The organism is Micromonospora sp. Mcm103, from assembly GCF_024519755.1.
Taxonomy (GTDB): Bacteria; Actinomycetota; Actinomycetes; order Mycobacteriales; family Micromonosporaceae; genus Micromonospora; species Micromonospora aurantiaca.
In genome coordinates this window covers 340545-505953 of sequence record NZ_JALJRJ010000002.1, presented here as the reverse complement: position 1 = coordinate 505953, position 165409 = coordinate 340545, and the positions used below count along the sequence as shown (strand labels likewise).

Annotated in this window: 161 protein-coding genes (1 of these 161 running past the window's edge); 67 read left to right on the top strand and 94 right to left on the bottom strand. The window is 73.7% G+C overall.

Features of this window, described 5'->3' with window-relative positions; all coding sequences use genetic code 11:
* Positions 1–746: 746 nt before the first annotated feature.
* Both OC439_RS04930 and OC439_RS04925 read right to left on the bottom strand, forming a co-directional pair.
* The gene (locus tag OC439_RS04930; protein ID WP_262012396.1) at positions 747–2237 is read right to left on the bottom strand and encodes a replication-associated recombination protein A; all 1491 of its coding nucleotides are present in this window, start codon (positions 2235–2237) and stop codon (positions 747–749) included.
* Positions 2238–2312: 75 nt separating this feature from the next.
* Positions 2313–2525 carry a hypothetical protein gene (locus OC439_RS04925; protein ID WP_018785054.1) on the bottom strand — a complete coding sequence of 71 codons (213 nt, stop codon included), beginning with the start codon at positions 2523–2525 and terminating at the stop codon, positions 2313–2315.
* Between the two features lie 132 nt (positions 2526–2657).
* Here OC439_RS04925 and OC439_RS04920 point away from each other — a divergent pair, with 132 nt between their 5' ends.
* Positions 2658–3398, top strand: coding sequence for a GNAT family N-acetyltransferase (locus OC439_RS04920; RefSeq protein ID WP_262012395.1), 741 nt, complete (start codon positions 2658–2660; stop codon positions 3396–3398).
* An 87-nt stretch (positions 3399–3485) separates the two neighbouring features.
* Here the strand turns inward: OC439_RS04920 and OC439_RS04915 are convergent, their stop codons facing one another.
* From OC439_RS04915 to aspS, 4 genes are all read right to left on the bottom strand, one after another.
* Entirely contained in the window at positions 3486–4835 is a 1350-nt protein-coding gene (locus tag OC439_RS04915) for an MFS transporter (protein WP_262012394.1), read from the bottom strand.
* Positions 4832–5443 carry an ArsR/SmtB family transcription factor gene (locus OC439_RS04910; RefSeq protein ID WP_262012393.1) on the bottom strand — a complete coding sequence of 204 codons (612 nt, stop codon included), beginning with the start codon at positions 5441–5443 and terminating at the stop codon, positions 4832–4834. Before OC439_RS04910 ends, OC439_RS04915 begins: the two co-directional genes overlap by 4 nt.
* A gap of 61 nt (positions 5444–5504) precedes the next feature.
* Positions 5505–6314 (bottom strand): SDR family oxidoreductase, encoded by an 810-nt coding sequence (locus OC439_RS04905; protein ID WP_262012392.1) that lies wholly within the window; start codon positions 6312–6314, stop codon positions 5505–5507.
* Between the two features lie 64 nt (positions 6315–6378).
* Positions 6379–8184, bottom strand: coding sequence for an aspartate--tRNA ligase (aspS, locus tag OC439_RS04900; protein WP_262012421.1), 1806 nt, complete (start codon positions 8182–8184; stop codon positions 6379–6381).
* A gap of 150 nt (positions 8185–8334) precedes the next feature.
* Between aspS and OC439_RS04895 the strand changes: the two genes are divergently transcribed.
* Positions 8335–9033: a DUF998 domain-containing protein gene (locus OC439_RS04895; protein WP_262012391.1), complete on the top strand. Its 699-nt coding sequence runs from the start codon at positions 8335–8337 to the stop codon at positions 9031–9033.
* A 58-nt stretch (positions 9034–9091) separates the two neighbouring features.
* Here OC439_RS04895 and OC439_RS04890 read toward each other — a convergent pair whose 3' ends face one another.
* Together OC439_RS04890 and OC439_RS04885 are read right to left on the bottom strand one after the other, a co-directional pair.
* Entirely contained in the window at positions 9092–10141 is a 1050-nt protein-coding gene (locus OC439_RS04890) for a S1 family peptidase (protein ID WP_262012390.1), read from the bottom strand.
* A 201-nt stretch (positions 10142–10342) separates the two neighbouring features.
* A complete protein-coding gene (locus OC439_RS04885; RefSeq protein WP_262012389.1) occupies positions 10343–10819 on the bottom strand; it encodes a winged helix-turn-helix transcriptional regulator in 477 nt (158 codons plus the stop codon).
* A gap of 55 nt (positions 10820–10874) precedes the next feature.
* Here OC439_RS04885 and OC439_RS04880 point away from each other — a divergent pair, with 55 nt between their 5' ends.
* Positions 10875–11375, top strand: a complete 501-nt coding sequence (locus tag OC439_RS04880) for a PaaI family thioesterase (protein ID WP_262012388.1) — start codon at positions 10875–10877, stop codon at positions 11373–11375.
* Between the two features lie 111 nt (positions 11376–11486).
* On the opposite strand, the gene OC439_RS04875 is transcribed toward OC439_RS04880, so the two are convergent.
* Genes OC439_RS04875 through OC439_RS04865 form a run of 3 tightly spaced genes read right to left on the bottom strand, consistent with a single transcriptional unit; the run spans position 11487 to position 14588 of the window.
* Complete coding sequence (locus tag OC439_RS04875; RefSeq protein ID WP_194802894.1) at positions 11487–12422, bottom strand: acyl-ACP desaturase; 936 nt, start codon at positions 12420–12422, stop codon at positions 11487–11489.
* A gap of 51 nt (positions 12423–12473) precedes the next feature.
* The gene (gene hisS, locus OC439_RS04870) at positions 12474–13814 is read right to left on the bottom strand and encodes a histidine--tRNA ligase (RefSeq protein WP_262012387.1); all 1341 of its coding nucleotides are present in this window, start codon (positions 13812–13814) and stop codon (positions 12474–12476) included.
* A gap of 54 nt (positions 13815–13868) precedes the next feature.
* Entirely contained in the window at positions 13869–14588 is a 720-nt protein-coding gene (locus OC439_RS04865; protein WP_262012386.1) for an MBL fold metallo-hydrolase, read from the bottom strand.
* Positions 14589–14823: 235 nt separating this feature from the next.
* Here OC439_RS04865 and OC439_RS04860 point away from each other — a divergent pair, with 235 nt between their 5' ends.
* Together OC439_RS04860 and OC439_RS04855 are read left to right on the top strand one after the other, a co-directional pair.
* Positions 14824–15693, top strand: coding sequence for a peptidylprolyl isomerase (locus OC439_RS04860; protein WP_262012385.1), 870 nt, complete (start codon positions 14824–14826; stop codon positions 15691–15693).
* A gap of 83 nt (positions 15694–15776) precedes the next feature.
* On the top strand, positions 15777–16616 hold the full coding sequence (locus tag OC439_RS04855; protein ID WP_262012384.1) for a peptidylprolyl isomerase: 840 nt from the start codon (positions 15777–15779) through the stop codon (positions 16614–16616).
* 72 nt (positions 16617–16688) lie between these two features.
* On the opposite strand, the gene OC439_RS04850 is transcribed toward OC439_RS04855, so the two are convergent.
* The 8 genes from OC439_RS04850 to ruvC form a co-directional block, all read right to left on the bottom strand.
* Positions 16689–19160, bottom strand: coding sequence for a RelA/SpoT family protein (locus tag OC439_RS04850; RefSeq protein WP_402808389.1), 2472 nt, complete (start codon positions 19158–19160; stop codon positions 16689–16691).
* Positions 19161–19387: 227 nt separating this feature from the next.
* Positions 19388–19954, bottom strand: coding sequence for an adenine phosphoribosyltransferase (locus OC439_RS04845; RefSeq protein ID WP_135239397.1), 567 nt, complete (start codon positions 19952–19954; stop codon positions 19388–19390).
* A gap of 97 nt (positions 19955–20051) precedes the next feature.
* Positions 20052–21239, bottom strand: a complete 1188-nt coding sequence (gene secF, locus OC439_RS04840) for a protein translocase subunit SecF (RefSeq protein WP_262012383.1) — start codon at positions 21237–21239, stop codon at positions 20052–20054.
* A gap of 1 nt (position 21240) precedes the next feature.
* Entirely contained in the window at positions 21241–23154 is a 1914-nt protein-coding gene (secD, locus tag OC439_RS04835; protein WP_262012382.1) for a protein translocase subunit SecD, read from the bottom strand.
* 224 nt (positions 23155–23378) lie between these two features.
* Positions 23379–23723: a preprotein translocase subunit YajC gene (gene yajC / locus OC439_RS04830; RefSeq protein ID WP_262012381.1), complete on the bottom strand. Its 345-nt coding sequence runs from the start codon at positions 23721–23723 to the stop codon at positions 23379–23381.
* A 140-nt stretch (positions 23724–23863) separates the two neighbouring features.
* A complete protein-coding gene (gene ruvB / locus OC439_RS04825; RefSeq protein ID WP_262012380.1) occupies positions 23864–24928 on the bottom strand; it encodes a Holliday junction branch migration DNA helicase RuvB in 1065 nt (354 codons plus the stop codon).
* On the bottom strand, positions 24925–25527 hold the full coding sequence (ruvA, locus tag OC439_RS04820; RefSeq protein WP_262012379.1) for a Holliday junction branch migration protein RuvA: 603 nt from the start codon (positions 25525–25527) through the stop codon (positions 24925–24927). The genes ruvB and ruvA overlap by 4 nt, the downstream gene beginning before the upstream one ends.
* On the bottom strand, positions 25524–26051 hold the full coding sequence (gene ruvC, locus OC439_RS04815) for a crossover junction endodeoxyribonuclease RuvC (RefSeq protein ID WP_047892837.1): 528 nt from the start codon (positions 26049–26051) through the stop codon (positions 25524–25526). Before ruvC ends, ruvA begins: the two co-directional genes overlap by 4 nt.
* Before the next feature lie 184 nt (positions 26052–26235).
* On the opposite strand from ruvC, the gene OC439_RS04810 reads away from it, so the two are divergent.
* A complete protein-coding gene (locus OC439_RS04810; protein ID WP_194802905.1) occupies positions 26236–27018 on the top strand; it encodes a 3-hydroxybutyrate dehydrogenase in 783 nt (260 codons plus the stop codon).
* A 14-nt stretch (positions 27019–27032) separates the two neighbouring features.
* On the top strand, positions 27033–28952 hold the full coding sequence (locus OC439_RS04805; RefSeq protein WP_262012378.1) for a helix-turn-helix domain-containing protein: 1920 nt from the start codon (positions 27033–27035) through the stop codon (positions 28950–28952).
* A gap of 24 nt (positions 28953–28976) precedes the next feature.
* Here OC439_RS04805 and OC439_RS04800 read toward each other — a convergent pair whose 3' ends face one another.
* The 3 genes from OC439_RS04800 to OC439_RS04790 form a co-directional block, all read right to left on the bottom strand.
* The gene (locus OC439_RS04800; RefSeq protein ID WP_262012377.1) at positions 28977–29585 is read right to left on the bottom strand and encodes a TetR/AcrR family transcriptional regulator; all 609 of its coding nucleotides are present in this window, start codon (positions 29583–29585) and stop codon (positions 28977–28979) included.
* 11 nt (positions 29586–29596) lie between these two features.
* The gene (locus tag OC439_RS04795) at positions 29597–31162 is read right to left on the bottom strand and encodes an MFS transporter (RefSeq protein ID WP_262012376.1); all 1566 of its coding nucleotides are present in this window, start codon (positions 31160–31162) and stop codon (positions 29597–29599) included.
* 119 nt (positions 31163–31281) lie between these two features.
* Positions 31282–32343: an FAD-dependent monooxygenase gene (locus OC439_RS04790; protein ID WP_262012375.1), complete on the bottom strand. Its 1062-nt coding sequence runs from the start codon at positions 32341–32343 to the stop codon at positions 31282–31284.
* 54 nt (positions 32344–32397) lie between these two features.
* On the opposite strand from OC439_RS04790, the gene OC439_RS04785 reads away from it, so the two are divergent.
* Positions 32398–32964: a TetR/AcrR family transcriptional regulator gene (locus tag OC439_RS04785; RefSeq protein ID WP_262012374.1), complete on the top strand. Its 567-nt coding sequence runs from the start codon at positions 32398–32400 to the stop codon at positions 32962–32964.
* Here the strand turns inward: OC439_RS04785 and OC439_RS04780 are convergent.
* The 5 genes from OC439_RS04780 to OC439_RS04760 all read right to left on the bottom strand — a co-directional run bounded on the left by OC439_RS04780 (position 32961) and on the right by OC439_RS04760 (position 38343).
* A complete protein-coding gene (locus tag OC439_RS04780; protein ID WP_262012373.1) occupies positions 32961–33599 on the bottom strand; it encodes a transcriptional regulator in 639 nt (212 codons plus the stop codon). The two genes, OC439_RS04785 and OC439_RS04780, sit on opposite strands and share 4 nt — an antisense overlap.
* 122 nt (positions 33600–33721) lie before the next feature.
* A complete protein-coding gene (locus tag OC439_RS04775) occupies positions 33722–35044 on the bottom strand; it encodes a glycosyltransferase 87 family protein (protein WP_262012372.1) in 1323 nt (440 codons plus the stop codon).
* A gap of 84 nt (positions 35045–35128) precedes the next feature.
* Complete coding sequence (locus tag OC439_RS04770; protein ID WP_262012371.1) at positions 35129–36205, bottom strand: alcohol dehydrogenase catalytic domain-containing protein; 1077 nt, start codon at positions 36203–36205, stop codon at positions 35129–35131.
* Entirely contained in the window at positions 36202–37644 is a 1443-nt protein-coding gene (locus tag OC439_RS04765; RefSeq protein WP_262012370.1) for an aldehyde dehydrogenase family protein, read from the bottom strand. Before OC439_RS04765 ends, OC439_RS04770 begins: the two co-directional genes overlap by 4 nt.
* A gap of 45 nt (positions 37645–37689) precedes the next feature.
* Positions 37690–38343 carry a TetR/AcrR family transcriptional regulator gene (locus tag OC439_RS04760; protein WP_262012369.1) on the bottom strand — a complete coding sequence of 218 codons (654 nt, stop codon included), beginning with the start codon at positions 38341–38343 and terminating at the stop codon, positions 37690–37692.
* A gap of 87 nt (positions 38344–38430) precedes the next feature.
* On the opposite strand from OC439_RS04760, the gene OC439_RS04755 reads away from it, so the two are divergent.
* Positions 38431–39603 (top strand): acyl-CoA dehydrogenase family protein, encoded by a 1173-nt coding sequence (locus OC439_RS04755; protein WP_262012368.1) that lies wholly within the window; start codon positions 38431–38433, stop codon positions 39601–39603.
* A 9-nt stretch (positions 39604–39612) separates the two neighbouring features.
* Here the strand turns inward: OC439_RS04755 and OC439_RS04750 are convergent, their stop codons facing one another.
* Complete coding sequence (locus OC439_RS04750; RefSeq protein WP_262012367.1) at positions 39613–40650, bottom strand: aminotransferase class V-fold PLP-dependent enzyme; 1038 nt, start codon at positions 40648–40650, stop codon at positions 39613–39615.
* A 413-nt stretch (positions 40651–41063) separates the two neighbouring features.
* Positions 41064–41942, bottom strand: a complete 879-nt coding sequence (locus tag OC439_RS04745) for a hypothetical protein (RefSeq protein WP_262012366.1) — start codon at positions 41940–41942, stop codon at positions 41064–41066.
* Positions 41943–42734: 792 nt separating this feature from the next.
* Here OC439_RS04745 and OC439_RS30330 point away from each other — a divergent pair.
* A complete protein-coding gene (locus OC439_RS30330; protein WP_402808570.1) occupies positions 42735–43685 on the top strand; it encodes an N-acetylmuramoyl-L-alanine amidase in 951 nt (316 codons plus the stop codon).
* Positions 43686–43715: 30 nt separating this feature from the next.
* On the opposite strand, the gene dnaE is transcribed toward OC439_RS30330, so the two are convergent.
* Together dnaE and OC439_RS04730 are read right to left on the bottom strand one after the other, a co-directional pair.
* The gene (dnaE, locus tag OC439_RS04735; RefSeq protein WP_262012364.1) at positions 43716–47249 is read right to left on the bottom strand and encodes a DNA polymerase III subunit alpha; all 3534 of its coding nucleotides are present in this window, start codon (positions 47247–47249) and stop codon (positions 43716–43718) included.
* A gap of 170 nt (positions 47250–47419) precedes the next feature.
* Entirely contained in the window at positions 47420–47764 is a 345-nt protein-coding gene (locus tag OC439_RS04730; RefSeq protein ID WP_184684533.1) for a hypothetical protein, read from the bottom strand.
* A 567-nt stretch (positions 47765–48331) separates the two neighbouring features.
* Between OC439_RS04730 and OC439_RS04725 the strand changes: the two genes are divergently transcribed.
* The gene (locus OC439_RS04725; protein ID WP_262012363.1) at positions 48332–48673 is read left to right on the top strand and encodes a PadR family transcriptional regulator; all 342 of its coding nucleotides are present in this window, start codon (positions 48332–48334) and stop codon (positions 48671–48673) included.
* Positions 48670–49611 carry a permease prefix domain 1-containing protein gene (locus tag OC439_RS04720; protein ID WP_262012362.1) on the top strand — a complete coding sequence of 314 codons (942 nt, stop codon included), beginning with the start codon at positions 48670–48672 and terminating at the stop codon, positions 49609–49611. Before OC439_RS04725 ends, OC439_RS04720 begins: the two co-directional genes overlap by 4 nt.
* Positions 49612–49673: 62 nt before the next feature.
* Here OC439_RS04720 and OC439_RS04715 read toward each other — a convergent pair whose 3' ends face one another.
* Positions 49674–50234, bottom strand: coding sequence for a GNAT family N-acetyltransferase (locus OC439_RS04715; protein WP_262012361.1), 561 nt, complete (start codon positions 50232–50234; stop codon positions 49674–49676).
* 87 nt (positions 50235–50321) lie between these two features.
* Here OC439_RS04715 and OC439_RS04710 point away from each other — a divergent pair, with 87 nt between their 5' ends.
* The 4 genes from OC439_RS04710 to OC439_RS04695 all read left to right on the top strand — a co-directional run bounded on the left by OC439_RS04710 (position 50322) and on the right by OC439_RS04695 (position 54318).
* Complete coding sequence (locus OC439_RS04710; protein ID WP_262012360.1) at positions 50322–51611, top strand: sensor histidine kinase; 1290 nt, start codon at positions 50322–50324, stop codon at positions 51609–51611.
* The gene (locus OC439_RS04705) at positions 51608–52285 is read left to right on the top strand and encodes a response regulator (RefSeq protein WP_194802923.1); all 678 of its coding nucleotides are present in this window, start codon (positions 51608–51610) and stop codon (positions 52283–52285) included. The genes OC439_RS04710 and OC439_RS04705 overlap by 4 nt, the downstream gene beginning before the upstream one ends.
* A gap of 81 nt (positions 52286–52366) precedes the next feature.
* Complete coding sequence (locus OC439_RS04700) at positions 52367–53260, top strand: ABC transporter ATP-binding protein (RefSeq protein WP_135239376.1); 894 nt, start codon at positions 52367–52369, stop codon at positions 53258–53260.
* Complete coding sequence (locus OC439_RS04695) at positions 53257–54318, top strand: ABC transporter permease (protein ID WP_262012359.1); 1062 nt, start codon at positions 53257–53259, stop codon at positions 54316–54318. Before OC439_RS04700 ends, OC439_RS04695 begins: the two co-directional genes overlap by 4 nt.
* Before the next feature lie 66 nt (positions 54319–54384).
* Here the strand turns inward: OC439_RS04695 and OC439_RS04690 are convergent, their stop codons facing one another.
* The 7 genes from OC439_RS04690 to pgsA all read right to left on the bottom strand — a co-directional run bounded on the left by OC439_RS04690 (position 54385) and on the right by pgsA (position 60321).
* Positions 54385–55134, bottom strand: coding sequence for a YebC/PmpR family DNA-binding transcriptional regulator (locus OC439_RS04690; RefSeq protein ID WP_262012358.1), 750 nt, complete (start codon positions 55132–55134; stop codon positions 54385–54387).
* 230 nt (positions 55135–55364) lie between these two features.
* Complete coding sequence (gene pdxT, locus OC439_RS04685) at positions 55365–55970, bottom strand: pyridoxal 5'-phosphate synthase glutaminase subunit PdxT (protein WP_262012357.1); 606 nt, start codon at positions 55968–55970, stop codon at positions 55365–55367.
* 7 nt (positions 55971–55977) lie between these two features.
* Positions 55978–56889 carry a pyridoxal 5'-phosphate synthase lyase subunit PdxS gene (gene pdxS / locus OC439_RS04680; protein ID WP_262012356.1) on the bottom strand — a complete coding sequence of 304 codons (912 nt, stop codon included), beginning with the start codon at positions 56887–56889 and terminating at the stop codon, positions 55978–55980.
* Positions 56890–57015: 126 nt separating this feature from the next.
* Positions 57016–57519: a hypothetical protein gene (locus OC439_RS04675; protein WP_135239369.1), complete on the bottom strand. Its 504-nt coding sequence runs from the start codon at positions 57517–57519 to the stop codon at positions 57016–57018.
* A gap of 82 nt (positions 57520–57601) precedes the next feature.
* A complete protein-coding gene (locus OC439_RS04670) occupies positions 57602–58762 on the bottom strand; it encodes a glycosyltransferase family 4 protein (RefSeq protein ID WP_262012355.1) in 1161 nt (386 codons plus the stop codon).
* Between the two features lie 9 nt (positions 58763–58771).
* Entirely contained in the window at positions 58772–59704 is a 933-nt protein-coding gene (locus tag OC439_RS04665; RefSeq protein ID WP_262012354.1) for a phosphatidylinositol mannoside acyltransferase, read from the bottom strand.
* A complete protein-coding gene (pgsA, locus tag OC439_RS04660) occupies positions 59701–60321 on the bottom strand; it encodes a phosphatidylinositol phosphate synthase (RefSeq protein ID WP_262012353.1) in 621 nt (206 codons plus the stop codon). The genes OC439_RS04665 and pgsA overlap by 4 nt, the downstream gene beginning before the upstream one ends.
* Before the next feature lie 252 nt (positions 60322–60573).
* On the opposite strand from pgsA, the gene OC439_RS04655 reads away from it, so the two are divergent.
* The gene (locus tag OC439_RS04655) at positions 60574–62730 is read left to right on the top strand and encodes an elongation factor G-like protein EF-G2 (RefSeq protein ID WP_262012352.1); all 2157 of its coding nucleotides are present in this window, start codon (positions 60574–60576) and stop codon (positions 62728–62730) included.
* Positions 62731–62812: 82 nt separating this feature from the next.
* Here the strand turns inward: OC439_RS04655 and OC439_RS04650 are convergent, their stop codons facing one another.
* The 4 genes from OC439_RS04650 to thrS all read right to left on the bottom strand — a co-directional run bounded on the left by OC439_RS04650 (position 62813) and on the right by thrS (position 67353).
* Entirely contained in the window at positions 62813–63871 is a 1059-nt protein-coding gene (locus tag OC439_RS04650; protein WP_262012351.1) for an aldo/keto reductase, read from the bottom strand.
* A gap of 203 nt (positions 63872–64074) precedes the next feature.
* The gene (locus tag OC439_RS04645) at positions 64075–64728 is read right to left on the bottom strand and encodes a CG0192-related protein (protein ID WP_262012350.1); all 654 of its coding nucleotides are present in this window, start codon (positions 64726–64728) and stop codon (positions 64075–64077) included.
* Positions 64729–64760: 32 nt separating this feature from the next.
* Positions 64761–65321: an HIT family protein gene (locus OC439_RS04640; protein WP_410054887.1), complete on the bottom strand. Its 561-nt coding sequence runs from the start codon at positions 65319–65321 to the stop codon at positions 64761–64763.
* Between the two features lie 10 nt (positions 65322–65331).
* Positions 65332–67353, bottom strand: coding sequence for a threonine--tRNA ligase (gene thrS / locus OC439_RS04635; protein WP_262012349.1), 2022 nt, complete (start codon positions 67351–67353; stop codon positions 65332–65334).
* A 203-nt stretch (positions 67354–67556) separates the two neighbouring features.
* On the opposite strand from thrS, the gene OC439_RS04630 reads away from it, so the two are divergent.
* A complete protein-coding gene (locus OC439_RS04630) occupies positions 67557–68573 on the top strand; it encodes a YcnI family protein (protein WP_262012348.1) in 1017 nt (338 codons plus the stop codon).
* A 194-nt stretch (positions 68574–68767) separates the two neighbouring features.
* On the opposite strand, the gene OC439_RS04625 is transcribed toward OC439_RS04630, so the two are convergent.
* Positions 68768–69697: an ADP-ribosylglycohydrolase family protein gene (locus OC439_RS04625; protein WP_262012347.1), complete on the bottom strand. Its 930-nt coding sequence runs from the start codon at positions 69695–69697 to the stop codon at positions 68768–68770.
* Positions 69698–69770: 73 nt separating this feature from the next.
* On the opposite strand from OC439_RS04625, the gene OC439_RS04620 reads away from it, so the two are divergent.
* The 3 genes from OC439_RS04620 to OC439_RS04610 all read left to right on the top strand — a co-directional run bounded on the left by OC439_RS04620 (position 69771) and on the right by OC439_RS04610 (position 72385).
* Positions 69771–70460: a response regulator transcription factor gene (locus tag OC439_RS04620; RefSeq protein WP_013285422.1), complete on the top strand. Its 690-nt coding sequence runs from the start codon at positions 69771–69773 to the stop codon at positions 70458–70460.
* Positions 70461–70489: 29 nt separating this feature from the next.
* Positions 70490–71881: a sensor histidine kinase gene (locus tag OC439_RS04615; RefSeq protein ID WP_262012418.1), complete on the top strand. Its 1392-nt coding sequence runs from the start codon at positions 70490–70492 to the stop codon at positions 71879–71881.
* A 228-nt stretch (positions 71882–72109) separates the two neighbouring features.
* Positions 72110–72385 carry a hypothetical protein gene (locus OC439_RS04610; RefSeq protein WP_262012346.1) on the top strand — a complete coding sequence of 92 codons (276 nt, stop codon included), beginning with the start codon at positions 72110–72112 and terminating at the stop codon, positions 72383–72385.
* Here OC439_RS04610 and OC439_RS04605 read toward each other — a convergent pair.
* Together OC439_RS04605 and OC439_RS04600 are read right to left on the bottom strand one after the other, a co-directional pair.
* A complete protein-coding gene (locus tag OC439_RS04605) occupies positions 72342–73367 on the bottom strand; it encodes an adenosine deaminase (protein ID WP_194801027.1) in 1026 nt (341 codons plus the stop codon). The genes OC439_RS04610 and OC439_RS04605 overlap by 44 nt on opposite strands.
* The gene (locus OC439_RS04600; RefSeq protein ID WP_262012345.1) at positions 73364–74155 is read right to left on the bottom strand and encodes a trans-aconitate 2-methyltransferase; all 792 of its coding nucleotides are present in this window, start codon (positions 74153–74155) and stop codon (positions 73364–73366) included. Before OC439_RS04600 ends, OC439_RS04605 begins: the two co-directional genes overlap by 4 nt.
* Before the next feature lie 84 nt (positions 74156–74239).
* On the opposite strand from OC439_RS04600, the gene OC439_RS04595 reads away from it, so the two are divergent.
* Together OC439_RS04595 and OC439_RS04590 are read left to right on the top strand one after the other, a co-directional pair.
* Positions 74240–75223 carry an aldo/keto reductase gene (locus tag OC439_RS04595; RefSeq protein ID WP_262012344.1) on the top strand — a complete coding sequence of 328 codons (984 nt, stop codon included), beginning with the start codon at positions 74240–74242 and terminating at the stop codon, positions 75221–75223.
* Between the two features lie 76 nt (positions 75224–75299).
* Positions 75300–75491: a hypothetical protein gene (locus tag OC439_RS04590; RefSeq protein ID WP_262012343.1), complete on the top strand. Its 192-nt coding sequence runs from the start codon at positions 75300–75302 to the stop codon at positions 75489–75491.
* Positions 75492–75570: 79 nt separating this feature from the next.
* Here the strand turns inward: OC439_RS04590 and OC439_RS04585 are convergent, their stop codons facing one another.
* The 7 genes from OC439_RS04585 to OC439_RS04555 form a co-directional block, all read right to left on the bottom strand.
* Positions 75571–75774, bottom strand: coding sequence for a cold-shock protein (locus tag OC439_RS04585; protein WP_007075740.1), 204 nt, complete (start codon positions 75772–75774; stop codon positions 75571–75573).
* A 288-nt stretch (positions 75775–76062) separates the two neighbouring features.
* A complete protein-coding gene (locus OC439_RS04580; RefSeq protein WP_013285416.1) occupies positions 76063–76335 on the bottom strand; it encodes a DUF4235 domain-containing protein in 273 nt (90 codons plus the stop codon).
* Positions 76332–76640: a DUF3618 domain-containing protein gene (locus tag OC439_RS04575; RefSeq protein ID WP_262012342.1), complete on the bottom strand. Its 309-nt coding sequence runs from the start codon at positions 76638–76640 to the stop codon at positions 76332–76334. The genes OC439_RS04580 and OC439_RS04575 overlap by 4 nt, the downstream gene beginning before the upstream one ends.
* Complete coding sequence (locus OC439_RS04570) at positions 76637–77071, bottom strand: phage holin family protein (protein ID WP_013474843.1); 435 nt, start codon at positions 77069–77071, stop codon at positions 76637–76639. The genes OC439_RS04575 and OC439_RS04570 overlap by 4 nt, the downstream gene beginning before the upstream one ends.
* 238 nt (positions 77072–77309) lie before the next feature.
* A complete protein-coding gene (locus OC439_RS04565; protein ID WP_262012341.1) occupies positions 77310–78506 on the bottom strand; it encodes a mechanosensitive ion channel family protein in 1197 nt (398 codons plus the stop codon).
* A gap of 77 nt (positions 78507–78583) precedes the next feature.
* Positions 78584–79405 (bottom strand): DUF1206 domain-containing protein, encoded by an 822-nt coding sequence (locus OC439_RS04560; RefSeq protein ID WP_262012340.1) that lies wholly within the window; start codon positions 79403–79405, stop codon positions 78584–78586.
* A 65-nt stretch (positions 79406–79470) separates the two neighbouring features.
* Complete coding sequence (locus OC439_RS04555; protein ID WP_262012339.1) at positions 79471–79830, bottom strand: hypothetical protein; 360 nt, start codon at positions 79828–79830, stop codon at positions 79471–79473.
* Between the two features lie 98 nt (positions 79831–79928).
* Between OC439_RS04555 and OC439_RS04550 the strand changes: the two genes are divergently transcribed.
* Both OC439_RS04550 and OC439_RS04545 read left to right on the top strand, forming a co-directional pair.
* Positions 79929–81155, top strand: a complete 1227-nt coding sequence (locus OC439_RS04550; RefSeq protein WP_262012338.1) for a cysteine desulfurase-like protein — start codon at positions 79929–79931, stop codon at positions 81153–81155.
* Positions 81152–81439 (top strand): GNAT family N-acetyltransferase, encoded by a 288-nt coding sequence (locus tag OC439_RS04545; protein WP_262012337.1) that lies wholly within the window; start codon positions 81152–81154, stop codon positions 81437–81439. The genes OC439_RS04550 and OC439_RS04545 overlap by 4 nt, the downstream gene beginning before the upstream one ends.
* Positions 81440–81484: 45 nt before the next feature.
* On the opposite strand, the gene OC439_RS04540 is transcribed toward OC439_RS04545, so the two are convergent.
* Positions 81485–82984 carry a glycoside hydrolase family 3 protein gene (locus tag OC439_RS04540; protein WP_262012336.1) on the bottom strand — a complete coding sequence of 500 codons (1500 nt, stop codon included), beginning with the start codon at positions 82982–82984 and terminating at the stop codon, positions 81485–81487.
* A 139-nt stretch (positions 82985–83123) separates the two neighbouring features.
* On the opposite strand from OC439_RS04540, the gene OC439_RS04535 reads away from it, so the two are divergent.
* The 4 genes from OC439_RS04535 (at position 83124) to OC439_RS04520 (ending at position 86679) form a co-directional block, all read left to right on the top strand.
* Positions 83124–83246 carry a hypothetical protein gene (locus OC439_RS04535; protein ID WP_013285408.1) on the top strand — a complete coding sequence of 41 codons (123 nt, stop codon included), beginning with the start codon at positions 83124–83126 and terminating at the stop codon, positions 83244–83246.
* Positions 83247–83313: 67 nt separating this feature from the next.
* Positions 83314–84945 carry a RecQ family ATP-dependent DNA helicase gene (locus OC439_RS04530; RefSeq protein WP_262012335.1) on the top strand — a complete coding sequence of 544 codons (1632 nt, stop codon included), beginning with the start codon at positions 83314–83316 and terminating at the stop codon, positions 84943–84945.
* A gap of 63 nt (positions 84946–85008) precedes the next feature.
* Positions 85009–85512, top strand: a complete 504-nt coding sequence (locus OC439_RS04525; RefSeq protein ID WP_135239346.1) for a hypothetical protein — start codon at positions 85009–85011, stop codon at positions 85510–85512.
* A 123-nt stretch (positions 85513–85635) separates the two neighbouring features.
* On the top strand, positions 85636–86679 hold the full coding sequence (locus tag OC439_RS04520; RefSeq protein WP_262012334.1) for a helix-turn-helix domain-containing protein: 1044 nt from the start codon (positions 85636–85638) through the stop codon (positions 86677–86679).
* A gap of 174 nt (positions 86680–86853) precedes the next feature.
* Here OC439_RS04520 and OC439_RS04515 read toward each other — a convergent pair whose 3' ends face one another.
* From OC439_RS04515 to OC439_RS04480, 8 genes are read right to left on the bottom strand one after another with little or no spacing between them, the layout of a single operon-like run.
* Positions 86854–87843, bottom strand: a complete 990-nt coding sequence (locus OC439_RS04515; protein WP_262012333.1) for a DNA topoisomerase IB — start codon at positions 87841–87843, stop codon at positions 86854–86856.
* Entirely contained in the window at positions 87827–88786 is a 960-nt protein-coding gene (locus tag OC439_RS04510) for a glycosyltransferase family 9 protein (protein ID WP_262012332.1), read from the bottom strand. Before OC439_RS04510 ends, OC439_RS04515 begins: the two co-directional genes overlap by 17 nt.
* Positions 88783–89484 carry an SDR family oxidoreductase gene (locus OC439_RS04505; protein WP_262012331.1) on the bottom strand — a complete coding sequence of 234 codons (702 nt, stop codon included), beginning with the start codon at positions 89482–89484 and terminating at the stop codon, positions 88783–88785. The genes OC439_RS04510 and OC439_RS04505 overlap by 4 nt, the downstream gene beginning before the upstream one ends.
* A 55-nt stretch (positions 89485–89539) precedes the next feature.
* Positions 89540–91030: a PfkB family carbohydrate kinase gene (locus tag OC439_RS04500; RefSeq protein ID WP_262012330.1), complete on the bottom strand. Its 1491-nt coding sequence runs from the start codon at positions 91028–91030 to the stop codon at positions 89540–89542.
* Entirely contained in the window at positions 91027–91719 is a 693-nt protein-coding gene (locus OC439_RS04495) for an SIS domain-containing protein (RefSeq protein ID WP_262012329.1), read from the bottom strand. The genes OC439_RS04500 and OC439_RS04495 overlap by 4 nt, the downstream gene beginning before the upstream one ends.
* Positions 91719–92936 (bottom strand): glycosyltransferase, encoded by a 1218-nt coding sequence (locus OC439_RS04490; RefSeq protein WP_262012328.1) that lies wholly within the window; start codon positions 92934–92936, stop codon positions 91719–91721. The genes OC439_RS04495 and OC439_RS04490 overlap by 1 nt, the downstream gene beginning before the upstream one ends.
* Positions 92921–93895 carry a glycosyltransferase gene (locus OC439_RS04485; protein ID WP_262012327.1) on the bottom strand — a complete coding sequence of 325 codons (975 nt, stop codon included), beginning with the start codon at positions 93893–93895 and terminating at the stop codon, positions 92921–92923. The genes OC439_RS04490 and OC439_RS04485 overlap by 16 nt, the downstream gene beginning before the upstream one ends.
* A complete protein-coding gene (locus OC439_RS04480) occupies positions 93892–95556 on the bottom strand; it encodes an HAD-IIIA family hydrolase (RefSeq protein ID WP_410054886.1) in 1665 nt (554 codons plus the stop codon). The genes OC439_RS04485 and OC439_RS04480 overlap by 4 nt, the downstream gene beginning before the upstream one ends.
* Positions 95557–95738: 182 nt before the next feature.
* On the opposite strand from OC439_RS04480, the gene OC439_RS04475 reads away from it, so the two are divergent.
* Entirely contained in the window at positions 95739–96185 is a 447-nt protein-coding gene (locus OC439_RS04475) for an SRPBCC family protein (RefSeq protein ID WP_262012326.1), read from the top strand.
* A gap of 90 nt (positions 96186–96275) precedes the next feature.
* Complete coding sequence (locus OC439_RS04470; RefSeq protein ID WP_194801004.1) at positions 96276–97043, top strand: polyprenol monophosphomannose synthase; 768 nt, start codon at positions 96276–96278, stop codon at positions 97041–97043.
* Between the two features lie 392 nt (positions 97044–97435).
* Here OC439_RS04470 and OC439_RS04465 read toward each other — a convergent pair whose 3' ends face one another.
* A complete protein-coding gene (locus OC439_RS04465) occupies positions 97436–99028 on the bottom strand; it encodes a phytoene desaturase family protein (RefSeq protein WP_262012325.1) in 1593 nt (530 codons plus the stop codon).
* A gap of 72 nt (positions 99029–99100) precedes the next feature.
* Here OC439_RS04465 and OC439_RS04460 point away from each other — a divergent pair, with 72 nt between their 5' ends.
* On the top strand, positions 99101–100534 hold the full coding sequence (locus OC439_RS04460; RefSeq protein WP_262012324.1) for an aldehyde dehydrogenase family protein: 1434 nt from the start codon (positions 99101–99103) through the stop codon (positions 100532–100534).
* A gap of 60 nt (positions 100535–100594) precedes the next feature.
* Here the strand turns inward: OC439_RS04460 and OC439_RS04455 are convergent, their stop codons facing one another.
* Positions 100595–100999 (bottom strand): ChaB family protein, encoded by a 405-nt coding sequence (locus OC439_RS04455; RefSeq protein ID WP_262012323.1) that lies wholly within the window; start codon positions 100997–100999, stop codon positions 100595–100597.
* A gap of 138 nt (positions 101000–101137) precedes the next feature.
* On the opposite strand from OC439_RS04455, the gene OC439_RS04450 reads away from it, so the two are divergent.
* From OC439_RS04450 to OC439_RS04430, 5 genes are all read left to right on the top strand, one after another.
* Positions 101138–102160 (top strand): YihY/virulence factor BrkB family protein, encoded by a 1023-nt coding sequence (locus OC439_RS04450; protein ID WP_262012322.1) that lies wholly within the window; start codon positions 101138–101140, stop codon positions 102158–102160.
* Positions 102161–102217: 57 nt separating this feature from the next.
* Positions 102218–102634 carry a DUF2795 domain-containing protein gene (locus OC439_RS04445; RefSeq protein ID WP_194800999.1) on the top strand — a complete coding sequence of 139 codons (417 nt, stop codon included), beginning with the start codon at positions 102218–102220 and terminating at the stop codon, positions 102632–102634.
* Positions 102635–102692: 58 nt separating this feature from the next.
* Positions 102693–103154, top strand: coding sequence for an SRPBCC family protein (locus OC439_RS04440; protein ID WP_262012321.1), 462 nt, complete (start codon positions 102693–102695; stop codon positions 103152–103154).
* A gap of 101 nt (positions 103155–103255) precedes the next feature.
* Positions 103256–103519 carry a hypothetical protein gene (locus tag OC439_RS04435; RefSeq protein WP_262012320.1) on the top strand — a complete coding sequence of 88 codons (264 nt, stop codon included), beginning with the start codon at positions 103256–103258 and terminating at the stop codon, positions 103517–103519.
* A 165-nt stretch (positions 103520–103684) separates the two neighbouring features.
* A complete protein-coding gene (locus OC439_RS04430; protein ID WP_018784964.1) occupies positions 103685–103897 on the top strand; it encodes a hypothetical protein in 213 nt (70 codons plus the stop codon).
* A 1-nt stretch (position 103898) separates the two neighbouring features.
* On the opposite strand, the gene OC439_RS04425 is transcribed toward OC439_RS04430, so the two are convergent.
* Entirely contained in the window at positions 103899–104345 is a 447-nt protein-coding gene (locus OC439_RS04425) for a hypothetical protein (RefSeq protein ID WP_013285386.1), read from the bottom strand.
* A gap of 163 nt (positions 104346–104508) precedes the next feature.
* On the opposite strand from OC439_RS04425, the gene OC439_RS04420 reads away from it, so the two are divergent.
* Positions 104509–104871, top strand: a complete 363-nt coding sequence (locus tag OC439_RS04420) for a DUF6401 family natural product biosynthesis protein (protein ID WP_262012319.1) — start codon at positions 104509–104511, stop codon at positions 104869–104871.
* Positions 104872–104931: 60 nt separating this feature from the next.
* On the opposite strand, the gene OC439_RS04415 is transcribed toward OC439_RS04420, so the two are convergent.
* Entirely contained in the window at positions 104932–105792 is an 861-nt protein-coding gene (locus OC439_RS04415) for a mechanosensitive ion channel family protein (RefSeq protein WP_262012318.1), read from the bottom strand.
* Between the two features lie 200 nt (positions 105793–105992).
* On the opposite strand from OC439_RS04415, the gene OC439_RS04410 reads away from it, so the two are divergent.
* The 3 genes from OC439_RS04410 (at position 105993) to OC439_RS04400 (ending at position 110225) form a co-directional block, all read left to right on the top strand.
* Positions 105993–108146 carry a SpoIIE family protein phosphatase gene (locus OC439_RS04410; protein WP_262012317.1) on the top strand — a complete coding sequence of 718 codons (2154 nt, stop codon included), beginning with the start codon at positions 105993–105995 and terminating at the stop codon, positions 108144–108146.
* Between the two features lie 9 nt (positions 108147–108155).
* The gene (locus OC439_RS04405) at positions 108156–108833 is read left to right on the top strand and encodes an HAD family hydrolase (protein ID WP_262012316.1); all 678 of its coding nucleotides are present in this window, start codon (positions 108156–108158) and stop codon (positions 108831–108833) included.
* A 102-nt stretch (positions 108834–108935) separates the two neighbouring features.
* Positions 108936–110225 (top strand): cation:proton antiporter, encoded by a 1290-nt coding sequence (locus OC439_RS04400; protein ID WP_262012315.1) that lies wholly within the window; start codon positions 108936–108938, stop codon positions 110223–110225.
* A gap of 18 nt (positions 110226–110243) precedes the next feature.
* Here the strand turns inward: OC439_RS04400 and OC439_RS04395 are convergent, their stop codons facing one another.
* Positions 110244–111182, bottom strand: coding sequence for an NAD(P)/FAD-dependent oxidoreductase (locus tag OC439_RS04395; RefSeq protein WP_262012416.1), 939 nt, complete (start codon positions 111180–111182; stop codon positions 110244–110246).
* Positions 111183–111283: 101 nt separating this feature from the next.
* On the opposite strand from OC439_RS04395, the gene OC439_RS04390 reads away from it, so the two are divergent.
* A complete protein-coding gene (locus tag OC439_RS04390; protein ID WP_135239321.1) occupies positions 111284–111508 on the top strand; it encodes a DUF3072 domain-containing protein in 225 nt (74 codons plus the stop codon).
* Positions 111509–111510: 2 nt separating this feature from the next.
* On the opposite strand, the gene OC439_RS04385 is transcribed toward OC439_RS04390, so the two are convergent.
* Both OC439_RS04385 and OC439_RS04380 read right to left on the bottom strand, forming a co-directional pair.
* Positions 111511–112011, bottom strand: a complete 501-nt coding sequence (locus OC439_RS04385; protein WP_262012314.1) for a metallophosphoesterase family protein — start codon at positions 112009–112011, stop codon at positions 111511–111513.
* Positions 112012–112093: 82 nt separating this feature from the next.
* Positions 112094–113884, bottom strand: a complete 1791-nt coding sequence (locus OC439_RS04380; RefSeq protein WP_262012313.1) for a glycoside hydrolase family 15 protein — start codon at positions 113882–113884, stop codon at positions 112094–112096.
* Between the two features lie 112 nt (positions 113885–113996).
* Here OC439_RS04380 and OC439_RS04375 point away from each other — a divergent pair, with 112 nt between their 5' ends.
* Positions 113997–114584, top strand: coding sequence for a general stress protein (locus OC439_RS04375; RefSeq protein ID WP_262012312.1), 588 nt, complete (start codon positions 113997–113999; stop codon positions 114582–114584).
* Positions 114585–114637: 53 nt separating this feature from the next.
* Here OC439_RS04375 and OC439_RS04370 read toward each other — a convergent pair whose 3' ends face one another.
* Positions 114638–115222 (bottom strand): DUF1684 domain-containing protein, encoded by a 585-nt coding sequence (locus OC439_RS04370; protein WP_135239317.1) that lies wholly within the window; start codon positions 115220–115222, stop codon positions 114638–114640.
* Positions 115223–115335: 113 nt separating this feature from the next.
* Here OC439_RS04370 and OC439_RS04365 point away from each other — a divergent pair, with 113 nt between their 5' ends.
* A complete protein-coding gene (locus OC439_RS04365) occupies positions 115336–115818 on the top strand; it encodes a MarR family winged helix-turn-helix transcriptional regulator (RefSeq protein ID WP_262012311.1) in 483 nt (160 codons plus the stop codon).
* 11 nt (positions 115819–115829) lie between these two features.
* The gene (locus OC439_RS04360) at positions 115830–116816 is read left to right on the top strand and encodes a pirin family protein (protein WP_262012310.1); all 987 of its coding nucleotides are present in this window, start codon (positions 115830–115832) and stop codon (positions 116814–116816) included.
* 44 nt (positions 116817–116860) lie between these two features.
* On the opposite strand, the gene OC439_RS04355 is transcribed toward OC439_RS04360, so the two are convergent.
* On the bottom strand, positions 116861–116986 hold the full coding sequence (locus OC439_RS04355; protein ID WP_013285371.1) for a hypothetical protein: 126 nt from the start codon (positions 116984–116986) through the stop codon (positions 116861–116863).
* Positions 116987–117126: 140 nt separating this feature from the next.
* Between OC439_RS04355 and OC439_RS04350 the strand changes: the two genes are divergently transcribed.
* Positions 117127–118716 carry a phospholipase D family protein gene (locus OC439_RS04350; protein WP_262012309.1) on the top strand — a complete coding sequence of 530 codons (1590 nt, stop codon included), beginning with the start codon at positions 117127–117129 and terminating at the stop codon, positions 118714–118716.
* Here OC439_RS04350 and OC439_RS04345 read toward each other — a convergent pair.
* Positions 118665–119402: a hypothetical protein gene (locus OC439_RS04345; protein WP_262012308.1), complete on the bottom strand. Its 738-nt coding sequence runs from the start codon at positions 119400–119402 to the stop codon at positions 118665–118667. The genes OC439_RS04350 and OC439_RS04345 overlap by 52 nt on opposite strands.
* A gap of 288 nt (positions 119403–119690) precedes the next feature.
* Between OC439_RS04345 and OC439_RS04340 the strand changes: the two genes are divergently transcribed.
* Both OC439_RS04340 and hrpB read left to right on the top strand, forming a co-directional pair.
* Entirely contained in the window at positions 119691–120512 is an 822-nt protein-coding gene (locus OC439_RS04340) for a SigB/SigF/SigG family RNA polymerase sigma factor (protein ID WP_262012307.1), read from the top strand.
* A 132-nt stretch (positions 120513–120644) separates the two neighbouring features.
* Positions 120645–123152, top strand: coding sequence for an ATP-dependent helicase HrpB (gene hrpB, locus OC439_RS04335; protein ID WP_262012306.1), 2508 nt, complete (start codon positions 120645–120647; stop codon positions 123150–123152).
* Between the two features lie 3 nt (positions 123153–123155).
* Here the strand turns inward: hrpB and OC439_RS04330 are convergent, their stop codons facing one another.
* Positions 123156–123881 carry a PP2C family protein-serine/threonine phosphatase gene (locus OC439_RS04330; protein ID WP_262012305.1) on the bottom strand — a complete coding sequence of 242 codons (726 nt, stop codon included), beginning with the start codon at positions 123879–123881 and terminating at the stop codon, positions 123156–123158.
* Positions 123882–124095: 214 nt separating this feature from the next.
* Here OC439_RS04330 and OC439_RS04325 point away from each other — a divergent pair, with 214 nt between their 5' ends.
* Both OC439_RS04325 and OC439_RS04320 read left to right on the top strand, forming a co-directional pair.
* On the top strand, positions 124096–126702 hold the full coding sequence (locus OC439_RS04325) for a glycoside hydrolase family 9 protein (protein WP_262012304.1): 2607 nt from the start codon (positions 124096–124098) through the stop codon (positions 126700–126702).
* Positions 126703–126746: 44 nt separating this feature from the next.
* On the top strand, positions 126747–127067 hold the full coding sequence (locus OC439_RS04320; RefSeq protein ID WP_262012303.1) for a DMT family transporter: 321 nt from the start codon (positions 126747–126749) through the stop codon (positions 127065–127067).
* Here OC439_RS04320 and OC439_RS04315 read toward each other — a convergent pair.
* Positions 127045–127587, bottom strand: coding sequence for a DinB family protein (locus tag OC439_RS04315; RefSeq protein WP_262012302.1), 543 nt, complete (start codon positions 127585–127587; stop codon positions 127045–127047). The genes OC439_RS04320 and OC439_RS04315 overlap by 23 nt on opposite strands.
* Positions 127588–127964: 377 nt before the next feature.
* Positions 127965–128489 carry a GNAT family N-acetyltransferase gene (locus OC439_RS04310; RefSeq protein WP_262012301.1) on the bottom strand — a complete coding sequence of 175 codons (525 nt, stop codon included), beginning with the start codon at positions 128487–128489 and terminating at the stop codon, positions 127965–127967.
* Between the two features lie 187 nt (positions 128490–128676).
* Between OC439_RS04310 and OC439_RS04305 the strand changes: the two genes are divergently transcribed.
* Both OC439_RS04305 and OC439_RS04300 read left to right on the top strand, forming a co-directional pair.
* Positions 128677–129924: an MFS transporter gene (locus OC439_RS04305; RefSeq protein ID WP_262012300.1), complete on the top strand. Its 1248-nt coding sequence runs from the start codon at positions 128677–128679 to the stop codon at positions 129922–129924.
* 23 nt (positions 129925–129947) lie between these two features.
* Positions 129948–130481: a GNAT family N-acetyltransferase gene (locus OC439_RS04300; protein WP_262012299.1), complete on the top strand. Its 534-nt coding sequence runs from the start codon at positions 129948–129950 to the stop codon at positions 130479–130481.
* Position 130482: 1 nt separating this feature from the next.
* Here OC439_RS04300 and OC439_RS04295 read toward each other — a convergent pair whose 3' ends face one another.
* Genes OC439_RS04295 through OC439_RS04275 form a run of 5 tightly spaced genes read right to left on the bottom strand, consistent with a single transcriptional unit; the run spans position 130483 to position 135050 of the window.
* Positions 130483–130740, bottom strand: a complete 258-nt coding sequence (locus tag OC439_RS04295) for a UBP-type zinc finger domain-containing protein (RefSeq protein ID WP_262012298.1) — start codon at positions 130738–130740, stop codon at positions 130483–130485.
* Positions 130737–132317 (bottom strand): Na+/H+ antiporter, encoded by a 1581-nt coding sequence (locus tag OC439_RS04290; protein ID WP_262012297.1) that lies wholly within the window; start codon positions 132315–132317, stop codon positions 130737–130739. The genes OC439_RS04295 and OC439_RS04290 overlap by 4 nt, the downstream gene beginning before the upstream one ends.
* A gap of 37 nt (positions 132318–132354) precedes the next feature.
* A complete protein-coding gene (locus OC439_RS04285; RefSeq protein WP_262012296.1) occupies positions 132355–133320 on the bottom strand; it encodes a TIGR03885 family FMN-dependent LLM class oxidoreductase in 966 nt (321 codons plus the stop codon).
* Between the two features lie 41 nt (positions 133321–133361).
* On the bottom strand, positions 133362–134774 hold the full coding sequence (locus tag OC439_RS04280) for an NADP-dependent succinic semialdehyde dehydrogenase (RefSeq protein WP_262012295.1): 1413 nt from the start codon (positions 134772–134774) through the stop codon (positions 133362–133364).
* Positions 134775–134786: 12 nt separating this feature from the next.
* Complete coding sequence (locus tag OC439_RS04275) at positions 134787–135050, bottom strand: DUF6343 family protein (RefSeq protein WP_262012294.1); 264 nt, start codon at positions 135048–135050, stop codon at positions 134787–134789.
* A gap of 162 nt (positions 135051–135212) precedes the next feature.
* Here OC439_RS04275 and OC439_RS04270 point away from each other — a divergent pair, with 162 nt between their 5' ends.
* Both OC439_RS04270 and OC439_RS04265 read left to right on the top strand, forming a co-directional pair.
* Positions 135213–135806: an antibiotic biosynthesis monooxygenase gene (locus OC439_RS04270; RefSeq protein ID WP_262012293.1), complete on the top strand. Its 594-nt coding sequence runs from the start codon at positions 135213–135215 to the stop codon at positions 135804–135806.
* 99 nt (positions 135807–135905) lie between these two features.
* On the top strand, positions 135906–136760 hold the full coding sequence (locus OC439_RS04265) for a GDSL-type esterase/lipase family protein (RefSeq protein ID WP_262012292.1): 855 nt from the start codon (positions 135906–135908) through the stop codon (positions 136758–136760).
* Here the strand turns inward: OC439_RS04265 and OC439_RS04260 are convergent.
* The 3 genes from OC439_RS04260 to OC439_RS04250 all read right to left on the bottom strand — a co-directional run bounded on the left by OC439_RS04260 (position 136737) and on the right by OC439_RS04250 (position 138605).
* Positions 136737–137480, bottom strand: coding sequence for an EcsC family protein (locus OC439_RS04260; RefSeq protein WP_262012291.1), 744 nt, complete (start codon positions 137478–137480; stop codon positions 136737–136739). The genes OC439_RS04265 and OC439_RS04260 overlap by 24 nt on opposite strands.
* Positions 137481–137520: 40 nt before the next feature.
* Positions 137521–137667 carry a hypothetical protein gene (locus OC439_RS04255; RefSeq protein ID WP_166456378.1) on the bottom strand — a complete coding sequence of 49 codons (147 nt, stop codon included), beginning with the start codon at positions 137665–137667 and terminating at the stop codon, positions 137521–137523.
* 92 nt (positions 137668–137759) lie between these two features.
* Positions 137760–138605 (bottom strand): peptidase M23, encoded by an 846-nt coding sequence (locus OC439_RS04250; RefSeq protein WP_262012290.1) that lies wholly within the window; start codon positions 138603–138605, stop codon positions 137760–137762.
* Between the two features lie 393 nt (positions 138606–138998).
* Between OC439_RS04250 and OC439_RS04245 the strand changes: the two genes are divergently transcribed.
* From OC439_RS04245 to OC439_RS04235, 3 genes are read left to right on the top strand one after another with little or no spacing between them, the layout of a single operon-like run.
* Complete coding sequence (locus tag OC439_RS04245; RefSeq protein WP_135239297.1) at positions 138999–139919, top strand: proteasome assembly chaperone family protein; 921 nt, start codon at positions 138999–139001, stop codon at positions 139917–139919.
* A gap of 37 nt (positions 139920–139956) precedes the next feature.
* Positions 139957–140754: an exodeoxyribonuclease III gene (locus OC439_RS04240; protein WP_262012289.1), complete on the top strand. Its 798-nt coding sequence runs from the start codon at positions 139957–139959 to the stop codon at positions 140752–140754.
* Positions 140755–140779: 25 nt separating this feature from the next.
* A complete protein-coding gene (locus OC439_RS04235; protein ID WP_018784922.1) occupies positions 140780–141094 on the top strand; it encodes an antibiotic biosynthesis monooxygenase family protein in 315 nt (104 codons plus the stop codon).
* A 106-nt stretch (positions 141095–141200) separates the two neighbouring features.
* Here OC439_RS04235 and OC439_RS04230 read toward each other — a convergent pair whose 3' ends face one another.
* Positions 141201–141905, bottom strand: coding sequence for a class F sortase (locus tag OC439_RS04230; protein WP_262012415.1), 705 nt, complete (start codon positions 141903–141905; stop codon positions 141201–141203).
* A gap of 368 nt (positions 141906–142273) precedes the next feature.
* Entirely contained in the window at positions 142274–142855 is a 582-nt protein-coding gene (locus OC439_RS04225; RefSeq protein ID WP_262012288.1) for a hypothetical protein, read from the bottom strand.
* A 139-nt stretch (positions 142856–142994) separates the two neighbouring features.
* Here OC439_RS04225 and trmB point away from each other — a divergent pair, with 139 nt between their 5' ends.
* Together trmB and OC439_RS04215 are read left to right on the top strand one after the other, a co-directional pair.
* Complete coding sequence (gene trmB / locus OC439_RS04220) at positions 142995–143621, top strand: tRNA (guanosine(46)-N7)-methyltransferase TrmB (protein ID WP_262012414.1); 627 nt, start codon at positions 142995–142997, stop codon at positions 143619–143621.
* Positions 143622–143682: 61 nt separating this feature from the next.
* The gene (locus tag OC439_RS04215; protein ID WP_262012287.1) at positions 143683–146187 is read left to right on the top strand and encodes a DEAD/DEAH box helicase; all 2505 of its coding nucleotides are present in this window, start codon (positions 143683–143685) and stop codon (positions 146185–146187) included.
* Positions 146188–146333: 146 nt separating this feature from the next.
* Here the strand turns inward: OC439_RS04215 and OC439_RS04210 are convergent, their stop codons facing one another.
* Positions 146334–146486, bottom strand: coding sequence for a hypothetical protein (locus OC439_RS04210; protein ID WP_262012286.1), 153 nt, complete (start codon positions 146484–146486; stop codon positions 146334–146336).
* Positions 146483–146794: a transposase gene (locus tag OC439_RS04205; RefSeq protein WP_262012285.1), complete on the bottom strand. Its 312-nt coding sequence runs from the start codon at positions 146792–146794 to the stop codon at positions 146483–146485. The genes OC439_RS04210 and OC439_RS04205 overlap by 4 nt, the downstream gene beginning before the upstream one ends.
* A 214-nt stretch (positions 146795–147008) precedes the next feature.
* On the opposite strand from OC439_RS04205, the gene OC439_RS04200 reads away from it, so the two are divergent.
* Together OC439_RS04200 and OC439_RS04195 are read left to right on the top strand one after the other, a co-directional pair.
* The gene (locus tag OC439_RS04200) at positions 147009–147398 is read left to right on the top strand and encodes a hypothetical protein (protein WP_262012284.1); all 390 of its coding nucleotides are present in this window, start codon (positions 147009–147011) and stop codon (positions 147396–147398) included.
* Positions 147395–150850: a tetratricopeptide repeat protein gene (locus OC439_RS04195; RefSeq protein ID WP_262012283.1), complete on the top strand. Its 3456-nt coding sequence runs from the start codon at positions 147395–147397 to the stop codon at positions 150848–150850. Before OC439_RS04200 ends, OC439_RS04195 begins: the two co-directional genes overlap by 4 nt.
* Before the next feature lie 214 nt (positions 150851–151064).
* Here OC439_RS04195 and OC439_RS04190 read toward each other — a convergent pair whose 3' ends face one another.
* Positions 151065–151355, bottom strand: coding sequence for a hypothetical protein (locus tag OC439_RS04190; protein ID WP_262012282.1), 291 nt, complete (start codon positions 151353–151355; stop codon positions 151065–151067).
* 313 nt (positions 151356–151668) lie between these two features.
* Between OC439_RS04190 and OC439_RS04185 the strand changes: the two genes are divergently transcribed.
* Both OC439_RS04185 and OC439_RS04180 read left to right on the top strand, forming a co-directional pair.
* Positions 151669–152316, top strand: a complete 648-nt coding sequence (locus OC439_RS04185; protein WP_262012281.1) for a hypothetical protein — start codon at positions 151669–151671, stop codon at positions 152314–152316.
* Between the two features lie 400 nt (positions 152317–152716).
* On the top strand, positions 152717–153976 hold the full coding sequence (locus OC439_RS04180; protein WP_262012280.1) for an Nramp family divalent metal transporter: 1260 nt from the start codon (positions 152717–152719) through the stop codon (positions 153974–153976).
* A 54-nt stretch (positions 153977–154030) separates the two neighbouring features.
* Here the strand turns inward: OC439_RS04180 and OC439_RS04175 are convergent, their stop codons facing one another.
* The 4 genes from OC439_RS04175 to OC439_RS04160 form a co-directional block, all read right to left on the bottom strand.
* A complete protein-coding gene (locus tag OC439_RS04175) occupies positions 154031–154975 on the bottom strand; it encodes an ABC transporter substrate-binding protein (protein WP_262012279.1) in 945 nt (314 codons plus the stop codon).
* A 32-nt stretch (positions 154976–155007) separates the two neighbouring features.
* On the bottom strand, positions 155008–155880 hold the full coding sequence (locus OC439_RS04170) for an ABC transporter ATP-binding protein (protein ID WP_262012278.1): 873 nt from the start codon (positions 155878–155880) through the stop codon (positions 155008–155010).
* On the bottom strand, positions 155877–156911 hold the full coding sequence (locus tag OC439_RS04165) for a FecCD family ABC transporter permease (protein WP_262012277.1): 1035 nt from the start codon (positions 156909–156911) through the stop codon (positions 155877–155879). Before OC439_RS04165 ends, OC439_RS04170 begins: the two co-directional genes overlap by 4 nt.
* Before the next feature lie 107 nt (positions 156912–157018).
* Entirely contained in the window at positions 157019–158065 is a 1047-nt protein-coding gene (locus OC439_RS04160; RefSeq protein WP_262012276.1) for a FecCD family ABC transporter permease, read from the bottom strand.
* 106 nt (positions 158066–158171) lie between these two features.
* On the opposite strand from OC439_RS04160, the gene OC439_RS04155 reads away from it, so the two are divergent.
* A complete protein-coding gene (locus OC439_RS04155) occupies positions 158172–159104 on the top strand; it encodes a MerR family transcriptional regulator (protein ID WP_262012275.1) in 933 nt (310 codons plus the stop codon).
* A 4-nt stretch (positions 159105–159108) separates the two neighbouring features.
* The gene (locus OC439_RS04150; RefSeq protein ID WP_262012274.1) at positions 159109–159468 is read left to right on the top strand and encodes a YciI family protein; all 360 of its coding nucleotides are present in this window, start codon (positions 159109–159111) and stop codon (positions 159466–159468) included.
* 35 nt (positions 159469–159503) lie between these two features.
* On the opposite strand, the gene OC439_RS04145 is transcribed toward OC439_RS04150, so the two are convergent.
* Entirely contained in the window at positions 159504–159971 is a 468-nt protein-coding gene (locus OC439_RS04145) for a cytidine deaminase family protein (RefSeq protein ID WP_262012273.1), read from the bottom strand.
* Positions 159972–160117: 146 nt separating this feature from the next.
* Between OC439_RS04145 and hrpA the strand changes: the two genes are divergently transcribed.
* Complete coding sequence (gene hrpA / locus OC439_RS04140) at positions 160118–164113, top strand: ATP-dependent RNA helicase HrpA (RefSeq protein WP_262012272.1); 3996 nt, start codon at positions 160118–160120, stop codon at positions 164111–164113.
* Between the two features lie 122 nt (positions 164114–164235).
* Here hrpA and OC439_RS04135 read toward each other — a convergent pair whose 3' ends face one another.
* A complete protein-coding gene (locus OC439_RS04135; RefSeq protein ID WP_262012271.1) occupies positions 164236–165165 on the bottom strand; it encodes a LysR family transcriptional regulator in 930 nt (309 codons plus the stop codon).
* An 83-nt stretch (positions 165166–165248) separates the two neighbouring features.
* Here OC439_RS04135 and OC439_RS04130 point away from each other — a divergent pair, with 83 nt between their 5' ends.
* Positions 165249–165409, top strand: partial view of a succinate dehydrogenase cytochrome b subunit gene (locus tag OC439_RS04130; RefSeq protein WP_262012413.1) — the 5' portion only. 523 nt of this gene lie beyond the right edge of the window; only the first 161 of its 684 coding nucleotides appear in the window; the start codon lies at positions 165249–165251; its stop codon lies off the right edge, out of view.

Below are 165409 nucleotides of genomic sequence, written 5' to 3'. Positions count from 1 at the left end.
GCCGGCCGGTGCGGCGATGTCCGCACCGGACCGTCGCGGCGGAGGAGGGGTGTCCACGCCCGGACGGCCGGGGGCCGGAGGGAGGTCGTTACCGGGTCCGCCGGTACGGCCCGCGGCCGGGGGCGCGGCCGGTCCGGAACGGCCGGTCACGGGCGGCATCGTCGGGTCGGTGCGGCCGCCCGGAGCGGGCCCGCTCGGATGAGGCCGGCCGGGAGCCTGGGGCGCGGCGGCCGGTGGCGGCACGGGACGGCCTGGGGCCTGCGGTGCGCCGGCCGATGGCGGAACGGGACGGCCGGGAGCCTGGGGCGCGCCTGCCGGTGGCGGCACGGGACGGCCGGGCGCCTGCGGGCCTGCCGGCGGCGGACCGGACCGGCCTGCGGGCGGCGGCGCAACCGGTTGACCGGCCGAGGGCGGCTGCGGGCCCGGTGCCGAGGGCGGCGAAGCCGGTCGGCCGGCGGGCGGCATGCCGAGGGCGGGACCCGGAGCGGCGGCCGGATGGCGCGGCTCGGCGGCCGGCCAGGACGGGTCGGGGCCGGGGTGCGGCGCCGGGACGTCACCGTCCGGCCCGAGTTCACCGCCCTGGTGCTTGGCGGTGCGCAGGTCGTCGATCCAGCCGAGTTCCTCGCCGACGACAGTCGGGTCCAGCTCGGGCTCGGCCCGGCCGCGTCCCCACCGGCGGCCCTTGCCCCGCGGGTCGCGCCGCTCGTCGGGGCCGTCCGCCGGCCGCTCCGGACCACGCGCCATCACTACTGACCCCCCTCGGCGGCGTCGCTGCCGCCCTCACTCGCCCCGCTGGCCTGCTCGCCGCCCCCCACCCGGGCCCCGTTCGCGGCGGCCGGGGCGCCGGCCTCCGCCCGGGTCGCCGGAGCCGGCAGCCCGCGTACGATCCGGCGCAGCAGCGGCAGCCGGGTGGCCACCGCCCGCTCCGCGCCGTGCCCGCTGGGCTGGTAGTAGTCGGTGCCGACGAGGTCGTCCGGAGCGTACTGCTGGGTGACCACCCCCCGGTGGTCGTCGTGCGGGTAGCGGTAGCCGCGGCCGTGACCGAGGCCCCGCGCGCCGGAGTAGTGGGCGTCGCGCAGCCCGCGCGGCACCGGACCGCCCCGACCCGCGCGTACGTCGGCGACGGCGGCGCCGATCGCTGTGGTGGCCGAGTTCGACTTCGGCGCGGTGGCCAGGTGGATGACCGCCTGGGCCAGGTTGAGCTGCGCCTCGGGCAGGCCCACGTACTCGACCGCGTGGGCGGCCGCGGTGGCCACTGTCAGCGCGGTGGGATCGGCCATGCCGACGTCCTCACTGGCGAAGATCACCAACCGGCGGGCGATGAACCGGGCGTCCTCACCGGCCACCAGCATCCGGGCCAGCCAGTGCAGTGACGCGTCCACGTCCGAGCCGCGCATGCTCTTGATGAACGCGCTCGTCACGTCGTAGTGGGCGTCGCCGTCGCGGTCGTATCGCACCGCCGCCACGTCGACCGCCTGTTCGGCCACTGCGAGGTCGATCCGGCCGGTGCCGAGCGCGGTCGCGGTGGCCGCGGCCGCCTCCAGCGCGGTGAGCGCCTTGCGCACGTCGCCTCCGGCGAGCCGGACCAGGTGGTCCTCCGCCTCCTCGGCCAGGACCAGCGCGCCGCCGAGTCCGCGCTCGTCGGCGACCGCGCGGCGCAGCAGGCCGCGGACGTCGTCGTCGTCGAGGGCCTGGAGGGTGAGCAGCACGCAGCGCGACAGCAAGGGCGAGATGACCGAGAAGTACGGGTTCTCCGTGGTCGCCGCCAGCAGCGTGACCGTACGGTCCTCGACCGCGGCGAGAAGCGAGTCCTGCTGGGTCTTGCTGAACCGGTGCACCTCGTCGATGAACAGCACCGTCGGCGGGCCGCCGGACCGGCGTTGCCGGCGGGCGGTGTCGATCACGGCGCGGACGTCCTTCACGCCCGCGGTCAGCGCGGACATCGCCACGAACCGACGGTCGGTGGCCCGGGCCACGAGGTGGGCGATGGTGGTCTTGCCGCTGCCCGGCGGACCCCAGAGGATCACCGACATCGGCGCCGCGCCCTCGACGAGCTGACGCAGCGGCGCTCCCGGCGCGAGCAGGTGTTCCTGCCCGACCAGCTCGTCGATGCCGGCCGGCCGCATCCGCACCGGCAGGGGCGAGTCCGCCCGGGCGTCGGTGAAGCCGTCGGCGCCGCCCGCGCCCGCGGGTGCGCCGGCCGGCTCGCCGAGGCTGAAGAGGGCGTCCGATTCCATCACGAAGACAGTACCGGGCCGGGCCGACGACGCCGGAATCGCGCCGCCGCCCCGGCCCGGGGTGGTCTTTTCCGGTCAGCCGCGACCCGGCCGCCGGCCCCGGTACCACCGGCCGCCACCGCCGCCGCGGGGGCCGGAGCCGACCCCGGCCAGGTAGAGCGAGAGCAGCAGGAAGCCGATGAGCATGAGGGTCGAGGTGCTGAACAGATCGGGGGCGCCGAGGTCGGTGTTCATGAAGTCGAGCAGCAGCGCGAAACCGAACACGATGGCCGCGAGAATGGCGAGCATGTCGTTCCTCCGGTGGGGGTTCCCAGCAGGTCGGCGACGGATGTACCCAATCGGTCTGTTCGTCAATCTCCACCGTGGAACAGGTGGTGCCTCGGCCCTCGGTACCAGCGGGGATGCTCGTACGCTGGCGGAATGATCACTGTCGACGAGGCGCTGACCGGGCGGGACGCGCTGCTCGACGCGACCGGCGGCCACCCGTACGCCCGGCACGCGCTGCGGCGCGACCAGGCCGCGCGCGGATGGCGGCACGGCGGCGCGGTCGGATGGCTGCTCCCGCCGGGCGAGTGGTCGGCCGGCGGCGCGGTCGGCGAACCCGGCCCGGCGCTCGACGTCTTCGCCGCCCACCGGGCGGACGGGACGCTGCGAGCCGGTCACTCGATCAACGTGTCGCACGCCGATCCGGACGAGGTGGCCGCGCGGCTGCCGGTGGCCCGGCTGATCGAGTGGGACTTCCTCTGGACCACCGCGCCGCCGCCGCACCAGCCGGAGCAGGAGCGGGTGGTACGCCTCACCGCCGCCGACCACCCCGCGCTGGCCGCGCTGATCGAGGAGGCGTTCCCGGCCACCACCTCGCGGCCGGGCGAGCCGGGCATCGTCGACTGGTACGGCATCCGCGACGGTGACCGCCTGCTCGCCTGCGGAGCCGATCGCAGCCGCGGCGACATCGGCTTCCTGGCCGGGTTGACAGTCGCACCGGGGCATCGCGGGCGTGGGCTGGGCGCGGCGCTGACCGCCGGGATGACGTGCGCCCTGTTCGGCAGGTACGACGCCGTGGCGCTGGGTGTCTACCCGGACAACGTGGGCGCGATCCGGCTGTACCGCCGGCTCGGCTTCACCGCCGCCGAACGCCGCACCTCCGTCAAGCTCGCCTGACACGCGGCGCCCCGACCGCGTGGGTGGAACGCCATGGGTGTCAAACGACGTCCGAGACACCCATGACGTTCCACCCGGCCGGTCGGCTCAGTCGCGGCCGGCGGGAGCGGGCGCGGCCACCGCGGGGGCGGGGTCGAGGGGCGGGCCGGCGTGGCCGGGGCCGCCTACCGCTCCCTCCGGTTCCACGGTGACGTCCTGCGGGGCGCGGCGGGCGGCGCGCCAGGCCGGCAGGTAGAGCGGCGCGGCCACGGCGAGCACCACCCCGCCGACGATCATGGCGAGGCTGACGCTCGTGGCGTCGGCCAGCGCGGTGAGCGCGACCGCGCCGAGCGCGCCGGCCGGCTGGGCGGCCATCGAGTTCAGCGAGAGCACGCTGGTCCGGTACGGGCCGTCGACCTGCCGGTGCAGCAGTCCCATGTGCAGCGGGTTCGACGCGCCGTGCACGGCGTAGCAGGCGAGGTACGCGATGAGGATGCCGACCGGGCCGGCCAGCAGGCCCATGCCGACCACAGTCACGCCCTGGAGGATCCGCATCAGCGCGGCGGCCGGGGCGGCACCGAGGCGGCGCAGCAGGAACGGGGTGAGCGCGGCGCCGGCGGCGTTCGCGAGCCAGGCCGCCGTACCGGCGGGGCCGAGCAGCGCCGCGGCGCGGGCCGGGTCGTCGAGCACCTCGGCGAGGCGTACCGGGAGCAGCGACTCGAAGGTGACCATGCCGAAGCCCCAGAACAGCTCGACGGCGACCAGGGCCGCCAGCACCCGGTTGCGGCGCAGCAGCCCGACGGCCTGCCCGACCATGCGGGGCGCGTCGACCACCGAGGCGCGCAGCGCGGCCGGGCCGGATGCCGGCCGCCGCTCCGCCATCAGCGCGAGCAGCGCCACGATGGAGACGGCCTGGAGCACGGCGGCGACGATCACCGGCAGGGCCAGTGCGCTGACCGGGCCGACCGGGCCGAGCGCGACCAGGCCGCCGCTGATCAGCGCGCCCGCACCGATCGCGACACCGATCACGGTGCCGGCCCAGCCGAGGCCGCGCTCGTACTCGGCCTTCGGGTCGACGGCGAGCGTGGCGTCGACGTACCAGGATTCCATCGGGCCGCTGTCGAGCGCCCGGTAGACGCCCTGCAGCGCCCAGACCAGGAAGAACATCCAGAACGAGTCGGCCACCGCCATCAGTGCCAGCGAGCCCAGGCCGAGCACCCAGGCGACGACCAGCACCGGTTTGCGGCCGAGCGCGTCGGCGAAGCCGCCGGTGGGCAGTTCCAGCGCCAGCACGACGAGGCCCTGCGCGGTGGCGACCAGGCCGATCTGGGACAGCGTGAGCCCGCGTTCCTGCATCAGCAGGATCATCACCGGCATGAGCAGGCCGCTGGGTAGCCAGCGCAGGCCGTACAGCGTGAGGTAGCGGATCCGGATCTGGCGTACGGACAGCGCGGTCACGGCTTCTCCTCGGTGGGGTCGGGAGCCAGCGGCACGACCGGTGCCAGCGGGAAGGCGGCGAGGTAGAGCTGCACCATCTCGGCGTCGGGATCGTCGGGGTCGGTCTCGTCGCGGTGCCGCTCGAAGACCGCGAAGACCTCCTCCTTGATCGCCTCCAGGCGGTCGACCGGGATGCGCATGAAGAAGTCACCCATGCCGAACGCGTCGCGCCAGGCGGGCGCCCACTGGTGCCGCTGGGCGAACCAGCGGTCGGCGTGGTGGGCGAAGAAGCGGACGTAGTCCGCCTCGATCCACTCGATCGCGGCGCGCGCGTCCGGGTCGTCGTCGAAGTCGCTTGATTCCCAGTTGGTGACGTCGTGCGCGGCCCGCCAGTAGCGCTGCCGCCCGGTGCCGAGGTCGGGGTCCTCGACCACGAGACCGACCTCGGCGAGCTGCCGCAGGTGGTAGCTGGTCGCGCCGCTGTTGGTGCCGAGCAGCTCGGCGAGGGCGGTGGCGGTGGCCGGGCCGCCCACGCGCAGCGCCCCGATCAGCCGCATGCGCAGCGGCTGGGCCAGCGCGCGGACCTGCCGGTGGTCGATGCGTACAGTGCGCTCCTTCTTCTCCTCCATGAGATGCACAATATCTGTGCACACTTTCCATGCACAAGATGCTTGCAAAGATTCTGTGCAACTAGCCGTACAGCTCGGTGATCCCGCGCAGCCGGGTCCGCAGCAGCCCCGCGGCGCGGGTGGAGTCCAGCACCACCTCGCCCGGGCGGTGCAGCCCGGCGGCGGCGATCGTGGTCGTCCGCAGCCCGCCCGCGTCCACCCCGTCGTGCCGGGCCACCAGCAGCCCCAGCTCGGCGCGGCTCACCGCGTCCGGCCCGGCCAGGTTGAGCAGCCCGGCATAGTCGCCCGGCACCAGCTCCAGCACCGCGGCGGCGAGGTCGGCGACGTGCACCGGGCAGCGCAGCTCATCGGTGAACAGCGTGGCCCGGCCGGCCAGCGCGTCCCGGCAGAGCTGGATCTGCTTGCTGCCCTCCCCCACGATCAGCGACGTCCGCACCAGCACGGCGCCCAGGTCCACCGCCCGCACCGCCGTCTCCGCCGCCGCCTTCGCCGCCCCGTACGGGTGCAGCGGCGTGGGCACGTCCTCGTCCGCGTACGGCTTCGGACGCCCGGCGTGCAGCGCGTCGCTGGACAGGTGCACCAGCCGGGCACCCACCTCGGCGGCGGCGACCGCGATGTGGGCCGCCCCGTCCGCCGTGACCGCCCAGTCGTCGTACCGGTAGGGGGTGGCGACGACCGCGTCGGGGCGTACCCGGATCAGCAGCTCACGCACGGCGGCGCGGTCGGTCACGTCGAGCCGGTGCGGCGCGACGCCCGGCACCGCGACGGCGGTGGAGTGGTACGTGCCGGCCACCCGGTGCCCGGCGGCGACCGCCTGCCGGCACACCTCGGCGCCGAGGAAGCCGCTGGCTCCCACCACGAGCAGATGCATCAGTCCCCCTGAAGATCGAAAAGGCCCGCGTCATCATGACGCGGGCCCTTCGACGAGGCGAGGATCAGGTCGGGTCGGCCACCGGTGCGGCCGGACCGGCGGTGCCGGCGTGCGGGCCGGTCGGCGCCTTCGGCTTGGCGTCGATGCCGGCCTCGGCGCGCTGCTGCCCGGTGATCGGGGTTGGCGCGCCGGTCAGTGGGTCGAAGCCGCCCCGGGTCTTCGGGAACGCGATGACCTCGCGGATCGAGTCCGCGCCGGCCAGCAGCATGCAGACCCGGTCCCAGCCGAACGCGATGCCGCCGTGCGGCGGGGCGCCGTACTTGAAGGCCTCCAGCAGGAAGCCGAACTTGTCCTGCGCCTCGTCGGCGGTGATGCCGAGCAGGTCGAACACCCGCTGCTGCACGTCGCCGCGGTGGATACGGATCGAGCCGCCGCCGATCTCGTTGCCGTTGCAGACGATGTCGTACGCGTAGGCGAGCGCCCGGTCCGGTGCCTCCTCGAACCGGTCCACCCACTCGGCGTTCGGCGAGGTGAACGGGTGGTGCACGGCGGTCCAGCCACCTTCGTCCGTGCGCTCGAACATCGGCGCGTCGACCACCCAGCAGAACGCCCAGGCGCTCTCGTCGACCAGGTTCGACCGCTTGGCGATCTCGATCCGGGCCGCGCCGAGCAGCTCCTGCGCCTCGCGGGTGTTCGTGCTCGCGGCGAAGAAGACCGCGTCGCCGGGCTTCGCGCCGACCGCGTCGGCCAGGCCGGTCAGGTGCGCCTCGGACAGGTTCTTCGCCACCGGGCCGCGCGCCTCGCCGGTCTCGGCGTCCAGCACCACGTATGCCAGGCCGCGCGCGCCGCGCGCCTTGGCCCAGTCCTGCCAGCCGTCCAGTTCCTTGCGGGTCTGCGAGGCGCCGCCGGGCATGACCACCGCGCCCACGTAGCCGCCCGCGTCGATCGCGCCGGCGAACACCCGGAACTCGGTGCCGCGCAGGTAGTCGGTCAGCTCGGTCAGCTCCACGCCGTAGCGCAGGTCCGGCTTGTCCGAGCCGTAGCGGGACATGGCGTCGCGCCAGGTGATGCGCGGGATCGGCCGGGCGATCTCGTAGCCGGCGAGGTCCTTCCACAGCGCCGAGACGATCGCCTCGCCGAGGTCGATCACGTCGTCCTCGGTGACGAACGACATCTCGATGTCGAGCTGGGTGAACTCCGGCTGCCGGTCGGCGCGGAAGTCCTCGTCGCGGTAGCAGCGGGCGATCTGGTAGTACCGCTCCATGCCGCCGACCATCAGCAGCTGCTTGAACAGCTGCGGCGACTGCGGCAGCGCGTACCAGCTGCCCGGCTGCAGCCGCACCGGCACCAGGAAGTCGCGGGCGCCCTCCGGGGTGGAGCGGGTCAGCGTCGGCGTCTCGATCTCCAGGAAGTCCCGCTCGTGCAGCACGCCGCGGGCGATCTGGTTGGCCCGCGAGCGCAGCCGCATGGCCTTGGCCGGGCCGCCCCGGCGCAGGTCCAGGTAGCGGTACTTGAGCCGGATGTCGTCGCCGGCCTCGATCTGGTCGTCCACCGGAAGCGGCAGCGGCGCGGCCTCGGAGAGCACCTCCAGCTCGGACGCGGTCACCTCGACCTCACCGGTGGGCAGGTCCGGGTTCTCGTTGCCCTCCGGGCGGCGGGTCACCTCGCCGGTGACCTTGACGCAGAACTCGTTGCGCAGCGCGTGCGCGTCCTCCTCGCGGAAGACCACCTGCACGACGCCGGAGGCGTCGCGCAGGTCGACGAAGATGACACCGCCGTGGTCGCGCCGGCGGGCCACCCACCCGGCGAGCGTCACCGTCGAGCCGGCGTCCGCGGCGCGCAGGCTTCCGGCATTGTGGGTACGGATCACGGCTGGCGTCTCCTCAATCTGGTCCACTCACTGCTCCCCCGCATTCTGTCAGGGCGGGCGGGCCCGCTCCCGGGCACCCGTCGAGCCGGTCCGCCTCGGCCGTGGCGGAAAGCGCCGTGCGGGGCGGGTCCGGCGGTCTACCGTGGCCGGGTGCGTGCCGTACCGAGCTGGGCCGTCGCCACCGCGGCCGCCGCGCCCGCGCTGCTGGTGGTGGGTTGGACGGTGGCGGGTGCCCGCCAGGGGCCGGGGTACGACCCGGTGCGGGACACGATCAGCGAGCTGGCCGGTGAGGGTGCCACCGATCCGTGGCTGATGGGCGGCGCGCTGGTGCTGCTCGGCTGCTGCTACTGCGCCACCGCCGCCGCGCTGCACGCCGCCGGGCTGCCCAGCCGTTTCCTGCTGGCGGTCGGCGGGGTGTCCACCGTCGCGCTCATCGTGTTCCCCCGGCCGCAGGTGGGTGGCTCCCCGGCGCACGGCGTGGTGGCCACGATGGCGGTGCTCGCGCTGGCGCTCTGGCCGGCCGGGACGGCGCTGCGTTTGCCCCGCAGGGTGCCGCGCGAGGTGGCCGCCTCCCCGGCGGGCCGGCCGCCGTGGGCGTTCCGCCGGCCGGTGGCGCTGGCCGTCACGGCGGTGCTGCTGGCGTTGTTCGGCTGGTCGGTGGCCGAGGTGACCGGCGGCTCCCGGACCGGGCTGGCCGAACGGGTGGCGGCGCTCGCGGTGACGCTCTGGCCGCTGGCGGCGGTGCTGTCCGCGCGGCGGGCCCACCGGCACTGGACGGCCCGGCCGACCGAGCCGCCGCGCCCGGACGGCCCGCCGGTCGGTCCGGGCCGCCTCGGAGCGGGCGCCTGAGCCGGTACGCGGAACGGGCCGCCGGTCGCCCGGCGGCCCGTTCACTGCGGTGCGCGGATCAGAAGACGCTCACGCCGTAGCGGCTGAGGGCCTCGGTGACCGGCTGGAAGTAGGTGGTGCCACCGGTGCGGCAGTTGCCGCTGCCACCGGAGGTGAGGCCGAGCGCGACGGTGCCGGCGAACAGCGAGCCGCCGCTGTCGCCCGGCTCGGCGCAGACGTTGGTGCGGATGAGGCCGGAGACGCTGCCCTCGGCGTAGTTCACGGTCGCGTTCAGGGCGCTGACGCTGCCGCTGCGCAGGCCGGTGGTGCTGCCGGAACGGCGGACGGACTGGCCGACGTACGCGTTGCCGGCCGAGGTGATGTCCTGGAAGCTGCCGTTGTAGAGCGACACGTTGCCGGCCGCGTTGGCCGAGTTGTTGTGCCGGACGATGCCGTAGTCGTTGCCCGGGAAGCTGGTGCCGGTCCGGGTGCCGAGCAGGCTGGTCTGCGCGGAGTTGCTGTACCAGCTCGACGAGATGTTGGTGCAGTGACCCGCGGTGAGGAAGTAGTAGGTCGAGCCGCTGCGGACGTTGAACCCGAGCGAGCAACGGCCACCGCCGCCGGCGTAGATCGCCTGGCCGCCGGAGATCCGGGTGCTCAGCGTGCCGGCCTCGGCCTCGATGCGGATCGCGCCGTTGTGGCGGGCGGCGGCGGCCTTGACCCGCTCCAGCTTGGCGCCGGTGACGGTGCTGTCGACGGAGACGACGACCTGGTTCGTGGCCGGGTCGGTCCACCAGGCGGTGCCGGGGATCTTCGCGGAGCGCTCCAGCTCGCTGGTGGCGGCGTTGAGCTTGTCCGCGCCGCGCGCCACGATCTTCGGGATGGCACCGGCGTTGCGCACCTGGCGGGCGGTGGCGGTGTCGGTCACCGTGACGACCATCTTGCCGCTGGCGTCGGCGTACGTGCCGGCCGCGCGGTCGCCGAGCTTCTCGACGAGGGTGGCGGCGGCGTCCGGCGAGAGGGCCGTGGGGGCGGCCTGCGCGGGTGCGCCGAGCAGCGAGCCGGTGACCAGGGTGCCGGCGACGGCTACTGCGGCGGCGCGGCGGAGCGTGGACCTCGTGGGTCGCATGTAACAACCTCCGAATGGGGGTGAACGGGCGCTGTCATGGGGGCGCGCCCGAGGACAACCCGGGCGACCTGGGGAAACCGTCCGGGTGACCAAAGTATTCACACATTTAAGATCGTAAACAAGACATGGCTTTGCCCGGATTCGCACCGGCGCCCGATGTAACGCCGAAGCAACAACATCGACACCATCTGTCAGAGTCGGTCAGGGGTTGCGGCGGCGGGCCCCCGGACCCGGACGGGGCAGCACGTCGCGCGCCTCGGTGATCTCGTGCCCCTCGGCGCAGCGCAACGCGACCCGGACCTCGGCGCCGCAGTCGCGGTGCGCGACGCTCAGCGGCGAGCCCTCCGGGTCGGCCAGGTAGCGATCACCCCAGCCGAGCACCGCGACGAGCACGGGCCACAGGTCCAGGCCCATCTCGGTGAGCCGGTACTCGTGGCGCGGCCGGCTGCCCGGCTCCCGGTACGGCTCCCGGCGCAGCACACCACGCTCGACGAGCATGGCGAGCCGGTTCGTGAGCACCTGACGCGGGATGCCGGTGCGCACCCGCATGTCGTCGAACCGGCGTACGCCGTTGAAGACCTCACGGAGCACGACGAGGGTCCACCGCTCGCCGAGGATCTCCATGGCGCGCGCGATGGTGCAGTTCTCCACCGACCAGTCCAGTGCCGCGGGTCTCATGCCGACAGGCTAGGTCTGATTGACAGACTCAGCAATGCGCTGCGAGGCTGAGTCCATGACACAGACGCAGGAGCGCATCCGCACGTTCACCTGGTCCGACCCGGCGGCCGGCGCCGCGCACCTGGGCCGCCGCAGCGGCCTGGACCTGATGCGGGCGATGATCGCCGGCGAGCTGGACGCGCCACCGATCATGCACCTCGTCGACATGTCCCGGATGGAGGCCGAGGAGGGGCGCGTCGCTGTCGAACTGCTGCCGCAGGAGTTCCACTACAACCCGCTCGGCACCGTGCACGGCGGCGTCATCTCCACGCTGCTGGACACCGCCGCGGCGTGCGCCGTGCACACCACGCTCCCGGCCGGCGTCGGCTACACGTCGCTGGACCTCAACGTGAAGTTCCTGCGCCCGGTGACAGTCGACACCGGCACGCTGCGCTGCGAGGGCACCGTGGTGCAGCGGGGCCGCCGTACCGCCCTGGCCGAGGCCCGCCTGACGGACCCGGCCGACCGCCTGGTGGCCCACGCCACCTCGACCTGCCTCATCTTCCCCCTCCCCTGACCCACCTTGTGCTCGGCGATCTTGCAGTTACGGCCCCCACAGTGCCGGTTTCGCGGCATTCGCGGGGGCCGTAACTGCAAGATCGCGCGGGAGCGGGAGGAGGGGCGGGCGTCAGGCCTTGGCGGCGGTGCGGGCGGCTCGGGCGGCTCGGCGCTCCTCGAAGCGGGACGCCTGGGTCTCCAGGGTGTCCAGGTGGGCGGCGATCTGGTCGCGGGCGGCCTCGCCGTCGGCGTTCAGCCCGGTCACGTCGAACAGGTTCCACTGGCGCAGCACCGGCATCACCACCTCGTCACGGTGCTGGCGCAGGTCGTAGATCCCGGCCAGCGCGATCGCCACCGACTTACGGGCGAAGCCGTCGATGCCCACACCCGGCATCTGGAAGTTGGCGAGCACGTCCGCGACGGCGCGCATCGCCTGCGACGGCGCCAGCTCGAACGCCGCGCCGAGCAGGTTGCGGTAGAAGACCATGTGCAGGTTCTCGTCCGCCGCGACCCGGGCCAGCAGCGCCTCGCACGTCGGGTCGCCGGTGGCCCGGCCGGTGTTGCGGTGCGAGATGCGGGTCGCCAGCTCCTGGAACGACACGTACGCCAGCGAGTGCAGCATCTCCTGGTCGTGGACGTTCTGGTAACCGGCCGACATGTGCACCATGCGGGCCCGCTCCAGCGCCACCGGGTCCACCGCCCGGGTCACCGTGAGGTAGTCGCGGATCGCCGTGCCGTGCCGCCCCTCCTCGGCGGTCCACCGGTGCACCCAGGTACCCCACGCGCCGTCGCGCCCGAACAGGGTGGCGATCTCGTGGTGGTACGAGGGCAGGTTGTCCTCGGTGAGCAGGTTGACGATCAGCGCGGTCCGCGCCACCTCGGGCAGCGTCGAGTCCTCCGGCGACCAGGCCTCGCCGCCCAGCGGGCCGTCGAAGGTGCGGCCCTCGCTCCACGGCACGTACTCGTGCGGGAACCACTCCTTGGCCAGCGACAGGTGGCGGTCGAGGTTCTTCTCGACCACCGGCTCGAGTTCGGTGAGCAGAGCGGTCTGGCTGAGCACGGTCACGACGTTCTCCCTACGGTGGCGTAACTTACGCCACCGTAGGTCGAAACGCCGTCAGACGCCAGTGCCGGCCGGGCCGACCAGCGGCTTCAGGTCCGCCCGGGGCGGCGTCCACTCGCCCGCCGCGGCCGGCACCTGCTCGCCGGAACGGATGTCCTTGACCTCGTCGCCGTCCGCGCCGGGGAACCAGACGTACGGGATGCCGCGCCGCTCGGCGTACCGGATCTGCTTGCCGAACTTGGCCGCCGACGGGGACACCTCGGTGGGCACACCGCGCGAGCGCAGCGCCGCCGCTACCGCGTCGCTGGCCGCCCGGTCCTCCTCGGCGGTGACCGCCACCAGCACGCAGGTCGGCACCGAACGGGACACCGACAGCGCCTCGGCGCCGAACAGCAGGCCGAGCAGCCGGGTCACCCCGATCGAGATGCCCACGCCGGGGAACCGGACGTTGCCCGAGCTGGCCAGGTTGTCGTACCGGCCGCCGGAGCAGATCGAGCCGAACCGCTCGTAGCCGATCATCTGCGTCTCGTAGACCGTGCCCGTGTAGTAGTCCAGGCCCCGCGCGATGCGCAGGTCGGCCACGCAGAGGCCGGGCGCGTGCGCGGCCGCGGTCTCCACCACGGCGGTCAGCTCCGCGACGCCCTCGTCCAGCAGCGGGTCGCTCACCCCGAGGCCGCGCACCGCGTCGGCGAAGGAGGCGTCCGGCGCGGAGATCTCGGCCAGCGACAGCACGGCCTTGGCCTGCGCCTCGCTCGCCCCGGCGGTCTCGGCCAGCAGCTCCGTCACCTTGGCCGGGCCGATCTTGTCGAGCTTGTCGACGGCGCGCAGCGCCGCCTCGGCGTCGGTCAGCCCGATGCCCCGGTAGAAGCCCTCGCAGATCTTGCGGTTGTTGACCTGGATGCGCACCGGCGGGATCGGCAGCGACCGCAGCGCGTCGCCGATGACCAGCGGCATCTCCGCCTCGTAGTGGGCCGGTAGCGTGTCGCGGTCGACGATGTCGATGTCGGCCTGGAGGAACTCGCGGTAGCGGCCCTCCTGCGGGCGCTCACCGCGCCACACCTTCTGGATCTGGTAGCGGCGGAACGGGAACTGCAGCTTGCCGGCGTTCTCCAGCACGTAGCGGGCGAACGGCACAGTCAGGTCGAAGTGCAGGCCGAGCGCGTCGTCACCGGCCGGGCCGTCGGTGTCGGCCTGCAACCGGCGCAGCAGGTAGACCTCCTTTGCGGTATCCCCCTTCCGCAGGAGCTGATCCAGCGGCTCCACCGAGCGGGTCTCCAGTGGCGCGAAGCCGTACAGCTCGAACGTGGTGCGAATGCGATCGAGAACGAACTGCTCGATCATCCGCTGGGCGGTGGTCCACTCCGGGAAGCCGGAAATGGGCGTGGGCTTGCTCATGGCGTACTCCTCGATCCCGCGCGGCGCGCGGGCGAACGTCGTGGGTCGCGGCGGTCAGAGGCCGCGGGTGGGCGCGGCCGGGCGCGCGCCGCCGGTGCCCGCCACCTCGACGAGGTACGGGTTTGTCGCGCGCTCGCGGCCGATCGTCGTAACGGGGCCGTGGCCGGGCAGGACGACTGTGTCGTCGGCCAGCGGGAGCACCTTGTCCCGCAGGCTGGACAGCATCCGGGGCATGCTGCCGCCCGGCAGGTCGGTACGGCCGATCGAGCCGGCGAACAGCACGTCACCGGAGAGGCAGATCTGCTCCGCCTCCCAGGGCGAGCCGGCGCCGGGCAACCGGAATAGCACCGACCCGCCGGTATGGCCGGGGGCGTGGTCGACGGTGATCTCCAACCCGGCCAGCGACAGCGTCGCGCCGTCGGTCAGCTCGGCCACGTCGTCCGGCTCGGCGTACGGCAGCCGGCCGCCGAACAGCTGGGTCAGGTCCATCGACAGCGCCTTGCTCGGGTCGGCCAGCAGCTCCCGGTCGTCCGGGTGGACGTAGGCGGGGATGCCCCGCGCGCCGCAGACCGGGGCGACGGAGAACGTGTGGTCGAGGTGGCCGTGGGTGAGCAGCACGGCGGCCGGGTGCAGGCGGTGCTCGGCGAGCACGGCGTCGAGCCGGTCGAGCACCCCGATGCCGGGGTCGACCACCACGCACTGCTCCCCCGGAGCGGTCGCCACCACGTAGCAGTTGGTGCCGAAGGCGTCCGCGGGAAAGCCGGCCACGAGCACGTCGCTCCCCTTTCCGTCCGGTCGTCGTCCCTCTGCAGCCTAGTCGCAGGGGCCAGCGGGTTCCGTCCGCCACCGGCCCGTCCGCCCCGGCCGGTCTGAGACGGCGGGACCTCGTACACCACATTCACAGTCGCTACCCGTACACTCTGGCGGGCGTGTGGCGTGGCGCACCCCGATCGGAACGGCGGACGGCGCCCGGCGCCGGCGGCGATCAGGCAGAGGAAGGGGAGCGCGCGTGGCTTCCAGCAGGGACCGGCAGCGCAAACTGGCGCGCGCCAAGCTCGACCGGCAGCTCGCCCGGCGGGCGGCGGCCGCGAAGCGGCGCCGGCAGATCCGGGCCGGCGTGGGCGCCGCGGTGGTGCTCGTGCTGATCGTGGCCGGCTCCGCCTGGGCGCTCGGCGCGTTCGACTCCGAGCCGGAGAAGAAGGCCGCCGACGACGTCTGCCTCTGGACCGCACAGGACGGCGCCGTCAACACCAACCTCAAGGACGTCGGCGAGCCGCCCACCACCGGCCTGCCCACCTCCGGCACCCGCCCGATGACGATCACCACCAACCAGGGTGGGCCGATCACCGTCGAGCTGGACCAGACCGACGCGCCGTGCGGCGCGGCGAGCCTGAGCTACCTGGCCGGCCGGTCGTTCTTCGACAACACCACCTGCCACGAGATCACCGCCGAGGGCGCGCTGCGCTGCGGTGACCCGACCGGTACCGGCCTCGGCGGCCCGACCTACTCGTTCTACGACGAGAACGTCCCGGCCGCGGCGGAGCCCAGCCCGTCGGCCTCGCCGGCGCCCGGGCAGCCGGCGACGTACCCGAAGGGCACGGTCGCCATGATCGGCAACCCGCCCGGCAGCAACGGCAGCCAGTTCCTGATCTTCTTCAAGGACGCCAGCCCGGCCAAGCCGGCCTACTCGGTGGTCGGCAAGGTCACCGGCGGGCTCGACGTGGTGGAGAAGATCGGCACCATGCCGACGGTGGACAATGGCAACGGCGCCAAGGTCAAGCCGAAGACGCAGGTGCTGGTCCAGAGCGTCACCGTCGGCGAGCCCGGTGCGGCGCCGGCCGGCAGTCCCGCGCCGTCGCCCAGCGCCAGCGCGGGCTGAGAACACAGGCGAGCAGGCGGCGGGCCGTCGGCTGACCCGGCGGCGCGCGTGCCGAACCCATATGCAGCAGGTGAGGAGTGACCGTGACGTCCACCAGAGACCGCCAGCGCGCGGCGGCGCGGGCCAAGCTCGAGCGGGAGATGGCGGAACGGGCCGGCCGGGCCCGCAAGCGCCGGCAGACCCAGGCGATCGTCGGGGCCGCGGCGGTGCTGGTGCTCGTCGTAGCAGGCACGGTCTGGCTCGTCGCCGCGCTCGGTGACGACGACGACAAGCAGGGCACCACCGCCGCCGCCGGGGCCGTCCAGTGCGCGTACACGGAGGTGCCCAAGGACGGCCGTCCGGCGCAGATCAAGGACGTCGGCCTGCCGCCGGCCCAGCAGTCGGGCAAGGGCACCCAGACGATGACCATCGACACCAACCTGGGCCCGATCACCGCCAAGATCGACCGCGCCAAGGTGCCCTGCACCGCCGGCAGCTTCACGCACCTGGCGAGCAAGGGCTTCTTCGACAACACCAAGTGCCACCGGCTCGTCACCGAGGGCATCAAGGTGCTCCAGTGCGGCGACCCGAGCGCCACCGGCAAGGGCTGGCGGGACACCGACGGCACCGGCGGCCCGTCGTACAACCTGGCCGAGGAGAACCTCCCGACCGACAAGCGCCCGCCGTACCCGGAGGGTGTCATCGCGATGGCCAACTCCGGCCAGCCGGGCAGCACGGGCAGCCAGTTCTTCATCGTGTACGGCGACTCGCCGCTCGACCCGAACTACACGGTGCTGGGCACCATCACCGGTGGCATGGACGTGGTGAAGCAGGTCGCCGCGGCCGGTGACGACGGCGCGTTCGCCAAGCAGGCCGGCGGTGGTCACCCGAAGAAGGAGATCACCATGACCAAGGTGACGATGAGCCCGGTCGAGGGCGGCTGACCGCACCCGTACGACGACGAAGCGCCCGCCGGCTGCGATCAGCCGGCGGGCGCTTTCGCGTGCGTCTGTGGTTCAGGCTCCCGAGGTGACCCGGTACGCGTCGAACACGCCGTCGACCTTGCGGACTGCGGCCAGCAGGTGCCCGAGGTGCTTCGGGTCGGCCATCTCGAAGCTGAACCGGCTGACCGCCACCCGGTCGCGGGTGGTGGTGACGGTCGCGGAGAGGATGTTGACCCGCTCCTCGGACAGCACCCGCGTCACGTCGGCGAGCAGCTTGTGCCGGTCCAGCGCCTCGACCTGGATGGCGACCAGGAACGTGGAGGCGGACGTGAGCTTCCAGCTCACCTCGACCACCCGCTCCGGCTGGGCGCGCAGGTCCTCGGCGTTGGCGCAGTCGTCCCGGTGCACGCTGACCCCGCCGGAGCGGGTGACGAACCCGAACACCGAGTCCGGCGGTACGGGCGTGCAGCAGCGGGCCAGCTTGATCCAGACGTCGCTGACGCCGCGGACCACCACACCCGGGTCGGCGCTGCTCTGCCGGCTGCGCGGCGGCCGGGTGGCGACGGCGGTCTCGGCGATGTCCTCCGCCGCGCCCTCCTCGCCGCCGTAGGACGCCATCAGCTTCTGCACCACCGACTGCGCGGACACCTGGCTGTCGCCGACCGCCGCGTACAGCGAGGCCACGTCGGCCAGGTGCAGGTCCCGGGCGATCGCCATCAGCGCGTCCGAGGTGAGCATCCGCTGCAACGGCATGCCCTGCTTACGCATCGCCTTGACGATCGAGTCCTTGCCGGCCTCGATCGCCTCCTCGCGCCGCTCCTTGTTGAAGTACTGGCGGATCTTGGTGCGCGCCCGCGGGCTCTTGACGAAGCCGAGCCAGTCCTGCGTCGGGCCGGCCGTGTCGGACTTCGACGTGAAGATCTCGATCACGTCGCCGTTCGACAGCGTCGATTCCAGCGGCACCAGCTTGCCGTTGACCCGCGCGCCGATGCACTTGTGCCCGACCTCGGTGTGCACCGCGTACGCGAAGTCCACCGGCGTCGACCCGGTCGGCAGCGGGATGACGTCACCCTTGGGCGTGAAGACGTACACCTCCTGGCTGGACAGGTCGAACCGCAGCGCGTCCAGGAACTCGCTCGGGTCGGCCGCCTCACGCTGCCAGTCCAGCAGCTGCCGCAGCCACGTCATCTCGTCGATGTGCGCCGGCGGGCCCACCACCGGGGTGCCCTTGTGCTCCTTGTACTTCCAGTGCGCGGCGATGCCGAACTCGGCGGTGCGGTGCATCGCGTAGGTGCGGATCTGCATCTCCACCGGCTTGCCGGTGGGCCCGATGACAGTCGTGTGCAACGACTGGTACATGTTGAACTTGGGCATGGCGATGTAGTCCTTGAACCGGCCCGGCACCGGCTGCCAGTTGGCGTGGATGACCCCCAGCGCCGCGTAGCAGTCCCGCACCGTGTCGACCAGGATCCGCACACCCACCAGGTCGTAGATGTCGTTGAAGTCGCGCCCCCGCACGATCATCTTCTGGTAGATCGAGTAGAGGTGCTTCGGCCGGCCGGTCGTCTCCGCCTTGATCTTGGCGGCCTTCAGGTCGGTGGACACCTTCTGCGTCACCTGACGCAGCAGCGCCTCGCGCTGCGGCTGGTGCTCCCCGATCAGCCGGTTGATCTCCTCGAACCGCTTCGGGAACAGCGTGCCGAAGGCCAGATCCTCCAGCTCCCACTTGATCGTGTTCATACCGAGGCGGTGCGCCAGCGGGGCCAGGATCTCCAGCGTCTCCTTGGCCTTCTGCTCCTGCTTGGGGCGGGGCAGGAAGGTGAGGGTCCGCATGTTGTGCAGCCGGTCGGCCAGCTTGATCACCAGAACCCGCGGGTCCTTCGCCATCGCCACGACCATCTTGCGGATGGTCTCGGCCTTGGCCGCGTCGCCGAGCTTGACCTTGTCGAGCTTGGTGACGCCGTCGACGAGCAGCGCGACCTCACCGCCGAAGTCGGCGCGCATCGCATCGAGCGTGTATTCGGTGTCCTCGATGGTGTCGTGCAGCAGCGCCGCGACCAGCGTGGTGGTGTCCATGCCCAGGTTCGCCAGGATGGTCGCCACGGCGAGCGGGTGCGTGATGTAGGGGTCGCCGGACTTGCGGTACTGCCCCGAGTGCCACCGCGCGGCCGTGTCGAAGGCGCGCTGCAGCAGCCGCGCGTCGGCCTTGGGGTGGTTCTCCCGGTGCGTCGCGATCAGCGGCTCCAGCACCTCGCTGACCTGCGAGGTCTGCCAGGGCGCGTTGAACCGGGCCAGCCGGGCGCGTACCCGTCGGCCGGTGGGCGCGTTGGAGAGGGCGAAGCCGCTGCCGGGCGTGGATTCGGTGGAACCCTCGGTGGGGAACGGCACCACGACCGCCCCGCCGTCGGCCGTCGCGTCGGACGCGCCGCCGGTGGCGCCGGTCGCCCGGGCCGGCGGGTTGCCGCTGCGCTCGGTCACCGAGCCGTCCGCGTCGCCTGTCGGGTGCACCGTGCCCTCCACCGGAGGGACGACATCGTGGGACACCGGCCTCCTCACCGCTCGCCGGGATGCGCCGGCCGTCCGGCCGACGTCTGGTTCAACCGGCCCGGAGGCCGGTCTTGTTCCACGCGGTCACCGGGGCCGGGCCCCGGCGCCTTCGCCGCCCCGGACAGCTCGGCCGGGGCGGGCAAAGGGCAATGCTACCCGTACGCAGGGTACGCCACCGCTCCCCCGGACGGTCGGCGCCGACCGGCCCGACCGGGCCGGCCTGGTCAAACGGTCAACAGGGCATGGACCGGACGCTGGGCCAGCCGCTTACGGCCCTCGAGGAAGCCCAGTTCCAGCAGCACGGTGAAACCGGCGACCGTTCCGCCGGCGCGTTCCACCAGGTCGAGCGTGGCCTCGGCGGTGCCGCCGGTGGCGAGCACGTCGTCGAGCACCAGCACCCGGTGGCCGGCGGTGAAGGCGTCCTGGTGCACCTCCAGCGTTGCCTCGCCGTATTCGAGGGCGTAGGACGCCGAGTGCGTGGCGCGGGGCAGCTTGCCGGCCTTGCGCACCGGCACCACGCCCACGCCGGTGGCGTACGCGACTGCTGCCGCCAGCACGAACCCGCGCGCCTCGATGCCGGCGACGGTGTCGAACGAGTCCGGCCCGTGGTACGCGATGATGCCGTCGATCACCGCCCGGAACGCCTCACCGTCGGCGAACAGGGGCATCAGGTCCTTGAACACGACACCCGGCTTGGGGAAGTCCGGCACGTCCAGCAGCCGGCTGGCGACGAGCTGGGCGACCTCCGGGCCGCTGTCTCCCCGTACCCCTGTGGTGTGGGTCTCCGTCACGGTGCGTCCCATGTCCTCTCGAAACGACGACGGCGTCCGTCATGCCGTGACAACAGCATGACGGACGCCGTCGGACCGATTCCGTCCGGCCCTGCGGTCAGCGGCGCTTGCCGCCGGGCCGGTTGCCGCCGCCCCCGGCGGGACGGCCGCCGCGGGCGCCGCTGGGGCGCTTGCCCGCAGGCCGGGCGCCCACCTTGGGCGCGGCGCCGGCCAGCGCGGCCGCCTCCGGGTCGATCGGCGCGTCGGCGTCCGGCGCGGTGGCCGGCCGGCCCTTCGGCGTGATCTCGCCCTTGGCGATCGCGGCCCGGCGGGACAGCACGCGCTTGTTGTGCGCGCTGATCCGCGGGTCCATGTTCTTCAGCAGCACCAGCAGCGGCGTGGCCAGCAGGATCGAGGTCAGGAACGCCACCGCCATACCGACGAACAGCACCAGGCCGAGGTCCTTCAGCGTGCCCGCGCCGAGCAGGCCGGCGCCGATGAAGAGCAGACCGCCGACCGGCAGCAGCGCCACGACCGAGGTGTTCAGCGACCGCATGAGGCTCTGGTTGAGCGCCAGGTTGGACGCCTCGCCGTAGGTGACGTTGTTGTTCGCGGTGATGCCGCGTGTGTTCTCCTGCACCTTGTCGAAGACCACCACCACGTCGTAGAGCGCGAAGCCCAGGATCGTGAGGAAGCCGATGATCGTCGACGGGGTGACCTCGAAGCCGACGAGCGAGTAGATACCCGCGGTGAGGACCAGGTTGGTCAGCAGCGAGACGATCGCGGCGACCGCCATCCGCCACTCGAAGCGCAGCACCAGGTAGATCGACACCACCGCGATGAAGATCACCAGACCGAGGAAGGCGCGCGAGGTGACCTGGCTGCCCCAGGCCTCGGAGACCTGGCTGCCGCTGATCTGGTCGGCCTGGATGCCGAACTCCTGCGCCATCGCGGTCTTGGCCGCGTTGGCCTGCTCCGCGGAGAGCTGGCCGGTCCGCATCTCGTAGAACTCGCCGCTGGTGCCGCCGACCTTCTGCGCGCTGACCACCTCGACGCCGGGCGCCTCGTCGGCCAGCACCTCGTCGACGACCTGCTCGGCGCGGTCCAGGGTGCCGACGCTCGCAGGCACCTGGAACGAGTTGCCGCCCGCGAACTCGATGCCCAGCTTGAAGCCGCTGATCGCGAAGCTCAGCACGGCGATCAGCATGAGCACGCCGGCTACGCCGAACCACAGCTTGCGCCGCCCGACGATGTTGAGATCCGCCTCGCCCCGGTAGAGCCGGGCGGCCAGACCGCTCTTAGCCATCTCAGGCCTCCTTCACACGCGGGTTGCGGGCGGTGCCCGGCTCGGCCGACCGGGCCGGCAGCGCCCGGCCCAGACCGCTGACCCGCGGCGACAGGAACGCCCGGGTCCGGGCGAACATCGTCATGATCGGGTGGCGGAAGAGGAACACGACGACCAGGTCGAGCACTGTGGCCAGGCCCAGCGCGAAGGCGAAGCCCTTCACCGCGCCGACGGACACGATGTAGAGCACCACCGCCGACATCAGCGTGATGGCGTTCGCCGAGATGATCGTCCGGCGGGCCCGGATCCAGGCGCGCGGCACCGCGCTGCGTGGACTGCGGCCCTCCCGGATCTCGTCCTTCAATCGTTCGAAGTAGATGACGAACGAGTCCGCCGCGACGCCCAGCGAGACGATCATGCCGGCGATGCCGGCGAGCGTGAGCGTGAAGCCGATCGACCGGCCGAGCACCACCAGCGCGCCGAACACCAGCAGCGCGGAGAGCACCAGGCTCAGGAAGATGACCGAGCCGAGCAGCCGGTAGTAGAAGAACGAGTAGATGATGACCAGCAGCATGCCGATGCCTGCGGCCAGCAGACCCGCCTTGAGGTGGCTGTCGCCGAGCGTCGCGGTGACGTTCTGCTGCTCCTGCGGCTCGAACGTCACCGGCAGCGCGCCGTAGCGCAGCTGGCTGGCGAGCGCGTTCGCGGCCTTGTTGTCGAAGCTGCCGGTGATCTGCGAGTCACCGGTCAGCACGCCCTGGATCTCCGGGGACGAGACGATCTCGTTGTCCAGCACCACGGCGACCCGGCACTTGCCGTCCTGGCCGAGCGCGGTCTGGTCGCAGGCCTGGCCCTCGTTGGTGAAGGCCTCGCGGGTCAGCGCGGTCCACTTCTCCTGGCCGCTGCCGGTGAAGTTCAGGCTGACCACCCAGGAGCTGGTCTGGTCGAGCTGGGCGGAGGCGTTCTTGACGTCGGTGCCGAGCACCTTCGCCACGTCCAGCAGGTACTTCGCGCCGGACTCGCAGGCGACCGCCTTCTGCTTCTCGTCCTTGATCGAGGCGGCGGGCCGCGCGTCGAGCTGGGTGCAGGTGATGGTCGGGACGTTGAACTGCATCTCCACCGGCAGGACGGCGATCTCCTGCGGGGTGAGCGTGCCGAACGGCTTGAGCTTGTCGGCCAGCGACGGGTCGGTGGTCAGGTCCGCCGGGGCCTGCAGGCCCGAGGCGGCGGCCCAGGCGGCCGCGCCGACCTTCTGCTCGACGGCCTTGCGCTGCTGCTCGATGCTCTGCGGCACCGGCTCGGCGCTGGCGCTCGGGCTCGGCGCGGCGGCGCTCGGGCTCGCGCTCGGCGCGGCGGCGCTCGGCGTCGCCGACGGGGAGGCCGGGGCCATGCCGCCCTGGCCGCCGGCGCTCGGCGATCCGCTCACCTTAGGGCTGGCGCTCGCCTTCGGCGACGCGCTGCCCGACGGCGTCGGGCTGGCGGCACCGGACGGGGTCGCGCTCGGGACCGGCGCGGGCGCGGCGGCGGCACCGCTGCCGTCGGTGGCCTTGAGCACCTTGCGGAAGCGCAGCTCGGCGGCCTCACCGACATCGGTCAGGTCGCGGTTCTGGCCGGGCAGGGAGATCACGATGTTGCGGTTGCCCTCGGTGACCACCTCGGCCTCGGCCACGCCGTAGGCGTTGACCCGGCTCTCGATGATCTGGCGGGCCTCCTCGAGGTTGTCGGCGGTCGGGGGCTTGCCGTCCACCGTGTTGGTGGCCTCGAGCGTCAGCCGGGTGCCGCCGACGAGGTCCAGGCCGAGCCGTGGCTCCAGCCGGTCCTTCCAGCCACCGCTGGCGCCGCCCGAGAAGAACACCAATAGATAGAGGACGACGAAGATGAGCCCGAGCACGGCGAGCTGCCGTCCGGGCCGCATCTGTCCCTGAGGTGGTGCCACGGCTGTCCTGTCTCCCTGTACGGTCGCGCCGCTTCCACGGCGGCGACAACTGTCGGGCCGGGGGTGTCCGCCCGACTGCTCCGGCGGGTCGGCACCGGAGGACGGCACGCCGACTGGTGCGCGGCGCGGGGGCGCCGCACGGCCCGGCCGGATGCCGGCGCCGCGCGCCGACCCCAACTATCCACTTGTACGGATGAATCCGCTGCCCCGTCCGGGACGGGTGGTCACTCCTTGACCGACTCGGCTTCCTCGGTGATCGTCTCGGCCGCCGGCACCTCGGCGCGCTTGATCACCCGCGCGACGGCGGGGCGGGCGTACCGGGTCTGCACGCCCGGGGCGACCTCGAGCAGAACCGTCTCGTCCTCGACCGCGGTGACCGTGCCGTGCAGGCCGCCGATGGTGACCACCTCGTCGCCCGGGGAGAGGGCGGCCTGCATCTGCTCGGCCTCGCGGCGGCGCTTCTGCTGCGGACGGATCATCATGAAGTACATGACGACGAAGAGCAGAGCGATCATGAGGATCGGCGTCAGACTGCCGGCTCCCCCGCCACTCGCTGCTGCGTAAAGCACGGTGTAGACCTTCCGGTTGGCGTCCGCCCCGGCGCCGGAGGGCGCCGCAGCGGAAGCGGATTCTCACGTCCTGTACAAACCGCGGCGAAGTCTAGTCCCTGCTCCTGAGAAGACCGAATGCGGCACAGATCACGAACGGATCACGGCTGATCGGGCTGCACCGAGAACAGATCGGGCCCCGGAGGGGCATCCGCACCAAATGTACCATTCGGGGGCGTACGGCCCAGATGGCGCCAGGCGGCCTCGGTCGCCACCCGCCCGCGGGGCGTCCGGGCCAACAGCCCGGCCCGGACCAGGAACGGCTCGCAGACCTCCTCGACCGTGTCCGGCTGCTCACCCACCGCCACGGCGAGCGTGGACAGGCCCACCGGGCCGCCCCGGAACGAGTCGACGAGCGCGGTCAGCACCGCCCGGTCGAGCCGGTCCAGGCCGAGCGCGTCCACGTCGTAGACGGTCAGCGCGGCCCGTGCGGTCTCCAGCGTGACCACGCCGTCGGCGCGCACCTCCGCGTAGTCGCGGACCCGGCGCAGCAGCCGGTTCGCGATACGCGGGGTACCCCGGGACCGGCCGGCGATCTCCGCCGCCCCCTCGGCGGTGATCGGCACGCCGAGGATCCGGGCCGACCGGTGCAGCAGCGTCTCCAGGTCGGCCGGCGCGTAGAAGTCGAGGTGCGCGACGAAGCCGAACCGGTCGCGCATCGGGCCGGTCAGCAGGCCGGAGCGGGTGGTGGCGCCGACGAGCGTGAACGGCTCCACGTCGAGCGGGATGGCGGTGGCACCCGGGCCCTTGCCCACCACCACGTCGACGCGGAAGTCCTCCATGGCGCTGTAGAGCAGTTCCTCGGCAGGCTTGGCGATCCGGTGGATCTCGTCGATGAACAGCACGTCGCCCTCGGCGAGGCCGGTCAGGATCGCGGCCAGGTCGCCGGAGCGCTCGATGGCCGGGCCGCTGGTCACCCGGATCCCGGTGCCCAGCTCGGCGGCGACGATGTTGGCCAGGCTGGTCTTGCCGAGGCCGGGCGGACCGGAGAGCAGGATGTGGTCGGGCGGGGAGCCGCGCCGCATCGCGCCCTGCAACAGCAGGTCGAGCTGGTCGCGGACGCGGTCCTGGGCGATGAACTCGTCCAGCCGCTTCGGCCGGACGCTGGCCTCCGCGTCCAGCTCGGCGTCGCTGACGTACGCCGAGACCAGGTTCTCCCCGCTCATCGGCTGCGGCCCAGGAGGCGGATCGCCTGCTTGAGCAGCACCGGCACCGGCGGGGTCTCGCCGTCGACGGTCTCCGCCACCGCGGCCACCGCCTGCTCGGCCTGACCGGCCGTCCAGCCGAGCCCGACGAGGGCCTGGCGGACCTGCTCCGGCCAGGCACCCGCGGTCACCCCGGCCGCGCCGTCGGCGCCCACCGGCACCGGGCCGACCCGGTCGCGCAGTTCCAGCACCAGCCGCTCGGCGCCCTTCTTGCCGATGCCGGGCACCCGGGTCAGCGCGGCGGTGTCGGCGTTCGCGATGGCCTTGCGGACCGCGTCCGGCGTGTGCACGGCGAGTACCGCCTGGGCCAGCCGGGGACCGACCCCGCTGGCGGTCTGGAGCAGCTCGAACAACTGCTTGGCGTCGTCGTCGGCGAAGCCGTAGAGGGTGAGCGAGTCCTCCCGGACCACAAGGCTGGTGGCGAGCCGGGCGGGCTGGCCCACGCGCAGGTCGGCGATCGTGCCGGGGGCGCACTGCACGGCCAGGCCGATGCCGCCCACCTCCACCACCGCGTGATCCGGGCCGGTGGCGGTCACCGTGCCGCGTACGCTCGCGATCATCGCGTCCCTCCTCGTCGGGCCCGTTGCGCGGCCTCGGCCAGCTTGGACCGGGTGCCGCCGCGCCACACGTGACAGATGGCCAGCGCCAGCGCGTCGGCGGCGTCGGCCGGCTTCGGCGGCTCGGGCAGCCGCAGCAGCCGGGTGACCATGGTGGTCATCTGCTTCTTGTCCGCCTGCCCCGACCCGGTCACCGCGGCCTTGACCTCGCTCGGCGTGTACGTCGTCACCGGCAGCCCGGCCCGGGCCCCGGCGAGCACCGCGACGCCGCTGGCCTGCGCGGTGCCCATCACGGTGCGGACGTTGTGCTGGCTGAACACGCGCTCCACCGCGACCGCGTCCGGCCGGTGCTCGGCGACCAGGTCGGTCAGCGAGCGGTCCAGGTGCAGCAGGCGCAGCGCGAGGTCGTCCTCCGGGTCGGTGTAGACCACGTAGTAGGCCACGAGCGTGCAGGGACGGCCCGGCACGCCCTCGACCACGCCGACCCCGCACCGGGTCAGCCCCGGGTCGACGCCCAGCACGCGCACGCCGCCTCCTCCCCGAGCCGCCAGCAGTACGTGTGTTCGACACACCCTACTGGTGCCCGCCGACGCCGGGACCGCCGGACACGCCGGGTGCGGGCGGTGACGCCGCGCACCACACAGGCGGGCGGTGGAGTATGTGTCGCCGCCCCATGTGCCAGGGGGCAACCGGCTCGTACGTTCATGCGCCATGACGGCAGAACCCGTGGCGGTCCCCCACGTCGTACACGTCGACCTGACCGGTCGCACCGCGCTGGTCACAGGTGGTGGCGGCGGCATCGGACGGGCCTGTGCCCTGCGCCTGGCGGCGGCCGGCGCGACGGTCGTGGTGCTGGACCGCGACGTGACGGCGGCCGAGGCGGTGGCCGCCGAGGCCGGCGGCCGGGCAGTCGGGATCGACCTGGCCGACCCGGCGGCGGTGGACCGGCTCGGCGTCGACGCCGACATCGTGGTCAACAACGCCGGGCTGCAGCACGTCGCACCGGTGCAGGACTTCCCGGTCGAGCGCTTCGAGTACATCCAGCGGGTGATGGTGGAGGCGCCGTTCCTGCTGATCCGCCGCGCGCTGCCCCGGATGTACGCGAACGGCTGGGGCCGGATCGTGAACATCTCCTCGGTGCACGGGCTGCGCGCCTCGCCGTTCAAGGCCGCGTACGTCTCGGCCAAGCACGCGCTGGAGGGCCTGTCCAAGGTGGTCGCGCTGGAGGGCGCCGCGCACGGCGTCACGGCCAACTGCATCAACCCGGCGTACGTGCGCACCGCGCTGGTGGAGAGCCAGATCGCCGACCAGGCGGCCACCCACGGCATCGGCGAGGACGAGGTGGTCGAGAAGATCATGCTGGCCCGGGCGGCGATCAAGCGGCTGATCGAGCCGGAGGAGGTGGCCGAACTGGTGGCGTACCTGTGCTCCCCGCCCGCCGCGTTCCTCACCGGCACCTCGATCGCCCTCGACGGGGGCTGGACGGCGAACTAGTGGGCCCGCGCACAATGTCGGTCATGTCGTCGCCGGTGGAGTTCCTGGAGCTGCTGGCGCGCGAGGCCGCCGCGGTCGAGTTCGAGGGCCCGCTGGTGGCCGCGCGCGCCGCCGGCCTGCCCGCCGAACGGCTCGCCGAGCTGGAGCAGGCGAAGGTGGTGGCGCTGCGGGTACGGGCGCTGCTGGCCCGCCGCCGGCGCCGGGAGACCGAGCTGTCCGGCCTGTACGACACCGCGAGCGACCTGGCCGGGCTGCGCGACCTGGACGACGTGCTGCGCGCCATCGTGCACCGGGCGCGGATCCTGCTCGGCACCGACGTGGCGTACATGACGCTCAACGACGACGAGCGCGGCGACACGTACATGCGGGTCACCGACGGCTCGATCTCGGCCCGGTTCCAGCGGCTGCGGCTGGAGCTGGGCGACGGCCTGGGCGGGCTGGTCGCGCAGACCGGCACCCCGTACGTCACCTCGAACTATCAGGAGGACGAGCGGTTCCGGCACACCGGGGAGATCGACGGCGGTGTGGGCGAGGAGGGCCTGGTGGCCATCCTCGGCGTGCCGCTGCGGCTCGGGTCCAGCGTGATCGGCGTGCTGTACGCGGCCAACCGCTCGGCCCGGCCGTTCGCCCGCGAGGAGGTGTCGCTGCTGGTGTCGCTGGCGGCGCACGCGGCGGTGGCGATCGACACCGCGCGGCTGCTCGCCGAGACCCGGGCGGCCCTGGCGGAGCTGTCGGCGGCGAACAGCACCATCCGGGCGCACAGCAGCTCGGTGGAGCGCGCCGCCGCGGCGCACGACCGGATGACCGCGCTGGTGGTGCGCGGCGGCGGGATGGAGGACGTGGCGGCGGCGGTCACCGAGGTGCTCGGCGGCGCGCTGCTGGCGCTTGATGCCGAGGGCCGGCGGCTGGCCCGGGTCGGTGAGATCGAGGAGCCGGACCGGGCGGACATCGTGGAGGCGGTGGCCGCGTCCCGCACCGAGGGGCGCAGCGTGCGCCGGGGCCCGCTCTGGTACGCCGCGGTGGTGGCCGGCGCGGAGAACCTGGGCGCGCTGGTGCTGCGCCCGGACGACGAGCTGGTCGACGCCGACCAGCGCATCCTGGAGCGGGCCGCGCTGGTGACCGCGTTGCTGCTGCTGTTCCGCCGTACCGTGGCCGAGGCGGAGGGGCGGGTCCGCGGCGAGCTGCTGGACGACCTGATCGCCCGGCCGCTGCGCGACGCCGACGCGCTGCGGGCACGGGCCCGCCGGATCGCTGTGGACCTGGACGCGCCGCACGTGCTGGTGGCGGTCGGCGACGACGCGTTCGCCGAGACCGGCTCGGCCCGGCAGCGGGTGCTGTCCTGGGCCACCACGTACGCCTCGACCCGGGGTGGCCTGGCCGCGGCGCGTGACGGACGGGTGGTGCTGATGCTGCCCGGCCGGGACGCGGGCGGCGCGGCCCGCGCGGTGGCCCGGGACCTGTCCCGGGTGACCGGCCGCCCGGTGACCGCCGGGGCGAGCGGGCCGTCCACCGGGCCGGCGTCGCTCGCGGTCACGTTCGCCGAGGCGGAACGCTGCCTGTCCGCGCTGAGTGCGCTGGGGCGGGCCGGGCAGGGGGCGAGCACCACCGAGCTGGGTTTCGTCGGGCTGCTGCTGGGCGCGGTCGGTGACGCCGGGGACCGGGACGTGGCCCGGTTCCTCGCCACCACTGTGGGACCGGTGCTGGACTACGACGCCCGGCGGGGCACCGCGCTGGTGAAGACGCTGGAGGCGTACTTCGGGGTGGGCGGCAGCCTGGCCCGGGCCGCCGAACAGCTGCACGTGCACGTCAACACGGTCACCCAGCGGCTGGAGCGGGTCGGTCACCTGCTCGGCGCGGACTGGCAGCGGCCGGAGCGGGCGCTGGAGGTGCAGCTCGCGCTGCGCCTGCACCGGCTGCGCACGCCCGGCCGATGAGCGGCCGGGCACGGCGACCCGGGATCAGCGCACGCGCAGGCCGTCCAGGACCGTGTCCACGATCCGCTCGGGCAGCAGCCGCTCGTCGCGCTCAGGGTGCCAGCGCAGCATCCGCTGGGTGAGCATCGGCGCGGTGAGCAGCGCCATCGCCACCTCGATGTCGAGGTCCGCGCGCAGCTCGCCCCGGTCGATCGCGCGGAGCAGCACCTCGCGCATCGCCGCCCGCCGGGGCTCGATGATCGCCTCGTACGCCTGCCGGTGCGCCGAGCTGCGGTTCACCTCCGGCACCAGGCAGGGCATGATCTTGCGGGCGCGGGCATCGGCGTGCTGGCCCACCGCGCCGACGAGCACCACCAGGTCGTCGCGGACGGAGCGCCCGTCGGTGCGCGGCGCGGGCCCCTTGAGCGTGCGCAACGCGTCCAGCAGCAGCGCGTCCTTGCCCGGCCAGCGGCGGTAGATGGTGGCCTTGCCGACTCCGGCGCGGTTCGCGATCGCCTCGATCGACAGCGACTCGACGGTGCTGCCCTCGGCCAGCAGGTCGAGGGTGGCGTCGACGATCGCCTCGTCCGCGCGGGTGCTCCGCGGTCGCCCGGGCGACCGCGGAGCATCCGCCGTGGAAGTCATGTCAGACATTGTCCACGAACCTATGCGGTACCGGCCAATTCCCGGTCGGTGACCGGCGCCGCGTCGGGGGCGACGACCGGCCGGCCCGGCATCCACCGCAGCACGATCACGATGCCGAGCGCGGCCACCACCGCGGAGGCGCCCGCCGCCCAGTGCATGGCCGAGACGAACGAGTCGTTCGCCGCGTCGATCAGTCGCGGCCCGTCGGGGCCGAGCCGGCCGGCGACCGCGTACGCCCCGGACACCGATTCGCGGGCCGCGTCGCGCACCGGGGCGGGCAGGGCGGCCACCGCCGGGCCGACCTGGTCGCGGTAGACGGCGGAGAGCACCGAGCCGAGCACCGCCACGCCGAGCGCGCCGGCCACCTGCCGCACGGTGTTGCTCACCGCGGAACCGACGCCGGCCTTCTCCCGGGGCAGCGACGACATGATCGACTCGGTGGCCGGCGGCATGATGTTCGCCATTCCGGCGCCCTGGAGGAAGCCCAGCGCCGAGAAGATCCAGATCGGGGTGTCCGCGTCGATGAAGACGAACGCGGCGAGCGCCACGGTGGTGAGCAGCAGCCCGGCGGCCGCGACCGCCCGGCCGCCGTAGCGGCGGACCATCGCCGCGCTGCGCGGCGCGAAGATCAGCTGGGCCGCGGCGAACGGCAGGAACAGCAGGCCGCTCTCCAGCGGGCTGTAGCCGCGCACGAGCTGCAGATAGAACGCCCCGAAGAACATCACGCCCATGGCGGCGAAGAAGACCAGCCCGACCAGGGCCACCGGCGCGGCGAACCGGGGCACCCGGAACAGCCGTACGTCAAGCGACGGGTGGTCGCTGCGCAGTTCGTGGGCGACGAACCAGCCGAGGACCGCGAGGCCGCCGAGCACCGCGACCCACACCTGCGGGCGGCCGAAGCCGTGCTCGCCGCCGTCGATGATGCCGTAGGTGAGCGCGACCAGGCCGACCACCGAGAGCAGCACGCCGAGCAGGTCCACCCGGCCGGGCTTGGGGTCGCGGGACTCGGGCACCAGCGCCGCGACGAGCACCACGCCGAGCACCACCACCGGCACGTTGATCAGGAAGACCGAGCCCCACCAGAAGTGCTCCAGCAACGCGCCGCCGAGCACCGGGCCGATCGCCACCGCGAGGCCGACCGCGCCGGCCCAGACGCCGATCGCCTTGGCACGCTCGCGCGGGTCGAAGACGTTGGAGATGATCGAGAGCGTCACCGGCATGATGGCCGCGCCGCCGACGCCCATCAGCGCGCGGGCCGCGATCAGCTGGCCCGGGTCCTGCGCGTACGCGGACAGCAGCGAGGACAGGCCGAACAGCGCCAGCCCGAGGATCAGGAAGCGGCGGCGGCCGAGCCGGTCACCGAGCACGCCGAAGGTGAACAGCAGCCCGGCGAAGACGAGCGTGTAGGAGTTGATCGCCCATTCCAGCTCGCCCTGGGTGGCGCCGAGGCCGTGCACCGGGTCGGCCAGCGTGCGCAGCGCGACGTTGAGGATGGTGTTGTCGAGGACGACCACGAGGAGGCTGATCACCAGCACCCCGAGGATCGCCCACCTCCTCGGGTGTCCGGTGTTCTCGTGTGGTTCCACGTCCGTGCTCCCCCCGGTTTCCCCGCGTCGGAATACGATACGGGTCAGACTCGTAACGGAGCCGAGCGTAGGTGAGCGGGTTTCGATACGGAACCGGTTCGTATCGAATGTGTCTCAGGTCACGCGGGCGGCCCGGCGGCCAGGGCCAGCCGCAGCACCGCGTCCCGCACCGGCAGCAGCCGGCGCACGCCGGACAGCCGCCCCGCCCACCGCGCGCCGGCCGCGATCCGCTGCGTCGGCCGCCGGCGCCTCCCGTCGTACGTGCGCAGCGCGGCCGGCAGGTCGCCTGCTTCGCGTACGCAGGCGGCGAGCGCGACCGCGTCGATCAGTGCCTGGCAGGCGCCCTGCCCGAGGTCCGGGGTCATCGCGTGCGCGGCGTCGCCGAGCAGCGCGGTCCGGCCGGCCACGTACGACGGCAGCGGTGTGAGGTCGTGGATCTCGTGCCGCAGGATGCCGTCCGGGGTGAGCGCGTCGAGTACCCGCGGCACCGGCGGATGCCAGTCGCCGAAGAGTCGGCGCAGCTCGGCGCGGTCGTCCGGCGGCGCCGGGTGCCCCTCGGGCAGCCGCACCGCGGCGTACCAGTTGGTGCGGCCCGGCCCGGCCGGGGTCAGCCCGAACTTGCGCCCCCGGCCCCAGGTCTCGCCGCCCTCGGCCAGATCCAGGTCGACCACGCCGCGCCAGGCCACCGCGCCCGCGTACCGCAGCGGGTACCGCCGCCCGTACATCTGCGCGCGCACCACGCTGTTGATCCCGTCCGCGCCGACCACCAGGTCGTACGCGTCGCGCAGCGACCCCGGATCGGTCACCGGGGCACCGAGGCGCAGCGCCGGTCCGGGCAGCGCGCCGGCCAGGACGGCGAGCAGCACCGGCCGGGTGACCAGGTGCACCGGCTCGCCGTGCCGGCGCTCCATCCGGTCGACGTCGATGGCGGCGATCCGGCTGCCGTCGGGGCGCCGGATCGATCCGCCGGCCTGACGGCTGCCCCGGCGGCGCACCTCGTCGCCGACGCCCAGGGCGTCCAGGGCGCGCATCGCAGCGGGCCAGATGCCGAGCCCGGTACCGGTCACCGGCAGTGCGGCCGACCGCTCCAGGACGGTCACCTCCCAGCCCGCCGCCCGCAGGCCGATGCCCGCCGCGAGCCCGCCTATCCCGCCCCCGACCACCACCGCCCGTCCACCCATGCCGTCACCGTACTACAGATGTAGTCGGCCGCACTACGCCTGTAGTCTGGCCGGGTGACCGATCGCCGGCGACTCCTGCTCGACGCCGCCATCCGGGTGCTCGGCACCGGCGGGCCGCGACAGCTGACCCACCGGGCCGTGGACGCCGAGGCGGGCCTGCCCGAGGGCTCCGCCTCCAACCGGTTCCGCACCCGGGAGGCGCTGGTCACCGGCGTCTTCGACCGGCTGGTGGAGGTGGAGACGGCGGCCTGGCAACGGCTCGCCGCGGACCTGCCGCCGGGCGACGTCACCGCGTTCGCCGCCGTCGTCGGCCGGCTGGTCCGGGAGTTCACCGACCGGCAGCGGGTGGTCACGCTCGCCCGGTACGCGCTGTTCGTCGAGGCGGCCGTGCGGCCCGACCTGCGCCCGGCGATCGAGGCCGCCCGGGCACGGCTGGCCGGCTGGGGGGAGCCGCTGCTCGCCACGCTCGGCTCGACCGACCCGCCGGCCCACTTCCGGATGCTCCTGGCACTCGTCGACGGACTGCTGAGCAACCAGCTCGCCGCCCCGGACGACGACGTCGACCCGGAGGCCGCCGTCGCCACGTTGCTGCACGGCTTCCGCGCCGGCCCGTCCGCCTAACTAGCTCCGGCGGCGCGGCGCCCGGCCGCGGCGCGGCAGGTGCGCAGCGCGTCGGACAGGGTCGTCAGGTGCCCGTCCGGTGGCATGATCCAGCCCGGTCCGGCGCTGTGCACCCACACCGACGGGAACTCCCGCGCGAACCGGGCCATCCGGTACGCCCGGCCGGTCACCGGGGTCTGCGACCACACCACCACCGTGTGCGGCCGGCTGCGGCGCACGGCGCTGGCCAGCGCCGGCCAGGGCAGGGCGGCGCCCAGGAGCAGGCTGCCGAGGTCCGCCTCCCGCAGCGCGGCGGCGAGCGCGTGCAGGCCGAGACAGTGCAGTTCCTGTTCCGCCGCGGCGAGCAGGATGCCGCCGCCCGGCGACGTCCGCCCCGGCTCGCGCACCAGTGCGTCCAGGCCGGACCGGATCCCCTCGGAGAAGGCGTGCTCCACCGCCACCTCGACGGCGCTGTGCCCCGGAAGCGCGGCCAGCATCGGCGCGCAGACCCGCTCCCACACCGCCGTCACGCCCCACCGTCCCGCGGCCTCGACGACGAGCGCGGCGACCCGATTGCCGTCCAGGTCCTCCGCGGCGAGCGTGAGGTGCTTGCGGATGTCCTCGACGGCGTCGCCGGGCATCGCCTCGGTCACCACCAGAAGCACCTCCCGGGTAGACGGTCACTACCCGGGGTTCGGCCCGACGGCACGGTTTGGATGCGCCCGGACCGGACCGGTCCGGCTCGGATGCGATCCCGGCACCGGGCCGGTGGGCCGGATCACCCCGGCTCGCGCTCCGCCGGGACGGGCTCCGCCGCGGCCACAGGGCGACGACGACGGCGCAGCGACAGCCACACCGCAGCGATCAGGCCCAGGGCAAGCACCGTCAGCAGGTACGCGTCGACCGCCAGCGTCTTCGCCGTCCCCTCCAGGTGGGCCGCCTTCCAGATCAGGCCGCGCGGGACCGTCGCGCCGGTGCGGTCGCGGCCGGGCCACAGCAGGAACGGCAGCACGGCGGCCACCGCGAGGGCGGCTGCGGGCACCCGGGCCGGGCCGCGGGCACGCCGCGCCAGATCGATCAGGACCAGCGCCGCCGGGCCGATCCAGAGCCAGTAGTGCGACCAGCTCACCGGGGAGACGGCGAGCGTGGTGAACCCGACCACCACCATGGCGGCCGCCTCCTCGCCCTGCCGGTGCAGCGCGACGGCGAGCGCCAGGCCGGCCATCCCGGCGAGCGCCGCGGCCAGCATCCACGGCCGGCTGTTCAGTTCGTCGCTGCCGAGCAGGCGCGCCACGAAACCCTGGAGGGACTGGTTGGCGGCGTACCGCGGGCCGGAGGTCGCGAGCGGCCGGGACGAGTCGAACGCGCGACCGGCGATCCAGTAGTCGTACGAGCCGCCCGGCTGGATGATCGCGCCCAGCACGGTGAGCCCGGCGAACGTCGCCCCGGCCACCAGGGCGGCCCGGATCCGGCGGGTCAGCAGCAGGTAGACCACGAACAGGCCGGGAAGCAGCTTGACCGAGGTGGCGACGCCGATGCCGACACCCTTGAACCGGCTCCGGTCCGGCCGCGCCAGGTCCGCCACCACCAGCAGAAGGACGAAGACGTTGATCTGGCCGAGGTAGAAGGTGCGGTGCAGCGGCTCGGTCCACACGAGCACGGCGAGTACCGCCGCGGCGAGGCCGAGCCGGCCCGGCGCGCCCCGGTATCCGAGCATCCGGGTGGTGAACCACAGCGTCGCGAGCATCGCCAGCAGGCCCGCCACGGTCCACACGTACAGGGCGGCCCGGTCGTCGAGCAGCGTCAGCGGCGTCAGGAACGGCAGCGTGATCGGCGGATAGGTGTAGGGCAGGTTCAGCGTGGTGTAGCCGAGCCGGTAGACCGGCTCACCGTGCAGGAAGGACCGCGCACCACCGATGTACATCGACAGGTCGGTGCCGCGCAGCGGGTCGTGGTCCAGGAAGACGGCGTACGCGGCGAGGGACCCGGCCAACGCCAACAGACCGGGCAGGAGCAACCAGGACGGCAGGGTGACCGGCGGTGGCGCCGGCCGGTCGGCGGGGACCATGGTGGCGAGCGCACGCAGACGCGAGACGGCCATGAATCGGGAAGCGTAGCGTCGCTCCGCGTCACGTGGGGGGCGCTGCCGCCCGCCCGCACCACGGCCACCGCCGTGCCGGAGGGGTCATTCGGGGAACGTGACCACCCAGCGGGCACCCTCGCCGCGGGCCAGCCGTTCCAGCGCCGCGGGCGCCTCGGTCAGCGGCACCGTGCCGCTCACCAGCGGGCCCAGGTCCAGGTCGCCGGCGGCGAGCGCGGCGGCCAGTTCCGGCACCTCCCGGTCCGGGTCGGTCGAGCCGTACACCGAGGAGCGCAGCGTCCGCGCGGAGTGGAAGATGTCCAGCGCGGAAAGGCTGAGCATGTCGTCGCGGGCGCCCATGCCGACCACGGTGACCGCTCCCCCGCGCCGCGTCGCCCGCCAGGCGGCGCGGATGGTGGCGGACCGGCCGACGCACTCGAACGCGTGGTCCACGCCGCGCCCGTCGGTGCGGGCCCGGATCTCCTTGCCCAGCCGGTCGTCGGAGCGCAGGAAGTCGGTGGCCCCGGCGGCGAGTGCGAGATCCCGCTTGGCCTCCACCACGTCCACGGCGAGGATCGGCGACGCGCCGGCCCGCCGCGCGGCGGTCAGCACGGCCAGGCCCACCCCGCCGAGCCCGATCACCGCGACCGACTCGCCGGGTACGACCCGCGCGGTGTTGCGGACCGCGCCGACGCCGGTGAGCACCGCGCAGCCCAGCACCGCTGCCTGCTCCGGCGGCAGTCCGGCGGGCACCGGTACGGCGGCGCGCTGCGGCACCACCACCTCCTCGGCGAGCGCGCCGAGCCCGAGTGTGACCTCCAGCGGCTCGCCGGCGGCCGTCTCGCCCCGTGGCGTGGACGGGTTGGGGTTGGCCGCGCAGAGCCACGGCTCGCCGTGCCGGCAGTGCCAGCAGTCCCGGCAGGCGGGCGCCCAGTTCAGCACCACAGGCGTGCCGACCGCGATCGTGGTGCCGGGCCCGGCCTCGGCCACCACGCCGGTCGCCTCGTGACCGAGCACCAGCGGGTACGCGGGCGCCAGCGTGCCGTCCACCATGGCCAGGTCGGAGTGGCAGATGCCGGCGGCGCGGATGCGGACCCGCAGCTCACCCGGGCCGGGCGCGGGCAGGCGTACGTCCTCGACCGCCGGTGTCTCGCCCCGGCCGCGCACCACGAGCGCCCTCATCGCTGGATCGCCTTCAGCTCGGTGAACTCCTTCACGCCGTACGCGCCGAGTTCCCGGCCGAGGCCGGACTGCTTGTAGCCGCCGAACGGGGCGAGCGGGTTGAACGCGCCGCCGTTGACGTCCACCTGGCCGGTACGCATCCGCCGGGCCACCGCCAGCGCCGCGTCGGAGTCGGCGGACCAGACCGCGCCGGCCAGCCCGTACCGGGAGTTGTTGGCGATGGCGACCGCCTCGTCGGTGTCGGCGAACGGGATGACCGCGAGCACCGGACCGAACACCTCCTCCTGGGCCAGGGCGCTGTCCGGGTGGACGTCGGCGAAGACGGTGGGCGCCACGAAGTGGCCCCGCGGCGGCAGTGGCGCGTCCGGGCCACCGGCGACGAGCCGGGCGCCGTCGGCGAGCGCGCGGTCCACGTGGTCGCGTACCCGCTGGGCCTGCGCGGCGGAGGCCAGCGGGCCGAGCCGGGTGCCCGGGTCGAAGGGGTCGCCGAGCCGGTAGCCGGCCACCGCCGCCGCGACCAGGTCCAGCGCCTCGGCGTAGCGGTCGCGGTGCACGAGCATCCGGGTCCAGGCGGTGCAGGTCTGCCCGGAGTTGAGCAGCGCGTTGCCGACGCCGACCTTGACCGCGGTGGGCAGGTCGGCGTCGGCCAGGACGACGTTCGCCGACTTGCCGCCGAGTTCCAGCGACACCCGGGCGATCCGCTCGGCGGCCAGGTGGGCGATGCGGCGGCCAGTGGCGGTGGAGCCGGTGAACGAGACCAGGTCGACGTCGGGGTGCGCGGCGAGCGCCTCGCCGACCACCGGGCCGGTGCCGGGCACCAGGTTCACCACGCCGGGCGGCAGGCCGGCGTCGGTGATCGCGTCGAACAGCAGGTACGCCGTCAGCGGCGTCAGCTCGCTGGGCTTGAGCACCACCGTGCACCCGGCGGCGAGTGCGGGCGCGACCTTGGCGACCACCTGGTGCAGCGGGTAGTTCCACGGGGTGATCGCGCCGACCACGCCGACCGGCTCCCGGACGATGAGGGAGTTGCCGACCGTGTGCTCGGTGGCCGGGCGGGCGGCCAGGTCGACCATGCTCCGCAGCACTGTCAGCGGCAGGCCGGTCTGGAGGCGGGTGGCGAGCTTGAGCGGCGTGCCCAGTTCGGTCGCCACGGTGCGGGCGATCTCGTCGGCGCGGGCGGCGAGCGCGGTGTGCAGCCGGTCCAGGTGCGCGGCCCGCTGCTCGGGGGCGGTGGCGGCCCAGCCGGGGAACGCGGCGCGGGCGGCGGCGACCGCGCGGTCCACGTCGGCCGGTGTGCCGGCGGGCACCTCGCCGACGACGCTGCCGGTGGCGGGGTTCTCCACCGGGACGGTGTCGCCCGAGGTCGGGTCGGCCCAGTCACCGGCGACGTACAGGTGGCGGCGCGTCAGCAGGGCGGGAGGGGTGGCGGCGAGATCCATGGCGTCCTTCGGGGGCGGCGGAAACTAGCGGTGGGAGTTTTGACGCTACTCCGGACGGCCGACCCGTTCCAGCGGGGCGACGGTGGCGGCGTACTCGGCGGCGAGCCCGTGCAGCAGCGCGTCCAGGCCGAGCGCGAACGCGCCCTCGTCCACGCTGCGCTGGTGGCCGGCGAGCCGGTGCGCCTGGTTGAGGTGCGGGTGCGCGGCGTAGAGCGAGGGGTCCTCGACGAAGCCGCGGGCGAACGAGCCGAGTGCGGACCCGGCCACGAAGTAGCGCATCGCGGCGCCGATGTGGGTGGCGCGCGCGGGCGGCCAGCCGGCCCGGACCAGCGCGCCGTAGACCGCGTCGGCCATGGCGAGCGCGGCCGGACGGCGGCCCGGCCCCTGCGCCAGGTACGGCACGATGTTCGGGTGCGCGGCCAGCGCGGCGCGGTACGAGCGCGCCCAGCGGCCGAGCGCGTCGAGCCACTCGTACTCGTCGAAGACGCTGATGTCGACCGTCGCCGCGACGCCGTCGGCCACCGCGTCGAGGATCTCCTCCTTGGTGGCGAAGTGGTTGTAGAGCGACGGGCCGCGGACGCCGAGCGCGGCGGCGAGTCGCCGGGTCGAGAGCGCGTCCAGCCCGTCGGCGTCGATCAGCGCCAGCGCGGTCTCGACGATCCGGTCGCGGGTGAGCAGGGCCTGTCGGGGTCGGGGCACCTGGTCATCATCCTCCCTTCGACATCGGGTCTGGACGCGGTAAAACTTACAGCGCTAGTTTAGAGGCAGTCGACCTGAGGGGGAACCGTGGACTTCGCACTGTCCGACGAGGAACGCGCGATCCGGGACACCGTTCGCACGTTCGTCACCCGTGAGGTGATGCCGCTGGAGGCGGAGGTGCTGCGCCGCGAGCGCGCCCACCAGCCCGGCCTGGACCGCTCCGAGCTGCGCGAACTCCAGCTCAAGGCGAAGAAGTTCGGCTTCTGGGGGCTGGCCACGCCGGAGGAGTACGGCGGGATGGCCCTGCCGGCGGTCATGCAGTCGCTGATCTGGACCGAGCTGGGCCGCAGCTTCGTGCCGTTCCGCTTCGGCGGCGAGGCCGACAACATCCTGTTCCACGCCACCGAGGAGCAGAAGCGCGAGTTCCTGATCCCCACCATCGAGGGGGAACGGATCTCCTGCTTCGCCATCACCGAGCCCGGCGCGGGCTCCGACGCGGCGAACATCAAGCTGCGCGCCCGTCGCGACGGCGACGACTGGGTCCTCGACGGCGAGAAGACGTTCATCACCAACGGCAACGACGCCGACTTCGCCATCGTGGTCGCGGTGACCGACCCGGAGAAGGGCGCCCGCCGCGGCGGCGCCACCGCGTTCCTGGTGGACCGCGCGATGGGCTGGCGCTCGGAGTTCATCCAGACCATGGGCGAGGGCGGCCCCGCCTCGCTGATCTTCGACGGCGTACGGGTGCCGCACCGCAACATCCTCGGCGAGATCGGGCAGGGCTTCACGCTCGGCATGGAGTGGATCGGCAAGGGCCGCTACACCATCCCGTCGCACGCCGTCGGCATCGCCGAACGAGTCCTGCAGATGGCGATCGACCACGCCAACACGCGGGAGACGTTCGGCGCGCCGATCGCCACCAACCAGGCCATCCAGTGGATGATCGCCGACTCGGAGACCGAGCTGGAGGCGGCCCGCTGGCTCATCCTGCGCGCCGCCTGGACGGTCGACCAGGGCCTCGACCCCCGGCACGCCTCCTCGATGGGCAAGCTCTACGGCGCCGGCATGGTCAACCGGGTGGTGGACCGGGCGCTGCAGATCCACGGCGGCATGGGCTACACCCGGGAACTGCCGATCGAACGCTGGTACCGGCAGGTCCGGCTGTACCGGATCTTCGAGGGCACCGACGAGATGCAGCGGCTGATCATCTCCCGGGATCTGCTGCGCGGCTACACGAAGATCGGCGGCCACCTGGCCTGAGCGGAGCGGTCAGCCGGTCAGCGCCTCGACCGCCCGGTCCACGTCCTCCTCGGTCGTGTAGAGGTGGAACGAGGCGCGGACCCGGCCCGCCCGGACCGCCGCGCGCACCCCGGCGCGGGCCAGCCGCTCCTGCGCGTCCGGCACGTCCACGCTGACGATCGCGCTGTCGCCCGGCGGCCGGCCCAGCCCGGTCAGGAACCGGTTGGCCAGCCCCACGTCGTACGCGCGCACCGCCTCCGGGTCGAGGTCGGCGAGCAGCTCCAGCGCCGGCGCCGCCCCGACGTAGCACAGCCAGGACGGGGAGATGTCGAACCGCCGGGCGTCCTCGGCCAGGCGCAGCGGCGTCCCGTAGTAGGAGGCGTGCGGGTCCCGGCCGGCGTACCACCCGGCCGCGTCCGGGCGTATCCGCTCGCGCAGCGCCGGCGCCAGGTAGGCGAAGGACGCGCCGCGCGGCGCCATCAGCCACTTGTACGCCCCCACCACCACCGCGTCCGCGCGGTCCGCCGCGAACGGCAGCCAGCCGCACGCCTGCGTGGCGTCGACCACCACGACGGCGCCGTGCGCCCGGGCCGCCGCGACGATCTCGTCGTACGGGGTCACGGTGCCGTCGGCGGACTGCACCACGCTGAACGCCACCAGGTCGGTGTCGGCGTCGATCGCGTCGACCAGGCCGTCCAGCGGCACGGTGCGGACCCGCACGCCCCGCTCCCGCTGCACCAGCCAGGGGAACAGGATCGAGGTGAACTCGCTCTCGGGCACCACCACCGTCGCGCCCGCCGGCAGGCTCGCCGCGATCGGCGCGACCAGCTGCGACACGGCGGAGCCGACGCTCACGTCGGCGACGTCCACACCGGTCAGCCGGGCGAACGCGGCCCGGGACCGGTCCACCGACTCGTCCCACACCTCGAACGACACCCGCCCGGTCCGCCAGTCGGCGAGCACCTGCTGCACGGCGTCCCACACCGGCTCGGGCGGCAGCCCGTAGGTGGCGGTGTTCAACCAGCCCGGTTCCGGCTGCCACAACTTCTGCGCCTGCTCCAGCTCCATGCCACCGACGCTAACCACCCCCGCCCCACCCCGACACCGCCAATCCCACCCCCGTGGCCCACCCCCACCCCGACCCCGACCCCGACCCCGGCCCCGGCCCCGGCCCCGGCCCCGGCCCCGGCGATCTTGCACTTTCCGCCCCGGCAAATGGTGCAAAGCCCCGAATCGCAGGGCCGAAACTGCAAGATCGCGCAGCGGGGAGCAGGGGGCGCGGGGCGGGGCGGGGCGGGGCGGGGGGGGAAGTGCAAGATCGCGGGGGTCGGGGCGGTGAACCGGGGCGCGGGTGTCCGCGCCACCGCCCCCGCCCCGCCGATCATGAAGTTGGCGGTGCCTGCGGTCCGATATGTCCGCCGCTAACTTCATGATCGCCGGGGTGAGGCGGGGGGAGGCGAGGTGGGGCGGAGGGGCGGGGGTCAGGGTGGTGGGGGGAGGTCGGTCAGGGCGGCGGCGATCTCTGTGCGGACGCGGGGCAGGGGCCAGGTGGCCAGGTCCTGCAGGGTGTGGTGGCGGCGCAGGTGTCGTACCGCGGTCAGGCCGACCAGGTAGCCGCAACGCTTCGGCAGGCCACCGGCCAGCGGCGAGTCCCGCATCAGGAAGTACGGGGCGTGGTGCTCGGCGTCCGTGGCGTCGAGGTCGGCGCGGACCCGGCGCAGGATCTCCGGCCACCGGCGGCGGCACTCGTCGAGCCACCGCCGGTGGCCGGGGCGGCCGAACCAGAGGTACTCCTCGTCCGGCCGGCCGGGGTCCAGCTCCGCCGTGACCTGGGTGGCGAGCCCTTCGGTGAACAGGGCGTTCGCCACCCCGTACTCGGGCCAGTCGCGGATCGCGGCGCCGCGGTCGTGCACCACGTGCGCGGCCTCGTGCCGCACCAGCAGCTCGAGGTCCTCCGGCGGCCCGAGCTGTTCCACGGCGAGGAAGAGCGCGTACCTGCCGTTCAGCTCGCCGGCCCAGCCGTTGGCCTGGTTCAGCCCGACCAGCACCACGCACTCGACCGGCCCGCCGTCGCCGGACCAGCCCAGCGCGTCCGCCACCGCCGCGACGCCGCCGGGCAGCAGCGCGCGTACCGTCTCGGCTCGTGCCGCCAGGTCCGCGGCGCGGTCGCGGAGCCCGTCCAGGGTGGCGGCCACGCCCGCGGCGTCGGACCAGTCGCCGTCGCGGCGCAGCGCCCGGACCACGTCCGGATGACCGGCCAAGTACCGGGAGGACCACGGTTCCGGCGGCGCGGACCGCTCGGCGCAGGCCAGGAAGTCGGGCACCAGGTCACGGACGCGCAGCAGGTCGGTGGGCGGCATCCGCCCGATACTGCCCGGCCGTGGCCCGCCGGGCAACACCGCGACGGTACGGGGGCAGCTCCGCATCTGAAGGAAGTCTTCAGCATTGAGCCCGTCGATGCAAGCTATCGACATAGACGAACGTCACGCTATAGGGTGCGGCGAACCGGCGACGTGAGCCCCGTCGCCCCGTGTAGTGGACGAGGAGTGCCTGTGACGATTCGGAGACCCTCGCGTCGGGTGAGCCACCTGCTCGGCGGCGCCATGATCCTCATGATCGGCCTGACCGGTCAGCCGGCCCAGGCCGCGCCTGCGCACGGCGCGCAGCCGCTCGCCGCGGCCTTCGACCGGGCCGCCGCCGACTCCGACGTGCCGCGCGACGTGCTCGCCGCGCTCGGCTACGCCGAGACCCGCCTGGACGGCCACGGCGGCGAGCCCAGCGTCTCCGGCGGCTACGGCGTGATGCACCTGACCAGCAACCCGAAGGTACGGACCCTCGACGAGGCCGCGCGCCGGACCCGGCTGGACCGCGCCGACCTGCGTACCCGGGACGCGGCGAACGTGGCCGGCGCGGCGGCGGTGCTGCGCTCCTACGCCGACGAGGCCGGGCTCACCGCGGCGCAGCGCGACGACGTCAACCAGTGGTACGGCCCGATCGCCCGCTACGGCGGCTCGACGGACGCGGCCACCGCCCGGCTGTACGCCGACTCCGTGTACGACCTGCTCGCCAGGGGCTTCATCGCCACCACGGCCGGCGGCGAGGTCAGCGTGGACGGCCGTCCGGTCGCGCCGCAGCGGGGCCGGTACACCGACGTGGCGCCGCTGGGCACCGGCGACTTCGGCACCCTGAGCACCGACTACGGCCCGGCGGCCTGGGTGCCGGCCAACTCGTCCAACTACACGGTCTCCAGCCGCGAGTCGGCGTACCCGATCAACTACATCGTCATCCACACCATGCAGGGCAGCTACGCCGGCTCGATCAGCTGGTTCCAGAACGCCGCCGCCGGCACCAGCGCGCACTACCTGCTCCGCTCCTCCGACGGCGCGGTGACCCAGATGGTGCGCGACAAGGACATCGCCTGGCACGCCGGCAACTGGACCTACAACACCCAGTCGATCGGCATCGAGCACGAGGGGTACGTCGACAACGCCTCCTGGTACACCGACGCGATGTACCGGTCGTCGGCGGCGCTGACCCGGTACCTGTGCGACAAGTACGGCATCCCGAAGACCCGCACCAACATCATCGGGCACAACCAGGTGCCGGGCGCCACGCACACCGACCCGGGTCCGAACTGGAACTGGACCTACTACATGCAGCTCGTCACCGGCGGCACCACGCCCCCGCCGACCGCGTGGTCGACGATCGTGGACAACACCACCGCCGGGCGGTTCACCGCGAGCGCCAACTGGAGCACCTCGACGTACTCGGCGCAGCGCTACGGCGCCGACTACCGGTACGCCAACCCCGTCGCGGCCAGCGACACCGCCTGGTACAAGGTGAACATCCCGGCGACCGCCACCTACCGGGTGGAGGTCTGGTATCCGGCCGTGGCCGGTTACAACACCTCCACGCCGTACATCGTCGCGACCACCAGCGGCAACCAGACGGTCTCGGTGAACCAGAGCGCCAACGGCGGTGCGTGGCGGTCGCTGGGCACCTTCACCCTGGCCGCCGGTGACGCCAACAAGGTGGGTGTCAGCAGGTGGTCCGGCAGCACCGGGTACGTGATCGCCGACGCCATCCGCGTCACCCGCGTCTAGCTCTCTGCGCCGGAGGCGCGCCCGGCCCGGTCAGCTCACGTTGGCCGGGCCGAGCACGCTCTTGAGGTCGCCCATCAGCGCGGTGGTCGCGGCGACCCGGAACGGGCCGAGGCGCAGCGTGGTGACCTTGCCGCCGTTGAGCAGCTTGACGTGCACCTCGGTGTCGCCGGGGTGCAGCACGAGCGTCTCCTTGAGCCGTTCCACGAGCGGCGGCGTGCACCTGTGCACCGGGATGGTCAGCGTGACCGGCTTGTTCGCCGGGTTGCTGGTGACGTCCGGCATGGACATGTCCATCGCCATGATGCGCGGGGTGTCGTCGCGCCGGTCCACCCGGCCCTTGACCACCACGATGGCGTCCTCGGCGATGTACTGCCCGATCACCTCGTACGTGTTCGGGAAGAACAGCGTCTCCACGCCACCGGCGAGGTCTTCCAGCGTCGCCGACGCCCAGGCCCGGCCCTGCTTGGTGACCCGGCGCTGCACGCCGGAGAGGATGCCGGCCAGGGTGACCACCGCACCGTCGGGCACCGTGCCCTCCTCGGACAGCGCGGCGATAGTGGTGTCCGCAGCAGCGCCGAGCACGTGTTCCAGGCCGAACAGCGGGTGGTCGGAGACGTACAGGCCGAGCATCTCGCGCTCGAACGCGAGCTTGTCGCGCTTGTCCCACTCCCCCTCGCCGATGACCGGCATGACCGTGGTGGTGCCGCCGGTCTCCGCCTCGCCGAAGCCGGCGCCGAACAGGTCGTACTGGCCGACCGCCTCCTTGCGCTTGACGTCGGCGTACGCGTCGATGGCGTCGGCGTGCACTGCGAGCAGGCCCTTGCGCGGGTGGCCGAGCGCGTCGAACGCACCGGCCTTGATCAGCGATTCGATCGTCTTCTTGTTGCAGACCACGGCGTCGACCTTGGACAGGAAGTCGTAGAAGTCGGTGTAGTCGCCCTTCTCCTCACGGCACCGCATGATCGAGGCGACCACGTTCGCGCCGACGTTGCGTACCGCGCCGAGACCGAAGCGGATCTCCTTGCCGACCGGCGTGAACGGCCCGGCCGAGGTGTTCACGTCCGGCGGGAGCACCTGGATGCGCATCCGGCGGCACTCGGACAGGTACATGGCCATCTTGTCCTTGTCGTCACCGACGGAGGTGAGCAAGGCGGCCATGTACTCGGCCGGGTAGTGCGCCTTGAGGTATGCGGTCCAGTAGGAGACCAGGCCGTACGCGGCGGAGTGGGCCTTGTTGAACGCGTAGCCGGCGAACGGCACCAGCACGTCCCACACGGCCTGGATGGCCTCGTCGGAGTAGCCGCGCTCGCGGCAGCCGTCCCGGAACGGGATGAACTCCTTGTCGAGGATCTCCTTCTTCTTCTTACCCATCGCCCGGCGCAGCAGGTCGGCCTGGCCGAGCGTGTAGCCGGCGAGGATCTGCGCGGCGCGCTGCACCTGCTCCTGGTAGACGATCAGGCCGTACGTGGGCGCGAGGATCTCGCGTAGCGGCTCCTCCAGCTCCGGGTGGATCGGGGTGATCTCCTGGAGGCCGTTCTTGCGCAGCGCGTAGTTGGTGTGCGAGTCCACGCCCATCGGGCCGGGCCGGTAGAGCGCCAGGACGGCGGAGATGTCCTCGAAGTTGTCCGGCTTCATCAGCCGCAGCAGCGAGCGCATCGGCCCGCCGTCGAGCTGGAACACGCCGAGCGTGTCACCGCGGGCCAGCAGTTCGTACGCCGGCTTGTCATCAAGCGGCAGGCCGAGCAGGTCCAGCTCCCGGCCGTGGTTGAGCTGGATGTTCTTCACCGCGTCGTCGATGATCGTCAGGTTCCGCAGGCCGAGGAAGTCCATCTTCAGCAGCCCGAGCGACTCGCAGGTCGGGTAGTCGAACTGCGTGATGATGACGCCGTCGGAGTCGCGCCGCATCAGCGGGATGTGCTCGATGATCGGCTCGGCGGACATGATGACGCCGGCGGCGTGCACACCGGTCTGCCGGATCAGGCCCTCGATGCCCTTGGCGGTCTCGATGACCTTCTTGACGTCCGGGTCGGACTCGTAGAGGCCGCGGATCTCGCCCGCCTCGGCGTAGCGGGGGTGCTTCGGGTCGAAGATGCCGGACAGCGGGATGTCCTTGCCCATCACCGCCGGGGGCATGGCCTTGGTGATCCGGTCGCCGACCGCGTACGGGAAGCCGAGCACGCGGGCCGAGTCCTTGATCGCGGCCTTCGCCTTGATCGTGCCGAACGTGGCGATCTGCGCGACCTTGTCCTCGCCCCACTTGTCGGTCACGTACTTGATGACCTCGCCGCGCCGGCGCTCGTCGAAGTCGATGTCGACATCCGGCATGGAGACGCGCTCGGGGTTGAGGAACCGCTCGAAGATCAGGCCGTGCGGGATCGGGTCGAGGTCGGTGATGCCCAGCGCGTACGCCACGAGCGAGCCGGCCGCCGAGCCACGCCCCGGGCCGACCGCGATGCCCTGGCTCTTGGCCCACTGGATGAAGTCGGCGACCACGAGGAAGTACGACGGGAAGCCCATCTGGATGATGACGCCCAGCTCGTACTCGGCCTGGACGACGTGGCCCTCGGGGATGCCGTTGGGGAAGCGGCGCTTGAGCCCGGCGAAGGTCTCCTTGCGGAACCAGGACTCCTCGGTCTCGCCCTCGGGGATCGGGAACCGCGGCATCAGGTTGTGGAACGTGAACATGCCGGCCGGGTCGACCTTCTCGGCCACCAGCAAGGTGTTGCGGCAGCCCTCCAGCCAGACGTCGGACTGGTCGACCGCGCGCATCTCGTCGGCCGACTTGATGTAGTAGCCGCTGCCGCCGAACCGGAACCGGTTGGGGTCGGCGACGTTGCTGCCGGTCTGCACGCAGAGCAGCACGTCGTGCGCCTCGGCCTGCGCCTCGTGCGTGTAGTGCGAGTCGTTCGTGACCACCGGCGGGATGCCGAGCTTGCGGCCGATCTCCAATAGCCCGTCGCGGACCCGCTTCTCGATGTCGAGGCCGTGGTCCATGATCTCCAGGAAGTAGTTCTCCTTGCCGAAAATTTCCTGGTACTTCCCCGCCGCCTGCAGGGCCTGGGCGTCCTGGCCGAGCCGCAGTCGAGTCTGCACCTCACCGGACGGGCAGCCGGTGGTCGCCATGAGGCCGTCGGAGTACTCGGCGAGCAGCTCGGTGTCCATCCGCGGCCACTTGACGAAGAACCCGTCGGTGTACGCCTTGGAGGTGAGGGTGAACAGGTTGTGCAGGCCGGTCTTGTTGCGGGCCCAGATCGTCTTGTGGGTGTAGCCGCCGCTGCCGGAGACGTCGTCGCTCTTCTGCTCGGGCCGACCCCACCGCACCCGCTTCTTGTGGAACCGCGACTCCGGGGCGACGTATGCCTCGATGCCGAGGATGGGGGTCACCCCGGCGGCCATGGCCTGCTTGTAGAAGTCGTTCGCGCCGTGCATGTTGCCGTGGTCGGTCATCGCCACCGCCGGCATCCCCTGCCGGCTGACCTCGGCGAAGAGATCCTTCAGCCGGGCCGCCCCGTCCAGCATCGAGTACTCGGTGTGTACGTGCAGATGCGCGAACGAATCGCCCATGCGTGGCGCCCCCCGGCTCGGTCATGGGTGGTGCGGGATCGGACGGCCCACCCTATCTCCGCTGCCCGAGGCGTCTCCAGTGAGCCGCGCGGGCGGATCACCGCTTGCGCGAAAGCCGGGGCCGTCCGGGGCCGCGCGGTAACGCGCGATCCCGGACGGATGCCGCTGGGCTACTGCACCCGCACGGTCGTGCCGCACCCCTCGGTGTTCTCGCAGACGTAGAAGCTGGCGATGGCCTTGCTGAAGCTGCCGTAGCCGGTGTTCCCGCTGCACCCGTCCTCGTCGTTGATGCCGGCGCTCCCGCCACCGACGAGGTTCACGACCACGAACACGCGGTTGCCGTCACACTCCTTGTCCTGCACGGTGACCGACTTGTGGTCGGCCGAGATCCAGGCCTTGTCGAGGCCTTGGTACGCGGTCATCTCGTGGGCCTGGGCGGGCGACGCCCACATGGTGACCAGCCCGGCCGCGCCGATGGCGGCGAGATAACGGAAGGTTCGCTTGGCGGAATTCATAGTTCCTCCGATTTCGCAGGGGCGGAAGCGACGAACAGGGGCCAGCGGAATTTGTGTGCAGCAATTCCGGAAATGCGTCGGTCACACCGATCCGGGAACTCTGGACTCAATTCGCCCGACGCGCTTTCCGGTGATCACAGGCAATGATCAGAAGCGCGGTCGCTGTTGTCACGCGGTGGCGGGCTGCACTCGCGTCGGCGCCCGATCAGGCTGGACAGGGTGCAGGAATGCGGCGACGTCGATCCGGAGCGGGCTTCGTATGACAACGAACACGTTCAGGACACGCGGTCATAAGACCGATCGACGGCACGACCGCCAGCCGTGGACGTACGTACTCCAGCACTGCAGCATATTCACTTTCCCCCGTTTCGTCGTCGAGCGAGCAAAACCCTCGATCGACTTTCGAAACAGTAACGGCGACTGCGGGGTGTGTCAATGCGTCCATTCTCGAACGCCCGAACTTGTCACGAGGGCGCCGAACGGGCGCCAGACCACCCGACGGGAGCCCGAGTCACACGATGACCCGGGGCTGGACAATACTGTGTGACACACACTATCGTGTTGGGCATGGTCAGCGAAGAGGTCCTCCGGACCCATCTCCAGGAGCTACGACGCGGCACTGTCGTGGTGGCCAGCCTGGTCGCCCTGCGCCGCCCCGACTACGGATACGCCCTGCTGCAACGGCTGGCCGCGCACGGCTTCGCGGTCGACGCCAACACGCTCTACCCGCTGCTGCGCCGGCTCGAAGACCAGGGCCTGCTGACCAGCGAGTGGAACACCGAGGAGAGCCGGCCGCGCAAGTTCTACCGGACCAGCGACGACGGCGAGGACCTCCTGAACCGCCTGCTCGACGACATGACCGCGGTGCGGACGTCCGTCACCGAACTGATCGAAGGAGCGGAACGATGAGTTCCCTGACCGACCGTTACGTCGCCGCCACGATGCGGGCCGTGCCCGCGCAGCGCCGCCTCGAGATCGCCGAGGAACTGCGCGGCTCCATCGCCGACATGATCGACGACCGGACCTCGGGCGGGCAGGACCACGCCTCCGCCGAACGCGAGGTGCTCACCGAGCTCGGCCACCCGGAGAAGCTCGCGGCCCGCTACAGCGACCGCACCCTGCAACTCATCGGCCCGCGCTACTACCTGACCTGGTGGCGGCTGCTGCGGCTGCTGCTCACCTGGATCCCGGCGATCGTCGGCGCGCTCTCCGGCGTCACGAAGGCGCTCGTCGACGGCGAGCCGGGCGCGGCGATCGGCACGGCGGTCGTGGCCGCGATGCAGACCGCGGTGCAGATCGCGTTCTGGGTCACGCTGGTGTTCGCCGTGCTGGAACGCACCCGAACCCCGCTCGGCCTGCCCGAGTGGACCGTCGACCAGCTCCCCGAGGAGACCCGGGAACGGCAGATCAGCCACTCCGACAGCATCGCCTCCGTGGTGTTCCTGCTCGCCACCATCGGCCTCCTGGTCGGCCAGCACTTCCAGCGCTGGACCACCGACGACGGCACCCGGCTGCCGGCACTCGACCCGGCGCTCTGGAGCTTCTGGCTGCCGGCCCTGATCGTGGTGCTGCTGGCCACCGTCGGCCTGGAGATCGCCAAGTACCGCTCCGGCCGGTGGACCTGGCCGCTGGTGGCGGTCAACGCGGTGCTCAACGTGGCGTTCGCCGCCCCGGTGCTCTGGCTGCTCGCCAACGACCGGCTGCTCAACCCGGAGCTGGTCGAGCGGTTCGCCTGGCTGCGCGACGGCGGGACCGTCGAGTTCGCTCGGGTGGCGGGCGCGGTGGTCGTGCTGGTCGCGATCTGGGACGTGGTCGACAGCGCGGTCAAGGCCCGCCGCGCCGCCTGACGCCCCGCCCGGCCCGGCACGCCCCGTCGAGGGCGTGCCGGGCCCTTTCGGTACGCGGACAGTCAGGCCGCCGCGCGCCACTCCCGGGCCAGCAGCGCGTAGACCACCTCGTCGGTCCACTCCCCCTTGACGAACTCGTTCTCCCGCAGGTGCGCCTCCCGGCGCATGCCCAGCCGTTCCAGCACCCGGGCCGACGCGGTGTTGCGCGCGTCCAGCCGGCCCACGATCCGGTGCAGCCCGAGCCCGTCGAAGCCGATCCGCAGCAGCTCCCGGGCCGCCTCGGTGACGTACCCGCGGCCGGTGTGCGCGGGGTGCGCCACGTACCCGATCTCGCCCTGCCGGTGCTCCCCGCTGGTCCAGCTCAGCAGCACGTCGCCGAGGAAATCCCCGGTGTCCACCAGCGTCACCGCCAGGTTGAGCACGTCGCCGGGGGCGCGCAGCGCGGTCCGCCGGACCAGCCGGTCGATCGCGGCTCGAGCGGCGGCGTCGTCGTACGGCCCGTGGTAGAGGTAGCGGGTCACCTCCGGGCGGCCCCGGTAGTCCCGGACCACGGCGAGGTCCTCGGCGGTGAAGGCGCGCAGCAGCAGGCGCTCGGTACGTAACGGCAGATCGGGCACGAACACCCCGGCAGGCTACGTCCCGGCTGTCGTCCGGCCCACCCGTTTACGCCCCGGGCACCGCATCGGCGGCAGCGGTGGCATGGTCGTACGGTGAGCACCGCACCCACCACCGCCTGGCGCCGGCCGGCTCCCACAGCCTCGCAGTTGCGCGCCGACCTCTGGGTCGGGCTCGCGGTCACCGTGCTGGCCCTGTTCGAGCTGACGCTGGCGCACAGCACCGGGGCCTTCCTGCTCGGGCCACCGCCGAGCGTCGCCGAGCAGATCTGGTGGACCGTGGCGGTGACCGCTCCGCTGGCCGTACGCCGGCGGTGGCCCGCCACCGTCGCCGTGCTCGTCTCGATCGCCTTCGTCGCGGGGCAGGCGCGGGCGGTCCCGCTCGCCCAGCTCCCGTCGGGCGCGCTGTTCGCCGCCCTCTTCACGCTCGGCGCGTGGGGCACCGACCGGCGGCTGGCCGGGCGGCTGCGGGCCGGCATCATCGTGGCGATGTTCGGCTGGCTCGCGCTGTCCCTCGCGCTGCGGGCCGACCAGATCACCGCCGCCTCCTTCGCCGACGCCGCCGGCCCGGTGCCGCCGGTGCTCGCCGCCGTCGTGAACGGCGTGCTCTACAACGTGCTGTTCTTCGGGTTCGCCTACTACTCCGGGCAGACCGCCTGGGTGGCCGCGCGCCGCCGGCACGAACTGCGCGAGCAGGCCGAGCAACTGCGCCGGTCACAGGTCGAGGCGCGCGAGCGCGCGGTGATGGGCGAGCGGGTCCGCATCGCCCGCGAACTGCACGACGTGGTCGCCCACCACGTGTCGGTGATGGGCGTTCAGGCCGCCGCGTGCCGGCGCGTGTTCGACAGGGACCGGGACAAGGCGCGTACCGCCCTCGCCGCGATCGAGGAGACGGCCCGCACCTCGGTCGACGAGCTGCGCCGGATGCTCGGCGTGCTGCGCGACCCGGACGCCGCTGCCGGCGCGGCCACCGCGCCGGAGGACACCGCCGGCATCGACGAGGTCCGCGCGCTCGTCGACCGGGCCCGGGAGACCGGCCTGCGGGCCGACGTCGGGGTGTACGGGGAACCGGTGCCGCTGCCGCGCTCGGTGTCGCAGGCGGCTTACCGGATCGTGCAGGAGGCGGTGACGAACGTGGTCAAGCACGCCCACGCCACCACGCTGGACGTGCGGATCCGCTATCTGGCGAGGGACCTGGAGATCGACGTGAGCGACGACGGACACGGCGCCGTGCCGGCTGCCGGGGCCGGGCTCGGCCTGATCGGCATGCGGGAGCGGGTCGCCGCGCACGGCGGTGAGGTGGAGGCCGGGCCACGTCCCGGCGGCGGGTTCCGGGTCCGGGCCCGCATGCCGCTGCCGGTCGAGGCCACCGGGCGGGCGGCGTGACCGCCCCGGTGCGGGTGCTGCTCGTCGACGACCAGCACCTGGTCCGGACCGGTTTCCGGGTGATCCTGGAGGTCGAGGACGACATCGAGGTGGTCGGCGAGGCCGCCGACGGGCAGCGCGCCGTGTCGATGGCGGCCGCGCTGCGTCCGGACGTGGTGCTGATGGACGTGGAGATGCCGGTGCTCGACGGGCTGGAGGCCACCCGCCGGATCACCGCCGACGCGACGCCGGGCGGCCCGGCGGTGCTGATCCTCACCACGTTCGACCACGACGACTACCTGTTCGCCGCGCTGCGCGCCGGGGCGAGCGGCTTCCTGCTCAAGAACGGCACCCCGGAGGACCTGATCGAGGCGGTCCGGGTGGTGGCGCGCGGCGAGGGACTGATCGCGCCGGCGCTCACCCGGCGGGTGATCTCCACGTTCGCCCGGCCCGGCGCGGTGCCGCCGGACCCGCGGCACGACGCGGCCACCGCGGACCTGACGCCGCGCGAGCGGGAGGTGCTGGAACTGGTGGCGCGCGGGGCCAGCAACGCCGAGATCGCGGACGTGCTGCACGTCGGCGAGGCGACGGTGAAGACCCACGTCAGCCGCGTACTGGCCAAGCTCGGGCTGCGCGACCGGGTGCAGGCGGTGGTGTTCGCGTACGAGCACGGGGTGGTCCGGCCCGGCGGATGAGGCCCGTCCGCCGTGCGACGGACCCGATGATCGCTCCGTGGTGGGACGACGGGAACGACGGCCGGCCGTAGCGTCGGGATCATGACCAGCGTGCTCCGCCTCGACGGCGTCGACCGCAGCTTCGGCGGCCGTCAGGTGCTCAAAGACGTCTCCTTCGACGTGACCGCCGGGCGCATGACCGGATTCGTCGGCGGCAACGGCGCCGGCAAGACCACCACCATGCGGATCGTCCTCGGCGTGCTCGCCCCCGACGCCGGGCAGGTGACGTGGCGGGGGCGACCGCTCACCCGCGAGGCCCGCGCCCGGTTCGGCTACATGCCCGAGGAACGCGGCCTCTACCCGAAGATGACACCCCGCGAACAGGTGGTCCACCTCGGCCGCCTGTACGGGCTGGACGCCGCCGGGGCGCGCCGGCGTACCGACGCGCTGCTGGAGCGGGTCGGTCTCGGCGAGCGGGCCGACGACCTGCTGGAGACGCTGTCGCTCGGTAACCAGCAGCGGGCGCAGATCGCCGCCGCGCTGGTGCACGACCCGGAGGTGCTGATCCTGGACGAGCCGTTCTCCGGGCTCGACCCGCTCGCCGTCGACATGGTGGTCGCCGTGCTGCGGGAACGCGCCGCCGCCGGAGCGCCGGTGCTGTTCTCCAGTCACCAGCTCGACGTGGTGGAGCGGCTCTGCGACGACCTGGTGCTCATCGCGGGCGGCACGATCCGGGCCGCCGGCGCCCGCGAGGAGCTGCGCGCCGCGTACACGCTGCCCCGGTTCTCGCTCGTGGTGGACGGCGACGCCGGCTGGCTGCGCGACCAGCCCGGCGTGCGGCTGGTCGACCTCGACGGCGCGCGCGCCGTGTTCGAGGTGGACCCGCCCGCCGACGACCAGTCGGTGCTGCGCGCGGCGCTGGACCGCGGCCCGGTGCGCGCGTTCGGCCCGGTCACCCCGTCCCTCGCCGAGATCTTCCGAGAGGTCAACCAGTGAACACGTTCCAGGCCACCAGGTTGGTCGCGGCCCGCGAGATCAAGGTCAAGGTCCGCGACAAGACGTTCCTCTACAGCACGCTGATCTTCCTGCTGCTCGCCGTCGTCGCCACAGTCGTGCCGGCGTTGATGAGCAGCGGTCCGTCCACTGTGGCGGTGACCGCGGCCGGCGCCGAACCGCTGCGCGCGGCCGGGCTGGACGTGATGCTCGTCGCCGACGACGGCGCCGCCGAACAGGCGGTACGCGACGGCGACGCGGACGCCGCGGTGGTCGCCGGTCCGCTGGTGGTCGCCGACGAGCGGGCCCCGGACGACGTGGTCGCCGCGCTCAGCGCGGCCCCGCAGGTGAAGCTGCTGGACCCGGACGCGGTGGATCCGTTCGTCGCGTACCTGGTGCCGTTCGCCTTCGCGTTCGTCTTCTTCTTCATGTCCCAGACGTTCGGGTTGCAGATCGCGCAGAGCGTCACCGAGGAGAAGCAGACCCGGATCGTGGAGATCCTGGTCGCCGCCGTGCCGGCCCGGGCACTGCTGGCCGGCAAGATCCTCGCCGCGGGCGCGCTGGCGCTCGGGCAGATCACGCTGATCGCGGCAGTCGCGCTGATCGGCATGCGCCTGACCGACGGCGGTGACCTGCTGGGCCTGATCGCGCCCGCGATCGGCTGGTTCGTACCGTTCTTCCTGTGCGGCTTCCTGCTGCTGGCGGCCATGTGGGCGGCCGCCGGGGCGCTGGTGAACCGGCAGGAGGACATCGCCGGGGCGTCCACGCCGGTGCAGCTCGCGGTGATGGCGCCGTTCTTCGCCGTGGTGTTCCTCAACGACAACGCCGCCGCGATGCGGATCCTGTCGTACCTGCCGATCTCCGCGCCCACAGCGATGCCGGTACGGCTGTTCACCGGTGACGCGGCGGCGTGGGAGCCGTTCGTGTCGCTGGCGCTGCTGCTGCTCGCGGCGGCCGGCTTCCTGCTCGCCGGGGCCCGGGTCTACGAGGGCTCGCTGCTGCGCACCAACGGCCGGACCTCGGTACGGGCGGCGTGGCGGCAGCGGGAGCCGATCGGCTGACCGGGCGAGACGCCGAGCGCCGGCCACCCCGGGATCCGGGGGCCGGCGCTCGGCACGTCGGGCGGGTCAGCCGACGGCGGCCATGACCTCGTCGGAGACGTCGAAGTTGGCGTAGACGTTCTGCACGTCGTCGCAGTCCTCCAGCACGTCGATCAGCTTGAAGATCTTGCGCGCGCCCTCCTCGTCCAGCGGCACGTTCACGCTGGGGATGAGGGAGGACTCGGCCGACTCGTACTCGATGCCGGCGTCCTGCAGCGCGGTGCGGACCGCGATCAGGTCACCCGGCTCGGAGACCACCTCGTACGCCTCGCCGAGGTCGTTGACCTCCTCCGCGCCCGCGTCGAGCACGGCCATCATCACGTCGTCCTCGCTGGTGCCGGCCTTGGGGACGATCACCACGCCCTTGCGGGAGAACATGTACGACACCGAGCCGGCGTCGGCCAGCGAGCCGCCGTTGCGGGTCAGCGCGGTGCGCACCTCGGTGGCGGCACGGTTGCGGTTGTCGGTGAGGCACTCGATCAGCATCGCCACGCCGTTCGGGCCGTAACCCTCGTACATGATCGTCTGCCAGTCGGCGCCGCCGGCCTCCAGGCCGGAGCCGCGCTTGACCGCGCGGTCGATGTTGTCGTTCGGGACCGAGTTCTTCTTCGCCTTCTGGATGGCGTCGTAGAGAGTCGGGTTACCGGCCGGGTCACCGCCGCCGGTACGGGCCGCCACCTCGACGTTCTTGATCAGCTTGGCGAACATCTTGCCGCGCTTGGCGTCGATGACCGCCTTCTTGTGCTTGGTCGTCGCCCACTTTGAGTGGCCGGACATCTGTTACCTCCGTTGCTACCCGCCGTCTGCATCGACCGCACCGCACACGCCCCGCTCCCCCACCGGCGCACGTCGAGGTGCTGTGATCTTCGCTGGGAGCCGCGGCGGGCTGATGGCCCTGCCGAATCTCGGCAATCCTACCGGCGGCGGGCGGGTCACTGTCACGCGCCGCACGGCACCGGCCCGTCCCAGCCCACCCGAACCGGTACAACCAGGGACGGACCGGCCGCTCAGGAGGCGGCCCGGACCAGCTCCACGAAGTGCCGGTGCAGCCGCAGGTCGCCGGTCAGCTCGGGGTGGAACGACGTGGCCAGCAGGTTGCCCTGCCGCACCGCGACGATCCGGCCCGCGGCCGGGCCCCCGGTCACCCGGCCGAGCACGTCGACGTCCGGGCCGACCCGCTCCACCCAGGGCGCCCTGATGAACACCGCGTGGAACGGGCCGCCGTCGACGCCGGTGATCGCCACCGGCGCCTCGAACGAGTCGACCTGGCGGCCGAACGCGTTGCGCCGCACCGTCATGTCGACGCCGGCGAAGCCGCGCTGGTCGGGGCGGCCGTCCAGCACCTCGGCGGCCAGCATGATCAGGCCGGCGCAGGAGCCGTAGACCGGCATGCCGGCGGCGATCCGCTTGTCGATCGGCTCGCGCATCTCGAAGATGTCCACCAGCTTGCTGATCGTCGTGGACTCACCGCCGGGCACCACCAGGCCGTCGACCGCGTCCAGCTCACCCGGGCGCCGCACCGGCCGGGCGTCGGCGCCCGCGCCGGTCAGCGCCGCGACGTGCTCGCGTACGTCGCCCTGGAGGGCGAGCACACCGATCACCGGTACGGTCACGCCCGGCTCACCAGCCGCGCTCGGCGAGGCGGTGCGGCTGCGGGATCTCGTCGACGTTGATGCCGACCATCGCCTCGCCCAGCCCGCGGGAGACCTTGGCGAGCACGTCCGGGTCGTCGTGGAACGTGGTCGCCTTGACGATCGCGGCGGCCCGCTGGGCCGGGTTGCCGGACTTGAAGATGCCGGAACCGACGAAGACGCCCTCGGCGCCGAGCTGCATCATCATGGCCGCGTCGGCGGGGGTCGCGATGCCACCCGCGGTGAACAGCACGACCGGCAGCTTGCCCTGCTCGGCGACCTCCTTGACCAGCTCGTACGGGGCCTGCAACTCCTTGGCCGCGACGTACAGCTCGTCGGAGGGCAGCGTCTGGAGCCGGCGGATCTCCTGCCGGATCTTCCGCATGTGGGTGGTGGCGTTGGAGACGTCACCGGTGCCCGCCTCGCCCTTCGAGCGGATCATGGCGGCGCCCTCGGTGATCCGGCGCAGCGCCTCGCCCAGGTTCGTCGCCCCGCACACGAACGGGACGGTGAACGCCCACTTGTCGATGTGGTTGGCGTAGTCGGCCGGGGTGAGCACCTCGGACTCGTCGACGTAGTCGACGCCGAGCGCCTGGAGGATCCGCGCCTCGACGAAGTGGCCGATGCGGGCCTTGGCCATCACCGGGATCGACACGGCGGAGATGATGCCGTCGATCATGTCCGGGTCGCTCATCCGGGACACGCCGCCCTGCGCGCGGATGTCGGCCGGTACGCGCTCCAGGGCCATCACGGCCACCGCGCCGGCGTCCTCGGCGATCTTCGCCTGCTCGGGGGTGACCACGTCCATGATCACACCGCCCTTGAGCATCTCGGCCATGCCGCGCTTGACGCGGGCGGTGCCGACGGCGGTGGCGGGGGTCGGGGCTGCGGATTCAGACACGGGACATCGCTCCTCGGCGTGCTCGGGAGGTGACTGCGCAGGAATGCTACGACCGGCGCGACGCCGGTCCGAGCGCCAATCGAACCCCCGGTGGCCTGCCGTGTGGCCCCCGTCACGGCCGGTGCGTCAGCCGGTGGTCACGTCCGCGTGCGACGCCAGCGTCGGGTCGTCGATGTCGAAGTAACGCGGCCACTCCCGCCCGCGTCCCATCCGGAACAGCCGCACCACCGGACGCCCCCGCGCCGAACGGGCGTCCCGGACCAGGTCGGTGTGCACCTGCCGGGCCAGCGCCAGCCGCCGGCTCGCCGCGATCACCGCCGCGCAGGCCGCGTCGTCCGGGTCCAGCCGCACCGCCCGCAACTGCCGGGTCAGGTCGTTCTCGGCCGCCTCGCGCTCCTCCGGAGCGGCGTCCAGCGCGATCCGGGCGGCGGCGTACAGCTCCACGCCGTACCGCTGCTCGGCCAGGACCGCGGCGGCGGCCGCGCGGCGCAGCAGGTGCGCGTCCAGCGCGCGGGCCGCCGAGTCCGCGCGGACCTGCAGCCGCTGCACACGGCCGGAGGTCCAGATCAGGTACGCCGAGAGCAGCCCGAGCACCGCGACCGCGCCCACCACCCACCACATGCCCGGCATCGTAGTGCTGCTCCTCATCCCGGCCGGCCGGCGCTCGCACCGGCAGACGCGCTCGTCACAGCGGCCGCAGCGGCCACAGCGGTCAGCCCAGTCCCGCCCACTCCTGGTCCATGACCCGGCCGTCGGTGGCCTCGATCGCGGCTGCGTATACCTCCAGAACGCGGCGGGCAACCACGGGCCAGTCGAAATTCGCCACCACCTGGTCGCCGCAGGCGGTGAGCCCGGCGCGGCGGCCGTCGTCGTCGAGCAGCTCGGACAGCGCGGCGGCCAGCGCCGTCGCGTCGCCGGTGGGGAACAGCCGCCCGGCCCGTCCGCCGTCGAGCACCCGGCGGAACGCGTCCAGGTCGCTGGCGACCACGGTGGCGCCGGCGGCGAGCGCCTCGGTGAGGATCATCCCGAAGGACTCCCCTCCGGTGTTCGGTGCGACGTAGAGGTGCACGCTGCGCAGCATGCGTGCCTTGTCCGCCTCGGAGACCAGGCCGAGGAACGTGACCCGGTCGCGCAGCCCGGCCGGGAACCGCCCGTACAGCTCGTCGGCGTCGCCCGGGCCGGCGACCAGCAGACGCAGCCCGGGGCGGTGCGGCGCCAGCGCGACGAACGCGTCCCGCAGGATCGGGAAGCCCTTGCGCGGCTCGGTGAAGCGGCCCAGGAACCCCAGCGTGCCGCCGGTGCCCGGGGCGCACTCCCCCGGCCAGCCCGGCAGCGGCGGCACCCCGGCGAACTTCGCCACCGCCACCCCGTTCGGGATCTCCACCGCGCCGCCGTCCATGTGCTCGACCTGCACCTTGCGGGCCAGCGCGCTGACCGCGATCCGGGCGGTGATCCGCTCCAGCACGATCTGGAGCACGCCCTGCGCGGCCGACATCACCCGGGAGCGGGTCATCGCGGTGTGGAACGTGGCCACCACCGGGCCGCGGGCGCAGAGCACCGCCAGCATCGACAGGCTCGGCGTGAGCGGCTCGTGCACGTGCAGCACGTCGAAGTCGCCGCGGGTGATCCAGCGCCGCACCCGGGCGGTGGAGACCGGGCCGAACGCGATCCGGGCCACCGACCCGTTGTACGGCAGCGGCACCGCCCGCCCGGCCGACACCACGTACGGCGGCAGCGCCGATTCCTCGTCGGCGGGCGCCAGGACGCTCACCTCGTGGCCGAGCCCGAGCAGCGCCTCGGCCAGGTCCATGACGTGGTTCTGCACGCCGCCCGGCACGTCGAACGAGTACGGGCACACGATGCCGATACGCACTGCGCCCCCCTAGACCGTCCCGGTGGTGGCCGGTGGCCGCGGCGACGTGGGCGTACCGTCCCGGTCCTGGTCCAGCCACATCCGCTGCAACATGTGCCAGTCTTGCGGATGCCGGGCGATGCCCGCCGCCAGACCGTCGGCAATCCGCTGCGTCACCGCGCGCACCCGCTCGTCGAGCGGGGCGCTGTCCGGGTCCGGCAGCGGCAGCGGGCCGTCGATGGACGCGCACGCCGCGTCCGGTTCGTACCACATCGAGGCCACGTAGAGCGGGGCGCCGGTGCGGATGGCCAGCAGCGCCGGCCCGGCCGGCATCCGGGTCCGGCCGCCGAAGAAGTCCACCTCCACGCCCCGGGCGGACAGGTCCCGGTCGGCGAGCAGGGGCACCACGTAACCGGCACGCAGCCGGTCCACCAGCACGTCGAACGCCGGACGCGGGCCACCGCGGTTGGGCAGGATCTCCATCCCCAGCCCTTCCCGGAACCCGACGAACCGCTCGTAGACGCCGTCCGGGAGCCGCTCCGCCACCGTGGTCATCGGCCAGCCGGTGGCCGCCACCCAGGCGCCCGCGGCGTCCCAGTTGCCGGCGTGCGGCAGCGCCACCACGGCGCCCCGCCCGGCCGCCACGTCGGCGGCGAGCAGTTCCTGCCCGTCCAGGCGGAACCCGGCGAGGATCTCCGCCCGGCTCAGGCCGGGCAGCCGGAACGCCTCCATCCAGTACCGGGCGTACGAGCGCAGCCCGTCGCGCACCAGCACGTCCAGCTCCGCGTCGGACATCCGAGGGCCGACCACCCGGCGCAGGTTGGCGCGCAGTCGACGCGTACCCCCGCCGTCCTTGCGGTGGGCGCGGTCGGCGCCCGCCCGGAAGGCCGCGGCCGCGACGGGCCGGGGCAGCGCCCGGATCAGGCGCCAGCCCGCGACGAAGCCCGCCTCGGTGAGATTCACTCGACGCCGACCTGCTGGGCCTGGCGGTACACGTGGGCCATCCGCTGCCCCACTGTGAAGATCGAGACGGCGGCGAGCAGCCAGAGCGCGATCTCCAGCGCGGGACGCACGCCGACGCCGGTGAGCAGGCCGCCGACGCCGACGATGAGCAGCCGCTCGGTGCGTTCGGCGATGCCCACGTTGCAGGTCATCCCGAGCCCCTCGGCGCGGGCCTTGACGTAGGAGACCAGACCACCGGCGGCCAGGCAGATCAGCGCCGCCGCCACGCCCGAGTAGTCGTGCTCGGTGGCCAGCCAGTACGCGACCGCGCCGAACACCGCGCTGTCGGCGATCCGGTCCATGCTCGAGTCGAGGAACGCCCCGAACCGGGTGGACCCGCCGCTCATCCGCGCCATCGTGCCGTCGAGCAGGTCGGTGAGGGCGAAGACCGTGACGATCAGCGCACCGGCGACCAGATGGCCGCGCGCGCCGAAGCCGAGCGCGCCGACGAGCACGCCGGCGGTACCGGTCACGGTGACCGCATTGGGGGACACGCCCGCACGCAGCAGCGCGCGGGCGACCGGCTCCACGACGCGGGTCATGCCCGCGCGGGCCGTCACTTGGAAGATCTTCGCCATGGCGGTCCCACGATAACGGCCCGCAACCGCCGGGGACACAGCCGGGCGTACGACCCGCCCGGCGGCCCTTGTGCGGGCACCCGCGCGGGTGTGAGATCGAGCCAGGAGGTGAGCCAGTTCACCGGAGCACCGGTCCGCGTTCCCGTCCAGCAGGAGATCACCGGAAGATATCGCCGCGGCGCCCGTCCCGGGTCCGCTCCCCCGTCGCCCGCGGCGGTCGCCACCACCACCGGTTGAGGGAGGTGCGCCGCGATGGCGCAGAAGAACGAGAAGGGTGTCACCGGCGGCGCGCCGGTGGTGACCGAGCCCGGCAGGGTTCGCAACGTGGTGCTCGTCGGGCACTCCGGCGCCGGCAAGACGACGCTCGTCGAGGCGCTGCTGGCCGCCAGCGGCACGATCGGCCGGGCCGGCGCCGTCACCGAGGGCACCACCGTCTGCGACCACGACCCCGCCGCCGTACGCCAGCAACGCTCGGTGAGCCTGGCCTGCGCCCCGCTGACGCACCGCGACGTCAAGGTCAACCTGCTGGACACCCCGGGGTACGGCGACTTCGTCGGTGAGCTGCGCGCCGGGCTGCGCGCCGCCGACGCGGCGCTGTTCGTGGTCTCCGCCGTCGACGGCATGGACGCCGCCACCGCCGCCCTGTGGGAGGAGTGCGCCGCCGTCGACATGCCCCGGGCCGTGGCGGTCTCCCGGCTGGACCACCCGCGCGCCGACTTCGACGAGGCGGTCGCGCTGTGCCAGCGCGTCTTCGGCGACAACGTACTCCCGCTCTACCTGCCCATGCTCGGCGACGACGGCGAGTCGGTGGCCGGGCTGATGGGGCTGATCACCCGCCGGGTGTACGACTACTCCGACGGGCTGCCGGCGGCGGTGCGCGAACCGGACCCGCAGCACCTGCCGGCCATCCAGGAGTCCCGCGACGAGCTGATCGAGGGGATCATCGCGGAGAGCGAGGACGAGACCCTGATGGACCGCTACCTCGGCGGCGAGGAGATCGACCCCGAGGTGCTCATCACCGACCTGGAGACCGCCGTCGCCCGCGGCCACTTCTACCCCGTGGTGCCGGTGTGCGCGGAGACCGGCGTCGGCCTGGACGCGCTGCTCGACGGCCTGGTCGCGGCGTTCCCGTCGCCGCTGGAGCACGACCTGCCCGCGGTCACCGGCGTGGACGGCTCGCCCCGCCCGCCGCTGACCTGCGACCCGGACGGCCCGCTGGTCGCCGAGGTGGTCAAGACGACAGTCGACAGGCACGTCGGGCGGGTCTCGCTGGTGCGCGTCTTCTCCGGCACGCTCCGCCCCGACCAGGTGATCCACGTGTCGGGACACGGCATGGCCGAGCGCGGCCACCCCGACCACGACGCCGACGAGCGGGTCGGTCACGTCTACAGCCCGCTCGGCGCGACGCTGCGCGAGGTGGCCGCCTGCGTCGCCGGTGACCTGTGCGCGATCACCAAGTCGGGCAGCGCGGAGACCGGCGACACCATCTCCGCCAAGGACGACCCGCTGCTGATCGCGCCGTGGGAGATGCCCGAGCCGCTGCTGCCGGTGGCGATCACGGCGCGCAGCCGGGCCGACGAGGACGCGCTGGCCCGCAACCTGTCCCGGCTGGTCGCCGGCGACCCGACGCTGCGGCTGGAACGCAACGCGGAGACCCACCAGCTGGTGCTCTGGTGCATGGGCGAGGCGCACGCCGACGTGGTGCTCGACCGGCTGCGCGGCGGCGGCGTCGAGCTGGACACCGAGCCGGTCCGGGTGCCGCTGCGCGAGACGTTCACCGCCGCCGCGCGCGGGCACGGCCGGCACGTCAAGCAGTCCGGCGGCCACGGCCAGTACGCGGTCTGCGACATCGAGGTGGAGCCGCTGCCCCGGGGCTCCGGCTTCGAGTTCGTCGACCGGGTGGTCGGCGGCGCGGTCCCGCACAACTACATCCCGTCGGTGGAGAAGGGCGTCCGGGCGCAGATGGAGCGCGGCCTGGTCGCCGGCTACCCGGTGGTGGACCTGCGAGTGACGCTGGTCGACGGCAAGGCGCACAGCGTCGACTCCTCCGACGCGGCGTTCCAGACCGCCGGCGCGCTGGCGCTGCGCGACGCCGCCGAGAAGGGCCAGCCGGCGCTGCTGGAGCCGGTCGACGAGATCACCGTACGGGTGCCCGACTCGTCGGTCGGCGCGGTGATGGGCGACCTGTCGGGGCGGCGCGGCCGGGTGCTCGGCACCGAGCCGGACCCGGACGCCGAGGGGCGGACGCTGGTCCGCGCCGAGGTGCCCGCTACGGAGCTGCTGCGATACGCGGTAGAGCTGCGCTCGATGACGGCGGGCACCGGCACGTTCCGGCGCGAGTTCGCCCGCCACGAGCCGATGCCCGCCCACTTGGCCGACCAGGCCCGCAAGGAGTCCACCACCCACTGACCCCGCCCCAGTCCCCGCCTCGGCCCCGCGATCTTGCACTTGCGGCCTTCGCAAATGGGGCATTCCCGGCATCAGGGGGGGGTCAGGGGCGGACGGCGGGGACCGGGGGCATCGGCCAGTGGGGGCGGTCGGCGTCGCGGAGGGCGGCCGAGCGTACCGCCGCCAGTTGCCGCTCCACCTCGGCGAACTGGTCCGGCGCGAGCGGGCCCCGGGCCAGCGCGGCCGCGTTCTCCTCGACCTGGGCGACGGTACGGGCACCGGGGATCGGCACGGCCCGGTCGCTGCGCGCCCAGATCCACCCGATCGCCCCCTGCGCCAGGGTGCGCCCGTCGGCGGTCAGCGCGTCGCGCACGGCGGCGACCCGGCGCAGCCACTCCGGGGCGGGCCGGCCGCTGCGGAACCACTCCAGCCAGGTCGGCCCGAGTCCGCGTACGTCGTCGCGGGGCAGCGTGGACTCCGGCGTGTACTTGCCGGTGAGCAGACCCATCCCGAGCGGCCCCCGGGCCAGGCCGGCGAGATCGTGCTTGTCGCAGGCGTCGAGCATGGCCGGGGCGTCCCGCAGCACCGACAGCGCGTGCTGCACGGCGGCGGCACCGCGGGCGACCTGCGCGAACGCGGCGGCCCGGTCGGCCCGGTCGGTGCTCCACCCGTACGCCCGGATCAGGCCGGCGCCGACCAGGTCGTCGAGCGTGCCGATGAGCGCCTCGGCCCGGGGCAGCGGCAGGTCGCCCAGGTGCAGCTGGTAGAGGTCGATGCGGTCGGTGCCCAGCCGGCGCAGCGAGTCGGTCACCGCCCGGCGCAGGTAGTGCGGCGAGGCGTTCTCGCCGGTGGCCTGCCGGGTGCGCTCGTCGAACGTGTAGCCGAACTTCGTGGCGATCACCGCCTCGTCACGCCGGCCGGCGAGCGCCCGTCCGAGCACCCGCTCGCCGTGGCCGGCGCCGTACGTGTCGGCGGTGTCGAACAGGGTGACGCCGAGGTCGAGCGCGCGGCGGATCGCGCGTACCGACTCGTCGTCGTCGACCCGGCCCCAGCCCAGCGGGCGGGCGCCCTCGGCCCACGGGCCGCCGATCGCCCAGCACCCCATGCCGAGGGCGCTCACCTCGATGCCGCTGCGCCCCAACTGTCGCTTGTCGACTGCCACCGCCGCATCCTGTCATCTCCCCGGCGACCGCGGGCCGGTTCGCAGCCGGAGAGTCCGGCCGCAATCACTCCGCGTGACGCCAACCGGTGGACGATCGTGGCGAAGCGATATACCTCAGAGTCATGAATATGCCTCTGAGGCATATCGGTGCGAGGCCGTCCCTTCGATCCGGCCTCCGACGCAGAAGGCCGCCCGGCGAGCCGTCAGGGCGCGTAGGCCAGCAGCACCGGCTCGTCCTGGCCCGACCAGGTGCCGGTGAGCCCGCCGGAGCCCGGCACCTCGGCCGGTACGGGCCGCCGGACCACCGCCAGCTCGACGTCCCCGACCTGGACCACCGTCACGCCACCGTCACCCGAGGCGGCCGAAACCGGACCGGCCGAAACCGGACCGGCCGAAACCGGACCGCTCGGCACCGGGCGGCCGGTCCGGCTGCCGGTCAGCGTCATGCTCGCCGGGCGCACCTCGCGCTTCCCGTCGACCTCGAAGTACTCCTCGGCCTGCCCGGCGTCGGCGAGCACGGCGGCGGCCAGCAGCGGCGGGTACACCGGGTCGCCGCAGGCGTCGTACACCCAGCGGCGGCCGAGCACCGAGTGCTCGACGAGGCCCACGAAGAAGTCGTCAGCCCCGGCCAGCGGCGCGCCCCGGTACGTCAGCGGCACCTGGAGCACCGGGCCGTCACCGGCGCGCACGAGCAGCGTCTCGACGCCCACCTCGCCGGCCGGGTCGTCGAACCGGTACGCCGCGACGCGGGTGACCGGCGCGCCGGTCTCGCCGGCGAACCACTGCCGGCCGGGCAGCCAGCCGGCGAGCAGCTCCAGTTTCGAGGGGTGCAGTTCCGCGCGGTGCAGGAGAGCCATGCGCAAGATCGTACTGTCGGGGCGGGCCCCCGTCAGGCCGCCGCCCACGCCTTGGCGAGCAGTTCCCGGGTGTCGGCCAGCAGCTGCGGCAGCACCTTGGTGCGGCCGATCACCGGCATGAAGTTGGCGTCGCCGCCCCAGCGCGGCACCACGTGCTGGTGCAGGTGCGCGGCGATGCCCGCGCCGGCCACGCCGCCCTGGTTCATGCCCAGGTTGAAGCCGTGCGCGCTGGAGACGTGCCGGACCACCCGCATGGCGGCCTTGGTGAACGCGGCCAGCTCGACCGTCTCCGGCTCGTCCAGCTCGGTGTAGTCGGCCACGTGCCGGTAGGGGCAGACGAGCAGGTGCCCGGGGTTGTACGGGTAGAGGTTGAGCACCGCGAACACGTGCTCGCCCCGGGCCACCACCAGAGACTCCTCCGGCGGCAGGCCGGGCGCGAGGCAGAACGGGCAGCCGGCCGGCTTCTCGTATCCGCCCTCGGGCCGGTCCTCGCCGGAGATGTAGGTCATCCGGTGCGGCGTCCAGAGCCGGTCCAGCCCGTCCGCCAGACCGTTGTCGCCGCCGTACCCGGTGTCCCGCTCCGCCCCTGTCACACAGGCGATCCTACGATCCGGGCCGCTCGGCGGCAGGACCGGCGTTGGTGCGCGACTCCACCACCTCGCGGACGTGCGCCACCGCCTCGTCGATCGGTACGCCGTTGCGCTGCGAGCCGTCCCGGTAGCGGAACGAGACGGTACCGGCGGCCACGTCGTCGTCCCCGGCGATCACCATGAACGGGATCTTCTGCTGCTGCGCGTTGCGGATCTTCTTCTGCATGCGGTCGTCGCCCAGGTCGACCTCGGCCCGGATGCCGTGCCGGCGCAGCGTCGCCGCGAAGTCGACCAGGTAGTCACCGTGCTCGTCGCGGATCGGGATGCCGACCACCTGCACCGGCGCCAGCCAGGCCGGGAACGCGCCCGCGTAGTGCTCGGTGAGCACGCCGATGAACCGCTCGATCGACCCGAACTTGGCGCAGTGGATCATCACCGGCTGCTGGCGGGTACCGTCGGCGGCCTGGTACTCCAGCCCGAAGCCCTTGGGCTGGTTGAAGTCGTACTGGATGGTCGACATCTGCCAGGTCCGGCCGATCGCGTCCTTGGCCTGCACGGAGATCTTCGGGCCGTAGAACGCCGCGCCGCCCGGGTCCGGCACCAGTTCCAGGCCGGTCTCCAGCGCGCACTGCTCCAGCACGGCGGTGGCGGTCGCCCAGTCGGAGTCGGAGCCGACGAACTTGTCCGGCTTCGACTCGTCGCGGGTCGACAGCTCCAGGTAGAAGTCGTCGATGCCGAAGTCACGCAGCAGGCTGAGCACGAAGCCGAGCAGGTGCTTGATCTCCGACGGCGCCTGCTCGCGGGTGCAGTAGGAGTGCGAGTCGTCCTGGGTGAAACCGCGCACCCGGGTCAGGCCGTGGATGACGCCCGACTTCTCGTACCGGTAGACCGTCCCGAACTCGAACAGCCGCAGCGGCAGCTGCCGGTAGGAGCGCCCGCGCGACCGGTAGATCAGGTTGTGCATCGGGCAGTTCATGGCCTTGAGGTAGTAGTCGCTGCCCTCCATCTCCATCGGCGGGAACATCGTGTCCTTGTAGTAGGGCAGGTGTCCCGAGGTGTGGAAGAGACCTTCCTTGGAGATGTGCGGCGTGCCGACGTAGTCGAAGCCCTCCTCGACGTGCCGCGCCCGGACGTAGTCCTCCATCACCCGCTTGAGCACGCCGCCCTTGGGGTGGAAGACCGGCAGGCCGGACCCGATCTCGTCGGGGAAGCTGAACAGGTCGAGGTCCGCGCCGAGCTTGCGGTGGTCGCGGCGGGCGGCCTCCTCCAACAGCTTCAGGTACGCCTTGAGCTCGTCCCGGGTCGGCCACGCGGTGCCGTAGACGCGCTGCAGCTGCGGGTTCTTCTCCGACCCGCGCCAGTACGCGGCGGCCGAGCGCATCAGCTTGAACGCGCCGATCAGCCGGGTGTTCGGCAGGTGCGGGCCCCGGCACAGGTCCGACCAGCAGACCTTGTCCTCGTTCGCCGCGAGGTTGTCGTAGATGGTCAGCTCGCCGCCGCCCACCTCCATCACCTCGGAGGAGTCCAGCCCCTCCCCCTTGACCTCGATCAGCTCCAGCTTGTACGGCTCGGCGGCCAGTTCGGACCGCGCCTCGTCCAGGTCGGCGAACCGGCGGCGGCGGAACCGCTGGCCGGACTTGACGATCTCCTGCATGCGCTTCTCGAGCTTGGTCAGGTCGTCCGGCTGGAACGGCTTGTCCACGCCGAAGTCGTAGTAGAAGCCGTTCTCGATCGGCGGGCCGATGCCGAGCTTGGCGTCCGGGAAGACGTCCTGCACGGCCTGGGCCAGCACGTGGGCGGTCGAGTGGCGCAGCACGTTCAGCCCGTCCGGGCTGTCCAGCGTGACCGGCTCGACCGCGACCTCCTCGGCCGGGCGCCAGTCCAGGTCGCGGAGCTGGCCCTGCGGATCGCGGACCACCACGATCGCCTTCGGCCCGCTCATCGGCAGGCCGGCCGCGGCCACCGCGTCGGCCGCCGTGGTCCCGGCGGCGACGACGACGGGGTCGGCCACGACGGGGGTACGGGGTGCGGACACGGTGACTCCTGTCGTCGACGGTACGGAAGGGCCGGTGACCGGCCCCTGCGATGCTATCGGTCGCCCGGACCCGGACCGCCGCCGACGCCGGTGCCCGCCTCCGGCGAGTTCCGTGCCGGGTTGAACCTTTTCGCCCCGCCGCCCGAACTACCAGGTGGGGCCGGAGCCGGTACCGGCCCCTGTCGAGAAGGATGGGGACGACCATGAGGATGACCCGTCAGGGCCGGTGGGCGGCGGCGTCGCTGGCGGCCGTACTCGCCGGGGCGGTGGGCTGGCCCGCCGCGGCGAACGCGGCCGGGGTGACCGTCACGACCTCGCCCGCCCAGGTACGCCAGGGCGACGCGATCGAACTGTCCGTGCTGGTGCCGGCGGACAAACCCGGCACCCGGACCACCCGGATCGAGCTGACCATGCCCGCGGACGCCCCGATCGGCGAGGTGTACCCGCTGTCGGTGCCGGACTGGGCGCCCACCATCACCACCCGCACGCTCGACCAGCCGGTCCCCGGCATGCACGCGGCCGAACTGAACCAGGTGACCCACTCGGTGAGCTGGCTGCGGATGCCCGGCACCGGCACCGGGGCGGCCCGGCTGCCGCTGGGCATGGGACCGATGCCCGCCACCGACCGGCTCACGTTCACCGTGACGCAGACGTACGACGACGGCAGTGTGGTCCGGTGGGCGGACCCGGCGGGTGGCGCGCACCCCGCGCCGACGGTCGACCTGCTGCCGCCGCTGCCGGGCACCGTGACGCACGACGACGGCGCCGGTACGAGCGGCGGCGCGCACGGCGGTCACGGCGCGCCGGGCGCCCTCGGCCGGGCGCAGGATGGCGCGCAGGGCGGCACGGCACCGGCGGCCGGGGCTGCCGACGACGGGCCGAGCGCCGACCTGCTGCTCGGCGGTGGCCTGCTCGCCGGGCTGGCCGGTGGCGCGGCGATCGGCTGGCTGCTGAGTCGCCGCCGGCGCGACACCATGACCCTCCCGGAAGACAGCCCTACCCCGGACGACAGCCTTTCCCCCGACGCGCCCGCCACCACCGAGCGCCCGGACGCGGACAACCGCTCCGACTCCCCCGAGCGTGCCCCCGCTCCCGCCGCCGACACCCCGGCACCCGATTCGCTCACTGGAGACCCGGCACCGGATTCCCCGGATTCGGGGAGCGCCGCGGACCCGCTCGGCGAGCCCGTCCCCGCTGGTGGTGCACGCCGGAGCGCATGATCGACTCCACTTCGCCGAGGTGGCTGCATCCCACCCCCGCCGACCCCGCCACCTCGCCGAGCTGGCGCGCACCCTGGTCACCACCGACCGTGATCCACACCTGCTCGGGGAGGTTGCGGCATCACGCACCCTCGACCCCGCCACCTCCCCGAAGTGGCCCGCGTGCCGGTCGAAACGAACGGAAGTACGGGCGGTCAGGCGGGGGCGGTCAGCCAGCCGGGGAGTGGCTCGCGGGCGGTCAGCCAGCCCTCCGGCACGCCGCCCGGCGCGCCCACCCCGGTGTACGCGGCCACGATCCCGCCCACGATCGCGGCGGTGGTGTCCACGTCGCCGCCCGCCTCCACGCAGACGCGGATCGCGGCGGGGTAGTCGTGCAGCAGCGTGGCGGCGACCCAGAGCGTGAACGGCACGGTGTCCTGCGCGGTGACCCGGGAGCCGTTGCCGAGCGCGTCGGCCGCCGCGGCGGCGGAGTGACCGAGCAGCGCGGCGGCCCGGCGTACCCCGCGGTGCACCTCACCGGCCGGGTCGAGCGTCCCGGCGACGGCGGTGAGCAGCCGGGCCGGGTCGGGCCGGCCGCCGTCGAGGCGGGCGCGGGCGGCGAGCGAGGCGGCCACCGCGACGGCCACCGCACCGGCGACGCCCTCCGGGTGGGCGTGTGTCACCTCGGCGGAGGCGCGGGCCTGCTCGGCGGCGCGGCGGGTGGAGTCGGCGTGCCAGGCGCCGAGCGGCGCGACGCGCATCGCGGCGCCGTTGCCGCAGGAGCCCTGCCCGTCGAACGCGGACGCGGCGGCCACCGGCCAGGGCGTGCCGGTGCGGATCAGCCGCAGCACCGTCACCGTGCCCGGCCCGTACCCCCGGTACGGCTCGCAGCGCTGCGCGAACGCCAGCGCCAGCCGGTCCCGGTCGATGCGGCCGCCGGCGGCCAGCTCGGCCACCACCGAGCACGCCATCTCGGTGTCGTCGGTCCACTCCCAGGGTGGTTCGGGCAGCCGCCCGGCGGCGAGGTCGTCCGGGTGCCGGCCGGGGACGAAGAACTGGGAGCCGAGGGCGTCGCCCACCGACAGGCCGGCCAGCGCGTCGCGGGCGAGCGTGAGGCGGGTGTCGGGGAAGAGCGTGAACGTCATCGCCGTCCCAGCTTGCCCGCTTCCCCGGACCGCCGCAACGCGACCGGCTTGCCACGCCGAGTACGGTGCTGACGTGGCAACCGTCCTGCTGGTCGAAGACGACCACGTCGTGCGCGGCGCCATGCTGCGGTCGCTGACCGACCGGGGGCACGCGGTGCACGCCGTCGGCACCGCGCTGGACGCGCTGCGCCGGGTCGCCGCGGAGACACCGGACCTGGTGGTGCTCGACCTCGGTCTGCCCGACCTGGACGGCTCGGACGCGCTGCGCATGCTGCGCGGCATCACCGACGTGCCGATCATCATCGCCACCGCCCGCGACGACGAGCAGTCGGTGGTGCGGCTGCTGCGCGCCGGCGCGGACGACTACATGGTCAAGCCGTTCACCGGGGCGCACCTGGACGCCCGGATCACCACCGTGCTGCGCCGGGCCGGCCGGGCCAGCCGTACCGTCGCGCCTGCCGTGCACACGGTCGGCGGCCTGCGCGTCGACGTGGGCGAGCGCAGCGCGGTGCTGGACGGGGAGGCGCTGGCGCTGACCCGCAAGGAATTCGACCTGCTGGCGTATCTCGCCGCGCGTCCCGGCCGGGTAGTGTCCCGGCGGGAACTCTTGGAGGAGGTATGGCGGCAGCCATCGGTCGGCGAGGACCAGACCATCGACGTTCACCTGTACTGGCTCCGCCGCAAAATGGGCGAGTCCGCGGCGAAGCCGCGCTACCTGCGCACCGTGCGGGGGGTCGGCTTCCGGCTGGTGGCGCCGGACTGAGGTTCAGCCTCGCCGGGCTCACCGCGGGGCTGTGCGGCCTGATCGCGCTCGCCTTCCTCATCCCGCTCGGGCTGACCCTCGCCGACCGGACCCGGGAGGCGGAGCTGGCCGACGCCGCCCGCCGGGCCGCGCTGGTGACCGGCGCGCTGGCGGTCAGCACCGACACCGCGACGATCGAACGGGCGGTGGCCGCCGCGGCCGGTGACGATCCGGCCATGCGCCCGGTCGTGCACGGCATCGGCGCGGACGAGTCCGCCGGTCGCGCCGACCCGCGGGTGCTCGCCGAGGCGGCCGCGCAGCGGCAGTCGGTGGTGACCGAGGTGGACGGCGGGGTGCTGCGGCTGGACCCGGTGGTGCTCGGTGACCGGGTCGCCGTGGTGGAGGTGTTCGTCCCCGACGAAGTGCTCGACTCCGGGGGCGGCGGGCGGTGGCTGCTGCTGTTCGCGATCGGCCTGGCGCTTGTCGGCGCGGCGGTCGCAGTGGTCGACCGGGTGGCGGCGAGGGCCGTGGACGCCACCGGCGACCTGGTCAAGGCGGCGCTCGCGGTGGGCGACGGCGAGCTGGGGGTACGGGTCGAGCCGACCGGCCCGCGTGAGCTGGCCGAGGCCGGGCACGCGTTCAACCGGATGACGGAACGGCTGGTGGCGCTGCGTGCCGACGAGCACGAACTGGTCGCCGACCTGTCGCACCGGCTGCGTACGCCGCTGACCGCGCTGCGGCTGGACGCCGAGGCGCTGGAGTCCGACGACACGAGCATCGGCACGTTCAGCGAGGCGGAGCTGGACCGGCGACGCGGCATCCGGCGGATCCGGCAGGCGATCGTCACGCTGGAGGGCGAGGTCGACCAGCTCATCAAGACGACCCGCAAGGCGGTCGCCCAGGAGTCGGCGCCGGCGTCGTGCGACGTGAGCGAGGTGGTCCGGGACCGGATGGTCTTCTGGTCGGCGCTGGCCGGTGACCAGAACCGGCCGCACCGGGTGGTCGGGGCGCAGTTCCGCATCCCGGCGCCGGTGCCCCGCGCCGAGCTGGCCGCCGCGCTGGACGCGGTGATCGGCAACGTGTTCCGGTACACGCCGCAGGGCACCGCGTTCGAGGTGGCGGTGAGCCGCCGGGACGGCTGGGTGGCGATCCGCATCGACGACGCCGGGCCGGGCATCGCCGACCCGGACCGGGCGCTGCGCCGGGGTGAGAGCGACAAGGGCTCGACCGGGCTCGGGCTGGACATCGCCAAGCGGGTCGCGTTGCAGGCGAACGGTTCGGTGAGCATCGACCGGGCCCGGCTCGGCGGGGCGAGCGTGGTGATGCTGCTGGCCGACCCGGATGCGGCACCCCGGCAGGTGAACCGGTTCGGGCTGGTCGGGCGGATGGCCCGGGAGGCCCGCGAGCCGCGTGCCGGGCGGCGCTGGCCGCGCCCGCGCTGACCGGTGACTGTGTACGGGCGCAAGTTCTCCTTAAAGGTGGTTTAACGACGGCCGGAAAACCGGCGTGAACTGCCAGGATCGCTGACAGAACCCATCAGTTCCGTCGGCCGGGACGCCCCGTAAGACCTTCCGGCCGACGGATCATGCGCGCGGCGGGAGTCCGGTCCCCCCACACCTCGCTCCCGTCGCGCGCGCTCTCCCGTCGATCCCGGGCGCGAGGTGACCGTCATGCCACCGGCCGTCAGTCGTCTGCTCCGCTGGGCCGCCGTCATCGGCCTGGGCATCGCGCTCACGCTCGCGGTCTGGCAGGACCCGGTGCTCGCGTACGGGCCCGTCCGGCCCGCGCCCGCCGCTCCCGGTCCCACCGTCGCGCTCACCGTGCTCGCGCTGTCCGCGATGCTGCTGACCGCGCGGCGCCGGCCGCCCCGGGGATCCCGGCGGCCGGCACCGGTACGGCCGCTCAGCGCGCCGCGCTCCCCAGGTACGCGTCGATCTCGGCGGTGATCCGGGCCTGCTCGGCCGGCGTCAGGAACGCGGCGGCCACCGCGTCGCGGGCCAGCGCGGCGACCCCGTCCGGGCCGAGCCGCAGCAGCCGGGCGGCCACCGCGTACTCGTCGTTGAGCGTGGTGCCGAACATCGGCGGGTCGTCGGAGTTGATGCTGACCGGCACGCCGGCCTCGACGATCCGGGGCAGCGGGTGCGCGTCCAGGCTGGGCACGGCACGGGTGCGCACGTTGGACGTCGGGGAGATCTCCAGCGGGATCCGCCGCTCGGCGAGGTAGGTCAGCAGCGCCGGGTCCTGCGCGGCGGAGATGCCGTGGCCGATCCGCTCGGCGCCCAGCTCGCGCAGCGCGTCCCAGATCGTCTCCGGGCCGGTGGTCTCGCCGGCGTGCGGCACCGAGCGCAGCCCGGCGGCCCGCGCCTGGTCGAACCAGGGCTTGAACTGCGGCCGGGGCACCCCGATCTCGGGGCCGCCGAGGCCGAAGCTGACCAGCCCGTCGGGTCGTTCGTCGAGCGCGATCCGCAGCGTCTGCTCGGCGGCCGGCAGGCCGGCCTCGCCGGGGATGTCGAAGCACCAGCGCAACGCGATGCCGAAGTCGGCCTCGGCGCGCTTGCGGGCGTCCTCGATCGCCTCGCAGAACGCCGGCGCCGGGATGCCGCGGTTGACGTGCGAGTACGGCGTGACGGTCAGCTCGGCGTAGCGGACCTGCTGGCGGGCCAGTTCCCGGGCGACCTCGTGGGTGAGCAGCCAGACGTCGTCGGCGTCGCGGATGAGGTCCACCACGCTGAGGTAGACCTCGATGAAGTGGGCGAAGTCGCGGAACGCGAAGTAGTCGGCGAGCGCCTCCGGGTCGGCCGGGACGGGGCTGCGCCCCTCGTGCCGGGCGGCCAGCTCGGCGACGATCCGGGGCGAGGCCGAGCCGACGTGGTGCACGTGCAGCTCCACCTTGGGCAGTCCGGCGATGAAGGTGGGCAGGTCGGTCACGAGTTCTCCTCTGCGCGGGCGCCGGTGCGGGCCACCATGAAGATCCGGCGGAACGGGAAGTACACCTGACCCTGCCGCACCGGGTACGCCTGCGCGAGCCGTACCCCCAGCTCGGCGCGGAAGGCGGCCCAGCCGGCGGCGTCCAGCGCGGCGCGGACCGGGCGCAGCGCGGTGCCCTCCATCCAGGCCAGCACCGGGTGGTCGGCGCCGGAGGCGGGCAGCAGATGCACGTACGTAGTCTCCCAGGCGTCGACCGCGCAGCCCGCGTCGGTCAGCAGCGTGGCGTACCCGACCGGCTCGTCGACGGGGGCCTCGCGCAGCTTCCCGGCGAGCGCGTCGCGCCACCGGTCCTGCGCGGCGACGGAGCGCAGCAGCCGGTGTGACGGTGCGTCGAAGTTGCCGGGTACCTGGAACGCCAGCCAGGCGCCGGCCGGCAGCGCGCCCGCCCAGCGGCGGAGCAGGTCGCGGTGTTCCGGCACCCACTGGAGCACGGCGTTGCCGACCAGCACGTCCACGTCGGGCTCCGGCTGCCAGTCGCGGACGTCGGCGACCGCGTAGCCGACCGGTCCGCCCTCGGCGGTCGCCCGGGCGATCATCTCCGGGGAGGAGTCCAGGCCGGTGACTCGGCTGCCGGGCCAGCGGGCGGCGAGCGTGGCGGTGAGGGTGCCGGGGCCGCAGCCGAGGTCGACCACGGCGCGCGGGTGCTCGGCGCCGACGCGGGCCAGCAGGTCGTGGAACGGCCGGGAGCGCTCGTCGCCGTAGCGCAGGTAGGTACGCGGATCCCACATGGCAGCCTCCAAACCGTACGTACGTCTTGTTAGACGGTACGGCCCGGCGCGCGCCACGGCAAGCCGCTCACTAGGCTCGACCGGGTGGAACAGCGCAGCTTCGACCGGCTCGGCCGGCACGTCGGCATCATCGGACTCGGCGCGTGGCAGCTCGGCGCGGACTGGGGCGAGGTCAGCGAGGACGCGGCGCTCGCCGTCCTGGCCACCGCCGTCGACGCGGGCGTCACCTTCCTGGACACCGCCGACGTGTACGGCGACGGCCGCAGCGAGGCCCTGATCGGCCGGTTCCTGCGCGCCCGCCCCGGGCACGGGCTCACCGTCGCCACCAAGATGGGCCGCCGGGTGGAGCAGACGCCCGAGGCGTACACCCTGGACAACTTCCGGGCCTGGACCGACAGGTCCCGGGCCAACCTCGGCGTCGACACGCTCGACCTGGTGCAGCTGCACTGCCCGCCCACCGCCGTCTTCGCCGACGACCGGGTCTTCGACGCGCTCGACACGCTCGTCGCCGAGGGCCGCGTGGCCGGGTACGGCGTCAGCGTGGAGACCTGCGACCAGGCGCTCACCGCCATCGCCCGGCCCGGTGTGGCGAGCGTGCAGATCATCCTCAACGCGATCCGGCACAAGCCGCTGGAGCGGGTGCTGCCCGCCGCCGCTGCCGCCGGGGTCGGGATCATCGCCCGGGTGCCACTGGCCAGCGGCCTGCTCTCCGGGCGGTACGACGAGAACACCACCTTCCCGGCGAACGACCACCGCACGTTCAACCGGCACGGCGAGTCGTTCGACGTCGGCGAGACGTTCTCCGGCGTGGACTACGACAGCGGCCTGGAGGCGGTACGCCGGCTCGCGCCGCTGGTCGGCGACGACCGCACGATGGCGCAGTTCGCGCTGCGGTGGGTCCTCGACCAGCCCGGCGTGACCGTGGTGATCCCCGGCGCCCGCTCCCCCGAGCAGGCACGGCGCAACGCCGAGGCGGCCGGGCAGCCGGCACTGACCGAGGTGGAGCTGGCCGCGGTGCGGGCCACATACGACGAGCTGATCCGCCCGCAGGTGCACGACCGGTGGTGAACCGGCCGCGCGGCGCGGCGTCGCCGGGCACCGGCGGCGGGCATGCTGGAGCGGGACTGTCGTCGGAGGGGGAACGATGAGGGGTTGGTTCCGGCTCACCCTGGGGCTGCTCGCCGTGGTGATCGGTGCGTTGTGGACGGTGCTCGGCCTCGGCTACGTCGAGGGCAGCGTCATGAGCGACCAGCGGATCTGGGCGATGGTCGGCCCGGTGCTGGTCCTGTTCGGACTGGCCGGGCTCTGGTGGGGCATGCGGGCGCGACGCCGCTGAGGCGCGGCAAGGCGAAGCCCCGCCTCCCGTACGGGATGCGGGGCTTCCGGCACCGGCCGGCGCGGCCGGTGCGGTCAGCTCAGATGGGGCGGACCTGCTCGGCCTGCGGACCCTTCTGACCCTGGGCGATCTCGAACTCCACCCGCTGGTTCTCCTCCAGCGTGCGGTAGCCGCTGGTCTGGATGGCCGAGAAGTGGACGAACACGTCAGCACCCCCGCCGTCGACGGTGATGAAGCCGAAGCCCTTGTCAGCGTTGAACCACTTCACGGTTCCCTGCGCCATGTGTATCTCCTTCTAAAACTGGCGGCCGAGCACGCCGTGCGGCCGATTGGCCGTTTTCGAGCAGCGGTGCCTGAGGCGGCCCCCAATGCAGGAGACTTCTCTCAACCCACGCGTCTCTCAACAGCGTGAGAAAGCAAACCACGTACGCAAAAACTTCGCACAGCCTAGCGGACGAAATTCTCCGACATGTGACCTGAAGGTCGCGCGGACGGCGCTGCGCGGCCCCGCCGGAGCCATGCGAAAGGCCCCCTCCCCGCGCTCGGGAAAGGGGCCTTTCCGGCCTTTTCGTCAGTCCGGCCAGCGACCGGTCAGCCGGCGTACACCCACCGCCCCGCCCCGGTCGACGGCGGCCCGCACCACCGAGAAGATGGCCCCCTGCAGGGCCGCGGCGGCCAGCACCTCGCCCCAGCGGCGGTCCTCGTCGGTGGCGCTCGGCGCCTCGCCGTCGCCCGCCGTCACCTTCCAGACCTGACGGAAGATCGCCCCGGCGACGGCACCGGCGGCCAGGCCGAGCAGCACCCCCACCGGCTTGTACGCCGCCTTGCCGACCCTGCCGCTCACCTGCGCCTCCCTCGGACGATCACCAACACCACCGCGGTCACCAGCGCGCCGGCCGCGATGGCCGCCCACGGCAACGGGTTGCGCCCGACCGCCTCACCCTTCTCGTACGCCTGCGCCCGGACCAGCCGGGCCCGCTGGGCCGCCCGCCCGCGCATCCGCGCCTTCGCCGCCTCGGCGGAGTGCCGTACCAGCGCCTTCGGATCGGCCCTGGCCGCGAGCAGCTCCATCGTCTCACCGAGCTCCACCCGGGTCCGGCGGATCTCCTCCCGGAGCGCCGCCACGTCCCCGGTCCCGTTACCGGTCATGCCCGCCTCCCGTCCTTCACCGCGGCGGTGACCGTGTCGACGTCCGCCCGCACGCTGCGGACCGCCGCCTCAGGCACCGGCGGGACGGCACGGCTGACCTGCTTCTTGCCCACCAGCGCCAGGATCCCGGCGAGCAGGAACAGCGCCACCGCCACGATCAGGGCGGCCAGCCACGCCGGCATGACAAGCGCCAGCAGCAGGATCACGGTGGCGACCAGGGCGCCGGCGCCGTAGAGCGCCATCACCCCGCCGCCGCCGAACAGACCGATGCCGATCCCGGCGTGCTTGCCCTTCTGGGTCAGCTCCGCACGGGCCAGGGCCAGTTCGTCCCGCACCAGGCGGGTGACCTGCTCCGTGGCGCGCTGTACCAGTTCGGCGGTGGACGGCTCGCTCCCGGTCCGCGACGTGCTGCGACTCGCGACGTCAGCCATGCTGTCCTCCTTTCGTCATCACCGCGCTGTATGCCCGGAGTCGCCGCCCGTCAATCCTGCGCGGAGCAGCCGGTCCGCCCGGCCACGCGCCGCCGGAATCGGGTGCCGGGCACCGGATCCGGGGCGTGCGCACCACGTCCCCCGCAACCGCCCGGCCAAACCCGTCCGGCCGCAAAGCCGCCCGGACGCGGGAACCCCCGGCGCCGCGGGCGGCCGGGGGCTCCGATCGGGTACGGGGTCAGCGACGCGCCTCGGCGTGCTCCTCCCGGCCCACGAACGCCTCACTGCGGGCCTCGCCGTCGTCGCTGCCGCCGAAGACACGCGCGTCGTCGGGCGCCTCGGTGTCGACCGCGCGGCGTACCGGGCGGCGCGGCGGCACCGCCTGCCAGGGCAGCGGGCCGGCGGTGTCGCCCACCTCGGCGCGCAGCCGGGGCAGGGCGGTCGGGCGCTGGTCGCGTACCCAGGTCACCAGGTGCTCGCGGACCAGGCACCGCAGGTCCCACAGGCTGCCCGCGTCGGCGGCGCTGACCAGCGCGCGGACCTTGACCATGCCGCCCGTCGCGTCGGTCACCTGGAGCACGCAGACCCGGCCGTCCCACAGCTCGGTGCCCTCGCACAGGCGGCGCAGCTCCTCCCGCATCGCCTGCACCGGGACGGCCCAGTCCAGCTCGAACTCGGCGGTGCCGAGCACCGCCGCCTCGGTCCGGGTCCAGTTCTGGAACGGCCGGCTGGTGAAGTACGAGGTGGGCAGGATCAGCCGGCGGTCGTCCCAGATCTGCACCACCACGTAGCTGAGCGTCAGCTCCTCGATCCGGCCCCACTCCCCCTCGACCACCACCACGTCGTCCAGGCGTACCGCGTCGCTGAACGCGAGCTGGAGACCGGCGAAGACGTTGGCGAGCAGGCTCTGCGCGGCCAGCGCGGCGACCGCGGCGATCACACCGGCGGAGGTCAGCACACCGGCGCCGACCCCGCGTACGGCCGGGAACGTCATCAGCATCACGCCGACCGTGAGGATCACGATCACCGCGATGGTCAGCCGGCGCAGCAGCACCACCTGGGTCCGCACCCGGCGGGCGTGCCTGTTGTTCGGCACGTCGACCCGGAACCGGGCCAGCGCGGTGTCCTCCGCCACCACCAGCAGCGAGGCCACCAGCCAGGCGGTGGCGGCGATCGTCGCGAGCACCAGCGTGTGCAGGACGAACTGCCGCCACGGGCTGCCGACCGCGTACGCGGTGGTGAACCGGACCGCGAACTGCACCGCGGCCACGGTGAGGGCGAGCTGGAACGCGCGGTGCGCGTGCTCGGTCAGCTCGGTCATCAGCAGCGAGCGGCGGCCGAGGCGGCGGATGACGCGGTGCACCACCTGGGCCAGCACCAACGCGATCGCCGCCGCGGCGAGCGCGGCGGCGACTGTCACGACGTAACTCTGCACGAACTCTCTCTCCCTCCGACCGGGCGGGAATCGGGCAAAGGCCCAATGGTGCCCGGCGGCCCGGGTATCGACCAGGATCAGACCTTGCGGTACCGGGACTGGAAGAAGCAGTAGACACCGAACGCGGCGATGCCGAGCGCCATGAGCGCCAGCAGCCACGGCCCGTACGACTGGTCGCGCAGCGTCCGCAGGGCGGCGTCGAGGCCACGCGCCTTCTCCGGGTCGTAGTTCACCGCGGCGACGACGACAAGCACGCCGGCGACGGCGAACACGGCGCCCCGGGAGGCGTACCCGGCCATGCCGAGCCGACGGGTGAGCTGGCGGGTCTTCGGGCTCATCTCGCCGGTCTTGAGGTTGCGCTCGAACTTCTTCTTCAGGCCGTAGATCACCATGCCGACGCCGAGCGCGGCGAGCGCGAGCCCGGCCAGCCCGACCAGCCACCGGCCGCCGTCGGAGGCCATCAGCTTCTCGGAGAGCTGCTGCTGCTGGTCGGAGGCGTTGGAGCTGGCGTCCTGGAAGACCTTGATCGCGGTCCAGCCCAGCCAGACGAACACGACGACCCGGACCACCGAGGCGATCCGCTCGAACAGTCGTTCCTTGCCGGTCCTGGACACGTGGCCGGAGATCGCCTCGAAGGCCTGCCAGATCGCCATGGCGAACAGGCCGACCGCCATCGCGATCAGGAGGAACTTCCCGAGCGGCTGTTCACCGAGGGTGCGCAGCGCGCCGTTCTGGTTACCCTCCTCGCCCGAGTTCCCGAAGGCGATCTGCAGCGCCAGCCAGGCGAGGAGCAGGTGCACGATTCCATATCCGATGAAGCCGCCACGGGTCAACAGTTCGAGCCACCGGCTGTTTCGAGCCTGGGCGGCGGTGGCTCCGGCGTTCCGGGTGAGAGACATGAGCCCTCAATCTCCCGGCGGGCGATTTTCCAAACGTCGCCGCCCGCCGGGACGGCCGAAACGGATCAGGCGCTCAGGTCGCGGGCGACCCGCACCACCACCTGCTGATCGTCGACGCTGTCCAGGCTGACCTGGAAGCCGGCGACCTCGGTGGCCTGCTGACCCACGGTGAGCGAGAGCTGTTCCCCGGCGACCTCGACGGTCACCTGGTCGCCCTGGGCGCCGATCAGCTTCGCCTCGACGCCGAGGATCCGGGCGCTGGCCTCCACGCCACGGTCGAAGGTGATCGTGCAGGCGTCCAGACCGCAGTCGGTCTCGGCACCTTCGGAACTGCATCCGGCGAGCAGTGCGGCGCCGAGGGCGAGACCGGCGAGCAGACCGGCGGCGCGGCGGGCGGGGGCGGAGGTGGCGCGTCGGATCGTCACCCGTCCAAGGATAGGCGGCGAACGCCACAGCGGCCTCGCGGGCGGGCGCGGGACGGCCACGCGGGCGGGGCGTCCGGGGTGCGCGCTAGGGTGCCGGAATGGCTTTCGACGTCGCCCGGGTCCGGGCCGCCTACCCTGCCCTGAGCGAGGGATTCGCCCACTTCGACGGCGCCGGGGGCACCCAGACCGCCGCCGCTGTCGTCGAGGCGGTGGCCGGGGCGATGCGCGCCGCGACGGGCAACCGCAGCACCGCCTTCCTGCCCGGCCGCCGGGCGCTGGACCTGGTCGCCGGGGCGCGGGCGGCGGTCGCCGACCTGCTCGGCGCGCAGCCGTCGGGCGTGGTGCTCGGGCCGAGCGCCACAGCGCTGACGTACACGCTGGCCCGGACGCTCGGCGCCGGCTGGCGTCCGGGCGACGAGGTGGTCGTCTCCCGGCTGGACCACGACGCGAACGTCCGCCCGTGGGTGCAGGCCGCGCAGGCGTCCGGCGCCACGGTGCGCTGGGCCGAGTTCGACCCGGCGACCGGTGAGCTGCCCGCCGGCCAGTACGCCGACCTGGTCACCGAGCGGACTCGGCTGGTCGCGGTGACCGCCGGCAGCAACGCGATCGGCACCGTGCCGGACGTGGCGGCGATCGCCAAGACCGCGCACGCCGCCGGCGCGCTGGTGTGCGTGGACGGCGTGCACTCGGTGCCGCACGGCCCGACCGACCTGGCCTCGCTCGGCGCGGACTTCCTGGTGACCAGCGCGTACAAGTGGTCGGGGCCGCACCTGGCGGCGATGGTCGCCGACCCGGCGCGGTGGGAGGCGCTGCGCCCGGCGAAGCTCGTGCCCTCCGCCGACGCGGTGCCGGACCGGTTCGAGTACGGCACGCCGAGCTTCCCGCTGCTGGCCGGGGTGACCGCCGCGGTGGACCACCTGGCCGGCCTGGACCCGGAGGCGACCGGCGACCGGCGGGAGCGGGTACGCGCCGGGCTGGCCGCCGCGCAGGCGCACGAGGAGGCGGTCTTCGACCGGCTGCTCGCCGGGCTGGCCGACCGCCCGTTCGTGACCGTGTACGCCGCACCCGCCCGGCGCTGCCCGACGGTGTCGTTCCGGGTGGCCGGAGCGAGCCCGGCGCAGACCGCGGCGGCGCTGGGCGAGGCGGGCCTGTGCCTGTCGCACGGCGACTACTACGCCTACGAGTACTTCGAGGGCATGGGCCTGCGGGACAGCGGCGGGGCCGTGCGGGCGAGCGTCTACCACTACAACACCGTCGACGAGGTGGACCGGCTGCTGGCCGAACTGGACCGGCTGGCCGGGCCCGGAGGGAGAATGATCCGGTGAGTTTTCTGGTCGAGGAGAACACCGCCGGGCGTCGCTTCGAGATCCTGGTGGACGACGCGCTGGCCGGGTTCACCGCGTACACGCCCCGGGGCGAGACGCTCGTGTTCACGCACACCGAGGTCGACGACCGGTTCCAGGGTCAGGGCGTCGGGGCCGCGCTGGTCCGGGGCGCGCTGGACCAGGTCCGCGCGCGGGGCGGCCGGATCGTGCCGCAGTGCCCGTTCGTGGCCTCGTTCATCGAGCGCCACCCGGAGTACGCCGACCTGGTGGCCGGCAAGCAGTGAGGCCCGGCCCGGCCGGGGGACCTCCCCACCCGGCCGGACCGGGAGTCAGCGTGCCCCGGTCAGCACCTCGGCGGCGGCCCGCGCCGCCGCGGCGGTGGCGCCGTGGGTGGCCAGGTGCACCGCGCCGGTGACCAGCTCGGGCACGCCCAGCTCGACCACCACCGCGTCGGGGCGTACGGCCAGCGCCCGGCGTACCGCGTCCCGCATCCAGTCGTGCCGGTGCAGGTCGCGCACCACGAGCACCAGCGGCCGCCCGGCCGGCGTCGCGCCCGGGTCGGCCGGTACGGCGTCGGCGGCGTAGCGGGCGGTGGTGGTGCCGGGCGCCAGGTGCGCCAGCGGCACGGCGACGCCCCACGGCGTCTCCTCGCCGATGGCGATGTTGCGCGGCGGCGCGAACTCCACCACGTGCGCCGGACCGGCCAGCGGCAGCAGCGCGGCGTCACCGGTGACCCGTACCGCCCGGCGGGCGGCGGCGAGCCCGATCGGTGAGCCGTCGGCCGACGGCGGGCCGGCGATCCGGCGGGCGCGGGCGGCGACGCTCCACGCGGCGAGCTGACCGACCCGCTTGGCCGCCTCGGCGAGCCGCTCCTCGGGCAGTTCCCCGCTGATCACCGCCGCCACGATCGCGTCACGCAGCTCGCGGGCGTCGGCCTCGGTGGCCCGTTCCCCGCCCACGCAGATCGCGTCCGCGCCGGCCACGAGCGCGCGCACCGCGGCGCCGGTGAAGCCGTACCGGTCGGCCACCGCGCGCATCTCGACCGCGTCGGTGACCACCACGCCGCCGAAGCCCATCTCCTCGCGCAGCAGGCCGCCGAGCACGCGCGGGCTGAGCGTGGCGGGCAGTTCCGGGTCCAGCGCCGGCACCAGCAGGTGGCCGGTCATCACCGCCTGCACCCCGGCGGCCACGGCGGCGCGGAACGGGGCCAGCTCGACCGCGTCGAGCCGGGCCCGGTCGCCGCCGATGCGGGGCAGGTCGTGGTGCGAGTCGACCCGGGTGTCGCCGTGCCCGGGGAAGTGCTTGGCGCAGGCGGCGACGCCGCCGGCCTGGAGGCCGCGTACCCAGGCGGCGGTGTGCCGGGCGACCAGCTCCGGGTCGGCGCCGAAGGAGCGCACCCCGATGACCGGGTTGGCCGGGTTGGAGTTGACGTCGGCGTCCGGGGCGTAGTCCAGCGTGACGCCGACGGCCGCGAGTTCGGCGCCGAGGTCGCGGGCGACCTCCTCGGTCAGCGCCGGGTCGTCGACAGCGCCGAGCGCGTAGTTGCCGGGACGGGAACTGCCCCGGGCGGACTCGATCCGGGTGACGTCGCCGGCCTCCTCGTCGATCGCCACGATGACGTCCGGCCGCTCGGCGCGCAGGTTCGCGGTGAGCGTGGCGACCTGCTCGTGGTCGACGACGTTGCGGGCGAACAGGACCACCGAGCCGAGGCCCTCGCCGAGCCAGCGGCACACCCACGGCGGCGGTGTGGTGCCGACGAACCCCGGTTGCAGGACGGCGGCGGCGAGCGCCGCCAGGTCTCCTGTCGATCCCTCGGTCCGCTCGCTCATGTGCTGTCGTACCCCCGTCTCCCCCACGGACCCGCCGGGGCCGGCGGGTGCTGACATGGTCACACCGCACCGCTAAATAGTCAACAATCCTTACTGTTAGCCGCTGGCGCCCCCGGACCTCGCGTGGGAGAGTTCCCACATGTCCGCTCTGCCGCTCGCCGACGCCACCAGCGCCGCCGACATCCCCGGCGTACGCCTGCTCGGCCTGGTGGTCGGCGGCCTGTTCCTGCTGATCGCGATCCGGGCCATGTTCCGCCGCTGATCCGCACCGGGCGGTGAGCGGCGGTGCCGGTTTCGCGCGGGATCGCCAGGGGTAGCTGAGGCGCTTGATGAAACTGACCACGCACTCCTCCAGCCTGCGCCGGGCGGCGCGGAACCTGTTCGGCTGGACCACGCTGCGGCCCAACCAGCTCGCCGCCATGCGCGCCGTGATGAAGCGCCGCGACGCCCTCGTGGTGCTGCCCACCGGCGCCGGCAAGTCGGCGATCTACCAGATCCCGGCCAGCCTGATCCCCGGCCCGACGGTGGTGATCTCCCCGCTGCTGGCGTTGCAGCAGGACCAGATCGCCGCGCTCAACGAACGGCAGCGCCCGGAGCTGCGCGCGGTGCGGATCAGCTCGGACGAGAGCGCCGCCCAGCAGGCCGAGGCGATCGAGGACATCCGGGCCGGGCGCGCCGAGTTCCTGTTCATCACGCCGGAGGCGCTGAGCAACCCGGACCGGCTCGCCGAGGTCCGCGAGCTGAAGCCGGCGCTGGTGGCGATCGACGAGGCGCACTGCATCTCCGCGTGGGGCCACGACTTCCGGCCGGACTACCTTGCGCTCGGTCACCTGATCGACGGCCTGGGCCGCCCGCCGGTGGTGGCGCTCACCGCTACCGCCTCCCCGCCGGTACGCGACGACATCATCGCCCGGCTGCGGCTGCGCGAGCCGGAGGTGGTGGTCTCCGGTCTGGACCGGCCCAACCTCTTCCTGGAGGTGGCCCACTGCCCGACGGACGACTACCGGTGGCGGCGACTGATCGCGCTGCTGCGCGATGACGAGCGGCCCGGCATCATCTACGTGCCGACCCGGCGGGCGGCCGAGGAACTGGCCGAGCGGCTCACCGGCGCCGGCTTCCCGGCCGAGTTCTACCACGGCGGCATGCCCACCGCGGCCCGGCACGAGCTGCACGAGGCGTTCCTCGCCGACCGGGTGCCGATCATGGTGGCCACGTCCGCGTTCGGCATGGGCATCGACAAGCCGAACATCGCCTGGGTGGTGCACATGGCGCTGCCCGACTCGCCGGACAGCTACTTCCAGGAGATCGGCCGGGCCGGTCGCGACGGCTCGCCGGCCCGGGTGCTGCTGCTGTGGCGCTCCGAGGACGTCGGCCTCCAGCGCTACTTCAGCGGCGGCCTGCCGGACTCCAAGGAACTGACCGAACTCGCCGCGGTGCTGCGCGGAAAGGCCCGCAACCGCAAGGAGCTGCGCGAGCTGACCGGTCTCGGTCCGCGCAAGCTGGGTCAGTACCTGTCCCTGCTGGAGCAGGTCGGCGCCGCCGAGCCACGCGCCAGGCAGCGCATCGGCGCGCCCCGGTACGCCCCGGCGGCCGCCGAGTCGGGCCGGGCCGCGCTGGCCGAGGCGGAACGGCAGCAGACGGTGACCCGGTCGCGTACCGACATGATGCGCGCGTTCGCCGAGACCACCGGCTGCCGGGGCCAGGCCCTGCTGGCGTACTTCGGTGAGCAGATGACCGAGGTCTGCGGGCACTGCGACAACTGCCACGCGGGCACTAGCGTCGCCGGTGACGGCGCGGTCGGGCCGTTCCCGGTGCACAGCCAGGTCCGCCACCCGGAGTGGGGCGCCGGCCTGGTGCTCAGCTACGAGGAGGACCGGATGACGGTGCTCTTCGACGAGGTGGGCTACAAGACGCTGTCCGTGCGCGTGGTGTCCGAACAGGGCCTGCTGGAGCTGGACTAGCCTGACCCGGGCGCCGCGGGGGCGCCCGTCGACAACGACGACCACGGCGAAAGGGGCCTGATCGTGATCGAGCAGCCGGCGTACACCCGGTTCGGCGTCTCCGACGAGGAGTGGGGGCTGCTGGTGGGGCTGCCGCAGTCGGTCCTCACCGCGGCGGCCGCCGCCGAGTCCGACGGCACCCGCCGCACCATGGCGGAGAACGCCGCCGGACTGGAGACCATCGCGGCCGGCCGCGAGTCGGCCAGTCCGCTGGTCGCCGCGGTGGCCGGTGAGGTCGTCGACCGGGTGGGCGACCCGGAGACCGGCGCGGAACTGCCGGTGATCACGCCGCAGGACCCGAAGGCGATGATCGAGGACGTGCTGGCCCGGGCCGGGCAGGCGTCCGCGCTGCTCACCGCGCGGGTGGACGAGGGGCAGGCCGGGGCGTACCGGCACTGGCTGGTGGAGATCGCCGAGCAGGTGGTGGGCGCGGCCTCCACCGGCGGCATCCTGGGTCTGGGCGGCGACGCGGTGACCGATTCCGAGCGCCGTTTCCGGGACCGGCTGTCCCAGGTGCTGAACGACTGAACGGACTCCTAACAGAAGGCTCACAGATCCGTCAATGACGGACGTCACGCCCCACGGGTGTCGCTTTTCGACCCCGTGGGGCGTCCTGCTTAGAGCAGGAGTGGTGAGCCACGGGGGTCGTTGATGGACGGGAAGCTGCGACGTCAGGTGTTCGACACGGAGGCGCTGCCGCCGCCGGAGCGGTTCGGCATGTGGCTGGACATGATGGCGGGCACGCCGACGCCGCTGCGGGTGCACAGCGCGCACGCCGACGACTTCGTCGCCCGGGCCGAGTTCATCGACCTGGGCCGGATGCAGCTCATCCGCTACCGCTACCCGTCGGTGGAGTGCGTGCGCACCTCGAAGCTGATCCAGCGTTCCGACCCCGACTACTACCTGCTGGCGCTGACGCTCACCGGGACCAGCCAGGCCGACCAGGCGGGGCAGCGCGCCTGCTGCCGCCCCGGCGACCTCACCTTCTACGACTGCTCCCGCCCGCATGAGGTCAGCCACCACGCCGACACCGCCGGGCCGGCGTACGCCCGCTCGATCGTGGCGCTGATGCCGTACGACGCGCTGCCGTTGCCGCCCCGCCGGCTCGCTCCCCTGTTCGCCGGCCGGATGTCCGGCTCCGAGGGCGTCGGCGGGCTGGTCGCCGACTTCCTCATCCGGATCACCGCCCACCCCGAGCAGTACCACGCGGCCGACGCGGAGCGGCTCGGCGCCGTCGGGCTCGACCTGATCGCCACGCTGCTCGGCCGCAACCTGGTGTCCGAGGACGAGGTGCCCACCGAGGTCCGGCGCCGCGCCCTCCAGGCCCAGGTGCGCGCGTACGTGCGCCAGCACCTCGGTGACGCCTCGCTGGACCCGGGCGCGATCGCCGACGCGCACCACATCTCGGTGCGCTCGCTGCACCGGCTCTTCGAGGACGAGGAGACCACTGTGGCCGCGTACATCAGGGACGAGCGACTGGCCCGGTGCCGCCGCGACCTGGCCGACCCGGCGCTGAGCGACCGCTCGATCCAGGTCATCGCCGCCCGCTGGGGTTTCCGCGACAAGGCGCACTTCAGCCGGGTCTTCCGGGCCGCGCAGGGTGAGACACCCCAGGCGTACCGGGCTCGTCACCTGGAACCGGCACGGATCGTCAACAGCGAGGCATCCGCCGTCAACCTGTCCCGTACATACTGAAACCTGGGCTACCGCTCGCGGTGAGCCCACGGATATCGGGGGGCCGGGCGTGGCGCCCGCGGCGGTCCCGGCCGCGGGCGGCCCGCCCGGTGATGGCTCCCCGGGACCGCACCGGCGGCCGAGATTCCCGGCCCCGTCGCGCTTCCCCCCAGGACCGACGGGGCCGGTCGGCGGTCAGCCGGCCTCCTCCTCCAGCAGCGCCAGCACCGACTTCTCCACCGCCTCGCGCGGCATCTCCGGCTGCACCGGCGCCAGCACCCCGTCGTGGTAGAGGTCGACCACACGCGGGTCCACGTACGAGGTGCGGGCCACCGTCGGGGTGTTGCCGAGCAGTTCGGCCACCGAGCGCATCACCCCGGCCACGGCACGCTTGCGGGCGGTGGCGGACCGCTGCGGGCCCACGGTGGCCAGTTCGGCGGCGGCCAGCACCGTCGCGTGCCAGGTACGGAAGTCCTTCGCGGTCATCTCGCCGCCGCTGGCGTCGCGCAGGTAGTCGTTGACCTCGTCGCTGCGCACGTCACGCCAGGAGCGGCCGTCCCAGTAGCCGAACAGCCGCTCCTGGGCACGCCGGCGACGGCGCAGGTCGAACAGCACCCGGCACAGTTCGGCGTCCTCGATCCGGCGGACCTGGTCGATGCCGCCCTTGGCCGGGAACTCGAACACCACGCACCCGCCCCGGGAGCGGGCGTGCTCGGGGCGCAGCGTGGCCACCCCGAACGTCGGGTCGTCCCCGGTGGCGTACTGGTCGCTGCCGACCCGGAACGCGCCCATGTCGAGCAGCCGGGCGACGGTGGCGAGCACCCGTTCCCGGCGCAGGCCGCGCAGCGCCAGGTCGTGCGTGACCCGGTCGCGCAGCGTGGGCAGCCGGTGCGCCACCTCCAGCACGTGGTCGAACTTGGCCTCGTCGCGCTTGCGCCGCCAGCCCGGGTGGTAGAGGTACTGCTTGCGGCCCGCCGCGTCGATGCCGGTGGCCTGGATGTGGCCGTTCGGGTACGGCGAGATCCACACGTCCTGCCACGCGGGCGGGATCACCAGCTCACGCAGCCGGGTCAGCTCCCCGGCGTCGCGTACCGGCTCGCCAGCCGGGTCGAGGAACAGCCAGCCCTTGCCGCGGCGCCGGCGCGCGTACCCCGGCCGGCCCGGATCGCTACGCCGCAACCGCACCGGAGACCCGTTCCACGTCGGCCACCGCAGCCACCACCTCGTCGATCCCGATGGCATCCAATGTCGGGTGGGTTCCTACCCCGCCCGACCCGGTCGAATCCGGGTTGACGGGCGTGGGCTCGATCGCACCCAGCGCCCGGTGCCGGGGGCGGTCCGGCGGTGGACCCCAGTGTGCCGCCGGCACCGGGCCGAACAGCACCACCGAGGCGGTGCCGTAGCCGGTGGCGAGGTGCGCCACGCCGGTGTCCCCGCTGACCACCAGCCGCGCGCCCGCGACGAGCGCGGCCATCTCGGCCAGTCCGGTCCGGCCGGCCAGCACCGCCTGCGGCGGCAGCCCGGCGTCGCGGGCGACCCGCTCGGCCAGCGCCCGTTCGTCCGGCGAGCCGGTCACCGCCACCCGGTGCCCGCGCGCGGCCAGCTCCCGGGCCAGCCCGGCGAACCGGTCCGCCGGCCAGCGCTTCGCCGGGATCTTGCCGCCCGGGTGCAGCAGCGTCACCCCGGCCGGTACGCCGGCCGCCGCCGGACGCCGCAGCGCCAGGTCCCCGGGGTCGGCCGGCAGCCCGTACGCGTGCAGCAGCCGGCACCAGCGGCGGACCTCGTGCTCGTCGTCGTCCCAGGCCGGGCCGTCCGGGTGCCCGGCGCCCGGGTTGCGGTAGGCCAGCACGCGGCCGGGGCGGACGGCGGCCAGCGCCCGGTGCGACTGCGGTCCCCGGCCGTGCAGGTTGACCGCCACCTCCGGCGGCGGTCCGGTCCACCCGATCCGGTCCGGCCCGGTGGTGGGCAGCACCCGGTCGACCGCCCCGGTCAGCTCCGCCAGCGGCGCCAGCCAGGCCGGCGCGGCGAGCACCAGCTCCCGGCCCGGCAGGCCGGCGCGCAGGCCGCGCAGCGCCGGCACGGCGGTCGCCAGGTCACCGACCCCGAGCGCGCGCAGCACCAGGATCACGGGTACGAGGACTCCTGCGCGGCGCAGACCACCATCTCGCGTACCGCGCAGCCGGCCGGCTGGGACAACGCGAACATGACCGCGGCGGCGGTGTCGGCGGGCTCGTTGAGTACCGCGTCCGGGCCGGGGCGGTACTGCGCGTCCCGCTCGTCGAAGAACGCGGTCCGCATCCCGCCCGGGATCAGCAGCGTCACGCCGACCGCTCCGGCGAGTTCGGCGGCGAGCGCCCGGGTGAACCCGACCACCCCGAACTTCGCCGCGCAGTACGCCGTCGCGTCGCTGACCGCCTTCACGCCGAGCGTGGAGGCGACGGTGACGATGCTGCCCCGGGAGGCCTCCAGCCAGGGCAGCGCGGCCCGGATCACCGCGGCGGTGGCGAGCAGGTCGACGGTGACGATCCGTTCCCAGGTCTCGGCCGGGGTGTCGGCGAGCTTCCCGGGCACGTCCATGCCGGCGGCGGTGACCACGGCGTCCAGCCCGCCGGAGCGTTCCGCGAGGTCGCGGGTGGCGGCCTCGGCGGCGCGGGTGTCGGCCAGGTCGCACTCGACCCAGGGCACCCCGTCGGCGGGGCGCTGCCGGTCCAGCACCAGCGGGCGTCCGCCGGCGCGGGCCACCGCGGCGACCACCGCCGCGCCGAGCCCGCTGGAGCCGCCGGTGACCAGGACGGTCGGCCCGGCTCCGGGCGCGCCGGCGCTCACGCCGCCACCGTCGGACCGGCGGGCGTGACCGCGCCGGGTCGGATGCGTCGCTCGTTCATCGTGCTCCCTTCGCCGTGGACCGGACCTGCGCGACGGCCTCGGCCGGGTCGACCGACGCGGCCGGCCAGCCGCCGCTGCCCCGCCCGGCCCGTGCCGCCGCGATCATGTCGGTGGTCGAGCGCCCGTCGAGGTACGGCACGACCACCGTGTGGCCGCCCCAGCGGGCCAGGATCTCCGTCTCGGGCAACGTCTCCGGGCCGCCACCGCTGGCGTAGTCGCCGCCCTTGACCCAGATGTCCGGGCGCAGCCAGGACAGCGCCGCCTCCGGGGTCGGCTCGTCGAAGATCAGCACCGCGTCGACGCAGCCGAGTGCGGCGAGCAGCCGGCCCCGGTCGCCCTGCGGCACGACCGGGCGTTCCGGGCCCTTGAGCCCGGCGACGCTGGCGTCGGAGTTGAGGCAGACCACCAGGCAGTCGCCGAGTTGCCGGGCCGCCTGGAGCGTCGCCACGTGCCCGGCGTGCAGCAGGTCGAAGCAGCCGCCGGTGGCGACCACGGTGCCGCCGGCCGCGCGTACCCGGGCCACCACCTCGCCGGCCGCCCCGGCGCCGATCCGGTCCCCGCCGCCGGTGACCACCTCCGGGGCCACCGCGCGCACCGGCGCGGGCAGCGCGGCCGCGACGCCGCCGCCGGCCACGTACGCGGACGCCTCGGTGACCGCCTCCTGCACCGCCTCGGACACCAGCGCCCCACGGGCCAGGGCGAGGGTCGCGGTGGACGCGAAACGGTCGCCCGCCCCGCAGGTGTCCCCCTCGGCGGGCGGCGCCGGCACCACAAGGGGCGTGGACCCGGCGTGGCTGAGCAACGCGCCGTCCCCGCCGAGCGTCACCGCGACCGCGCGTGCCTGCCAGCGGCGGCGCAACGCGTGCGCGCTGCGGGACGCGACGGCCAGGCGGGAGCCGCCCGGCGGCGTCTTTGCCAGCTCGCGGGCCTCCGGCTCGTTCGGGGTCGCCAGGTGCACACCGGGTACGGCGGCCGGTCCGCGCGGATGCGGGTCCCAGACCACAGGTGCCCGGGTGGCGGTCAGCGCGGCGCGCAGCGCCGGATGAGCTGCCACGCCCCGGCCGTAGTCGCTGACCAGCACGGCGGACGCACCGGCGATCAGCCGCAGCACGGCGTCGCTCGGCTGCCCCGGGGTACCGGCGCTCCCGCCCCGGTCGTGGCGCAGCAGCACCCGCCCGCGCGCCCGCAGCCGGATCTTCTCCGGGGTGGCACCGGCCAGCGGAAGCGCGTACAGCCGGACCCCGGCGGCGGCGAGCAGCGTGCCCAGCCGGGCCCCGCCCGCGTCGTCGGCGACGGCGGTGACCAGCGCGACCTCGGCGCCCTGCGCGGCGGCGAAGACGGCGGCCAGCCCGGCTCCACCCGGCCGGTCGGCGGAGACGGTCTCGTCGAGCACCGGCACCGGGGAGTCCGGGCAGAGCCGGTTCACCAGACCTTCGACGTCGCGGTCCAGCAGCGTGTCACCGAGCACCACCACCGGCCCCCTCATGCCACGCCTCCCCGTCCGGCCGGCGCCGCCGGGTCCGGCTCACCGACGACGACCTCGACGCCGGCGCGTACCGGCCCGGCCGCGGGCTGGGCGGCGAGCGCGGCGGGCAGCGCCAGTTCGACGTACTCGCAGAGCACGTGCGAGGCCACCAGGTGCAGTTCCTGCACGACCTGCCCGTCCGGCGAGTCGATCGCCAGGTGTTCGTGACAGATGTCGGCGAGGGGGTTGGGTGCGGGTCCGGTGAAGGCCCAGCAGCGCATGCCGGTCTGGTGGGCGGCGCGGGCGGCGGTGAGGAGGTTGGTGCTGGTGCCGCTGGTGGACAGGAGCAGGAGGATGTCGTGGGGCCGGCCGTGGGCACGGACCTGCCGGGCGAAGGCCTCGTCGTATCCGTAGTCGTTGGCGATGGCACTGAGGGCGCTGGTTTCGGCGTGCAGGGCGATGGCGGACAGGGGCTGGCGGTCGTGGCGGAGCTTGCCGACGAGTTCGGCGGTGAGGTGCTGGGCTTCGGCGGCGCTGCCGCCGTTGCCCGCGACCAGCAGGCGGCCACCGGCAGCGAGCCGCTGCGCCAGTTCCTCACCCCAGCGGGCCAGCATCTGTTCCGCCTCCCGCAGCGGCAGCAGCGCGGCGGCCAGCAGGCTCAGGTGGTCCTCCAGCACCGTCGCGCCGGCGGCCGGCGTCCCGGCCGTCATCAGGCGACCACCCGGGTCGGGCGGCGCACCGAGGCCACCTCGCCGTACAGCTCGGTGAGGCGGTCCGCGGTGGTGGCCCAGGAGTAGCGGGTGCGGGCCCGTTCCAGCGCGGCGGTGGCGTAGGCGAAGCGGCGGATCCGGTCGCCGAGCAGGCCCCGGAGCGCCGCGCCGAGGGCGGCCGGCTCCCGGGGCGGCACCAGGTCGCCGGTGCGTCCGGCCACCACCGTGTCGATCAGCCCGCCGACCGCAGTCGCGACCACCGGTACGCCGCAGGCCATCGCCTCCAGCGGGGTGAGCCCGAACGGCTCGTACCAGGGTGCGGCCACGAGCACGTCGGCCGATCGGTACCAGCGGCCCATCTCCTCCCGGGGGACCGCGCCGACCAGCCGGACCCGGTCGGCGACGCCGAGCGAGTGGGCCAGCGCCCGCAGGCGCAGCGCGTACGGGTCGGTCTCCAGGAGTCCGGCCGGTGGCCCGCCCACGACGACGCACTCGGCGTCCGGCACCTCGGCGACGGCCCGGATGACGTCCTGGAAGCCCTTGCGCTCGACCAGGCGGCCGACGGTGAGGATGCGGGCCCGGCCGCCGTCGCGGTCGGCGACCGGGCCGAGCGGGGAGAACGTCGTGAGGTTCACCCCCGACGGCACCACTGTCATCCGGGACCGGGGCACGCCCATCCGGACCAGTTCGGCGACCTCGTCCTGGCACTGGGCGACCACCCGGTCCACCGAGCGGCCCAGCTTCCGCTCGTGCTCGACCCGGCCCGGCGGGCTGGTGTCCTGCACGCCCTGGTGGCGGCGCTTGACGGTGCCGAGCGCGTGGTACGTCTGCACCATCGGCACGCCCGCGCGGCGGGCCGCGGCGAGACCCGCCAACCCGCTCATCCAGAAGTGCGCGTGCACCACCTCGGGCTGCCAGTCGCCGGTGCGCCACCGGTCGGCCAGCCACTGCCCGAACGACGGCATGTACGGCAGCAGGTCGTCCTTGGCCACCGGTTCGGCCGGCCCGGCCGGTACGTGCACCACCTCGTACCCGTCCGGGGTGCGGACGCTCACCGGCAGGTCCACCGCGTCGAGCCGGGTGTAGACGCGCACGTCGTGACCGGCGGCCGCGAGCGCGGCGGAGAGCTCCGCGACATGCGTGTTCTGGCCACCGGCGTCCTCCCCGCCGAGGACGGCGAGCGGGCTGGCATGCTCCGAGATCATCGCGATGCGCATACTTCCTCCTCCAGCAGCCGGTCCCAGTCGGCGAGGAATCGATCCAGGCCGTAGCGGTCCCGGGCGGCGGCCCGGGCCACGGCGCCCGCCCGGCGGGCGGACTCCCTGTCGTCCAGCAGCCCACGGGCGGCGTCGACGAGCGTGTCGACGCGTGTGGACAGCGCTCCCGCGGCCGGCGGCACCGCCTCCACCGCCTCGGTGGTCGCCAGTGCCACCACGGGCATGCCCATGGTCATGGCCTCGATGAGGCTGAGGCCGAGTGAGGTCCAGCGGCACAGGTGCAGGTACGCGCGCCGTTTGGCGAGTTCGGCGTGCATGGCGTGCTGGGGTACGTCGTCGTGGCTGGTCAGCCGGTCCTCGGGCAGGCCGAGATGGGCGGCGAGACCGTCCACCTTCATCCCGTAGACGTCCAGCGGCGCCAGCGCGGCGAACCGGGCGAGCAGGTCGGTGCCGGTGACCCGCCAGCGGCGTACCGGCTCGTTGATGACCACGGCGAGGCGGTCGAGTTCCCCGGTCCACTCGACGTTCGGTGGTACGACGCCGTGGTCGACGACAGTGGTGCGGGTGGCGCCGTTGTCCCAGAACAGCTCGTTGAACGCGGTGACGTGGGTGAGCAGCAGGTCGTCGCGGTCGGCCATCGGGTGCCGGGTGTTCGGCACGTCGCCTTTCGGCGTGTTGTGCTCGACGTAGATGGCCGGCACGTCCCGCCCGGGCCGGCGGCCGAGCCACTCGGCGGCCAGGTCGAGTTCCTCGGGGCGTTGCAGGATCACCAGGTCGACGTCGGTGTCGCGCAGTTCGTCGGGGGTGACCTCGACGGCACTGTCCGGCCACGGGTAGGTGCGCGCCCGGCCCAGCCCGTACGGCCCTCGATCAGGGGTGACCGGCACCAGGTAGCGGTGCTTGCCGTGCACGAAGGAGGTCGTCCACGACCCGTGGACGTGCCACAGCAGGATGTTCATCCGGCCACCCCGCCCGACACCGGCGCCGGCACGCCGAGCAGCCGCAACGCCTCCAGCACCCGTCCCGGCTCGACAGCCGACAGGCACGGGTGACCGGGCACCGGGCAGACGGTGGCGCGGGTGTCCCGGCACGCCGCCCCCGCGTCGCCGAGCCGCACCGTCGGCACCCGGTACGGCCCCCACTGCCCGAACGGCACCGTCGGGGCGAACAGGCTCACCACCGGCACGCCGAGCGCGGCGGCCAGGTGCGCCGGACCGGTGTTGCCCACCACCAGCGCCCCGGCTCCGGCGATCACCGCCGCCAGGTCGTCCAGCCCGGTCCGCCCGCCCAGGTCCACGCCGCCCGCGGCGGCCACGCGCTCGGTCAGCTCCCGCTCGTCGGGTCCGCCGGTCACCACGACCCGGTAACCGGCCGCGCCGAGCACGCGGACCACGCGGGTGGCCAGCTCCTCCGGGCAGGCGCGGGTCTCCACCGACGAGCCGGGGTGCAGGACCACGTAGCCGGGTTCGCCGGCGTCGGCCGCGCGCGGCGGAAGCCGGTCGGTGCGGATGCGCAGCGCCGGTTCGTCGTGGCCGGGCAGCGCGAAGCCGGCGGCGGCCGCGAGGGACAGAGCACGTTCCGGTTCGGGTACGCCTGCCGGAACGCGGTGGCGGACGTCGAGCAGGCTGCCCGGGTAGTCGTCGCTGATCGCGCTGATCCGCGGTATCCCGGCCAGGCGCAGCAGCAGCGCGAGGGGCAGAGCGGACTGGTGGAAGGAGGTGAACACGACGGCCTCGTCGGCGCGTACCTCCGACAGCCGGTCGGTGAGCGCGCGCACGGCACCGGGGTCGACGGGTGGGGCGGGCGCGTCGATCCACGGCAGTGGCGCCTCGATGATCTCGTCCACGCCGGGAAGCAGGTCGGCGGCGGCCCGGCCGCGTGGCCCGCACAGCAGCACCACCCGCTGCGCTCCGGCCGCTACCGCCCGGATGCCCGGCCCGGTCACCAGCACGTCGCCCGCCGCGTCGCTGCGGACCACCAGCACCGTCCCGCGACGCGACCGGCGCGCGGGGTGCGGCGCGGCCGTCAGGCGCATCCGGGCCAGCACGATGCCCACCGCGTCCGGCAGGTCGGCGGCGACAGTGGGCGCGGCGGCGACCTCGGCGGCCCGGGTCGCCGGCGTGGGCACCATGATCGCGGCGGCGCCCGCAGCCGCGGCGGCTGCCGTGTCCGCGCCGATGTCACCGATCAGCACGCACCGGGTGGGCCTGGTGCCGAGCGCGCGGGCCGCCTCGTGGACGAGGCCGGGCGCGGGCTTGCGGCAGGCGCACCCGTCGGCTTCCGCGTGCGGGCAGATCACCCAGTGGTCGAAGGGCCCGAGCAGCTCCTCCACCCGGGCGTTGACCAGGCGCAGGTCGTGCGCGGTGAAGTACCCCCGGGCCAGGCCGGACTGGTTGGTGACCACCGCCAGCCGCAACCCGGCGGCCCGCAACCGGTCCAGCGCCTCCCGGGCGCCGGGCACCGGCCGTACCTTCTCGGGGTCGCCGTTGTACGGCACGTCCTCCACCAGCGTGCCGTCCCGGTCCAGCAGGACCGCGTCGTACAGGCCGGACGGGAACCGGTCAGCACCCGGGTCAACCCGGGCTGACCTGCACTGATCCCGCTCCTGGTCCCGTCGCACGGGCGGCGGGTTCCCGAGGCCCCGAGGAGTAAACGTCGGCGTCGGCGCCAGGCCGCCCCGCCGGTGCCGCACAGCCGGGTGCACACCTGCCACGACCGGCCCGGTCCGGCGATACCCGCCGCCCCGGAGAAGCTAACCCGGATCGCCGTTAGCGACCGCCCGCGCGGGGGTACCGCTCGGTGATGGCGGTTGTGGAGAAGGTGATCGACGCGCCCCCGGAGCAGGTCTTCGAGGTGCTCGCTGACGGGTGGACGTACAGCGACTGGGTGGTGGGCACCGCGCACGTGCGGGACGTGGACGACACGTGGCCGCGCGTCGGCAGCCAGCTGCATCACCGGGCCGGGCCGTGGCCGTTCTCGCTCCAGGACAAGTCGACGGTGCTGGAGTGCCAGGCGCCGCACCGCCTGGTCCTGCGCGCCGGGCTGTGGCCGGCCGGGGAGGCGGTCGTGGCGTTCGTGCTGGAGCCGCTCGACGACGGCAGGACCCGGGTGACGCTCGGCGAGGACTTCGCCGCCGGGCCGTTGCGGTGGATCCGGACCAAGCTCAACGACCTGGTGCTGCATCTTCGTAACCGGGAGACGCTTGCCCGGCTGTCCGACATCGCGACGCGGCAGAAGCCGGAGCGGTGATCGATCGCCGGCGGGGCGTCTGTGCGGCCGCCGTGCGAGGGACTGGCTACCCTCTCAGGTGAACCTGTCGGCTGACCGAGGATGTCCGTGATGATCGAACCCGTGCAGTTACCCTCCCCGTGGGGGGATGCGCGCCTGACCGTCGTCGTTCCGACCTACAACGAGGCGGGCAACCTCCCGGTGCTGGTCGAGCGCCTCCTCGCGCTGCCGCTGCCGGGGCTGAAGGTGCTGGTCGCCGACGACAACTCCCCGGACGGAACCGGCGAGGTCGCCGACAAGCTGGCCATCGAGCACCCGGACCGGGTGATGGTGGTGCACCGCCCGGGCAAGGAGGGCCTCGGCCGGGCGTACGTGGACGGCATCGGCCGGGCGCTCGACGACGGTGCGGACTTCGTCGCGCAGATGGACGCCGACCTGTCGCACCCGCCGGAGGCGCTGCCCGGCATGCTCGGCGCGCTGCTGTCCACCCAGGCTTCGGTGGTCATCGGCTCCCGTTACGTGCCCGGCGGTGAGCTGGACGAGAACTGGCCGCTGTACCGGCGCGCGCTCAGCGGCTGGGCGAACCTGTACGTGCACACGCTGCTGCGGGTCCGCATCCGCGACCTGACCGCCGGCTTCAAGATCTGGCGGGCGGACGCGCTGCGCGCGATCGGGCTGGACCGGGTCCAGTCGAACGGCTACAGCTTCCAGGTGGAGATGCACTATCTCGCCACCAAGCTGGGCCACACGATCCTCGAGGTGCCGATCCGCTTCGAGGAGCGCCGCGACGGCGACTCGAAGATGACCACCGCCACGAAGATCGAGAGCGCGCTGATGCCGTTCAAGCTGCGCAGCCGGCACCGCAACCTCGACTCCTGACCCGCTCTCCCGCACCTCCACCGCGCCCTCACGCTGCGTCATTGTCACCGCGCGTGAGGGCGCGGTCGTCCGGCCACATTCCCTCGTCGGCCCCTTTGCTCTGCAGCCATCGGCGCAGCACCGCCCTGAGCAGGGGCGCCTTCCGGAGCACCGTTTCGCCGGGCGCCCGGCTGCGGACACGGTGCGTGACCGATGCGTATGCGGCTGCAGAGCAAAGGCGGCGGTGCGGTCACGCCTCGTCCCGGGAAGCCCGCAGATCTTGGTGGGAAACGGCCCCCATAGGGGCACTTTCTTACCAAGATCTACCGCGACTCCCAGGATGCGGGCTGCCGATCTCGTTTTCCGGGATCGCTCGGCCCGTGGGCGGGGCAGCCGGTGGGGGCGCGGGCGGGTCAGCGGTAGATGGTGCGGTGGGCGGCGGCGATCGTGCGGGCGTACACCTCGCCGGTGACCGCCCGGTCGCGTGCGAGCGCGGCGCGTGCCGCGTTCGCCCCCGGCGCGCCGTGCACGCCACCGCCCGGGTGGGCGGAGGCGCTGGCCAGGTAGAGCCGGTCGACCGGGGTGTCGGCGCGGCCCAGGCCGGGGATCGGCCGCAGGAACAGCTGCTGGTACGCCGCGGCGGTGCCCCCGCCCAGCGCTCCCCCGACCAGGCTCGGCTCGGCGTCCTCCAGGTCGGCCGGGCCGGCCACGTGCCGCCCGACGATCGACGACCGGAACCCGGGTGCCGCCGCCTCCAGCACCTCCTCCATCCGCTCCACGTGCCCCGCCACCTCCTCGGCCCGCCAGTCGCGGCGGAACGGCAGGTGGGTGTAGGACCAGAGCGACTCGGTGCCGGGCGGTGAATGGCTCGGGTCGGCCACCGACATCTGCCCCACCAGCAGGAACGGATCCCGTGGCAGCTCGCCGCGGGCCAGCTCGGCCGCGTACGTGGTGAGCCCGTCGAGGTCGGCGCCCAGGTGCACGGTGCCGGCGCCGGCCAGGTCGCGGTTCTTCCACGGCACCGGCGCGGACAGCGCCCAGTCGACCTTGAGCGTGGAGCCGTCCCACCTGAAGTGCGCCAGGTCCTCCACCATCCGGGGCGGCAGCGCCGCCGCGCCGACCAGGTCGAGGAAGAGCGCCGGGGCGGGCACGTCGGCGAGCACCGCGCGCCGGGCCCGCCAGTCGGTGCCACCGGCGGTGCGGACGCCCATCGCCCGGCCCCGGGCGGTGAGCACCCGCTCGACCCGGGCGCCGTACGTGATCCGCCCGCCCCGCTCGACCAGCCGCGCGACGAGCGTGTCGGTGATCTTCTGGGCGCCGCCCACCGGTACCGGCCAGCCCACCTGCTGGCCGAGCATGGCGAGCAGCCAGCCGTACACCCCGGAGCCGGCGTCCTCCGGGGACAGGTCGGTGTGCAGGGCGCAGCCGGCCAGCAGCACCGTGCCGCCCTCGCCCTCGAACAGTTCCGCGCCGAGCTTGCGGACCGGCAGCACGAGGCGGCGGGCCAGGCGGAGCGCGCCGCCGACCCGGAGTTGCCGCAGCAGGCCCAGCCCGCCGCGTACCGGTGGGAACGGGGTGGTGATGGTCTGCAGCATCGGGTCGGCCACCTGGCACCAGTCGGCGTACGCGTGCCGCCAGCGCTCCCCGTCGCCGGGGGCGAACGCCTCCAGCGAGGCGGCGGTGGTGTCCAGGTCGCGGTTGACCACTGCGGCGCGGCCGTCCGGGAGCAGGTGCGCCAGCACGTCCGGCGCGTGCGTCCAGGACAGGCCGTGCCGTTCCAGGTCCAGCCCGTCGAGCACCGGGGAGGCGTAGCCGAGCGGGTAGAAGGAGCTGTAGAGGTCGCTGAGGTAACCGGGCGCGGTCACGTACGCGGAGCGCACGGCTCCGCCGGGCGCCTCGGTGGCCTCCAGGACCTCGACGTCCCAGCCGGCGTCCACCAGCAGGTTCGCGGCCACCAGCCCGTTGTGCCCGGCCCCGATGACGACGGCGTCTGCGGTGGAGGTCATCGGATCCGGCTACCCGGCCGGTCACCGGGCGAAACGCGTTTGTCCCGCCCAGGCCGGGGCAAGCACGGCCGCATGTACACGGTTGCGCAGCTCATTGGTGGGGTGTGGGGCGCCGGCGGCGAGGGCGGCGAGCTGGTCGTCCACGATCCGGCGGACGGGTCGCCGGTGACGCGGACGCCCGTCGCGACGGCCGACGAGGTGGCCAAGGCGGTGGAGGCGGCCCGGGGCGTGGCGGCGGAGTGGGCGGCGACCGCACCGGCGGAACGGGCCGCGGCGCTGCACCGGGCGGCGGACGCGGTCGAGGCGGCGGCCGGCGAGCTGGCCGAGGCGACCACGGCGGAGATGGGCAAGCCGCTCGACGACGCGCGCGGCGGGGTGGCGGCGGGCGTCGGCACCCTCCGACAGTACGCCGAACTGGCCCCCGTCCGGGGCGGCCGGACGCTGCACGGCGCGCACGACGCGCTGGACTTCATGGCCCCCGAGCCGCGCGGCGTGGTCGCCGCGATCACCCCGTGGAACGACCCGGTGGCGGTGTCCTGCGGCCTGCTCGGCGCCGCGCTGGTCACCGGCAACGTGGTGGTCTACAAGCCGAGCGAGCGGACCCCCGCCACCGGCTGGCTGCTGGCCCGCGCGCTGGACTCGGCGCTGCCGGCCGGGGTGCTGTCGCTTCTCACCGGCGGTGGCGAGGTGGGCGCCGCGCTGGCCGGGCAGGAACTGGACGTGATCGCCCACGTCGGCTCCACTGCCACCGGCCGGGCGATCGCCGCCGCGGGCGCGCGTACCGGGGCGAAGGTGCTGCTGGAGAACGGTGGCAGCGACCCGCTCGTGGTGGACGCGGACGTCGACCCGGTCTGGGCGGCCGACCAGGCGGCGCTCGGGTGCTTCGCCAACGCCGGTCAGATCTGCGTGGCGGTGGAACGGATCTACGCGCACCGCGACGTCGCCGAAGGCTTCCTGGACGCGCTCGTGGCGCGCGCCGAGGCGCTCACCGTGGGCCCCGGCCGTGACCCGGGCACGCAGCTCGCGCCGCTGGTGGACCGGCGGCACCGGGACCACGTGCACGGGCAGGTCACCGCCGCGCTCGCCGACGGCGCCCGGGTACGCGCCGGCGGCGTGCTGCCGGACGGGCCGGGCGCGTTCTACCCGGCGACGGTGATCGAGGGCTGCCGGCACGACATGGCGCTGGTTCGTGAGGAGACGTTCGGGCCGGTCGCCCCGGTGGTGGTGGTCGACTCGTTCAGCGAGGGACTGCGCTGCGCGGCCGACTCCCCGTACGGCCTGGCCGCCACCGTGCTGACCGGCTCGATGAGCCACGCCCAGCGCGCCTGGCGGGAACTGCCGGTCGGCACCGTGAAGATCAATTCGGTGTTCGGCGGGGCGCCCGGCGGCGCGGCCCAGCCGCGCCGGGGCAGCGGCCAGGGCTTCGGGTACGGCCCGGAACTGCTGGACGAGTTCAGCACCGTGAAGGCGGTGCACCTGGAGGCGCCGGGCGGCGGCCACTGGTGAGACGGCACGACACGAGCCCGGGACCGAGGCGGTCCCGGGCTCGACGCGTACCCCCAGGGGTCAGCGACCCCCGCGGGCCTTGCGGGTCGCGTTGTTGTTCGCCTTCTCGATCGCCTCGACCAGTTCCGGCTTGGTCATCCGGGACCGGCCGCGCACGTCCAGTTTCTTCGCCACCTCCATGAGGTGATCCTTGCTGGCGTTGGCGTCCACCCCACCGGCCGTCGGCGCGCGCCGCGCCGGGCCGCCGCCTTCGGCCTGCTTGTCGCTGGGCCCCTTGCGGCCCTTGGGCTCCCAGTGGTCGCCCACCTTCTCGAACTCGTGTTTGACCGCGGCGAAGGCGGTGCGGTGCGCCCGCTCCCCCTCGCCGTACGTCTCGACTGCCGAGTCGTGCGTCTTCTCCCAGGTCCGCTGCGCCTTCGCCGGCGAGCGCCGCAGCGTGCTGGGCAGTACCTCGCGCCCGGGCATCTCGTCCTCCTGGAGTCTCGATCGGCTGTCTGGTGTGGTTCCCGCCCGCCCGGCGGGCAAACCGGCACCCGGTTTGTCGATTTCCCGCCGGGGGTACCGCCCGGCCACGCCCGACGGCGGGGCCTGGAGGAGGCGGACATGACCGTGACGACACCACAGACGGTCGGCGGCCGGACGCGGTCCCGCTTCCCCCGCCGGATCCGCCAGCTCAACTGGCGCACCTGGCGCGGTGTGCTGGTGCGCAGCGGCAAGGGTTTCGTCACCGACAACTGCGCCGACTGGGCCGCGGCGCTCACCTACTACGGCGTGCTGGCCCTGTTCCCGTCCACGATCGTGGTGGTGGCGCTGGTCGGTCTGGTCTCCGACGGCCCGCGCACCGTCGACACCGTGATCGACCTGGCCCGGGAGATCGGCGCCGGCTCGGTGGTCGGCAACGACGCGTTCGTGGGTGTGGTGCGCAACGTGGTCGAGCAGCAGGGCTCGGCGAAGGTGCTGCTCAGCTTCGGTCTGCTCGGTGCGCTCTGGTCCGCGTCCGGGTTCATCGGCGCGTTCACCCGCGCCTCCAACGCGATCTACGGGGTGCGGGAGGGCCGGCCGTTCTACCGGCTGCGCCCGTTGCAGATCGGCATGGCCGCGGTGACGATCGTGCTGCTCGCGGTGGTGGCCACCGGGCTGATCGTCAGCGGCCCGGTCACCGACGCGGTGGGTGACCTGCTGCACGCCGGGGCGGTGGCCCGCACCACCTGGTCGGTGGCGAAGTGGCCGCTGCTCGCCGTGGTCGCGATGACGCTGCTGTCGCTGCTGTTCTGGATCGCGCCGAACGTCCGCCAGCCGCGGTTCCGCTGGCTCACCCCGGGCGGCGCGCTGGCACTCGTGGCCTGGGTGCTCGCGTCCTTCGGCTTCGGCCTGTACGTGGCGAACTTCGGCTCGTACGACGTCACGTACGGCAGTCTCGGCGCGGTCATCGCGTTCCTGGTGTGGCTCTACCTGTCCAACTGCGCGTTGATGCTCGGCGTTCAGGTGAACGCCGAGCTGCAACGCGGGCGGGCGATGCAGGCCGGGGTCGAGGAGCCGGACGACCCGGTGCTGCCGCCCCGTGCCCCGGCCGACGACGAGAAGACGGACGGGGAGAAGACGGCCGACCGGTTGCCGCCCGGATGACCGGCTCTCCCGGGCGGCGCCGGTTTACCGGCGGTCCCCCGGGGCATCTCCCAAGGCATGGAACGTGGCAGCAGCAAGCACTCGCCCAGGGTCGACGACCAGATGAGCAGCGAGGTCAGCGGTCTCGTCCAGAGCGCCGGCACCGGCGGTTCGCGGGCCGAGGAGTTCCGGATCCCGGAGCCGGCCGGCGAGGACCAGCCGGAGGCCACCACCGCGCCGGCCGGGGAGCTGCGCAGCGGCACGCCGCAGGGCATGAGCTCCGAGGACGTCGAGGCGCGCAGCCGTCTGGGGCGGTTCATCACGATGACCGCCCTGCCCGGTGACCGGGAGGCGCTGCTGGCGAACGCGCGGGAGAACGAGGCGCCGACGGACATCGTCGCCGCCCTGGAGACCCTGCCCGCGGGCGCCCACTACCAGACGATCTCCGAGGTGTGGGCCGCACTCGGGCACAGGAACGAGACGACGCGCTGGTGAGCGGGCCGGCCCACGGCCCGTACGAGACACACACCGGCGGAACAGGAGGAACCCCGACATGAGTGGCGTTACCGAGCACGTGGACGTGGACGTCCCGATCCGGACCGCGTACGACCAGTGGACCCAGTTCGAGGAGTTCCCGCACTTCATGGACGGCGTGCAGGAGGTGCGGCAGGTCTCCGACACGATGACCCACTGGACCGTCGAGATCGCGGGCGTGAAGCGCGAGTTCGACGCCGAGATCACCGAGCAGCTGCCGGACGAGCGGGTGGCCTGGCGCTCCACCGGGGGCACCCAGCAGGCGGGCGTGGTGACCTTCCACCGGCTCGACGAGGGGCACACCCGGGTCACGCTGCAGATGGAGTTCGAGCCGCACGGCGTGGTCGAGCAGGCCGGCGACAAGCTGGGCGTGGTCGACCGGCGCGCCAAGGGCGACCTGGAGCGGTTCAAGCAGTTCATCGAGCGGCGCGGTCAGGAGACCGGCGCCTGGCGCGGCGCCGTCGACCGCCCCACCCCCTGAGCCACCTCCCCCGTACCCGAGTCTGGATGGCCGCCGGCGGTGCCGGCGGCCATCGCCGTGTCCGGCCGTTTGCGATCATCCGGTCCGGGTACCGCAGGGGAATGACCGACAACGACCGCCACGTGTGGCGCGACGAGGACCGCACTCCCCTGCACGAGCTGGACCAGGCCATCGCCCGGTCGGCCACGGACGGCCAGGGCGACGACGTCACCGCCAACGACGCCGGCGAGGAGGCCGCGTTCGGCCACGGCCCGGAGGCGGTGGACCGGGGCGCCGGCCCGGAGGCCGAGCGGCGTGAGATGACCGATGCGGACCGGGCCTACCGGCCGTCGACGATCGGGCGGACCGGCCCGGACGGCGGGTGATCCCGGGCGGCTGCGGACGCCCCGTGCCGGTGCCCGCGGCCGCCGGATTCATGCTCGGCCGAAACGACAGAAAGTGCGGTACGGACGGCCGGGAAAACGGACAGCCCATCTAGAATCGGCCGAACGGCTGACGGCACTCCCCCTGATGCGCGCAAGACTTTCGGGATGCAACAGGGCTCCGGTTTCCTCTCCAACCGTCAGCGCAAGCTCGCGTGGCTGGGCTTCCTGCTCGCCGCGATCCAGGCTCCGGTCTCCGCCCGGTTCACCGAGGACAGCTCCTGGCTGTTCAGCCTGGTGGTGGCGCTGATGGTCGCGACCGTGATCATCGCCGACGACGGTGCCCGTCGCCGCCCGGCCGAAGCACGCTCCTCCGACTGAGTCAGCGCGTGCCGGGGCGCGCCTCGTGCCCCGGCATCCCCCGGCTGCGGCGGCGCTCCTTCATCTCCGCCTCGTAGAGGTGCCGCCGGCCCTCGACCAGCTCGTCGCGGGCCTGCCGGTCCAGCTCCCGGAAGAGCGCGTAGTAGCCGTCGTCGAAGTCCTCGACGATCTGGAACGTCCACCGCCCGGCGATGACGTTGCGGCCGAGCAGTTCCCTGTCGATCCGCTCGGCGAGCGCCGGGTGACCGGCGGCGCGGAACATCTCCACCGCGTCGTCGAGCATCAGGTCGGCGTGCCCGATGAGCTGGTGCAGCTCGTACAGGTGGCCGCGGGCCCGCTCGACACACTCCAGGGCCTCGCTGAGCTTGCCCAGCGCCTCGACCGTGGCGTCACTCACTCCTTCCGGGCGCCGGTGTGCCCGGTCCGGTCCGTCGGCCCGCTGTCCCATCGTGTCCCTCCGTGACCCCGATCGTGTGCTCTGCGTAGCGGACTTCTGCCCCCGCACGGGCGACTCAATCCCGCCGGACGACACGACGGCTCCCCCGGACGACCCGGGCATCCCCCGCTCGGCCGAGGCCGGCCCCCGGCGGGCGGCGTTAGCCTCGGACACCATGCGCGTGCCGAACAACCGGGTCGCGACCCGCCGCTCCGCGGCCGTGGCCGCGCGGACGACCCTCACCTCGCTGATCGCCGCCGTCGGCACCGCCGGCCTCGCCGCGGCCCACGCGAACCCCGGGCTGCTCGCCGAGGTCGACCAGCACGCCGCCGGGGTACGCGACACCCTCGACGGCGACCGCCGCCCGCTCACCGTGGCGGCGCTCGCCGGGTACGCCGAGGGGCTGCGCGACGCGGCGGCCGAGCACGGCTGGACGCCGCCGGCCGAGCCCGACTGGTCCGCGCCCGACTGGACGCTCACCCGCCTGCTCGCGGTGTGCCTGCTGACCCGTGGACTGGACCCGCGCCACCTCGCCTGACCCGGACACGGCTACGGGGTGCCCGCGATCACCCCGCGGACACCCCGTCACCCGTTGCCGTCAGCCGTTCGGCCGGCGGAACTGCTGCGTCTCGTCGCCCGCCTCGCCGGAGCGGTACGTGCCCGCGCCCGACATGGACGACTGCGGCGCCGCCGGCGTCGGTTGCCCGCCCCGGTCGGCCATCCGCCGCTCGTAGTCGCCGCGGCCGGCCTGCTGCGCCTGCCGCTGCTGCCGGATCGCCCGGGACTCCTCGGCGGCCCGGTGCAGCCAGCCGTCCCAGCGGTCCTGCATCGGCTTGATCAGACCACCACCGACACCGACGATCAGGATGCCGGCCACGGTGGCGAGGAACGCCACGAGCACCGGCGTGGTCACCGTGGTCGCGATGCCCACCTGGTTCAGCGCGGCGATGATGCCGAGCGCCAGGATGAAGATCGCCGTCACGTCGGCCAGCACCCGGCCGTACGAGAGCCCGCCGAGCGCACCCGAGATCAGGTCCCGGACGGCGTTGGCGATGGCGGCGGCGATCACCACGATCACGATCGCCACGAAGGCCCGCGGCAGCCAGGACACCACCCCACGGATCAGGTCGCTGATCGCGTTCGGTCCCCACACCCCGAAGGCGAACTGCAGGGTGAACAGCAGGACCGCGTAGTAGGCCAGTTTGGCCAGGATGTCGCTGGCGTCGTACTTGGTGCGTTCCAGGGCCCGTTTGACGCCGCCGCGTTCGACGGCGCGGTCGAAGCCCACCCGTTCCAGTGCCGCGTCCACGATTTTGAGGACGGCTCGGGCGATGAGCCAACCCACGACGAGGATCGCGATGAACGCGATCGCCCGCGGTACGAAGAGCAGCACCGACCTCCAGAAGTCGGTCCAGGCCGCACTGATGTCGACCTGTCCGACCGCGAGGGTTTTCGGCATGATGTCCCTCCTGTCGCGTGAACTGCGCCGCCCGCATACCCGGTGACCTGGGCAGCACGCCGGGCCGGACCGGGCCAATTTCCCGACATGACCCGCCGAACCGGCCGTGACCTGCCCGAACATCCGCGCCTGGCGGCACCCGTATCCGCCACGGACGCATGATCGGAACCGCCCGGCCACGCTCCGGTTAGGCTGCGGTCATGCCAGGCACCGTCGGTCGGGTTCCCACGCCGTCCGCTCCCGCACCGGGAGCGCCCACCGATCCCGTCGTCGGCGGGCAGGCGGCCGGGACCGCCCACCCGTGGGCCGGTACGCCGCTGGGTGCCCCGCACACCTGGGACCCCGCGGTCCGCGCCGTCGCGGACGTGGTGCTCGCCTCCCCGGTGCCGATGGCCCTGCTCCTCGGCGACGACCTGGTGGTCTTCTACAACGACGGGTACGCCGAGCTGATCGGCGACCGGCACCCGGAGGCGCTGGGGCGGCCGGCGGCCGAGGCGTTCGCCGAGGTGTGGCGCGACCCGGGTGCCGGCGAGGTGCTGGAGCGGGTCTACCGGCACGGTGAGCCGTTCCTGCAGCGGGAGGCGGTGCTGCCGGCCGACCGGCAGGGCCCGGCCGAGCCGGCCGTGTTCACCAGGGGCCACGGCCCGGTCCGTGACTCGGCCGGCCGCATCGTCGGCGTACTCACCGTCTCGGCGCAGACCACCCAGCTGACCCAGCAGTTGCAGAGCCTGAGCGACTTCGCGGCGGCGCTGGCCGGCACGCTCACGCTCGACGACGTCGCGCGGGTGGCGCTGCGCTACTGCCTGCACTCCTTCGACGCCGACCGGGTGTCGTTCGCGGTGGACGAGGGCAGCGCGTGGCGGCTGGTCCGCCGCATCCGCGGTGAGCTGCTCGACGAGGCCGACGAGCGGCTGCCCCCGCTGTGGCGGCGGATGTCCGCCGAGTCGGCGCTGCCCGCGGTGGTGACCGCGCGAAGCGGGGTCGCCTCGTTCACCGCCGACGGGCAGCCGCTGCGCGGCGTCGCGGCGGACCGGCACGACGAGAAGATCCGGGCGCTGGCGGCGCTGCCGCTGCGGACGACTGTGGTGCGGGGCTCGCTGACAGTGGGCTACCGGACGCCGCGGCCATGGTCGCCGGCGGAACGGGCGCTGCTGGCCGCGTCCGCCGAGCTTGTCGGCCAGGCCGCCGAGCGGGCCCGCCGTTTCGAGACCCAGCACGGCACCGCCCAGATGTTGCAGCGCAGCATGCTGCCGGAGCGGCTGCCTGACCTGCCCCGGCTGCGCATCGCCGCGCGTTACGACCCGGGCGTGGACGGCAACGCCGCGGGCGGCGACTTCTACGACGCGTTCCTGCTGCCCACCGGCGCGCTCGGTGTGGTGCTGGGCGACGTGGCCGGGCACGACGTGCAGGCCGCCGCCCGGATGGGCCAGGTACGCGCCGCGCTGCGCGCGCTCGCCCTGGTCGACTCCCGGCCGGACGCGGTGCTCGACGGGCTGGACCGGCTGGTCGCCAGCCTCGGCGTCGAGGGCGGCACCCAGGAGCTGTTCGTGACAGTGGTCTTCGGCGTGGTCGAGGCGGACCGGGAACTGGTCACGCTGGCCAGCGCCGGTCATCCCGCGCCGCTGATCCGGCGCGCCGGACCCGGCGCGGCGGTGGCCGAGTTCGTCGACGTGCCGCCCGCTCCTCCGCTGGGTCTGGGTGGGCGGGCGCGTACCACCACCGTGCCGTTCCGGCCCGGCGACACGCTGCTGCTCTACAGCGACGGCGTGGTGGAGCGGCGCTGGCAGGACCTGGCCGCCGGGATGGCCGGGCTGGGCGCGGCGGTGACCGGGGCGGCCGGCGGCGATCCGCGCGCGCTGTGCGCGGTGGCGACCGCGTCGGTGCCGGGCGCCACCGAGGACGACGTGGCGGTGCTCGCCGTCGAGTACGCGGTGCGCCCCAGCCGGTCGGCGAGCATGGAGGTGCCGGCCGAGCCGACCGCGCCGAGCCGGGTCCGGCACTGGATGACCGCGCAGCTCGGCGAGTGGCGGGTGCCGGAGGCGGTGATCGGCGCGGCGGTGCTGTGCACCAGCGAGCTGACCACGAACGCGCTGCTGCACGCCGGCACCGCCGCCCGGGTCGAGGTCGACCTGTCCGCGGAGCGGCTGCTGGTGTCGGTGGCCGACTCGGGCACCCGGGGTCAGGTCACCCGGGCGCAGACCGACACGCTCAGCAGCCGGGGCCGCGGGCTCGGCCTGATCGAGGAGCTGAGCGACGCGTGGGGCACCGACCCGACCGTACGCGGATCGACTGTGTGGTTCGAGATCCTCATTCCGGCGGGTGAGCCGCGCGTCGGCGACGCCCCGGCCGGGTAGGAGCCGGACATGGCCGACGACAAGCGACGCGGTGTCCTGTTCGACGTGGACGGCACCCTGGTCGACACGACGTACCTGCACACGGTGAGCTGGTGGGAGGCGCTGCGCCAGGCCGACCACCGGGTGCCGATGGCGCGGATCCACAGGTCCATCGGCATGGGCTCGGACAAGCTGCTCGACCACCTGCTCGGCGCGGAGCGGGACCGGGACGCCGACGGCCGGCTGCGCGACGCGCACGACGCGCTGTACGCGGAGTACTGGGAGCGGCTGGCGCCGCTGCCCGGGGCGCGGGAACTGCTGCGCGCCTGCGCGGAGCGCGGGCTGCGGGTGGTGCTGGCGACCTCGGCCGCCGAGCACGAGGTGACGGCGCTGCGGGCCGCGCTGGACGCGGACGACGTGATCGACTCGGTCACCTCGTCGGCCGACGCGCAGGAGAGCAAGCCGGCGCCGGACATCCTGGTCGCCGCGCTGGACCAGTCGGGGCTGGCCGCCGAGCGGGTGGTGTTCGTCGGCGACTCGGTCTGGGACGTGGCCGCCGCCGGCAAGCTGGACATCCCCTGCATCGGGCTGACCTGCGGTGGCACCGGCCGGGCGGAGCTGGCCGGCGCGGGCGCGGTGGCGGTCTACGACGACCCGGCGGCGCTGCTGGACGCCCTGCCGGACAGCGCCATCGCCACGCTCGGCTGACCGGCCCGTCCGATCGACGGGCACGCGCACGCTTAACCGGGCCCGCTTCGGGGCACTGCTGGACTCCGCCGCCCGGTCCACGGGCGACCGAAGGGTGGTGTCGTGGAACCGGTCGATGTCGCGTTCGCTCTGCTGGGCGTCGGTGCGCTGCTGGCCGGGGTGCTGCCCCGGATCCTGGAGCGACGGCCGCTGTCGATGCCGATCGCGTTCCTCGGGCTCGGCATGCTCGTGTTCGTACTGCCCACCGGTCTGCCCACACCTGACCCGCTGCGCTGGCCGGAACTGACCACCCACCTCACCGAGGTCGGGGTGATCGTCGCGCTGATGGGCGCCGGCCTGAAGATCGACCGCCCGTTGAGCTGGGCCCGCTGGTCGTCGACGTGGCGGCTGCTGGCGATCGCCATGCCGCTGTGCATCGCCGCGGTGGCGCTGCTCGGCTGGTGGTGGGCCGGTCTGGTGCCGGCCGCGGCGCTGCTGCTCGGCGCGGCGCTCGCGCCCACCGACCCGGTGCTCGCCTCCGACGTGCAGGTGGGCGAACCGACCGATGTGGAGGACTCGGAGGACGAGGTGCGCTTCGCGCTCACCTCGGAGGCGGGCCTGAACGACGGGCTCGCCTTCCCGTTCGTGTACGCGGCCATCGCGATCGCCACCACCGGGCTCGCGCCGTCCGGCTGGCTCGCCGAGTGGTTCGCCGTGGACGTGCTCTACAAGCTCGCCGCCGGGGTTGGTGGCGGGCTGCTCGTCGGCTGGCTGCTCGGCAAGCTGTTCTTCCGCGCCCCGAGCAAGCTGCGGCTGGCCAAGCACTCCGAGGGCTTCCTCGCGCTGGCCGCGACGTTCCTCGCGTACGGGCTGGTCGAGGTGATCGGCGGGTACGGCTTCCTGGCCGTGTTCGTGGCTGCCCGCGCGATCCGGGCCGCCGAGCGTACGCACGAGTTCCACTCAGTGCTGCACGACTTCGCCGAGCAGGTGGAGCGGCTGCTCACGGTGCTGTTGCTGCTGCTGTTCGGCGGGGCCGTGATCGGCGGGCTGCTCGCGCCGCTGACCTGGCCGGCGGCACTGGCCGGGCTGGCCCTGGTGCTGGTGATCCGGCCGCTGGCCGGGTGGCTGTCGCTGCGCGGTGCGCCGGGCAGACCGGCCGAGCACTGGGTGATCTCGCTGTTCGGCATCCGCGGCGTCGGCTCGTTCTACTACCTGGCGTACGCCACCAGCAAGACCGACTTCCCGCAGGCGGATCTGGTCTGGGCCACTGTCGGTCTCGTGGTGGTGGTGTCGGTGGTGGCGCACGGGATCGCCGCGACACCGGTCATGCAGTTGCTGGACCGGGAGGGCGAACGCACCGGCGAGGACACGCGGGCCGGGTCGGCGGCGCAACCGGTGGGGGCCACCGGCTGACCGGCCTTGGCCGGGTTCTCAGCCCAGCCGGGCGGCGAGCGCGCGGCCCAGGTCCCGGCCGGAGCGCCAGGCGGTCTGCACGCGCGGGCGGCCGAACGCGTCACCGGCCAGGCCGATGCCGTCGTCGTCCAGGTGGAACGTGGCGCTCCCGGCGTGCGCGGCCGGGGACGCGTACGTCCAGCGGTGCACGTGGCCCGACACCGCCGGCTCGGGGAGTCCGAGCAGGTCGCGGACCGCCTGCTCGATGGCCGGGCGGGCGGCGGTGGGCTGGAGCAGGTGCCCGGCGGCGAACCCGGCGGTGGTGTGCGCGACGAGCACCGGCGCGCCGTCGCCGCGCCGGTCGCCGTCGTCGCAGACCAGGCTGAGCACGGGGTGGTCGTTGACGAACGCGCCACGGAAGTCCGCCCAGCGGCGGGCCGGGAAGTGCAGCACCCCGGTCAGCGCCGACGACCAGCGCTGCGCGGCGACCGCCCGGGTCGCCTCGGCCAGCGCCGGGTCCAGCAGCAGCGCGGCCTGCGGGCCGGGCATGGCGAGCACGACGGCCTCGGCAGCGGTGCCGTCCACCCGGGGGCCGGGATCGACTGTCATCACCAGCCGGTCGTGCGTCACCGGCAGGTCGGCGGCGAGGTGTTCGACGAGCGAGCGCAGTCCGCGCGGGGCGGCCCAGCGCATCGGGCCGGTGACCGGCTCGCGTCCGCGCGGCCCGTACGCGACGAGCGTGTCGGTCCACTCCCGCGCCAGCCCGGCGTCCCGCCACCGGTCCACCACGGCGGCGAAGTCCGCGTCGTCCACGGTGAAGTACGCGGCGCCCAGGTCGGCCGGGCGGCCGTCGAAGCGCTTGCTGGCCATCCGACCGCCGGTGACCCGGGCCCGTTCGCGTACCCGCACCGGGATGCCGGCCCGCGCCAACTCGGTCGCGCACGCCACCCCGGCGATGCCCGCGCCGACCACCACCACGCCCGCCCGCTCCGCCGTCACCAGGTGATCGTAGGCGGCGGGCGGCATGAACCCGCCGGGCCGGGGGTAGTGGTACACCTGTTCGAGGAGAGGTGATCAGCATGGCCGAGCGCGCCAACACCAGCGGCAGGAACGTGAATCCGGACGCCGCCGTCAAGGACCCGGACGACTGGGTCACCGGCGACGAGCCGCCCACCGCCGCCCAGGAGTCGTACCTGCACACCCTGGCCCAGGAGGCGGGCGAGCCGGTGCCGGAGGGCCTGACCAAGGCCGAGGCGTCCCGGCGGATCGACGAGCTCCAGGCGGAGACCGGCCGGGGCCGCTGAGGTCAGCGCGGGGGCAGGCGGTGCAGTTCGACCCGGTCGAGCCGCCCCGCCGCCACCCGCGCGGTCAGGTAGGTGGCGTACGGCTGCGCCCGCCGGTCGGTGGGTGAGCCGGGGTTGAGCAGGCGCAGGCCACCGGGGGCGACGGTGTCCCAGGGGATGTGCGAGTGTCCGAAGACGAGCAGGTCGCAGTCGCCGTACGCGGCGGCGCAGCGCTCCTCGCGGCGGGTCTTCGGGCCGGTCTCGTGCACCACTGCGACGCGCAGGCCGTCCAGTTCGACGCGGGCCACCTCGGGCAGCCGGGCGCGCAACTCCGGCCCGTCGTTGTTGCCGTACACGCCGACCAGGCGGCGCGACCGCTCCTCCAGCGCGTCCAGCAGCGCCACGTCCACCCAGTCCCCCGCGTGCACCACGACATCCGCGGCCTCGACGGCCCCCCACAGCGCCCCCGGAAGATCCCGCGCCCGCTTGGGCACATGCGTGTCAGCCATCACGACCAGTTCCACCCCCTCATCCTCCCCCACCCCCGCTTCCCCGGGTCGATCATGAAGTTGGCGGCACTCAGGGAGATCGACTTCGCCGTCAACCTCATGATCGACGCGAAGATGCGGCGGCGGCGTCGGTGATGCGGCCGGCGGCGATGATCAGGCCGATGTGCGAGTACGCCTGCGGGAAGTTGCCGACCTGCTCGCCGGTGTCCTGGTCGATCTGCTCGGCGTACAGGCCGAGGTCGTTGGTGCGGGCGGCCAGCCGCTCGAACAGCCGCCGGGCCCGGTCCAGCTCCCCCGCCTCGGCCAGGCAGGCGGCCAGCCAGAACGAGCAGATCACGAAACCGGCCGGGTCGCCGTCCCAGCGGCGCAGCAGCCCGTCGCGGGACAGCCGCCGCTCCAGCACGTCCATCGTGGCGCGCATCCGCGGATCGTTCGCCGGCAGGAAACCGACAAGCGGCATGACCAGCACCGAGGCGTCCAGGTCGTCGGAGCCGAACGCCCCGGTGTACGCGCCGACCCGCTCGTTCCAGCCGCGGGTGAGCACCGTCGCCCGGATCCGGTCGCGCGCGGCGCCCCAGCGTGCCACGTCGGCGGGCTCGCCGATGCGGGAGCCGAACCGGACCGCCCGGTCCAGCGCGGTCCAGCACTCCACCTTCGACGACACGTAGTGCCGCTCCGGACCACGCCCCTCCCACATCCCCGCGTCGGGCCGGTGCCAGCCGCGCTCGGCCTGGTCGGCGAGCGTCCGCAGCAGGTCACGGACCTCCGGCGACATCGGGTCGAGGTAGTACCGCATCAGCCAGGCGGCGTCGAGCACCTCGCCCAGCACGTCGTTCTGCCGCTGCCGCCAGGCGTCGTTACCGACCAGCACCGGGCGGCTGTGCTCGTACCCGGCCAGGTGGTCGAGGTCGTGCTCGGTGAGATCCCGCTCCCCCTCGACGCCGTACATGATCGGCACCGGCTCGTCGCCGATCCGGCCCATCGCCCGCGCCACCCAGGTGAACTGCCGGTCCGCCTCGTCCGGGCAGGCCGCCCGCCACAGCGCTTGGAGCGTGAGGCTGAAGTCGCGCAGCCACACGTAGCGGTAGTCGTAGTTTCGGTCGCCGCCGACCCTCTCCGGCACCGACGTGGTGGCCGCCGCGACGACGGCGCCGCTCGGCGCGTACGTCATGCCCTGTACCGCGAGCGCGCTGCGCCGCACCTCGTCGCGGTACTCGCCCTGGTAGTCGTGCAGCGCCGACCAGGACCGCCAGCCGGCGACCGTCCCGGCCACCACCTCGGCGGCGTCCGGCAGCGCCGGTGCGGCGCCGGCGTACGTCGGGGCGTACCCGAGGGTGAAGCGGTGGACGCTGCCGGCGCGGGCGGTGAACCGTCCGGCGGCGGCCCCCTCGGCGACTGTCAGCGGGACGTCGGCGCGCAGTTCCAGCCGGCAGGCGCCGGCGGTGGCGGCCACCACCCCGTCGTGCTCGGTGAGGTAGGCGCCGACCCGGCCGTACTCGAAGCGCGGCGCGTACTCGACGCGCATCGGCACCTCGCCGGTGAGCCCCTCGACCAGCCGGGCGAGCACCCGCGGCGAGCGCATCCCGATGTCGTGACCACGCGCGCCGTGCTCCAGCGCCAGCGCGTCGGTGACGGCGACCGTGCCGGTCGCCGTGGTGAAGACGGTACGCAGCACCAGCGTGTCGTCCAGGTAGGACCGCGTGCTGGTGGCCGCGCCCTCGGGGCGGATGCTCCAGTGCCCGGCGTCGGAGTCGAGCAGCCGCCCGAACACCGACGGCGCGTCGAACCGGGGCGGGCACCACCAGTTGACCGAGCCGTCGCGGTCGACCAGCGCCGCGCTGCGCCCGTCGGCGAGGAAGCCGTGCTCGCTGATGTGTCGGGTCGGCACGGGTGTGGCTACCCGGCCCGGGGCACCGGCATGCCTCGCCACATCGGTCCGGCCCGGCGCGTTACCGGTGCCCGGCGCCGGGAACGCGGTGGGTTGACGAAGGAGGATGCTCATGACCAGACCCTCGACTCCGACCGCGGCCTGGCAACCCGGAATGCCGGGCAGCGACAACCTCCCGTCCGGCCCGGGCGGTCGCCCGACGCCGCCGAGCGGGGACGGGCACGGCCCGCAGGCCGGGGCACCGACCGTCACGATCGGCTCGTACCCGGACTATCCGTCCGCCCAGCGCGCGGTGGACTATCTGGCCGACAACCGGTTCCCGGTGGAACGTACCTCGATCGTCGGTACGGACCTCACGCTCGTGGAGACCGTGATGGGACGGCTCACCACGGGCCGGGCGGCCCTGCTCGGGGCCGGTACCGGTGCCTGGTTCGGCTTGTTCATCGGCTTGTTGTTCGGCATCTTCACCGCCGGCAACTGGCTGGCGGTGATCCTGGTCGGGCTGGTGATCGGCGCGATCTGGGGTGCGGTGTTCGGCGCTGTGGCGCACGCCATGAGCGGTGGGCAGCGTGACTTCACGTCGGCCAGTTCACTGCGTGCCGCGCAGTACGCGGTGACTGTGGACGCGGAGATGGCCGGTCAGGCTCAGCAGCTGCTCAGCCGGATGCACCTGACACCGACCGGCGCCACCGCCCGCTGACCGGCGGTACGCGACATCGAGGGAGGGCCCCGCCGGGGTCCTCCCTCGCCGCGTCAGTGGTACGCCCGCTCCCCGGCCCGCAGCGGCACGTCCACCCGGTTCTCCGGCGGGGCCAGCGGGCAGGCCCACCTGTCGTCGTAGGCGCAGCTGGGGTTGTAGAGGTAGTTGGCGTCCAGCCGGACCCGGTCGCCGGGGAGCACCGTCAGGCCCCGGCCGAAGGTCCCCTTGACCGTGTCGGTGAGGTAACGGCCCCCGCCGTACGAGCCGTCGCCGCAGGTGCCGTCGCGCAGCGGCAGGAACAGCCCGCCCCCGTACGCCTCGATCCACCAGAGCGTCAGCGGTCCCCACGGCGTCTCGGCGACCGCCACCCGCCGGTACGCGACCACGCCGTCCGGGCCGCCGGTGTCGATGCGCAGCTCGCCGGAGGCCTGGCGCAGCGGCGCCTCGACCACCGCCGACGGGTCGGGCGGGTACCAGCGCAGTCCGGTGAAGCCGGGCCGGTCGGCGGGCGGCACCGGGCTGCTGGGGTGGGTGCGGAACAGCTCGTCGCGCGCGGCCCGGAACCCGGCCAGGTCGAGGTCGGACAGGTAGAGCCGGGCCACCCGCTCCCGCCAGTCGAGCAGGTCGAGATCGTCCATCCCCCGACCCTAGCCGGGTCATCTCTTCAGATTTGAAGGAGGTCTACGACGGAGCATAGGCCCCTGCGGCAGGAGGGCTTGTTTAAATTTTAAATAGTGCTACTCTCGGAGCCATGACGGAGAGCCTGGACGCCGAGCGGATGGCCTGCTGGCGCGCGTACATCGAGTCGAGCCAGCGGCTGTTCACCCGGCTCGAGGACGACCTGCGCGCCGACAGCGACCTGAGCTTCGCCGACTACCACGTGCTGGTGCTGCTCTCCGAGGCGCCCGGCCAGCGGAGACGCATGGGTGACCTGGCCGACCGGCTGGTGTTCTCGCCGAGCCGGCTGACCTACCAGATCACCACGATGCAGAAGCGCGGCCTGGTGGCGAAGGAGGCGTGTCCGGCGGACCGGCGCGGCAGCGAAGCCGTGCTCACCGCCGCCGGCCTGCTCGCCCTGCGCGAGGCCGCGCCGCACCACCTGCGCTCCGTGCGCGCCCACCTGATCGACGACCTCGACGACGCCGAGGTCGCCTGCCTCACCCGGGTCTTCGAGCGGCTCGGCCGGCGCCTGCACGCCGACCGCACCGCGTCGTCCACCCCGGCCGACAACTAAGGAGCCCCGCGATGCCCGCGATCACCGTCGACGACGTCCTCGTCCTGCCCCGCCTGCCGAAGCTCGGCGAGGCCACCGAATACCGCTCGGTCCGCCGGTTCACCACCGCACCCAGCGGGTACGAGGGCGAGGGCTTCCCGGTCCGCCGGGCCTTCGCCGGCGTGCCGATGACCGAACTGGACCCGTTCATCCACCTCGACCAGATGGGCGAAGTCGACTACGCGCCGGGCGAGCCGAAGGGCACCTCCTGGCACCCGCACCGCGGCTTCGAGACGGTGACCTACATGATCGACGGGATCATGGACCACCAGGACTCGACTGGTGGCGGCGGCACCATCACCGACGGCGACACCCAGTGGATGACTGCAGGCAGTGGCCTGCTCCACATCGAGGCGCCGCCGGAGCACCTGGTGATGAGCGGCGGGCTGTTCCACGGCCTGCAGCTCTGGGTCAACCTGCCCAGCGTCGCCAAGATGAGCGCGCCCCGCTACCAGGACATCCGCGGCCGGGAGTCGGCGTTGCTGACCACGCCCGACGGCGGCGGCCTGATCCGGGTCATCGCCGGTGAGGTCGCCGGGCACCAGGGTCCGGGGTCGACGCACACGCCGATCACCATCGCGCACGTCACGTTGCAGCCCGGCGCCGAACTGAGCCTGCCGTGGCGGTCCGACTTCAACGCGCTGGTATACGTGCTGGCCGGCCGCGGCACCGTCGGCACCGACCGGCGGCCGATCCACCTCGGCCAGCTCGCCGTGCACGGGCCCGGTGAGGCGTTGCGGATCACCGCCGACCGGACGCAGGACTCCAACACCCCGGCGCTGGAGCTCTACCTGATGGGCGGCCAGCCGATCCGCGAGCCGGTGGCGCACTACGGCCCGTTCGTGATGAACACCCGGGCCGAGCTGATCCAGGCGGTCGAGGACTTCCAGGCCGGCCGGCTCGGGGTGATCCCGACCGGGCGGGTGCCGCACAGCGACGGCCAGGGCGACCGGCCCTGACCTGCTACGGGCGCCCCGGTTCGCCGGGGCGCCCGGCCGCGGTCTCAGGAGACGGCGAAGATCCCGGCCACCCCGAGGATCACCATCAACAGGACCGCCACCAGCGCACCCCGCTCCCCCTCCACCGCCTGGTCGCGGTCGGTCACGGTGTTCGTCGTCTCGGCGGGCATGTCGGTGCCTCCTCGGTATCGCGATCCAGGGGTCCGGCGCACCCCTGACGCGCGCACCGACGCCGACCTGCTGCTCGACGTGCGGGGCCCTGCCGGGGGTCCTACCGTGTGAGGACGTCGTCGACCTCGGGGGGTGGAACGTGACTCTGCGGGACTGGTTCCTCACCGCACAGGAACGCGCCAACCCGGGGTCTGAGTTACCCGTCTGGACCGATGGAAACCTCGCCGAGCCGCTGATTCACGGTGCCGCGTACTTCGACCGCCTGGTCAGCGAGGTGGAGGCGCTGTCCGCGGGCGACCACCTGTTCTTCACCGACTGGCGTGGTGACCCGGACGAGCGGATGCGCCCGGACGGCCCCACGGTGGCGCAGTTGTTCGCCCGGGCCGCCCAGCGCGGCGTGATCGTCAAGGGCCTGCTCTGGCGCTCCCACCTCGACACGCTCTCCTACAGCGAGGAGGAGAACCGCGACCTCAGCGAGGCGATCCGCGCGGCCGGCGGCGAGGTGCTGCTCGACCAGCGGGTCCGGCGCGGCGGCTCGCACCACCAGAAGCTCGTGGTGCTGCGCCGGCCCGGCGACCCGAGCCGCGACATCGCCTTCGCCGGCGGCATCGACCTGTGCCACAGCCGCCGCGACGACGCCGGCCACGCGGGCGACCCGCAGCCGGTCGGCATGTCCCCCCGGTACGGCCCCACGCCGCCCTGGCACGACGTGCAGCTGGCGGTGCGCGGGCCGGTGGTCGGCGCGCTCGACACCACCTTCCGGGAGCGGTGGACCGACCCGATGCCGCTGGACTCGGAGAACCCGATGGCGTACCTGCGGGACCGGCTGCGCGGCTCCGACCTGCGCCCGGACCCGCTGCCCGCGCAGCCCGCCGACCCGCCGCCGTGCGGGCCGCACCACGTGCAGGTGCTGCGCACCTACCCGGCGGTGCGGCCCCGCTACTCGTTCGCCCCGGACGGCGAGCGCACAGTGGCCCGCGGCTACACCAAGGCGGTACGCCGGGCCCGGCGGCTGATCTACCTGGAGGACCAGTACCTCTGGTCGACCGAGGTGGCCGAACTGTTCGCGCAGGCGTTGCAGGAGCACCCGGACCTGCACCTGGTGGCGGTCGTGCCCCGGCATCCGGACGTGGACGGCCGGCTCGCGCTGCCGCCGAACATGGTCGGCCGGGAGCAGGCGCTGTCGCTGTGCCACCGGGCCGCGCCGGAGCGGGTGCACGTGTTCGACGTGGAGAACCACGACGGCACGCCGGTCTACGTGCACGCGAAGGTCTGCGTGGTGGACGACGTGTGGGCCAGCGTGGGCAGCGACAACTTCAACCGCCGGTCCTGGACGCACGACAGCGAGCTGTCCTGCGCGGTGCTCGACGACACCCGCGACGAGCGGGCGCCGGCCGATCCGGCGGGGCTGGGCGACGGCGCCCGGGTGTTCGCCCGCGACCTGCGGCTGCGGCTGTGGCGCGAACACCTGGACCGCGATCCCGGCGGCGCGCAGGACGACGACCTGCTGGACCCGGCGGACGCGGTCGCGGCGATCACCGCGGCGGCGGATGAGCTGGAGCGCTGGCACGCCGGGGGCCGGGCCGGGGGCCGTCCGCCGGGCCGGTTGCGGCCGCACCGCCCGGAGCGGTTGCCCTGGCGTACGCGGCTCTGGGCGCTGCCCGCGTACCGGCTGGTCTACGACCCGGACGGCAGGCCGCTGCGGGCCCGGCGCGCCGGCACCTGGTGAAGGTCCGCCGGCTCGTCCGGCACGTTCGGGCGGGCCGGGTACGCGAACGACACGCGCGGCGAGTAGAAGCCCCAGCACACGTGCAGCGGGTTGGCTGGCCGCAGCGCGTGGACCGGGTGCTCCGGGGCCGGGAACTCCACCGACTCGACCTCGAACGGTGACACCGGCTCGGCCACGTACGGATAGTCGGTGACGATCAGCTCGCCGTCGTTGCGGGTGAGGTAGCGGTGGTGGCCCATGTGCGCCTCGGTGCCGGTGTGCCCGACCCGGGCGGTGACCCGGATCAGCAGCGTGCCGTCGGCGGCCCGGGTCTCGGCGGTGAGCCGGCCGCCCCGCAGGTCCAGGCGGGTCTCCCCGGCGGCGGCGGGTGCGCCCCGCGCGGTGGCGTACCGCCGGACCCGCTCACTGGAGGCGAGATAGTGCGTCCACCAGCCACCCGGCGTCTCGCCGTCGGGCGGATCCATGTCCGCCAGTGAGACACCCAGGTAGGTGAGCGAGTACGCGCCGAAGCCGGAGGTCTGCGTCTCGTCGTCGACCACGTACTGGTTGACGAACACCTGACGCTGCGGGTGCGGGCGCAGACCGGCGGGCAGCAGGGTCTCGACCGCGCCGGGGTCCGCCGGGAGCCAGCTGAACAGCAGCGTCCGGGCGTTGATGACGAGTTGCGGCGCGGCGGGATCCAGCACGATGCCTCCGTTGACGTGTCGCTACGGACGCTACGGGCGGTCCCGTCGGCGGGACAACGACAGAAAGCCGACACATCGACCACCTGTCGGATTCTTCGTTGACCGATCGGGGCGCGCTATGCCCGGAAAAACGAGGTCCATACCCCGCCACACCTTAAGTACATCGTACTTTCGGCTAGATTTCCGCAGCACGATCGGGCTATGGTGGCTTCCGAACGTACTACCGACACCTAAACCTGAGCGTCACGTCTTTTTTCTTCCGTGGACGAGGTGCAGGGAGGACCACCCATGACCGCTCCCACGACCAGCGCCCCGGCGACCACGCCGGCCGGCTCCGCGAAGCTCGACCCCCGCTCGCTCACCGACAGCGCCGCCGACCTGCTCGCCGCGATGGCCGCGCTGCCGGCCGGCCACCCGTCCCGGCCCGTGCTGCGCGACCGCGCCATCGAGGCGTGGCTGCCGCTGGCGAACCACCTGGCCCACCGCTACAGCGGTCGCGGCGAACCCAACGACGACCTGGCACAGACCGCGGCGATCGGCCTGATCAAGGCGATCGACAAGTTCGACCCGTCGCGCGGCGTCGACTTCGCCGGCTACGCCATCCCCACCATCATCGGCGAGCTGAAGCGCCACTTCCGCGATCGCACCTGGGACATCCGGGTGCCCCGCCGGCTCCAGGAGCTGCGCCTGGCGATCTCCGACGCCAACAGCACGCTGCTCCAGACGCTCGGCCGCTCGCCCACGGTCGCCGACATCGCCGCCCACCTCAAGCTCACCGAGGAGGAGGTGCTGGAGGGCCTGGAGGGCGCCCGCGCCTACAACGCGGTGTCGCTGTCCACCCCGACCGGCGACGGCGAGCGGGCCACCGAGCTGGGCGACCTGCTCGGCGGCGAGGACGGCGAGTTCGAGCTGGCCGAGATGCGCGTCGCCCTCGGCCCGGCGCTCGCCACGCTCGACCAGCGCGAGCAGAAGATCCTCACGCTGCGCTTCTACGGCAACCTGACCCAGTCGCAGATCGCCGAGCAGATCGGCGTCTCGCAGATGCACGTGTCCCGGCTGCTGGCCCGGGCCCTGACCAAGCTGCGCGGTCAGCTCGACGGAACGTACTAGCAAGGGGGCTGCGGCCGGGTCGGCGGACCCGGCGCGGCGGCCACCCGGCCCGGTCGGCGGTGCGCCGGCCGGGCCGTTCCGCGTTCCGGGGGCAGCGCGGACCGTCCGGCGGCGCGGTGCGAGAGTGGGGCCGTGCTCGCCGACATCCCGCTCGACCTGCCGGTCCGCCCGGTCCTGCCGGCGCTCGTCGGCGCGCTGCGCGAGCGCGGCGCCGCCGTCCTGGTGGCGCCGCCGGGCACCGGCAAGACCACCACCGCACCGCTCGCGGTCGCCGACGCGGTCCCCGGCCGCGTGGTGATCGCCCAGCCCCGGCGGGTCGCCGCCCGCGCCGCCGCGCACCGGATGGCCGCCCTGCTCGGCGAGCGGGTCGGCGGCCGGATCGGGTACGCGGTGCGCGGCGAGCGCCGGACCGGCCCGCGTACCCGGGTCGAAGTGGTCACCACCGGCCTGCTGGTCCGCCGCCTGCACCACGACCCGGAACTGCCCGGCGTGGACGCGGTACTGCTCGACGAGTGCCACGAACGGCACCTCGACGCCGACCTGGCGCTGGCGTTCAGCGTCGAGGCCCGCGCGACGCTGCGCCCCGACCTGTGGCTGCTGGCGATGTCGGCCACCCCGCAGACCGACCGGTTCGCCGCGCTGCTCGGCGCCGGCGATCCCGCCCCCGTGGTACGCGCCGAGGCCGCGCTGCACCCGGTCGAGCGGGTGTGGGCATCACCGCCGCGCCCGGTGACGCCGCCCGGCGCCGGCCGGGTCGACCCGGCGCTGCTCGACCACGTGGCGGCCACGGTCCGCCGGGCGCTGCGCGAACGCGACGGTGACGTGCTCGTCTTCCTGCCCGGCGCGGGTGAGATCGGCGCCGTCGCGCGCCGCTTGGCCGACCTGCGCGACGTCGCGGTGCTGCCCCTGCACGGACGGCTGCCCGGGCCCGCCCAGGACGCGGCGCTCACCCCGGCCGCCGGACGGCGCGTGGTGCTCGCGACGGCGGTGGCGGAGAGCAGCCTGACCGTCCCCGGCGTCCGGGTGGTGGTGGACGCCGGACTGAGCCGGGTACCCCGCACCGACCTGGCCCGAGGGCTGGGCGCGCTGGTCACGGTGCCGGTGTCGCGGGCCGGGGCCACCCAGCGCGCCGGCCGGGCCGGACGGGAGGCGCCCGGCGCCGTCTACCGCTGCTGGTCGGAGGCGACGCACGAACGGCTCGCCCCGCAGCCCGAACCGGAGATCGCCACCGCCGACCTGACCGGGTTCGCGCTGGAACTGGCGGCCTGGGGCACACCGGACGGCACCGGGCTGGCGCTGCCCGACCCACCGCCGCCGGCCGCGCTCACGGTGGCGCGGGAGACGCTGACCACGCTCGGCGCGGTGGACCACGACGGCCGGATCACCGCGCGGGGACGGGCGGTCGCGGCGGCGGGCACGCATCCCCGGCTGGCGCGCGCCCTGCTGGACGGCGCGCCCCGGGTCGGCGCCGACCGGGCCGCCCAGGTGGTGGCGATCCTCGGCGAGGACACGCTGGGCGGGACCGGGGACGACCTGCCCGCCCGCTGGCGCCGGCTGCGCGACGGCACCGACCCGGCCGCCACCGCCCGCTGGCGCGCCGAGGTACGCCGCCTGCGCGCCGCCCTGCCCGCCGACGGCGCGGCCGAGCGGGGGCGCCTGCCGGACGATCTGGCCGCGGGGCTGCTCGCCGGACTGGCGTACCCGGAACGGCTGGCCCGGGCACGGCGGCCGGGCGGGTCCGCCTACCTGATGGCCGGCGGCACCGCCGCGGAGCTGGCGCCCGGGTCGGGCCTGACCGGAGCGGCGTGGCTGGCCGTCGCGGTCGCCGACCGCTCCCCCGGCGCGCCCGCCGCCCGGGTGCGGCTCGCCGCGCCGATCGACGAGGCGACCGCCCGGGAGGCCGGGGCGGCGCTGCTGGACACCGGGCGGGAGGTGGCCTGGTCCGGCGGGGAGGTGGTGGCCCGCGAGGTGGTCCGGCTCGGCGCCGTCGAACTGGTTGACCGGCCGCTCACCGCGCCGGACCCGGAGCTGGTCGCGGCGGCGCTGCTGGACGGGCTGCGGCAGGAGGGACCGGGCCTGCTGCGCTGGACGCCGGAGGCGACCGGGCTGCGCCGCCGGCTGGCGTTCTGCCGCCAGGCGCTCGGCGACGACTGGCCGGACGTCTCCGACGCGGCGCTGCTCGCCGAGGCGCCCGTCTGGCTGGGCCCCGAGCTGGCCCGCGCCCGGCGCCGGGCCGACCTGCACCGGGTGGACGTGGCGGCGGCGCTGCGGCGGCTGCTGGACTGGCGGCAGGCGGCGCGGCTGGACGAGCTGGCCCCGGAGCGCCTGGAGGTGCCCAGCGGCTCGCGGATCCGGGTCGACTACACCGACCCGGCCGCGCCGGTGCTGGCGGTCAAGCTCCAGGAGACGTTCGGCTGGCGGGACGTGCCGCGCATCGCCGACGGGCGGGTGCCGGTGCTGCTGCACCTGCTCTCCCCCGCCGGGCGGCCGGTGGCGGTCACCGCCGACCTGGCCTCGTTCTGGCGCACCGGCTATCAGCAGGTACGGGCGGAGCTGCGCGGCCGCTACCCGCGCCATCCGTGGCCGGAGGACCCGACCACCGCCGAGCCGACCCGAAGGGCCGCTCCGCGGCGGCGGTGAGGGCTACTCCTCGACGACGTCGGCGATCACGACGGTGATGTTGTCCGGGCCGCCGGCCCGCAACGCCAGGTCGATCAGCCGGGCCGCGCAGGCGTCGCGTTCCAGCTGCTCGCCGAGCACCTCGGTGAGCGTGTCCGCGCGCACCACGTTGGAGAGGCCGTCGCTGCACAGCAGCCAGCGGTCACCGGCCCGGGGCACCATCGTGGCGTACGACGGGGAGACCTCGTCGCCCTGCAACGCCTGGGTCACCACCGCCCGCCGGGGATGGCTGCTGGCCTGCTCGGCGGTGATGACGCCCTGATCGACGAGCATCTGCACGAACGTGTCGTCGCGGGTGACCTGCTTGAGCACGCCCTCGCGGTACAGGTAGGCCCGGGAGTCGCCGACGTGCGCCAGCGCGAGGCAGCTGCCGGTACGGGCGAACAGCAGCGCGGTGAGCGTGGTGCCCATGCCCTGACGCTCCGGGTCCTCCTCGACGGCCTGACGGATCCGCGCGGTGGCCAGCTCGATCCCGCCCTGAAGCGCGGCGACGAGCGCGTCCTCCGGCGTCTCCACGTCCAGCGGGGCGACCGCGTCGATGGCGATGCGGCTGGCCAGGTCGCCGGCCGCCATGCCGCCCATGCCGTCGGCGACCGCGACCAGCCAGGCGCCCGAGTGCTGCGCGTCCTGGTTACCGCTGCGGATCAGCCCACGGTCGCTCGCTCCGACGGAACGAAGCTTCAGGGTCATGGGTCGCAGCCTGCCAGGTCGAGGGCTCGGATGTCTCTAGGAGATCACTGACATCGTACGTGGCGCGCCGAATCGCACCGCGCCCGGGCGCACGCGCCTCATCGGGCCGGATCGATTGACAGCGACGGAACGCGGTGGAAACATCGGGCTGATATTGGGAGCGCTCCCAGCCCTCCCGGTCTCCCCACCACCCCCGAGCACGGAAGGAACCTCCGTGACCCGATCCCGTCGTCGGCTCGCCGCGCTCGCGGCCACCACGCTGGCGCTCACCGGCCTCACCGCCGGTCCGGCGAGCGCCGAGGTGCCGCCGGACGCCCCCGAACAACTGCGCAACGGCGACTTCAGCGCCGGCGTCTCCCCCTGGTTCTCCTACGGCACCGGCGACCTCGCAGTCGTCGACGGCCGGCTCTGCACCTCCGTCGCGGCGGGGACCGCCAACCCGTGGGACGCCGGCATCGGCCAGGACGCGGTGCCGCTGACCCAGGGCGCCGAGTACGAGCTGTCCTTCGACGTCTCCGCGACCCCCGGCGCGGCCGTCAAGGCGGTGCTCCAGCTCGGCAGCGCCCCCTACACCACGTACGCGAGCGTCGACGCGACCGCCACCGGCACCGCGAAGCACGTCACCACCACGTTCACCTCCCCGGCCGACAACCCCACCGCCCAGCTGATCTTCCAGGTCGGCGGCAGCGCCCAGGCGCAGACGTTCTGCCTGGACAACGTGTCGCTGCGCGGCGGGGAGCCGGCGCCGCCGTACGAGCCGGACACCGGGCCCCGGGTCCGGGTCAACCAGGTCGGCTACCTGCCCGGCGGCCCCAAGCACGCCACAGTGGTCACCGAGGCCACCGACGCGCTGCCCTGGCAGCTCAAGTCGGCCGGCGGCGCGGTGGTCGCCAGCGGGCAGACCACGCCGCGCGGCACCGACGCCGCCTCGGCGCAGAACGTGCAGACGGTCGACTTCTCCGCGTACCGCACGCCGGGCACCGGCTACACGCTGACCGTGGACGGCGAGACCAGCCACCCGTTCGACATCTCCGGCGCGCTCTACGACCGGCTGCGCGCCGACTCGCTGCAGTTCTTCTACGCCCAGCGCAGCGGCATCGAGATCGACGGCGACCTGATCGGCGAGGAGTACGCCCGCCCGGCCGGCCACCTCGGCGTCGAGCCCAACCAGGGTGACACCGACGTGCCGTGCCAGGCCGGCGTCTGCGACTACTCGCTGGACGTGCGCGGCGGCTGGTACGACGCGGGCGACCACGGCAAGTACGTCGTCAACGGCGGCATCGCCGCCTACCAGCTGCTGAGCACGTTCGAGCGGACCAAGACGGCCGAGACCGCCGCCGGCGGCGCCGCCCTGGGCGACTCGACGCTGCGGCTGCCCGAGCGCGGTAACGACGTGCCGGATGTGCTCGACGAGGCCCGCTGGGAGGTGGAGTTCCTGCTGCGCATGCAGGTGCCGGCGGGCAAGCCGCTGGCCGGGATGGTCCACCACAAGATCCACGACCGGAACTGGACCGGCCTGCCGTTGCAGCCCCAGGACGACCCGCAGCCGCGTGAGCTGCACGCGCCGTCCACCGCCGCCACGCTGAACCTGGCCGCCGTCGCGGCGCAGTGCCAGCGGCTGTACGCCCCGTACGACGCCGCGTTCGCCGCGCGCTGCGGCACCGCCGCGAAGACCGCGTACGCGGCGGCCAAGGCGCACCCGGCGATCTACGCCTCGGCCAGCGACGGCACCGGCGGCGGGGCGTACGACGACACGAACGTCACCGACGAGTTCTACTGGGCCGCTGTCGAGCTGTGGCTGACCACCGGCGACAAGGCGTACCTGGCCGACGTCACCGGCTCGCCGCTGCACACCGCCGACGTGTTCGCCCCGAACGGCGCGTTCGGCTGGCAGAGCGTCGCCGCGCTGGGCCGCCTCGACCTGGCCACCGTGCCGAACACGCTGCCCGCCGAGGAGAAGACCCGCATCCGCGAGTCGGTCACCGCCGCCGCCGACAGCTACCTGGCCACGATCGCCGGCCAGGCGTACGGGCTGCCGTTCCCGGGCAGCGCCGACGCGTACGTCTGGGGCAGCAACAGCAACCTGGTGAACAACGCGATCGTGCTCGCCACCGCGTTCGACCTGAGCCGGGACGCGAAGTACCGGGACGGCGCGGTGCAGGCCGCGGACTACCTGTTCGGCCGCAACGCGCTGAACATGTCGTACGTGACCGGGTGGGGTGAGCAGCACGCCCGCAACCAGCACAGCCGCATCTTCGGCAACCAGCTGAACCCGGACCTGCCGAACCCGCCGGCCGGTTCGCTCGCCGGAGGTCCGAACGCCGCGCTCCAGGACCCGTTCGCGGCGAACCTGCTCGCCGGGTGCGCGCCGATGTTCTGCTACGTCGACGACATCAACTCGTACGCGACGAACGAGGTGGCGATCAACTGGAACTCGGCGCTGGCCTGGCTCGCGTCGTTCCTGGCCGACCAGGGTGACGCCGGCGCGGTGCCCGCGCCGTCCTGCGCGGTCACCTACACCACGCACGGGAGCTGGCCGTCCGGCTTCACCACCCAGGTGACGGTGCGCAACACCGGCACGACGGCGGTGAACGGGTGGAGCCTGCGCTGGGCGTTCCTCGGCGACCAGAAGGTGGGCCACTCGTGGTCGGCGCAGCTCGGCCAGAGCGGCGCCACGGTCACCGCGAAGAACCTGTCCTGGAACGCGAAGCTGGCGCCGGGCGCGTCCACCACGTTCGGCTTCAACGGGACCGCCTCCCGGTTCCCCAACCCGGATCCGGGGCTGGTCACCCTGAACGGAAAGGCCTGCACGGTCTCCTGACCGAGCTGACCGGACGCCATCGCAGGACCGGGTACGGTCCTGCGATGGCGTACCTGTTCCTGCTCGGCGCGATCACCGCCGAGGTGATCGGCACCAGTCTGCTCAAGGCCACCGACGGCTTCACCCGGCTCTGGCCCACACTGGGCCTGGCGGTGGCGTACCTGTCCGCGTTCGGGCTGCTCTCGCTGGCCGTGAGGGACATCCCGGTCGGCGTCGCGTACGCGGTCTGGTCCGGCCTCGGCACGGCCGCCATCATGGCGATCGGCGCGGCGTTCCTGGGTGAGCCGCTGAGCGTGACCAAGGTGATCGGCGCGGGGCTGGTCATCGCCGGGGTGGTGGTGCTCAACCTCGGCGGCGCCCACTGAGCCCGGCCGCTCGCAGCAGCCGGAGCTGGCCGATCTCGGCCACGTTCTTCATCAGCTCGGCGTTCACCCAGGCGGCCAGGTCCGCGACGGTGAGCCCGGCGTCGGCGGGCCAGGGGTACGCGGACGGCCGGTCCAGGTCGTCCGCGGTCAGCCCGTTCAGCGTGTCCGTCCACTCCGACCGCAGCTCCCGCAGCCAGGCGACTGTCTCATCGCCCGGCCCGGGCCAGCGGATGTCGTCGCGTTCCCGCGCCGGCCGCTGCCGCACGTGGTCGGCCGCGACCGACCACCACCAGCCGATGTGCCAGGTCAGCCACGCGATCGTGGGCGCGGGCACCGGGTCCGGCTCGGTGTCGGCCCAGTCGGGGCGCCACCCGCCGGCCGGGTCCCGACGCATGGTCCAGCAGAGCGCGGCCGGCTCCCAGAGGAAGTCCGCCGGCTCCAGCCGGTCGAGGTGGTATTCGGCGAGCGCCCAGGTCAGGTCGAACTGCCGGCGCAGCAGGGCGGGCACGGAGGCGGGCACCGCGCGATCGTGGCACGGCCCGAGCCCTCGGTCGACCGGTTAACCGCTCCGGGCGCCTCGCGACCGGGCACCTCGCCGACGTGCCGCCCACCGGCCGAGCCCTCGCGCCCTCCGCCCTCCGCCCTCCGCCCGACCTTCGCCCGACGTGTCGCTCCGCACGACCTCCGCCCGACCCCCGCCCGGCCTTCGCCCGGCCGCCGTCCGACGTGTCGCTCCGCCCGGCGTGTCGCTCCGAAACGAAGGGACAGCCCGAAAGCGATATGACTCTCGGGCATAAATATGCCCGAGAGTCATATCGCTCGAAGCCTTACCCTTCTCGAGAACCACCGACGGCGGTCGTGACGCGCGCGCGGACCAGCCTCGTCGGCACGCCGCAGTCAGGTACGCGTGCGGGAGACGGGGCGGCGCATCGCCATCCGCTCGGCCGGGTCGAGGCCCAGCGCCGCCTCGGCGGCCAGCAACTCGACCAGCCCTGGCGTCAACTCCGTGCCGCTCAGCTCCCGGAACCCGCACCGCCCGTAGTAGGGCCCGTTCCACGGCACCGAGCGGAACGTGTTCAACGTCAGCGCGGGCAACCCCTGCGACGACGCCCACCCCGCCACCCGGTCGAGCAGACGCCGCCCGATGCCACGCCGGGCGTACGCCGGGTCGACGCTGAGCTGCTGCACGTGCGCCGCGCCGTCGACCAGGTCGGCCAGCACGAACGCGATCGGGCGGTCGGCCAGGTCGGTCGCCACCCACAGCCGGCCGGCGCGCTGCCCGGCGGCCAGCGCCTCCACCGGCAGCGGCGGCATGTCGGCCACCAGGGTCATGCCGATCTCCCGGAACGGGGCGCCGGAGGCCACCTCGATCCGCTGCACCTCGGTCAGCTCATCGGCCCGGGCGATCCTGCTGTGCTCCACGGCGCCGACCCTGGCAGAGCGGGGACCGGCGGGCGAGCGGATTTCCCGTACCCCGGTGTTCGGGCGGTGACCAGCGGCGGCGCTGCCCCGGCCGGCTCGCGGTGTGACGGGCGTCGCCCCGATCGGGGCTCCGGACCTGCCGGAACGGCCCTAGCGTCGACCGCATGGCCCCCGCCGGACCCCGCTGATGGGACGCGTCTCGCCGCTCCCGCCGCCCGGGCCGCTGCGCACCCTCGCGTACGCCACGCTGGTGAACACCGTCGGCGCGGGACTGTGGCTGGCGGGCGGGGCCCTCTACCTGACCCGGGACGTGGGCCTCTCCGCGACTTCGGTGGGCGCCGGGCTCACCGTCGCCGGGCTGGTCGGCCTGACCGCGAGCGTGCCGCTGGGCGCGCTGGCGGACAGGTGGGATCCGCGTACGCTCCGGGCCGCCCTCCAGGTGGGTCAGGCGGTCACCGCGCTGGCGTACCTGCTGGTCGGCTCGTTCCCGGCGTTCCTGGCGGTGGCGGTGCCGGAGGCGCTGCTCGCGGCCGGCAACCTGGCGGTACGGGCGGCGCTCGTCGCGGCGGTCGGCGGTCCGGACGGCCGGGTGCACGCGTTCGCCACGCTGCGGGCGGTGGCGAACCTGGGCATCACCGTCGGCACCGCGCTGGCCGGGATCGCGCTCGCCGTGGACACGCACCGGGCCTACCAGGTGCTCGTCGTGGGCAACGCGGCCAGCTACCTGCTCTCGGCGGCGCTGCTGCTACGGCTGCCACCCCAGCCGACCGCGGCCGACGCGCGACACACGCCGGCCACGCTGCGGCGCGGCGGACCGCTGCGGGACGGGCGGTTCCTCGCGGTCAGCGGCGTCTCGGCGGTGCTCAGCACGCACGTGACGGTGCTCGTGCTCGTCGTGCCGCTGTGGACGGTGGACCGAGCCGGCGCGCCGCCACCCGTGGTGTCGGCGGTGCTGCTGGCGAACACGGTCCTCACCGTGCTGCTCGCGGTCCGGCTGAGCCGGGGCGCCGAGCGGGCGGCGCCGGCCGCCCGGAAGCTGCGCCGGGCCGGGCTGGTGCTCGCGGCGGCGACACCGCTGTACGCGGCGACGGCCGGCCTGCCGGTGCTCCCGGCGGTCGTCCTGCTGCTCGTCGCGACGGCGGTGTGGACGGTGGGCGACCTGTGGCACGGCGCGGCCGGCGCGGGCCTCGCCTACGACCTGGCCCCGCCCGGCGCGATCGGCGCCTACCAGGGCGCGGACGGCCTGCTCGCCGGGCTGGCCCAGGCGCTCGGCCGGGGCCTGCTCACGCTGCTGGTGCTCGGAGGCGGTCCGGTCGGCTGGCTGGTGCTCGGCGGGATCCTCGCCGCCGCCGGGCTGGCCGCCCCGGCGCTGGCCCGCCGGGCGATCGCGAACCGGCGGGCACCGGAACCGCGGCCTGCCGGTGTGCCGGGGTGAGCCGCATGTAGCAGCATGGCGGGATGACCGACCAGCAGAGCATCACCATCCGCCCGGGTGGACCCGGCGACGCCCCGACGCTGCTGCGGCTGCTCGACAGCGCCACCGCCTGGCTGGCCGAACTGGGGCGTACCGACCAGTGGGGCACCGAGCCGGCGTCGATCGACCCGCGCCGCATCGCCCAGGCCGACGCGTGGGCGGCCGGGAACGGCCTGTACCTCGCCGAGATCGACGCGACGGTGGCCGGCGCGCTGGTGGTGGGCGTGGCGACCGACTATGTGCCGCCCGCCACCGAGCCGGAGTTGTACGTGAACCTGCTGGTCACCGACCGCGCGTATGCGGGGCGCGGCGTGGGGGCGCGGTTGCTGGCGTACGCGGCGGAACTGGCCCGCGAACGCGGCGTCGGCCTGCTGCGGGTGGACTGCTTCCGCAGCCCCGACCGGGCGCTCGTGCGGTTCTACGAGGGCTGCGGGTTCACCGCCACCGAGCCGTTCACCGTGGAGCGGCCGGGCCGCCCGACGTGGACCGGGCAGGTGCTGGAGCGCCGGGTCGGCTGAGTCAGCCGATCTCCTCGTCCACGAAACACCAGCGCCACGACTCCCCCGGCTGGACCGACCGCATCACCGGGTGCCCGCTCGACTCGAAGTGCTTCGTGGCGTGCTGGTACGGCGACGAGTCGCAGCAGCCCACGTGCCCGCAGGTCAGGCAGGCGCGCAGGTGCACCCAGTCGGGGTTGCCGATGGCCACGCAGTCCGGGCACTCGGTCGTGGTGCCGGGCTCGGCGGTGCCCGCCTCGGCCAGGTGCTGGCAGCTCATTCGACGACCTCCTGTCGCAGCATGGACTCCTCCAGATCCAGATCACGGTAGGCGCGGGTGAGCACCTCCTCCGGGATCCGGCCGGAGTCGCGGGCGGCCCGGAACACCTCCCGCTCCGCGTCGATCATCTCCTGCCGCAGGCGCGCGTACGCCTGGGAGGGGGTTTCCCGTTCGGTGCCGCCGAGCCGCTCCCAGGCCAGGTTGGCCCGGGAGGTGGTCAGCCCGCGCAGGCGTTCCACCACCGCCTCCGGCGCGCCCTCGGCCAGTTCGTCGAGGCGTTCCCGGGCGGCCCGGCTGGCCCGCTGCTGCACCCCGGCGGCGGACAGCGCGTCCTGCACCGGGTCGTCCGCGGGCAGCCGCAGCCGCCGGGCCACCCAGGGCAGCGTGGCGCCCTGCCCGACGAGCGTCGCGACGATCACCGCGAAGGCCAGCCAGATGAGCAGCGCACGCGGGTACGGCGCGTCGCCGGCCAGCGTGAGCGGCAGGCCCAGCGCGGCGGCTAGCGTCACCACGCCCCGCATGCCGGCCCAGCCGATGACGACGGGGAACTGCACCGGCGGCGCCGGGTCGCGCTGCCGGATCCGGGGCACCAGCCGGGCCAGGTAGGTGGCCGGGAACACCCAGACGAACCGGGACAGGAAGACGGCGGCCAGCACCGCCGCGGTGATCGCGGCCAGCGAGCCGATCGGCTCGTCGAGGTCGCGTACCACCTCCGGCAGTTGCAGGCCGACCAGCAGGAACACCAGTCCTTCGAGCAGGAACCGGATCAGCCGCCAGAACGCGGTCACCTGGAGCCGGGAGGCGGCCGACAGCAGCGTGGGCAGCTTGTGGCCGATGCCGAGGCCGGTCACCACCACCGCGACCACGCCGGAGGCGTGGATCTCCTCGGCGGCGAAGACCACGGCGAACGGCACGATCAGCGACAGCGCGTTGTCCAGCACCGGGTCGGTGATGCGCTTGTGCAGGTAGCCGAAGACCACCACGCCCAGCAGGCCGACCAGGATGCCGCCGCCGGCCGCGACGACCACCTCGCGGGCCACGTCGCCGACGCCGACGCCGCCGGTGGTGGCGGTCGCGGCGACGATCGCCACCCGCAGCAGCACCAGCGCGGTGGCGTCGTTGACCAGGCTCTCGCCCTCCAGGATGGTGACGACCCGCCGGGGCAGGCCGACCCGCCGGGCCACCGCGGTGGCGGCGACCGCGTCCGGCGGCGCCACCACCGCGCCGAGCGCCAGGCAGATCGCGTACGGCAGTTCGGGCAGGAACCAGTGCACGACGGTGCCCACCGCGAACGCGGTGAAGACGACCAGCCCGACGGCGAGCAGCAGGATCGGCCGCAGGTTGAGCCGGAACGCCGGCACCGACGTCTCCAGCGCCGCCACGTAGAGCAGCGGCGGCAGGATGCCCACCAGCACCAGGTCCGGGTCCAGCCGCACGTGCGGGAAGAACGGCAGGTAGGACAACGCGAGGCCGAGCACCACCAGCAGGATCGGCGCGAGCAGGCCGAGCCGGCGGGCCAGCGCCGCACCGAAGGTCGCGATGGCCAGGAAGACCACGACCTCGAACAGAGCATCCACGAACGCCGAGCCTAAGCGCCGACGGGCAGATGTGTGATCAGGCGGCGGAGCGCAGCTTCGGCAGCACCTCGGCGCCGAACGTGTCGATGAACGCGCGCTGCTCCTGCCCGACGTGGTGCAGCGCGATCTGGTCGAAGCCCAGCGCCACGTACTCCTCCAGCCAGCCGATGTGCCGGCCCAGGTCGGCGGAGACGTTCACGGTCTCGGCGACCTTGGACATCGGCACGTCGGCGCTCGCCACGTCGAAGTGCTCGGGGGTCTCCAGGTCCCAGCAGACCGGCGGCGCGAACACGTTGCTGCGCCACTGCTCGTACGCGATCGCCTCGGCCTGCTCCTGCTCGGGCGCCCAGCTCACGTGCACCTGGAGGTGCAGCGGGCCGCGTCCGCCCGCGTCCCGGTAGGCGTCGATCATCCGCCGCAGGTGCTCGACCGGCGCGTTGACGGTGATCAGTCCGTCCGCCCACTCGGCGCACCAGCGCGCGGTGGCGACGCTGACCGCGGCGCCGACCAGGGCTGGCGGCTCCTCCGGCCGGGTCCACAGCTTCGCCCGGTCCACTGTGACGAGCCCGTCGTGGCTGACCTCCTCGCCGGCCAGCAGCGCCCGGATCACGTCGACGCACTCACGCAGCCGGGCGGTACGGATGTCCTTGCGCGGCCAGACCTCGCCGGTGATGTGCTCGTTCGAGGCCTCGCCGGTGCCCAGCGCGGCCCAGAACCGGCCCGGGTACATGGCGCCGAGTGTGCCGATGGCCTGCGCGATGATCGCCGGGTGGTAGCGCTGGCCGGGCGCGTTCACCACGCCGAAGGACAGGTTCGTGGCCTGGAGCGCGGCACCGAGCCAGGACCAGGCGAACCCGGACTGGCCCTGCCGCTCGCTCCACGGCGAGAAGTGGTCGGAGCACATGGCCGCGTCGAAGCCGGCGCGCTCGGCGTGGATCACCGCCTCCAGCAGCCGGGCCGGGTGGATCTGCTCGTGGGATGCGTGGAAGCCGAACGCCGTCATGGTGGGCTTTCCTACCCGTGACGGCGTCCGGCCAATCGCGTCTACTCGGAGTGGGCGCCGGCGCCCGCGCCGGCCTCGCCCTCGCCGATCCACACGGTCTTGGTGTTGCAGAACTCGCGCATGCCGGCGGCGGACAGCTCGCGGCCGTACCCGGAGTTCTTCACGCCGCCGAACGGCAGCTCCGGATAGGACGTGGTCATGCCGTTTATGAACACGTTGCCGGCGTCCAGGTCGACGGTGAAGCGCTCCTGCTCGGCCGGGTCGTTGGTCCAGGCGTTTGAGCCGAGGCCGAAGCTGGTGCCGTTGGCGACGGCGATGGCCTCGTCGTACGAGCCGACCCGGTAGAGCCCGGCGACCGGCCCGAACACCTCCTCGGACCACATCCGCATCTCCGGGCGCAGGTCGGTGACCACAGTCGGCGGGTAGTACCAGCCGTCCCCGGCCGGCTTCTCGCCGCCGCAGAGCACCGTCGCGCCCTGGTCCACCGCGTCGGTGACCTGCGCGTGCACCTCGTCGCGGCCGCGCTCGCTGGCCAGCGGGCCGACGTCGGTGCCGTCGTCCATCGGGTCGCCGACCCGCAGCGCCGCCATCCGGGCGGCGAACTTCTCGGCGAACGCGTCGAACACGTCGGTGTGCACGATGAACCGCTTCGCGGCGATGCAGGACTGCCCGTTGTTCTGGCAGCGGGCGGTGGTGGCGACCTCGGCGGCGGTGTCGAGGTCGGCCGAGGGCATCACCACGAACGGGTCGCTGCCGCCCAGCTCCAGCACCGTTTTCTTGATCTCCCGGCCGGCGATCTGGGCGATGGACCGGCCAGCCGGCTCGCTGCCGGTGAGGGTGGCGGCGCGGACGCGGGGGTCGCTGAGGATCCGGTCGACCGCGTCGGAGCCGACCAGCAGCGTGGTGAACGCGCCCTCGGGGAAACCGGCCCGGCGGAACAGGTCCTCCAGGTAGAGCGCGGTCTGCGGCACGTTGGAGGCGTGCTTGAGCAGGCCGGTGTTGCCCGCCATCAGGGCCGGTGCGGCGAACCGCATCACCTGCCACAGCGGGAAGTTCCACGGCATCACCGCGAGCACCGGGCCGATCGGCTGGTAGCGCACGTATGCCCGCTTCGCCTTGACCGCGGCGGCGTCGGCCGGCTCGTCGGCGAGCATCCGGGGCGCGTTCTCGGCGTAGAAGCGGCAGGCGGTGGCGCACTTGGTGACCTCCGCCTTCGCGGCGGCGTACGTCTTGCCCATCTCGGTGGTCATCAGCCGGGCCGTCTCGTCGCGCTCGGCGTCGAGCAGGTCGGCGGCGGCGACGAGCCAGCGGGCCCGCTGCGCGATGGTGGTGTCGCGCAACTGCCGGAAGGCGAGGTCGGCCCGCTCGATCGCGGCGTCGATCTGCTCGTCCGACATCGCCTCGTACGTCTTGAGCACCTGTCCGGTGGCGGGATTGGTGGTGGCGATGGGCATCTCGTACTCCTGTCACTCGAACAGCGAGTGCCGCACGCCCGGTTCCTCCCGGCGGCGCGCGGCGCGGCGGCGCTGGATCACGACCAGGTCGACCACCGCCACCACGGCGAGCAGCGCGCAGACGACACCCAGCCAGGCGATGTTCGCGGCGAACGCGAGCACCGCGAAGACGGTCATCACGACCAGACCGAACGTGGCGAGCGCGAGCCGCAGGTTCAGGGCGCTGTTCGCGTGGCCGACCGTGCCGCGGGCACGGCGGGGCTGTGATCGGGTCATTCCTGGGGCCTACCCCGGCACGGGCGGGGATAACCGGCCGGGGCGGGAACGCCGGTGATCCGGGACACCCGGCGGGCAGGCGCCGGATGCGCCCGGACAGCGGGTGCGTTACATCGGTGCGCCGGTACCGGCGGAGATCCCGCGGACGGTGGAGAGGATGGCATGACCACGACGCAGGCCGTACCCGTTACCGTCGCCGTGTCCCGGCGCGCCGACCCGGCGCGTACCGACGAGGTGGTGGCGTGGATGCGGGCCGGGACGGCGCTCGCGGAGAGCTTCCCGGGCTTCCTCGGCGCCGGTTTCGTCCGTAGCGCGCCCGGATCCGGTGAGTGGCACGTGATGTACCGCTTCGCCGACGCGGACACGCTGCGCGACTGGGAGGACTCGCCGCAGCGGCGCTGGTGGCTCAGCTCGGCGCAGGGCATGGTCGAGCACACCCGGGTGGAGCGGCGGACCGGCATCGAGGGCTGGTTCGACCCGCCGGTGGACCATGTGGTCGAGACGTTCGGCGAGCCGGAACCGGCCGCGCCGCCGCGCTGGAAGCAGGCGGTCACGATCTGGCTGGCGTTCTTCCCGCTCAGCCTGGCCGCCACGCTGCTGACCACCCGGTTCCTCGCCGGCGTGCCGCTGGCCGGCCGGACGCTGCTGATGACGCTCGTGCTCACCCCGCTGATGACCTACCTGGTGCTGCCCCGGATCACCCGGGCGCTGCACCGGTGGCTGCACGGCCGGCCTGCGCCGACACGACAGATGTGAACGACAGTGGTCGATGCCCGATAGCCGACAGAACCGCCACCGGGGTCCCGCCGGGGCATAGGGTCGACGCGCCCGTTGCCGCCGCCGGACGGGGGACCGATGAGACGCTGGATCGCCGCGCTGGCCTGCCTGGCGGCGCTCGTCGCGCTGGCCTGTGACGGCTCCGGCGAGGCGTCACCCCGGCCGTCCGGCACACCCGCCCCCGGCGAACCCCGGGTGCTGGTCGCGCTCGGCGACTCGGTCAGCACCGGCTACGGCTCCTGCCTGGTGCTGGTGAGCTGCGAACGCAACTCCTGGTCGACCGGGGACGGCCTGCGGGTGGAGAGCCTCTACCGGCGGCTGCGCGCCGACGCGCCGGGGCTGCGGGCGTACAACCGGGCGGTGCCCGGGGCCCGCGCGGCCGCGCTGACCGGCCAGGCCCGGTCGGCGGTACGCGACAAGGCCGACCTGGTCACCGTGCTGATCGGGGCGAACGACGCCTGCCGGGGCGACGTCGACGACATGACGCCGGTCGCCACCTTCCGCGACCAGGTCGACGCGGCGCTGGGCGTGCTGCGCGAGGGCCGGCCGAAGGCCCGGGTGCTGGTGGTCAGCATCCCGGACCTGTACCGGCTCTGGCAGATCGGGCACACCGAGCCCCGCGCCGTGCGGGCCTGGTCGCGGGGCGTCTGCCCGTCGCTGCTCGCAGGCGCCACGTCGACCGCACCCGCCGCGGCGGCCCGCCGGGCCCGCGTCAAGGACCGGATCGAGGCGTACGACGGGCAACTGCGCGCCGCCTGCCGGGCGTACGGGTCGCGCTGCCGGTGGGACGGCGGCGCGGTGCACCGCCACCGCTTCGACCTGGACCAGGTCAACGCGCTCGACTGGTTCCACCCGAACGCGACCGGGCAGGGCCGGCTGGCCGAGGTGGCCTGGAACGCCTCCGGCTGGTCAGGGCTGACGCGGGCCCGGTAGCTGCCGGGGACCGCCGGCGCGGTAGACGGCACGCGTACGGTCGGCCAGTTCCTTGGTGGCCGCCGAGTTGGCCCAGGTGCCCAGCACGATCGCGGCGCCCGGCACGACCTTGGCGAACATCCGCTTGGCGGCACGTACCCCGGCCATCCGGGCCAGCCGGACCCCGAGCTGGAGCATCACCCGGCCCAGCGCCCGGTCACCGGCGGAGCCGAACAGGGCACCGGCCCGTTCCCGGCCGGCGGCCACGCCGAGCGCGAGACGGGCCGTCTCGGCGACCTTGTGCACCCGCTGGAGCACCAGCAGGTCGGTGGCCCGGTCCGGGTGCGCCGGGTCGACGCCGTAGGCGGCCGCGACGTGCAGCACCAGCCGGGCCTGGGTCCAGGCCAGCACGCCCACGTCGATCACCGCGCCGGGCAGCCCGGCCGCGCCGGACACCGCACCGGAGAGCCGGGCGTGGTTGACGAACTTGCGGACCACCTGGTCGGCCAGGTGCTCCGGCGGGGCGTCCGGCCGCAGCGCCCGTTCCCGGGCGGCCCACTGCGCGGCCTCCGGGCCGAGCCGGCGTACCGCCTCCAGGGCCAGGTGCTCCGGCGCGTACTGCGGGTCGTCCCGCATCCGGTCCCACAGCTTGGCCGGTGGCGCCTCGGGCGCCTCCACCGGCGGGACGGGGGCGGTGGGGACGGCGTTGGGCTCCCCGTCGACGGGGGCGGGGTCGGTCACGAAGGGCTCCGGAGGGCTCGTGCGGCGGGGGTGACGCGGGTCAGCGCCGGCGCGACTGCAGCCGGGTCGCGATCTGCCGCAGCCGGGCCTGGTTCTCCGGCTTCGACATCTCACGCCGGCCGCGGTCGACCAGCTGCTGGCCTCGCGGCGACCGCAGGAAGGCGGTGATCCGTTGCATCAGCGACATGGTGTCCTCCGTCCGCGGTCCCCTTCATGTGTACCTGGGACCGGCAAGCCTCTGATACCCGAATCGGCCCTTCGGCAACCACCCCGTCCGGGTCAGCCCAGGATCTCGGCCACCACCTTGCCGGCGCGCCACTCGTGCTGGGCGTACGCGTCGGGGAACGCCGAGATCTGCACCGCCTGGGCGGCCGCCGAGAGCGGCAGGCTCTGCCAGCCGGGGATCTCGGCCAGCGCGGACAGGAACGCCTTCGTCGCGTACTCCGGGTCCATCAGCTGCTCGACGGTGCCCCAGCCGCTGCTCGGGCGCTGCTGGAACAGTCCGACCGAGTCGTGGTCCCAGCCGATCGCCTGGTGCGGGTAGTTCTGCGACTCGGGCAGCACGCCGCTGGCGTAGTTGAGCAGGGTGCTCTCCTGCATGGCCGTGGCCACCGCGATGACCAGGGCGCGGCGCGGCATGCCCATCTCCTTGCCGGCCTGCACGATCTTCTTCGCGTTGTTCATCTGGGTGCGGTCCAGGCCGGCGACCGGGACGATCTGCCGGACGGTCTTCTTCGGCTTGGGCTTGGCGGTCGCCTTGGGGCTCGCCGTCGCGGACGGGGTGGCGCTGGGGCTGGCGGGGGCGGTGCTCGGCCGGGCCATGGCCCGGGAGGCCGGGTCGACCTCCGCGCGCTCGGCGACCTCCGCCGAGGGCGCCGGGGTGGCGGCGCGGTCCGGGGCGCCGAAGCCGGCCTGGCTGACGCCGACCAGGCCGAGGCAGCAGGCCGCGCCGGTGGCGACCGCCAGCTTCGTCCGGCCGGGCCGGGGGTTCGTGGGTGCCCAGAAGCGGGTACGCCGGACCAGTCCCCGGAGTGTGGTCAACCGGTTGGTGGAGGGGGTATCGTCCGAACGGTCAGCCGGGCGGCCGGAGCCGAACGGGTCGTCGAGGTTGCCGTCGTTACGCATCCGACGAGGCTAGGCAGGGCAAACCGGGATCACCCAGGCCGAAAGGGTGGCCCTCGCCACACTTTGGCCATTCCGAAGCGGACGGCCCTCCCCAGCGCGGGCCGCCGGACCACGGACCTCGGGAACCGGACAAATCACCCGGGCGACGGCGCGCGCGGCGGCGCGGGCAGGAACGCCGCAGACCTCCCGGTCCCGCCCGATGATCGACTAACTCGTCCGTTCGGACGATCCGGATATGGGTCGCCGGACCGGGGCGTAGCCGAATCGTGATCATCATCCGGGCATCGGACGTGGCCGTAACGGAATGGACCACCCACCCCGGTACGTTTGCCGAACCGGGGAGTCCGCACACTCGGCGCTCCCCCGCACGCGTCGACAGGGAGGACCCCACCGGTGCTCGATCCACACGAGCTCTACGAACTCACCGACGAGCTGCCCGAGCTCGGCCAGCCGGTGCTGATCCAGGCGCTCACCGGCTTCGTCGACGCCGGCAACGCCACCCGGCTGGCCCGGGAACAGCTGCTCACCTCGCTCGACGCCCAGGTCGTCGCCCGCTTCGACGTGGACCAGGTCTTCGACTACCGCTCCCGCCGCCCGGTGATGACGTTCGTCGAGGACCACTGGGAGTCCTACGACGCCCCGGCGCTGGAGCTGCACCTGCTGCGCGACGACGACGAGACCCCGTTCCTGCTGCTCACCGGCCCCGAACCGGACCTGCAGTGGGAGCGTTTCGTGGCCGCCGTCGCCGGGCTCAGCGCCCGCCTCGACGTCCGGCTCACCGTCGGGCTCAACTCGATCCCGATGGCGGTGCCGCACACCCGGCCCAGCGGCGTCACCGCGCACGCCACCCGCAAGGAACTGATCGCCGGGCACGAGCCGTGGCTGCAGAAGGTGCAGGTGCCGGCCGGCGTCGGTCACCTGCTGGAGTACCGCCTCGGCGAGCAGGGGCGCGACGCCCTCGGCTTCGCCGCGCACGTGCCGCACTACGTGGCCCAGGCCGAGTACCCGGCCGCCGCCGAGGCGCTGCTGTCCGCCGTGTCCCGCAGCACCGGCCTGCTGCTGCCAGTCGAGGCGCTGCGGACCGCGGCCGAGGCGGTCCGGGTGGAGATCGACCGCCAGGTCACCCAGACCGAGGAGGCGGCGACGCTGGTCCAGGCGCTGGAGGAGCAGTACGACGCGTTCGCCCGCGGCCGGGGCGAGAAGAGCCTGCTCGCCGGCGAGACCGGGCCGCTGCCCACCGCCGACGAACTCGGCGCCGAGCTGGAACGCTTCCTCGCCGAGCAGACCCGCCCCGGCGACACCCCGGAGCGCTGAGGCGGCGGGGCGGGCGGCGATGCGGCAGGCTGGGGACATGCGCCTGGCGACCTGGAACGTCAACTCGGTGAAGGCCCGCCTGCCCCGGCTGCTCGACTGGCTGGCCACCACGAAACCCGACGTCGTGTGCCTGCAGGAGACCAAGTGCCCCGACGGGGCGTTCCCGGTCGCCGAGGTGGGCGAGCTGGGCTACGAGGTGGCCAGCCACAGCGACGGGCGATGGAACGGCGTCGCCGTGCTGTCCCGGGTCGGGCTGGCCGACGTGACTGTCGGCTTCCCCGGCGAGCCCGGGTTCCCCGAGCCCGAGGCCCGCGCCATCTCGGCCACCTGCGACGGGCTGCGGGTCTGGTCGGTGTACGTGCCGAACGGCCGCGCGCCGGACGACCCGCACTACGCGTACAAGCTGGCCTGGTTCGCGGCGCTGCGCGACGCCCTCGAACCGGAGGTGGCCGGCGCGCTGCCGGTGGCCGTCTGCGGGGACTTCAACGTGGCGCCCACCGACGCCGACGTCTGGGACCCGGCGCTGTTCGTCACCTCCACCCACGTCACCCCGGCCGAGCGGGCCGCCCTCGCCGCGCTGCGCGACCTGGGACTGGAGGACGTGGTGCCGACGCCGATGAAGGGGCCGCACCCGTTCACGTACTGGGACTACCGGGCCGGGATGTTCCACCAGAACAAGGGCATGCGGATCGACCTGGTGTACGCGAGCGCGTCGTTCGCCCGCGCGGTCCGTTCCGCGTACGTGGACCGGGAGGCCCGCAAGGGCAAGGGCCCCTCCGACCACGCCCCGATCGTGGTCGACGCGGACCTGGCACCGGTCGTCGAGACGTTCTGAGCGCGGCGCTGGTTAGGGTGGACACATGGCTGTCGTGAAGATCAACGCGATCGACGTCCCGTCCGGCGCCGGCGAGGAGCTGGAGAAGCGGTTCGCGGCCCGGGCCGGCGCGGTGGAGAACTCCCCCGGCTTCCTCGGCTTCGAGCTGCTGCGCCCGGTCGCCGGGGACACCCGCTACTTCGTGTACACGCGCTGGGAGAGCGAGGAGGCCTATCAGGCGTGGGCGCAGGGCCCGTCCCGGGCCGCGCACGCCGAGGGCGGCGAACCCCGCAAGCCCGTCGCCACCGGCGCCACCCTGCTGGAGTTCGAGGTGGTCCAGCAGGTCCCCGCGAAACCCTGACTTTCTTTCAGTCGATCATGAAGTTGGCGGCACTCACCGTCCGTTTTGTCACCGCAAACCTCATGATCGACACGGTCAGGGCGGGGGACGTGCCGGGTGGGGGTGGTCAGCTCGCCAGGGACGCGAAGACGATCACGTTGTCCTGGTAGCCGGTACGGCCGCCCACCCACTCGCCGCCGCACGTGATCAGGCGCAGCTCGGCGGGGCCGGAGTCGCCGTAGACCCGGGCGGCGGGCAGGTTCGACTTGTCGAAGTACTCGACGCTGTCCACCGTGAAGCTCACCACGCTGCGGTCGGCGCGGGTCACCTGGATCCGGGCGCCCGGCTTGAGCGAGCGCAGCCGGTAGAAGACGGCCGGGCCGCTCTTGGTGTCGACGTGGCCCACGATGATCGCCCGGCCCGGGTCGCCGGGCACCGCTCCCCTGTCGTACCAGCCGGTCTGGTCGTGCTCGGTCAGCGGCGGTACGTCCACCGAGCCGTCCTTCGCCTGCCCGACCGGGGTCACCGGCGCGTTGACCTTGATAGCCGGCACGGCCAGGCGTACCGGCCGGCTCGCCGGCTTCCGGACCGGCGCGGCAGCACTCGCCCGGGCCACCGCACCCGACCCGGTCGACCGGCTCGACTCGGTGGACGCGTCGGCGAAGTCGAACGGCCCGGCCGTGCGCCCGAGGCCGGCCCCGGTGGCGAACACGCCGACCAGCACCAGCACCACTGCCAGCGGCTTCGACCAGGAGCCCCGGCCCCGGTCTTCCCTGGCAGGCGGCGCCGATGGCGGTTCGACAGGCGGCGGCCCGGCGGGCCGGGGGCGCAGGGCCGGCGGATCGGCGGACGGCGGGTACCACGGTCGCGACGCGGCGGGCGGCGGCATCCACGGCCGCGCCCCGGAGACCGGCACGGCCGACGACCCGGTCCCGGCGGTCGGACCCGTCCCGGCGGACGACCCGGTCCCGGCGGTCGGACCCATCCCGGCAGCCGGCCTGTCCCCCGAGCGCGGGCCGGTCCGGGGCGCGGCGGCCGGATCAGCCCTGGAGAACCGGGCCGCCTCGGCAGGCGGGCCGGCCCGGGACGGGCGGGCGGTGCCGGCCGGTGGCGCGGCGGGCGGAGGCAGGGCGAGGAACGGCCGGCCGGAGCGCCGGGATCCGGCGGGCGGCGGAACGAAGTGCTCGGCCATGACCGGCCTCAGCGTCCGGCGGCGCCGCGGGCCTGCCGGCGGGACGCGGCCACGCCGAGCCCGGCGCCGACCACTGTCACCGCCAGCCCGACCGGCACCAGCAGGCCACCGAGCCCGGGGCCGGCGGTGCCGCCGAAACCGGTCGCCGGGCCGCGGCTGGGCAGGTGACTGGGCGGGTGGGTCGGCTGCCGGGTGGGCTGCCCCTGCTTGACCACCTGGAGCATGGTGGAGGCGGTCTCCCCGCCCGGGCACTCCAGCTTGACCCGGTAGTTGCCGGGCCGGGTGCGCTCGTGGACCATCGGCGAGGCGGTGAGCAGGCCGCGCTGCGGCTGCACCTGGACCCTGCCGAACGCGTCCGAGGTGACGATCGCCGGCACGGTGTTGTTCCGGCAGCTCGCCCGGATGCCGACGAGGTAGCCGGGCGAGACGGTGCCCGGGGTGACCTCCACGAAGATCACGTCGGCCGGGGGCTGTTCCGGCACCGGTTCGGCGGCGCGCGGCGCGGCCTGGGTGGGCAGCGCGCCGGCCAGCGGGGCGGCGCACGCGGCGGCCGCGACCAGCAGCGCCCTACGTACCCTGAACGACCCCATGACCCCTCCCGGCGTACGGGATGAATCCTCTCACCCCTGGGCGCACATCACATCCGATCCGGGCTAGGCTCGGGTCGCTGTGACCCTCCCCGACATCGCCGCCGGCCGCATCCGCACCTTCCATCCGCGTCGCGGACGGATGAGCGAGCGGCAGCGCGACGCGCTCACCCGGCTCTGGCCCGCGTACGGCCTGGAGATCGCCGCCCTCGACGGGCCGTGCGATCCGACGACGCTGTTCGGACGACGGGCGCCGCTGGTACTGGAGATCGGCTCCGGCATGGGCGACGCCACCGCCGCCATGGCGGCGGCCGACCGGGACCGACACTATCTGGCGGTCGAGGTCCATACGCCGGGAATCGCCAACCTGCTCGACCTGGTGGAACGCCACGGTCTGGACAACGTACGGGTGGCCGAGGGCGACGCGTTGGACCTGGTCCGCGCCATGCCGGAGGGCTGCCTGGACGCGGTGCACGTCTTCTTCCCCGACCCGTGGCCGAAGACCCGGCACCACAAGCGGCGGATCATCGCGCCGGCGCACGTGGCGCTGCTGCGGTCCCGGCTGGCGCCGGGCGGCACGCTGCACTGCGCGACCGACTGGGCCGAGTACGCCGAGTCGATGCGCGAGACGCTCACCGCCGACCCGGAGCTGGTCGACGTGTACGGCGGCTACGCGCCCCGCCCTGGGCACCGGCCGGTGACGAAGTTCGAACGCCGCGCGCTGGCCGCCGGCCGGGAGGTCTTCGACCTGATCCACCGGCGGCACTGAAGCCGGCGCACTGAACCCGGTTGGCGCGGCCGGGTGTGATCCAGGCACGATGGGAGCCGCCATGACTCTCACCGCCGCGCTGCCGAAGACCGCCGATCCCGACACCCTCTACGACGCGTTCGCCTCCTGGGCGTCCGAGCGCGGCCTGGACCTCTATCCCCATCAGGAGGAGGCGGTCATCGAGATCGTCTCCGGCGCGAACGTGATCATGAATACGCCGACCGGCTCGGGCAAGAGCCTGGTGGCGATCGCGGCGCACTTCGCGGCGCTGGCGGACGACCGGACGACCTTCTACACCGCGCCGATCAAGGCGCTGGTCTCGGAGAAGTTCTTCGCGCTGTGCGAGGTCTTCGGCGCGGAGAACGTCGGCATGCTCACCGGCGACGCCAGCGTCAACGCGGACGCGCCGATCATCTGCTGCACCGCGGAGATCCTGGCCAACCTGGCGCTGCGCGAGGGCCGCCGCGCCGACGTCGGCCAGGTGATCATGGACGAGTTCCACTTCTACGCCGAGCCGGACCGCGGCTGGGCCTGGCAGGTGCCGCTGATCGAGCTGCCGCAGGCCCAGTTCGTGCTGATGTCGGCCACGCTCGGCGACACCACCCGCTTCGTTGACGACCTGAGCCGGCGCACCGGGCGGCCGACCGCCGTCGTCCGCTCGGCCGAGCGGCCGGTCCCGCTCCTCTTCTCGTACGCGACCACGCCGCTGCACGAGACCCTGGAGGAGCTGCTGGAGACCAAGCAGGCCCCGGTGTACGTCGTGCACTTCACCCAGGCCGCCGCGCTGGAACGCGCCCAGGCGCTGATGAGCGTGAACGTCTGCACCCGTGCCGAGAAGGACATGATCGCGAGTGCGATCGGCAACTTCCGGTTCACCTCCGGCTTCGGCAAGACGCTGTCCCGGCTGGTCCGGCACGGCATCGGCGTGCACCACGCGGGCATGCTCCCCAAGTACCGCCGCCTGGTCGAGACGCTCGCCCAGGCCGGCCTGCTCAAGGTCATCTGCGGTACCGACACGCTCGGCGTCGGCATCAACGTGCCGATCCGTACCGTGCTGTTCACCGGCCTGAGCAAGTACGACGGCACCCGGACCCGGCTGCTCAAGGCCCGCGAGTTCCACCAGATCGCCGGCCGGGCCGGGCGGGCCGGGTTCGACACGCTGGGCCGGGTCGTGGTGCAGGCCCCCGAGCACGTGATCGAGAACGAGAAGGCCCTCGCGAAGGCCGGTGACGACCCGAAGAAGCGCCGCAAGGTGGTGAAGAAGAAGCCGCCGGAGGGCTCGATCGGCTGGGGCGAGCCGACGTTCCAGCGCCTGGTCGAGGCCGAGCCGGAGCCGCTCACCTCCAGCTTCCAGGTCAGCCACTCGATGCTGCTCAACGTGATCGGCCGCCCCGGCGACGCGTTCGCCTCGATGCGTCACCTGCTCACCGACAACCACGAGGACCCGGCCGCGCAGCGCCGGCACATCCGCCGGGCCATCGCCATCTACCGGGCGCTGCGCGCCGGCGGCGTGGTCGAGGAGCTGCCGGAGCCGGACGAGACCGGCCGCCGGGTACGCCTCACCGTCGACCTCCAGCTCGACTTCGCGCTCAACCAGCCGCTGTCACCGCTGGCGCTGGCCACAGTCGAACTGCTCGACCGGGAGTCGCCGTCGTACGCGCTCGACGTGCTCAGCGTGATCGAGTCGATCCTGGACGACCCGCGCCAGGTGCTGTCCGCGCAGCAGTTCAAGGCCCGTGGCGAGGCGGTCGCCGCGATGAAGGCGGAGGGCATCGAGTACGAGGCACGCCTCGAACTGCTCGACGACGTGACCTGGCCCAAGCCGCTCGCCGAGCTGCTGGACTCCGCGTACGAGATGTACCGGCAGGGCCATCCGTGGGTCGCCGACCACCAGCTCTCCCCCAAGTCGGTGGTCCGCGACATGTACGAGCGGGCGATGACGTTCCCCGAGTACGTCCAGTTCTACGGGCTGTCCCGCTCCGAGGGGCTGGTGCTGCGGTACCTCGCCGACGCGTACAAGACGCTGCGGCAGACCGTCCCCGAGGACGCGAAGACCGAGGAACTGGTCGACCTCATCGAGTGGCTGGGCGAGCTGGTCCGCCAGGTCGACTCCAGCCTGATCGACGAGTGGGAGCGGCTGCGCAACCCGTCGGACGTGGCCGAGGTGGCCGCCTCGCTGGACGACCGGCCGCCGGCGGTGACGCGCAACGCGCGGGCGTTCCGGGTGCTGGTGCGCAACGCGATGTTCCGCCGCGTCGAGCTGGCCGCGCTGCGGCGCTGGGACCTGCTCGGCGAGCTGGACGCGGGCGACGGCTGGAACGCCGACGCCTGGGCCGACGCGCTGGAGCCGTACTTCGAGACGTACGACTCGATCGGGGTGGGGCCGGACGCGCGCGGGCCGGCGCTGCTGATGATCGAGCAGGGCCGCGAGAAGTGGACCGTACGGCAGATCCTGGACGACCCGGACGGCGACCACGACTGGGGCATCAGCGCCGAGATCGACCTCGCCGCCTCCGACGAGACCGGCGCGGCGGTGGTCCGGGTGACCGACGTGGGTCAGCTGTAGCGGCGGCGCGCCGAGGCGGGCCGCCGTTCATCGTGCGCGCCGCGCGTGGGCTGTCGTCCGGCGGGCGTCGCGCCAGGCGATGAGGGCCGTCCGTACCCGGGGCGGGCAGACCGCCACGCCCCGGCGGCGGGCGCCGAGCTGGTCGATCAGCCAGAGATCAAGCCCAGGTCGACCAGGTCCCGGTCAGAAGGCTGCCCGGCCTGTTTCACCCACTGGTAGTAGGTCGACTCGGCAATGTTCAGGACCCGTAGCAGGAGCGCGACCGCGAAGCGGTCACTGTGTTCGTCGATGAACCTCATGACCGTCGCCGGGTCGGGCCGAGCTCCGACGCGAAATAACTGCTGGCAGCACGCAGGATCTCATTCACCCGCCGCAGCTCAGCGACCTCTTCCCGCAGCCGGCGGTTCTCCTCCGCCATCTCGCTGGTCGGCCGGTCATGACGCTCACCCGCATCAGCCTCGGCCTGCCGGATCCAGTTACGCAACGCCTCGTGATGCACGTTCAGCTGCTCGGCCAGACGCCGAATGGTCGGCTTCGGGTCCGACTCGCGATACAAGCGCACAGCACGCGCCCGCAGCTCGTCGGGGTACTTCTTCGGTGCTGCCACGGATACTTCCTCCCCATGATCAGTCGATCATGTTTGAGAAGCTCCGCCAAACCGGGGGAAGCTCACCACGTCCGCCGCGGCATCCCCACGCCGCCATGCAACCACGCGCCGCGGTAGTAACGACTTCATCGGTTCAGCCAGTCCGACCATCGGGTAATCGAAAGATCACCAAACGTGTATGGCTCCCGTAGACTGCAGGCAGGGGGTGGTTGCCATGCCTCATCGGACAAGCCGCTGGATCTGGACCGGCCGCGTTGTCTTCGCGGTGATCGTGCTCGCGCTGATCGGCTACCTCGTGGCGGCCGGCCTTGACCGGGCGGACAAGATCGCGAGTTGTGCTGCGCTGGTCGTCGCGGTCGCCGCCTTGGCCGCGCCCTATCTGCTGCCGACCTCGACCGCGCAGGAGCAGCCCGCGGACCAGCACCCTGCGGATCAGGTCGAGAACAGCGGCACGGCACAGGCCACTGACGGCGGCCAGGCCACCACGGGCCTCGAGACCGCCGACGGCGGCGACCGGCCTGTGCGGGTGGCCGACACGGGAAAGGCGGTCGCCAAGGGGCCCGGCTCGACGGCGAACACCGGCGTCGTGCGGCGGCGGTCGTGACCGAAGGCCCGACCGTCCGTAACACCGGCGACGGGGAGGCCAGTGATGGCGCGTTCGTCAACACCGGCTACTTCGAGGGCGACGTCCACATCCATCACGCGGGGAAGGCGACGCTGAAATCGTTGCTGCGCACTGCGCCGGTGGATGGGAGGCTACCGCGGGTCCGCGATGTCGACCCGCACTCCGTCGGTGCCACGCCGACGCGGCACTCGCTCGCTGGCGCGGCACCGTACGTCGCGCGCCAAGCCGACCATGAGCTGCGGGCCGCACTCGCCGCCGAGCCGTTCGTGCTGGTGGTGGGGGCCACGAAGGCCGGCAAATCGCGGACGGCGTTCGAGGCGGTGCTTGCCTTCGCCCCGGGCGCGGCCTTTGTGCATCCGGTGGCCGGGCGGGGGGCCGTACGCGAAATCCTGGAAATCGACGTAAGAACCCCGATCGATGCCGGCGAGCTGGTGATCTGGCTCGACGACCTGCACGCGTACCTCGACGCGGGCGCGCTCGACGTGGCCGAGCTCGACCTGGCCGCGAAGCGCGAGCCGCGGGCGGTCGTCGTGGCCACGATTCCCTCGTCACGTAGCGGCGACGCCGAGCCAGCCCGGCTCGTGCTGCATCGGGCCCGGCGCGGCCGGGTCCATCTGCCACGCGCGCTGGACCGGGACGAACTCGACCTGGCCCGGCAGCTCTACCCGGGCGAGGACTTCAGTGATCCGCTGGTGGGTGTCGCCGAGCGGCTGGTCGCCATCGAGGAACTGGCCATGCGCCTTGCGGCGGCGGAGGACGAGAACCCGCACGGCTTCGCGGCCACGCAAGCGGCGATCGACTGGATCAGGATGGGCCGTCCCCGACCGCTGACCGGCGAGCGCCTGCGGGAGCTCTACGCGCGCGAGATGGACCACCTGTTTCCCTGGCCGCATCCCGACGACGCCGGCTTTCTGACCGGTGTCGACTGGGCCTGCAGGCCCGCGATCTCGCAGGTCGCCCTGGTCCGGTACTACCAGGCCCTCGGCGTCTACGACGCGCTCGACTACTTCGCCGACCAGGCGGATGAGCAAGGCCGGCCGATCCCGGACGGCGCTTGGCGGTACGCGGTCGAGGTGAGCGACTCGGCGGAGCTGGTCACGGTGGGCGCAGCGGCCATTCGCGCCGGCGAGCCGGATCGGGCTGCGACGATACTGACGGCCGCGGCCGGCCAGGGCGAGCCCCGCGCATGGGTCCTGCTGGGCAACCTCGCCGCCGAGCGCGGCGATCCGGAGGCCGCCGAGCAGTTCTACCGGCAAGCCGCCGACGCGGGCGAGCCGGACGCTCTCTCGGCTATCGGCCTGCTCTGCGCCCGGCTCGGGCGTGCTGAGGAGGCCGAGGCTTGGCTGCGCGCGGCCGCGCAGGTCGACGCGGACCCGAACGTCGCCTACGAGCTCGGCCGGCTGGCCGCCGAACGCGACGACCTGGTCGAGGCGGAGTACTGGGCCCGCGCGGCGGTGGCGGGTGGCCTGCGCGAAGCCTTGGTGCCGCTGGCCCGCCTGCTCGCCGGCACCGGCCGCGAAGAGGAGGCGCTCGCGTTCTACGGGGACGCCGGGCAAGGCGACGACCCGCCGGCGCTGCTGGCCCGCGCGGAGGCGGCCGAGCTGCGCGGCGAGCACCAGGAAGCGCTGCGCTTGTCCGTCCAGGCCGTGGAGGGCGGCGACCTCGCGGCCGTGGCCGCCCTCGCCCAGCGATACCTGGACATCGAGGATCACGCCGCGGCCGAGCCCTTGTTACGCCGTCTGGTGGACGGGACCGGCGACCCTGTCTGCCGGAACTACCTCGGCAACGTCCTGCACTTGCTCGGCCGGCCGGCGGAAGCCGTCACGTGCTACCTACCCGCGGCGGACCACGACCCGCAGATCGCCCTGAACCTGGTCATGGCCTACGCATCGATCGGCAACACCGTGGCGAGCGAGGAATGGCTCGCCCGCGCAGCCGCCACTGGGCTGCCGGAGGCGGTGACCGAGCTCGGCAACCTCCGATTCGAGCAAGGTGACCTGGCCGAGGCGAAACGGCTCTACGAAACCGTGGAGGCCGCCTACGAGCTCGGCGTCGTCGCGGAGTGCGACGGCGACGTCTCCGGCAAGATCCGGTGGTACGGGAAAGCGGCCCGTGCCGGGGATCCGCGGGCCGCCGCGCGCCTCGGCCACATCCTCGCCGATCAGGATCGCCTGGTCCCTGCCGAGTACTGGCTGCGCCGCGCCGACATCGAGAACGATCCCGCGGCGGAGCGGCTCCTGCGGTCAGTGAGGTTCCGCCGGCAGCAACGGCGCGGCCGCCACCTGGCGTCGACGCCCGCAGGAGAGACGGACCTTCGCGCAGCCGCCGAAGCTGGCGATGCGGAATCAATGGTCGCGCTGGCAAAGCTGCTGGCCGCGCGCGACGAGCCGAGCGGCGAGGAGCTCGCCTGGTGGGAGGAGGCCTTCCACCAGGGCCACCTGGAGGCCGTCGTCGTGCAAGGCATGTTGCTAGAACTCGCATACCGGGGCGAGGAGGCGCTGAACCTGTTCACCTCCGCTGCCGAACGGAGCAGCGCCGAGGCCGCCTGGCGCGCGGCCGGTGTATTGCTCAGAACGGGCCGCGCACGCGAGGCCGAACGCTGGCTGCGTCAGGCCGCCTACGCCGGAAACGCCGAAGCCGCCCACAACCTTGCCGTCTTGGCGTCGCTGAGCGGGGACATGACAACGGCGCGGCGGTGTAGCCGCAAGGCGGCCGAGGCCGGATGCGCACCCGCCATGCAGGCCTACGGCTGGCTGCTGTGGGACGACGGCGATCGCGCGGGCGCCCGGGACTGGTGGCTGCGAGCCTTCGAGGCCGGACGGGCGAACGCGGCGGTCAGTCTGGCCCAGGAACGCGACGACGAGCAGGAGACCGAACGCTGGCTACGGCTCGCGGCCGAACGGGACGACCCGGATGGCTGCTTTCTGCTCGGGGTGACCCGAGAACGGGCGGAAGCCGATGACGAGGCGATGACTTGGTACGCGAAGGCCGCAGACCAGGGCCACCCCGAGGGAACGTACCGGCTTGCGCTGCTGACCGAGAGGGGCGGCGACCGGCCGAGCTCCGAACCGATCTATCTGCGGGCCGCCGTCGCCGGTCACGCCGGGGCCGCGTACAGCATCGCCGACCTGCTGGCCCGGCGGCAGCTGCACAGCCTGGCCGAGCACTGGTATCGCAAGGCCGCGCTGGCCGGGCACGCCCGGGCCGCCCTGCACGTCGGTGCCTACATCGACATGCGCAACCCTGGCGATCCCGAAGCCGTCGCCTGGTTCACGCGCTGGAAGCAGAACGAGGACGGCCCGATGATGCGCTACCAGGCGCCGTACGTCGATCCGGAGCAGATGAGTGTCACCATCATCCTCACCCGGCGCGAGCCCGGTGGTGACGCCTTGTACGCCATCTCCGTCCCGGTCATGACAATTCACTTCTAACTTGTTTAACCGGTGCGGTATGGCCCGAGGCACCGTGAGCTCCTTTTTCTACGCTGAACGTGGAGCCGTATAGGGCCTTCGCTGGTCCGCCAATGTCCCGGCGCACGCGGGCTCCAGGACGGTGCGGGTGATCCCCGCAAGGAGGCCACCCGGGCCGACCAACGAGACTCCGTCGGCCTTGGCCCGCTCGAACAGCTGCTGCGCGAACTCCACCTCAGCCGCCCGTCGGTTCAGGAAGCTTGTCTGCCATGACGTGGTCCTCCTTGGACAGGATCGACGTCCTGTCCAGGAAGGACCAGGTCACACGGAAATCTACGCAGTCCCGATTGACCGCCGTGCGCGCGGCGAACAACTGGCGCTGGATCGTCGCCAACTCACCGGGAGTAACAGCCAACTGATCCGCCTTCCCTCCAAGAGTTCCGCCACGGGCGACGGCAAGAGCGACATCCCCGACGTAGCCAGCCGGCGTCAACCCGGCCACTGTCGCCGCGCGGATGATCTCCACGTACTCCTCTGGACGGAACCGGGGGTGAACCCTACGGCTACGGCCACCTGTATGCGGCCGATGACGGCCAGCACGCAGAGGATCGGGCTCTTCATCTGAAGTCACCAAGGGACCATAGGCCGCCAGAGGCGAGGTAGGACAGACACAATGTGCCACTTGGCCCGGACGCTCGTGCCATCAGGTTTGCCAGGTGTCCCCGACTGTGCCAGATACCCCCGGACAGGACAAGAACCTCCGCCGAACCCCTGGGCGATGTCAGACCTGTCGATTAGAATGTATGTACTAATCGAGCTGCTGACCTGGGAGGATGCTCGTGACTGCGCCCACCTCCGCGACCCCTGTCACCCCCTACGCCACCCTCCTCGGATTCACCCGGTACGTCGACCGCACCGGCCCCACCAAGGCCACCTTCGTCGGCGGGCTGCGCCGGCAACGGGCCAGCCGGCACGGGTTCAACCCGCACGGCCAGTTCGTCAAGGCGCTCAAGGCCGACGTCGCCTTCCACACCGGTGGCACGCACCTGGCGCAGGTCGCCGACCTGGTCAAGCCGCGCTGGCGGCCGCTCTACGAGACGCTCGTGCCGGGCGCGACCCGCTGGCTGCACTCGCTGGGCGAGCCGGCCGGTGTCGACCTGGCGCAGACCCGCGACGCCCTCGCGATGCTGGGTGATCTGCCCGTGAAGATCAACCCACAGTTCGGCGTCCGGTACGCCGACGGCCGGGCCGAGGCGATCCGGCTGCACTTCGACGAGGCGCCGCCGAGTGAGGAGGCCACCCTCGCCACGCTGCACCTGATGGCCCGGCACATGGACGCGGTGCTGCCGCACGCCGAGCCGGTCCTGGTCGACGTACGGCGCGGCGAGGCGCACCGGATGCCCGCCGACGTCAAGCCCGAGCAGATCGAGCAGTGGCTCGCCGGTGAGGCGGCCGCCTTCCGGGCCATCTGGTCCACCGCCGCCTGACCGAGCGATCCGCTCCGGCTCACCGCCGCCCCCCACCGAACGGCCGTCCCGCTCCCGGGACGGCCGTTCGGCGTGCTGCGCTCGGGGCGACCGGTCGGGCCGGAGGTGCCGCCGCAGCAGGGCGGCGGTCGTCACCGCCCGGGCGACCGCCACCGCGAGCCGGGCGGCACCGCCCCTGATGTGCGCTTTCTTCTCCAGGCTCAGGTTAGAGGCATATGTGGGGTAATAGTCGGGAACACCCCGGCATGGCCGGGGACTCCATGACCTCGTCGCGCTGGTCCCGTTCGCGGACGCGCTGGAGCGCAACCCGGCGGCGGCTCGGCACGAACCCGCCTGACTCCGCCTCGTCCCCGCCGTCCGTCGTCCCGTTCCGCCGCCCGTCGTCCGTCGAGGAGCACCAGTGGTAACGAACGACTCGCCTGTCGTACCCCCGCTACGGACCGCCCGCGCCCCGCGCCCGGTCCGCGGTCGTCTCATCCTGCTCGGGCCCGCGTTCGTGGCGGCGGTCGCCTACGTCGACCCCGGCAACTTCGCCACCAACTCCACGGCCGGGGCCCGGTACGGGTACCTGCTGGTCTGGGTGGTGGTGGCGGCGAACCTGGCCGCCATGCTGGTGCAGACGCTCACCGCGAAGCTCGGCCTGGCCACCGGGCGCAGCCTGCCCGAGCTGTGCCGGGAGCACCTGCCCCGGCCGCTCAACCGGGTCATGTGGGCGCAGGCCGAACTGGTCGCCATGGCCACCGACCTGGCCGAGGTGATCGGCGGGGCGGTCGCGCTGTACCTGCTGTTCGGCGTCCCGCTGCTCCCCGGCGGCCTGATCATCGGCGCCGCCTCGTTCGCCGTCCTGGCGCTGCGCGCCAGGGGCTTCCGGACGTTCGAGGTCGCCATCGCCGTGCTGCTCGGCGTGATCGTGCTGGCGTTCGCGGTCAACCTGGTCAGCGCGCAACCGGACGTGTCCGACGCCGCGGCCGGGTTGCTGCCCCGGATGCAGGGCACCGACAGCATGCTGCTCGCCGCCGGCATCCTCGGCGCGACGGTGATGCCGCACGTCATCTACGTGCACTCGGCGCTGACCCCGAACCGCCTGCCCGCCGAGGGCGAGACGCAGCGGCGGGTGATCGCCAGGGGCCTGCGGATCGACGTGCTGATCGCGCTGGGCATCGCCGGCGCGGTCAACCTGGCCATGCTGCTGGTCGCCGCGAGCAGCTTCCACGGCACGTCGATCCCCGGCACCGACACCCTCGAAGGCGTGCACACCGGGCTCGCCGCCACGCTCGGCACGGCGGCGGCGGTCGGCTTCGCGGTCGCCCTGCTCCTGTCCGGGCTCGCCTCCACGAGCGTCGGCACGTACGCCGGCGAGATCATCATGCAGGGCTTCCTGCGCCGCCGGATCCCGCTGCTGGTTCGCCGGATGATCACGCTGCTGCCCGCGCTGGCGGTGCTCGCGATCGGCGTCGACCCGACCCGCGCGCTGGTGCTGTCCCAGGTGGTGCTGAGCTTCGGCATCCCGTTCGCGCTGATCCCGGTGGTGATGTTCACGCGCCGCCGGGACCTGATGGGCAGCCTGGTCAACCGCCGGGCCACCACCGCCTCGGCGGTGGCGATCACCGCGTTCGTGGTGGCGCTCAACGCGTTCCTGCTCTGGCAGTTGGCGGCCTGAGACACATCCGCGCCCGTCCGGCCGGTGGGCTGGACGGGCGCGGGTGATCAGGGCTCAGGCGGCCAGGTACTTCTCCAGGTCGTCCAGGATCTTGTTGGCGGCGCCCACGCCGATGCCGGTCATCCAGATCTCGTCGGAGACCACGTGCGCCTTGCCGGCCTTGACCGCGGACAGGCCCTTCCACAGCGTGCCGCCGGTGACCTTCGCCTGCTCGGCGGCGGCCTTCTCGCCGTACGCGGTCACGAACACCACGTCGCCGTCGGCCTCGGCGATGCGCTCCGGGCTGACCCGGTCCATCCGCTTGTCCTCCTTGCCGGCGAGCATCTGCCGCTCCGGGCGGCCCAGGCCGGTGTCGCCGACGACGATGCCGGAGAACGAATCAGGGCCGTACAGGCGGATCTCGGTCGGCATGAAGCGCACGATGGAGACCTTGCGGGACGAGGCGTCGCCGAGCTTCGCGCCGAAGTCCTTGGCCCGCTTCTCGTACTCGGCCAGCAGGTCCTTGGCCTGCTGCTCCTTGCCCAGTGCCGTGCCGTCGAGGAGGAAGTTCTCCTTCCAGGTGATGCCCACCTTCTCGGTGAACACGGTCGGGGCGATCTTGGACAGCTCGTCGTAGAACTTCTCCTGGCGGAACTTGCTGCCGAGGATCAGGTCCGGGTTGAGCGCGTTGATCGCCTCCAGGTCCGGCTCGGTGAGCACGCCGACCTCGGTGATGCCGGCGAGCTTGTCCGCGCCGAAGTAGGTGGGCCAGCTCTTCGCCTCACCGGCGGTCGCCGCGCCGACCGGGGTGACGCCCAGCGACAGCGCGGTGTCGATCTTGTCGGTGTCGAGCACGACCACGCGCTTGGGCTCGGCGGGCACCTTCGTGGTGCCCATGGCGTGGGTGATCTCCCGGGTCTCCCCGGTGCCGGTGCCGGCGACGGGGTCGCTCTCCCCGCATGCGGTGAGGCCGACGCCGAGAGCGAGGGCGGCGGTGAGTGCGACGGCGAGACGACGCATCAGGTTCCTTTCGGTGGTGCGGGTCGGCGCGCTCAGGCGTCGCCGACGGGGGCGCCGGCCGGGGCCGGCGTGACGGCCGGAGCGGCCGAGGTCTGTGTGTGGAGGGCCTGGGTGGGAGTGCCCTGGGTGAGGGCCGGCACCACGAGCGGGGCGCCGCTGACCGGGCACGGCACGACCACGCAGTCCAGCCCGAACACGTCGCGGACCAGATCGGCGGTGAGGATCTCGCGCGGCTCGCCGGCGGCCACCACCGCGCCGTCGCGCATGGCGATCAGGTGGTCGGCGTACCGGGCCGCCTGGTTGAGGTCGTGCAGCACGGCCACCACGGTCCGGCCCCGCTGGGCGCGCAGCCGGTGCAGCAGGTCCAGCACCTCGACCTGGTGGGCCAGGTCGAGGAACGTGGTCGGCTCGTCCAGCAGCAGCGCGTCGGTGTCCTGGGCCAGCGTCATGGCGATCCACACCCGCTGGCGCTGCCCGCCGGAGAGCGTGTCCACCGGGCGGTCGGCGAGCGCGCTGACGTCGGCAAGCCGCATGGCCTCCTCGACCGCCCGCCCGTCCTCGGCCGACCACTGCCGCCACCAGCGCTGGTAGGGCTGCCGGCCGCGCCCGACCAGGTCGGCCACGGTGATCCCCTCCGGCACCAGCGGGCTCTGCGGCAGGACGCCGAGCCGCCGGGCCACGTCCCGGGTCGGCAGGTCCCGGATCGCCGCGCCGTCGAGCAGCACCGCGCCGCGCCGGGGCGTGAGCAGCCGGGCCATGGTGCGCAGCAGCGTCGACTTGCCGCAGGCGTTCGGGCCGACGATCACGGTGAACGTGTCGGCCGGCAGGTCGAGGTCGAGCCCGTCCAGCACGGTGCGGCCCTCGTAGCCGACGACCAGGTCGCGGGTGGACAGCAGCGCGGTCACGACCGCCTCCCTCGGGTACGCAGCAGCACGAAGATCAGGTACGGCCCGCCGATCGCCGCGGTCAGTACGCCGGCCGGCAGTTGGGTCGGCGCCAGCAGCCGGCGGGCGCCGAGGTCGGCGAGGACCAGCAGCAACGCGCCCAGCAGCGCGGCGCACAGCAGCGGCGGGCGCTCGGCGCGGACCAGCCGCCGGGCCACCTGCGGGGCCACCAGCGCCACGAAGTCGACGGCGCCGACCTGGGCGGTGGCCATGGCGGCGGCCAGCACACCGGTGCCGGCCAGCCCCATGCGCCGGGCCACCGGCCGCAGGCCGATCCCCCGCGCGGTGTCGTCGTCGAGCGCGCTGCTGCGCAGCGCCCACCCGGCCCAGAGCAGCACCGGCAGCAGTACGGCGAGCATGCCGGCGATCCACGCCGCCTCGCTCCACCCCTTGCCGGCGAGCGTGCCGATCAGCCAGATCTGCGCACGCAGCCCGTCGATCGGATCGGCGGTGAGCATGACCACCTCGATCAGCGCCCGGAACGCGAACGCCACCGCCACACCGGCGAGCACGAACCGTTGAGCCGCCAGGCCGTGCCGGGCGCCGAGCGCGAACACCACCAACGCGGCGGCCAGGCCACCGAGCAGCGCCGCCGGCGCCACCAGCACCGCCGCCGCGCCGCTGGTCAGCGCGATCGTCGCGGCCAGCCCGGCGCCCTGGGTGACACCGATGACGTCGGGGCTCGCGAGCGGGTTGCGGGCCACGCTCTGGATCAGCGTGCCGGCCACGCCGAAGGCCGCACCCGCCACCGCCGCGAGGACCGCGCGAGGCAGTCGCAGGTCGCGCACCACGAGGTCGTACGGCGTACCCGCGCCGGAGAGCGACCGCACCACGTCCACCGGGGCGACGTACGGCGTACCCAGCGACAGACTGACCACCACCGCCGCGCACAGCAGTACGAACAGCACCACCGCCACGACAACCGGCCGCCACCGGAACGGCACCACCACCGCCCCGGCCCGCAGCACTCCACGCCCCCGCGGCCGTCGCACCCCTCGCCGTTGATCTTGCACTTCGGGCCCCTCGGGTGCCCGGAATGCCCCTTCCGCCCGGGCAGCAAGTGCAAGATCGCGGGAGCCGGGGGTGGGGGTGGGGGTGGTCATGTCGTCACCGTCTTGGCTCGGTGGACCAGGAAGGCCAGGAGCGGGGCGCCGAGCAGGGCCGTGATGATGCCGGCCGGGATCTCGCCGGGCGGGGCGACGAGGCGGCCGGCCACGTCGGCGGTGAGCAGCAGCGCCGGACCGAGCAGCGCGGCGACCAGCAGTGTCCACCGCTGGTCCGCGCCGACGAGCGCCCGGGCCAGGTGCGGCACCGCCAGCCCGACGAAGGCGATCGGCCCGGCGGCGGCCACCGCCGCACCGGTGAGCAGCACGCCACCGGCCCCGGCGGCGAGCCGGACCAGGGCGACCCGGTGCCCCAGCCCTCGGGCCACGTCGTCGCCGAGGGCGAGCGCGTCCAGGCCGCGGGCGGCGAGCGCGGCCAGCAGCACCCCGGCCACCACGAACGGCAGCACCTGCCCGGCCACGCCGACGCCCCGGCCGGTCAGCCCGCCGACCACCCAGAAGCGGTACTCCTCGAACGTGCGGGCGTCGATGCTGAGCAGCGCGTACACGATGGCGCCGAGACCGGCGTCGAGGGCCGCGCCGACGAGCGCGAGGGTGACCGGGCTGGCGCCCTCGCGGGTGCGGTTGGCGATGGCGAACACGAGCAGCCCGGCGAGCAGCGCGCCGGCGATGCCGAACCAGACGTACCCGGCGAGCGTGCCCACCCCGAACACGGCGATGGCCAGCACCACGCCGAACGACGCGCCGGCGCTGACGCCGAGGATGCGCGGCTCGGCCAGCGGGTTGCGGGTGACCGCCTGGAACAGCACCCCGGCCAGCGCCAGCGCCAGGCCGACGACGAGCCCGAGGGCGGTACGCGGCAGCCGCAGTTCCCGGACCACTGTGGTGGCGTCGCCGCCGTCCGGGGACACCAGCGCGTGCCACACCTGGTCGACGGGGAGATGACGGCTGCCGAGCGCAAGGCTGGCCAGCAGCGCCAGCAGGAGCAGGAGCGCCGCCGCCACGGTGACCGCGACGCGGCGGACGGTGCCGCGGCGGACGGGAGTCCCGGCCCGCGCGGGCCGGACGGCGACGGTGGTCACGAGGGGGCTTCGCCTTCCGATTAGGTGCGCCTTACCTTAGCTGACCTGGTAAGGCGTACCTAAGCGGGTTGCGCCTCCACCAGGGGGAGGCACGATGGTGGATGCCATGGACGGTGCGGAGCGCTACTCGATCGGTGACCTGGCCCGGCGGACCGGGCTGCCGGTCAAGACCATCCGGTTCTGGTCCGACCGCGGCATCGTGCCGCCCACCGACCGGGGACCGGCCGGCCACCGCCGCTACGACGCGGCCGCGGTGGCCCGGCTCGACCTGGTACGGACGTTGCGCGAGCTGGGCGTGGACCTGCCCACAGTGCGCCGGGTGGTGGCGCGGGAGGTCACCCTGGGCGAGGTTGCCTCGGCGCACGCGGACGCGCTGACCGCGCAGATCCGCCTGCTGCGGACGCGTCGCGCGGTGCTGACAGTGGTCGCCCGGCGCGGGGCCGGCCCGTCCGAGGCCGACCTGCTGCACCGGCTGGCCGGACTGGCCGCGCGGGAACGACGGCGGCTGGTCGACGAGTTCCTCGACGCGGCGTTCGGCGGCCTGACCGATCCGGGGTTCGCGGGCATCCGCCGGTCGCTCACGCCGGAGCTGCCGGACGATCCGGACGACTGTCAGATCGAGGCGTGGGTGGAGCTGGCCGAGCTGACCCTGGACCCGGGATTCCGGGCCGGGCTGCGCCGGCTGGCCGAGCAGCACGCGGCGGACCGGGACGGCGCCGAGGGCGTACGCCGGGACGTGGTCGCCGTGGTCCGGGAGGAGGTGGCCCCGGCGCTCGCCGACGGCGTCGAGCCGGCCTCGCCCGACGCGGATCCGATCCTGGCCCGGGCGGCGACCCGGTACGCGCGGCTCTGCGGCCGGCCGGACGACGCCGACCTGCGCCGGCGGATGCTGGACCGGTTGCGGATCGCGAGCGACCCTCGCCGGGAGCGGTACCTGGAGCTGCTCGCCGTGGTCAACGGCTGGCCGCCGGCCGAGAGCCTGGCGCCGGTGCTGGACTGGTCGATCCGGGCACTGCGCGCCCGGCAGCACCTAGCCTGAGGGCATGCGATTCGACAGGCACACGGTGGTGCTCCTGGTCCGCCCGGACGACGCGCCGGACCTGCCGCAGGACGCCCTCGACCGGATCCAGGACGCCCACCTGGCCCACCAGGCCGGGCTGGTGGAGCAGGGCGCGGTGCTCGCGGCGGGCCCGTTCCTCGACGGCGACGACGGGCGCGTCCGCGGTTTCGTGGTGCTGTCGGTGGACCCGCAGATGGCCCGCGAGCTGTACGCGAACGACCCGGCGGTCCGCGCGGGCCGGCTCGTCGCGCGGGTCAGCAGCTGGATGGTGCCGGAGGGTCAGGTCCGCTTCGAGCAGGTGCCGGTCCCCCGCTCGATGCTGGAGGCGGCCGCCGGCGACTGAGCGTCGCGGCTCAGCGCGCCGGACCGGAGCGCCGGTCAGTCCTCCGCGGCCTGCCGGACACCCGGCACCACCGGGGTCGGCCACAGCGGGGCACGCGGCCCGGCCGGCACCTCGACCTGCTGGTCGGACCAGACGTACGTCTCGGGCAGCAGGTCGGCGATCGGGACCGCGCGCAGCCCGTCGGGCGGGCCGACGATCACCTTGATCGACGGGAAGTAGTCGAGCAGCACCTGGCGGCAGCGCCCGCACGGCGGGATGACCCCCCGGCCCCGGTCCCCCACCGCGACGATGGCCTCCAGCTCGCCCGCGCCCTGGGTCGCGGCGGCGCCGAGGGCCACCACCTCGGCGCACGGGCCGCCGGTGAAGTGGTAGACGTTCACCCCGCTGAACACCCGGCCGTCGGTGCTGCGTACGGCGGCGGCGACGGTGTGGTTGTCGCTGCGGCAGCGCAGCTTCGCCACGGCGGTGGCGGCCTGCACGAGCGCCCGGTCGGTGTCCCGCATGATCATCCCCGCCCCTCGTCGGCCTCGTCCGTCGGCCTCGTCGGCGGCAACTTTATCCGGCGGGGACGGCCGCACCAGGGAGGGCACGCCCAGCGCCGGTAACCCGGGGGCGGTCCGCCGCGCGGCTGCCTATCCTTGGCGACGACATGCAGAATCCAGCCGTACCCGCCGCCCCCGAGACCGCCCGCGACCTGCACCGCCGCCTCGCCCCCCTGATGTTCCGCGACCAGCGCCGGATCCAGCGGCGGCTCGACGGCGTGCGCAAGCTGCGCGACCCGCAGCGGCGGGAGGCGGCGCTGGCCGAGATCGCGGCCGAGGTGACAAGGGCCGAGGCGCGGCTGGAGTCCCGCCGCGCGGCCGTCCCGGCGATCACCTACCCGCCGCAGTTGCCGGTCAGCGAACGCTCCGACGACATCGCCGCCGCGATCCGCGACCACCAGGTGGTGATCGTGGCCGGCGAGACCGGCTCCGGGAAGACCACCCAGCTGCCCAAGATCTGCCTGGAGCTGGGGCGCGGCATCACCGGTCTGATCGGGCACACCCAGCCCCGCCGGCTGGCGGCCCGGACGGTCGCCGACCGGATCGCCGACGAACTCGGCACCGAGCTGGGCGACGTGGTCGGCTACAAGGTGCGCTTCACCGATCAGGTGGGCGACAACAGCCTGGTCAAGCTGATGACCGACGGCATCCTGCTGGCCGAGTTGCAGACCGACCGGATGCTGCGGCAGTACGACACGCTGATCATCGACGAGGCACACGAGCGCAGCCTCAACATCGACTTCATCCTGGGGTATCTCAGGCAGCTCCTGCCCCGCCGGCCCGACCTCAAGGTGGTCATCACCTCGGCGACCATCGAGACCGACCGGTTCGCGAAGCACTTCGCGGACGCCGAGGGCAACCCGGCGCCGGTGGTCGAGGTGTCCGGGCGCACCTACCCGGTGGAGGTCCGCTACCGGCCGCTGGTCGAGGTCACCGAGGCCGAGGAGGAGGACGAGGCCGACGAGGAGAACGTCCGGGACCAGATCCAGGCCATCGGCGACGCGGTCGAGGAACTGGCCGCCGAGGGGCCCGGCGACATCCTGGTGTTCCTCAGCGGCGAGCGGGAGATCCGGGACACCGCCGACGCGCTGGGCAAGCTGGTCCAGAAGAAGCGGTCGCTGCTCGGCACCGAGATCCTGCCGCTGTACGCCCGGCTCTCCACCGCCGAGCAGCACCGGGTCTTCGCCGCGCACAGCAACCGCCGGGTGGTGCTGGCCACGAACGTCGCGGAGACCTCGCTGACGGTGCCCGGCATCAAGTACGTGGTGGACCCGGGCACCGCCCGGATCTCCCGCTACTCCAGCCGCCTCAAGGTGCAGCGGCTGCCGATCGAGCCGGTCTCGCAGGCCAGCGCCAACCAGCGCAAGGGCCGCTGCGGGCGTACCTCCGACGGCATCTGCATCCGCCTCTACGACGAGCAGGACTTCGACTCCCGCCCCGAGTTCACCGACCCGGAGATCCTGCGGACCAACCTGGCCTCGGTCATCCTCCAGATGACAGCGATCGGGCTCGGCGACATCGCGGCGTTCCCGTTCATCGACCCGCCGGACCGGCGCAACGTCACCGACGGCGTGAACCTGCTGCACGAGCTGGGCGCGCTCGACCCGGCCGAGACCGACCCGGCGAAGCGGCTCACCGCGCTGGGCCGGCGGCTGGCCCAGCTCCCGGTCGACCCCCGGCTGGCCCGGATGGTCCTCGAGGGCGAGCGCAACGGCTGCGCCACCGAGGTAGTGGTGATCGCCGCCGCGCTGTCCATCCAGGATCCGCGCGAACGTCCAGCCGACAAGCAGGCCCAGGCCGACCAGGCACACGCCCGGTTCGCCGACTCCGAGTCGGACTTCGTCGCGTACCTGAACCTGTGGCGCTACCTGCGGGAGAAGCAGCGGGAGCTGTCGTCCAGCGCGTTCCGCCGGATGTGCAAGGCCGAATACCTCAACTACCTTCGCGTACGCGAATGGCAGGACATCGTCAGCCAGTTGCGCCAGGTCCTGCGGACCTCGGACAAGGGTGAGGGCCGGCGCGGCGCCGGCGCCGACCTGCCGGAGGAGATCGACACCCCGAAGGTGCACCAGTCGCTGCTGCCCGGCCTGCTGTCGCACCTCGGCCTCAAGGACGCGCAGAAACACGAATACCTCGGCGCGCGGGGCGCGAAGTTCGCGATCTTCCCCGGGTCGGCGCTGTTCAAGAAGCCGCCGCGCTGGGTGATGGCGGCGGAGCTGGTGGAGACGTCCCGGCTGTGGGGGCGGGTGGCCGGCCGGGTCGAGCCGGAGTGGGTCGAGCCGCTGGCGCAGCACCTGGTCAAGCGCAGCTACAGCGAGCCGCACTGGGAGAAGAAGCAGGCCGCGGTGATGGCCTACGAGAAGGTCACGCTGTACGGCATCCCGATCGTCACCTCCCGCAAGGTGAACTTCGGGCGGATCGACGCAGGTCTGAGCCGGGAGCTGTTCATCAGGCACGCCCTGGTCGAGGGTGACTGGCAGACCCACCACCAGTTCTGGCGGGACAACCAGAAGCTGCTGACCGAGATCGAGGAGCTGGAGAACCGGGCCCGGCGCCGCGACATCCTGGTCGACGACGAGACCATCTTCGCCTTCTACGACCAGCGGATCCCCGCCGACGTGGTCTCCGGCCGGCATTTCGACTCCTGGTGGAAGAAGACCCGCCGGGAGCGGCCCGACCTGCTCACGTTCACCCGCGAGCTGCTCGTCAACGACGGCCGGGGCGGGGTGGACGAGGAGGACTTCCCGGACGAGTGGCGGGCCGACGGCGTGACGCTGCCGCTGACGTACACGTTCGACCCGACCGTGCCCACCGACGGCGTGACTGTGGACATCCCGCTGCCGCTGCTCAACCAGGTGCCGGCGGAGAGCTTCGACTGGCAGGTGCCGGGGCTGCGCGAGGAGCTGGTGATCGCGCTGATCCGGTCGCTGCCCAAGCCGGTACGGCGCAACTTCGTGCCGGTGCCCGACTACGCCCGCGCCGCGCTGGCCGCGATCACGCCGGGCGAGGAGCCGCTGCTGGTCGCGCTGACCCGGCAGCTGCGCCGGATGACCGGGGTGACGGTTCCGGCCGACGCGTGGGACCTGGGCCGGCTGCCGCCGCACCTGCGGGTCACGTTCCGGGTGCTCGGCGACGACGACAAGCCGGTCGCCGAGGGCAAGGACCTGCCGGCGCTGCAGCGCGAGCTGCGCCAGGAGGTACGCCAGGTCGTGGCCGCCGCCGCGCCGGACGTGGCCCGGACCGGGCTGACCGAGTGGTCGATCGGCGCGCTGCCGCGCAGCATCGAGCAGGTACGCGCCGGCTTCGCGGTGACCGCGTACCCGGCGCTGGTGGACGAGGGCGCGACGGTCGGGGTGAAGGTGTTCGACTCCGCCGCCGAGCAGGAGGCCGCGCACTGGGCGGGCACCCGGCGGCTGCTGCGGCTGACGATGCCGTCACCGGCGAAGTTCCTCCAGGGGCGGCTGAGCAACGAGGCGAAACTGGCGCTGTCCCGCAACCCGCACGGCAGCGTGCCGGAGCTGATCGAGGACGCGGCCGGCGCGGCGATCGACAAGCTGATCGGCGACGCGGGCGGTCCCGCCTGGGACGCCGAGGGCTTCGCCGCGCTGCGCGACCGGGTCCGTGCCGACCTGGTGGACACCGTCGTCGAGGTGATGGAGCGGGTACGCCGGGTGCTCGCGTCCGCGTACGCGGTGGAGCAGCGGCTCGGCGCCACCCGCAACCTCGCCGTGGTGGCCGCGCTGGCCGACATCCGCAACCAGCTCACCGGCCTGGTGCACAGGGGTTTCATCACCGAGACGGGGTACGCGCGCCTGCCCGACGTGCTGCGCTACCTGACCGCGATCGAGCGGCGGCTGGACCGGTTGCCGGGCAACCCGCAGCGCGACAAACAGCAGCAGGACCGCGTCGCCGTGGTGCAGAAGGAGTACCAGGACATGCTGGCCGCGCTGCCCCCGCCGAGGCGCGCGACCCCGGCGGCCCGCCAGATCCGCTGGATGATCGAGGAGCTGCGGGTGAACGTCTTCGCCCAGGCCCTGGGAACCCCTTACCCCGTGTCCGAGCAGCGCATCTACCGAGCCATGGACGACGCCGAGTCCCGCTGACCCGGCGCCCTCGCCGATCTTGCACTTGGTGCCCCCGCGCCGGGGCTTTCGCACCTTTCGCCGGGGCCGAAAGTGCAAGATCAACGAGGCGGCGCGGCGAGGGCGGCGGGGCGGGGGCGGGGTTACAGGGGCTCTACGCCTGGGGGGAGTTCGGCGGTGGCGGTGGCGTCGTGGACGTACTCCAGGAGGATGCGGCGCAGCTCGCGCCCGGCGTGGGTGGGCACCACGTCGCGGCGGCGGGCCACCGCGATGGTCCGGCGGACACCGGGCGGGACGAGCCGGGTGACCCGGATGCCGGCGCGGCGGGCCACCACGATGCCGGGCACCAGCGCGACGCCGAGCCCGGCCTCGACGAAGCTGAGCACGGCGTCCATCTCCCCGCCGTCGACGGACAGGGTCGGCTCGAACCCGGCCGCCCGGCACGCCTGCAGCGTGGCGTCGCGCAGGTCGTAGCCCTCGCGGAACATGACGAGCGGCTGGTCGCGCAGGTCGGTGATGCGCAGCTCCCCGGCTTCCGAGGCGCCGGGCAGCGGGTCGACCGAGGCGACCACCAGGCTCTCCCGCAGGATCGGGTCGGCGCGCAGCCCCGGGTCGGTGCCGGCCGACGGCATGATGATCAGGGCGAGGTCGAGGTCGCCGCGGAGCAGGTCGCGGACGAGGTCCTGCGAGCCGCCCTCCTCCACGCGCAGGTCGATCGTGGGGTGCGCGTCGCGGAACCGGCGCAGCACCGGCGGGGCGAGCGAGGTGGCGAGGCTGGGCGTGGCGCCGAGCCGGACCCGCCCCCGGCGCAGCCCCACCAGCTCCTGCACCTCGCGGGTGGCGGTCTCCACGTCGGCGAGGATCCGCTTGGCCAGCGGCAGCAGCACCTCACCTGCCGCGGTCAGGGTGATGTTGCCCCTTACCCGCTCGAACAGCGGGGCTCCCAGGTCGGCCTCCAGGGCGTGAATTTGCTTACTCAACGAGGGCTGGGTTATGCCGACAAGATCGGCTGCCTGGGTGAAATGTCGTACTTCGGCGACCGCTACGAAGTACCGAAGCTGATGGAGCTGCATCTACATAGCTTACGGCTATCAACGCTGCGATTTCGATGCATTGGACGCCTGATCGAAGTGCTCCTAGCGTCGACCGCGTGGTAATCACGAAAACTCGGTCGCCCATCCGCTCGAACGTCGGCCTCAAGGCCGTCATGGCGGTGACGGGCATCATCCTCGTGCTGTTCCTGATCGCGCACATGCTCGGCAACCTGAAGATCTTCACGGGTGAGACGTCGTTCGACCACTACGCGCACTGGCTGCG

What these genes read in the sequence shown, in the direction of transcription:
- OC439_RS04250 (WP_262012290.1), bottom strand. Translation starts at nt 138,605, where the DNA reads ATGCGTAACGACGGCAACCTCGACGACCCGTTCGGCTCCGGCCGCCCG.
- OC439_RS04590 (WP_262012343.1), top strand. Translation starts at nt 75,300, where the DNA reads ATGAGGGGTTGGTTCCGGCTCACCCTGGGGCTGCTCGCCGTGGTGATC.
- OC439_RS04570 (WP_013474843.1), bottom strand. Translation starts at nt 77,071, where the DNA reads ATGGCTGACGTCGCGAGTCGCAGCACGTCGCGGACCGGGAGCGAGCCG.
- OC439_RS04905 (WP_262012392.1), bottom strand. Translation starts at nt 6,314, where the DNA reads ATGCATCTGCTCGTGGTGGGAGCCAGCGGCTTCCTCGGCGCCGAGGTG.
- OC439_RS04750 (WP_262012367.1), bottom strand. Translation starts at nt 40,650, where the DNA reads ATGGAGCTGGAGCAGGCGCAGAAGTTGTGGCAGCCGGAACCGGGCTGG.
- secF (WP_262012383.1), bottom strand. Translation starts at nt 21,239, where the DNA reads ATGGCTAAGAGCGGTCTGGCCGCCCGGCTCTACCGGGGCGAGGCGGAT.
- OC439_RS04240 (WP_262012289.1), top strand. Translation starts at nt 139,957, where the DNA reads ATGCGCCTGGCGACCTGGAACGTCAACTCGGTGAAGGCCCGCCTGCCC.
- OC439_RS04155 (WP_262012275.1), top strand. Translation starts at nt 158,172, where the DNA reads ATGGACGGTGCGGAGCGCTACTCGATCGGTGACCTGGCCCGGCGGACC.
- ruvB (WP_262012380.1), bottom strand. Translation starts at nt 24,928, where the DNA reads ATGAGCGGGGAGAACCTGGTCTCGGCGTACGTCAGCGACGCCGAGCTG.
- OC439_RS04745 (WP_262012366.1), bottom strand. Translation starts at nt 41,942, where the DNA reads ATGCCGCCCACCGACCTGCTGCGCGTCCGTGACCTGGTGCCCGACTTC.
- OC439_RS04420 (WP_262012319.1), top strand. Translation starts at nt 104,509, where the DNA reads ATGCGCGTGCCGAACAACCGGGTCGCGACCCGCCGCTCCGCGGCCGTG.
- OC439_RS04550 (WP_262012338.1), top strand. Translation starts at nt 79,929, where the DNA reads ATGGCTTTCGACGTCGCCCGGGTCCGGGCCGCCTACCCTGCCCTGAGC.
- OC439_RS04610 (WP_262012346.1), top strand. Translation starts at nt 72,110, where the DNA reads ATGCCACCGGCCGTCAGTCGTCTGCTCCGCTGGGCCGCCGTCATCGGC.
- OC439_RS04390 (WP_135239321.1), top strand. Translation starts at nt 111,284, where the DNA reads ATGGCCGAGCGCGCCAACACCAGCGGCAGGAACGTGAATCCGGACGCC.
- OC439_RS04805 (WP_262012378.1), top strand. Translation starts at nt 27,033, where the DNA reads ATGTCGGTCATGTCGTCGCCGGTGGAGTTCCTGGAGCTGCTGGCGCGC.
- OC439_RS04490 (WP_262012328.1), bottom strand. Translation starts at nt 92,936, where the DNA reads ATGCGCATCGCGATGATCTCGGAGCATGCCAGCCCGCTCGCCGTCCTC.
- OC439_RS04775 (WP_262012372.1), bottom strand. Translation starts at nt 35,044, where the DNA reads ATGGCCGTCTCGCGTCTGCGTGCGCTCGCCACCATGGTCCCCGCCGAC.
- OC439_RS04145 (WP_262012273.1), bottom strand. Translation starts at nt 159,971, where the DNA reads ATGCGGGACACCGACCGGGCGCTCGTGCAGGCCGCCACCGCCGTGGCG.
- OC439_RS04135 (WP_262012271.1), bottom strand. Translation starts at nt 165,165, where the DNA reads ATGCAGCTCCATCAGCTTCGGTACTTCGTAGCGGTCGCCGAAGTACGA.
- OC439_RS04475 (WP_262012326.1), top strand. Translation starts at nt 95,739, where the DNA reads ATGGCGGTTGTGGAGAAGGTGATCGACGCGCCCCCGGAGCAGGTCTTC.
- OC439_RS04500 (WP_262012330.1), bottom strand. Translation starts at nt 91,030, where the DNA reads ATGAGGGGGCCGGTGGTGGTGCTCGGTGACACGCTGCTGGACCGCGAC.
- OC439_RS04720 (WP_262012362.1), top strand. Translation starts at nt 48,670, where the DNA reads ATGAGTTCCCTGACCGACCGTTACGTCGCCGCCACGATGCGGGCCGTG.
- OC439_RS04305 (WP_262012300.1), top strand. Translation starts at nt 128,677, where the DNA reads ATGGGACGCGTCTCGCCGCTCCCGCCGCCCGGGCCGCTGCGCACCCTC.
- OC439_RS04925 (WP_018785054.1), bottom strand. Translation starts at nt 2,525, where the DNA reads ATGCTCGCCATTCTCGCGGCCATCGTGTTCGGTTTCGCGCTGCTGCTC.
- OC439_RS04270 (WP_262012293.1), top strand. Translation starts at nt 135,213, where the DNA reads ATGACCACGACGCAGGCCGTACCCGTTACCGTCGCCGTGTCCCGGCGC.
- hisS (WP_262012387.1), bottom strand. Translation starts at nt 13,814, where the DNA reads ATGAGCAAGCCCACGCCCATTTCCGGCTTCCCGGAGTGGACCACCGCC.
- OC439_RS04770 (WP_262012371.1), bottom strand. Translation starts at nt 36,205, where the DNA reads ATGAGGGCGCTCGTGGTGCGCGGCCGGGGCGAGACACCGGCGGTCGAG.
- OC439_RS04375 (WP_262012312.1), top strand. Translation starts at nt 113,997, where the DNA reads ATGACCAGACCCTCGACTCCGACCGCGGCCTGGCAACCCGGAATGCCG.
- OC439_RS04410 (WP_262012317.1), top strand. Translation starts at nt 105,993, where the DNA reads ATGCCAGGCACCGTCGGTCGGGTTCCCACGCCGTCCGCTCCCGCACCG.
- OC439_RS04585 (WP_007075740.1), bottom strand. Translation starts at nt 75,774, where the DNA reads ATGGCGCAGGGAACCGTGAAGTGGTTCAACGCTGACAAGGGCTTCGGC.
- OC439_RS04175 (WP_262012279.1), bottom strand. Translation starts at nt 154,975, where the DNA reads ATGCGTCGTCTCGCCGTCGCACTCACCGCCGCCCTCGCTCTCGGCGTC.
- OC439_RS04445 (WP_194800999.1), top strand. Translation starts at nt 102,218, where the DNA reads ATGGAACGTGGCAGCAGCAAGCACTCGCCCAGGGTCGACGACCAGATG.
- OC439_RS04285 (WP_262012296.1), bottom strand. Translation starts at nt 133,320, where the DNA reads ATGACGGCGTTCGGCTTCCACGCATCCCACGAGCAGATCCACCCGGCC.
- OC439_RS04485 (WP_262012327.1), bottom strand. Translation starts at nt 93,895, where the DNA reads ATGAACATCCTGCTGTGGCACGTCCACGGGTCGTGGACGACCTCCTTC.
- OC439_RS04265 (WP_262012292.1), top strand. Translation starts at nt 135,906, where the DNA reads ATGAGACGCTGGATCGCCGCGCTGGCCTGCCTGGCGGCGCTCGTCGCG.
- OC439_RS04495 (WP_262012329.1), bottom strand. Translation starts at nt 91,719, where the DNA reads ATGACGGCCGGGACGCCGGCCGCCGGCGCGACGGTGCTGGAGGACCAC.
- hrpA (WP_262012272.1), top strand. Translation starts at nt 160,118, where the DNA reads ATGCAGAATCCAGCCGTACCCGCCGCCCCCGAGACCGCCCGCGACCTG.
- OC439_RS04455 (WP_262012323.1), bottom strand. Translation starts at nt 100,999, where the DNA reads ATGCCCGGGCGCGAGGTACTGCCCAGCACGCTGCGGCGCTCGCCGGCG.
- OC439_RS04470 (WP_194801004.1), top strand. Translation starts at nt 96,276, where the DNA reads ATGATCGAACCCGTGCAGTTACCCTCCCCGTGGGGGGATGCGCGCCTG.
- OC439_RS04300 (WP_262012299.1), top strand. Translation starts at nt 129,948, where the DNA reads ATGACCGACCAGCAGAGCATCACCATCCGCCCGGGTGGACCCGGCGAC.
- dnaE (WP_262012364.1), bottom strand. Translation starts at nt 47,249, where the DNA reads ATGGGCGATTCGTTCGCGCATCTGCACGTACACACCGAGTACTCGATG.
- OC439_RS04355 (WP_013285371.1), bottom strand. Translation starts at nt 116,986, where the DNA reads ATGCCCGCCGAGACGACGAACACCGTGACCGACCGCGACCAGGCGGTG.
- OC439_RS04880 (WP_262012388.1), top strand. Translation starts at nt 10,875, where the DNA reads ATGACACAGACGCAGGAGCGCATCCGCACGTTCACCTGGTCCGACCCG.
- OC439_RS04675 (WP_135239369.1), bottom strand. Translation starts at nt 57,519, where the DNA reads ATGCCGGGCATGTGGTGGGTGGTGGGCGCGGTCGCGGTGCTCGGGCTG.
- OC439_RS04910 (WP_262012393.1), bottom strand. Translation starts at nt 5,443, where the DNA reads ATGGAGGAGAAGAAGGAGCGCACTGTACGCATCGACCACCGGCAGGTC.
- OC439_RS04465 (WP_262012325.1), bottom strand. Translation starts at nt 99,028, where the DNA reads ATGACCTCCACCGCAGACGCCGTCGTCATCGGGGCCGGGCACAACGGG.
- OC439_RS04210 (WP_262012286.1), bottom strand. Translation starts at nt 146,486, where the DNA reads ATGAGGTTCATCGACGAACACAGTGACCGCTTCGCGGTCGCGCTCCTG.
- OC439_RS04725 (WP_262012363.1), top strand. Translation starts at nt 48,332, where the DNA reads ATGGTCAGCGAAGAGGTCCTCCGGACCCATCTCCAGGAGCTACGACGC.
- OC439_RS04765 (WP_262012370.1), bottom strand. Translation starts at nt 37,644, where the DNA reads ATGGATCTCGCCGCCACCCCTCCCGCCCTGCTGACGCGCCGCCACCTG.
- OC439_RS04930 (WP_262012396.1), bottom strand. Translation starts at nt 2,237, where the DNA reads ATGGAATCGGACGCCCTCTTCAGCCTCGGCGAGCCGGCCGGCGCACCC.
- OC439_RS04690 (WP_262012358.1), bottom strand. Translation starts at nt 55,134, where the DNA reads ATGTCCGGCCACTCAAAGTGGGCGACGACCAAGCACAAGAAGGCGGTC.
- OC439_RS04405 (WP_262012316.1), top strand. Translation starts at nt 108,156, where the DNA reads ATGGCCGACGACAAGCGACGCGGTGTCCTGTTCGACGTGGACGGCACC.
- OC439_RS04920 (WP_262012395.1), top strand. Translation starts at nt 2,658, where the DNA reads ATGATCACTGTCGACGAGGCGCTGACCGGGCGGGACGCGCTGCTCGAC.
- OC439_RS04645 (WP_262012350.1), bottom strand. Translation starts at nt 64,728, where the DNA reads ATGGCTCTCCTGCACCGCGCGGAACTGCACCCCTCGAAACTGGAGCTG.
- OC439_RS04890 (WP_262012390.1), bottom strand. Translation starts at nt 10,141, where the DNA reads ATGCGACCCACGAGGTCCACGCTCCGCCGCGCCGCCGCAGTAGCCGTC.
- OC439_RS04535 (WP_013285408.1), top strand. Translation starts at nt 83,124, where the DNA reads ATGTCCGCTCTGCCGCTCGCCGACGCCACCAGCGCCGCCGACATCCCC.
- trmB (WP_262012414.1), top strand. Translation starts at nt 142,995, where the DNA reads ATGAGCGAGCGGCAGCGCGACGCGCTCACCCGGCTCTGGCCCGCGTAC.
- OC439_RS04435 (WP_262012320.1), top strand. Translation starts at nt 103,256, where the DNA reads ATGACCGACAACGACCGCCACGTGTGGCGCGACGAGGACCGCACTCCC.
- OC439_RS04630 (WP_262012348.1), top strand. Translation starts at nt 67,557, where the DNA reads ATGAGGATGACCCGTCAGGGCCGGTGGGCGGCGGCGTCGCTGGCGGCC.
- OC439_RS04235 (WP_018784922.1), top strand. Translation starts at nt 140,780, where the DNA reads ATGGCTGTCGTGAAGATCAACGCGATCGACGTCCCGTCCGGCGCCGGC.
- OC439_RS04575 (WP_262012342.1), bottom strand. Translation starts at nt 76,640, where the DNA reads ATGACCGGTAACGGGACCGGGGACGTGGCGGCGCTCCGGGAGGAGATC.
- OC439_RS04340 (WP_262012307.1), top strand. Translation starts at nt 119,691, where the DNA reads ATGACCGCTCCCACGACCAGCGCCCCGGCGACCACGCCGGCCGGCTCC.
- OC439_RS04810 (WP_194802905.1), top strand. Translation starts at nt 26,236, where the DNA reads ATGACGGCAGAACCCGTGGCGGTCCCCCACGTCGTACACGTCGACCTG.
- OC439_RS04540 (WP_262012336.1), bottom strand. Translation starts at nt 82,984, where the DNA reads ATGAGCGAGCGGACCGAGGGATCGACAGGAGACCTGGCGGCGCTCGCC.
- OC439_RS04430 (WP_018784964.1), top strand. Translation starts at nt 103,685, where the DNA reads ATGCAACAGGGCTCCGGTTTCCTCTCCAACCGTCAGCGCAAGCTCGCG.
- OC439_RS04450 (WP_262012322.1), top strand. Translation starts at nt 101,138, where the DNA reads ATGACCGTGACGACACCACAGACGGTCGGCGGCCGGACGCGGTCCCGC.
- OC439_RS04215 (WP_262012287.1), top strand. Translation starts at nt 143,683, where the DNA reads ATGACTCTCACCGCCGCGCTGCCGAAGACCGCCGATCCCGACACCCTC.
- OC439_RS04460 (WP_262012324.1), top strand. Translation starts at nt 99,101, where the DNA reads ATGTACACGGTTGCGCAGCTCATTGGTGGGGTGTGGGGCGCCGGCGGC.
- ruvA (WP_262012379.1), bottom strand. Translation starts at nt 25,527, where the DNA reads ATGATCGCGAGCGTACGCGGCACGGTGACCGCCACCGGCCCGGATCAC.
- OC439_RS04280 (WP_262012295.1), bottom strand. Translation starts at nt 134,774, where the DNA reads ATGCCCATCGCCACCACCAATCCCGCCACCGGACAGGTGCTCAAGACG.
- OC439_RS04520 (WP_262012334.1), top strand. Translation starts at nt 85,636, where the DNA reads ATGGACGGGAAGCTGCGACGTCAGGTGTTCGACACGGAGGCGCTGCCG.
- OC439_RS04150 (WP_262012274.1), top strand. Translation starts at nt 159,109, where the DNA reads ATGCGATTCGACAGGCACACGGTGGTGCTCCTGGTCCGCCCGGACGAC.
- OC439_RS04415 (WP_262012318.1), bottom strand. Translation starts at nt 105,792, where the DNA reads ATGCCGAAAACCCTCGCGGTCGGACAGGTCGACATCAGTGCGGCCTGG.
- OC439_RS04560 (WP_262012340.1), bottom strand. Translation starts at nt 79,405, where the DNA reads ATGTCTCTCACCCGGAACGCCGGAGCCACCGCCGCCCAGGCTCGAAAC.
- OC439_RS04360 (WP_262012310.1), top strand. Translation starts at nt 115,830, where the DNA reads ATGCCCGCGATCACCGTCGACGACGTCCTCGTCCTGCCCCGCCTGCCG.
- OC439_RS04320 (WP_262012303.1), top strand. Translation starts at nt 126,747, where the DNA reads ATGGCGTACCTGTTCCTGCTCGGCGCGATCACCGCCGAGGTGATCGGC.
- OC439_RS04885 (WP_262012389.1), bottom strand. Translation starts at nt 10,819, where the DNA reads ATGAGACCCGCGGCACTGGACTGGTCGGTGGAGAACTGCACCATCGCG.
- OC439_RS04530 (WP_262012335.1), top strand. Translation starts at nt 83,314, where the DNA reads ATGAAACTGACCACGCACTCCTCCAGCCTGCGCCGGGCGGCGCGGAAC.
- OC439_RS04365 (WP_262012311.1), top strand. Translation starts at nt 115,336, where the DNA reads ATGACGGAGAGCCTGGACGCCGAGCGGATGGCCTGCTGGCGCGCGTAC.
- OC439_RS04200 (WP_262012284.1), top strand. Translation starts at nt 147,009, where the DNA reads ATGCCTCATCGGACAAGCCGCTGGATCTGGACCGGCCGCGTTGTCTTC.
- OC439_RS04275 (WP_262012294.1), bottom strand. Translation starts at nt 135,050, where the DNA reads ATGACCCGATCACAGCCCCGCCGTGCCCGCGGCACGGTCGGCCACGCG.
- OC439_RS04295 (WP_262012298.1), bottom strand. Translation starts at nt 130,740, where the DNA reads ATGAGCTGCCAGCACCTGGCCGAGGCGGGCACCGCCGAGCCCGGCACC.
- OC439_RS04600 (WP_262012345.1), bottom strand. Translation starts at nt 74,155, where the DNA reads ATGTGGGATCCGCGTACCTACCTGCGCTACGGCGACGAGCGCTCCCGG.
- OC439_RS04330 (WP_262012305.1), bottom strand. Translation starts at nt 123,881, where the DNA reads ATGACCCTGAAGCTTCGTTCCGTCGGAGCGAGCGACCGTGGGCTGATC.
- OC439_RS04655 (WP_262012352.1), top strand. Translation starts at nt 60,574, where the DNA reads ATGGCGCAGAAGAACGAGAAGGGTGTCACCGGCGGCGCGCCGGTGGTG.
- OC439_RS04700 (WP_135239376.1), top strand. Translation starts at nt 52,367, where the DNA reads ATGACCAGCGTGCTCCGCCTCGACGGCGTCGACCGCAGCTTCGGCGGC.
- OC439_RS04625 (WP_262012347.1), bottom strand. Translation starts at nt 69,697, where the DNA reads ATGACGTTCACGCTCTTCCCCGACACCCGCCTCACGCTCGCCCGCGAC.
- OC439_RS04730 (WP_184684533.1), bottom strand. Translation starts at nt 47,764, where the DNA reads ATGAATTCCGCCAAGCGAACCTTCCGTTATCTCGCCGCCATCGGCGCG.
- OC439_RS04790 (WP_262012375.1), bottom strand. Translation starts at nt 32,343, where the DNA reads ATGGGTGGACGGGCGGTGGTGGTCGGGGGCGGGATAGGCGGGCTCGCG.
- OC439_RS04440 (WP_262012321.1), top strand. Translation starts at nt 102,693, where the DNA reads ATGAGTGGCGTTACCGAGCACGTGGACGTGGACGTCCCGATCCGGACC.
- pgsA (WP_262012353.1), bottom strand. Translation starts at nt 60,321, where the DNA reads ATGGCGAAGATCTTCCAAGTGACGGCCCGCGCGGGCATGACCCGCGTC.
- OC439_RS04425 (WP_013285386.1), bottom strand. Translation starts at nt 104,345, where the DNA reads ATGGGACAGCGGGCCGACGGACCGGACCGGGCACACCGGCGCCCGGAA.
- OC439_RS04370 (WP_135239317.1), bottom strand. Translation starts at nt 115,222, where the DNA reads ATGGACGATCTCGACCTGCTCGACTGGCGGGAGCGGGTGGCCCGGCTC.
- OC439_RS04800 (WP_262012377.1), bottom strand. Translation starts at nt 29,585, where the DNA reads ATGTCTGACATGACTTCCACGGCGGATGCTCCGCGGTCGCCCGGGCGA.
- OC439_RS04255 (WP_166456378.1), bottom strand. Translation starts at nt 137,667, where the DNA reads ATGTCGCTGATGCAACGGATCACCGCCTTCCTGCGGTCGCCGCGAGGC.
- OC439_RS04225 (WP_262012288.1), bottom strand. Translation starts at nt 142,855, where the DNA reads ATGGGGTCGTTCAGGGTACGTAGGGCGCTGCTGGTCGCGGCCGCCGCG.